At 65.4% G+C, this 230,686-nt stretch carries 201 protein-coding genes, 4 tRNA genes and 1 pseudogene (2 of these 206 running past the window's edge); 101 read left to right on the top strand and 105 right to left on the bottom strand.

Annotation, left to right across the window (positions count from 1 at the left end; all coding sequences use genetic code 11):
• The 3 genes from U5817_RS08600 to U5817_RS08590 all read right to left on the bottom strand — a co-directional run.
• On the bottom strand, positions 1–682 hold the 5' end (the start) of the coding sequence (locus tag U5817_RS08600; RefSeq protein ID WP_407280426.1) for an aromatic ring-hydroxylating dioxygenase subunit alpha. 713 nt of this gene lie to the left of the window's left edge; 682 of the gene's 1,395 nt are visible here — the first part of the coding sequence; the start codon lies at positions 680–682; its stop codon lies beyond the left edge, outside the window.
• Between the two features lie 172 nt (positions 683–854).
• Positions 855–1,841 (bottom strand): fumarylacetoacetate hydrolase family protein, encoded by a 987-nt coding sequence (locus U5817_RS08595; RefSeq protein WP_407280425.1) that lies wholly within the window; start codon positions 1,839–1,841, stop codon positions 855–857.
• Between the two features lie 97 nt (positions 1,842–1,938).
• Positions 1,939–2,640 (bottom strand): SDR family NAD(P)-dependent oxidoreductase, encoded by a 702-nt coding sequence (locus U5817_RS08590; RefSeq protein WP_407280424.1) that lies wholly within the window; start codon positions 2,638–2,640, stop codon positions 1,939–1,941.
• A gap of 150 nt (positions 2,641–2,790) precedes the next feature.
• Here U5817_RS08590 and U5817_RS08585 point away from each other — a divergent pair, with 150 nt between their 5' ends.
• The 9 genes from U5817_RS08585 (at position 2,791) to U5817_RS08545 (ending at position 11,381) form a co-directional block, all read left to right on the top strand.
• On the top strand, positions 2,791–3,189 hold the full coding sequence (locus tag U5817_RS08585; protein ID WP_407280423.1) for a Zn-ribbon domain-containing OB-fold protein: 399 nt from the start codon (positions 2,791–2,793) through the stop codon (positions 3,187–3,189).
• Complete coding sequence (locus U5817_RS08580; protein ID WP_407280422.1) at positions 3,189–4,379, top strand: thiolase family protein; 1,191 nt, start codon at positions 3,189–3,191, stop codon at positions 4,377–4,379. The genes U5817_RS08585 and U5817_RS08580 overlap by 1 nt, the downstream gene beginning before the upstream one ends.
• Before the next feature lie 73 nt (positions 4,380–4,452).
• The gene (locus tag U5817_RS08575; protein WP_407280421.1) at positions 4,453–5,322 is read left to right on the top strand and encodes a cache domain-containing protein; all 870 of its coding nucleotides are present in this window, start codon (positions 4,453–4,455) and stop codon (positions 5,320–5,322) included.
• A gap of 234 nt (positions 5,323–5,556) precedes the next feature.
• Positions 5,557–6,345 carry an IclR family transcriptional regulator gene (locus U5817_RS08570; protein ID WP_407280420.1) on the top strand — a complete coding sequence of 263 codons (789 nt, stop codon included), beginning with the start codon at positions 5,557–5,559 and terminating at the stop codon, positions 6,343–6,345.
• A 147-nt stretch (positions 6,346–6,492) separates the two neighbouring features.
• Entirely contained in the window at positions 6,493–6,717 is a 225-nt protein-coding gene (locus U5817_RS08565) for a ferredoxin (protein WP_018990607.1), read from the top strand.
• Positions 6,718–6,777: 60 nt separating this feature from the next.
• A complete protein-coding gene (locus U5817_RS08560) occupies positions 6,778–7,536 on the top strand; it encodes an SDR family NAD(P)-dependent oxidoreductase (RefSeq protein ID WP_169254119.1) in 759 nt (252 codons plus the stop codon).
• A 130-nt stretch (positions 7,537–7,666) separates the two neighbouring features.
• Positions 7,667–8,608 (top strand): VOC family protein, encoded by a 942-nt coding sequence (locus tag U5817_RS08555; protein WP_407280419.1) that lies wholly within the window; start codon positions 7,667–7,669, stop codon positions 8,606–8,608.
• Positions 8,609–8,722: 114 nt separating this feature from the next.
• Positions 8,723–9,775: a universal stress protein gene (locus U5817_RS08550; protein ID WP_407280418.1), complete on the top strand. Its 1,053-nt coding sequence runs from the start codon at positions 8,723–8,725 to the stop codon at positions 9,773–9,775.
• Positions 9,776–9,794: 19 nt separating this feature from the next.
• Positions 9,795–11,381, top strand: coding sequence for an MFS transporter (locus U5817_RS08545; protein WP_407280417.1), 1,587 nt, complete (start codon positions 9,795–9,797; stop codon positions 11,379–11,381).
• 74 nt (positions 11,382–11,455) lie between these two features.
• Here U5817_RS08545 and U5817_RS08540 read toward each other — a convergent pair whose 3' ends face one another.
• From U5817_RS08540 to U5817_RS08525, 4 genes are all read right to left on the bottom strand, one after another.
• Entirely contained in the window at positions 11,456–11,674 is a 219-nt protein-coding gene (locus U5817_RS08540; protein ID WP_169141811.1) for a hypothetical protein, read from the bottom strand.
• Between the two features lie 277 nt (positions 11,675–11,951).
• Entirely contained in the window at positions 11,952–12,881 is a 930-nt protein-coding gene (locus U5817_RS08535; RefSeq protein WP_407280416.1) for an electron transfer flavoprotein subunit alpha/FixB family protein, read from the bottom strand.
• A complete protein-coding gene (locus U5817_RS08530) occupies positions 12,881–13,642 on the bottom strand; it encodes an electron transfer flavoprotein subunit beta/FixA family protein (protein ID WP_407280415.1) in 762 nt (253 codons plus the stop codon). The genes U5817_RS08535 and U5817_RS08530 overlap by 1 nt, the downstream gene beginning before the upstream one ends.
• An 87-nt stretch (positions 13,643–13,729) precedes the next feature.
• On the bottom strand, positions 13,730–17,287 hold the full coding sequence (locus tag U5817_RS08525; RefSeq protein WP_407280414.1) for an indolepyruvate ferredoxin oxidoreductase family protein: 3,558 nt from the start codon (positions 17,285–17,287) through the stop codon (positions 13,730–13,732).
• 97 nt (positions 17,288–17,384) lie between these two features.
• Between U5817_RS08525 and U5817_RS08520 the strand changes: the two genes are divergently transcribed.
• Together U5817_RS08520 and U5817_RS08515 are read left to right on the top strand one after the other, a co-directional pair.
• On the top strand, positions 17,385–18,296 hold the full coding sequence (locus U5817_RS08520; protein WP_407280413.1) for a LysR family transcriptional regulator: 912 nt from the start codon (positions 17,385–17,387) through the stop codon (positions 18,294–18,296).
• Between the two features lie 271 nt (positions 18,297–18,567).
• Positions 18,568–22,416 (top strand): hypothetical protein, encoded by a 3,849-nt coding sequence (locus tag U5817_RS08515; protein ID WP_407280412.1) that lies wholly within the window; start codon positions 18,568–18,570, stop codon positions 22,414–22,416.
• 275 nt (positions 22,417–22,691) lie between these two features.
• Here U5817_RS08515 and U5817_RS08510 read toward each other — a convergent pair whose 3' ends face one another.
• From U5817_RS08510 to U5817_RS08425, 18 genes are all read right to left on the bottom strand, one after another.
• Positions 22,692–23,126, bottom strand: a complete 435-nt coding sequence (locus tag U5817_RS08510) for a hemerythrin domain-containing protein (protein WP_407280411.1) — start codon at positions 23,124–23,126, stop codon at positions 22,692–22,694.
• A gap of 13 nt (positions 23,127–23,139) precedes the next feature.
• Complete coding sequence (gene folE / locus U5817_RS08505; protein ID WP_407280410.1) at positions 23,140–23,778, bottom strand: GTP cyclohydrolase I FolE; 639 nt, start codon at positions 23,776–23,778, stop codon at positions 23,140–23,142.
• A gap of 170 nt (positions 23,779–23,948) precedes the next feature.
• Positions 23,949–25,073 (bottom strand): acyl-CoA dehydrogenase family protein, encoded by a 1,125-nt coding sequence (locus U5817_RS08500; protein WP_407280409.1) that lies wholly within the window; start codon positions 25,071–25,073, stop codon positions 23,949–23,951.
• A gap of 37 nt (positions 25,074–25,110) precedes the next feature.
• A complete protein-coding gene (locus tag U5817_RS08495) occupies positions 25,111–25,911 on the bottom strand; it encodes a crotonase/enoyl-CoA hydratase family protein (RefSeq protein WP_407280408.1) in 801 nt (266 codons plus the stop codon).
• Entirely contained in the window at positions 25,908–26,963 is a 1,056-nt protein-coding gene (locus tag U5817_RS08490; RefSeq protein ID WP_407280407.1) for an acyl-CoA dehydrogenase family protein, read from the bottom strand. The genes U5817_RS08495 and U5817_RS08490 overlap by 4 nt, the downstream gene beginning before the upstream one ends.
• 2 nt (positions 26,964–26,965) lie before the next feature.
• Positions 26,966–28,111 (bottom strand): acyl-CoA dehydrogenase family protein, encoded by a 1,146-nt coding sequence (locus U5817_RS08485; protein ID WP_407280406.1) that lies wholly within the window; start codon positions 28,109–28,111, stop codon positions 26,966–26,968.
• A gap of 133 nt (positions 28,112–28,244) precedes the next feature.
• Positions 28,245–29,552, bottom strand: coding sequence for an amidohydrolase family protein (locus U5817_RS08480; protein WP_169254139.1), 1,308 nt, complete (start codon positions 29,550–29,552; stop codon positions 28,245–28,247).
• A gap of 162 nt (positions 29,553–29,714) precedes the next feature.
• Positions 29,715–30,989: a cytochrome P450 gene (locus U5817_RS08475; protein ID WP_407280405.1), complete on the bottom strand. Its 1,275-nt coding sequence runs from the start codon at positions 30,987–30,989 to the stop codon at positions 29,715–29,717.
• Positions 30,990–31,254: 265 nt separating this feature from the next.
• A complete protein-coding gene (locus tag U5817_RS08470; protein WP_018990584.1) occupies positions 31,255–32,025 on the bottom strand; it encodes an SDR family NAD(P)-dependent oxidoreductase in 771 nt (256 codons plus the stop codon).
• Positions 32,016–33,200, bottom strand: a complete 1,185-nt coding sequence (locus tag U5817_RS08465; protein ID WP_407280404.1) for an MFS transporter — start codon at positions 33,198–33,200, stop codon at positions 32,016–32,018. The genes U5817_RS08470 and U5817_RS08465 overlap by 10 nt, the downstream gene beginning before the upstream one ends.
• A gap of 41 nt (positions 33,201–33,241) precedes the next feature.
• Positions 33,242–34,297: a phosphotransferase family protein gene (locus U5817_RS08460; RefSeq protein WP_407280403.1), complete on the bottom strand. Its 1,056-nt coding sequence runs from the start codon at positions 34,295–34,297 to the stop codon at positions 33,242–33,244.
• Entirely contained in the window at positions 34,294–35,568 is a 1,275-nt protein-coding gene (locus tag U5817_RS08455; RefSeq protein ID WP_407280402.1) for an acyl-CoA dehydrogenase family protein, read from the bottom strand. The genes U5817_RS08460 and U5817_RS08455 overlap by 4 nt, the downstream gene beginning before the upstream one ends.
• A 12-nt stretch (positions 35,569–35,580) precedes the next feature.
• Positions 35,581–36,318: an SDR family NAD(P)-dependent oxidoreductase gene (locus U5817_RS08450; protein WP_096447434.1), complete on the bottom strand. Its 738-nt coding sequence runs from the start codon at positions 36,316–36,318 to the stop codon at positions 35,581–35,583.
• A 26-nt stretch (positions 36,319–36,344) separates the two neighbouring features.
• Entirely contained in the window at positions 36,345–38,576 is a 2,232-nt protein-coding gene (locus tag U5817_RS08445) for a CoA transferase (protein WP_407280401.1), read from the bottom strand.
• Between the two features lie 4 nt (positions 38,577–38,580).
• Positions 38,581–39,090, bottom strand: coding sequence for a carboxymuconolactone decarboxylase family protein (locus tag U5817_RS08440; RefSeq protein WP_407280400.1), 510 nt, complete (start codon positions 39,088–39,090; stop codon positions 38,581–38,583).
• A gap of 319 nt (positions 39,091–39,409) precedes the next feature.
• On the bottom strand, positions 39,410–39,766 hold the full coding sequence (locus U5817_RS08435; RefSeq protein WP_407280399.1) for a nuclear transport factor 2 family protein: 357 nt from the start codon (positions 39,764–39,766) through the stop codon (positions 39,410–39,412).
• Positions 39,767–39,804: 38 nt separating this feature from the next.
• Positions 39,805–40,836, bottom strand: a complete 1,032-nt coding sequence (locus U5817_RS08430; RefSeq protein ID WP_407280398.1) for a hypothetical protein — start codon at positions 40,834–40,836, stop codon at positions 39,805–39,807.
• 65 nt (positions 40,837–40,901) lie between these two features.
• A complete protein-coding gene (locus U5817_RS08425) occupies positions 40,902–42,176 on the bottom strand; it encodes a cytochrome P450 (protein ID WP_407280397.1) in 1,275 nt (424 codons plus the stop codon).
• Between the two features lie 194 nt (positions 42,177–42,370).
• On the opposite strand from U5817_RS08425, the gene U5817_RS08420 reads away from it, so the two are divergent.
• Positions 42,371–43,090, top strand: coding sequence for a TetR/AcrR family transcriptional regulator (locus U5817_RS08420; RefSeq protein ID WP_407280396.1), 720 nt, complete (start codon positions 42,371–42,373; stop codon positions 43,088–43,090).
• A 33-nt stretch (positions 43,091–43,123) separates the two neighbouring features.
• Here the strand turns inward: U5817_RS08420 and U5817_RS08415 are convergent, their stop codons facing one another.
• Both U5817_RS08415 and U5817_RS08410 read right to left on the bottom strand, forming a co-directional pair.
• A complete protein-coding gene (locus U5817_RS08415) occupies positions 43,124–44,704 on the bottom strand; it encodes a phytoene desaturase family protein (RefSeq protein WP_407280395.1) in 1,581 nt (526 codons plus the stop codon).
• Positions 44,705–44,893: 189 nt separating this feature from the next.
• Entirely contained in the window at positions 44,894–45,583 is a 690-nt protein-coding gene (locus tag U5817_RS08410) for a TetR/AcrR family transcriptional regulator (RefSeq protein ID WP_407280394.1), read from the bottom strand.
• A gap of 189 nt (positions 45,584–45,772) precedes the next feature.
• Between U5817_RS08410 and U5817_RS08405 the strand changes: the two genes are divergently transcribed.
• Together U5817_RS08405 and U5817_RS08400 are read left to right on the top strand one after the other, a co-directional pair.
• On the top strand, positions 45,773–47,404 hold the full coding sequence (locus U5817_RS08405) for an ATP-dependent acyl-CoA ligase (RefSeq protein WP_407280393.1): 1,632 nt from the start codon (positions 45,773–45,775) through the stop codon (positions 47,402–47,404).
• A gap of 35 nt (positions 47,405–47,439) precedes the next feature.
• Positions 47,440–47,832 (top strand): VOC family protein, encoded by a 393-nt coding sequence (locus tag U5817_RS08400; protein ID WP_407280392.1) that lies wholly within the window; start codon positions 47,440–47,442, stop codon positions 47,830–47,832.
• 335 nt (positions 47,833–48,167) lie between these two features.
• Here the strand turns inward: U5817_RS08400 and U5817_RS08395 are convergent.
• The 11 genes and pseudogenes from U5817_RS08395 to U5817_RS08345 form a co-directional block, all read right to left on the bottom strand.
• Positions 48,168–48,266 (bottom strand): annotated as a pseudogene (locus tag U5817_RS08395) (transposase); the annotation flags it as partial.
• Between the two features lie 58 nt (positions 48,267–48,324).
• Positions 48,325–48,624 carry a group II intron maturase-specific domain-containing protein gene (locus U5817_RS08390; RefSeq protein ID WP_407281039.1) on the bottom strand — a complete coding sequence of 100 codons (300 nt, stop codon included), beginning with the start codon at positions 48,622–48,624 and terminating at the stop codon, positions 48,325–48,327.
• 273 nt (positions 48,625–48,897) lie between these two features.
• On the bottom strand, positions 48,898–49,314 hold the full coding sequence (locus U5817_RS08385; protein WP_407280391.1) for a single-stranded DNA-binding protein: 417 nt from the start codon (positions 49,312–49,314) through the stop codon (positions 48,898–48,900).
• A 68-nt stretch (positions 49,315–49,382) separates the two neighbouring features.
• Entirely contained in the window at positions 49,383–49,865 is a 483-nt protein-coding gene (locus tag U5817_RS08380; protein ID WP_407280390.1) for a hypothetical protein, read from the bottom strand.
• Positions 49,846–50,991: a PFL_4669 family integrating conjugative element protein gene (locus U5817_RS08375; RefSeq protein WP_407280389.1), complete on the bottom strand. Its 1,146-nt coding sequence runs from the start codon at positions 50,989–50,991 to the stop codon at positions 49,846–49,848. The genes U5817_RS08380 and U5817_RS08375 overlap by 20 nt, the downstream gene beginning before the upstream one ends.
• 9 nt (positions 50,992–51,000) lie before the next feature.
• The gene (locus U5817_RS08370) at positions 51,001–51,399 is read right to left on the bottom strand and encodes a hypothetical protein (protein ID WP_407280388.1); all 399 of its coding nucleotides are present in this window, start codon (positions 51,397–51,399) and stop codon (positions 51,001–51,003) included.
• A gap of 106 nt (positions 51,400–51,505) precedes the next feature.
• Positions 51,506–52,099 carry an STY4526/YPO1902 family pathogenicity island replication protein gene (locus tag U5817_RS08365; RefSeq protein ID WP_407280387.1) on the bottom strand — a complete coding sequence of 198 codons (594 nt, stop codon included), beginning with the start codon at positions 52,097–52,099 and terminating at the stop codon, positions 51,506–51,508.
• A 10-nt stretch (positions 52,100–52,109) separates the two neighbouring features.
• On the bottom strand, positions 52,110–53,552 hold the full coding sequence (locus tag U5817_RS08360; RefSeq protein WP_407280386.1) for a hypothetical protein: 1,443 nt from the start codon (positions 53,550–53,552) through the stop codon (positions 52,110–52,112).
• A complete protein-coding gene (locus tag U5817_RS08355) occupies positions 53,545–54,450 on the bottom strand; it encodes a ParA family protein (protein WP_407280385.1) in 906 nt (301 codons plus the stop codon). The genes U5817_RS08360 and U5817_RS08355 overlap by 8 nt, the downstream gene beginning before the upstream one ends.
• Before the next feature lie 247 nt (positions 54,451–54,697).
• The gene (gene mobH / locus U5817_RS08350) at positions 54,698–56,845 is read right to left on the bottom strand and encodes a MobH family relaxase (RefSeq protein WP_407280384.1); all 2,148 of its coding nucleotides are present in this window, start codon (positions 56,843–56,845) and stop codon (positions 54,698–54,700) included.
• 5 nt (positions 56,846–56,850) lie between these two features.
• On the bottom strand, positions 56,851–57,351 hold the full coding sequence (locus tag U5817_RS08345) for a hypothetical protein (protein WP_407280383.1): 501 nt from the start codon (positions 57,349–57,351) through the stop codon (positions 56,851–56,853).
• Positions 57,352–57,931: 580 nt separating this feature from the next.
• Between U5817_RS08345 and U5817_RS08340 the strand changes: the two genes are divergently transcribed.
• The 27 genes from U5817_RS08340 to U5817_RS08210 all read left to right on the top strand — a co-directional run bounded on the left by U5817_RS08340 (position 57,932) and on the right by U5817_RS08210 (position 81,386).
• On the top strand, positions 57,932–58,417 hold the full coding sequence (locus U5817_RS08340; protein ID WP_407280382.1) for a hypothetical protein: 486 nt from the start codon (positions 57,932–57,934) through the stop codon (positions 58,415–58,417).
• Positions 58,414–59,073: a hypothetical protein gene (locus tag U5817_RS08335; RefSeq protein ID WP_407280381.1), complete on the top strand. Its 660-nt coding sequence runs from the start codon at positions 58,414–58,416 to the stop codon at positions 59,071–59,073. Before U5817_RS08340 ends, U5817_RS08335 begins: the two co-directional genes overlap by 4 nt.
• A 10-nt stretch (positions 59,074–59,083) precedes the next feature.
• Complete coding sequence (locus U5817_RS08330) at positions 59,084–59,569, top strand: integrating conjugative element protein (RefSeq protein WP_407280380.1); 486 nt, start codon at positions 59,084–59,086, stop codon at positions 59,567–59,569.
• Positions 59,566–60,141 (top strand): transglycosylase SLT domain-containing protein, encoded by a 576-nt coding sequence (locus U5817_RS08325; RefSeq protein ID WP_407280379.1) that lies wholly within the window; start codon positions 59,566–59,568, stop codon positions 60,139–60,141. The genes U5817_RS08330 and U5817_RS08325 overlap by 4 nt, the downstream gene beginning before the upstream one ends.
• Before the next feature lie 270 nt (positions 60,142–60,411).
• Positions 60,412–62,541 carry a type IV conjugative transfer system coupling protein TraD gene (gene traD / locus U5817_RS08320; protein WP_407280378.1) on the top strand — a complete coding sequence of 710 codons (2,130 nt, stop codon included), beginning with the start codon at positions 60,412–60,414 and terminating at the stop codon, positions 62,539–62,541.
• Entirely contained in the window at positions 62,538–63,308 is a 771-nt protein-coding gene (locus U5817_RS08315; RefSeq protein WP_407280377.1) for a TIGR03747 family integrating conjugative element membrane protein, read from the top strand. Before traD ends, U5817_RS08315 begins: the two co-directional genes overlap by 4 nt.
• Positions 63,309–63,325: 17 nt before the next feature.
• Entirely contained in the window at positions 63,326–63,622 is a 297-nt protein-coding gene (locus U5817_RS08310) for an RAQPRD family integrative conjugative element protein (RefSeq protein ID WP_407280376.1), read from the top strand.
• Between the two features lie 16 nt (positions 63,623–63,638).
• On the top strand, positions 63,639–63,869 hold the full coding sequence (locus U5817_RS08305) for a hypothetical protein (protein WP_407280375.1): 231 nt from the start codon (positions 63,639–63,641) through the stop codon (positions 63,867–63,869).
• An 81-nt stretch (positions 63,870–63,950) separates the two neighbouring features.
• Positions 63,951–64,388, top strand: a complete 438-nt coding sequence (locus U5817_RS08300; protein WP_407280374.1) for a TIGR03745 family integrating conjugative element membrane protein — start codon at positions 63,951–63,953, stop codon at positions 64,386–64,388.
• An 83-nt stretch (positions 64,389–64,471) separates the two neighbouring features.
• The gene (locus U5817_RS08295; RefSeq protein WP_407280373.1) at positions 64,472–64,831 is read left to right on the top strand and encodes a TIGR03750 family conjugal transfer protein; all 360 of its coding nucleotides are present in this window, start codon (positions 64,472–64,474) and stop codon (positions 64,829–64,831) included.
• 15 nt (positions 64,832–64,846) lie between these two features.
• On the top strand, positions 64,847–65,620 hold the full coding sequence (locus U5817_RS08290) for a PFL_4703 family integrating conjugative element protein (RefSeq protein WP_407280372.1): 774 nt from the start codon (positions 64,847–64,849) through the stop codon (positions 65,618–65,620).
• Complete coding sequence (locus U5817_RS08285) at positions 65,617–66,672, top strand: TIGR03749 family integrating conjugative element protein (RefSeq protein WP_407280371.1); 1,056 nt, start codon at positions 65,617–65,619, stop codon at positions 66,670–66,672. The genes U5817_RS08290 and U5817_RS08285 overlap by 4 nt, the downstream gene beginning before the upstream one ends.
• Before the next feature lie 9 nt (positions 66,673–66,681).
• Complete coding sequence (locus U5817_RS08280; RefSeq protein ID WP_407280370.1) at positions 66,682–68,136, top strand: TIGR03752 family integrating conjugative element protein; 1,455 nt, start codon at positions 66,682–66,684, stop codon at positions 68,134–68,136.
• The gene (locus U5817_RS08275; protein WP_407280369.1) at positions 68,123–68,620 is read left to right on the top strand and encodes a TIGR03751 family conjugal transfer lipoprotein; all 498 of its coding nucleotides are present in this window, start codon (positions 68,123–68,125) and stop codon (positions 68,618–68,620) included. The genes U5817_RS08280 and U5817_RS08275 overlap by 14 nt, the downstream gene beginning before the upstream one ends.
• A gap of 13 nt (positions 68,621–68,633) precedes the next feature.
• Positions 68,634–71,483: a conjugative transfer ATPase gene (locus tag U5817_RS08270; protein ID WP_407280368.1), complete on the top strand. Its 2,850-nt coding sequence runs from the start codon at positions 68,634–68,636 to the stop codon at positions 71,481–71,483.
• Complete coding sequence (locus tag U5817_RS08265) at positions 71,483–72,019, top strand: hypothetical protein (protein WP_407280367.1); 537 nt, start codon at positions 71,483–71,485, stop codon at positions 72,017–72,019. Before U5817_RS08270 ends, U5817_RS08265 begins: the two co-directional genes overlap by 1 nt.
• A complete protein-coding gene (locus U5817_RS08260) occupies positions 72,016–73,335 on the top strand; it encodes an integrating conjugative element protein (RefSeq protein ID WP_407280366.1) in 1,320 nt (439 codons plus the stop codon). Before U5817_RS08265 ends, U5817_RS08260 begins: the two co-directional genes overlap by 4 nt.
• A complete protein-coding gene (locus U5817_RS08255; protein WP_407280365.1) occupies positions 73,332–73,706 on the top strand; it encodes a hypothetical protein in 375 nt (124 codons plus the stop codon). The genes U5817_RS08260 and U5817_RS08255 overlap by 4 nt, the downstream gene beginning before the upstream one ends.
• A 12-nt stretch (positions 73,707–73,718) precedes the next feature.
• Positions 73,719–75,335, top strand: coding sequence for a conjugal transfer protein TraG N-terminal domain-containing protein (locus U5817_RS08250; RefSeq protein WP_407280364.1), 1,617 nt, complete (start codon positions 73,719–73,721; stop codon positions 75,333–75,335).
• A 374-nt stretch (positions 75,336–75,709) separates the two neighbouring features.
• Entirely contained in the window at positions 75,710–76,471 is a 762-nt protein-coding gene (locus U5817_RS08245) for a DsbC family protein (protein WP_407280363.1), read from the top strand.
• A complete protein-coding gene (locus U5817_RS08240; protein ID WP_407280362.1) occupies positions 76,468–76,887 on the top strand; it encodes a TIGR03757 family integrating conjugative element protein in 420 nt (139 codons plus the stop codon). The genes U5817_RS08245 and U5817_RS08240 overlap by 4 nt, the downstream gene beginning before the upstream one ends.
• 11 nt (positions 76,888–76,898) lie before the next feature.
• Positions 76,899–77,927 carry a TIGR03756 family integrating conjugative element protein gene (locus U5817_RS08235; protein ID WP_407280361.1) on the top strand — a complete coding sequence of 343 codons (1,029 nt, stop codon included), beginning with the start codon at positions 76,899–76,901 and terminating at the stop codon, positions 77,925–77,927.
• A 5-nt stretch (positions 77,928–77,932) separates the two neighbouring features.
• Positions 77,933–78,472, top strand: coding sequence for a PFL_4695 family integrating conjugative element protein (locus U5817_RS08230; protein WP_407280360.1), 540 nt, complete (start codon positions 77,933–77,935; stop codon positions 78,470–78,472).
• A gap of 10 nt (positions 78,473–78,482) precedes the next feature.
• Entirely contained in the window at positions 78,483–79,043 is a 561-nt protein-coding gene (locus U5817_RS08225; RefSeq protein WP_407280359.1) for a hypothetical protein, read from the top strand.
• Positions 79,044–79,053: 10 nt separating this feature from the next.
• Entirely contained in the window at positions 79,054–79,965 is a 912-nt protein-coding gene (locus U5817_RS08220) for a transglycosylase SLT domain-containing protein (RefSeq protein ID WP_407280358.1), read from the top strand.
• Positions 79,938–80,633 carry a hypothetical protein gene (locus U5817_RS08215; RefSeq protein ID WP_407280357.1) on the top strand — a complete coding sequence of 232 codons (696 nt, stop codon included), beginning with the start codon at positions 79,938–79,940 and terminating at the stop codon, positions 80,631–80,633. Before U5817_RS08220 ends, U5817_RS08215 begins: the two co-directional genes overlap by 28 nt.
• 471 nt (positions 80,634–81,104) lie before the next feature.
• Positions 81,105–81,386: a hypothetical protein gene (locus U5817_RS08210; RefSeq protein WP_407280356.1), complete on the top strand. Its 282-nt coding sequence runs from the start codon at positions 81,105–81,107 to the stop codon at positions 81,384–81,386.
• A 61-nt stretch (positions 81,387–81,447) separates the two neighbouring features.
• Here the strand turns inward: U5817_RS08210 and U5817_RS08205 are convergent, their stop codons facing one another.
• Positions 81,448–81,654: a hypothetical protein gene (locus tag U5817_RS08205; protein ID WP_407280355.1), complete on the bottom strand. Its 207-nt coding sequence runs from the start codon at positions 81,652–81,654 to the stop codon at positions 81,448–81,450.
• A gap of 298 nt (positions 81,655–81,952) precedes the next feature.
• Here U5817_RS08205 and radC point away from each other — a divergent pair, with 298 nt between their 5' ends.
• From radC to U5817_RS08175, 6 genes are all read left to right on the top strand, one after another.
• Complete coding sequence (gene radC, locus U5817_RS08200; protein WP_407280354.1) at positions 81,953–82,534, top strand: DNA repair protein RadC; 582 nt, start codon at positions 81,953–81,955, stop codon at positions 82,532–82,534.
• Between the two features lie 940 nt (positions 82,535–83,474).
• Positions 83,475–83,945, top strand: a complete 471-nt coding sequence (locus tag U5817_RS08195) for a hypothetical protein (RefSeq protein WP_407280353.1) — start codon at positions 83,475–83,477, stop codon at positions 83,943–83,945.
• Positions 83,942–84,766: a hypothetical protein gene (locus U5817_RS08190; protein WP_407280352.1), complete on the top strand. Its 825-nt coding sequence runs from the start codon at positions 83,942–83,944 to the stop codon at positions 84,764–84,766. Before U5817_RS08195 ends, U5817_RS08190 begins: the two co-directional genes overlap by 4 nt.
• A gap of 209 nt (positions 84,767–84,975) precedes the next feature.
• Positions 84,976–85,209: a hypothetical protein gene (locus U5817_RS08185; RefSeq protein ID WP_407280351.1), complete on the top strand. Its 234-nt coding sequence runs from the start codon at positions 84,976–84,978 to the stop codon at positions 85,207–85,209.
• Between the two features lie 430 nt (positions 85,210–85,639).
• Positions 85,640–86,524, top strand: coding sequence for a putative bifunctional diguanylate cyclase/phosphodiesterase (locus tag U5817_RS08180; protein WP_407280350.1), 885 nt, complete (start codon positions 85,640–85,642; stop codon positions 86,522–86,524).
• A gap of 209 nt (positions 86,525–86,733) precedes the next feature.
• Positions 86,734–87,177, top strand: coding sequence for an H-NS family nucleoid-associated regulatory protein (locus U5817_RS08175; RefSeq protein ID WP_407280349.1), 444 nt, complete (start codon positions 86,734–86,736; stop codon positions 87,175–87,177).
• A 573-nt stretch (positions 87,178–87,750) separates the two neighbouring features.
• On the opposite strand, the gene U5817_RS08170 is transcribed toward U5817_RS08175, so the two are convergent.
• From U5817_RS08170 to U5817_RS08160, 3 genes are read right to left on the bottom strand one after another with little or no spacing between them, the layout of a single operon-like run.
• The gene (locus U5817_RS08170; protein WP_407280348.1) at positions 87,751–92,742 is read right to left on the bottom strand and encodes an FtsK/SpoIIIE domain-containing protein; all 4,992 of its coding nucleotides are present in this window, start codon (positions 92,740–92,742) and stop codon (positions 87,751–87,753) included.
• On the bottom strand, positions 92,739–94,130 hold the full coding sequence (locus U5817_RS08165) for a hypothetical protein (RefSeq protein WP_407280347.1): 1,392 nt from the start codon (positions 94,128–94,130) through the stop codon (positions 92,739–92,741). Before U5817_RS08165 ends, U5817_RS08170 begins: the two co-directional genes overlap by 4 nt.
• Entirely contained in the window at positions 94,127–96,793 is a 2,667-nt protein-coding gene (locus U5817_RS08160) for a hypothetical protein (RefSeq protein ID WP_407280346.1), read from the bottom strand. Before U5817_RS08160 ends, U5817_RS08165 begins: the two co-directional genes overlap by 4 nt.
• Positions 96,794–97,139: 346 nt before the next feature.
• On the opposite strand from U5817_RS08160, the gene U5817_RS08155 reads away from it, so the two are divergent.
• Positions 97,140–98,393, top strand: a complete 1,254-nt coding sequence (locus U5817_RS08155; RefSeq protein ID WP_407280345.1) for a DNA cytosine methyltransferase — start codon at positions 97,140–97,142, stop codon at positions 98,391–98,393.
• A 277-nt stretch (positions 98,394–98,670) separates the two neighbouring features.
• On the opposite strand, the gene U5817_RS08150 is transcribed toward U5817_RS08155, so the two are convergent.
• The 5 genes from U5817_RS08150 to U5817_RS08130 form a co-directional block, all read right to left on the bottom strand.
• Positions 98,671–99,087 carry a very short patch repair endonuclease gene (locus U5817_RS08150; RefSeq protein ID WP_407281037.1) on the bottom strand — a complete coding sequence of 139 codons (417 nt, stop codon included), beginning with the start codon at positions 99,085–99,087 and terminating at the stop codon, positions 98,671–98,673.
• Positions 99,088–99,820: 733 nt separating this feature from the next.
• On the bottom strand, positions 99,821–100,819 hold the full coding sequence (locus tag U5817_RS08145) for a GTP pyrophosphokinase family protein (RefSeq protein ID WP_407280344.1): 999 nt from the start codon (positions 100,817–100,819) through the stop codon (positions 99,821–99,823).
• The gene (locus U5817_RS08140) at positions 100,816–101,901 is read right to left on the bottom strand and encodes a nucleoid-associated protein (protein ID WP_407280342.1); all 1,086 of its coding nucleotides are present in this window, start codon (positions 101,899–101,901) and stop codon (positions 100,816–100,818) included. The genes U5817_RS08145 and U5817_RS08140 overlap by 4 nt, the downstream gene beginning before the upstream one ends.
• A gap of 293 nt (positions 101,902–102,194) precedes the next feature.
• Positions 102,195–102,371: an SOS response-associated peptidase family protein gene (locus U5817_RS08135; protein WP_407280341.1), complete on the bottom strand. Its 177-nt coding sequence runs from the start codon at positions 102,369–102,371 to the stop codon at positions 102,195–102,197.
• Positions 102,316–102,897, bottom strand: coding sequence for an SOS response-associated peptidase (locus U5817_RS08130; RefSeq protein WP_407280339.1), 582 nt, complete (start codon positions 102,895–102,897; stop codon positions 102,316–102,318). The genes U5817_RS08135 and U5817_RS08130 overlap by 56 nt, the downstream gene beginning before the upstream one ends.
• A gap of 105 nt (positions 102,898–103,002) precedes the next feature.
• On the opposite strand from U5817_RS08130, the gene U5817_RS08125 reads away from it, so the two are divergent.
• Positions 103,003–103,227, top strand: coding sequence for a hypothetical protein (locus tag U5817_RS08125; protein ID WP_407280337.1), 225 nt, complete (start codon positions 103,003–103,005; stop codon positions 103,225–103,227).
• A gap of 240 nt (positions 103,228–103,467) precedes the next feature.
• Here the strand turns inward: U5817_RS08125 and U5817_RS08120 are convergent, their stop codons facing one another.
• The 7 genes from U5817_RS08120 to U5817_RS08090 all read right to left on the bottom strand — a co-directional run bounded on the left by U5817_RS08120 (position 103,468) and on the right by U5817_RS08090 (position 111,582).
• Positions 103,468–105,753 (bottom strand): SNF2-related protein, encoded by a 2,286-nt coding sequence (locus U5817_RS08120; protein WP_407280336.1) that lies wholly within the window; start codon positions 105,751–105,753, stop codon positions 103,468–103,470.
• Positions 105,754–105,874: 121 nt separating this feature from the next.
• Complete coding sequence (locus tag U5817_RS08115) at positions 105,875–106,891, bottom strand: hypothetical protein (protein WP_407280334.1); 1,017 nt, start codon at positions 106,889–106,891, stop codon at positions 105,875–105,877.
• Between the two features lie 271 nt (positions 106,892–107,162).
• Positions 107,163–107,507 carry a hypothetical protein gene (locus U5817_RS08110; protein WP_407280333.1) on the bottom strand — a complete coding sequence of 115 codons (345 nt, stop codon included), beginning with the start codon at positions 107,505–107,507 and terminating at the stop codon, positions 107,163–107,165.
• Positions 107,508–107,614: 107 nt separating this feature from the next.
• A complete protein-coding gene (locus U5817_RS08105) occupies positions 107,615–108,238 on the bottom strand; it encodes a hypothetical protein (protein ID WP_407280332.1) in 624 nt (207 codons plus the stop codon).
• 173 nt (positions 108,239–108,411) lie between these two features.
• Complete coding sequence (locus U5817_RS08100; RefSeq protein ID WP_407280331.1) at positions 108,412–109,509, bottom strand: DUF6094 domain-containing protein; 1,098 nt, start codon at positions 109,507–109,509, stop codon at positions 108,412–108,414.
• A gap of 519 nt (positions 109,510–110,028) precedes the next feature.
• Positions 110,029–110,682, bottom strand: a complete 654-nt coding sequence (locus U5817_RS08095; RefSeq protein WP_407280330.1) for a DUF3275 family protein — start codon at positions 110,680–110,682, stop codon at positions 110,029–110,031.
• 393 nt (positions 110,683–111,075) lie between these two features.
• Entirely contained in the window at positions 111,076–111,582 is a 507-nt protein-coding gene (locus tag U5817_RS08090; RefSeq protein WP_407280329.1) for a DUF3577 domain-containing protein, read from the bottom strand.
• A gap of 754 nt (positions 111,583–112,336) precedes the next feature.
• On the opposite strand from U5817_RS08090, the gene U5817_RS08085 reads away from it, so the two are divergent.
• From U5817_RS08085 to U5817_RS08065, 5 genes are all read left to right on the top strand, one after another.
• Positions 112,337–112,699: a hypothetical protein gene (locus U5817_RS08085; protein WP_407280328.1), complete on the top strand. Its 363-nt coding sequence runs from the start codon at positions 112,337–112,339 to the stop codon at positions 112,697–112,699.
• A gap of 75 nt (positions 112,700–112,774) precedes the next feature.
• Positions 112,775–113,656, top strand: a complete 882-nt coding sequence (locus U5817_RS08080) for a DNA-binding protein (RefSeq protein ID WP_407280327.1) — start codon at positions 112,775–112,777, stop codon at positions 113,654–113,656.
• A 977-nt stretch (positions 113,657–114,633) separates the two neighbouring features.
• Positions 114,634–115,203: a hypothetical protein gene (locus U5817_RS08075; protein ID WP_407280325.1), complete on the top strand. Its 570-nt coding sequence runs from the start codon at positions 114,634–114,636 to the stop codon at positions 115,201–115,203.
• A 312-nt stretch (positions 115,204–115,515) separates the two neighbouring features.
• A complete protein-coding gene (locus U5817_RS08070) occupies positions 115,516–115,725 on the top strand; it encodes a DUF4224 domain-containing protein (protein ID WP_407280323.1) in 210 nt (69 codons plus the stop codon).
• A complete protein-coding gene (locus U5817_RS08065; RefSeq protein WP_407280321.1) occupies positions 115,725–116,738 on the top strand; it encodes a tyrosine-type recombinase/integrase in 1,014 nt (337 codons plus the stop codon). Before U5817_RS08070 ends, U5817_RS08065 begins: the two co-directional genes overlap by 1 nt.
• Positions 116,739–116,812: 74 nt before the next feature.
• Here U5817_RS08065 and U5817_RS08060 read toward each other — a convergent pair.
• From U5817_RS08060 to U5817_RS08050, 3 genes are all read right to left on the bottom strand, one after another.
• Positions 116,813–116,888, bottom strand: a tRNA-His gene (locus tag U5817_RS08060).
• 48 nt (positions 116,889–116,936) lie between these two features.
• Positions 116,937–117,013: transfer RNA gene (locus tag U5817_RS08055), tRNA-Arg, on the bottom strand.
• A gap of 32 nt (positions 117,014–117,045) precedes the next feature.
• Positions 117,046–117,122 (bottom strand) — tRNA-Pro (locus U5817_RS08050).
• A 171-nt stretch (positions 117,123–117,293) separates the two neighbouring features.
• Here U5817_RS08050 and dksA point away from each other — a divergent pair.
• Positions 117,294–117,719 carry an RNA polymerase-binding protein DksA gene (gene dksA / locus U5817_RS08045; protein WP_169125530.1) on the top strand — a complete coding sequence of 142 codons (426 nt, stop codon included), beginning with the start codon at positions 117,294–117,296 and terminating at the stop codon, positions 117,717–117,719.
• Positions 117,720–117,807: 88 nt separating this feature from the next.
• Here the strand turns inward: dksA and pnp are convergent, their stop codons facing one another.
• From pnp to U5817_RS07975, 14 genes are all read right to left on the bottom strand, one after another.
• Positions 117,808–119,907 (bottom strand): polyribonucleotide nucleotidyltransferase, encoded by a 2,100-nt coding sequence (gene pnp / locus U5817_RS08040; protein ID WP_407280318.1) that lies wholly within the window; start codon positions 119,905–119,907, stop codon positions 117,808–117,810.
• A gap of 169 nt (positions 119,908–120,076) precedes the next feature.
• Positions 120,077–120,346, bottom strand: a complete 270-nt coding sequence (rpsO, locus tag U5817_RS08035) for a 30S ribosomal protein S15 (protein WP_169125532.1) — start codon at positions 120,344–120,346, stop codon at positions 120,077–120,079.
• Positions 120,347–120,426: 80 nt separating this feature from the next.
• On the bottom strand, positions 120,427–121,356 hold the full coding sequence (gene truB / locus U5817_RS08030; RefSeq protein WP_407280316.1) for a tRNA pseudouridine(55) synthase TruB: 930 nt from the start codon (positions 121,354–121,356) through the stop codon (positions 120,427–120,429).
• A 6-nt stretch (positions 121,357–121,362) separates the two neighbouring features.
• Positions 121,363–121,746, bottom strand: a complete 384-nt coding sequence (rbfA, locus tag U5817_RS08025; protein ID WP_169125534.1) for a 30S ribosome-binding factor RbfA — start codon at positions 121,744–121,746, stop codon at positions 121,363–121,365.
• Between the two features lie 3 nt (positions 121,747–121,749).
• On the bottom strand, positions 121,750–124,584 hold the full coding sequence (infB, locus tag U5817_RS08020; protein WP_407280313.1) for a translation initiation factor IF-2: 2,835 nt from the start codon (positions 124,582–124,584) through the stop codon (positions 121,750–121,752).
• Positions 124,585–124,601: 17 nt separating this feature from the next.
• A complete protein-coding gene (gene nusA / locus U5817_RS08015) occupies positions 124,602–126,077 on the bottom strand; it encodes a transcription termination factor NusA (RefSeq protein ID WP_169125536.1) in 1,476 nt (491 codons plus the stop codon).
• A 24-nt stretch (positions 126,078–126,101) separates the two neighbouring features.
• Complete coding sequence (gene rimP / locus U5817_RS08010; RefSeq protein ID WP_210148113.1) at positions 126,102–126,530, bottom strand: ribosome maturation factor RimP; 429 nt, start codon at positions 126,528–126,530, stop codon at positions 126,102–126,104.
• A 152-nt stretch (positions 126,531–126,682) separates the two neighbouring features.
• Positions 126,683–127,570 carry a 23S rRNA pseudouridine(2605) synthase RluB gene (rluB, locus tag U5817_RS08005; protein WP_246262119.1) on the bottom strand — a complete coding sequence of 296 codons (888 nt, stop codon included), beginning with the start codon at positions 127,568–127,570 and terminating at the stop codon, positions 126,683–126,685.
• A 55-nt stretch (positions 127,571–127,625) separates the two neighbouring features.
• Positions 127,626–128,219 carry an SMC-Scp complex subunit ScpB gene (gene scpB, locus U5817_RS08000; RefSeq protein ID WP_407280312.1) on the bottom strand — a complete coding sequence of 198 codons (594 nt, stop codon included), beginning with the start codon at positions 128,217–128,219 and terminating at the stop codon, positions 127,626–127,628.
• Positions 128,200–129,030 (bottom strand): segregation and condensation protein A, encoded by an 831-nt coding sequence (locus U5817_RS07995; RefSeq protein ID WP_407280311.1) that lies wholly within the window; start codon positions 129,028–129,030, stop codon positions 128,200–128,202. Before U5817_RS07995 ends, scpB begins: the two co-directional genes overlap by 20 nt.
• A gap of 37 nt (positions 129,031–129,067) precedes the next feature.
• A complete protein-coding gene (locus U5817_RS07990) occupies positions 129,068–130,270 on the bottom strand; it encodes a tryptophan--tRNA ligase (RefSeq protein ID WP_169125540.1) in 1,203 nt (400 codons plus the stop codon).
• A 3-nt stretch (positions 130,271–130,273) separates the two neighbouring features.
• Positions 130,274–130,933 (bottom strand): site-2 protease family protein, encoded by a 660-nt coding sequence (locus U5817_RS07985; protein ID WP_407280310.1) that lies wholly within the window; start codon positions 130,931–130,933, stop codon positions 130,274–130,276.
• Positions 130,934–131,012: 79 nt separating this feature from the next.
• Entirely contained in the window at positions 131,013–131,645 is a 633-nt protein-coding gene (locus U5817_RS07980) for an L-threonylcarbamoyladenylate synthase (protein WP_169125542.1), read from the bottom strand.
• 14 nt (positions 131,646–131,659) lie between these two features.
• Positions 131,660–132,526 (bottom strand): 3',5'-nucleoside bisphosphate phosphatase, encoded by an 867-nt coding sequence (locus U5817_RS07975; protein WP_407280309.1) that lies wholly within the window; start codon positions 132,524–132,526, stop codon positions 131,660–131,662.
• Positions 132,527–133,178: 652 nt separating this feature from the next.
• Here U5817_RS07975 and gcvH point away from each other — a divergent pair.
• The 3 genes from gcvH (at position 133,179) to U5817_RS07960 (ending at position 138,240) form a co-directional block, all read left to right on the top strand.
• Positions 133,179–133,562 carry a glycine cleavage system protein GcvH gene (gene gcvH, locus U5817_RS07970; RefSeq protein ID WP_169125544.1) on the top strand — a complete coding sequence of 128 codons (384 nt, stop codon included), beginning with the start codon at positions 133,179–133,181 and terminating at the stop codon, positions 133,560–133,562.
• Between the two features lie 67 nt (positions 133,563–133,629).
• Positions 133,630–136,536 carry an aminomethyl-transferring glycine dehydrogenase gene (gene gcvP / locus U5817_RS07965; protein WP_407280308.1) on the top strand — a complete coding sequence of 969 codons (2,907 nt, stop codon included), beginning with the start codon at positions 133,630–133,632 and terminating at the stop codon, positions 136,534–136,536.
• An 87-nt stretch (positions 136,537–136,623) separates the two neighbouring features.
• Positions 136,624–138,240 carry a beta-1,6-glucan synthase gene (locus U5817_RS07960; protein ID WP_407280307.1) on the top strand — a complete coding sequence of 539 codons (1,617 nt, stop codon included), beginning with the start codon at positions 136,624–136,626 and terminating at the stop codon, positions 138,238–138,240.
• Here U5817_RS07960 and U5817_RS07955 read toward each other — a convergent pair.
• Entirely contained in the window at positions 138,142–138,573 is a 432-nt protein-coding gene (locus U5817_RS07955) for a hypothetical protein (protein ID WP_407280306.1), read from the bottom strand. The two genes, U5817_RS07960 and U5817_RS07955, sit on opposite strands and share 99 nt — an antisense overlap.
• 259 nt (positions 138,574–138,832) lie before the next feature.
• On the opposite strand from U5817_RS07955, the gene U5817_RS07950 reads away from it, so the two are divergent.
• Positions 138,833–141,490: a glycosyltransferase gene (locus U5817_RS07950; protein WP_407280305.1), complete on the top strand. Its 2,658-nt coding sequence runs from the start codon at positions 138,833–138,835 to the stop codon at positions 141,488–141,490.
• 90 nt (positions 141,491–141,580) lie between these two features.
• On the opposite strand, the gene U5817_RS07945 is transcribed toward U5817_RS07950, so the two are convergent.
• Positions 141,581–142,507, bottom strand: a complete 927-nt coding sequence (locus U5817_RS07945) for a LysR family transcriptional regulator (protein ID WP_169125547.1) — start codon at positions 142,505–142,507, stop codon at positions 141,581–141,583.
• Positions 142,508–142,608: 101 nt separating this feature from the next.
• Between U5817_RS07945 and U5817_RS07940 the strand changes: the two genes are divergently transcribed.
• From U5817_RS07940 to U5817_RS07930, 3 genes are all read left to right on the top strand, one after another.
• On the top strand, positions 142,609–143,385 hold the full coding sequence (locus tag U5817_RS07940; protein WP_407280304.1) for a ferredoxin--NADP reductase: 777 nt from the start codon (positions 142,609–142,611) through the stop codon (positions 143,383–143,385).
• 119 nt (positions 143,386–143,504) lie between these two features.
• Positions 143,505–143,927 carry a hypothetical protein gene (locus U5817_RS07935; RefSeq protein WP_169125549.1) on the top strand — a complete coding sequence of 141 codons (423 nt, stop codon included), beginning with the start codon at positions 143,505–143,507 and terminating at the stop codon, positions 143,925–143,927.
• A gap of 29 nt (positions 143,928–143,956) precedes the next feature.
• A complete protein-coding gene (locus U5817_RS07930) occupies positions 143,957–144,202 on the top strand; it encodes a biotin/lipoyl-containing protein (RefSeq protein WP_407280303.1) in 246 nt (81 codons plus the stop codon).
• Positions 144,203–144,214: 12 nt separating this feature from the next.
• On the opposite strand, the gene U5817_RS07925 is transcribed toward U5817_RS07930, so the two are convergent.
• Entirely contained in the window at positions 144,215–146,215 is a 2,001-nt protein-coding gene (locus tag U5817_RS07925) for a CHASE domain-containing protein (protein ID WP_407280302.1), read from the bottom strand.
• Positions 146,216–146,353: 138 nt separating this feature from the next.
• Between U5817_RS07925 and ettA the strand changes: the two genes are divergently transcribed.
• Positions 146,354–148,018, top strand: a complete 1,665-nt coding sequence (gene ettA, locus U5817_RS07920) for an energy-dependent translational throttle protein EttA (protein WP_169125552.1) — start codon at positions 146,354–146,356, stop codon at positions 148,016–148,018.
• 103 nt (positions 148,019–148,121) lie between these two features.
• Positions 148,122–149,102: an MBL fold metallo-hydrolase gene (locus U5817_RS07915; protein ID WP_169125553.1), complete on the top strand. Its 981-nt coding sequence runs from the start codon at positions 148,122–148,124 to the stop codon at positions 149,100–149,102.
• On the opposite strand, the gene U5817_RS07910 is transcribed toward U5817_RS07915, so the two are convergent.
• From U5817_RS07910 to U5817_RS07890, 5 genes are all read right to left on the bottom strand, one after another.
• Positions 149,103–150,386, bottom strand: coding sequence for a sodium:proton antiporter (locus U5817_RS07910; protein ID WP_169125554.1), 1,284 nt, complete (start codon positions 150,384–150,386; stop codon positions 149,103–149,105).
• 170 nt (positions 150,387–150,556) lie between these two features.
• Positions 150,557–150,641 (bottom strand) — tRNA-Leu (locus U5817_RS07905).
• A 60-nt stretch (positions 150,642–150,701) separates the two neighbouring features.
• Positions 150,702–151,784 (bottom strand): lipocalin-like domain-containing protein, encoded by a 1,083-nt coding sequence (locus U5817_RS07900; protein WP_407280301.1) that lies wholly within the window; start codon positions 151,782–151,784, stop codon positions 150,702–150,704.
• Entirely contained in the window at positions 151,784–154,291 is a 2,508-nt protein-coding gene (locus U5817_RS07895; protein WP_407280300.1) for an FtsX-like permease family protein, read from the bottom strand. The genes U5817_RS07900 and U5817_RS07895 overlap by 1 nt, the downstream gene beginning before the upstream one ends.
• A complete protein-coding gene (locus tag U5817_RS07890) occupies positions 154,288–154,965 on the bottom strand; it encodes an ABC transporter ATP-binding protein (RefSeq protein WP_169125557.1) in 678 nt (225 codons plus the stop codon). The genes U5817_RS07895 and U5817_RS07890 overlap by 4 nt, the downstream gene beginning before the upstream one ends.
• A 310-nt stretch (positions 154,966–155,275) precedes the next feature.
• On the opposite strand from U5817_RS07890, the gene U5817_RS07885 reads away from it, so the two are divergent.
• From U5817_RS07885 to hpnE, 5 genes are all read left to right on the top strand, one after another.
• Entirely contained in the window at positions 155,276–156,199 is a 924-nt protein-coding gene (locus tag U5817_RS07885; RefSeq protein WP_407280299.1) for an ABC transporter substrate-binding protein, read from the top strand.
• Positions 156,196–157,560 (top strand): diguanylate cyclase, encoded by a 1,365-nt coding sequence (locus tag U5817_RS07880; protein ID WP_407280298.1) that lies wholly within the window; start codon positions 156,196–156,198, stop codon positions 157,558–157,560. The genes U5817_RS07885 and U5817_RS07880 overlap by 4 nt, the downstream gene beginning before the upstream one ends.
• Before the next feature lie 199 nt (positions 157,561–157,759).
• On the top strand, positions 157,760–158,593 hold the full coding sequence (gene hpnC, locus U5817_RS07875) for a squalene synthase HpnC (protein WP_407280297.1): 834 nt from the start codon (positions 157,760–157,762) through the stop codon (positions 158,591–158,593).
• Complete coding sequence (gene hpnD / locus U5817_RS07870) at positions 158,590–159,423, top strand: presqualene diphosphate synthase HpnD (RefSeq protein ID WP_407280296.1); 834 nt, start codon at positions 158,590–158,592, stop codon at positions 159,421–159,423. Before hpnC ends, hpnD begins: the two co-directional genes overlap by 4 nt.
• A gap of 19 nt (positions 159,424–159,442) precedes the next feature.
• On the top strand, positions 159,443–160,753 hold the full coding sequence (hpnE, locus tag U5817_RS07865) for a hydroxysqualene dehydroxylase HpnE (RefSeq protein WP_407280295.1): 1,311 nt from the start codon (positions 159,443–159,445) through the stop codon (positions 160,751–160,753).
• A 15-nt stretch (positions 160,754–160,768) separates the two neighbouring features.
• On the opposite strand, the gene U5817_RS07860 is transcribed toward hpnE, so the two are convergent.
• Positions 160,769–161,485, bottom strand: a complete 717-nt coding sequence (locus tag U5817_RS07860) for an ABC transporter ATP-binding protein (RefSeq protein ID WP_169125563.1) — start codon at positions 161,483–161,485, stop codon at positions 160,769–160,771.
• Between U5817_RS07860 and U5817_RS07855 the strand changes: the two genes are divergently transcribed.
• Complete coding sequence (locus U5817_RS07855; protein WP_407280294.1) at positions 161,469–162,080, top strand: arylesterase; 612 nt, start codon at positions 161,469–161,471, stop codon at positions 162,078–162,080. The genes U5817_RS07860 and U5817_RS07855 overlap by 17 nt on opposite strands.
• Positions 162,081–162,120: 40 nt before the next feature.
• Here the strand turns inward: U5817_RS07855 and selD are convergent, their stop codons facing one another.
• A complete protein-coding gene (gene selD, locus U5817_RS07850) occupies positions 162,121–163,161 on the bottom strand; it encodes a selenide, water dikinase SelD (RefSeq protein ID WP_407280293.1) in 1,041 nt (346 codons plus the stop codon).
• A 56-nt stretch (positions 163,162–163,217) separates the two neighbouring features.
• On the opposite strand from selD, the gene mnmH reads away from it, so the two are divergent.
• Entirely contained in the window at positions 163,218–164,267 is a 1,050-nt protein-coding gene (mnmH, locus tag U5817_RS07845) for a tRNA 2-selenouridine(34) synthase MnmH (protein ID WP_407280292.1), read from the top strand.
• Between the two features lie 6 nt (positions 164,268–164,273).
• Here the strand turns inward: mnmH and U5817_RS07840 are convergent, their stop codons facing one another.
• The 5 genes from U5817_RS07840 to U5817_RS07820 all read right to left on the bottom strand — a co-directional run bounded on the left by U5817_RS07840 (position 164,274) and on the right by U5817_RS07820 (position 169,642).
• Positions 164,274–165,689, bottom strand: a complete 1,416-nt coding sequence (locus U5817_RS07840; protein ID WP_169125567.1) for a sigma-54 dependent transcriptional regulator — start codon at positions 165,687–165,689, stop codon at positions 164,274–164,276.
• Positions 165,690–165,716: 27 nt separating this feature from the next.
• The gene (locus tag U5817_RS07835; RefSeq protein WP_407280291.1) at positions 165,717–167,060 is read right to left on the bottom strand and encodes a sensor histidine kinase; all 1,344 of its coding nucleotides are present in this window, start codon (positions 167,058–167,060) and stop codon (positions 165,717–165,719) included.
• Between the two features lie 165 nt (positions 167,061–167,225).
• Positions 167,226–167,387: a hypothetical protein gene (locus U5817_RS07830; RefSeq protein ID WP_407280290.1), complete on the bottom strand. Its 162-nt coding sequence runs from the start codon at positions 167,385–167,387 to the stop codon at positions 167,226–167,228.
• Between the two features lie 222 nt (positions 167,388–167,609).
• Positions 167,610–168,185 (bottom strand): class I SAM-dependent methyltransferase, encoded by a 576-nt coding sequence (locus U5817_RS07825; protein ID WP_407280289.1) that lies wholly within the window; start codon positions 168,183–168,185, stop codon positions 167,610–167,612.
• Complete coding sequence (locus U5817_RS07820) at positions 168,182–169,642, bottom strand: NAD-dependent succinate-semialdehyde dehydrogenase (RefSeq protein ID WP_407280288.1); 1,461 nt, start codon at positions 169,640–169,642, stop codon at positions 168,182–168,184. Before U5817_RS07820 ends, U5817_RS07825 begins: the two co-directional genes overlap by 4 nt.
• A gap of 304 nt (positions 169,643–169,946) precedes the next feature.
• On the opposite strand from U5817_RS07820, the gene U5817_RS07815 reads away from it, so the two are divergent.
• The 8 genes from U5817_RS07815 to minE all read left to right on the top strand — a co-directional run bounded on the left by U5817_RS07815 (position 169,947) and on the right by minE (position 179,319).
• Entirely contained in the window at positions 169,947–172,640 is a 2,694-nt protein-coding gene (locus U5817_RS07815; RefSeq protein ID WP_169125624.1) for a GNAT family N-acetyltransferase, read from the top strand.
• 9 nt (positions 172,641–172,649) lie between these two features.
• Positions 172,650–173,498, top strand: coding sequence for a D-hexose-6-phosphate mutarotase (locus U5817_RS07810; RefSeq protein ID WP_169125571.1), 849 nt, complete (start codon positions 172,650–172,652; stop codon positions 173,496–173,498).
• A gap of 113 nt (positions 173,499–173,611) precedes the next feature.
• Positions 173,612–175,948, top strand: a complete 2,337-nt coding sequence (locus U5817_RS07805) for a Tex family protein (RefSeq protein ID WP_407280286.1) — start codon at positions 173,612–173,614, stop codon at positions 175,946–175,948.
• A 16-nt stretch (positions 175,949–175,964) separates the two neighbouring features.
• A complete protein-coding gene (locus U5817_RS07800) occupies positions 175,965–176,333 on the top strand; it encodes an ArsC family reductase (RefSeq protein ID WP_407280285.1) in 369 nt (122 codons plus the stop codon).
• Positions 176,330–177,211: an Hsp33 family molecular chaperone HslO gene (locus U5817_RS07795; RefSeq protein ID WP_407280284.1), complete on the top strand. Its 882-nt coding sequence runs from the start codon at positions 176,330–176,332 to the stop codon at positions 177,209–177,211. Before U5817_RS07800 ends, U5817_RS07795 begins: the two co-directional genes overlap by 4 nt.
• Positions 177,212–177,436: 225 nt before the next feature.
• Positions 177,437–178,210, top strand: coding sequence for a septum site-determining protein MinC (gene minC, locus U5817_RS07790; RefSeq protein ID WP_169125575.1), 774 nt, complete (start codon positions 177,437–177,439; stop codon positions 178,208–178,210).
• Between the two features lie 31 nt (positions 178,211–178,241).
• Complete coding sequence (gene minD, locus U5817_RS07785) at positions 178,242–179,057, top strand: septum site-determining protein MinD (RefSeq protein WP_169125576.1); 816 nt, start codon at positions 178,242–178,244, stop codon at positions 179,055–179,057.
• A 1-nt stretch (position 179,058) separates the two neighbouring features.
• Positions 179,059–179,319, top strand: coding sequence for a cell division topological specificity factor MinE (minE, locus tag U5817_RS07780; RefSeq protein WP_169125577.1), 261 nt, complete (start codon positions 179,059–179,061; stop codon positions 179,317–179,319).
• Between the two features lie 54 nt (positions 179,320–179,373).
• Here minE and U5817_RS07775 read toward each other — a convergent pair whose 3' ends face one another.
• Positions 179,374–181,173: a methyl-accepting chemotaxis protein gene (locus U5817_RS07775; RefSeq protein ID WP_407280283.1), complete on the bottom strand. Its 1,800-nt coding sequence runs from the start codon at positions 181,171–181,173 to the stop codon at positions 179,374–179,376.
• Between the two features lie 245 nt (positions 181,174–181,418).
• On the opposite strand from U5817_RS07775, the gene lysS reads away from it, so the two are divergent.
• The 5 genes from lysS (at position 181,419) to U5817_RS07750 (ending at position 188,343) form a co-directional block, all read left to right on the top strand.
• Positions 181,419–182,927, top strand: coding sequence for a lysine--tRNA ligase (lysS, locus tag U5817_RS07770; RefSeq protein WP_407280282.1), 1,509 nt, complete (start codon positions 181,419–181,421; stop codon positions 182,925–182,927).
• A gap of 87 nt (positions 182,928–183,014) precedes the next feature.
• Positions 183,015–184,922, top strand: a complete 1,908-nt coding sequence (gene mnmC / locus U5817_RS07765) for a bifunctional tRNA (5-methylaminomethyl-2-thiouridine)(34)-methyltransferase MnmD/FAD-dependent 5-carboxymethylaminomethyl-2-thiouridine(34) oxidoreductase MnmC (RefSeq protein ID WP_407280281.1) — start codon at positions 183,015–183,017, stop codon at positions 184,920–184,922.
• A gap of 487 nt (positions 184,923–185,409) precedes the next feature.
• Positions 185,410–186,966, top strand: coding sequence for a PAS domain-containing protein (locus U5817_RS07760; protein WP_407280280.1), 1,557 nt, complete (start codon positions 185,410–185,412; stop codon positions 186,964–186,966).
• Entirely contained in the window at positions 186,963–187,619 is a 657-nt protein-coding gene (locus U5817_RS07755; RefSeq protein WP_407280279.1) for a response regulator, read from the top strand. The genes U5817_RS07760 and U5817_RS07755 overlap by 4 nt, the downstream gene beginning before the upstream one ends.
• Positions 187,620–187,785: 166 nt before the next feature.
• Positions 187,786–188,343: a phasin family protein gene (locus tag U5817_RS07750; protein WP_407280278.1), complete on the top strand. Its 558-nt coding sequence runs from the start codon at positions 187,786–187,788 to the stop codon at positions 188,341–188,343.
• 89 nt (positions 188,344–188,432) lie between these two features.
• On the opposite strand, the gene U5817_RS07745 is transcribed toward U5817_RS07750, so the two are convergent.
• Complete coding sequence (locus tag U5817_RS07745; protein WP_407280277.1) at positions 188,433–189,002, bottom strand: phosphoribosyltransferase family protein; 570 nt, start codon at positions 189,000–189,002, stop codon at positions 188,433–188,435.
• Between the two features lie 175 nt (positions 189,003–189,177).
• Here U5817_RS07745 and U5817_RS07740 point away from each other — a divergent pair, with 175 nt between their 5' ends.
• Entirely contained in the window at positions 189,178–190,413 is a 1,236-nt protein-coding gene (locus U5817_RS07740; RefSeq protein WP_407280276.1) for a CynX/NimT family MFS transporter, read from the top strand.
• A gap of 175 nt (positions 190,414–190,588) precedes the next feature.
• Here the strand turns inward: U5817_RS07740 and U5817_RS07735 are convergent, their stop codons facing one another.
• Together U5817_RS07735 and U5817_RS07730 are read right to left on the bottom strand one after the other, a co-directional pair.
• On the bottom strand, positions 190,589–191,053 hold the full coding sequence (locus U5817_RS07735; protein ID WP_407280275.1) for a pyridoxamine 5'-phosphate oxidase family protein: 465 nt from the start codon (positions 191,051–191,053) through the stop codon (positions 190,589–190,591).
• 1 nt (position 191,054) lies between these two features.
• Entirely contained in the window at positions 191,055–192,785 is a 1,731-nt protein-coding gene (locus tag U5817_RS07730; RefSeq protein WP_169125587.1) for a sigma-54-dependent Fis family transcriptional regulator, read from the bottom strand.
• Between the two features lie 450 nt (positions 192,786–193,235).
• Between U5817_RS07730 and U5817_RS07725 the strand changes: the two genes are divergently transcribed.
• The 13 genes from U5817_RS07725 (at position 193,236) to U5817_RS07665 (ending at position 206,402) form a co-directional block, all read left to right on the top strand.
• Positions 193,236–195,071 (top strand): PEP-utilizing enzyme, encoded by a 1,836-nt coding sequence (locus U5817_RS07725; protein ID WP_407280274.1) that lies wholly within the window; start codon positions 193,236–193,238, stop codon positions 195,069–195,071.
• Positions 195,072–195,099: 28 nt separating this feature from the next.
• Positions 195,100–196,212, top strand: a complete 1,113-nt coding sequence (locus U5817_RS07720; protein ID WP_407280273.1) for a PEP/pyruvate-binding domain-containing protein — start codon at positions 195,100–195,102, stop codon at positions 196,210–196,212.
• 122 nt (positions 196,213–196,334) lie between these two features.
• Entirely contained in the window at positions 196,335–197,003 is a 669-nt protein-coding gene (locus U5817_RS07715) for a CBS domain-containing protein (protein ID WP_407280272.1), read from the top strand.
• Between the two features lie 46 nt (positions 197,004–197,049).
• Entirely contained in the window at positions 197,050–198,471 is a 1,422-nt protein-coding gene (gene ppcB / locus U5817_RS07710; protein WP_407280271.1) for a phenylphosphate carboxylase subunit beta, read from the top strand.
• A gap of 15 nt (positions 198,472–198,486) precedes the next feature.
• Entirely contained in the window at positions 198,487–198,996 is a 510-nt protein-coding gene (gene ppcD / locus U5817_RS07705; protein WP_407280270.1) for a phenylphosphate carboxylase subunit delta, read from the top strand.
• 36 nt (positions 198,997–199,032) lie between these two features.
• Positions 199,033–200,493: a phenylphosphate carboxylase subunit alpha gene (gene ppcA / locus U5817_RS07700; protein ID WP_407280269.1), complete on the top strand. Its 1,461-nt coding sequence runs from the start codon at positions 199,033–199,035 to the stop codon at positions 200,491–200,493.
• 9 nt (positions 200,494–200,502) lie between these two features.
• Entirely contained in the window at positions 200,503–200,760 is a 258-nt protein-coding gene (gene ppcG / locus U5817_RS07695) for a phenylphosphate carboxylase subunit gamma (protein ID WP_407280268.1), read from the top strand.
• A 71-nt stretch (positions 200,761–200,831) separates the two neighbouring features.
• Positions 200,832–202,178 (top strand): UbiD family decarboxylase, encoded by a 1,347-nt coding sequence (locus U5817_RS07690; protein ID WP_407280267.1) that lies wholly within the window; start codon positions 200,832–200,834, stop codon positions 202,176–202,178.
• A 13-nt stretch (positions 202,179–202,191) separates the two neighbouring features.
• Positions 202,192–202,776, top strand: a complete 585-nt coding sequence (locus U5817_RS07685) for a UbiX family flavin prenyltransferase (RefSeq protein WP_018989890.1) — start codon at positions 202,192–202,194, stop codon at positions 202,774–202,776.
• Between the two features lie 118 nt (positions 202,777–202,894).
• Entirely contained in the window at positions 202,895–203,332 is a 438-nt protein-coding gene (locus U5817_RS07680; RefSeq protein ID WP_169125596.1) for a DUF120 domain-containing protein, read from the top strand.
• A 19-nt stretch (positions 203,333–203,351) separates the two neighbouring features.
• Positions 203,352–203,900: an NUDIX hydrolase gene (locus U5817_RS07675; RefSeq protein ID WP_169125597.1), complete on the top strand. Its 549-nt coding sequence runs from the start codon at positions 203,352–203,354 to the stop codon at positions 203,898–203,900.
• 165 nt (positions 203,901–204,065) lie between these two features.
• Entirely contained in the window at positions 204,066–205,364 is a 1,299-nt protein-coding gene (locus U5817_RS07670) for a phenylacetate--CoA ligase family protein (protein WP_407280265.1), read from the top strand.
• 108 nt (positions 205,365–205,472) lie between these two features.
• The gene (locus U5817_RS07665) at positions 205,473–206,402 is read left to right on the top strand and encodes a transporter (protein WP_407280264.1); all 930 of its coding nucleotides are present in this window, start codon (positions 205,473–205,475) and stop codon (positions 206,400–206,402) included.
• Positions 206,403–206,426: 24 nt separating this feature from the next.
• Here the strand turns inward: U5817_RS07665 and U5817_RS07660 are convergent, their stop codons facing one another.
• Both U5817_RS07660 and U5817_RS07655 read right to left on the bottom strand, forming a co-directional pair.
• Positions 206,427–208,031 carry a putative bifunctional diguanylate cyclase/phosphodiesterase gene (locus U5817_RS07660; protein ID WP_407280263.1) on the bottom strand — a complete coding sequence of 535 codons (1,605 nt, stop codon included), beginning with the start codon at positions 208,029–208,031 and terminating at the stop codon, positions 206,427–206,429.
• A 133-nt stretch (positions 208,032–208,164) separates the two neighbouring features.
• The gene (locus U5817_RS07655) at positions 208,165–208,503 is read right to left on the bottom strand and encodes a hypothetical protein (RefSeq protein ID WP_407280262.1); all 339 of its coding nucleotides are present in this window, start codon (positions 208,501–208,503) and stop codon (positions 208,165–208,167) included.
• Between the two features lie 35 nt (positions 208,504–208,538).
• On the opposite strand from U5817_RS07655, the gene nudC reads away from it, so the two are divergent.
• The 3 genes from nudC (at position 208,539) to ahpF (ending at position 211,815) form a co-directional block, all read left to right on the top strand.
• Entirely contained in the window at positions 208,539–209,369 is an 831-nt protein-coding gene (nudC, locus tag U5817_RS07650) for an NAD(+) diphosphatase (RefSeq protein WP_169125601.1), read from the top strand.
• A gap of 128 nt (positions 209,370–209,497) precedes the next feature.
• Positions 209,498–210,061 (top strand): alkyl hydroperoxide reductase subunit C, encoded by a 564-nt coding sequence (gene ahpC, locus U5817_RS07645; protein ID WP_407280261.1) that lies wholly within the window; start codon positions 209,498–209,500, stop codon positions 210,059–210,061.
• Between the two features lie 197 nt (positions 210,062–210,258).
• Complete coding sequence (gene ahpF, locus U5817_RS07640) at positions 210,259–211,815, top strand: alkyl hydroperoxide reductase subunit F (protein WP_407280260.1); 1,557 nt, start codon at positions 210,259–210,261, stop codon at positions 211,813–211,815.
• A gap of 51 nt (positions 211,816–211,866) precedes the next feature.
• Here the strand turns inward: ahpF and U5817_RS07635 are convergent, their stop codons facing one another.
• The 13 genes from U5817_RS07635 to U5817_RS07575 form a co-directional block, all read right to left on the bottom strand.
• Entirely contained in the window at positions 211,867–212,442 is a 576-nt protein-coding gene (locus U5817_RS07635; RefSeq protein ID WP_407280259.1) for a hypothetical protein, read from the bottom strand.
• A gap of 244 nt (positions 212,443–212,686) precedes the next feature.
• Complete coding sequence (locus tag U5817_RS07630; RefSeq protein ID WP_407280258.1) at positions 212,687–214,591, bottom strand: B12-binding domain-containing radical SAM protein; 1,905 nt, start codon at positions 214,589–214,591, stop codon at positions 212,687–212,689.
• 205 nt (positions 214,592–214,796) lie between these two features.
• Entirely contained in the window at positions 214,797–217,571 is a 2,775-nt protein-coding gene (locus U5817_RS07625) for an EAL domain-containing protein (RefSeq protein ID WP_407280257.1), read from the bottom strand.
• 12 nt (positions 217,572–217,583) lie between these two features.
• Positions 217,584–217,988, bottom strand: coding sequence for a response regulator (locus tag U5817_RS07620; RefSeq protein WP_407280255.1), 405 nt, complete (start codon positions 217,986–217,988; stop codon positions 217,584–217,586).
• 2 nt (positions 217,989–217,990) lie between these two features.
• A complete protein-coding gene (locus U5817_RS07615; RefSeq protein WP_407280254.1) occupies positions 217,991–219,472 on the bottom strand; it encodes a PAS domain S-box protein in 1,482 nt (493 codons plus the stop codon).
• 166 nt (positions 219,473–219,638) lie between these two features.
• A complete protein-coding gene (locus U5817_RS07610; protein ID WP_407280253.1) occupies positions 219,639–221,087 on the bottom strand; it encodes a GNAT family N-acetyltransferase in 1,449 nt (482 codons plus the stop codon).
• Positions 221,050–223,251 (bottom strand): TIR domain-containing protein, encoded by a 2,202-nt coding sequence (locus tag U5817_RS07605; protein ID WP_407280251.1) that lies wholly within the window; start codon positions 223,249–223,251, stop codon positions 221,050–221,052. Before U5817_RS07605 ends, U5817_RS07610 begins: the two co-directional genes overlap by 38 nt.
• A gap of 92 nt (positions 223,252–223,343) precedes the next feature.
• Positions 223,344–225,134: an acyl-CoA dehydrogenase gene (locus U5817_RS07600; RefSeq protein ID WP_407280249.1), complete on the bottom strand. Its 1,791-nt coding sequence runs from the start codon at positions 225,132–225,134 to the stop codon at positions 223,344–223,346.
• A gap of 167 nt (positions 225,135–225,301) precedes the next feature.
• Complete coding sequence (locus U5817_RS07595) at positions 225,302–226,069, bottom strand: 3-hydroxyacyl-CoA dehydrogenase (RefSeq protein ID WP_407280247.1); 768 nt, start codon at positions 226,067–226,069, stop codon at positions 225,302–225,304.
• A gap of 171 nt (positions 226,070–226,240) precedes the next feature.
• Positions 226,241–227,500: a thiolase family protein gene (locus tag U5817_RS07590; protein WP_407280245.1), complete on the bottom strand. Its 1,260-nt coding sequence runs from the start codon at positions 227,498–227,500 to the stop codon at positions 226,241–226,243.
• Positions 227,497–228,267, bottom strand: coding sequence for a crotonase/enoyl-CoA hydratase family protein (locus tag U5817_RS07585; RefSeq protein ID WP_407280244.1), 771 nt, complete (start codon positions 228,265–228,267; stop codon positions 227,497–227,499). The genes U5817_RS07590 and U5817_RS07585 overlap by 4 nt, the downstream gene beginning before the upstream one ends.
• 50 nt (positions 228,268–228,317) lie before the next feature.
• A complete protein-coding gene (locus U5817_RS07580; protein WP_407280242.1) occupies positions 228,318–230,186 on the bottom strand; it encodes a feruloyl-CoA synthase in 1,869 nt (622 codons plus the stop codon).
• A 22-nt stretch (positions 230,187–230,208) separates the two neighbouring features.
• A protein-coding gene (locus U5817_RS07575) for an ABC transporter substrate-binding protein (RefSeq protein ID WP_169125616.1) crosses the window boundary here: on the bottom strand, positions 230,209–230,686 show its 3' portion. Its footprint extends 662 nt past the window's final position; 478 of the gene's 1,140 nt are visible here — the last part of the coding sequence; its start codon lies beyond the right edge, outside the window — the gene reads right to left on this strand; it ends in the stop codon at positions 230,209–230,211.

The following is a 230,686-nucleotide window of genomic DNA, read 5'->3' as shown; positions in this document are numbered from 1 at the left end:
CCAGCCAGCGGTGAAGGGTCAGCGTGTGGTAGCCGTCGGCGGCCGACTGCTCGCCAGCGGCTTTCCAGTTCGCGCGCACGATGAAACGCTGCGGCGGGCCGAGCACTTCGAGCCCCTTGTCGCTGCGCTCGAACAACGTGTCGAAATACCATTTCGCATCACCGAGGAACTCTTCGAACGACGGTCCCTCCAGGTCCCACGTCGCGAAAATGATGCCGCCGTAGAGCGTCACCCGCGCCTGCGGCAGGCCCAGATCCTCCTTCGGCATCATCTTCCCGTGCATGCACTCCTTCTCGACCGGCGCACCGATGAACTCGCCACTCGGCTTGAACGCCCATCCGTGGTAGATGCACTTGTGAATCTGGGTATTGCCCGCATCGACCGTCGAGATGCGCATGCCGCGGTGGGGACACACGTTGAGCGAGACGTGGATGTTCCCGTCCTTCGCACGCGCGACGATGACCGAATCCGACCCCATGTCGCGCACGACGAAATCGCCGGAGTTCGGCACTTCGGATTCGTGCCCGAGCAGCAGCCAGGTCTTGCCGAAGACGCGATCCATCTCCAGCTGATAGATCTCCGGATCCGACAGGGCCCGCATCTGGACTTCCCGCGTCGGGACGCGAACCAGATCGGACAGCGGCGTACCGTCCGCCAACGTGTAGCTTGCCTTGGTCAACATTGTCATCTCCTGTGGAGTGAAGCCGTCCGTAAGGACGATCCTCGTTCGATGGGCCTGACGGCCACTTCTTGTGGGTTGTTCATTTGCTCGAGCCCCGGTGCTCGGCACCCTGTGTTTCGGCAGCCGTAGCCCGCCGGCCGACGTCCTTATTGCGAAGACGTGCGTGGTTCCGTCATGGCTTCGTCACGCGCGTGCGCAGCGTGCCGATCGCCTCGATCTCCAGTTCGACCACGTCACCCGGTTTGAGATAGCGCAACTGCTCGAGTCCGCAGCCGTTGCCGACCGTGCCCGAGCCCAGCACTTCACCCGGATAGAGCGTTTCCGAGCGGGAGATGTGCGCGATCACGTCCTCGAACGTCCAGCGCATGTCGCGGGTGGTGCCACGCCCCCATTCCTCGCCATTCACGCGAGCGATCATCTGCAGGTCGTAAGGATCCGGCACCTCGTCCGCGGTGACGAGGCATGGCCCCATCACGTTACCGGTGTCGAAGTCCTTGCTCTTCGCCGGGCCGAGCATGCCGGGCATCTCGAGGGCCTGCGCATCGCGGGCGCTCATGTCGTTGAAGATCGTGTAACCCACGATGTAGTCGCGCGCCTTGTCACGCGGCACGTCCTTCCCCTTGCGGCCGATGTAGCACGCAAGTTCGAGTTCGAAGTCCATCGCCTTGCTGTACGCCGGCCACACGACGTCCTCGTCCGGACCGATCACCGCGAAGCGATTGCACTTGTAATAGATCGGCTGGCGGTTGAAGGTCTCGATGACGCGTTCGTCGGCGCGCGTGTTCATCTGCCGCAGCGCCTCCTCGGGGTCGGGTAAGTGCGCCACGCGCGCGCGCCGCGCAGCAGCGAAGCTCTGTCGCAGATGCAACTCGAAACAGGAGCAGTCGCGCATCTGCGGCGGCGGCTGGATGGGTGCGCACAGCTTCACGCCCTCACGCGCGATGACCGCCGCCGACGGAGCTTTCCGGACCAGGACGCGTGCCGCTGCAAGCGCCTCTTCACCGGCCTCGACCAACCCGAGCATGCTCGCGAAGGTGGGGGACCCATGGCCATTTAAGACTTCGCAAGCCGTGGCGAGGTCGACGATCGCCGAATCCGATTCGATCAGCGCGCCGGCACGCTGAAAGCCGTGAGAGTCACGATATGTGACGAGTCGCATCTATTGTCTCCTGTCGGGGACTCGTCCCGCTCGATGCGGGCGAATCCTCTCTTCTTCGAGTTTTGCCCCTCCCCCATGGGAGAGGCGCTGGCGGTTGCTACACCCGGCCGCTCACCGGCACGCAGGCTCCGGTGACGGCCGAGGCGTCATCCGAGAGCAGGAAAGCGATCACCGCGGCGAGCTTGTCCGGCGCCACCCAGCGGCTGGCATCGGCGTCCGGCATGTCGGCGCGGTTGGCGGGGGTGTCGATGATGCTCGGCAACACCGCATTCACGGTGACGCCACGGTCCTTGAGCTCTTCGGCAAGTGATTCGGTCAACCGCGCGACGCCGGACTTCGATGCGGCATACGCCGCCATCCCCATTCCGGCCTTCTGCGCGGCCAGTGCGCCGACGTTCACGATGCGCCCCGCCCCGCGCGCCAGCAGATGCGGCAGCGCCGCCCGGCAACTCGCTACGGCCGTACGCACGTTCATCGTGTACAGGCGATCCCAGGTCTCGAGCGCTCCGCCTTCGATCGGCTCCCACGCGAAGCCACCTGCCACATTCACCACGCCGTCGATGCCACCAGCGGCCACACGCACGCGCGCATAGGCTGCCGCGCAGGCCGCTTCGTCGCTCAGGTCGACCTCGCCGAGCACAACCGCCACGCCTTCAGGCAGGCCGCCAGCGGGCGCCGCCGCACGGTCCACAAGCGTGACGTGCGCACCGTCTTCCACGAGGCGCTGCGCGACCGCGCGACCGAGCGCGCCGAATCCACCGGTTACGACGATACTTCTAGCTTCGAGTCGAGTACTCATGGGATCAGAGTTCCTTGTATGGCCTCCGCGTCGTTGCACGCTGGCAGGCAGGTCCTTGCGACAAACTTTAGACAGATTTTGCACTTCTGTCTATATGTGCATGTAGAATCCCGCTTGACCGATCGTCAAATCGTCGAGAGCGCGCAGACCATGACCCGAAAACTCCCCCTCCTCACCGAGGACAACTCCCCGTTCTGGCAGGGCGGCGCGCAGGGGCGCCTGCTCATACATCATTGCGCGGACTGCACGCGCTTCTTTCATCCGCCCGCCCCGATCTGCCCGCACTGCGGCAGTTTCGAGGTGGCACCGCGGGTGGTCTCCGGCAAGGGCAAGGTCCTGAGCTACACGATCAATCACCAGGCATGGCGCCCCGACCTCACCGAGCCTTATGTCGTGGCGATCGTCGAACTCGCGGAACAGGCCGGCCTGCGCTTCGTCACGAATATCGTGGGACTTCCCGCCGAGGCCGTGCATATCGACATGCCCGTCAGGGTGCGCTTCGAGCAGCACGAGGACGTGTGGCTCCCCCTCTTCGAGAAGGACGCATGATGTTCGATCGAATCTTTGAAAAGGACGTCGCCATCACCGGTGTCGGCCAGTCCGAGGTGGGACGCCCGGTTGCACGATCGGGCATGCGACTCACGCTGGACGCCTGCCTCGACGCCATCGCCGACGCCGGACTCACGCGCGCGGACATCGACGGCGTGGCGTGCTGGCCGGGCGACAACAACAATGGCGATGCCTTCTCACCCGTCGGCCCCAACGCGCTGATAGGCACCCTCGGCCTCAAGGTCAACTGGTACGGCGGAGGCTACGAAGGCCCCGGACCGCTCGCAGGCATCATCAATGGCGCGATGGCGATCGCATCCGGCCTGTCCCGCCACGTGCTGGTCTTCCGCACCATCACGGAGGCGAGCCGACGCAAGGTCGACAAGAATGCCAGCGCCCTGACGAACAAGACGATCGGACGCGACAGCAGCTTCTTCTGGCAGTGGTACACACCATTCAACGTGCTCTCCGCGATCAACCTCATGGCGCTCTATACCCAACGCCACTTCCATGAATACGGCACGACACCCGAACAACTCGCCCAGATCGCCCTCACCTGCCGCGCCAACGCCGCGCTTAACCCGAAGGCGATCTACCGGACGCCGCTCTCGCTCGATGACTATTTCGCCTCGCGCATGATCTCGACTCCACTGCGCATGCTCGACTGCGACGTCCACTGCGACGCCTCGACCGCGATCATCCTTTCGCGTGCCGACGCCGCCAAGGACGGGCCCAATCCGCCGATCCGCCTCGAGGCGATCGGCGCCGCACTGCACCAACCCTGGTCGTGGGACCAGATCGACCTCACCGCGACCGCCGCGCGCGATGTCGGCGAAATGATGTGGGCGCGCACCGATCTCAAGCCCAAGGATGTCGGCTCGGCCCAGCTCTATGATGGATTCTCGATCCTCACGATGATCTGGCTCGAAGCGCTCGGGCTATGCCCGCGCGGCGAAAGCGGCCGCTTCGTCGAAGGTGGCCGCCGCATCGCCCGCGACGGCGAGCTGCCGATCAATACCAACGGCGGCCAGCTCTCCGGGGGGCGCACGCACGGCCTGGGCTACGTTCATGAAGCCTGCACGCAATTGTGGGGACGCGCGGGCGAACGACAGATCGCACCGCATCACGTTTCAGTGGTTGCGGCAGGCGGTGGACCGCTGGGCGGCAGTGTGTTGTTGGTCCGGGACTGAGCCCGGCCACGGTGCAGACGGATTACTGCACAATCAGACTTAGTGTCCAATTTTCGACCACACGGAGGGGAGCATGGCCATAAGAACGCTCGCGCTGGGACTGTTCATTCTTGCGACCGCCTGGCTGCCGCCGGCAAGCGCGGCCGAAGCGGTTTCGGGTAGCCAGGTGTCAGCACCGGATTCCGCCACGCGCGCGCAGGCTTTGCTGGAGAAGGCCACCGCCCGACTTCGTGCCGTCGGCGACCGGGCACTGGCGGAATTCGGCCGGCAGGGCGACTTCATCGACCGTGAGCTCTATGTGTACGTGCTCGACATGGACGGCACCATGCTGACCAGCGGCGGCTCGTCCACGACGCTGATCGGCCGCAAGGTTTCCGAGATGCGCGACGCCAGCGGAAAGGCTTTCTTCGCGGAGATGCTGAACAAGGCGCGTAACGATGGCCGCGGCGAAGTCGATTACCGTTGGGTCAACTGGACCGACAACACCCTTCAGCGCAAGCACGCGTTCTTCGAGAAGGTCGGCGAACGAGTGGTCGCGGTGGGTTACTACATCAGCCGTTCGTCCCCGGACCAGGCGCAGGCCTTCCTTGAACAGGCCGTTGCGGCAATGAAGGCCGCGCCCACCAGCGCCATTACCGAATTCAACCGCATCGAAGGCCGCTTCGTGCAGGACGATCTCTACGTGTTCGTGATCGACCGGAAAACGGGACGCTTTGTCGCCCACGGCACGATGCCGCGCCTGGTCGGCTCCGACGGCCGCGACCTGTACGACCAGGCCGGCACACCCATCGTTCGGAAGATGCTGGAGCAGACCGCCAACCGGCCACGCGGCGAACTCGACTACCTGTGGAAAAACCCGGTCACGAAAAGAACAGAGGAAAAGCACACGCTGTTCGAAGTCGTCGGCGACCACATCGTCGCGGTGGGCTACTTCAAACCCTGAAGTCATTTCCTCTTGTCGTAAGCCGGCCCGGCTGTCGCCTTTTCGTCGTCGCCGTAGTATTCTGCAGACAGAATTTAATTCTAATACGCAAACACAAAACCGTTTTGCGTGCAGATTATCCGGCTCACGGACGGGCACCCTGATTCCTGATGCGCCCCGTCTGGGGCGCACGCGAGGAAGAAGTCTCCCGCTTGCCGACCGGGACGCCTGCACGACGGACGGAGGAGACAAGGGATGGACACCACACAAGAGGATGAAACCGCGGGCCGGTCTTCAAGCGGGGTCACCGTCAAGCCTGTCGTCAATGCGGTGCGGATCCTGCGCTTTCTGACGGAGACCGACACCCCGGAGCGCGCAGCGGATATCGCCCGGCAGTTGTCGATCAACCCCAGTACCTGCTTCAACATCCTGCGCACACTGGCAGCGGAAGACATGGTTGCTTTCGATCCCGCGTCGAAGACCTATTCGCCCGGCCTGGGGCTCGCCAAACTCGTAGGCCACCTCGTGACGCAGGGCCAGCGGCTCGACATCGCGCGCCCACTGCTGCAGCAATTCGCCGCCCGCTTCCATGTCACGGTCACCCTGTGGCGCCAGATGGGATACGACCGCATCGTGCTGGTGAGTTCCGAGGCAAGCCCGAGCGATCTGCGCATCGACATGGCGATCGGTCAGCGCCTGCCCATCTTCATGGGCGCCAGCGGCAGACTGTTCGCGGCGGAGGTGGATCTCGACCCAACCGCGATGCGCGCCGCATTCGACAAGATCCGCTGGGCCCGACCGCTGGAGTTCGACGAGTACTGTCAGCAGGTGCAGTTCGCCAAGGAACACCAGTGGGCGATCGATGACGGCTACTTCTCGGCCGGCATCATGGCTATTGCGGCCCCCGTGCGCGACCGCGCCGGTGCCATTTCCTTTGCCGTATCGGCGGTGATGTTCCGGGGCCAGTACATCGGGGCCGACGCGGACAAGCTCGGGGGCGAGGTGCGCAAACTCGCAGACAAGCTGTCGAACCTGCTGTTTTGAGGGTCGTCGCGAGGGCTGCCGGCGGTCCTTGAGCAACCCTTTTTGCGGTCCCGCGACACGCCCCGCAAAAATAGTGACACTTTTTCGTTTTCTGTGCATAATCATCTCGCAGGCCTCGATGGCCCCGAGCAGATGAGGAGACACGCCATGAGCGAACAGAACGAAAAACTTCACAAGGTTATTGTCGATCGCAGCCGCTGCTGCGGTTACGGATTGTGCGCGGCCCTGTGCCCCGACGTGTACAAACTGGACGGCGACGGCATCGTCTATCTCGACAGCGAGTTCGTTCCCGCCGGCCAGGAGGAGGCCGCGATCGAGGGAGCTGCCGCCTGCCCCGCCGAGGCGATCCGGGTCGAAGCACCGGGCGCCTGAGTTCTTCGCCGAACTGGTAGCGCGAAAAGCGCTGGAACTGCCCACTTCGCGGAGATCCGAATGAATCGTCTTGAAGGAAAAGTAGCGCTGATCACCGGCACCGGCGGCGGTCAGGGTCGTGTCGCGGCCTTGCGCTTCGCGCGCGAGGGCGCCGTGGTGGTGGGTTGCGACACGGATGCCGCCGCCCACGCCGAAACGCGCCGGCTGGTAGAGGCCGAAGGATTCGAGTTGCACGGCTCCGCCCCGGTGGACCTCGGCGACCACGAACAGGCCCGCGCCTGGGTCGAGTCCGCGGCCGAACAGTTCGGGCGCATCGACGTTCTCTACAACAACGCATCGGCCGCGCGTTTCGGACCGGTGGCGGAATTTTCGATCGCTGACTGGCACTACACGATCCGGAACGAGATCGATCTCATCTTCTACACGACCAAATACGCGTGGAAGCACCTCACCGTGCGCGGTGGCGTGATCATCAATATCGCCTCGACCGCTGCCTGGGGCGGCTCCAAGGTTGCGGGCATCAGCGCCCACTGCGCCGCCAAGGGTGCGGTCGTCTCCTTCACCCGCCAGCTGGCGGTCGAGGGGGCGCCGGTCGGCATACGCGCGGTCAGCATCAGTCCGGGCTTCGTGAAGACGCCCGGCACCGCGGCCTTCGTCGAGAACCCCGTCACCCGCAGGGCGCTACTCGACGGCGTGCTGCAGGATCGGCCGGGGGAACCCGAGGAGGTCGTGTCTCTGGCCCTGTACGTGGCGTCAGACGAAGCCGCCTTCATGACCGGTTCCGACCTCGTCATCGACGGGGGCCTGCTCGCAATCTGAGCACGAGCCCGAAAGTTCGTGACCCGACAGTGAACGAACGGACGCCGTGCCGTTGCGGCACTGTCCGAAGTCTGCGTAAAGCGCGGTGCAAATCGCGGGCGCAGGTCGCTCAAAACAGGAGGAAGACAGCATGGACATCATCGGTATCGGCTACCTGGGGTTCGAATCGGCGAACCTCGATGCCTGGCGCGAATACGGCCCGAAGGTCATGGGCTTTCAGATCGGGACATCCCCGACTGCGGATCCGGACACCCTCTACTTCAAGCTGGACGACCGTCGCCATCGGCTCGCATTTCATCCGGGCAAGATCGACCGCCTCGCCTACATCGGCTGGGAAGCCAAGGGCAAGCTGGAGTTTCACGCCGCCGTCGAGCGCTTCCGCAGCCATGGTGTCGAGGTCAGCTTCGGCGATCCGGAACTGTGCGAGAAACGCGGCGTGAAGGAGCTGATCCGTTTCCGGGATCCGGTCGGATACCAGCACGAACTGTTCTACGCGCAGAAGTGGAGCCCGCGCTCCTTCGTGCCGGGCCGTCCGCACGGCGGATTCGTCTGCGGCGAACGGGGCGTCGGCCACATCGTCGTGATCACGCCTGAATACACGCCCGAACTCGAACACTTCCTCACCGGCATCATGGGCATGCACTGGTACGGCTCGGGCGCCGGCAAGGGCAAGACGGGGTTCTTCCGCTCCAGACTCAACGACAAGACGAGCCACGACATCGCTTACGGTTTCGGCCCGGGCAAGGCCGGCGTGCAGCACATCGGCCTCTTCGTTCGCTCGGTTCGCGACGTCGGCGAAACCTACGATCTGGTCAAGAAGAACGGACTGCAAATGATGATGACGCTGGGACAGCATTCGCAGGATCCGCACATGTCGTTCTATCACTTCACACCGTCCGGCTTCGCGATCGAATGCATCACGGAACTCGAACCTTGGCACGATGACGGCTTCGAACTCAATCCGGAGCAGCTCTCGACCTGGGGTCATGAAATCGTTGGCCCGATCCTTGGCCCAAGCGTGCGCACACCGGCGGAGGTCTTCGACCCCGAGGTTCTCCACGCCAGGGGCTGAATGCCTGCGAGCGCACCAGTCGGAACGGGTTCCCCACCGCGCGCGCCGGTTGCGGCGCCGGCCGCTACCGCGCACCCTATCGACATCATCTGAATGCAGACACCGGAGCACGCGATGTACAGCCATATACTCGTTCCGACCGACGGTACCCATCTCGCCAGCCAGACGATCTCGCAGGCCGTCCAGTTCGCCCGCAGCGTAGGGGCGCGCATCACGTTCTTCTATGCCGATGCGGATGCCGGCGCCTCTCTGACCGACGACGGTGCGCTGATTCACCTTCTCGACCCCGGTCTGTATCAGGACGACTTCGGCGGGCGCGCCCGCGAGATCCTCGCCAAGGCCGAGGTGTCGGCGCGCGCGGGCGACATCGACTGCGAGTGCGTGACCCGGCGGAGCAACCGACCGCACGAGGCCATCCTCGCCGCCGCGAAGGAACTGGGCTGCGACCTGATCTTCATGGCATCGCACGGGCCGCGCAGCATCGGCGGCGTCATGCTCGCCTCCGAAACGCTCAAGGTGCTCGCAGGCAGCCGCATCCCGGTGCTCGTGTCGTCGGTCGAAAAGAACGACCCGAACCCGGCGATGACGAAGGTCTGCGCGATCATCAAGGACGAGCACCGCTCGATCGCGGTGGTGTCCTACGGCATGCGGATGCTGGCCGGCGGACTGCGCGAGGGGAAACCTGCGGATATTGGGCTGGTGGACGGCATGCTCACCTACCTCGACGAGTTCCCGGCCAAACTGCACCATCCAAAGGAAGATGCCTACCTCTTCGCGGCGCTCAAGCGACGCACGTCTTCGCTCGACCAAGTCATCGACGATCTGCAACAGGAGCATCTGGCTGGCGACCGACAACTTGCCGACCTGCGTGCGGCCGTCGCCCACTACCAGGCGTCCCCCGACACCGACGCAAAAACGCTCGCAAGCGCCATCGACGCCTTCGCCCTCGGGCAGCTCAGGCATATTGCACTCGAGGAGCGGGCGATCATCCCTGGCGCCTGCGAACACTTGTTGGAACAGGACTGGAAGGAGATCGTGGCGGCCTTCGGACCGAACGGCGACACACGCTTCAACCATCGGGAACGTGAGACCTACCGACGCCTGTATTCGCGGATTGCCAACCTGCACCAGACGCTGCCCCGCATGAGCACGCCCGGCCAATCATGACGACGCGGTTACCCCGCCCATGAGTGTCGAACGCAACGCCACGGGTGCGTGGGCGCCTCTCCTCCATCGGCCGTTTCGCGCACTGTGGATCGCGGCAATCGCCGTCAACCTGTCGATGTGGATGCAGAACATCGGCGCCGCCTGGATGATGACCGAACTACGGCCCGATTCGCCGCTGATGGTGTCCCTCGTCCAGACGGCGATGGCGCTGCCTGCCTTTCTGCTCGGGCTCCCGAGCGGCGTGATCGCCGATCTGGTCAACCGCAGGCGCTTCCTACTGATCACCCAGACCTGTTCCCTCGCATTCGCCAGCCTGCTCGCCGCCATGGCACTGGCTGGGGGCATCGGTGCCTGGCTGCTCCTCGGCCTCACCTTCGCGCTCGGGTGCAGCAACGCGTTCGGCATGGCAGCGTGGATTGCCGCCAACATCGAGAGCGCGCCGAAGGGGCAGATACCGGCAGCGATCGCCTTGTCCACGGTCACGCCCAACATCGCGCGCGTCGTGGGGCCGGCCGCCGCAGGGGCACTGATTGCACTCGCGGGCGTCCCGACGCTGTTCGTCGTGGTCGCGGTCGGTTTCGTGATCTCGCTGGGGCTGCTGCGCGCCCTGCCCGACACGGATCTGCGGTCCGGCCTGCCGCCCGAGCGGCTGTGGAGCGGCATCCGCAGCGGCGTGCGTTACATGCGGCACTCCGCGCAGCTGCGGCTCGCGCTGCGCCTGGTCTTCGCTTTCGTCACCGCAGGCAGCGCCATCTGGGCATTGTTGCCGCTCGTCGCCCGTGACCAGCTCGGGCTTGCAGCAGGCGGATTCAGCCTGCTCCTCGGCAGTCTCGGCGCGGGCGCCGTCATCGCAGCACTCCAAGTCACCCGACTGTATCGACGTTTCTCCGTGCGCCGCATCGTGACCGGCGGCGGCATGTTGTTCATGGCTGTCACAGCGCTGATTCCGGTGGTACACAATCTCTTCGTCATGAGCGCGCTGCTCGTGGTCGGCGGAATGGCTTGGATGGCGGTCAATACCACCACCGGGACCGTGATCCAGACTTCCGCCGCAGGCTGGGTGCGCGCTCGTGTTGCGTCGGTATACCTGCTCGTCATCATGGGGGCGATGGCAGCGGGCGGAGTATTGTGGGGCGCAATCGCCGAACGCATGGGCGTCAGGGCAAGCCTGTGGATTGCAGCCGGATCGATTGCGGCCGGGCTGATGCTGGCTGGAAGAGCTCGCATGCAACTTGGATCGGAGTCCGATTTCAGCGTAGCCGACGCGCCGGAAACGGGCCCCGCTGCCAGTCCCGCCGACTATGAGCAGGGGCCCATTGCGGTAGAAATCAGTTACTGCGTACCGGCCGAACGGCACGAGGAATTCGTGCGCGCTGCCCACGAAGTCGGCATCTCACGTCGACGAAACGGGGCGATCGCCTGGCGCCTCTACAGGGATCTCGAACACACGGATTGTCTTGCAGAACGCTTCCTGGTGGACTCGTGGCTCGACTACCTGCGCCAGCGCGCCCGTGTTACGCGACAGGACCGCGACATCGAGCGCCGCCTGGAGGCCCTCACCACCGACGGGAGCTCGCTCACACGCCGCTTCATTGCGGAAGCGTGACGACTGAAAGCGGTCGGGAGAACCTTCCGCAGCGTGCCGGCGCGGCCGGGGACGCCTTACCGTCCCCTCGACACTTAGCGGTGCATCAACACCATGCCGACGAACTCGTTCATCGTCTTGTGCGCATAGAGATGCGACACCGCATACGCGTGAGTCTCCAGCATTCCGTCGCACGACGGAGCTGAAGCGCACGCTTGGGCGACACCTGGGGGGTGCAGCGAAACGAAGGAACCGTCGGTAGCGGTCAGCAACGCCGCCGCAACGGCGCTGATGCCGAGTGTTCTGAGAGCCATGATGTCTCCTCCTGTCGAAGGTGCGCCTCTATCGGGCGATGTTTCTTTATTTACACACTATATGTGCTTTTGTTCAAGAGTAGACAATACCCTGAACGAGCGCAAGGATTTTTTGCCGCATCCGTGGCGTGGTCGAATCAAAAAAAACCCATCGGTTTGCGACCGATGGGCGAAGGGATCTTCGGCGGGGATTGCAGCAGGAGAGGAATAGCTGCCACCGAAGAATCCTGCGGGAACGGGTTGGCATCACGGCCAGCCAATCGGCATGGCCTGGAAATCAAATGGTCGCTGTCATTTCAGGAACCACGGCGAACAGATCCGCTACAAGGCCGTAGTCCGCGACCTGGAAAATCGGCGCCTCGGGGTCCTTGTTGATCGCGACGATCAGCCTGGAATCCTTCATGCCTGCCAGATGCTGGATCGCACCGGAGATGCCGATCGCGATGTAGACCTGGGGCGCGACGATCTTGCCGGTCTGGCCGACCTGATAGTCGTTGGGGACGAAGCCCGCATCGACAGCGGCGCGGCTCGCACCGAGCGCGGCGCCGAGCTTGTCCGCGAGCGGCTCGAGCACGGTACGGTAGTTCTCGCCGTTGCCCAGCCCCCGGCCACCGGAGACAATGATCTTGGCGGCACCGAGTTCGGGGCGCTCACTCTTCGTGAGTTCGCGGCCGACGACACGGGTCAGGCCCAGGTCCTTCGCGGCGGGCACAGCTTCGATCGGCGCGGAGCCGCCGAGCGGCGCGGCGTCGAACGCAGCGGTGCGCACGGTCACCACCTTCACGCGGTCGGTGCTCTTGACGGTCGCCAGCGCATTGCCGGCGTAGATCGGTCGCACGAAGGTGTCGGCCGACTCCACCGCGACGATGTCGGAGATCTGCGCGACGTCGAGCTGTGCGGCGACGCGCGGCAGCATGTTCTTGCCGGCGCTGGTTGCCGCGGCGAAGACGTGACTGTAGTCGGCGGCGAGCGCACGCACGAGTTCGGCGACGTTCTCGGCGGTCTGAGCTTCGTACTGCGCCGCGTCACATATCAGCACCTTCGCGACGGCGCCGATGGCGGCCGCGGCTTGAGCGGCGGCGGAACAGCCGCTGCCCGCGACCAGGACGTGGATGTCCGCTCCGACCACTTGCGCGGCGGTCACGGCGTTGAGAGTCGCGGTCTTGATCGACTGGTTGTCGTGTTCCGCAATGACGAGGACGGCCATCAGATCACCTTTGCTTCGTTCTTCAGTTTATCGACCAGCGTCGCGACGTCAGGCACCAACACGCCCGCACTGCGCCTGGGCGGCTCGGCCACTTTCAGGATCGCCAGACGCGGCGCCACATCGACTCGCAGATCCGTGGGCTTCACGCTATCGAGCGGCTTCTTCTTTGCCTTCATGATGTTGGGCAGCGTCGCATAACGCGGCTCATTGAGGCGCAGGTCAGTGGTCACCACCGCGGGCAGCGTCATCTCGAGGGTTTCGAGGCCGCCATCGATCTCGCGCGTGACCGTGACAAGGTTCCCGTCCACTGACAGCTTCGACGCAAAGGTGGCCTGCGGCCAGCCCATCAGGGCGGCGAGCATCTGGCCGGTCTGGTTCGCGTCGTCGTCGATCGCCTGCTTGCCGCAGATCACCAACTGCGGGGCTTCCGTGTCGCACAGGGCCTTCAGGAGTTTGGCGACGGCGAGCGGCTGCAACTCCGCGTCGCTCAGTTCACCACAATCGACGAGAATGCCGCGGTCGGCCCCGATCGCCATCGCCGCGCGCAGGGTTTCGGAGCACACCGCCGCGCCGCAGCTCACGGCGATCACTTCGGTCGCGATGCCCGCTTCCTTCAGCCGCACCGCTTCTTCCACCGCGATCTCGTCGAAGGGGTTCATGGCCATCTTCACGTTGGCGAGGTCCATGCCCGTGCCGTCGGCCTTCACGCGGGCCTTCACGTTGTAGTCAAGCACGCGCTTGACGGGTACCAGGATCTTCATGAGTCTCCTTGTTGCTGATTTGTGGGTTGATTCGCTCCGTACGACCATCAAGGGCGCGAGCGCCTCGACGTTGTCGTCCGGCGCACTTCAGGCTGCCCGTTCCGACCGGCCAGCCTCGAAGCGCGCCAGCAACTCCTCGCGACGCCTGGCGGCGCCGGCCATGCTGCGTTCCTTGACGTGGCCATAGCCGCGAATCTGTTCCGGGATGCGCGCAAGCTCGATCGCGACATCCAGCCGGTCTCGTGACAAGCCGTCGCAGATGCGGTCGATGAAGACGAAATAATCCTTCACCAGTTCACGCTCCTGGCGCCGCTCCGCGCTCCTGCCAAAGGGATCCAGGGCAGTGCCACGCAGGCCCTTCAAGCGGGAGAGCAGGCGGAAGGTACGCATCATCCACGGACCGTAGGCGCGCTTCTGCGGTATGCCATCAACGCCTCGCTTGGCGAACAGGGGTGGCGCGAGGTGAAAGTTGAGCCGGTAATCCCGGCCGGGCTCGCCCTCGAACTGTTCGCGCAACTGGGCGAGGAATTCGGGCGCGCTGTGCAACCGCGCCACCTCGTACTCGTCCTTGTACGCCATGAGCTTCGCGAGGTTGCGCGCGACAGCCTCGGTCAGGGCGAGTCGGCCTTGTCCGACCACCGCTCGCTCGGCCTCTCGCACCCGCGCCACGGCCTTTCGGTAACGCTCGCCATAGGAGCCATTCTGATAATCGGTGAGCAGCGTCACGCGACGCTCGATCAGCCGGTCGAGCGACTCGGGCATGGCCAGCACCACCGCCTCACCCCGCTCCGAGGCGTCGGCCACCGGCAGCCTTCCCGCGTCATGTGCCGCAAGCCGTCCCCACTCGAAGGCCTGCTTGTTCTTTTCGACCGAGACTCCGTTGAGTTCGATCGCGCGCAACAACGCAGCCTTGCCGACCGGAATCCAGCCTTTCTGCCACGCGAACCCCAGCACGAGGGGATTGGCGTAGATCGTGTCTCCGAGCAGCCGCAGTGCCAGCGCATTCGCGTCGATGAATTCGCAGGCATCGCCCACACTGGCGCGGATGTCGCCCTCGGCCGCCGCCCCCGGAAACTTCCAGTCCGGATTCGACAGGAACTCCGCCGCCGGGGTCTGCGCGCTATTGACCACCGCTCGCGTACGTCCCTGGCGGACCTTGGAGAGCGCTTCGGCCGAAGCGGAGACGATCTCGTCGCAGCCGATCAGCACGTCGGCCTCGCCGGTAGCGATCCGGGTGGCGTGAATGGCCGCCGGGGTCGCCGCAATCTGCACGTGGCTCAACACCGCCCCGCCCTTCTGCGCGAGGCCGGTCATGTCGAGCACGGTGACACCCTTGTGTTCCAGATGAGCCGCCATACCCAACAGCGCACCGATCGTCACCACCCCCGTTCCGCCGACCCCCGTCACGACGATACCGCAGGGTTTGTCCAGCCCGGGCAGCGCGGGTTCAGGCAGCGCCTCCGCGGCAATCGCCGGCGCCGCCTTGCCCGTTGCGGGCTTGCGCAATTGCGCGCCCTCGGCGGTCACGAAGCTCGGGCAGAAACCCTTCAGGCAGGAGAAATCCTTGTTGCAGCCGCTCTGATTGATCTTACGCTTGGTGCCTAACGGCGTTTCCAGTGGTTCGACCGACAGGCAGTTGGAGGCAACGGAGCAGTCGCCACAGCCCTCGCAGACTGCCGGATTGATGAATGCGCGGCGGGCCGGATCAGGGTAATCGCCGCGCTTGCGGCGGCGGCGCTTCTCGGTGGCGCAGGTCTGATCGTAGATCAGGATCGACACCCCCGAACTCTCGCGCAGTTCGAGCTGCAACGCGTCGAGCTCGTCCCGATGGTGAACCGTCACCGCATCCGGCAGACCGGTGCGCGTCGCGTACTTCTCCGGCTCGTCGCTCACGATCAGGACACGGCTTGCGCCTTCGGCGCTCACCTGCTGCGCGATCTGCGGAACCGTCAGCACCCCGTCGACCGGCTGCCCCCCTGTCATCGCGACCGCGTCGTTGTAGAGGATCTTGTAGGTGAGGGTCCCCTTGGCGGCGATCGCCGCGCGGATGGCGAGCAGACCCGAATGGAAATAGGTGCCGTCACCGAGGTTCACGAAGACGTGCTTGTCGCCCGAGAAGTGCATCTGGCCAAGCCAGCTCACGCCCTCCCCGCCCATCTGCGTGAAAGTCTCGGTGCGCCGGTCCATCCACATCGCCATGTAGTGACAGCCGATGCCGGCGAGCGCGCGCGAGCCTTCCGGCACGCGGGTGGACGTGTTGTGCGGACAGCCCGAACAGAACCAGGGCTTGCGCTCGACGGTCACGCGAGGCCGCGCCGCTTCGCGCTCCTTCGCCTCGATGACATCGATGCGCGCGAACACGCGGGCGCGAAGGTCCTCGGGCAGCCCCACGCGATCAAGTCGCGCGGCGATCGCCTTGGCGATGATCGCCGGCGACAGCTCGTAGCGCGCGGGAAGCAGCCATTGCCCCCGCGGCACTGACCACTCGCCACCCGAGTTGTCGCGCTCGTCGAACTTGCCGTAGACCCGCGGGCGGACGTCGTCGCGCCAGTTGTACAGTTCCTCCTTGAGGGCGTACTCGAGGATCTGGCGCTTCTCCTCGACCACCAGGATTTCTTCCAATCCGGTCGCGAACGCGCGCGCATCGTGGGCGTCGAGCGGCCACACGCAGCCCACCTTGAAGAGGCGGATGCCGATGCGTCGACAGGCATCGTCGTCCAAACCCAGGTCCATCAGCGCCTGACGCACGTCGAGATAGGCTTTGCCTGCCGCCATGATCCCGAAGCGCGCTTGGGGCGAATCGATCACGATACGGTTGAGCTTGTTTGCGCGGACGTATTCGAGCGCCGCATACCACTTGTAATCGAGCATGCGCGCTTCCTGCGCGAGCGGCGCATCCGGCCAGCGGATATTGAGCCCGCCTTCAGGCATCGCGAAGCCATCCGGAATGACGATCTGCAGGCGGTCCGGATCGATCTCGACCGAGGCGGATGACTCGACGACGTCGGTGACGCACTTCATCGACACCCACAACCCGGAGTAGCGGCTCATCGCCCAGCCATGCAGGCCGAAGTCGAGATACTCCTGCACGTTCGCCGGATACAGCACCGGAATGCCACAGGCGATCAGCAGGTGCTCCGACTGATGCGCAACCGACGACGACTTCGCCGCATGGTCATCGCCGGCGAGCATCAGCACGCCGCCGTGGGGCGAGGTCCCTGCGGCATTCGCATGCTTCAGAACGTCGGCCGAGCGGTCCACGCCCGGCCCCTTGCCGTACCACATGCCGAATACCCCGTCGCGCTGGGCGTTGGGGTAAAGATTCACCTGCTGCGTGCCCCAAACAGCGGTCGCGGCGAGGTCTTCGTTGAGGCCGGGCTGAAAGACTACGTCGTGTGAGGCAAGATGCTTTTTCGCCTTCCACAGCGCCATGTCCAGCCCGCCTAACGGCGAGCCGCGATAGCCCGAGATGTAGCCGCCGGTGTTCAGACCGGCGCGCCGGTCGCGCTCCTTCTGCAGCATGGGCAGGCGCGCCAACGCTTGCGTACCGCTCAGGTAAATGCGCCCGGACTCCTGGGTGTACTTGTCCTCCAGCGTGACCGAAAGCAGTGCATCCCTCGCCTCGGCAGACAGCGGTGAGTTCATCATCCCCTCCAGACTCTCTATTTATCTCGACACATAGTACGAATATGTCCATATATCGTAAAATCACCAATATTGAGTTCTGGTATTAGGAAAACGGATGCCGGCCGACAGCAATGTCACCCTGCGCCAGCTGCGCTACTTCATCGCCGCCGCCGAGACCGGCCAGTTCTCGATGGCCGCCGCGCGCGCCCACGTTTCGCAATCGGCCATCACCAATGCGGTACTGCTCCTGGAAGAATCGCTGGGGGTGCGCCTGTTCGACCGCAAACCCCACGGTGTGGGCCTCACCGCCGAGGGGCACAGCTTCTATCGACGCACGCGCGACATCCTCGACGCGCTCGAAGACGCTCTGCGCGAACCGCGCTTCCAGGCCCACCACTTGAAAGGCGCGATCCGCATCGGTGCTTCGTACACCGTGCTCGGCTATTTCCTGCCCCCGCTACTCGCCCGCTTTCGCGCGAACTATCCGGACGTCGAACTCGACCTCCACGACATGAACCGCGAAGCCATCGAAGCCGGGGTCGCGGCCGGCGACATTGAGCTGGGCGTGGTGATCCTGTCCAACGTCGTCGAGCGCGAACGCTTCGGCCACCACGTGCTGCTACGCTCGCGCCGCCAGCTATGGACTTCGGCCGTCCACCCGCTCCTGCAGAAAGACAACGCGGCCCTCGCCGACGTCGCTGCCTATCCCTACATCCAGGTCACCGTCGATGAAGGCGAACTGTCGACGCAGCGTTATTGGGCAGCCAAGGGCATTCAGCCCGACATCGCGTTTCGCACCGGCTCGGTCGAAGCGCTGCGCGGGCTCGTCGCGCACAGCTTCGGCGTCACCATCCTGTCGGACATGGTGTATCGGCCGTGGTCGCTGGAAGGCAAGAAGATCGAGGCCCGCCCCATCCTCGATGTGGTGCCGGACATGGAAGTCGGGCTGATCTGGCGGCACGACGGCACGCTGGAACGACCCGCCGACGCGTTCAGGCAGTTCCTGATACAGGCTTGCGGGAGCTGAGCGGCGCGGCGGTCGTTACGGGCACTTCCGACGGGATGGGCGACGGTCGGACAACAAGTACGCGGCCGGACCGGCCATTCCGAATCTGCGGACTGAACGGCCGCAGCGCTCACTGCTGTTGACGTTCATCGCGCTTCAAGCCTGAACAGTAGCTTCCACTCCAAGCAGAAAATCGAAAAGCTTCTGTGGCAGCTCACATCTTTGCTCGAACCGGCGGACTTTGCAGTTCAAGTCCTCAGATCGTTGTTCTCCGAACCAACCGTAGTCCAAAATGATCGCTGCAGAATGGGCGAACAACGAATTTGGGACAAGGGGCGACATGCCTTCACCGCTACAAGTTACGAACGACGACATTAAACTTCTCAAGGACGGCCAGCTCGTGGAGCTGCTATGGCAGCTTGTCAACCTTGAGCTCTCGGCCAACGGAATTGAGAAATATGATAGCCAAGTTCCGCTATCCATCTACATCAAGGATGGGGGCATTGATGGCTTGGCGCATTGGACTGATGGCCCCGATAGAACGGGCATGCTGCCGGGCCGAACTGTTGGATTCCAAGCGAAGGCCACAGACATGAGTGAGGCCGCGTGCTTATCCGAGGTTCGAAACAAGGATGGAACGCTGAAGCCGCAGGTTCGAAAGGTGATCGAACTAGGGGGGGCATATGTTCTTTTTTTGGGGCGGGACTGTGTCGGGCAGTCGAAGGATCCTCGCATCACTGCTATCAAAGAGGGCATAGCTAGCGCCTCTGCAGTTAACGGAGGGGCACAGCTCGCGGCCGACGAGGTCTACATCTACGACGCCACAGAAATCGCCGGGTGGGTCAATACATACCCAGCGGCAGTTGCTGCTGTGTTCGACTACTTGGGCAAGCCAGGAGCCGGGGCACACACTTGGCGGGAGTTGTCAGGATACCAGTCGTTCGAAGTGCCTTTTGCAGATGTGGATAAGGACCGCACCGGGATTATGGAATCTCTCAGGTCTGCGGCAGCAGAGGAACGCAGCGTCGCGCGCCTTACCGGTGCATCGGGCTTGGGTAAGTCTAGGCTCGTGTTTGAAGCCTTTCGGCCGCCAGACGATCCAGCAGCTAATCCGGCACAAGCGAGACTCTCGAGTCAATTCTGCTTCTTGAACGCTGCGAGGACCGTCGACATTGAAGCAGTCCTGCGCGCTTGGCGGCGTACAAACTCAACAGGCACAGTCGTGATCGACGACTGCCCCCTCGCTCTGCACGAAATGCTCGCAGAGGAGGTCGGGCGCGCGGATAGTCGTTTGTCGCTCATAACGATCGGAAATGATCTCGACCCGTCCGCCTATGCCGGTACAAAGACGAGGCTACTGCGCGTCGAACCGGCGAGCACTGCGCTAATACAAGCTCTGCTCGACATCGCATTCAGGGATCTTACCGAGGACGATAGGCGCTTTATCGCCAACGAGTTAGCGCAAGGTTACCCTTTGATGGCGATCCGAACTGCTCAAGCTCGAGTCGGTCATGCCCCGCTGTCGGCGCGTCTTACGGGGCCAGTCTTGGCGCGGCTTCTTGGTAGAAACGTTGAAGCCGGCTCGCGCGCCGCTAAGGTGATTGCAGCCTGTGCGCTCTTTGAAAACGTAGGTGTCGAGGGGGATGCTGCTTCCGAGAGGGAGTTTGTCCGGTCTGTCTTCTGTCCCGACATGTCTGCAGAGGATTTTTACTCTGAGGTTGTTGAGTTCCAGAAGAGCGGAGCTGTGACGCGGTACGGCCGCGTGATTCAAGTACGCCCGAGGCCACTGGCTATCCGACTCGCCGCAGATTGGTGGGAAAGGTGTCCGCCGGAGCGAGCCGTGGAGATCATCGGACTCCGCTTTCCGCCTGCGCTGGCAGATGCGTTCTGCGAGCGAGTCAGAATGCTCGACTTCGTTCCCGCTCTATCGACCATCAGCGGGCAGCTCTGTGGAAAGTCAGGCCCTTTTGGCCAAGCGAAAGTGCTCAGTTCTGACCTGGGTTCGCAGCTCTTTCGCGCAATTGCGGAGGTGAACCCGGTACATGCTGTCGCAGCGCTTGACTACGCCTTTGGCGAATCGATCACGACCGAGCTGCAGACGTTGAATGGCACTCCCAGGCGGAACCTTGTTTGGGCATTGGAGAAACTTGCCTTTCGGGAGGACACCTTTTCTCGGGCAGCTCAGTTCTTAGCAAGGCTTGCTTGTGCCGAGAACGAGAGGTGGTCGAACAACGCAACTGGTGTTCTGGCTCGCCTCTTCATGGTGTTGCTGTCTGGAACGCAAGCTCCTCTTGGCCTCCGAGCCCCCTTGTTGCGTCAAATGGCAGGCAGCGACGACATCGGCCTTCGGTCTGTAGCGATCGTCGCGCTCAACAGTGCACTGACGACAAACAACTTCACAGGTACGTCAGGGCCGGAGTATCAGGGGAGCTCCGGTCCGTTGCCGCAGTACAGGCCCAAGACATGGAAGGAAGTATTCGATTATTGGAGGATGTGCCTAGAGGAACTCGCGCAGTTGGCGAAGGAGCCCAATGAGATCGGTGAGCGTGCTGCAGGGACAATCGCATCGCACATAAGAGGTCTAGTTCAGCTCGGACGGCTGGATGATGTCGAATGGGTTATCGGCGTCGTCATTGCCGAACTTCGAGGGCGAGGAGATGTGTGGTCACAAGCGGTGGATGCAGTCAAGGATGTGCTCAAGTACGACTTAGATAAAGCACCAGCTGGCACGGAAATTCGAGTACGTTCGTGGCTTGACACGCTTGCCCCGGTGGACCTTCCTCAGCGGCTCAAGTTGATGGTCACCGAGCCGCCTTTCGATCATGAAGAGAGTAGCGACGGCAGTTGGGTTGATGTTGCGGCAAGAGACTCTGAAGCTCTTGGGCAAGAGTGTGGCCAGAACTGGGAAGCGTCCGTCGATCACCTGAACGCCCTCTTGCAGGGCGAACAGCGTCAAGCCTATGCGTTCGGTCAGGGCCTTGCTCGCGGCAGCAATATGGCACCACTGCTATACGAACTCATTCTCGCTCGCCTCGCAGATATTGCGTTCGAGCAGCGAAACAGCGCACTTGTTAGTGGCTGGCTATCAGTGATAGGCGACCGCGATCCAATGTCCTGTGATGTGCTCTTCGCCGCGCTCGCAGTGCATCCCGCATTGCGGCGGTCGCTGCCAAGCATTGCTCGCGGCCTGAAGCTAAACGACGCTCGTATTGCTGCACTGCAAGAGGTCTTGCAGGCCGGGCATGTGGAAGCAAATCAGCTTTATGGGCTCTCATGTGGCCAGGCGATGCTTGAAGTGTCCGTCAAGCAGCTCTCGGAGCTCAGTCGGAAACTCCTTCAACAGGGAATTGACGGAGCGTGGGTCGCTCTGGACATCCTATTTATGTACAGTTTTGGACGGCCAGAGGCAGTGGAGGCGCTACAGGAAGAGTTCGCTGCCGTTATCTCCACGGAAGGCATGTTGTCCTCGGGTCGGGCACATCGGGATTCGCACGAGTTCGAGGTTGTCGCCCAGCGACTGATTTCGAAATCGGCTGCAATCGCAGAGTTCTTGTCGCGGGAACTTTGCGGCGCGATTACCAGTGGGGAACCACTTTCTGACCACCTCGCTGAGAAGATCTTCGAATCTCTCTTTAGCGAACAGGCCGAGATTTCGTGGCCGATTGTGAGGCAAGCATTGGTGTCTGGCGACAGCATGGCGAGGTGGCGACTTAGCGATTCGCTAGGAGCTTGGAAGGGGAGTCGAGACAAGGAACGCGTCATCGATAGTTTGGATCCGCACTTCTTAAGGGAGTGGTGCGATGAGGATCCAGCTCTTGCTCCTGCTCTTCTCGCCCGGATCGTCAGGGTCATCGACAAGGACGCATCCGGGGCATGGCGTCTATCCGACACGGCGATGATGCTCATTGACAACTACGCCGCTATCGATAGGGTATTGGAGGCAGTGGGTGCAAGCCTGAATACGTTCTCTTGGTCTGGCTCACTTGTTCCATTCTATGACCGGCTTATAGGCGTGCTCACGCCGGTTCTTGAACATGAGCATGACGTGGTGCGGACGTGGGCCCAGCGTATGATCGACGAGGCAAAGGCGAACAGGGCTCACGAAGCTCTACGAGACGAAGAGCAGCAGATCGGCCGATAACACTGTGGCCTGCTCTGGGTTGTTGCTGAAGTAGTGAAATACCCCGGGATCCATAGACAGTCTCGAAGGGCGGGTTGGCAGGGCAAATCGGCCAACCACTTTGGTATGGGTCGATGGCCGTTCCTGCCAAACGACGGTCAGTGCGCAGGGAACATCACAACTGAGTGATGAATGGTCGCACAAAGTGCACTTTGGATACCGCAGCCGACGTCACCGACCTAACCCGGCTGCCATAGCCCCTGCGACCAATCGCAGCGCGCCGACCTACCCGACCTTCAGGTCGTCACCGTGCGCTTCAGGACCAGCGGCACGCCGCCCGTGCTGCGCTTGACCATCCATTGCGCCAGTGCCGAATCCATGTAAGTCGCATGGCCCGGGAACCACTCCTCGAGCGCGACCGCGAGGCGGCGCCCGACCTCGATGTTGCCCGCCGCGACCATCTGCTGCACTTCGCGCACCGAGGCCATGACCTTCTCGTGTTCCTCGACGTGGCAGTCCCGTGCCGGGAAGTTTCCTGCCGACATCCAGGCGGCTTCCTCTGCGAAGTGGTGTTCGGCGTGGGCGGCGAAACGGTCGAGCAGTGCCGGGAAGACTTCGTCTCCGACGACCTGCATGGCGTGCACAAGCTCGACGAACTCGTGGTGGATGTCGTCCATCGGCCCATAGCCGAGGAGGAATTCGTCGCTCCAGGGGTTCGCCTGCTCGCTCATTTCCGGTCTCCGTTCAGGTATTCGGGAGGCCGCGAGGGCCGCCCATGCCGATCATCGCGAGGAATTCGCGGCGCGTCGAGGCGTCTTCGCGAAATGCGCCGACCATCCGGCTGGTGACGAGGCTCGCGCCGGGCTTGTGCACCCCGCGCGTGGTCATGCACTGGTGGGAGGCCTCGATGACAACCGCGACGCCCTTGGGTTGCAGCACGGAGTGCAGGGTGTCGGCGATCTGCACCGTCATCTTTTCCTGGATCTGCAGGCGTTTTGCGTAGATCTCGACCAGCCGCGCGAGTTTGGAGATGCCGACCACGCGGTGGTTCGGCAGGTAACCGATGTGCGCCTTGCCTATGATGGGCGCCATGTGGTGCTCGCAGTGGCTTTCGAAGCGGATGTCGTTCATGACGATCATCTCGTCGTAGCCCTCGACCTCGGAGAAGGTGCGGGCCAGGATTTCGGCCGGGTCCTGCGAATAGCCGGCGAAGAATTCTTCGTAGGCGCGCACGACCCGCGAGGGCGTATCGAGAAGCCCCTCGCGGCCCGGTTCGTCGCCGGCCCAGCGGATGAGGGTGCGTACGGCGTCTTCCGCCGCCTCGCGCGATACGCCACCCCGCAGGTCCGCGTCGCGGGCGTCGTCGATTTGCCCTTCTATCATGCTGCGTTCTCCCGTTTATCGTTCGGCGTGGGCGGGACGCCCGTAACGCCGGACGTCCTCGCAGAAGAAAGAGCGGGACCTTGTTGCCGAGGTCCCGTAAACCGGCAGCGCACCGCGCACCGTCGGAGGAGAAGACATAATCTGCGTCACGCCCGCGCGGTCTGGTCTGCTCAGAGCGAGCGGGCGATGATTTCCTTCATGATCTCGGACGTGCCGCCGTAAATGCGTGCGACGCGTGCATCGACCCATGCGCGGCTGATCTTGTACTCGCTCATGAAGCCGTAGCCGCCATGCAGTTGCAGCAGTTCGTCGAGCACCTTGCCCTGCATCTCGGAGCCGACCAGCTTGCACATCGCGCCGACCTCGGGCGAGAGTTCGCCGCGCATGGCCTTGCCCAGGCAGTCGTCCACAAACACGCGCAGCATGGTCGCCTGCGCCTTGCATTCGGCGAGCTTGAACTTGGTGTTCTGGAAATCGAAGACCGTCTTGCCGAACACCTTGCGCTCGCGCACGTACTCGAGCGTGTCGTCAATCAGCGCCTCGATGGAGGCGGCAGCGCGAATGCCGATGATGGTGCGTTCCCACGCGAGCTGGTGCGTGAGATAGCCGAAGCCCTTGTTCTCGTCGCCGAGGCGGTTCTCGACCGGGACACGGACCTCGTCGAAGAAGAGTTCCGAGGTGTCCTGGCCCTTCAGTCCGATCTTTTCAAGCAGCCGGCCTTTGGCGAATCCAGGGCGATCGGCCTCGACGCAGATCAGTGTGAGCTCCTTCGCGTTGGGGTCGAGCTTGGTCGCGGTGACCATCAGGTCCGCGTTGCCACCGTTGGTGATGAAGGTCTTCTGGCCGTTGATGACGTATTCGTCGCCGTCGCGCCGTGCGCTGGTGCGCATCGAGCGCAGGTCGGAACCGATGCCGGGCTCGCTCATCGCGATGACGCCGATGATCTCCCCTGCGACCATTCTCGGCAGCCACTTCTTCTTCTGCGCCTCGCTGCCATAGGCAACGATGTAAGGAGCGACGATCTCGGAGTGGGTCGTGAAGCCGATTGCGGTCGCATTGACCCGCGCCAGCTCCTCGATCATCACCGCCGAGTGGCCGAAATCGCCACCCGCGCCGCCGTATTCCTCCGGTACCGTCGAGCACAGCAGGCCGACCTCGCCCGCCTTGCGCCAGACCGACTTCGGGACGATCCCGACCGTCTCCCACTCGTGCAGGTGGGGGACGATCTCGTTCTCGATGAAGCGCCGCGCCATCTCGCGGAACATTTCATGATCTTCACGGAATACGGTCCGCATCCTTGTTCCTCCGCCTGTTCTCGTGCAGTTTCCCGGCTCAGCGGCCGGTGAATTTCGGTTCGCGCTTCTCGACGAAGGCTGCGACCGCTTCCATGTGATCTTCGGTGTGATGGGCAAGCGCCTGGTAGGCCGCCGACATCTCCAGCAGCGAATCGAGACGCATGTGCTGGCCTTCCCGCAGCAGGCGCTTGGTGAGGCGCAGGCCGTGGGCCGGATTTGCCGCCATGCGCCGGGCAATGCCCAGCGCCGCGGTTTCGAGCTCGGCAGCGGGTACCACCTCGGTCACGAGACCCCACGCGAGCGCGGTCTGGGCGTCGATCGTGTCGCCGGTGAGCGCCATCAGGCTGGCCCTGGGCATACCGACGATGCGCGGCAGCAGCCACGCACCGCCATCACCCGGCACGATGCCGAGCTTCACGAAGCTTTCCGCGAACTTTGCGGTGTCGGCGGCGATGCGCACGTCGCACATGCACGCCAGGTCCAGGCCCGCGCCGACCGCGGGTCCGTTCATCGCCGCGATGACAGGCACGTCCAGGTCGTAAAGGCACAGCGGGATGCGTTGGATGCCATTGCGGTAGCTCTCGCGCACCTCGTAAGGCGAGCCGGCGAAGATGCCGCCGCGTTCGCGCATGTCCTTGACGTTGCCGCCGGCGCAGAAAGCCGGTCCGTTGCCGGTGAGCACGACGACCTTGATCGAGCGGTCCACACGGACGTTGGCGCACAGGTCGACGAATTCCTGCATCTGCGACGGATCGGAGAGCGCGTTGCGCGTCTCCGGGCTATCCATGCGGACGGTGAGGATGGCGTCCTCGCGTTCAAGGATCAGAAAGGGTTTCATGCTGCTGTCTCCTCGAATCCGGCGAGCGCGCCGGCGGTGATCGATGGCCAGAATGCCTGGGAGCCGGCGCCGCACAGCGCGCGACCGAGTTGCTGCGACCAGTCGGTGAGCGAGCCGAACTCGCTGCGCCACGACCACAGCCTTCGGGTCGTCAAATGCAAGGCGTGTTCGTGGGTGAAGCCGATCGCGCCAAGCACGGCATGGGCGACGCCCGCACCTACCCCCGCGGCCTCGGAGGCGCCGATCTTGGCCGCCATCACCGGCAGGCGTGCGAGCCGATCGTCCGACTCGGCGAAGGCCGCTTCGGCGGACATCACGGAGGCCGCCGCATGTTCGGCGAGGACAGCAATCTGGTGCTGGATCGCCTGAAAACTGCCGATCGGCTTGCCGAACTGCACGCGCTCACCGGCGTACGTGGTGGCCATCGCCAACACGGTTTCGAGCGCCCCCGCGATCTGGGCGGCACGCATCATTGCGCCGCCGAGCTTGAGCACGTCGGCGGACAGTGCAGTCGGCAAAGCCGCGCTTGCGAGCGGCACCACCGCTTCGAACTTGAGCGTGTCGCGCGGTTCGGCGGCCGTATTCACGGTACGGACCACGGTCGCCGCCTCAGTCGGCAGGAGCACCACCGCAGGCGTCGCGCCCGCGGCGACGGCCACCACGTGGCGGACGTGGCGCCCCCACGGCACATCGACGGCGGCCCCGGTTACACGGCCGTTTTCCAGACGCAACGTGCCGCGCGCAGCAACACTCAGCGTCCCCGACACGGCGGCCAGTCCGCTCGCACCCAGCAACCAGTTGGCGAGCATCGCCTCGGGCAGCGGCAGCGGGAGATTGAAGCCGCCGGCCAGACGCAGCACACCGCATACATCCGCCCACGCGGCACCGGCACCGCCGAGCGACTCTGGCACCAGAGCCAGCGTGAAACCGGACGCTTCTACCGCCGTCCACAGCTCAGCCGGCCATTCGCCGCCCTCGCAAGCCAACACCGCGTCGGCGGTGACGAGGTCGGAGAACAGACGTTCGACAGAGGAATCGAATAGGTCTCTCATGATCAACGCAGCCCCAATCCGCGCGCGATGATGCCGCGGAGAATCTCCCGCGTGCCGCCGCGCAGTGAAAACGATGGCGCCATCTGGGTCAGATAGGCCAGCACCTGGGCGTGGTCGCTGCCGCCCCGAACGGTTGGCGGAAGCTCGCACAACAGCTGCGCGATTTCCGGAATCTCCTGCTCGAAAACCGCACCGAGATCCTTCACGACCGAGGCCTCCCACGCCGGGTTGTTACCCGCCGCGAGTTGCGCCGTCACCGCCAACGACATGTTGCGCAGCGTCACCAGTCGCGCGGCGAAGCGGCCTATCTCCTTGGCCTGCAGGGCATCAGGGCTGCGCCCCACCGCGTCGATGAGCGTGTGGATCAGCGCGATCGAGCTGAGGAAACGCTCGGGACCGCTGCGCTCGAAGGCGAGTTCGGCGGTGACCTGCGCCCAGCCCTGCCCTTCGGTACCGATGAGGGCGTCGGCATCGAGTACGAGTTCGTCGAAGAAAACCTCGTTGAAATGCTCGGCGCCCGTAAGGTCCTTGATCGGCCGGATGGTGATACCCGGCAGACTGAGGTCGATGATGAACTGCGAGAGTCCTTCCTGCCGTTTGCTGTTCTCGCTGGTGCGTACCAGCGCGATCATGTAGTGCGAGCGGTGGGCGTTGGTGGTCCACACCTTCTGCCCATTCACCACCCACTTGTCCCCTTCACGGCGTGCGCGCGTCTTGATCGAAGCGAGGTCGGAGCCCGAATTGGGCTCGCTCATGCCGATGCAGAAAAACTGTTCGCCGCGGCAGATTGCCGGCAGGTGACGTTCCTTCTGCGCATCGGTGCCGTAGTGCAGGATCTGCGGGCCGCTTTGGCGATCGGCGAACCAGTGCGCGGACACCGGCGCGCCGGCGGCGAGCAGTTCCTCGATCACGACGTAGCGGGCGAAGGGGCTCGCCTCGCCGCCGCCATGGCGCTTGGGCAGGGCCATGCCGACCCAGCCCTTCGCTCCCAGGCGACGGCTGAATTCGGCGTCGAACCCCATCCAGGAATCCGCACGGCGGGCGGCCGGGTAATCCTTCAGGGCTTCGGCGAGGAAGGCGCGCACTTCCGCACGAAGTGCTTCGGCCTCCGGCGGAATGCGACTGTACTTGAACTGGTCTATGGACATGGCGCGTTCGATAGTGGGCCGTCGGCTTGAGCAACGGCGTGGATGACCCGGGTCGCGTCGCCCGCGAACGGCACGGACGACCGTCGGCCGGCGGACACGCCGCGCGTGCCCGCCAACCGCACTGAAACCGGACTCAGAGCGCGGTCTGCGCGTCCGCCGAGGCGAACATCTTGTTGATGTCGCCCGAGGTCACCGGCTTGCTGGGGTCACGTTGCGGAGCTGCGCCGCCGAGGCCCAGCGCCGGCTCGATGCTGACATGCGTCGCCTGCGCGCGCAGCGCACCGACGGTGCAGTTCTCGCGCCCCAGGATGGCGAACGGGTCATACGAGAATTCGCGCATCGCGTTGAGGTGGCTGATCTTGTTGATGATGTCGTCGGGCAGGTTCTTCGCCTGCTGCCAGAACACGTCCGCGGAGTTAGGCCAGGTGCAGTCCGAGTGCGGGTAGTCGCACTCCCAGGTGACCATATCGACGTTGATCGAGTCGAGGTTCCTGAGCCCGAACGCATCCTCGATGAAGCAGGTGATGACGTGCTCGTTGAAGATGTCGCTGGGCTTTTTGCCGCCAAAGTTCGAGTTCGTCCAGGCGTGGTGGTGGTTGTGCGTGAAGTCGGCGCGCTCGAGCAGATACGGAATCCAGCCGATGCCGCCTTCCGACAGGGCCATGCGCAGCTTGGGGTACTTCTTCCACATCGGTGCCCAGATCCAGTCCGCCGCCGAGTTGGAGATCGAGATCGGCATCGAAGTGATCCAGGCGTCGATCGGCGATTCATCCGAGGCGTGAGCCGCCTTCACGCCGGTGCCGATGTGGCAGCAGATCACGACGTTGTTCTCTTCGCACGCCTTCCACAGGGGATCCCAGTGCGGGTTGTGGATGGACGGGTAGCCATGCACGGTCGGGTTGTCGGACAGCGTGATGGCATGCACACCCTGATCGGCCATGCGCTTCACCTCGGCCGCGGCGGCCTGCATGTCCCACCATGGCACCATCATCAAGGGGATGAAGCGACCCGGCGCAGCATTGCACCAGTCGTGCAGGTGCCAGTCGTTGTAGGCCTGGATGGCTGCAAGGCTGACGCCCTTGTCCGGCATGACCTGGAAGCGCTGACCGGCGAAACCGGGGAAGGTCGGGAAACACAGCGAGCCGAGCACGCCGTTCGCATTCATGTCGTCGACCCGCGCCTTGATGTCCCAGGTACCACGGCGCATCTGCTCGTAGGAGAGCGGCTCCATGCCGTACTCCTCCTTCGGACGCCCGACCACCGAGTTCAGCCCCATGTAGCCCGTTGCCTGCTCCTCGAACACCCAGATGTCGCGGCCGTTGCGGTTTTCGACGCGCGGCTGGCGGCCCTTGTACTTGGCGGGCATGTGGCGGTCGAAGGCGCCACGCGGTTCGATCGCATGGTCGTCGACGCTGACAAGGATGAGATCTTCGAGCTTCATGTGTGTGTCCCCTGTTGGAGTGGAGTCCGCGTTGGGCGCGAACCGGTTATGAGCCTCTATCTTAGAACAAGAAATTCGTTTTGTTAAACACTTTTTTGTTTTATGTTCATGTTTAACGAAATTTCCATCTCCGCCACTGGCTCAGCCGGTCCGCGCGTCACCTCAATCCCAGATCACCGGCACGGAGTGAGGGCCACGAAGCTGTGCGCCCGTAATCCGCGGCTTCGGCCGATCCGGGTCGAGGCGGATGTTGGGGAACAGATCGAGAATGGCGTTCAGCGCCACCTGGAGCTCGGTCTTGGCGATGAACTGTCCGATGCACATGTGAGGGCCGAAGCCGAAGCCGAATGAAGGCTTGAGCTTGCGATCGATGTCGAACTCTTCGCTGTTCTCGAAGGCTTCCTCGTCGCGGTTTGCGGAGGAAACGATGCACTGGACCATGGCACCCTTCGGGATGCGGACGCCGCCGAGTTCGAGATCCTGTGCCGCCTGACGCACCTTGAAGGTCGCCACGGGCTCGAACCGGATCGCCTCGTCGATGGCCTTGCCGACCAGGCTGCGATCCTTGCGGACCCTGTCGAGCACGTCCGGGCGCTCGAGCAGCAATACCATCAGCGAGCCGAAGGTCCGCGTCGTGGTCTCACCGGCAGCCGGGAGCAGCGAACGCACGAAGGTGGTGATCTCGTGGTCGTCGAGCTTGCGCCCTTCGTATTCGGCACGGATCAGGCGGCTGATGAGGTCGTTTCCTTCGGCACCGCGTTGGCGCACGGCGACGACGGCTTCCTTGACCGCGTCGTAGAGGGCCTGTGCAGCTTCCATTGCAGCCTTGCGTGCAATCGCGGCCTTTTCGGCATCGACCTGCGGGCCGGCAAGGATCGCCAGCGCCCACGCCGCGTACTGCTCGACCTTCTCGGGTTCGTCGTCGGGAAAACCGATCAGCGCGTAGATCAGGCGAATCGGGAAGTGGAGGCCGAAGTCCATCAGGTCGGCCTTCTTCTTCGGCACGAGCGGCAACAGGTACTCGTTGCGCACGATGGGATCCATCTTGCTGTCGCGCCACGTGTTGACCACGTCGGGCATGAAGATGGGCTGCAGCAGGCCGCGTGCCTTCTTGTGCGCCTCGCCGTCCATGCCGGTGAGGATCAGGCCGTCGAAGAAGGCTCCCAGCCCTTCGGCGATGAAGCCGCTGGTGTAGTTTGCGGCATCGCGCAGGACGGTCATCACGTCCTTGTACTTGAACACGGTGTAGGTTGGTCGGTTCGGATCCAGCCCTGCGATGTTGGGCACCCCGAGCTTGCCCATGAAGTTCTCGGCAATGATTGGCGAATTCTTCCGCATCTCGCGGTAGATCGCGTGCAGATCGACATCCTCACCGCGGTAATTGTCGGCCACTCCGGCGAACGCGCTCTCCAGCGTAACGTCTTTGACACTGCTCATTTCGTCTTCCTCCGTTGGCGCACCGCCCGGTCGTGAACGAACACGCTGTGCCGGCCATGTGCAATGGCCTCGACACGGTGCCTTCACGCCGGATAAGACGGCGCTGTTTCTGAACACTTTTGCGCATAGTGCTCCATTTAATGCGTACTGCCAAGTGTTCAAGCAGGGACCGGGGCAGGCCGGAGGACACCTGCCCTGCCTGGGCGGGAATTCTGACGTGGCGCGCGTTAGTGCAGCCGACAGTGCAACGGTTCTCGCTCCTGCATCACGGAATCATGAGTCCACCGTCGACGGCCAGCGTCTGGCCGGTGATGAAGCGAGCCCCGTCACTCATCATGAACACCACGAAAGGCGTCATGTCGCGATCGGGGTCGCCGAGCTTGCCGCCGAGCGGGATCAACCCGGCCATCATCGCGTCGTGCGCCCGCAGGGCATCCGCGTCCATTCGTGCGCGGTGGGCGTCGTACATGGGTGTCCACATGCCCGGCGCAGCGGCATTCACGCTGATGCCGTGTCGCCCCCACTCCTTCGCCACCGTTCGGGTCCAGCCGAGGACCGCCGCCTTGGCGGCCGAGTAGTGGGCACACCCGGGCAGCCCCATGACCCCCGCCGCGGAGCCGAAGTTGAGGATGCGACCGCCCTTCTCCCGCAGATGCGGAAAGACGGCCTGGTTGGTGTTCAGGGTGCCGCGCGCATTGACGTCGAATATGAGGTCCCAGTCAGCCTCGACGATCGCTTCGGCCGGCGCCGCGCGCTCGACGCCGGCGATGTTCACCAGTCCGTCGAGGCCGCCCAGCCAGGCGACAGCCTGCGCGACGATCCTATCGACTTCGGCACGCTCGCGAATGTCGCAGTGGAAATACCTCGCCTCGCCCGAGGCACCCGCATTGGCGCGCGCCACTTCCGCGCGGCCGGCCTCGTCATTCACATCCAGCGCCGCCAGCCGCGCACCGGCCGCCACCAGTCCGCGCAGTGCACTCGCACCGATGCCCCCTGCGGTGCCGGTCACGATGAGGCGTTTTCCGCTCAGCTGCATGTCCTCTCCTCCTCTTGTGGATGTTCCTCGCGGCGCGCGGGAGCCCCGTTGTCCGTGTCGATCTGCCGGGCCTGCAGGCCCCCGAGACCGAGCGCCGCGGCCATCACCCAGAACAGCATGGCTGCGCCGGCACTCGCCCCAATGGCGCCAAAAAGGAGGGGCATCACGGTCATCGAGGTGTGCACCGTCATCGAGCGGAAAGCCAGCGCCTCGCCGTGCCGCTCGCGTGGCGTGACCTGATGCAGCGTCGCGAGAATCGTCGGTTGGATCGCGCCCAGCGCAAGGCCGAGGGTCGCGGCGCACAGCGCCATGGCCCATGCACTCTGGAGCAGTGGATACAGCACGAACACCAGACATGTGATGAAAAGCGCCCCCGCAAGCAAATGGCGTCGCGGCAGGCGTTCGGCCACAAACGGGATCACGACGCGCACCGACATCGACGCCACCGCATAGGCCGCCAGCACCGCCCCCAGCGCCGATGCGCTGAAGCCGCGTTCGACCCCGAGAATCGGCAACGCGAAGCCATGCACGTCCCAACTGGCCGACACCAGCCAGTTGACGAGGAGCAGGCGCCGGACCGACGGCAGGCGGAGCAGGCCCCACGCGGACGGCTGCTTGCGGTTCAACGCGGAGACCGGCGCCCGGCTTTCATGTGGGACCGCCTGGGCGATCACCAGGGTCGCGAACGGAAGCAGCGCGAGCGCGGCGAACGCCGCCGAAAAGCCGAGATGATCGATCAGCACGCCGGCCATCATCGGCCCGAAAAGTCCCGCCACGGCCGGAGCGAGCGCGATCCAGCTGAACACGCGAAGCCGATCCGCCTCGTCCCGCGCGAATCGGCTGGCCGTGCGCTGGATCGCGATCATGCCGAAACCCGAGCCCGCGCCGCACAACGCAGCGGCCGCACACAGGGCAATGAGATGGGGTACCGACGCTGCGAGCAACGCACCCGCGAGCGACAGGCCGGCCGCAATGCGCACCGGCAGATGGTAGCCGTGCCGATCGGCAAGCCGTCCGGCCGGGATAGCGAAGATCGCGGGAAAGAGCGCGAACATCGTCATCACGAGCCCCACCGCCCACTCGGAATGCCCCAGCAGAAGGACGCTCAGCGGCGCGGCCAGGCGAGCCCCCTGCACGCAGGCGTGCAGTCCGACCTGGCATGCGACCAGCGCCACCAGGGCGCTACGCATGGATGCCGGGGAAACACCGCGCCCATTCACGCCCGCACCTCGATCCCCGCGATCGCCGCTTCGAGCAGGCGCAGCGCGGACGCATGATGCTGCGCGCCGGTTTCCGCCGGTGCCTTGCCTGCGCAGGATCGCGCATGGCTCGCCTCGAGCATGATGCCGAGCTTGAAGCGTGCCATCGCGACGTACCAGTCGATCGCCGACAGGTCGCGCGCGCTGCGCTGGCGATAGTGTTCGATGAGTTCGGCAGTCGAGGGAAGACCGTCGGCGGGCGCGATACGGATGGTGCCGGCGCCCCGCCCGTCGCGGTCGGGCCAGGTCGCGACGAGCCAGCCGAGGTCGAGCAGCGGATCCCCCAGCGTCGCAAGCTCCCAGTCGATGATCGCTGCAAGCGCCGGCCGGTCATGCCGGAACATCACGTTGCCGAAGTGATAATCGCCGTGCATCAGCCCCGGAACGTTGGCTGCCGGCACGTGCGCTTCGAGCCAGTCGGCCACCTCGCGCACACCAGGCAGCGCCTGCGGCCCCGGCCAACCGGGCTGCTCCGCGCAGCGCTCGAGGTGCATGAGCCAGCGCGGCACTTGCCGCTCAAGAAACCCTTCCGGCCGCCCGAAGTCCGCCAGTCCGACCGCATCGGGCGCGACCTCGCCCAGGCGCAGCAAGGCATCGACCATCGACAGCCCCATCGCATGGCGCCACGTCGGATCAGTGGCATAGAGCCCCCGGAGCGGCGTGGGCGTTGCGGTAAAGCCATCCACCGGAGCCATCAGGTAGAACGGCGCACCGAGCACCGACGCATCCCTGCAGGCAGCAATCAGGCGCGGGTGTGGTACCGCCGTGCCGGCAAGTGCTCCGAGCAGCCGCGCCTCACGGAGAAAGGTCGCGTGGATCTCGGGCTTTGCGCCCGGCGGCGGGCAGCGCAGGACGTACTCGGCGCCGTCCCGAAAAAAGCGCAGCAGGACGTTCTGCGTGCCCCCGGTGAGCGGCGTGACCGAGTCGATCGCCCCACTACCCCGCCCCTGCGCATCCATCCATTCGGCGAGTCGTCCGAGATCGACCTCCGCCGCCCACCCGTGAGCGCTCATCCCAGCACCGCGCTGAACTTCGCCCGTGCAGCGGCCTCGGCCGTCGGCCGGTGATAGTCCGGGAACAGGTCCTCACAACCGGTGTACTCGCGCAGCAACTGCTTGGCGACGGTCACCTTGTGCACCTCGGTCGGACCGTCTGCGAGCCCCATCTGGTAGGCGCGCACGATCAGGCCGACGAAGGGCATCTCGGACGACACCCCTATCGATCCATGCACCTGCAATGCGCTCGACGCGATGTCGTGCAGCACCTTGGGCATCGTCGCCTTCACCGCGGCGATGTCCTTGCGCACCTTCATGTAGTCCTGGTACTTGTCGATGCGCCAGGCAGTGCGCATGACCAGCAGGCGGAACTGCTCGAGCTGGATCCACGCATCGGCGATCCTCTCCTGCACCATCTGCTTGTCCGCGAGCAGCGAGCCCTGGGTGCTACGCGACAAGGCCCGCTCGCACAGCGCGTCGAGTGCCTTCTGCGACTGGCCGATGACGCGCATCGCGTGGTGCACGCGCCCCCCGCCGAGGCGCACCTGCGCGACGACGAAGGCCTCGCCGGGCGCGCCGAGCATGTTTTCCGCCGGCACCCGCGCCCGGTCGAAATTCAGGTAGCCATGAGTCGCCTCGGGATCGTCAGGGACGCCGACGTTACGGACGATCTCGATTCCCGGTGTATCGGCAGGCACGATGAACATGCTCATGCCCTTGTAGGGCGACACGGTCGGGTCGGTGATCGCCATGACGATGTAGAACGCGGCATAGCGCGCGTTCGACGCAAACCACTTCTGCCCCGAAATCAGCCAATCGTTGCCATCCTGTTCGGCTCGCGTCGTGAACACTTTCGGATCGGCGCCCCCCTGCGGCTCAGTCATCGCAAAACAGGACACGATGCGGTTGTCGAGAAGCGGCTCGAGGTAGCGCGCCTTCTGTTCGGGCGTGCCGTAGTGCGCGAGGATCTCGCAGTTTCCCGAGTCGGGCGCGTGCGCACCGAACACGATGGGCGCGAACAGCGCGCGACCGAGGATCTCGTTCATCAGCGCCAGCTTGACCTGGCCATAGCCCGCCCCGCCGAGTTCCGGTCCGAGGTGGCAAGCCCACAGATTCCTGGCCTTCACCTCGCGCTGCAGCGGGCGGACCAGCGCCTCGAAGCGCGGATCGTGGATATTCCAGGGACTGCCGAGGACATGCTCGAGCGGCTCGATCTCCTCGCGCACGAAGCGGTCGATCCAGTCGAGTTCCTGCTGGAATTCCGGGTCGGTCTCAAAATCCCATGCCATCTTCGATCTCCATCAGGCGAGCAGCAGGCCACCGTCGACCAGCAGGGTCTGGCCGAGCATGTAGGACGCCAGCGGCGAAGCGAGGAAGAGCGCCGCACCGGCCATCTCTTCCGGCGTGCCGAGGCGGCCGAGGGGAATATTCTTGAGCGACGCCTCAAGGCGCTTGGGGTGATCCGTCGTGATGCGGGTAAGCTTGGTCGCAACGAGCCCGGGGGCGATGCCGTTCACGCGGATGCCGTCACGTGCCCACGCTTCGCCCAGCGTGCGGGTAAGGCCGTAGGCCCCCGTCTTGGAAGCGTTGTAGGCCGGGGTGCCGACCGTGGAATGGAAGGCCGCGGCCGAACTCACGATGATCATCGATCCGCGGCTCTCGGCGAGCATGTCGTGGAACTTGTCGCCACAGGCCATGAGGCTCACGAGGTTCACATTCACGACCTCCCGAAAGGCCGGCACCTTGAACTCCTCGCGGTTGTAGCGCACCGTGCCTTGCGAGCAGATCAGCACGTCGAGCCGCTCGAACGGCACCGGCGCGCACGCCACCGCATCGGCGTCGGCCACGTCCACTTGCGCATACGCGAGTCCCTCGAGGTTCGAGTCGGCCGAATCCGCATAATCGGCGGCGGTCGGTCGCGTGCCCCAGACGTGGACGCTCGCCCCGCGCCGACGGAAGGCCTGCGCCATGCCGTTGCCGATCCCGCTCGATCCTCCCACCACGAGTACCGTCTTGCCGCTGAAGTCCAGTTCGTTCACGTGTTCGTTTCTCCTTCGTCCATGCGTCAGGGATTGGTCACGGCCGCGGCGACCATGCTTTGAATCTGCCCTTCGTCGAGCCCGACCGATCGCCACACCCTGTGGCTGTGCTCGCCCAGCGCCGGCGGTGCCCGGTCAAGGGCAAGGGGCAGGTCGCAAAAGTTCCAGTACGCGCCGACCTGTTCGAGGTGCCCATACACCGCGTGCGGATAGGCGGCGTGCAGCCCCGCCCGTCGGCAGCCGTCGTCGTCGAGAAAGCTCAGACCGGGGTTTTCGAGCGCGGGCTCGCAAGGCACCCCCGCCGCGGTCAGACACTCGCAGGCCGTCTCGCGGCTGAACGCCGCAAACCAGGCCTCGCGATCGTTCCCGGCCAAGGCGGCGAGCGCCCGCGCTTCCTCCGGCCGCAGCGCGGCGACAGCCAGCCAGCCGTCCGCGCAGCGATACAGACGGTGATCCGGCGACACGCCGGTCTGCGACGCGTCGAGGTGATCGATCGGGGACAGACTGCCGTCGGCGCGCATCACGGCCTCGCCCACGGTCAGAAGCGTCGCGCCGAGGAGCGATGCCGCCACCGCCTGTCCGTCGCCCGTTATCTGCCGCTGAAAATGCGCGAGCAGGAGTGCGAACACTGACGACAGCGCGGCGAAGTAGTCCCCGACGCCGAAGCGCAACCACATCGGCGGCCTCCCCTCGCCGCCGCATTCCACTTCCCAGCCGCAGGCCGCCTGCATCAGCTGGTCGAACCCGGGCCAGTCCTTGCGCGGTCCCAGCGGACCGTAGGAGCTGATGTGGCAATACACGAGCGCCGGATTGATCGCCTTCAGTGATTCGTAGTCGATACCCAGCTTGTGCGCGGCCGGCAGGCGGACGTTGTGATGAACCACGTCGGCCCAGCGCACCAGCGCCGCGAGTGCCAGTTGTGCGGCCGGATCGCCGAGCTTGAGCGTCGCACCGAGCTTGCCACGCTGCGTGCCGGAAAAGATCCGTTCCAGACGGCGCATTGCATCGCCACTGGGGGGTTCCACCTTGATGACTTCGGCGCCGAGGTCGGCGAGGAGCTGCGTCGCGAAGGGCCCCGCGAGGTAGGCGCCCAAGTCGAGCACCCTGAGGCCAGTGAGGGGTGCGCTCCCCGGCTGCCCCTGCGGCGCGCCGTCGAATGTTTGCGCGCGCGGGAAGCTCCAAGCCGGGTCCGATTCAAGCGGCCGCAACCCGCCGCGCAGGCGCGGGGGAGGGTCGGTGGTGTACGCCGGCCCGGGTTCGAACACGCGGCCGAGGACGGGATCGTCCACCATCACGACAAATCCGTTGGCACGCGCCTGTTCGTCGCGGTATATCTCGCCGAAAGGGGCCGCCACCTGTGCGGCCACGTCGTGCTGCCAGAAGTGTTCGACCCATTCCTGCGCAGGGCGCGTGGCAATGATTGCCCTATTCGCGCCGAAGTTTGGCGCAACGTGGCTGGGTGGATATTTCGCGTTCTCGGCCGCGACCGCCTCGGGCCCCATCGCTGCGAGCGCCGCTGCCATCCAAGGCGCCTTGTCCGGCGAGTAGTGCACATGGATCCAGCGCCCGTCGGAGCATCGGTGCAGCGGAATAGGCGTCGTCTTGTCGAGCCCTTTCGCGAACACCGGTGTCGGCGTCTCGGCTCGTGACCAGTGCATGCTCATCGGTGCGAGCGCGGCCTGGGCGAGGCTGGTGTGAGCCGCCCCGCCGCGCCCATCGCGTCGCCGTGCAATCAGACGCGCCATCACCCCGATGACGCAGAACCAGGCGGCGAGCCAACTCGCGAATGGCATGCGGACGAAGATCGGGCCCGGCCTATGACCAGGTTGCTCGTCGAGCAGACCCAAACGCGCGAGCACGAGCGATTCCCGCGGCAAGGCCTCGGCGAGTGGATGCCGGGATGGCCAGGCGGTGATTGCCGAGACAACAAGCTGCGGGCATGCTGCAGCAAGCGCGTCGTCCGCCAACCCCAGCGCTGCCGCACGACTGGGTGTGAAGTCGTGGATCAACACGTCAGCGTCGGCCAGCAAGGCATGCAGACGCCTGCGCTCATCATCGCAATCCAGGTCGAGCCCGACCCGACCCTTTCCCCTGTTGAGAACGGAGAACAAGGCCGTTCCCTGCTCCGCATCGACGCCCGGCGCTTCGATGCGGATGACTTCCGCACCCGCCTCCGAGAGCTGCAACCCGGCCGCCGGACCGGGGATGCCGCGCGCGATCTCGATGACGCGGATACCGGCGAGGATGCCTTCGTTCATCGCCCTACTCCGCGTACGCCTGCTGCACATAGGTCATGCGTCCCCCCGCGAGCATCAGCGCACAGAACATGTTCAGCTCGACGATCTGGGCGGTGGAAAAATGGCGGCCGAGCTCGGCGAATATCGCGTCGTCAATAGCCATGTAGTCGGCCGCAAAAAGCTCGGCGTATCGCAGCGCAGCCTTCTCGTGAGGCGAAAAACGAGCATCGTCCGTGCTCAGGCAGGCGATATCCTCCTCGCTCACCGCGTCGTCCTTACGCGCGAGTTGGCACGCCTTGCAAGTCGTGATCGAGGCGATCCTGAGCCGCACCAACTCGCGGAGGCGGCCGTCGAGCACGCCACGCACGTGCATTGTTTCCAGGGTCGCGAGCCAGGCTTGGGCAAGCTCGGGGCGATGTGCCCAGACCTGCACCGGGACGGTGGAACTCAACATGCGGTTGGCGCACCCCCGCGCCACTGCGTCCGCAAGCGGGGCAGGCAACGCATCGAGGGGAAGGGGCTGGATTCTCGCCATGGTGGGTTCCTCGGTATGGATGAACAGGTGCCCGGCACAGACGCCGGTCAGGACACTCAGGCAATGCTGCAGAACTGGGACGAGCCGCCCAACCCCGCACGAAGCGCTCGATCACGGAGCCGGGGGGCCTCACCGATGAACGCCCTCTCGTCGTTTTATGAGCAGTTTTTGCGTTTCTGTTTAAGAATACAACTCACCCCCTCCCGAAACAAGAACGGCGTGATCTGACCGGGTGTCAGAACACGCCGCCCCTGACGTCAGGATGCAGAGAGGACGCTCGAGATCGCCGGTTTTTTCGGACCGCACTGCTGTTGCCCGTTCAGGGCTGACGAATGAAGTAGCGCACGTGGAGCTTGCCGCCCTCTTCGAAGCGATAGAGCTCGATGGTTTCGATCGTCACATCGGTCCCCTTCACCCTGTTGCGGTTGTGACAGGCCGCCTCGCAGCCATTGATGATCATCGCGACCTCCTCGATGTCGATCTTGGCGTTCTGCGCGGTCCACATCGCTTCAAGCACCGGCCACCCGTCAGCGGGCGGTCGACCGACGTATTCGATTGAGAAACCGCCGGGCGCGACCTCGCGGTAAGCCGCCAGAAAACCTTCCTTGTCGGAGGCGTTCCATCGCGCAAGCTGTGTGTGCAGGAAATGCTCGATGGCCTTCGCGTCGATGCTCATGGGAGCTCCTTTTTCGTGTCTCGTGTTCATTGGGCGCGTCAGAGTTCGCTGCCGCGCACATTGCGCGCGCTGCCGTTGCGGCGGTCCGATTCGCCCCAGGCCATCCAGCGATCCGGCTCGCGCGTATCACCCACACGTCTCCAGCGGCCTTCCTGTTGCGCGGTGATCGGGAATCCCCCGACAAAGTCCATCATTTCGCCTTTCGGATCAGGCAGGAACTCCCACTCCTCCCGGCCATCGACCACGATGCGGGCAGTTTCGGCGAAATAACTTCCCTCCTTGTGCCGCACCTCGCCCTCGATATCCGTCGTGCAATAGATCTCGCCCTTGTGGTTCTGGAAGATCGCGTAGCCCAGATTCTCGTGACCGACCATGAACGAGCCGGCATCCCAGGTCCCGTCCTTGTAGATCGTCGCGAACGACCACCAGATGACGTGCATCTTGTGGTTCACGACGAGGTCCTTCTGGAAGTGAATGGCGCCGCCGTCGGCCATCCACGCCTGGTCGAGCGCGATGACACCCTTCACCGGACGCCCCTCGCAGATGCCGGACACGTCGTAGAGTTGCGACACGTAGAAGGTGCCCCAATCCTCGCCGGGCAGGTACCACTGCATGCCGTTGCCGATAAGCGGCCCGCCGATGTCGAGAAGCCCCTCCTCCTTCCAGCTGAAGCGCTCACCCGACGCGGTAATCAGCCACGGCTCGCCGGGTTCGCCGTCCAGGCTGGACCAGCAGGCGGTATCACCTTCCAGCCAGCGTTTAGGGAACATCGTCATCGCGCGAGGCAGGATCCTTTCCTTGTCGACGCGGATGTGGCGCTCGTCAATCCGGGTGGACTGATAGATGAACTTCGTCGGGTTGGGTGAACTGCCGGGCGCATTGACGGCACGGACGAAGGAATAGATATGCCCTTCTTCGTCGCGCACGCTGCCGAAGGGCATGTGCTTGGTGAGCTTGAGCCCGAAATGGTGACGCAGATCCGCGAGCTTGGCACCGCTGACTTTCTGCGGCCCGACCAGGCATTGATAGGCGAAATCGCCCCGCTGAGGAACGGTCTTGAAAATTCTCATCGTTGAATTCCGGAAGGGTTCGGGAAGCCGCCCGTGCACGCGACGGGCGGGAACGGTGCCGTAGTTCAGTCCCAGATCACATGCACGTGGGACGCGCCGCGCAGCTGGGCACCTTCGATGACCGGAGCGGGCTTGTCCGGGTCCAGCCGCAGGTTCGGAAAGAGATCGAGGATCGCGTTGATCGCGCAATTGAGCTCCACCTTCGCAACGAACTGCCCGATGCACATATGCGGGCCGAACCCGAAACCGAAGGAAGGCTTGAGCTTGCGGTCGATGTCGAACTGGTCCGGGTTCTCGAACACCTCCTCGTCCCGGTTCGCCGACACCACCATGCACTGCACGAACGACCCTTTGGGGATCGTTACGCCGTGCAGTTCCACCTCCTTGGCCGTTTCACGCACCTTGAAGGTCGCCACCGGCTCATAACGGACGGTTTCGTCGATCAGCTTGGGCACCAGCGAGCGGTCGGCCCTGACGCGATCCACCAGCCCCGGCGTCGTCAGCAGCAGGGTCATGACAGAACTGAACGTGCGCGTGGTCGTCTCGCCCGCCGCCGGCAACAGCGAGCGCACGAAGGTGATGACCTGGTGGTCGTCGAGCCTCTCGCCCTCATATTCGGCGCGCAGCAGGCGCCCGATGATGTCGTCGCCGTGGGAGCCCTCGGCACGGCGCTTGACCACCACCTCCTGGATGGCGTCATAGAGCAGCTTGACCGCAACCCCGGCATTACGGCGCGCCTCATCAATCTTCTCGGGATCGACCTGGTTGCCTCCGACCATCGCCAGCGTCCATGCCGCGTACTTCTTGTACTTCTCGGTGTCGTCCGTCGGGAAACCCATCAGCGCATACATTTCACGGATCGGGAAGTACAGGCCGAAGTCCATCAGATCCGCCTTCTTCTGCGGCACCATTGGCTCGAGGAAGTCCTTGCGGATCACGTAATCAATCTGGCCCCGCCACTTGTTGACCGTATCCGGCATGAACGCCGGTTGCAGCAACGCCCGTACCCGCCGGTGCTGCTCGCCGTCCATCGCGAGAATGATCAGGCCATCGAAGAACGCCCCCAATCCCTCGGCAATGAATCCGTTGGTGTAGGTGTCGGCATCACGCAGCACGTTCATCACGTCCTTGTAGCCGAACAGCGCGAACGTGGGCCGAGTGCCCTGCTTGAGGCCGGCGTTCGTCGGCACGCCGAACTGCTTGATGAAGTCTCCGACGTAGATCGGGGACTTGCCGCGCATCTCCCGGCACGCAGCGTGAATGTCGCCTTTGCCCTTGTAGGTCTCCGATACGGCCGTGTATGCAGTTTCGAGGTCGAGGTTGAGGATATCGGTGCTCACGGTTGTCTCCTGTGTGGCGCCCGTTGCTGCGGTTATCGAGGAACAACCGCCAGACACATGCGCATTTTGTGCAAAAGTGTCCACATCCTAACCATCAAATCGAAGCGGTGGCCGATTCGGCAGCGACTGTCGTTTGACCTCGAGTCAACTGCGCTAAGCTTCGCGGACAACGAGCGGAAACGAAATCTCCAAACATGCCCAGCCCTTCCCGAAACCCGAGCAAGTCGACCGAACGCGCGGCGCCCGATAAGAGGGAGACCTTGCGCCGCATCAGCGCTGCGGCGCGACGGGAATTCGCCACCAAGGGATTGGCAGACGCCCGCATCGACGATATCGCCCAGGCCGCCGGCGTCACAAAACAGCTCGTTTACCACTACTTCCGGAGCAAGGAGGAACTCTTCGCCTGCGTACTGGAAGACTCGTCCGCGACGACCATGGGCGAACTCGTCGCGGTAGAACTGGATCACCTGGCGCCGCGTGACGCGCTGCGCACACTCCTCAACCACATGATCCGGCCCTATTGCGATCCCATGCTGAGCGCGCTCGCACAGGAAGGGATCCGCTACCACGAGAGCCATGCCACGCCGCGCAACAGCTTTGTCGACCTCGCTCCCGAGCTCAAACACAAGATGCGCAGCGTTCTCGCGCGCGGGGCCCAAAGTGGCGATTTTCGTGCGAACGTCGACCCGAACCTGTTCCTCGCCGCAGCCGCGCAGGTGACCACCAGCGCCTTCGTCAGCCGCTACACCGTCGTCACCCTGTGCGGCTTGGACGTGGCGAACGCCGATGACGCCTACACATGGCGACGCTTCGCGGTCGATTTCGTGCTGGCCGCCGTCGAGTGCGAGCGCAGCGACCAACATCCGCTCACGCGGCCCGACGCCCCACCGAAAACGCCGCCCGACGAGGCCTGAGAGCGCCGCCCCGCCTACGGGGCGCGCGCCACATCAAAGCGCGAGGAAACGCTTCACCCGATTGGCGGCGATCCGTCCCGGCAAGCCGTTGACCCCACCGCCCGGGTGGATGCCCGCGCCTCCGAGGAAGAGTCCCGCAACCGGCAGGCTGTCCCCACCCAATCCCGCGGCCGGCCGCATCAGTGCGGAACGCGTGGTGCTAGTATCCACATGCACCACGCAGCCGCGATGCACATTGAGCCGTTTCTCCAGGTCCGGCGCGGCCTCGACCCGACGACCGATCTCGAATTCCTTGAGACCCTGCATGTATTCGGCGGCCTGGTCGATGACCGTCTGCCCTACCCGGTCTCTGATGGCATCCCATCCTTCGCGCGGCTCGACTGGCGTCGCAACGGGATAGAGGTAGGCCACGTCCTGCCCCTCGGGCGCCTGCCCAGGATCGACAGCGGTCGGCACCGTGATCCACATGTAGGGCAGCTTCGACACCTCGCCGCGCGCGGCGCAGCGGAAGTTGTCGAGCACGGCATCGGAGGTGCCGATCAGGAGCACGCTCTTGCGCAGACTCAGCCCGTCGGCCCGCAGGGATTCGATGCGGCGGTAGCTCACCTGGCTACTGAGCGCGACATCGACCTTCAGTGGCGATGCCCCGTGGCCGTTGGCCGGCGCAAGCGCTACGCGAGTTAGCGTGCGCCGATCGAGCGCCCCGGGGGTAACCATTTCCAGCGCCATCTTCGGGTGGATCGACGCCACCACGGCTTTCGCCGACAGTACACGTCCGTCCTTGAGTCGCACCCCCTTCGCCCGACCATCGCCGGCAATGATCTCCGCGACCGGCGCAGACACCAGAATCTCCCCACCCAACTCGCGCAGCCGGGCCGCCAGCGCATCCGACAACGCCTGGGTCCCCCCCACGGCGCGGCCCAGCCCGAAGCGATGGATGAAGCCCAACAGCGCGAAATAGATCCCCGTCGCGTCGTTTGCGATGGGTCCGGCCGCGCCAAGCAGGCAGCACAGCGCCGACTGTACGACCGGATGCTCGAAGCGCTCCATGATCGACGTGTACGCCGGACTGCCGATGAGCGCCATGATTTCCGGTTTCAGATTGCGGTTCCTGAAGACCGCTTTCAGGGCCTGCCATTTCGCGCCGAGGTTGCGCTGCGCAGGGTCGACACGCATCATCGGAATGGCCATGTCGATGAATGCATCCACGAGCTTCATCAGTGCCAGGAACTCCTCCGCGTCTCGCGACGAGAAGCGCCGAATCTCGGCCGCAGTCTTTTCCTGCTCGCGCCAGAACACCAGCGAATTGCCATCCGGATGGACGTACACATATCCGGGAGACATTTCGACCTGACGAAACCCATGACGTTCGAGCTGCAGCTCCTGCGGCATCATGGGATGAACCCGGAGCGACATAAGATCAAGCGCGCAGGGGTTGATCAGATGCCGGGGCGCCTCCGGAATCAAGTAACCGCTGGAGGCCATGCCGCCGATCTTCTCGCGGGCCTCGATGACGACGACACGTTTGCCTGCCTCGGCCAGATAACAGGCGGCAGCCAAGCCATTGTGCCCGCCACCGACGATCGCCACGTCATAACTGTTTGCGCCACTCATTCTGTCTCCCTCCGGGGTGTGCCGGATGCGCTTGTTGGTGAAATGCGTCCGATTCGACGAATCAACCGATTGAAGCACAGCACCCCGGCCGGACACGGCGGGGCGGTTTGACGCGGAGTCAAAGCGCAGTGAAAGACGGACGAATGCCGCACACCCGCTCGCCCGCAGCGGCGGGCGTACGCGGCGTGTTCAGCGGCGGGAGACGCGGCCCTGCATCAGCATGGCGACCATCCGCTCGAGGCGGCGCGGCAGGCTTCGGCGCTCAGCGCCGGCGGGGACGAGAATCTCGCTGAGGATGTATCGGACCAGCAGTTCGCAGGTGAGCTCGCGGTCGATCTTTATTCCCGCACGCGACTCCCACGCATCGAAGACCGGCCCAAGCACGTCCTGGAACCGGATCACCGAGTCGGGGAAAATGCGCTGCAGCCAACGCATCGCGTACTCCGGCGCAACGACGAGCAGCCGTCGTGCATTGCCGCGCTCGAGGTAATCATCGACGAACCGCAATACGGCGTCGAAACGCTCGTCCGGATCGGCATACGGGGCCGTCGCCTCGATCAGGGCTGCATGAAAACGATCGCGCCGGTGACGTGAAAACGCATCCAAGAGATCGTCTTGCGACGAAAAATATCTGTAGAACGTCCCACGCGAGATGCCTGCGGTCTCACAGACGTCGAGGATGGAAATCCGATCCGCTCCGGACTCGAGGACCACCGTTTCGGTAGCGTCGAAAATGCCCAGGATCGTGCTTTCGGACCGCCTATTCCGGCGAACCGCCTTCACGGCCTTGACCGGCGCGGGCTCGGCGCCCTCCTTCGCTGAGGCGGTCGCGCGAGGCTTCTTCACCTTTGCCTTTCCCGCCTCGACTGCTTCCGCCATCTCCGCTCCCCGAGAATTCACCGATGGGTGATTGTAGCGTGCCCCAACCGCATGAACATCCGAGCCCCCATCAATTTGATCACTACGCTTTCTTATATTTGACAGTTTTTCTGTTTGTGTTTATGTTTTGCCGTCACAACGAAAGCTGCACATCACCCCAACACGGCGAATCGGGACAGGAGACATTACATGGCAGGCATGGGCAATCAGGAAAGCTGGTCGGTCGGCCCACAGGATACGGTCATCGCGGCACTCGACCGGGCAGTCGCAAAACACCCCGAGCGGGTGCTGCTCGACTTCGGCGGCGAGCTTTACACTTACGGCCAGGTCGACCAGCTTTCGACGCGCCTCGCCCACTCGCTCGCAGCATTGGGCGTCCAGGCCGGGCAGACGGTCCTGAGCATGCTCGACAACAACGTCGATGCAGTCGTGACCTGGCTCGCCATCAACAAACTGTGTGCCGTGAGTGTTCCTGTCAACACTGCGCTGCGGGGCGAGTTCCTCCGCCATCAGATCGCGGACTCGCAGGCTGCAATCGTGATCTGCGAGGCGGATTACGTCGAACGCATCGCGCACGTAGCGGACGGATTGCCGCAAATGCAGCTGATCCTTCACCGCACCCACCTCACCGACGTCCCCGCGTGTCGCGCCCGCATCGCGCCGCTGGACGAACACCGCGGCCGGCGCGACGACGCGATCGAGACGAAGCCGAATCCCTGGGACCTCGCGTGCATCGTCTACACCTCGGGCACCACCGGGCCGTCCAAGGGCTGCATGCTGAGCTACAACTACATGTGCAATCTCGCTCGCCTCCAGCTGCGCGCGGGACCAGCAACCGAGAACGACATCACCATCACCCCGCTGCCGCTCTTCCACATGAACGCGCTGTGTGTCGGCATCCTCTCGAACATCATGGTCGGCGCCCGGGTCGCGATCGTGCAGCGCTTCTCGGTATCCAATTTCTGGCCCGAAGTCGAGCGCAGCGGCGCCACCATCGCGTCGATCCTCGGCAGCATGGGCGGACTACTCGCTCAGGCGCCGGACAACGAGTCGATGAAACGTTGCGTCGGACAGATCCACACCGTGCGCGGCAATCCCTTCACCGAGGAATCGAAGAGGATCTGGCGCGAACGCTTCGGCGCCAAGCAGGTGGGTGGCAATGGCTACGGCCTCACCGAAGCGAGCGTCATCACCTCGCTTCCCGCCGGGGAGTACGCAGCGCCCGGCTCCTCCGGTAAGCGCATCCCCGACTTTGACGTGCGCATCGTCGACGACCTCGATCGCGAGCTTCCCGCCAACGTGCCGGGCGAGATCGTCGTTCGCCCCCTGCGCCCCGACATCATGTTCATGGGCTACTGGGGACGCCCCGCCGACACCATGAAGCTGTTGCGCAACATGTGGTTCCACACCGGCGATATCGGAAAATTCGACGAAGAAGGTTTCTTCTATTTTGTGGACCGCAAGAAGGACTACCTGCGCCGGCGCGGTGAAAACATCTCGAGCTTCGAGATGGAAGCCGCCTTCGCGGCACATCCGGCCCTCGAAGAGGTTGCGGTCCACGCCGTGCCTTCCGACAAGGGAGAGGATGACGTCAAGGTCACCGCGATTCTCAAGCCCGGCAACTCCCTCACGCCTGAAGAATTGTTCAAGTGGGCAGTCGATTCGGTTCCCTATTACGCCCTGCCCCGCTATATCGAATTCCGCACCTCGATGCCCAAGAACCCGCAGGGCCGGGTGCTGAAGTACCAGCTGCGGGAAGAGGGCAAGACGCCAACGACCTGGGATCTGGAAGAGACCGACATCAAGGTCAGCAAACGCTAATCCCCATAAGGCAGAAAAACGGAGAGGAAGACACCATGAGCATCTTTACCCACGTCACGCTCGGGACGCGCGACATCGCGCGCGCGAAGACCTTCTACGACCAGGTTCTCGACCCGCTGCAGTTCAAGTGCCTGCTTGAGGTCGAAGGCAAGGCCTGCGGATGGGGTATCGAGACACCGCAGTTCATGATCCTCTACCCGCGTAACGGAGAACCCTCGACTACGGGTAACGGCATGACCATCGGCCTCGCAGCCCCGAATCGTGCTGCCGTGCGCGAGTTCCATCGGCGCGCGCTTGAACTCGGGGGTACCTGCGAAGGCGCCCCTGGCCCCCGACCTTTCGCGCCGCATGCCTACGCCGCATACATACGCGACCTCGACGGAAACAAGCTCGTGGCCTCCTGCCGCAAATCTGAAGAAGAGGGCTGAATGTTGGAGCAGGTCAAGACTTGTTCAAGCGTACCGAAGGGGACTTGATCAAGTCTTGACCGGCCCCTACAGATAGGCTGGCTATACTGAACCTAAAAACCTCAGTTACCCCACCCCGTTTGCCTGATCGGTCAGCAAACGGAGGGGTGTCGGTGGCCCGATGGCCGCGAGGGTGCGCTTGAGATGCTCGCAGCAGCGCATTCAGACCGATCGGGATTTCAACTACTCCGCAGCCTCGCTCATCCAGGCTTGAAGCTGGCTGGACACGCGCGTGAGCACCTGCCGGGCCTTGTCGAAGTAGGCGTGCTGGCGGCCGCCGGTCAAGCCATCACCGTCATCGTCGTGATGTCCGAGGCGTTGGCCGGTGTAACCGAAACCGTATGCACAAGTCCGGAATTGACGTCGGCTCCGACATGGACTTTCATGCCGAAGTGGTGAGTCGGCCGAGGGTTCTGCCCCCCCGCTCGCAGAACCGTATATGACACTCTCGCCTCATACGGCTTCCGTCATCCAACCGTAGGCCCGGTGACCTGCCAATGGCGAAACAGCATTGGGGAGGCACGCTGCATCTTCTGCAACCATTCGGCACTTCGTCGCCTGCGCCCGTGGAGAGCCTTCAACTTGCGTCGGGCCCAACGTGATGTGCTGGAAGATTCGCTGCATGGCCGTCTTGTAGAACGCCCCATAGTAGTTCCACCACCCGAGCATCACCGGATTGTATAGCTTCGCCAGGTCAGTCAACGCAACGTGGGTTTGTCGATTCAAACGCCACCCACGCACTGCCTGCCGCATCCGTTTGGAGGCATCCGTACTCGCTGCCGGAAGGAAGCTCGTGAAGAGCCTGCCCTGGGAGCTATGCGCCTGCCTCGGCCTGAATGTGAAGCCGAGGAAGGTGAAGCTCACGTGCGGATGAGGTTCGACGCGGTTGCTGTCCTTGCTGACATCCGAAGGGGGCACGCACCGAACATATACGCGTCGGCGCCGACATGATGGGCACTACGGCCCTTGCGTGCCGTCGGTTGTGACTGGCAGACCTCAGCGCAAAGGGGAGACAGCGGGAATGGTCTAGGTGGCGTCGGCAGCCGCCTCGCTCGGCGATCCCGCGAGCTCGCGCTTGGGCTTGTACTCGACCCCCGCGACCCGACCCAGGCACAGGGTGACGTCGTCGGCAGTGACCTGAAAGCCCGGCACCTTGTCGGCGGCGCCTTCGTGCGAATATAGGAACTGCTTGAGGACGCCGTCGACCTGGACGCGCGCGCCTCGTCGCAACACGCGCGCGGCGTCCTCGCCGCGCTGACCCCACAGCGACACACTCATCCAGAACCCTCCGACTTGCTGGTACTCGTCGTTGGCTTGGTCGTAGGCGTAGTCGTCGAAAAACACGCGCATCTCGGCGACGACCTCGTCCGCGCCGTTGACGGGCACGTGCTTGAGGATCGGTGTATCGCCGAGATTGCCTTTCCCGCGAAATACGTTCGGCATGATGCTCTCCATGGCGTCGGGGAAGAACACGGCGGCGGCCGACGCCGGTGCCGCGACCGCGTGAAACTCTATGAATTGCGCTCGCGGGCGTGCCGCAGCGCGAGCCGCGCCTCGAGCTCGCGCCGGTTGAGCTCGACGGCGTGCCGGTGGATGCGCTCGTACCACGCGCGCAGCACCCCGGGGATCTGGGCAAAGTGGGCGTGGATCGCGCCCCACGCGATGTGGCCAGCGTGGGCCCCGGATCCTGCCGCCCGCCAGCGCAGGTGGACCTGCCCTGTGTCCTTGCGCCGATGCACCGCAAGATAGAAGGTCCGTCCACGCACCCGACGTGTCAGCCGCGACAAGTCCTCCTGTTGGTGGTGAATGCTTGCAACACGGGCCTGCGCCCGCCGCACCTCGGCCGGGGCGCCGCCCCTACCCGTAAAGGCCTTTGTGTCAGCATCCTGTTGACAAGGCGAACTGCCGCAGCGCCGGTCGATGACGTCGGCAGCACCCGGCGGATCGGGTTGCGCCAGGTCGCTCACCCCCACCTCAATCGACCAGCCCATCATCCGTTGCCTCATCGCCAGCTGCGCCACGTTCCGAATCGATGGCCGCGATGTCGGCGGCCACGCGCTCGAGCAGGGCCTTCTCGGTCTCCGAGATCGCGATGCGGCGCTGCGAGTGGCGCGAGATCGGGTGACCTGCGTAGATGCCGGCTGGCACAGCACCGAAGATGCCGGTGACGGCTGCGACACGCTTCTGCGCATTGGCGTCCGCGCCGGGCAGGAAGTCCGCACGGCTGAGCGCCAGCAGGTCCGGCTTGGTGAGCCAGGTCTCGAAGCGGATGAACTCCTCGAATGCGGCACGCATCGGCCGAGTGAATTGCCGAATGGCGTCATGTGCCTCCTTGTCGGAGAACAAGGCCTTGCGGCCAAGGGTCTTGACTACCCGGACGTAGTAGTCGAACTCCACGATCAGCTCGGCGATGACGTACCCGTAGGGGCTGCGGAAGCCGAGCTCCAGAACCTTCGGCTCGCGCGACTTGAGGATGCCGAAGCCGAGTCCCTTGTCGGCGCGCTTCTTGAGTTCGGCGCTGAACTGCTGTGCCTGGCGGTCGAGCGCGCGCCTGAGTTCCGGGATGCGGTGATCGGCGCGAAGAAGCGCCCAGTCCGCGTACGGGTTGTTGTTGCGCGTGAGCGCCCATAGCGCTTTCAGACTCGACGCGACGCGCTTGCCGCCGGGAATGGCGTTGTAGTGCCCGGCCGGGTCGCGTCGGCGGCCCATGAACATCCGAAAGCCCTCCTTGGTATGCAGCGTCATGGTGTCCGCATCCTCGTCGACCAGCGAGCCGAGATCGCGCAGCTGGGTCGCGACCGCGGGTTCGACCGTGGCGTCGGCGCCGGCCGCGACGCGGTATTCCGCCTCCATCTGCTTGAGCGCGTCGCAACGCTGCAGGTAGAGCTCGTAGCGCGCCCAGCGTGGATCGTGAGGATCGGGGTCGTCGGCGTCGATGAGATCGGCAAGCTTCTCGCGCTCCCTGGCGATGCTGTAGCGATCGGGGAACGGGGAGCGGTCGTCGGTCTCGAAGAGAATTGGGGTGCCACCCGGAAAGACGGGATCGAGCAGCCCGGGCTGATCGTCGGCGGGAGCCGGGGAGGATCGAGGAAGCGGTGGGGCGATCGGATCGAAAGGCATGGTCTTCCTCTAGGTGGCGTGGGAGAGGTCGTCCGCGGGCGGCTCGACGGATTGCAGTTGAGCCAGCGCCGGGATGGGCGTGAAGCCGGGCAGGAAGTCGCGTTCGGGAAGCGGGCTGCGCAAGAGCTCGCGCAGTGCTGCCATGTCGACGGTGTATGCGCCGGTCGCATGGCTAAGCTTGCGACTGCGAATCAGGCCGCGCTCTTCCAGGCGCAGCAGGGCACGCTGGACGACCTGGTGTCCCATCAAGGTGTAACCGGCCAGTGTGCGGCTGGAGATGCGCACCGGCGCACGCTCTGCGCCCCGCCACAGCAGGGCAAGGAGGACCGCGGTGGCGGCGTAGTCACCGTTCAGGCGAATGAGCACCTCGAGGGTGATCTGCGGCTCGGAAGGGCTGTGTCCTGACATCGATGACACACGGCTGGTTGAGAGAGTCCCCGCAAGAAGCGCCTTGCACTGGGTCGAATGAATCCAGCGGCAATGGCGTGTACGCTGGGTCGGATGAATCCAGCGCTTATGGCGTTGACGCTGGGTTGGAAGAATCCAGATGCTCGATGCCCTCGGCGTCAGCATCGAACTCGTGCACGACGTGCCATAGCGTGGCGATGGAATGGTTGGGGAAGGCGCGATGCAGTTCCACGAACTGACGCTGCGGCGGGCACGTACATCGAATGGTGGACCAGGCGTTGTGGACCGCCTCGCGTACGCTCGGATCGGGAAGAGCCGGCCGGCCACGCGGCGGCGGATCGGGGCACAGGAGTGCGCGTTGCTGCTGAATCTCGGCCAAGGTCATCTTGAAGAGGTGAACCAGCAGCGGAGGCTGGGCGCCGTGCATGACGTGATATTCCATCAGCTGCCTCATTTCGGCGATCGCGCAATGCCGTCGATAGGCGGCCTCGAGCGTTGCGGGATCGAAATGAATGCGGACATCGAGCTGAGGCATGCCGGCGATGGATGCGAGATCGCGGGCGGACGCGGCACGCAGGGTGTCGAGGATGTCGGGGCTGAGCCCGGCCTCGAGCAGTGTCTGCAGCTCGCCGGTGTCGAGCAGGTGAATGAGATGCGACAGCAGGGCGTACCGCAGTTGCTCGCTTCTGATCGGGATCATCTCGCTCCTCCTACTCCTCCTCGACGCTGGGCGGCTTCTCCGCATATGCGCGGTGGTACGCGTCGAGGAGCGATCGTGTTGCCGCCCAGGATGATGGATCACGCAGCAAGGCCACGATGGGGTCGGCCTCCGTCTCGCGTCCGCCGGCGCGGATCGACAGCTGCGCCAGGAGCCGGTGAGCGGCCGCGCGCCCGAGCGCCCCCGTCTCATCCGGGTCGCCGCGCGCCGCGGGCAAGGGCTCGACACTGAATCCTTGCGGCTGACCGGGGTCCACGCGGACGCAGTCGGATAACCGGAACACACGGGCAAAGTCGGCGATCCGCTTCGAAAGGCGTCCCCCTGTCCGCGCGTGCCAGCCCTTTTTCGTCGGCAGCGGGGTTGCTGCCGCCGCGCGCTCCGCCGCGTCTGTCACATCGGACGTCGCGTCGCATGGCGGCAGCTCGCACAGGAGACGGCGGATCTCCGAATCCGGCAATTGCCTGTCGGCACCAACGACCGCCAGCGCGGCGCGCTCCGCGGCCGCCGGCGTGCATTGTGCGAGCGTCGCGAATTGCGCGGTCATTCGGGCGAGGATCGTCTCCACCTCGTCCTTGCCGAGTCGCGGCGGATCGTCCATCTCCCGGACCGCGTTGATCCCCGTGGCGAGGTCGGCCACGAGCTCCTCGAATGCAGTCTGGCGCACCAGGGGATCGAGATTGAGTGCGTTTGCGAGCTTGTCGAGGCACCCGAAGCGGGAGCGAATGGCGGCGGTGCTCTCGTGGGTCAGGTGCAAGCCGATCGGCGCCAGGTAGTCGATGGCGAAGAGGTAGTTGGAGGCGGTCACGCTGTGGAGCTTCAGGCCGCAGCGTTGGGCGTGCTCGGACAATTCGCGCAGGCTCAGCGGTCGCTGAAGCTCGGATTCGAGCTCGCTCTTGAGCAGTGCGGTGCCGCGGGCCTTCTCCCAGAACAGGGTTTCGGCGCGATTCTCGTTCTCGGCCAGGTGGGCCGCGATGACATCGGCCTCGCTCAGCCACCGATGCACGACGACGCGAATCCACTCGTAGCGGACATCGCGCGTCTCGAGCCATAGCTCCTGGACGATCTGCAGGCGCGTATTGCCGCCGAAATAGCACATGTAGCGGCTGGCACCGGGCCTGCGGGTCACGCTCAGCGCATCCTTCAGGCCGCCTCGGGCTTCGATCGATGCCCGGATGTCGGCATACCGCTTGTTGGTTCGCACGCGCGGGTTGCGGTCGTAGCAATCGATATCCATGCACCGCAGGAGCATCCAGCCGTCGACATCCTCGCCCGGCTGGAGGTCGGCCGCGGCGTTGGCCGCTTCCTTGACAGCCAGGCTGTGTTGAACGAGCAGCGCGCGACGCTCACCGGTTGTGGCATTCGAGGCGGGCGCCTGCAGCTTTCCGCGCTTTTCCATGTGCTGGGCCAGTTCCTTGACGGAGATGGAATCAGGCAATCGCGTTCTGGACGTCATGGCCGTCGACGACCTCGCTGAGAGCTTCCGGCGGCACACCTGCGCGGGTGCCGTCGAGGCTCGGAATGAGTTCCCACAGGAGCGCATGCATTGCAGGACTCGCCTTGACCGGATCGATCCAGTGCACCGGAACCTGGGCGGTGGCGGCATTGCGGTAGGCAACGGCGTGCGGTATGACCGTTTTCAGGAGCAGAACCTTGCACTTGAGCTGCTGATAGCTCTCGCGAATCGCCAGGCCGATCTCGCGTGCGTCGCGGGTGTTTTCGTGGCGGTAGATGATCGCCAGCATTTGCGGCACGGAGATGCCGAATGCCGCAGCCGTTTCAACACGGTTCAGCAGTTCCTGAGTGCCCGAGAGGAACTCGCGCGCCGAGAGGATATCGGGCGAGATCGGCGAAAGGAGCACATCGGCTGCCAGCACGGCGGCATCCTGAAGGTGGCCGACCGCGCCCTGGGTATCGATGAGCACGACATCGTAGTGCTCCTGCAGCAGCGGACTGCGCAAGGCGAGTTTGATGCGCAGCGCGCTGTCCATACGCGGCGCGAGCCAGTCCTGGAGCGTCCCCTGTGGCGCATCGGAGATGACGATGTCGAGGCAGCCGTTCGGGTTGAGCTGCGGCTGGCGCCGCAATGGCACGGGCGCGAGCGTGAAGTCGATGGTCGAAATGCAGTCGTCGGTGAGCGCACCTTGCTTGATCATTTGCGTCAGTCCGTGCCGCGCCCGCTTGGCAATGGGGTAATAGCGACTGAGACTCGGCTGCACATCGGCATCAATGAGCAGGACACGCATGCCGATGTCGGCGAGCAGGGCGCCGAGGTTGGCGGTCAGGGTGGACTTCCCGACACCGCCTTTGGTCGATACGGTGGCGTAGACGATCATGCGATCACCTCCGGTGAATCAACGGCGAGCAGGGGACGAAAGCGAGGGAAGAGCTTGAGTGTCGGCGTGGTGAAGCTGCGACACAGGCGCATGAAGCGACGAGGGCGTCCCGGATGGAATGGAGCTTGTTCGTATCCAGAATTGATCATCATTGGCTCGTTGTCAACGCGGAAACATACTGAAACACGCAAGTTGCATGGGGACTGGATCCCCGCTTGAGTCGGTCTCGCGACCGCGGGCGGGTGGATCACGAGGACGCTCCAGACGGTCCGGACGACTTGGGATCGACGAACGGGACCACGCTCGGATTCGACGGCGGAACAGGATTGAACCAGCGCTCGGGGTGCTGGATCACGACCGCGGCAAGTTTTCCGACGCGTTTGCCGCCGCGGCCGATGACGCCGAAGTGATGAACGTTCGAGTTTCCGGGGCCGACCAGGTGCCAGTGCGCCTTGATGACCTGGCGCTGGATGCCGATACCCTGCTTGTCCGAGGGGCGTGTGCCAGAGTCCAACCCATTGCCGTCGTCGCCGTAGAGCGCTGCAAACTCGCGGAAAGTCCGCGGGGAGACCAGCGCCATCCCTTCGGGTACGAAATGGACCGGCGCGCCCGCTTCGTTGTAGCGGATGGAACCGTCTGCGATGCCTTGTTGCAGCCACGCCATGAAGCAACAGGCTGCATCGCCGGGCGCCTCGTGACCCGACTTGCCGCCGTCGGTATCCGTCTTCGGCACGGACACGAACGGGGTGACGGGTCGGATGGCCAGTGGCAGGCGGCCGCGTGTTCCGGACGCGGCAGCGGCGGCCGTCGCCGAATCGTCATTCGAAAGGAATTCGTCATTTCGGCCGAGCCCTACGGTCACGTCAGGCGCTTCGTGCCCCTTGGCTTCGCTGTTCTTCTCCTCGCACGTCGGCTGTTCATGCGCCGGGGATCGCTTGACGGCTGCATGGGCGGGCTTCGGGGGAGGAACGGGGGGTGGCGGCGCCAGCAGACCCGAGGCGCGTTGCCGCTCGGGGTGCGCATCACCCGTCTTTGGTACGCCGCCCAGGCGGTCGCCCGGGGGCTCGTCGGGTCGCATGCTCCGCGTCTTGCGGGGTGGTATGACGACGAGCTCGCCGTCGAAATCGCACGGGTAGTCGTCCGCCGAGTCGAAAAGCTTCGCCAAGGGGAACTTCAGCATTGCAAACTCATGTGCATACCCCTCACCGCGGACCTCCACGTACCAGATCGCCTGACCGGTATCGGGGTTGCGCTCGAGCAGGCCGTAGTCCTGCCAGCTGTCGAACAGCCGATCGTTCTTCGCCGGCCCCGGAATGCTCGCGCCGTCGTCCGGATAGACGCGCGCGATCTCTTCCCGCACGGTGTCCGCGAGCCGCTTCGCCACGAACCAGGCTGCGCCAGCGCCGATCCAGCCTGCCGCACCGTCCCGGTTGAGCGGCAGCGCCCCTTGGCGCAGCAGCCGGCGCATGGCGTCCATCAGCTGGTCGACCAGCGGGACGGCTGTCGCAGTCGCGAACTGGTTGCGTGGCCCCTGCTGCAGGTTGCTCGCGGCCGATTGGCGATCCGCTTGGCGCACGATCTCAGCCAGCACTCCGCTTGCATCATCCCCCGACCAGGCCGCCTCGAGCTCGCGCATGACCGACGGTTCGCGTGCCACAAACGCCAGGGCTGTTGCAGGGACGATCCTTGGTGCCAACACCAGCGGCAGGCGACGGTGCGCGCCGTAATTGCGTTCGGACTTCGGCGCGAATCGCACCTCATATTCGACCGCGGCGGCGGTCGGCATGTCGCCGCATACCGGAAGCCAGGGTCGTCCCGGGCCGTCTGGCCGTTCGGCGATGCTGACCCGCAGGTCGGTGATCGTCTTGCCGACGTCGTGGAGCAGCGCGGCGAGGATGACGGCGTAAGTCCATTGATCGCGCTGCGCGTCGATCACCTCGGCGGCGCCACCTTTGGGCAGCAGGTATCCACTGCGCAAGGTGACCGCCGCACGGATGACTTCGATCGTGTGGGCGGCCAGCCCGCCAACGTGGGCGTGGTGATGCGCCTCGCTCGCCGGCAGAAGCTGGACGAACTGCAGGTAGCCGAGGATCGCCGGCCCGATGTCGCGATCCCACGCGGCTTGGCTCAGCTTCGATTCACGATGGATTTGTTGCAACGCGTTCGAAAGCTTGCACACCTGGACCAGCACCGGCGCGTCGAGCACCCTGAGCCAACCTGTTCGGTTTGCCGCCAGTCCAGGGGCGGCGCCGGCGGCCGACGCCCCCGCGCTCGCCTGCTTTGCGTCGATATCGGCCCGACGTTGCCGCACGACCCGTTCGCGGCGGACAGACCAGCCGAGCCAACCGCCCAGTGCTGCCGCAGCCAGGAAACATGCGCCAGCCAGCTCGATCATATGGATCAGCCCCGGCGATTGCAGATCTGGGCTGCACAGAACTGCGCCAGCAGCCAGTTCTCCAGCACTTGCGGCGGTGGCGCTGGCCGCTCGGACTCCCACACTTCGACGGTCGTACCTCTGCAGAACGAGGAGAAGGTCTCCGCCAGCGGCCTCCACTTCTCATCGCCGCGTTGCGCGCGGTACCGACAGAACGGCAGCGCGGCCAGATCCGCCGCCAGCCGGACCGGATCGGCCGGTCGCAGCGCCTCCACGTAGCGCGCCAGCAGATCCCGGACCGTCAGCACCGGATCGTCCTCCAGGTAGAGGTACACCTCCAGGCCGTCGTATCGTCCGAGCCAGCCCAGCAGCACGCTGCGCCATCCCGGCTCGCCGAGGCCCTCGAGGAAATGACCGATGGTCACAATGGCCTGGGTACGGACCTCCTGCTGGAGCGGGGAAATCGGCGGGGGTAGGTCGTTCATCACAAAAACACCTCCGGAAAGGTGCGAGTTGTTCTTCTTCACGTCGTGGCCCGAGCCTTGGACGGCCGCCCGCGGCCGCGCATGGCCACCATTACTTTCGGCATAGGACAGAGGACTTGGTGAGGACTCGATGGCACCCACGATTACCGCATCGCAACGAGAGCGTGCCGCATTTCGCCCTTTCCGTCCGCCCCAAAATCGCGCCAGTTTTTTCGACTTTCCGCTTGACATGCCGCAGCGGTTACGCCGGTGCCTTTGGCGCATTTGCTGACAGGTCGCTCCAGGCGGCCTGGAGGCCCCGTCTCCCGTCGGCCTTTGCCGCAAGGCGCCCCGTCCCAGTAAATCCTTCGCCCAGCGGAATTTGAGCTGGGCGCCCTTTCGGGTTGGGCCCGTAGCCCGGTAGAAGGCGGCCCGCCGCGGGCCGCCCACCCTTCAATCCTTTCGCCCGCCATTTTCTTCGTCTCGATGCAAGGCGAAACTCAAAAAATCTTTTTCGAATTTCGGGCTGCAAGGCGGCGACGCGCTCGCCACACTGCGCCCCGTGACTGGCCGCTGACCCCAGCAGCCCGGCGTCCTCACCGCCTCCCGGTGGGGACGCCTTCCCATCACGGAGCAGACCGCCATGCCTCGCCTTCTTGCGCTTGCGCTACTGCTGGTTGTCACCGGTGCGTCGGCGACCCCGCCCGACCACGTCCGCCTTGCCCGTTACACCGACGCCGAGCCTGTCCCGGCTGCAGCCGCCGTGGATCCTCTCACCGTCGTCGCGACCGTCCACTTCCCGCGCGAGCAGGTGCGAACCGTAGGCGATGCAGTCGACTATCTCCTCCTGCGGACGGGCTACCGCGTGGCATCCGCCGACCCCGCTGCGACAACCCTCTTAGGCTTGCCCTTGCCCGAATCGCATCGCGTCCTGGGGCCCTACCCGGCCCGCGCCATTCTTCAGGTTCTCCTCGGAAACGCCTACGACGTGAAAGCGTCGCCCGTCGATCGCACTCTGGCGATCGCCTTGCGGGATCCCGGCTCCGCGCCCTCCGGCGCGGTGGCCACGGTTGAAGAGGTCGTCATCCGTCCCGTCGCCCCCGCCACGCCGCTGGAGGCGATCCAATGAACGCGCCGCAAACCCCGCCCGTCGGCGCCTCCTCCCGCCCCGCTCCGCGATTTTCGCTGCGCTCGCCGGGCCACCGCGCGCTCGTGCTGTACCTCATCACTGCTCTGCTCGTCACTGGCACGGTCTTGTTTCTCCTCGGCTCACGATCGTCGGAACCGGTTCCGGAACCGGAGCGTACCGAGCCGGAGCGGCAGGCGCTCCCGCCGATCGCGGCGCCCGAGCCCCCGCCGGCACCTCCTGAGTCGCCGCGTATTGACCGGCCTGACGAGCGCATCGTCGAACTCTCCCGCTCCTTCGACGCTCTCGAGGCCCGGTTCTCCGCCATCGAGACCCGCCTTGTCGCGTCGGACGAGCACAACGACGACCTCCGTGCGCAGCTGGAAGCGCTCGCCAATGCGCCCCGGCCGGCGCCGATGCCAGCACGCCGGCCCGTGGCCGGCAAGCCGCCCAAGCCGCGAATGCCCACGATCCTGTCGATCGACACCTGGGGCAGTGAGCCCTCTGTCGCGATTCGCGGTCTGCAAGGCGAGATGGCGTTCTATCGCGAGGGCGATGTCGTAGGCGTTGCACGCATCGAGCGCATCGACCCACAGGCCCGTCGGATCCACCTGCGGTCGCCCGATGGCACCCTGACCGCCATCGGCGTGCAGCATTGAGGCGCCACGCATGCGCAAGACCGTCCTCTTCCTCCTCGTCGCCGCGCTGCACCCGGCCGCGGCAGTTGAGACCGGCCACACGCGGCTGCGCGGCGTCCAACCCGGTACCACCGCCACCAATCCCTCCGCCGCCGAGGCCACCGAAGTTGCCGCCGTCGATCGCGTCGAAGCTGGCTACTGGGCCATCACCGTCGAGGAGCTGCAACGCGCGCGACACCTGATGCGCGGCCCACGCGGCGCCTTCAGTGTCTCCAACATCAGCCCGGTCGAAGTGCTTGGCATCCACGCCCGCTCCGACGCGGAGCGGGACCGCTACGCGGAGCTCTTCACCAAGCTGTTGCACGACGATGCTCAGCGTGTCCTCGCTTGGCAGCGAGCCGGTGATGCCGCGATGCGGCGCCTCTTCCCGCAAGACAAGGCGATCGACTTCGGGCGCGCCCCGAACGCTCCCGCCCTCCCCAACTGGTATTTCGCGCCGGGAGGCGCTGCACCATGAACGCGTCCGGCGCACGTCGCGCCTTCCTCGCCCGCCTCTGCCAGGGCGGGCTGCTCGCCGCAGTGCCGGCGCTCGCCTTCGGCAGCGTACGCCGACAGACGGTCTATCCGCCAGTGCCGCCCGCCTACCTCAGCGTGGCCCGGTCGCTCACACTTCCGCCCAAGCTCCTTTTTGCGATCGCGATCCAGGAATCCGTCATGCAGTGGGGCGCGCTGGCGCTTCCCTGGCCATGGACGCTCAACGTCCGCCGTCACCCCCGTCGCTACCAACGCTATCCGGAAGCCGTCACCGAGCTCAAGCGCGTGCTCGCGCAGGGCGTACGCAATGTGGATTGCGGCCCGATGCAGGTGAACTGGCACTACCACGCCGACAAATTGCGCACCCCCGAGCTCGCGCTCGACCCCTGGCACAACCTGCGGGTGGCCGGCGCGATCCTCCTCAACCGCCGCCGCTCCGCATCCAATTGGTTCGACGCCACCGGCGCCTATCACAACCCCGCCGACCTCGCGCGAGCCAACCGTTACGCGCATTCCGTCTTCGCCCGGTTGGAGAGGATTCCCGATCATGCCTGAGTTGCTGCATCGGACGCTTCTCGCTGCCTCCCCCATCGCAGCCGATTACGCGCGGCTCTCCGCTGCGTTTTCCACTGCTCTTGCCGGAGGTGATCGCGCCGAAACGACTCTGGCGCCCTATCCCATTCGCTTCGACCTTTCTCCTTCCCGCCGCAGTTTTTGCGACTCCTCCACCGCTGCAACGGCGGTTTCAGCACAACCATGGTCCGCTTCGATGGGCTCCTCTCGGGCTATGGATCATGGTTGTGCGCTCTTCTTGCGGAATCGCACATGAGCCAGGGCACCATCGAGGCGTGGCTGCGCCCCCCGATCGAGATCTGGAGTGCCCTGACCGCGGCGAGTTGCGGGCTCGTCACACTCGTCGCCCCGTGGGCGCTGATGATGCCGCCTGACCTCGGCCTTGGCACCGCCGGCCTCGCCTTCGGCTTCGCCGGCCTGCGCGCCCGCCAGGCATGGCGGGTATGCCGTTATCAGTACGGGCTCACCCGCTACAAGGTGACGACCATCGCGCCGCACAAGCTGCCCCGAGTACCGGGGAAGCTGTATCTGGGCGAAGGCTTCGCGTGGGGGCAACAACACACCCAGCGCCGCATCGACGCCACGCGGCCGCAGGCCCAACCCTATCTGGTCGAGGGCGCAAGCCTTCGCGCAATGCGCGCGCTACTCCGCGCGATTGGTCCGACCCCGCTCAAGCCGCTTGCCGCAGCGCTCCTCCTCCCGCGTTGGTGGAACCCGCTCTCCGAGCCTCCCGATCTCGGCGGGACGCCGGTACTGCATGGCGTCGAGCCCGGCGAGGTCCACGTCGCGCTCGGGCAGAAGCATCGTCCCGGTCACCTGGCCATCCTCGGCACGACCCGCGTCGGCAAGACCCGTGCGATGGAACTCTTCGTGACTCAGGACATCCGCGATGGAAAGGTCGTCATCGTCATCGACCCGAAGGGCGACGCGGACCTCATGCTGCGCGTCCATGCCGAGGCCGCTCGCGCCGGGCGCCTGGACCAGCTCTACCTCTTCCACCTGGGCTACCCCGATATCTCCGCCCGCTACAACGGCATCGGCAACTTCGCCCGCATCACCGAGGTCGCGAACCGCACGACGAATCCGCTGCCTTCCAGCGGCAACTCGGCGGCGTTCAAGGAATTCGCGTGGCGCTTCACGAATCTCGTCGCCCAGGCCCAGGTCGCCCTCGGGCAGGTCCCCACCTACGGCCTGCTGCTGCGCGACATCACCGACATCGAGCCCCTCTTCCTGCGTTACGCGACCCACGTGTTGCGCACGGAGGGGCCCGAAAATTGGGAGACCCTGGTCGAGGAAGTGCAGACCCGCATCGAGAAGCGCCAGATCACCGTTCCGCGCGCCCTGCAGGATCGCAGCGACCGCCTAATCGGCCTCGTGCACGTGCTGAAGGACCTCCAGCTTCCCGACGCCGTCCTCCAGGGCCTCGCCACCGCAGTGCGCTACGAACGGAGTTTCTTCGAGAAGATCGTGGCCTCGCTCGGTCCCTTCCTGGAAAAGCTCACGACCGGCCCCGTCGGCAAACTCATCTCGCCCGACTACTTCGATCCGGTCGATACGCGGCCGATCTTTGACTGGATGCAGGTCATCCGCCAGGACGGCATCGTCTATGTCGGCCTCGACGCGCTCTCCGATGCCACGGTCGCGGCCGCCGTCGGGAACTCGATGCTCGCCGATCTCGTGAGCGTCGGCGGCAAGCTCTACAAGACCGGCCTCGATCCTCACCACTCCGAGGGCAAGATCATCCTGCCCGACGTGGCCTGCCACTTCGACGAGGTCAACGAGATCGCGGGCCCCGAGTTCGTGCCGATGGTGAACAAGCTCGGTGGCTCGGGTTTCAGCATTACTGCCTACACGCAGACCATTCCGGACATCGAGGCGAAGCTCGGCGACGCTGCCAAGGCCCGCCAGGTGCTGGGCAACTTCAACAACCTCATCATGCTGCGCGTGAAGGATCCGGGCACCGCGGAGTTCTTCTGCAACCAGTTGCCCGAGGTCGACGTCCAGCATCTGATGGTGGTGACCGGCGTGAGCGACACGGACGGGTCGACCGAGACGGACTTCACCTCTCGCAACGAGGACCGCCTCACCACCCAACGGATGCCGATGATCTCGCCCGCCGACATCATGGCCCTGCCCCAAGGCCAGGCCTTCGCGCTACTGGAGGGCAACCGTCTCTTCAAGCTGCGCTTTCCGCTGCCCGATGCCACGAACGATCGCTTCATTCCGGCGTCGCTCCGCGACGTGGCGATCCAAATGCGGGCCAAGTATCGAACGGCCGAGGACTGGGCCGCGCAGACCGATTGGCTGAAGGACATGCCGATCGGACTCGTCGCACCACTGAGCTTCGATACGTCGGGCGATGACACTGGGGAGGCATCATGAGTACGACCGCTTCGACCTCGCCCCCCGCCCACCACTCGGCATCGCAGGCATCGACGGCGCCAGCGGGCCGGTCCCGCGGCCCGATTGCGGCCCTGGCGAGCGTTGTAATCGGCCTCGCCTTTTCCACCCTCAGCTCATGGATCTTCGGCACGGCGCTCACCGTCCTGGGCGATCACACGTTCTGGAAGGGCGGCGGCGTCGAGCGCGCCATGGCCGCCGTGGAGGAGGACTTCGGTTACCTCCAAGGCTATCCCCGATCGCTGATGGTCGACGACACGGTTGCCCTTGCGCGCAACTTCGCCGAACTCGTCGCACGTCCGTTCCATTGGCTGGGCGCTCCCGCCTTCATCGCCCGTACGGCTGCCATCGAGCCCGACGTGGTGGCGAATCCCCATGCGCGCGCCGTTCGCCGCATCGTCAAAGAAGCCGGGCGCGTCGTCGAGACCGCTATCTACGTCGCCCAGGACACCGCCATCCGCCTGGCGATCGCCTTCTTTGCGCTGCCGGCCTTCGCGATGGCCATCCTCATCGGCCTGATCGATGGCCTGGTCCGCCGCGACCTGCGCAAGTGGACCGGTGGTCGGGAGTCCTCCTACGTCTACCACCACTCGAAGCGCTTCGCCTGGTGGTTCCTCACTGCCGGCTTCACCGCCTATCTCGCGTGGCCTTTCGACGGATTCAATCCGGCATACCTCGTCCTGATCTTCGCGACCCTGGTGGCCGCCGCCGTCTCGACCACCGCCAGCACGTTCAAGAAGTACCTGTAGCAACCGAGGAGTCCGTCATGTCATTGCCGCTCCGCTCCACCATCGCCGCCCTTGTCGCCGCTGCCGCCTTGCCGGTGGCGGCCGACGCCGACCGCGAGCGCGAAAACCTCGCGCGCCTCGAGCACGAGCTCGCGCTGCTCGCCTCCGAGGTTCGCGCAGCGAAGGCCGATGCGCCCTCCATCACCCGCATCCATTTTCAATACGACAACCTCGCCCGCGACCTCGATCTCATCCGCGCCGGTATTGCGGATCACCTCGACGCGCCGCGTCATCCCCGCCCGATCGAACCGCTGAAGGGCGATTACCGGCGTTGAGCCCGGAAATACAGCCATGTCGCCCCAACAGTCCGCCGCCTTCGCTGCCGCCGCCGGCTACCAGCCCAGCTACATTGCGCTGTTTTTCGCCCTGCTCGTCGGCGCTCTGGTCGTTCTCTGGGGCGCGGACATGGTGCGCAGGCTCGGAATCGAAGGCCTCGACGACCCGCGTCGGCTGCCGATGCTCCTGTTCTACAAGCTGCGCGTGCTGATCATCGTCCTGCTGCTGATCTATCTGCTCACCTAGATCACGACCACCCTGGCAGGCCGGGCCGCAAGCCTGCCGGCGTTCCACGAAGCGGCGCCTTACCACCACACGGAGGAAACCATGAAGCTCCTCATCCCACCTTCGGGCACCGCGAACGCAACGGATCGTCACCTGGCACAAGCGCCGGCGCCTCGTCTGCTCCACCAGGCGAACCGTGCCGCCCGCCCCGTGTTGCTGGGCTTCGCCGTCCTCGCCTCGGCTTTCATCGCCGAACCTGCCCTGGCCGAGCTGCCGACGGCCGTCGCCGCAGACGGCGCCGCGTCCGGGGACTACATCGCGATCGGCAAGGAGTACTTCAAGAACGGCCTGATCGTCCTCGGGCTCATCATCGCCACGCTGGGCTTCATCGCCGTGGCCGCGGGCGGCATCGCGAAGTTCAACGAATACCGCATCGGTCGCGCGGAGCTCGGTGACTTGGGCGTGCTGGCCGTCGTCGGTGCCGTCGTGTTGGTGCTCATGGTCTACCTCCTCAACGAGGCCGCCGTCATCATCACCTAGGGACGGTCATGGACTCCTCCAGCCTCCCGGCGCCGCAGCCGGAGATCTCCGTCGGATCAGGCCAAGCGCCGCTTCCGGATCGTGTGAACGCGGAGCCCGCGATCATCAAAGGGCTCTCATACACCGAGTCGAAGTGGACCATCGGACTGGCCTTCCTGCTGTGGTTCCCGGTGGGCGGCATGGTGGGCCTCGCCCTGCAGCACTTCCCGGTGGCTGTCCTCATCATCGCCACCGGTCCCATCGCCACGGTCTGGCTCGCGGCCGGGTACCTCGCCACGATGAAGCGCAATCGCCCCGATCACTACTACGTGCAGTTGTTCATGCGTCGCGCGGCACGCCTCGGTCTCATCCGCTCCCATTTCGTCACACATGAGGGCGCTTGGGAGCTCGGCCGCACACTCGAGCGCCCTCGGGTGGCGAAACGCCGGAATCCGTTGTGCTGAGTCCGGAGCATTGCCATGCCCGCCTACACCGACAACCTTGCAAACGCCCGCGCAACGATTCGCCTCCAGTCGTGGGCCATCCTCGTTGCGCTCGTCATCGTGCTGATCGCCGTGGCCGACCGGTTTGTGAGGCAGACGACCTTCACCGTGCATGTTCCGCCGGACCTCTCGCACGGGGCCACCATTCAGACGGGTCGAACGCCGTCGGTTCCGCCTCCGAATGTCTATGCCTTCGGATATCTCATCTGGCAGCAGGTCAACCGCTGGGCGAAGGATGGCTCCAAGGACTACGTCGCGCAGATTTACGCGCTACAGAACTACCTGACGCCCTCCTGCCGGGAGCAACTCCTCAAGGACGTCAGCACCAAGGCCAGCGATGCCGAGCTGATCCAGCGCACCCGTGCCCTTCTGGAGATTCCTGGGTATGGCTATACCGCGAACCGGGTGACGGCGCACGGCAACGGTGGATGGACCGTGCTCCTCGATGCCCAGATCCTCGAGACCTCTAGGGGAATGCCCGTGAAGGACACCTTCATCCGCTATCCCCTGCACGTCGTCCGCTACGACGTGGACCGTGAGCGCAACCCATGGGGGCTCGCCCTGAACTGCTTTGCCGGCCGTTATCCCGAGCGGATCGACCCGCAGGCGCTCGAGGCACCGATCGCCCCCCAGCCAGCGCCGACCACGCCGCTACCCCCGTCCGCCGCGCCGTCCGCCGCCGATCCAGGTTCGGACCTACCGCGAGCCGTGCCGCTGCCGGTCCCGGACAACAAGGAGGAGTCGCCATGATCGCCCCTCGCATCGCCGCCGCGCTCATGTGCCTCGACGTTCTTGCCTCCGCCTCAGCGCAGCAGCCCGAAGCCAAGGCACCCACACCGGCCAGTCTTTCGCCGGATGCTGCTGGACCGACGGCGGCACCAACCTGGCATCCCGCTGCCACGACGACCATGGATCTCGGCGCTCTACCCCCGCAAACGGCCCCCGCGCCTGCTCCAGTCCCCGCGCCCAAATCCGACGGCCCAGCCGCAGGGAAGTCCGCACATCCCCCATCGCCCCCCAACACGCAGGCTACATCCCGCCCACCCGCTCGCCCCGACGATCGGCAGGCCGATGGCGGGCGTACGCAACATGTGCTCTTCGAGCGCCTCCCCGTCCAGTTGCTCCTAAGCCCGGGGCGGGAGCGCTTGGTGCAGCTCCCGTTCGTCGCCTTGATGGATGTGCCCGCCGCCCTGCAGGGCGTGCTCGAGGTCCAGATCATCGAGGACACCGCGTATCTGACGGCGAACGCGCCATTCCCGCGGACTCGCCTGTACGCCCAAGCGATCGACGGCAGCACGACGGTTCCGCTCGATATCGAGTCGCACGAAGCTGTCCGGGTGCCGCCGGTGCTCCGCGTCCATCTGCCCGGCGATGCTGTCGCGGAGGGCGACGAGCGCGCCGAAAGTCGGCGGAACGACGAGCCGGCGGTCGACATGATCCAGCTCACGCGCTACGCCGCGCAAATGCTGTATGCGCCGACCCGCCTGCTCCCCACCCTGCCGGGCGTGCGCCAGGACCCGGTCAATCAGTCGCCCGTGGTCGGCCTCTACCGGGGTGGCGAGATGGAGACTGCGCCCTTGGGGGCCTGGTCGAGCGGGTCGCTGCATGTGACCGCGGTGCGCTTCACGAACCGCACCGCGCGCGCCGTCGACTTGGAGCTGGACATGCGGTGGCTGCGCGGGCAGTGGATCGCTGCGACGCCCCAGCATTGGCGTCTCTCGCCCCACGGGTCCGAGGCCGACACGACCGCCGTGTACCTCGTCTCCGATCGGCCCTTCGCGGCCGTGCCGCTGTGGCGTTAGGAGGCATCCATGCAGATCGCGCAGAACAGGCTCGTCCCCGTGCTCGCCGTGATTGCCCTCACCGTGACGGGCTACATACTCTACCAACAGAGCGAGACACCGGGCGTCCAGCCGGGGCCGCCGCTGACCAGGGTGCCAGAAGCCCCCTTGCCACCCACTGCCAAAGGGGCCGACGCCGACACGCCGCAAGAAACCCTCAAAACCGTGGTCGCGGGCTACACCGAGCTGAACGACCAGATGCGGTCCCTGATCGGCGAGAACCGCCGCCTGCAGGAGCAGAACGATCGCCACCAGCGCAGTGAGGACCGCATCCGCGAGCAGCTTCGCCGCGAGCTGCGCACCGAGATGGCAGCAGAGATGGACGCCCTCATGCGCCAGCAGGCCGCCGCGGCCGACTCGCAGTCGTCGGGCGGTCTGATTGGATCAGCAATCGGCGCGGCGAACCTCCCTACGGGCTTCGGGTTCGACAAGGCGAAACCGGATGCGGCAGCGCTGACCGGAACCGGCGCGCCGACCCGCGTCCTGCCGCTGGGCTACGAGATGGGCAAGGGCGCCGATGGACGGCAAGGTGTTGTGCGCAAAGTCACCCTCGTCGAAGCCGCGCCGCCCGCCAGCCGGACGAAGGGTGCCCAGGCTCGAACGGCCCCCCCTGCCCCCACGCCGTTCTACACGATCCCGGAGAACGCGACCCTGACAGGCGTCGCCAACATGACCACGATCGTCGGCCGAGTACCAGTGGACGGCAAAGTGACCGATCCGATGCAGTTCAAGCTTCTCCTGGGGCCGGAAAACCTGGCCGCCAACGGTCATTACCTTCCTCGTAACCTCGCCGGCGTCGTGGTATCGGGAATCGCCATCGGGGACATGACGCTCTCCTGCGCCGAGGGGCTCATCCAGTCCATGACCTTCGTCTTCAACGACGGAAGCATTCAGACGGTCAGCCGCCGCCGCGACGGGACGACCCCGCTGTACGGTGCGACCGGTGCTGCAGCCGGCGGCAAGCCTTCGCTCGCCGCGGCGCCGAAGCTCGGCTGGATCTCCGACCGCCACGGCAACCCTTGCATCCCCGGGCAGTTCGTCACCAACGCCCCGGCCGTCCTCACCGACACCATCGGCCTGCGGAGCCTGTCGATCGCGGGCCAGGCGGCGGCCGCGGCCCAGACGACCACCACGGAGAACGTCTTTGGTACCACCAGCAGCCGGGTCACGGGGAGCAAGGGCACCTACATCCTCGGGCAGATGGCGAGCGCCGGCACCGACGAGGTGACGAACTGGCTCATGCGCCGGCTCGCCGACAGTTTCGATGCGGTCGTCGTACGCGCCGGGGGCGAGGTGGACGTGCACATCGACGCCGAGATCCAGATCGACAAGGCGCCCGACGCGCGGCGCATCGACTACGGGCGACTCGACGCGCCGGCAACCGGAACTTCCCCTCTGCGAGGTAGCTACTATGGACTGGATTGACTTTCCGCGGTTCGCGCGCCTTCTCGCAGCCCCCACGGTGGCAGTCCTCGCCCTCGGCGCCTGCAGCGTTGCCGGACCCCGCAAATCGCCCTTGCCGGACGACGGGCCCAGCGTCGGAGAGATCTACCGCGAACGCACCTCCGAGTACCAGCGCATGCGGGCTCGCGAAGCGCTCCCGATGCGGCCCGCCACCGAAGTCTTGCCCGGCCCGGTCCTGGAGCCGGCGATGCTCCAGCTCGAGCGCCGCTTCGCCCGGCTGCCCAACCCGGATCTCATCATGGTCGTGTTTCCCCACCTGTCCCGCGGGAAGTATCCGGCGCCGGGCTACGTGACGGCCTTCCCGATGTACGAGCGGGTCGAGTACTTGCTCCCCGGCGAGGCGGACACGCTGCGGCCGGCGCGCGCGCCCACGCACACGACCACTCGCGCCCCGAGCGTCCCTCCGGTGCACGATTCCGCCGTCAGGCGGGCTGCCCAACCCTGATGGAGCGATTGCCATGCTCGGATTCATTCGCATGCTGGGGCTCGCGCCAAACGCCGGATCCGCCTTCGATCACGCCAAGGCCTCGCGCCGCGAGCCGGCCGTGCCGAGGAAACCCCTCCCGGTCCGGGAGCGCCGACGGCTCGCCGCCCGCCCGCCCAGCATCACCGACCTGCTGCCCTGGCGGGACTTCGACGAGAAGACCGGGACCTTCCTCCTCGAGGACGGCGTCTCGCGCGCCCTGCTCTACGAGCTCGATCCGATGCCGAGCGAGGCCTGCGCCGATCAGTACCTCAAGGCGCGCTGCGCCGAGATTCAGTCGGCGCTCCAAGCCCTGCCCGAGTATGACGAGGCGCCGTGGGTCGTCCAGTTCTTCTGCAACGACGACACGGATCTCTCGTGGCAGATCGAGCGCATACGCGACTACATTGTGTCGGTGCATGCCAAGGCCCCCGAGCGGGCGCGGGAGATTCTCGCGAGCGAGTTCACGCGCCACTTTCTCGCCGAGATGGCTGAGCATCTGTCCCTCGTGGCCCGGTCCGAGGGCCTCTTCCTCGATGAGGGGGTGTCGGGCAACCGATGGCGCGGCCAGATCCGTCGCGTGCGTTGCGCCATCTACCGTCGTTTCCCGCCGGGCTTTGATTTCTCCCGGGAGCTCCTCGACCCGGCAGAGACGCTGCAGCAGACGGCGCGCGGGCTCGTCGCCGGCCTGGCGCAGACCGGCATCCATGCCCGGCCGATGAACGCCGCGGACTTCTACGCATGGCTGTTACCGTTCTTCAACCCGAAGCCCGACTTCGCCGAAACCGTCGGCCAGCTTCTCCGGCTGTGTCCGTACCCCCGACCCGACGAGGCGCCAGACGATCTCGATCTCGGCGAACTGCTCTTCCTCGCTGCACCGAGGTCAGATCCCGAGATGGGCCTGTGGTTTTTCGACGGCCGTCCCGTGCGAGCGCTGGCGCTCCAGTCGATGCGCAAGCTCCCCGAGATCGGCCACTTCACCGCCGAGCGTGATCATGCCGGCAAGCTCTTCGCGCGCTTCGACCGTTTTCCCGACGGCACGATGCTGTCAGCCACCATCGTGATCTGCCCCCAGGACACGATGACCGGTCGCGTCGAAGCCATCAAGAGCGCCTCGCGCGCAAACACCCTCGAAGCCGCCCACACCTATGACGAGGCAGTGGCCGTCCTCGACAACATGCGCACCGACAAGCTCTATCCGATGTATCTCACGCTTTTCGTGCGGGGCGAAGACACCACCCAGCTGGGGCGCACGGTGGCGGACCTCACCGCCGCCCTCCATGCATCGGGGCTCAGGTTCATTCGGCCGGTGGACGAGCTGCAGGGCTGCGACGTCTTCCTGCGCGCACTGCCGATGTGCTTCGATCCCCGGTTCGACGCCCGCCACCTGCGCCGCTCGCGCCTCGCTTTCGCCTCCCAGATCGCCACCCTGCTTCCCCTCTATGGACGCGCCCGCGGCACCGGCAACCCCGGCTTCTGGCTGTGGAACCGCGGCGGCGAGCCCCTCCTGTTCGACCCCTTGAATCCCCGCGATCGCAACAAAAATGCTCACCTTCTGACCTTGGGCCCGACCGGCGCCGGGAAGTCCGCGACGCTGTGCTATTTCGCGATGCAGATGATGGCGATCTACCGGCCACGCTTTTTCATCATCGACGCCGGAAAATCCTTCGGCCTCCTGGGCGAGCACATGCGTCGCCATGGACTCACCGTCAACCAGGTCGAGCTCACCCCCGACACGGAGGTCAGCCTTCCGCCCTTCGCCATGGCCCCGCGTCTCTTCGATCAGGACGGCATCAAGGCCTTCGACGAGACGTTCGGGACGCCGGATGAAGACGAGCTCCCGGATTCCGACGCAGCCGAAGTCCCCGCGGCACTCGAGGACGATGACGAAGCTGCGGACCCCGGCAAGCGCGACATCCTGGGCGAGATGGTAATCGCGGCCACGCTGATGATTACCGGCGGAGAGGAACGCGAAATGCGCAAGATGAGCCGCGCGGACCGCTACCTGATCGCTCGCGGAATCCTGGCCGCCGCGCGCCAGGGCCGCGACCGCGGCCAGCCGCATCCGCGCGTACAGGACGTCGCCCACGCGCTGATGGCCATGCGTAGCGACGAGGAGCTGGGCCCCTCGCGGCGCGACCGGGCGGAGGAGATGGGCCAGGCCATGATGGTCTTCTGCGAAGGCCTGCGCGGACGGCTCTTCAACCGGTATGGCGCCACCTGGCCGGATGCGGACGTCACGATCGTGGAGATGGGCACGCTGGCACAGGAAGGCTACGAGGATGCCCTCGCAGTCGCCTATACGTCGCTGATCACCCACGTCCAAGCGCTGGCCGAGGCGACCCAGTATGACCACCGCCCCATCATCAATCTCACCGATGAAGGGCACATCATCACCGCCAACGATCTGCTGAACGTCTACTCGGTCAAGATCACCAAGATGTGGCGGAAGCTCGGGGCGTGGTACTGGCTCGGCACCCAGAACATGCAGGACTTCCCGGCCTCGGCCTCCCGCATCCTGAACATGTGCGAGCACTGGGTGCTGCTCACCATGGATCGCGACGAGATCGAACAGGTCGCCCGTTTCCGCACCTTGACTCCCGAGCAACGCGCACTGATGGAGTCCGCCCGAAAGGAGCCGCCAAAGTACACCGAGGGCGTGATCCTCAATCCGCAGATGCAAGCCCTCTTCAGGAACGTGCCCCCGCCGCTCGCCATCGCGCTCGCAATGACGGAGAAGCACGAGAAGGCCTGGCGCCTGGACATCATGAAGGCCACCGGCTGCACGGAGCTCGAGGCGGCCTATGCGATTTCCCGCGAGATCGCGGCGAAGAGGGCCGCGTGATGGACGCCCCGGATCCTCGCGTACCCCTTGCCAGCGACCTCGCCCTGAGCGTACAGCTCGACCGCGTCGCAGCCGAAGCCCGCGGGCATCACCGGCTGCTCTTCCTGGAGAACCTGCCCGACGACGCGTTTGCCCTGTGGGCCCGCGCCAAGGCGATCATGGAGCCGGACAACGTGGCCTACATCCGCCTCCTTGCGAGCGGCCGAGGGGTCGTTTCCGGCGTCATCGTCGGCCTCGAGGTGGACGGCGACGACCTGGACGACGACCTCAGCACCGTGCTCTTCGGGCGGCCTCTGGTCCTCGTGGCCAGCCTCGACAAGGCCCGCCAGCATCTGGGCAAGCGCCTGCTCCAGTGGCTGGACTGGGCCGCCACCACGCTACCGCTCATGGTCGCCAGCACCGCGGACGCGACGCCGTTCGTGCGTCATCTGGGGCACCACCCCGTCGCCGTCGACCAGATCCTCAACGGCCAATTCTCGGGCACGGCCGCCGAGCTTGCGGGCCGCGCCATCAAATCCCTGCGAGAGAACCCATGAAGACGATGCGAAGCGTTGCCGCCGCCGTCCTCCTTGGCCTCACCGCCACGGCCCTCCCGGCCGCCGACATCCCAAGCACCCGCTCCAGCCTCTATTACCGGCTGGGAGGCGGCGATCCCGCCTCGCGTGCAGCGAACCCCCGCGGCGTGCCCTACAAGCTCGCCCTGTCGGGGGTGGCACGCCTTCACTACTCGTGCGGAGCCTACGACTTCGGGTTGTCCTTTCAGACCTTGATGAACCAGTTCGCAGCGCTTGGGACCCAGGTCACCAATGGCGTCAAGGCAGGCATCACGGCGCTTCCTTTGTACCTGTTTCAGCGCGCATCGCCGGGGCTGTATGAGCTGTTTCAGACCTACGCCAAGAAGGCCGAGGTGGCGATCCAGATCGCCACCAAGAGCTGCGAAGAGATGGAGGCCCAGATTAAGGCCGGCGAGGATCCCTACGAGGACTTCATTCGCATGGCCCGGGGCGAGGCCTGGAAGCAGCAGGCGACCGTCACCGGGGATGTGGTGGCGGCGAAGGCTAATGTCGCCGCCAACGCCGGGCGCGACGGGGTGACCTGGATTGGGGGCGTGAGGGCCGGCGGTGCCAAGCAGGAAGCCATTCGGGTGGTATGGGACACCGTATTCGGTGGTTTCAACGTCACGATGGGACAGCCGCCCAAGGCCTCCGCTGCTCTCTATCCCGAGGTCAAACTGACTCGCACCTTTGCGACGCCGCAGAAAGCGGCCACCTATGCAACGGACGTGCTCGGAGATCTTCGCAGCTCGACCTGTGAAGAGGGTGACTGTCCACAGTCAGAGACCATGCTCGGCCTGGGTCTGATCCATCAATTCGAGGGGGAGATCCCGACCGTGGAAGCACAGATCGACGCCGTATATTCCAACGTCGTGCCACGCGGAACCGATCTTGCCGCGGCCTCCGCCCCCGGTATCGTCGTGACCCGCGAGCTCGTCGACGCCATTCGCGAGCTGCCTGCCATCGAGCAAGGCATTGCGCGCCAGCGCCTCGTCCAGGACTTAGCGCTGGCGAGGACCGTCGACAAGGCACTGATCATCCGGAACCTGCTCCTGACGGGACGAATGATCCCGGAGGTATACAAGACGGCGAATACTCAGATCGAATCCAAGCTCGCGGAGCTGAACCGCCACATCGACGACGTGCTCTACGAGGCCAACGTTCGCAAACGCATCATCTCCGAGACGGCGACGGTCCTGTTGGACAGCTATCAGGCAGCGCGCGCCGCTTCGGCCGCGAACGCCGTGCAGCAGCCGGTCGACCAGCAACCCATGATCGGCGGGCGGGTAAAGAAATGACCGTTCACCCGTTGCCGTCAGGACGCCGGCGCCTCATCACCCGTCCGCTCGCCCGCTCCGCCCTGGCCGCTGTCCTTGCGATCGTCGGGATCGCCGCTTCCGTCGTGGTAGCGATGGTCGCACTTGGATTCCGCGACGATATGGACGTCCTGCACCAGGTCGTGGGCCGGATCAAACCGTATCTGGTCGGCGTGCACCTTCTCGCGATCGGCGCCCTGTGGCTCGCTTGGCCGTGGCTCGGCCACCACTTGCCGGCCCGATGGCCCGACGAGGCTCGCGCGGCGTTCCTCGGCGCGCGCCATCGGGTCTGCATCGGTCTGCTCTTCATCGAGCTCCTCGTGGTGCTCGGCATTCCGTTCGGTCGCATGTAGGAGGAACCCGCCGTGAGCGTCGACAGTTACCTGGAGCTCTTCACCACCATGTATGGCTGGGCGTTCGCGGGCGTCTTTCGCGACATCCTCGTGGACACCGGCATCATCTTCCTTCCCTTCCTCTTCATCATCATCGGCACCTGGTTGCGCGCTCACGAAATGAACGCGGTCGAGGGCGCCGATGCGGCCTGGATGGTCCGGAAGATGGAGGTCGAGTTCTGGACCGCCATCTTCGTCATGGCCTTCTGCTTCACGCCGGTCGGCACCAGCCTCGAGAACGTCAAGCTCCACCACACCCCGGCAACAACCGCGCTCAATCCGGCCCCCGCCACTGCAACCGGAACGAACTCGGACAGCACCTACGACGATGCCTTCAGCTCGGTTCCGCAGCACCTCGAGCTGCCGCCCTGGTGGTTTGCCGTCATGAGCCTGTCGGGCGGGTTCAACGATGCCGTGCGGGGAGGCATCTCCGGCGGTTTGAGCGGCCTCCGGGAGGTGGAGGAGTTCGCCCGTTCCGCCGCGGTGGAAGATCCCTCCCTGCGCGCGGAAGTGCAGCGCTTCTTCAACGAATGCTACTTGCCGGCGCGGTCGCGCTACCTCGAAGCTCCACCGTCCCCTTCCGCAGCAGCTGCACTGGAGGCTTACGGCGACGGCGATCCCGACTGGATGGGAAGCCACGCCTTTCAGGCCGACCCGAACCTCTACCCGGCCCTGCATGCACGGGCCGGCGTGCCGGGCTTCGCCCTGGACGTGGCCCATCAGGATGCGGACATGGACGCCAACGCCGCCGTCCCGGACTATGGACGCCCCACCTGTCACGAATGGTGGGCAGACCCCGCGCTCGGGGTGCGCGCCAAGCTGGTCAAAGGCATCGGCAATCTCGCGGCGGCACCCACGTCGCTGACCGAGAAGGTGTCGCTGGTCTTCAGCTCGGTGGCCGTCGAGAAGCGCGAGGATGGTCTTGCGCGGCTGGCGATGGGGCGGTCGAACCCTGCGATCGCACCCGAAATGATGCTCCCCGACGACAACCGCAGCTGGTACCAAGCCCTCCTCGGGGCTGGCCCCGACGTCGCCGGGATGGCCGGAATGGTGAACAAGGCGCTTCACGCCCAGGCGTCCCGCTTTCCGATCATCCAGTTCGCAACCCTGGCCCAGCCCCTGATCCTCATGGGCATCTACATGTTCATGCCCCTGATCCTGGTCTTCGGGCGCTACAGCCTTCAGATCATGTTCCTGGGCGCGCTCGCCATCTTCACCGTCAAGCTGTGGGCGGTCCTCTGGTACATCGCGATGTGGATCGACGAACACCTGTGGGTCGCGATGTACCCGGACGCCGAGCACCTGCTGTTCAACGTCCTGCACCTGGAGTTCGACACGGCGCTCAAGCGCAGCACCTTGAATACGCTACTGATCGGCCTATACCTCGGGCTACCCCTGATCTGGAGCGGGATGATGGGGTGGGCGAGCCTGCACGTGGTGCATGGCATCGACGCCATGAAGCGCAGCGCAATTTCGAGTGGAATGGTCTCCGGCCAAGCCGGTGTTGGCATTGCCGCCAATGTGGTCGGCGGCGTCGGTGGCAGGGTTGGTGGGGTTGCGCGCCGAGCGGCGCGCTCAATCACGCGCTAGGGCGGGGATGTGATGAACCTCTCAACCTCAGTAGTGAATGATCGGCGCGCCCGAATAGGCGCCAACCGGTTCTCCCTTTCGACCGGCGACCACGGGCTCACGACCGTAGATGGTGAAGCCGTCCCCCTCCGTATTCCCCGGGCCAAACAGGTCTTCCTGACCTATCGGGTCATCCCCCTCTGCGTCCGTACGGGGTCTTGCGCTCCCATAGAACGCCAAGGCTCGCACTACAGCGCCAACAAGCATCAACGCCCCCACGAGCGTGGCGAAGACGACGCGTCCAATAGTCTTCATAAGGCCTTCCCTCCATCACGAGGAGTAATCCAATGCCAATAACCCATTGCCGAACATGCGCCTCACAGACGGCAAGGTCCATGCGCATGATGTGTCGTCCTGTAACAGCTGCGCTGCTCGTTGCTGGCGCGGCTGGACTCGCCGAGGCTGACAACTCGGCCGGCGCCTCCGAGACCATCAAGACGGCGCTCGCGCGCAATTCCGGTGGCAAGGTGAATCCCGATTCCGTGGCACCGACCCCGGTCCCTGGCATCTACGAGGTCGTGAGCGACAGAGCGGTCTTCTACGTCGACGCCACCGGCCGCTTCGCCTTCGTCGATGGCCGGCTCGTCGATACCGTCGAAAAGCAGGACCTTACGCAACTCCGATTGGACAGACTGTCAGCCATCCCGTTCGCCGAGCTACCGATCGACTTGGCAATCAAGACGGTGCGCGGGAACGGCTCGAGGCGGCTCGCCGTGTTCGAGGATCCGGCTTGCCCCGCGTGCCGATCGCTACAGCCCACACTCACCGCGCTCGACGACGTCACGATCTACACGTTCACCTACCCGGTCGTCTCTTCCGACTCGATTCCCGCGGCCGTCGGCACCTGGTGCGGCAGCGATCACCAGGCCGATCAATGGCGGGCCTACATGGAAGGCGCACCTGCGCCACGGCAGATCGAGCCTCACTGCGAGCCCGCCATGGACCGTGTCCGGCGAATCGTCGAGTTCGGACGTCACCATGGAATTCGCAACACGCCAACCCTCGTGCTGGCCGACGGGCGCCGCGTGGTAGGTGCAATCTCCGGCCCCGAGCTGGAGGAGGCCCTGACGCGCGCTGCCGAGGGAACAGGCAAGTGAACGCGACCATGCGCCGGTTGGTCGCCTTGCTGGTCTGCGCCACCCCGCTTCCGCCCGTCCAGGCCCAGGAACAGGTCGAGGTCTTCCAACTCGGCACGCAACAGATCAGCGGAACGGGGACGGCAAGGGTGTATCACGTGGATGGCATGGAGCGAATGACTGCCCCCCTATCCGCCGGGTTGCCCTCCGACCCCGTCCAGGCCGAAGCGGTCGCCAGGCGACGCTTCGAGGCGCTCACCGACACCGATCGCCAGGCGATCGGAGCCAGCGCACAGGGCCTGACCGCGGCCATGCAGTACCGGCTCGCCAAGGTCCCGGCAATCGTATTCGATGGGGCAGCCGTCGTTTATGGCGTGGAGAACGTGGATCAGGCCCGCGCCATCTACCGGACGTGGCGAGCCCGGGGCGGCCGGTAGGGGAAGGCGGCATGCGCGCGTGTTCCGTCATCCGGTCAGCCAAGGCGCCGCGTCTGCGCGCGCTCCTGGCCACCTGTGCCGTAACCTGCGCGCCCCTAACCGACGCGGCGGAGTCCACCACGACCGCTGCCCTCCTCGCCCAGGCTGTCGCGAGCTACCCGGCCTGCAGCGCCTGGCATGTTTCGGGTATCTGTTTCTGGCTGCAGTGCACGCCCACCGGCTGCTCCATCCGCACATCCACCCGCATCAGCCATTTCGCCCCCGATCTGGTGGTGAGCACCTATCACGATGTCACGACCCACCCGTGGCCGGAAATCGGCATCCCGATCGCAGCGGCAAGCCGAGGGCTCCTCGGGACACTGCTCGGCGTCGACCTGGCCGACAGCGCCGGCACACACTCGCAGGCCGATCGCACAGACAAGCAGCGGCGGTTCCGCGACGCCGATGCCATCGGCCATCCCGCGGCCGGGCTGCCCGACCTCGTCACGTGCCCCTCGGCCATCATTCCCTTCGCCCCCTACTACCAGTCGAAACTCGACGCGGCCGTGTGGCGTTCCTACCTACCGGCGGAGCTTCTCCTTCCAGCCTCCTGGGTGCCGGGAATGCGCGAGGTCGGCACCCCGCCGCTCAATACCTGGGGCAACGTCTATCCGCGTACCGGAGAGGTCGTCCAGCAACACGAGGTCAAGGCCGCCGCGGTCCTGTCGCAGCGCATCGCCGATTTCATCACCCGGCCCGCGCAGCCGCACGTCTACGCCTACGTCACCTCGGGCGGCACTCGACGACGGCGGGGTCAGCTCGTGTGGGATCCGCCGCCAGCGCGCGAAAACAATCCCATGGGGGGCCTGTGGCAGATGAACGTCGCGGTTCCCACTCCCTGCCACATCTTCGGACTCAATGACACCGCGAGCCCGGTCTCCTACGGCGACACCATGACCACCCATTCCGGCAGCTATGCCTACACACTCTGGCGTCCCTACGCCTGCTGCCGGGTGCGTGGCCAGATCTTCCTCGGCAGCATCCAGTTCGGCTTGTGGTGATTGCGATGAGTCCTGTCCGTTTCGTGCCTCTACTGGCCGTCTTCATCGCCGCGCCATGCTGGTCGGCGCCCCCCCTTGCCAGCCGGCCGCCGACCGTCATCCACGACGCTGGTGGCGTACCGCTCGCGCCTTACTTCGAGCCGTTCGCCGACGACGCCAGCGAGGAGGCGCACGAGCCGGTATCCCAGCCGCCGTGGCAACCACCGTCTCCGCAGCTCTTCCCGGTCGTCTCAGCCCGCGGGGGGCCCGGCCGGCTGCTGCAGAACCCCATGCCAAGCAAGTTGCCGGGCGGGCCGGGACAACCCATCTTCATCGTCGGCGACGATGCGGCCTCCGTCGACTGGCTGCAACGCAACGCGGACGCATTGCATCGGATGGGCGCCCGGGGAATCGTCGCATCGGTGCGCACCCCGGAGGATTTTCTGCGCCTGCGGGGCTTGGTCGACCTGCACATGACGCCCATGTCGCCCGATGCGCTCCTCGAAGCGGCCGGGATCCACGTTTGGCCCGTCCTCATCGGCGCCGATGGGGCGATTTCGCAGTAGGAGGCACGTGATGAGTCCGAGAAGCATCCGCCAGCATCGGCTTGCGATCGCACTTGCCCTCGCCTACTCGGGGGCATCGCCCGCCACGGATCCGTCGCATGGCGACCTCGGAGCCCTCGCAGCCGCGCTCTTCGCCACTGTGCCGCCTGCCGCATTGTCGCAAAGGGACCGGCGCGAGATCGCTGCCGTCACGCGTCTCGCCCTACGCGACGGCGTCGTCGTGAGCAGTCTCGCGGGCTGCGAAACGGCGATGTACCCCGAGGTAACCATCGAGGACCTGAACGGCGACGGGGTCCCCGAGGTCTTCGTTGTCGCCGGCAACACCTGCACGTCGGGGATGACGGGCAGCAGCATCTGGCTGTTCGCCAGGCGCCTCGACGGGCGCTGGAGCCGGCGCCTCGACGTCGCAGCGGCCGCCTACCGCGTGCTGCCAACAACGACCAAAGGGTGGCGCGACCTGATCGTCGGCGGCCGTGGTTTGTGCCAAGGGGTGTGGCACCTCTCAACGGACGGTGTGTACCAGTACGCGCGCTCCATCAGGCCCGACGGGACCCCGTGCCCAAGCCAATAGGAGGTCTGGCATGAAAGCCCGTCTCGCTTTCGTCCTGTTTCTGCTGGCCAGTCTCGTCTGGGCCGGCGTGACGTACACCGATTTCCTCAAGGCCTTGGGGCAGCGGGAGAGCACGATGAACCCGCGGGTCGCCAACCAGTTCGGTCACGTCGGCCTCTTCCAGTTCAGCGAGGCCGCTCTGCAGGACGTGGGCCTCTACTCGGGCGACGGCACACCGAAGACCAACGACTGGACAGGCACCTTCACCGGCAAGTACGGCGTCAATTCTCTGGCCGATCTGCTTGCGAATTCCGATGCCCAGATCCAGGCGGTATCCGCTTACCACCAGCAGGTGTGGAACACCCTCACGAAGGTCTATGGTGCCGAAAACTACCTGGGGACGACGATCAACGACACCCCCATCACCGCGTCGGGTCTCGTCGCCGCAGCACACCTTGTAGGCGCCGGCACCGTTGGGGAGTGGCTGAAATCCGGAGGAGCGACGGATCCGGCCGACGGCAACGGCACGAAACTCGTCTCCTACCTGGGGCAGTTTGTCGGCTATACGCTGGCTTTCGCGCCCCCGAGCTACGCCGAGGTCCTCGCGGGCGCCCCTGCGGGCGTTTCGCCTGGCGGCCATGTCCCTACCTCTGCCCCCTTAAGGCCGTCAGCCGGGACGGGCTCCGCCGCCTTGCTCAAGGGCGGCGGCTTCGGCTACACGTCTGCCGCCCAGGGTTTCTTCGGTGCCACCGGCTATCACATGGGGCAGGTCCGGCAGCTGCTGGTCGGAATTGCCGCAATGACCCTCGTCACCTGGATCGCATGGGTCATCGTCGCCAAGTGGCGCGGCCTGTCGGAGGGATTTGATACAAAGCGGGAGCTTGCGGTCGACGTTGCTCGGGCTATCGTTCTGACATGGATCGTGCTGCTCATCATGATGTAGATCTGACGATTTCCATGGAGGCGATGATGAAACGGACGCCATACCTGGCCGCCCTCCTTCTGGCGGCATCCCTGCAACCCGCCCGCGCGGACGTGCTCGACGGCTTGATCTTCGGCGCCAAGTGCATCGGCGCCGAAGATCGCAAGGCCTGCGAGGAGCAATCCAAACGCGAGGCCGACGAGACGCGGGAGCGGATGCACCAGCAGCCCCAGTCGGGGATGAGTCAGAGTGTGGTGACGGGTAGTCCAGCCAAGGGAGCCGAATCACCCACAGACCAAGTTATTCGAAACTGGGTTACGAACCTTGTCTGCTACGACTACGCGAGGCGATCCGCCCACGACGTCAATACCAGCTACGCCCGCCTAATGTCCCGCTACAGTTTTATGACAAAGGGCGAGATGAGGCGCCTTCCGGGCAACGAGGAGGGGCTGGCCCACGTAGCGGGCTATCTGCATCAAGTCACCCCCGGCTCGCTTTATCGGCTCGAACAGGTGGTGCATTCGCCCGACGTGGCCAACGGCCGGCGTCAGTACAAGCTGCGGCTCGACCTCGCCCGCGATGGCCCCGGCACCCGTGTCACCGGCCAGTACTGCGTGACCACCGACGACCCCGCCGGCTGGCGCGATTTGCCGGACCAGGTGCTAAAAAGCCTCAACAACACCTTCTAACCACCGGGCTCATCAATGCTCGACGACGAACGCCCCTGCCCGCACTGCCGCGGCGCCCGCGAAGTCCGCGCCCAGGTCGAACGCCCGTGCCGCAGCTGCGGCGGCAACGGTCGCGAGCGCCGCTCGTATGACGATGAGCCTTGCCGCGCATGTGGCGGTCGGGGAATGGAGTCCGTATCCGAGTTCCAGCTCTGCACGGGGTGTAACGGGCGGGGGTATGTGTGAGACGGGTTCAAAGCGAAACGTCACCCGTGCCGCAGCCGCGACTTAGCATCTTGCGTCCCACCACGGGGCGCGTGGAGCATTGCGCCGCCTTCTGCGGGCACCATTGAGCGCTGTCAGTCCCTGTAACAGCGACGGTCCTTCGGGACCTGGGACACTCGTCGTTTCATCGTCACCCCGACCGGGAAGATCCGCTTCCCGGCCCCAGGGCATGCGATCTCCCCTTTTCGCTTCCAGGAGGAGATCCACATGTCCCACCGTTTCCCCAAAACCCATGTCTCGGATGAACGGGACTCCCGACGCAAGGTCGCGTATCTGCGCGAACTGATCGAGTCCGAGCCCGCCGTAGCCATCGCCACGGCCCAAGCCATAGCGGAGAATCCGACCTTGCTGGACGGCCTCGGCGCGATCGTCGCTCGCCTCGCCAAGGTCGACGAGGCGGCGGCGATTCTTGAAAGGGTCTTTGCTGAACATGCCAGATCGTACCCGCGTACGTACCTGGCGTATGTGGACGCGAGGCTGAAGAAATAGCGTTTGCTGCTACGGGAGGGCCATGTCGCGTCGTGACGCGTTCCTACGGCCCTCGTCCACTTCAATCGAGGGGTTGCAACTTCATCCGGTGATACATGGCCGCCATCAGCCGCTCTTCCGGCACGCTCATGTCGGCCCGTTCGGCCACGGCCTCGGCCCAGGCGTTGAAATCGTCAACCGTCTCCGGATTTACGCGCTCGCCCGCGAATACCGACAACGCCTCACGCTCGCGCTCGGTCAATCTCAGCTTGTTTCCGATTCGTAGCACGGCGACCTCCTGCTGACGGCATTTCCGGCCGAATGCTACTCCTCGCCGTCCACCGTCGGCAAGGCCGGCCAGTCTCTATATGGTCTCTTCAGAATAGATCTCACGCCGTTGCGTGCATGCCGATCCGCGCATACGATATATGTGTCGCGGATGGGCCGTTCGCGGCTCTATTGAATCCGGTTAGCCCCTGACACCGGAGCGGCTTTCGAGCCCGGGGTTCTGTTCAGTTTCATTTTTTCCCGTGGGGAGTCCATCCCCACGCGGAGACGGCTCTCCATGTCTTTCCAAGGAGATGCCGATGTTCCACTTCCATTCGACGACATTGTCTGACGCAGCGCTGCTCGAGCGCTTCTTCGGCCAGGAGGCCGAAGACGTGTGGGAGCGTTGCGGCTCCTGGGCCAAGGTTCTCGAGATCGCGCGGGATCCGCGCACGGAGCCTTGGCATGCCCTCGCAAATGCACTGGAGATCCTGCAGCGAGGCTTGAGCGAAGACTTGGCGGAGCGCGATGCGCTCGATGCCCCCGAGACCGTGCGCGCGTTTCTCCGTACCTTTTTCATGGGTCGCCCCTATGAGATCTTCGTCGTGTTGTACCTGGACGCCCGCAACCGCCTCCTCCACGCGGAGGAAGCCTTCCGTGGCACCTTAACGCAGACCAGCGTCTACCCGCGCGAAATCGTGCGCCGAGCGCTCGAGCTTCGTGCGGCCGCAGTGATCTTCTCGCACCAGCACCCGTCGGGCGCTTGTGAGCCTTCGATCGCCGACGAGTGCCTGACCCGACAACTGAAGGAAACTCTCGCCATGGTCGACGTGAAGGTGCTCGACCACTTCGTCATCGCCGGCGCTGCGGACGTGTCCTTTGCCCAGCGAGGGCTCCTGTAGTCCTGCGTTCTTGCCAAACCGCGATTTGGCCGCTATTTTTGTCTTGTCTCGACGGCACCCTGCCGTCTCTCGAGACCCGGCGGGGACGCCCTCGCTCTCTCGCTTCGCGCGACACTCGCTCAATCCCTTGCTCGTCAACCGGCGCTTCTCGCCGTTCTGACCTCGACTCGTCCTGATTCCCCGCCCCGCGGCTGATGCAACTGCCATCAGTCGCGGCATGGCATGCATCAACCACCCGGACCACGAACGCCAGCGAGGAAGCACATGAATGAATCTCGGGCAGCATGTCCCCGGCGCCGAATCGACGACTTGATCGGCGTCGATCAGGACTCGCATGACGAAAAAATTCCCCTGCCACATGAACAAAGAGGTGCCGCCGTGCGCCTCGACCTACCCGTGAGGTAGCGTCGTCATGAGCATCAAGGTCATGTCGCTCGTGTGGGAAGGGTTCCCTGCGTCCGGAAGCGAGATGCTGGCAATGCTCGCCCTCGCCGACTGGTGCAACGACGAGGGCGGAAGTCTCCACCCGTCGATGAAAGCTGTTGCGGAGAAGATCCGTGTTTCGGAGAAGCAGGCCCGACGGATCATCCACGCCTTTGAAGAAGCCGGATACCTCAAAGTGGCAGGGAATGCCAATGGTGGCGCGCCCGGCACCACCAAGCAGTACCAGCTCAACGTCGCAAAGCTCAGGGCGCTGGCCGACGAGGCGGCCGCCCGAAAGACGACTTCCGTGGATGTCACCCCTCCCGCCGATGTCACCCCTCCCGCCGATGTCACCCCTCCCATAGATGTCACCCCTCCCATAGATGTCACCCCTCCCATAGATGTCACCCCTCCCACCCATGGGAGGGGACGGCTCCCACCCATGGGAGGAGAGGGCTCCCATGGGTGTCCCGAGACGCCTCCCACCGGTGGGAGCCAAACCACCAATGAACCACCAATGAACCACCAGTTAACCGTCAGGGGGACGGCGGCACCTGCAGAGCCAGAACTCCCCTTTGCTGTCGCCAAGGCGCCAGCCCCCCACCAGGCCCAGGCCCCGCCCGGCGAGACGGCGCTGCAGGCCGCCTGCCGGGCGACCTGGGCAGCCTACCGGCACGCCTATGCAGACCGCTACGGTGCCGCCCCGGTGCGTAACCAGAAGGTCAGCTCTCAGGTGAAGCAGTTCGTGCAGCGCATCGGCTACGAGGAATCGCCCCTGGTTGCCGCGTGGTTCGTGCAGCACCCGGGGAGCTACTACGTCGGGCGCATGCACGACTTGGGCTGTCTGCTGAGCGACGCCGAGAAGCTGCACACCGAGTGGGTGACGGGACGGGTCATGACCGCCGGCAAGGCCCGCCAGTCCGACAGAACCGGCACGACCATGGCCGCACTCGCCGAGGTGCTGGCCGAGCGCGGAGAATCGCTGTGAGCGCGAATACGCTGAAGGCCATCGCCGTGACGGCCGAACTGACCGGGGTCGAGCTCTCCACGGTGGCGCTGAAGGCCATGGATGCCGACCTGTCCGCCTACCCGGAGGCCGACGTGCTGCAAGCCCTGGACCGTTGCCGCAAGGAGCTGAAGGGCCGCCTGACGCTATCGGCCGTGCTCGAGCGGGTCGCGGAGCTCGATGGCCGCCCTGGCGCGGAGGAGGCGTGGGCGACCGCGCTTTCCGCGGTCGACGAAGCGGCGACCGTGGTGTGGACCGACGAGATCGTCCAGGCACTGGCGGTGGCCAAACCGCTCCTCGATGCTCGCGACAAGGTGGCGGCACGCATGGCCTTCTGCCAGGCCTATGAACGTCTGCTGCGTCAGGCGCGCGAGGCTAAGGAGCCGTGCCATTGGTGTGCGTCGCTTGGCCATGACCCGGGCCGGCGCGCGGAGGCCCTCGCGGCGGCGGTCGAGGCGGGGCGGCTCACGCATGCAGCCGTCCAAACCCTGCTGCCCGCCCCGGCGGAGAGCAATGCGGTGGTGGCGGCGCTCATCGGCGGCGACGACGCGAAGCTGCTCGCCCACGTTCCCAAGGATGGCCGCAAAACCGCGATGCACAACCTCCAGTGCCTCCGCGCCCACCTCGCCGAACGGGAGACTCGGGCAGCGGCGCGTGAGGCGCAGCGCGCGACCGATGAGCGAGGGCGGCAGGCGGCCGTGGAGGCGCGCAAGGCCAGCATGTTCCGCGCAGTGCAAGAGCGCATGAACGGCACGGGTTCGACGGATGACCGCCCTCCCCCGAAAACCTTGCTTGTTCCTTGAATGCCAACCTGGCATGAACCAGAATACAAAAACATTCTCAAGCGGCGGCTCCTCGCAGCCGCGCAACCTGTCAGCCCCTGAAACAGGTACGGCATCCGCCCGGGGTTTTCGTCCAAGTTGCATTCAATTTCCCCTCCGGGATGACCCACGTCCCGGTTCGCGGATCGCGCGTTCTCCCGTCCAGCACTTACCCTCGAGGAGATCGCCCTATGTGGCACGACGAACCCGCCGACAGGCCGGGACAGGATCCCCAAGCCTGCCTTCCATTTGCCCAATGGGAGGACCGTTTTCGCGAACGCATCACACATTATCAGGAGCTGCTGCTCGTCTTTCCCGGCTCCGCATACCTCGCAAACGAGCTCGCCAACTACCAGAATTGGTTCCACGAGCATCTCTTGCTGCGCCCCACCGGCGCTATCACCGATGAAGCGCTACCGTTCTGACTGGAAAGCGGCGTTCCGGGTGAGTGAGCCCGGAACGCTCGACACCACCCGCGCAGCTGGCACGCCGTGACAATGCCTTGCGAATACTCAACCGACGCACTATCGTAAATCCGTCCCCTCGACAATTCCTGCGCTCGATCCCCTCGCTCAGCGACGCCCCTTCGATCACTGTTCGAAGCAGCTTCGCGCCTTGCCTTCCCTTCGCTGTTGTCTGAGCGACCCGCCCATGCGGGTTGCCTCGTCTCGTCAGATCCCTCGCAGCCGGCGTATGCCGGCGCAGTGTCCAGGCGTTGCGCACCTGGCCTCGCTCCGCTTTCCCGATCGGTGTCCCCTGCCTCCGCGTCCCGCGCCCGGCTATGACACGTCGAAAAGCCGACAACCACGGCCGAGACACTCTCGGCCACCGGCAACCGAGACACGGAGAGAAACCATGCACACGACACACAATCCCCCGGAATCCCCGCATCGGTGGAATCGACGACGCAGTGCCCCGCCCGGGCGTAGGGTCCATCAGGCCACCGACGCGACGACTCGCTCGCACCTTCGTATCGGGCGAGACCTCAGACGCGCCCTCGAGCATCAGGAGTTCGTCCTTCACTACCAGCCCGAGATCGACACCGGCACCGGCCGCATGGTGGCGGCCGAGGCACTGATCCGCTGGCGGCACCCGCAGCGTGGCATGATTGGCCCCAACACCTTCATCCCCGTCGCGGAACACGTGGGCCTGATTGGCCGCATCGGGCAATGGGTGCTCGAGACCGCGTGTGCGCAGCTTCACGCGTGGCGCGACGCCGGCCATGATCTGCGGGTCGCAATCAACTTCTCGGTCGAGCAATTGCGCCGGCATGACATCGCCGACACCGTCGAGCACACGCTCGAACGATTCGATCTCCGGCCGGATGACCTGGTCGTCGAGATCACCGAAAGCATCTGCATGCACGCCCATGACCGCGCGCGGGAAAGTCTCGCCCGCCTCGCTCGGCTGGGTGTACGACTGGCAATCGACGACTTCGGCACCGGCTACTCGTCGCTCAGCTACCTCAAACGCATGCCGGTCCGCATCCTGAAGATCGACCGAAGCTTCGTCGTCGATCTCGCCGACGCCGCCGATGCGACCATCGTGCGAAACATCATTTCACTCGCGCATGAACTGGATCTGACGGTCATTGTGGAAGGCGTCGAGACGGCAGCTCAACATGAACTCCTGCGCGTCATGGGCTGCGACGTGGTTCAGGGCTACCTGGTTGGCAAAGGTCTGCCACCGGCCCTGTTTCACGACGCTTTCCTCGCACCGACCGACGGCACGCGATCGTAGGGCAGGAGCGGAGCTGAATGGACATGTCGACCGACAACCTGGCGCTGCGCGCCGGTCATTCCGATGCGGCTTCGCAATGCCGCAGGAGATGACATGCGCGGTCATCGACACAGCCATCCGCTCCAAGTCGGTCTCGAACTAGCCGGGCATGCCCTTTGGTCGCTATACAATCTGATCGACTCCCAATAAACGGAAATCACCCGACAACCATGACCAACCTCTCCATCTACACCATCCCCCAGCTCAAGCAACTCACCGCCCGGATCGAGAAGGAGATCGCCAAGCGCGAGTCCGTGACCAAATCCGATCTGCTGAAGAAGCTGACGAAGCTCGCGAAGGAAAGCGGCCTCTCCCTTGACGACGTGCTCGGAAACGCCACTCCGGCTCCGGCGAAAGCTCGGAAGGTTTCCCCCAAGGGGACAGCTACGCGCAAAGAGCCTTTGCCAATCAAATATCGGCACCCAAGCAACCGCGATCTCGCTTGGTCCGGACGCGGACGCCGGCCGCAGTGGGTCGAAGCTTGGTTGGCGCAAGGGGGTGCAATGAGCGCGCTGGAGATCGCCGCGCAAAAGATGGAAAAGCGGAGCATGAAGCAGGCGACGGAAGCGCAGCCGGTAGTGCAGGAACCGCCGGCAGAGGTAGCGGCTGGCTAAGCCGCTTTGGGGGTGTCGGGGAGTTCGAAGCGTCCGCACATTCCGCCACCCCAATTGGCCCGGCGCATTGGCCCGGCGCACCAGGTCATCACAGACCATCCGTCCGAAGCCGCTTCGTCGTAGAACGAGTGGAAGGTTCCCGCGCAGAGCACGCATCCAGAGCGGAGCCCGAACGAGTCTTGCTCGGCCAATGCCGACTTTGGGCCTCTCGCCCGTGTCGGGCGGCAATGCGTCAGTCTCCTGCCGTTCACCTGCGGGGATCATGGAACTGGGTCCGGAAGCCGCGAGGGGGTTGATCATCACATGATCCTGTTTGATACAGGGAGAGGGTCGAGCTCTCTCCCTCTCTATGTCGCCTACCCATACTCCGGCGCCGTTGCGTCTCGTTTTACACAGGCGTTCCCGATCGCGACCTTGTCAGTCCGCAAACATTCGTTCTGGTGCGAGAACGGATTCACATCGCTGCCGTGCGGAGCCCCCCATTCCTATATAGAACTTCAGCCTGGGCTGGACGGCGGCGGGTCATCCCAGTCCTGTAACCTGGATGGGATGTGGATTGACGATTCTACTCATCTACGAGAGGACTTTCGCGCACTGAAGGCGCACTGGCTCCTCACCGGACAGCCGCAAGAACGCATCCCCGTTTCCCGCAAGACTTTCGGCCCCTGTTGCGTCCATGATGACCCGGCTATCGGTCGAACTTCGCACGCGTAGAGCTAACTGTGCGCCGAGGTTCGAGCGGGTCGTGGTGCTAATGACCTCAGCAGATGGCTTTTGAGTTGCGACTATCGCGTGTATACCGCACGCACGAGCCTTCTGAGCAATTCGCTGCAGTAATGCCTCAATCGCCTTCTTATCGTCCTTGTCGGCCGTGAGGTCCGCGAATTCGTCGAGGACTACCACGATCCATTTAAACTGTTCCGCCGGTCCAACGATCTCGTTGAATTCTGCGATGTCCCGTATACGGATGTTGTGCTCACGACTCAGTTCCTTCATTGCTCGATACCGCGCATCCATTTCCTCACACGTCCGCCGCAACATCTCGATCGCGTCCTCAGCGTCCATGCCCGGGGCCTCGACGAGATGGTCGAATTTTTCGAATTGTGCGAATTCGTTTCCCTTCGGATCGACGATGCGCAGCTCAAGTTTCGAAGCTGGGTAATGCCCAACCAGCCCTAGGAGCAGAGTCTCTAGCGCTACCGACTTACCCCCGCCGGTCATTCCACCGATCAGCAGATGAGGCGAACGGCTCGACGAGAAGTCGATTCCGACCGGTTCGTCGCGGACGTCGTATCCGAGCGGCGCATAGAGCTTGTCCGAGGGCCATCGCGTTCGCCCCCAAAGCTCCGCCGCGTCAACGTAATAGCGCTCATGCTCGCGCTTCGGAATCTCGATTACGACCGCGCCTCGGTCCACGTAGATCCTAGGCACCTGGCCGGCATCCAGATGCAGGTGGTACTGCAGGTCCTCAGCAAGTGACGACACGTGCTGAGGCCTATAGGCCGACCCAAGTTTCACTCTGAGCAAGAAGAATCCAGGCCCCTCAAGTGCAGCGTCGTCGCTCGACTCCGGCGAAACCTCGACATTGCGAGCATAAAGCGCGCGCACGAGATCGTCCATGCGCTTGATCGCCGCCTCCGAACGCCCTCCCCGCTCAGGCCGTGGCACCGGCGGCACCGGCGGAGCCGGCTCGACATGGTCACGATCGAGGGAATCAGACTCGACCGGCCCAGGCGGATTCATTTCCACATGCTCCTGCATGGCGCATGTTTCCGCGCGTGGTGACAGTGGAAACTGAGGCTCGTCGGACAGTCGGATCAAATGATGCTTCGCTTCGTCGAGGGTCAGGCGCATCCAGCGATGTCCGTTCGGCGTTACCGCGTCCTCCGTCTCGTGCCCGTCGACCATGGACACGAGCACTCCTTTGACGGATTCGACCACGATCTCGCCTTGACGCAATGCGGCACGCAACTTGTCCCCGAGGGTCGCGCGACGTCCGTCATCGGTGACGATGTGCGTCGCAGCCGGTATGGCGTCAGCAGCCATTGACGTCTGCTCGATGGCCCGCCAAATGAGGCGGCGCCACATCGGGACATCCGCGCATCCAGGAAGCCCGTCTTCCGCGCCACCGAGCGCAGCCCTGAGTAGCTGAATCGAGCGGTCGAGTTGCCGGTCCGCCCTGCCGACGGCCACCTCGGTCCTCATTTTCGCCTCGACAACGTCAACAAGCAGATGAAGGATCCTTCCGTCAAACCACCCGCGGATACGTGCCAAGTCCGCGCGAAGCGCTTGATGTCCTCCTGACCACTCGGGATGCTCGTCCAAACTCAACCAGGTTTGGAAGCCATATGGGCCCACCATCGCTGGCTCCTTCTGCTCGATTCGGGCACGTGCCAAGACCAACCCGACCATTTCGGCGGCGGTGCGGCCTAGCCCGAGCGAACGCAGGACGATGCCGGGAACGAGGAGACGTGCCCGATCATAGATCGTGCGGGCCAACGGTGATGTGTCGGGCAGCATGGTGTGAGGAATCTGTTGCCGCAGCCGTCGGGCGATACGCGACTCGACGAACCGCCGCCCGGACTTCGAACTCACCACTAGTCGATAGGCGCCGTTCGCTCCGACACCGGTCTTCACCCGAATGACGTCGGGTCCGTTCTCGAGCGCCTCGATCTGCTCGCGGCCGACGAAGGCGTCCACGGTAAGCACCCAGTGCGCGCATGTATGAAGCGCATCGAAGAAGCCGCGATTCTTGTCGAGTGAAACCTGAATGGTCACGTGGTCTACGTCGTGCTCGCTCGGGGATTCGCTGACGGGTGATCCACGGAACTGACGCGTCGTGATCGTCGACCATGCTTCCAGCAAGTCGTCTCGCCCGGCTGGCAAGAGGACTCGTGAAACGGCCGCGCTCGGTGCGTCACCAGATCCAACGGCTTCCAAGCGCGTCGGTTCATCGAGAAGCGGATCGAAAGTCCCTGTGTCGAGACGTCCATCTCGGGTACTGTCGTGTGTGCGGGTGCTGGCACCGAACAAGTTCGGAACTACGGCCAGGTCCACGTAGGCTCCGATCCCCGACAAGTCTGGAAGTGAGCGTTCGGGATTCTCCCAAGGCTGGACCGAAACTTGGATCGGAGGCCTGTCCGAGTAAGCGCGATGATCCGCGTCGTCGAAGTCTTGGAGAACTTCCTCGACGTTGCGGATTTCGCACGGATCGACGCACAAGGTCAGTTTCAATGACGTTCCTTTGACGTTGATCCGCTTGAACACGTTCTTGACCAGCCGGTGAAGACTTCTGGCGCCGTGCCGCCGGACGATGTAGAGCAGGTGCAGCCCGTCGGCCTTATGCGGATACGCATCGAGGTACCGCCCGATGGTTTCCGCTACGTCGTCGATCGCGCCGTCGTCGAGATCGGCCAACCAATCGCGTCGCTCGCCACGTTCGTCCTTCAGTGGAGCAAGAACTTCGTGCCAGTCTTGCTCGCGAATCGCCACGCAAAGCTGCTCGTCGACGACCGCCACCGGCGGCTGGCCCTGGGGCGAGGCGGCCAGCAGCTGGCTGAAGAAAAGATCCGGATTGACGGGATTGGTCAGCAGCTCGGACCGCAACGCCTTCAGGATCAGGTCCTGCAGTCGGCGCAGATATGCTGCGATCCACCGGAGCCGGATCGGATGGGTCGCGAGCATGACGGCGGTGCCGTTTCCTCGGTAGAGATCCGCCCCCAACACCGCCGTGACCTCGGCACGCGGCGCCCCGGTCGGAACGTGATCGTTGCGCAACGTGGCGAGCACTTGGTGGTACCGGGCGGCGTACTCATCGATCAGGTCGGGTGACAGGCCCCTCTCGGCGATCTCAGCGAGGGCGCCGCGTCGCATACGCCGCCATGTCTCGACGACCGCGCCTCGCCCCTCGTCCGAAGCACATTCCCCGACCATCGGAGCGCGCTGCGTCGCACTCGTCAGCCAGGTGTCTAGGCTGACCTCCACGCCAGGCTTCCAACTGGTCACGTCAGGCCGCGACGTGAGACGCCACAGTGCGACCAGACCAGGCGTTTCACGAGGATTCCAGTCGATTCGTTGCTCACGGCCGCTGGCGTCCGACCAGCGCAAGCGGAGTTCGAGCGTGTCGAACGCTCCATCGAGGTCGAAATCATCGTCCTCCGCGCTGTCGGTCCTTTCGAAGCCTTTCAGCAGCTCGGTCCCCGCGAGCTCGGGTGCGAGCGACAGCGAAACCCTTTCGCCTTGAAGTTCGTCCGTGATCTGTCTCAACGCCGGCTCGAACAGCCAGGCGAACAGACCTCTCGAATGTCGCGCCGTCTCGGAAAGTTTGCGGGGCTCGACGATCAACTCGACGTTCGAGGTGGGACGAGACTCCAAGAGCGCTACGCGCTCGCTGACCATCTCAGCCACCACGCGAAGGATCTCCGCCAATGGTGCTCTCGTCGACAGCGCACGGGGATTCGCCATCCGCTCGATGGCGACGACTTGTTTGTCCGTCAGCAGCCGCACCAGCGGCGGGAGTTCGTCACGGGGAGGAAGCGCGTCGAGCAATTTCTGCGCGTCGTCGGCGTTTCCCGCATCGATCCCGGTCGCGACCCCGAGGTCGTCGTATTCCTGGACACGGTCACTCGCGATCGCCTCGAGATGTTCGCGGATGCGGTTGCCGATACCGGCCTTTTCCCCATTGGGCTCGACGATCCGTAACCAATGCCGGAACTGGACGTTTCGTTGCTCGCGTCCACCGTTCGCACCCAACAGACGCTCAAGGGCTTCGCGGATCAGCTCCTGGTTCGCCTCGGGTCTTCCGAAGGAATCCAATAACTCCACGAGACCCACTCGATCTTGCAGCACGTCGCGCCATCGGTCGTCCGCCTCGTAGAGTAGACGATGACTGTCCGATCGATTTCGCCGGAGCCGCCGCATCCTGTCCGTTCGCGCGAGCGTCGCGAGGCTTTCGTCCGGAAACAGATCGATCTCCGGCAACGAGGCACCGACCGCTGACCACACTTGTTCGGCGCCCAACGGACCCGCTTCGAGCCGTCTGCACACGGCGAGCACGAAGCTGACCCATTTTCGAACGGGCACGGACTCGTCGCCATCGGCTCGAACTGCGGCGTGGACCTCTTCCAAAACGTCGATGACGAGCCCCGGAGGATCATCGCCCATACCGAGCTGAACGAGATGTTCCCTCGCGTCCGGCCCGGCGATCAACGACGTGTCGGAAATGGGGTGCACCTTTTGCCACGACTGTTTGTCCGTGAAGTCGTCTCCGACGATCAAGATCACACTGACGCCGCGTAGATTTCGCAGCGTCGTTGGCGACACGTCTTCCCGCGGCACCATCTCGCCGGATTCCAGTCCTGGCCAAGGCGATTTCACCGTGACGGCGATTCGTACATCAGAGATATGAGCCGGTGGCCGCCAACGCCTTAGCGACTGAACCAGCGCAGTGATCTCGGCTGGTTCCAGGCAGGTTACCCGGAGCATCGGGCTCGATTCGTCACCTTGGAAACGTTCTTCGATCCGCCTCTGGGCGAGTCGCGCCATCGCCGTGGTCAGATCGTTCATTCTTGTACCCCCACCATGCGCGTCGAGTCTGAATACGCTCTCAGAAGACCCACTTCATCCAATCGGCCCGCAAGTTCCTCGCCGTTGGTCTGAAGGTGCCTGCCGTCGAGATCGACCGCGGCGAATCGGGCCGCACTTTCGCGATCGCAGATGATCCGGAGCTGCTCGCCCAATATCTCACCGGTGAATTGTTCCAGTGGCATCGGCTCGTCGACGAGTGCATGCACCACAGCTTGAAGAAACTGAGGGCGAAGTTCGAAATGGCGGTGCCCAGTGTGGGCGTTCATCGCTCCGACCGCATACAGCGTCGTGGTGTAGAACGTCCTCGGGCCGGTCCACCAAGACGAGTTTCCTTTGCACAACTCAGGAAGCCCCATTTGCCTGGCGGCCCTCAACAAGCTCTCCTTGATCGTGGCGGTTGCCTCCCCCAGGTGCTTGCGTGCGATGGCCCGCACGGGGCTCGACCTGTGTCCTGCATCGAAGACGATTGGTGCCGACTCATCCGTTCCGATTCTGCGCCGGGCCATCGCGAGTTGATGCTGCGCCACGCACCAAGGAACCCAGTGCATCAAGCCGTCTATTCGATCGAATTCTGACGAATGTGGCCGATGTAGGATTCGGTGTACTCCCGATCGCAAAAGGTGCATCCACCTCGTGGATCGGTCGCGTGTCGGGTCGCTCCCATCCTCCTGTAGCGACTGAAGGCTCTTCTCCTCCACTTCGTCGCGGAACGCGACGGCCATCGCGTCTTCCAGTGACGACGGACAACGTGATCCTGCGCAAGGGGCTTCGTCGTTCTTCGCGAGGACCGTCAATAGCTTGCCGACAGCGGTTCCGCTGTCTCCCAACAATTGTCTGAACCGCGATCGGACGTCAGCTAGCCGTTTCTCGTCGGGATCGGTCCGCAATATCTTGTGTGCGAGCCCGCCGGCTCCTCGGAATTGGTACCTTTCGACCGAAACTTGGTTGCGTCGCTCGACGGCGTCGTAGTGAATCGCTTCCGCCGGGTACGGAAAGAAATGACGTAACTGCCACTTGTCGGGGGTACGCCTGCGGCCTGGCACGGCTATCTCGATGCCACGCAATAGCGCCTTGATCGCCTCGCGCGTGTCCGCTCCAGCGAAGATGCCTGGTCGCACGTCGTGGTCCGTGACGAGCAAGCGGCGTGCATGGTCGTGACTCGGCCGCAGATAGACGACCGGATCGGCCACGGGGAGGACTCTTACGGGCGAAGCGCCGAACGCCCCTTCGAGCCGCTCGAGTAACACTTCGCCGCGCACGATCGCCAGGAATTCGAGTGCCGAATAGAATCCGCGGCCCTGTTGATAGAGTGCGCCACCGAACGTGTTCTGAACCACGTCGCGCCCTCGCTCCGATCGGTTGATCATGCGTTCCTCTCAAGAAAAATCGTGTCGTCACGTTCGATGATCAACCGGCCTTCGCCACGCCCGACCAAGACTCTGATGTCGTCTCTCGGGTCGCGCCCCGATTCGGCCAGACGCGCCAGCGTGCGCAGTATTCGGCGTCGCTCAGCGGAGTGGAATTCGCGCATCACGATGCCGTTGCCGGCGTTCATCACGAACTCGAACGCCAAGAGATCGAGGGCGACGATCACCTTCTCCGTCTCACCGTTCTCGACGAGGACGAGCCGACGGTCAATCCACTCCACCGAATCCAGAATCGGAGGGGCGCCGCCCGCGTGGCGTCGCCGCCACCAGTTCGACTCGGTCATGAGATCCAAGTCTCTGATCCGAATGGAACGGGCGATGACAGCCGCGTGACTTCCCGAGCGCCCGAACGCGGGATCGACGAGATGGAAGCTACTCGTCGATTCGACGCCTATGGCCCCCTGAATCGTGTGCAATCCTCGGATGAGCGACCGAATGGCGTTGATGACGTCGCCGACGGCTGGCTCGCCCTGCAGGCTACGGAAGACGTGGTGATGGCGCAGGCCGAGGCGTTCTCCGTGATCGGTGTCCGATGGAGCTGTGAACCATGCCTCACGACGTGCACGGCGTACGATCTCTCGATGATGCTCCTCTTCATGCTGAAGATCGGCCTTGAGGTACACCTCCCTAGCGGCCTCACCGAACACGCCCGCCCCGAGCATGCCGATCTCCTCGAGCTGCTCGTGGATGCGATCGTCGATCGGCCTTAGCGCCACGAGGCCAGGATCGAGACGACGGAGGCGAAGCAGTAGCGGCAACGTCTCGGCATCGTCGTCGTTCAACGGCAGTTCGAAGAGCAGCGGGAGAATGCGACGCCCGTTCAGTTTGCCGAGCTCGTGGTTCCGATGGAGTCGTTCGACGTCGATGCAAGACAAGCGTCCGGTGACGAGGTAGGCGACGAATTCTAGGGTCTCACGGAAGGTCAGAACGTAGCCCCCTTCTTCTGCTAGGCGGACGAGTTCTCGTAGCGCTTTTCGGCGCGATGCATTTTCGGGCGAAGAGACGGATGATCGGGCAAGGTCGTTGCGATTCGCCAGGATCGGGCAATGTCCCGACGCGCGACAGCTCTTGCACACCTTCCATGCGGACTCGTGGTTGAGGAAATGATCAAGCGCGTGTTCGAAAAAACCGCCCTCCCCGGCGGTCGCGGCCTGGTGGTTTAGATTGAGCACGTGAATGTCCTCGCGCTCCGGGATGCAGGTTTCACCGCCGTCGAGCCCCCGCTCCAGCGCATCGGTCAGCACCTTCAAGTCGGCGGGATCTCGGCTGACCACGTCGCGTAGCCTACCTTCGTTCGCACAGACGATGACGTGAGCGTTCTGCTGTCGGATGAACTCCCGGAGTAGACTTGACGCCGCTTCGGGCGGATTGATTTCGGAAAGATCCTTGATGATCCGTATGGGCAAAGGTGACCCTTCGACGACCCAGTCCTCGGTCCCGGTCGGGTCGCCACAAAGACGTTTCATTACGTCCCCGTTCGCACCACCAGCTTCGAGCAAACGCCGGCACAGGTGAGTCTTTCCGTGCCCAGCGTTCCCGGTCAGCACCACGACGAGACGCTCACGCTCGGTCAGCAGGCGACGAACGTAACCGAGCGCTTTAGTTTCGTAAGCGAGTCGATCGGACGATTCTTGGCGTTCCTCGTACAGATGGTTGGCATCGGCGTCGAACGGGAGGTGACGACCCAGTTGTTTCACGCGCTCGAGTCGCCGGTACTGGAGGTCGCCCCCGGGGTCTCGCCGAGTCTCGATGCCCGGGAATTCCGGCTGTTCCCACGCGACTTGGCGTTCCAGCGCCGGGCTAGGAAGATGTGGCACGCGGTGAAGCACTACGTCGTTCTCCAGTGCGCTCCTGGCGCTCCACACCGGCTCGACCGATATGCCGCCCTCGCCTTCGAAGACGAGAAACGCGTAGGTCGCCGGATTGTTGGTCAATTGCTCCTCGAGTACTCGACGTGCCGTCTTGACCAGTTCCCGCGGAACTTGGATGACGAGAAAGTGCGGTCGCTGTCCGATGGCCTCGCCGATACGGTTATTCAAGTTCTTGAGGTCCGTGACCCGCTTGAGCATAGTTTCGTGACGGCCGTCCGAGCGAGCATTCAAAAACGCTTCCACATCGGTGCCCGCAGAACTGCCGGCCAGCGTCAGGATGCTCGCCCGTATCCGGTCAGCGTCGGATCGTTCAAGCGCTTCGAATCGACGATCGTTCAACGTCTCGACGCGGACATCGAGCTCGAATGGATTATCGGCGTCGCGCGTGAGAAAGATCGCGCCGCCCTCCCAGACCCCCGCTCGGCACACCGCCAGTACCGTTGGAACGAGCTTGAGTGCGCGTGTCTCAAGCGAACGAGCGAGCGCTTGGACCTTGACTTCCTCGTCGGCGAGCAGCACCAAGTATCGGATTGACGTCCGCGTCGCTTCCGAAACGCGGTTTCCGTAATTCTTGCTGGCGGCCAACGCCTTCACGCCGATTGCTTCAGGATCAACGCCCCAGTAAGGGGCAAGCATTCCGACCAAACGGTCGAACTTGTTCGAATGACTTCCCGAAAGGTCGACGCCGGCCAGGGCAGTGTTGAGGATCTGCTCGAACTTCGTCTTACCCATCGTTCGTCTACCTGAAGTCGTCGACGCGCGAAGAACTTCAACTCGCGGTCGAAATGGAGAAAACCGAAGATTGCTTGCGACAGGCCGACATGTCAAACGCGTGCAGATCCGTCGTCTTCGGCCTGGTCGGGGCAGCAACGAACCGAAGACCGCATAGAGGGGGTCGATCGAGCCGATTCCAAGCTCGCCCCAGGGATCGCCGTGGGGACTGGGCACGAATTGCCGCACTCGTTCCTATTCACCTCGACGACCGTTCAGCGCTCCAACCACGAGTTGGTCACGGGCCTCGAGTTCCGAAGCACTGCGTGCTACCATTCCATGGATGTCAGGATTGCTGGAGAAAGTAATGAGCCGCTCGCTGGAAGTAACCGCTATCTTCGGCGGTATCGGCGGCCTGGAATTGGGGCTTCACCGGAGCGGGCATCGCACCACGCTCTTCTGCGAATGTGATCGGGAAGCGACCGCGGTCCTGAGACGGCATTTCGAGGGAGTCCCAATCGTCTCCGACATCAACTGTATTGAAGAAGTACTCGGTTGCGTCTCCCCCTCGTCCAATTTGCTGACCGCCGGCTTCCCGTGCACTGACCTCTCACAGGCGGGAAGAACTCAGGGTTTTGCCGGCGGCCGCTCAAGCCTGATACGGAAGACCATCGCGCTTCTTGAGCAACGTCGCTTCGCGCACGTCCTGATCGAGAACGTGCCGAACTGGCGGCATCTGCATCGAGGCGAGTACATGAGCGAGGTACTTTCAGAGCTCGAACGCCTGAAATATCGGTGGGCGTATCGAACGATCGACGCACTCGCCTTCGGCCTTCCTCAGCGTCGGCGGCGGATCTTCGTGTACGCGACGGCTCTGGAGGGGGGCGGGGATCCTCGCGACGTCTTGTTCCATGGAAACTTCCCGGCAGAAAAATCACTGCACGGATTGCATGAAGCAGCCCATGGATTCTATTGGACGGAGGGGAACCGCGGCCTGGGCTGGGGCGAAGACTGTGTACCGACCCTCAAGGGTGGATCGACTATCAGCATTCCTTCTCCACCAGCGATCTTGATGCCCGACCTATCAGTCATCACTCCCCATCTCCAGGATGCCGAGCGGCTTCAGGGTTTTCCTGCCGGATGGACCGATGCGGACTCACAGATCCAGGTTCAAGGCACACAACAGTTCAATCAGCGGCGGCGATGGGTATTGGTCGGTAACGCGGTCAACGTCGAGGTTTCGACTTGGATCGGAGAGCGACTCGCCAATCTCATGCCTTACGAGGGGGACCGTGGAACTCCGTTGATTCCTGGCGACCCGTGGCCTGAGGCAGCTTGGTACGATGGTTCCACACGCTATGCGGCATCGATCGGCACGAGGCCGGTCGACCGGCCACGCCAGCGGCTCGCAAACTTCTTGCACCATCCCGGCACTCCGCTTTCGCTACGAGCCACCGACGGTTTTTATAGGCGGATCGACAAGAGCAGGCTGCGCCTCAAGGACGGTTTCAAGGATGCTATCAAGGTGCACCTTGAGAAAATGCGCGGGGCGGCAATCGTTTCTCTTCCTGCGACTCCGAAAGCCCCCGAATCAGCGGTATTGAGCCTCAGTACTTCCTGACGTCGGCATTAGATATCGTGGTCGCAACAGGCAAAGCCTGTGGCCGGCCTCCTGATTCGTAGGTTGCCCGGCAGGCTGCGCCGAGCTACATGCTGAGACATGAAGTCTACGGCTTCTATCTTCCGAAGCAACCGAGGTGCGTCCGACACATCGACCGAGACCGGCGCGGCGCGACAGGGCACCTAATCGGGCGTCGTCCGGCCTTGTATCTCGATGATCGCACGAGCATCGTGACAGGACCGCGCCTATCTGGCCATCGGCACTTCAGAGTGCGCCATTAGCTAGTCCTCGATTCGCCCGCGCCGGTAAGGCGCCTCATCAGGCGTAGAAGATCGGGCGGAGCATGTTCGACTCCGAATCGTGCCATCCGATAGACTTCACACTCCCACACGACGACCACTTCAAATTCGAGCCTGCGAAGCGCTTCCACCTTGGCCGCATCTCTTCGGCGGTTGCTCTCGATTTTCGCGGCCCAGAACTCGGCGTTCCGCTTGGGCATCGTCGCCCGCTTGCACCCAGGGTGCCCGTGCCAATAGCAGCCGTGGACGAAAATTGCCCAGCGATTTGTCCGATTGACTATGTCGGGTGATCCCGGCAGACGATCGTCGTTGCATCGGTAACGCAAGCCTAGCGACCACATCAGCCTACGGAGCAAAATCTCTGGCCGAGTGTGACGGCGTCGAATTCCCTTCATCCGCATGGACGTCGAAGGATCGGTCAACAGCGCGCATCTCACCATCAAGAACGTTCCTTGCAGAGAAACTGGCCTCACCATGTTCGGTCGGTTCGCTGGCCTCGCGGGACAGACGACAAAGCCTCCCAAGACTGTCAGAAGTGCCGGGCACATTTTCCCAACGGCTCGTACTAACGAATACAGCTTGGGAATCCGATGTTAACCAACCAGCCCCTGCGGGTGTAGCAACTCAGGCACTGAGCGCAAGTGTTTGGAGGACACGGGGGAGGGGTAGAGGGCGTCAATCAGCATGGCCGGTCGTGTTGCCAAGATGATTGTCGCGCCCCATAGGGGCGTTCGGCGACGGACGTGCGAGTGGCCGCTTTGCACTCCACCGCATTGCAGAGACCTCGGTGCCGACGTCGATGGCGGCGAATGTGAGTCAGGTCGCCCCCTCGTCGACGGCGCGGGTCATTCACTCGATGCTGCCGAGCCCGCACGCAATGAAGCCTGTATCGATTGCTCCTGTTCGGCCTGAGCCGACCTTGAGCCTGCGGTCTGATTCGGTTGGCAATGCGGCAGTTAGCTGACATTCAGGGCCGGAGGGCCTTGAACAGCAACGTAGCGATACGGCCAATTCCTGCTGCCGACCTTTTGCTTTCGTTCGCCTATCGAGATAGCGTCTGTTTAGCACGCGAGCGACCTCATTCCGGCAACCGCTTGTCCGAACAGCGGGCAGCGCGGCCCGCGCAGATCACAAGTTGTCGTAGCTAATGCCCAGATCGAGGAAAACGAGTTTCAGGTCCTCGTTTGTCAGCGGCCAGATATCCTTGAGCTCGGCTGGCTTCGAAACAGCCAAGAGATACGTGAACAGGATAACGGGCTGCCTGAATAGATGGTGCGTATCGAAGCGGGATCGGATGCGCTCCGAGATGTAACCCTTAGACAAAATGAGGCTGTCGATCCGCCCGGTCAGATCGGCCGGCATTTGCTCGGCAAACGCATCCAGAACCACCGCGTTCGACTTCTCCGTCTCTGGACGTATGCCGACGTGGCGCACATAGGCTCGGCTCAGCGCATCAATCGCATCTCGGACCGGCTTCGAGGCGGATTGAAGATCACGCATCACCAGTTCGAAGAAGTCATCTGCCGCCTCGATCAGCGCCATGCTTTTTGCAACGGTTCGCGTGATTTCCGGGGAGGCGGCCTTCTTCGGCTTGTAGATCGTATCGTGTGTCAGCTCACTATGCGCGTGTTGCAACAGCGTGCGAATTTGCAGTTCGCAAGCGGTGCCTTTCGGAACCGTCACCGCCCCAAGTGTTATGTCTCGCGCCGCCCGCACCACGTAGTGCAGGGACTGGTAAGCAAATTCCAACGGGCGCGCTCGGCGCTCCTCCTCGTAATCGCGATCCTTGGACCCTTCCCAATCTTGGTCGCCCAGAATAGCCTGCTCGACGAGCCGTATGTGGCTCGATAGAAGCACTACAAAGCGCATCCCCGCTTTGTCAGTAATTTCAGCGTATGGATCGCCATACCTCTTATCGCGGAAGAGCGCCTTATCAACGAGCGATTTCGCATCCTTCAAGCGTGGCTGAACCGGCAGTTTCAGGAACTCGCCGATCTTTCCGGGCGGCTCTTGCTGCGCAAGAAGCTCGGTTAAGCGCGCTACCAAGCGATCGCGGACGTAGTCGCTCCACGCCTCATATATCGGCCGCTCCGCTTCCCAGAGAGTGCGAATCTCGCTCTCGGTCATTCTTGCTTCCTGATTCGGTCCTTGACGGTAATTCGGGTCCATGTCGGCACTACGCCGTGCCCGTCAGCCTCGCCCTCAATAGCCTCCATTCGGATCATGCTTTCAAATTTGTGGGCGGGCACAATCAGCTTGATGTCGTCCGAGAAGCTTACCTTCCGATAACGCAGGGCAGTTGTGACGTCTGATAGGTCCTTGTGGATAGCCGTTGCAGGAAACTCCTTCTGCGCCATGAACTGCTCGTAGGCATCTCGCAATGCCGGATCGTCCAAGTAGGTTTGGGCAAATACGGACGTTTGAACCGTGGGGCTCTGATCGACTTTCAGGTAGGTCACTAACGCGTTGTGCAAGTCGATCTTCTGTTCCTCCGGAAGGTCGATGCCCTGAATGAAGTCCTTCGTGTAATCGTGAAACTCGCGCGTTCGCCTCGCGCTAGTCTCGGGGAATGCGCAGCCGAGGAATCCCTCATAGAAATACTGTGCCGCGCTCAACTTGTTGGACGCACTGATCTGGTCGTCGTAGATGAACGCGCGCCATCCGTTCTGCAACTCGGCCGCCCCCGGATCGCTCTCCACGAAAATCCCGATCTTGTAGAGTTTCGTTTGCGGTGTAAGCAGCAGGTTGGTAAGGAATTGCAGTGAAATTGAACCGTTCGCGTCCTGCCGCCGCGTGAAGCCACTGTGTGTCTCCGCCTTAATGAAGCCGACAATGCGCTTTGACGGATGGCCTGCACTTCCGGTAAAGACGACCAGAATGCCGCCTGGAAGCCCACGCCGACCTTGTGCCGAGGTCAGCTTGTTGGCCGCAGCGGAAGAATTCGAGACAAACAGGGCGTCATCCAAATCGACCAGTTGGTCAGCTAGCGCGCATGCGCTCGTTGCACCGGTCTCAATGATCGCCATTTCCAGCGCCCGAGAGGCGCGCCCCATGGCATCCATGATGCGGCTGCAAAAGGCGTCGATACCTTGTGGATTAAGCGTCACCAGGCTTGTGCCATAAACCGGCGGCACAATGTTCCGCTCGTTGTCCCGCTCGAATACCTCGTGGGTGATGATGCGCGTGATGCCAAGGTTCTCGAAGATCATATGAGCGCTTTTATTGTAAGAAGGCGCATTATGACTTGCGGATTGCGTCAACGCATAATACGCGTGCTACTGGCTTACTGCACGAGTGCGGGAAGGCTCTGCGACCGATAACGTTGCATCTGGTTGCGACTCAGCCGCGACGTCCTGACCGTTCGAAGCGGTTCAGCACGCCCTAACGCGCGAGCGGTTTAGTCCCAGGCCGACTTGTGTGAATTGGCCTTCCGACAGGTTCCGGAGTACGGCAGTCGGCCGGCTGCCAGTCAAAGCCCTGCGGTAGGCTCGACCGACGGAGCCTATTTCGGGTCGATGAGTCCGAGGCCCTCGTTCCTGACGTTTCCCACGGCTTTGCCGACTGGATGCAGCGCAAGAACATCATCCGCACAGGGCGAGAGTCGCGCCTGCAGCGTGACAAGATCACCTTTGGGGTCCAGCCACACCGCATACGTATCCGGCGCGAGAATCACCGGCATGCGTACGTGCAGCGGCTTCATGAGCGTATTCGCATCGGTGGTCAGGATGGTGTGTGGTGTCGATCCGGGCGCCGTCGTCCGGCCGATGCCAGTGCTCCCACAAGCCGGCCAGCCCCAAAAGCTGCTCATCGGTCGCATGGATGTAGTACGGATCCCTGCCGCCATCGACCGCCTTCCACTCGTAGAACCCATTGACCGGCACGATGCAACGGCGCTTCCGGTAGGCCGCCCCAAAAGAGGGTTTGTCGGCCACGGTCTCCGCACCGGCGTTGAAGAGCCGGTTGCCGATGGCTTCATCCTTTGCCCACGAGGGCACCAGCCCCCAGCGCAGCAGATGCACGACGCGCTCACCGTCTGATCGCTGCCGGATGACCGGCAGCCACTGCGACGGTGCGGCGTTGTAGCGGGCTTCGAATTCGAGCTCATCGACCTTGGCGTCGAACTGCTCCCGGATTCGGGAGACCGGGCCGTAGAGCGCATAACGACCGCACATGGGTGAGCCCTCCGGCAAGTGCTTGATCGCCATCCTGATCCCGGCCAAGCGATACGACAAGCCCGAGGACGTGCGACGCGTGGTGGTTTGCAGTCGACTGAAGGCTGAATAAATTTACAGCACTAAAAAGGAACTGCCATGACCACCACCCACCACACCTGTCCGCACTGTCACAGCCCGATCGCACTCGACCGCTTCGAGTACGCGACCGACGGCGAGCATTTCTTCCGTATTTGTCCCGAGTGCGACCACACCTTGTTGATGGTCGATGGCGAGGGCTGGCCGGTGCGCGTCGAGCCTGTTGGAATCGACGCGAGGGGGTCTGCGGCCGCGCCCCTTGCCCGGAACTCGGTCGAGGCGTGAAGGGTGCGACGTGCTGGTGATGCCCGCCGACCTGTTGCGCGCTCCGCTCGACGCGCCGGACATCGCCAGCACGTCGCAGGCAGCGAACTTCGGACAACCACCAATGCGGTGTGCAACAGCGCTCGGTCAGTGCTCCTCACGACAAAGCTTGCGGCGCAGTCCCGTCGGCGGTGCCAGGGGTGCGCGATGCGAGAGGAAGGTGATGCCAGGACGAGGGCCCCCGCCCCCGCCCTGGCTACGTCAGGCCGCCAACCTCTTGGCCAGCGCCACCTCGATGCTGTCGCCGGACTGGTTGAGGACGTCGAGGCCCGTCTCCGGCATGTCACCCGACGTGGATTGCGCCACGGCAATCTTCTGGGCCATGAGTGCGAGGCAGTCCATTTGCGCCGAATCCGCGTATCCGAAGAAGTGCACGGCCACGTCGTTGCGCTGCCCGATGCGCCATGACCGACGCGAGGCCTGCTGCAGGGTGTAACAGTTGTAGCCCGACTGCATGTAGGCGATGGTCGGAAAATCGAGCAGATCCAGCCCGGTTTTCACGAGTTCCGGGTTCGTGAGGAGCACGTCGATGCCGCGTTCGACCTGGTCGGCCACCCAGTCCTCGCGCCGCGCCGCCTCGACGCTCGCGCGCAGCACGGCCACCTTGAAACCGGCGCGCTCCAGTTGGACCCGCAGACGACTCGTGGTGTCTCGGGTTCCGGTGTAGATCGAGTAGGCAAGCACCTTCCGGCCCCTGCCCTTTTCCTGCCGGCAAAGTTCGATTAGCGCCGCTTCCTTCGGGCTGACGTCCTCATCGCCGAAGATCGCCCGCTGATACGCAAGCTGGGCGCCAGTGCGAGGATGCCTGACGAGCTCGTCGCGGAAGCAGCAGTCAGGCCACGCCAGCAGCACCTGGAGTACGACCCCGAGCAGCGTCGCGTCGCCGCAGCGCAGTGCCTGGCGCAACTCGGCCGTCAGGACGGCCGCGAGCTTCGCGTAACCCTCGCGCTGGGTCTCCGTCATCACCACCGCTTCGAACACCTCGCGATACGGCGGCAGCACGTCGCCGCCGATGTCCTTGAGCTTCAGAAAGACCGTGCAGGGCAGCACGTAGCGCATGATGCCCTTCGGGCCGAAGCCGGGGGCTTTGGCCGTTCGATGGCTGATCGTCTTGCCCTTCGCGGTCCGATGGGAGCGGCTTTCCACCTCACGGTAGATGTCCTTCACGACACCGTGGTCGCGCATGAAGGCCATTGCTGCCGGGCCCAGGCTGCGACGCACGTTCGGGCGGTAGCCGTCGTCGATCATCGCCCTCGGATGGAGACGCCAGAGGAGGTAGAACAGGTCCTCGGCGTAGCCCCCCATCAGGGTACCGGTCAGCAGGAGTGTCTTGCTGCACTTGGCGGTCAGGACGCCCATGGCTTGTCCCTGTGCGCTTCCGGCGTTCTTGTACTCGTGCCCCTCGTCGACCACCAGCAAGCCGAAGTAGCCTTGGGGCAAATACCGTTTGATGAATTCCGTCGCCTGGTAGTCGCCCTGGCCGAAGCCGATCTCAAGGGCGGCCATGGCGCGCTCCATGCGTGCGGCCTGGCGGTCGGAGAAGACGAGTTCGCCCTCCTCGTCCATCAGGTTGATGAACTCGTGCACGTTGTCCGCCAGCATGGCGCCGAGCAGCTCCTCGCCGAATTGTTGGACCAGGTTCTCGGCGGTTTTCGTGCCGATGGTCGGCAGCTGCTGCAACGCGTCAACGACGAGTTCGCGGTGCGAGCGCTGCGGTTTGCCCTTGCGCGTCAAGGTCCACAGCCGCCCGCTGCAATGCGGGCAAGCGGTTCGATTCTCGTCGAGCACCACCTTGGCCCGCGCCGCTGACATCGGCAGCTCGGCGTCGTTGGCCTTGTCCGTCAGCCATTGCCCGCAGTCCGGACAAATGGCGTAGGCGGCGACGTGGCGCGCGCCGAGCTCGTCCCGATACACCGTTCTACGTATGTTGAACGCTGGCCGCCAATGAAAGCCCATGCGCATCCGCACTCGCCCGAGCACGAAAAACTCCGGCACGACGGGTGCGGTGCGCATCGCGCGCAGGGTGAGTAGCTTCTGCAGCGTGTCCGGCCCATTGAGGATCCAGACGCGAGCATCCGGCACCGTCAGCTGGATCTCCCGGCGCCACTTGTACACGAGGTGCGGCGGGGACAGTACCAGGGTGCGACGCAAACCCGCCTCGTGCATCACGACGGACGCTGCGATCGCCATCATGGTCTTGCCGGTTCCCATCTCGGCGTTGAGGATCGCCGCGGGGGCGCCGGCGTCGAGTAGCAGGCGCGTCACCGCCTGGACGGCATTGCGTTGCGCTGGAAAGGGCTTGCGGGCCAGCCGGTCCATCAGCACGTCGCGCCGCGGATCCGCCGCGCCGTCGTAGACGGGCGGATTCTGGCGTCGAACGGCGTCCAGCAAGCTGGCACCGAAGTCGTCGACGAACTCGGCCAGCGACAGCTGGGCAGGCTCCGGAAGGACAAGGGCCGGCGCGAAGTCAGGATGTGCGAGATGCATGAAGGTCTCCTTCAGAAGGCGGAGACCGAACCCAATGCGGGGTAGGTGTCCCCGCATGGGTTTGAGATGAAAGAAAGGGGCGACAGCCGACAGGCACCGTATTCGCCGGTGAGTTTGTCGCTCAGTACTCGTCGGGCAGCAGCAAGGTCGTGACGCTGCGGTCCGCTTCGGTGATGATCCACACAGTATTGGCGCCGTAGCCCGCGCTTGGCCGAGCCGGATCGATCGGATATGCAGCAAAGATGCGGCAGTCACCCAATCGAACGGCCTCGTCGTTCTGCTCGGGTTCGGAGCTCACCCCCCAATCGCCCCGCACGTAGGCGCCAAGACAACGGTCGACGAGGTTCGGATGACGTTCGAGGAGCAGTTCGACCCCTGCCGTCATGACCACGCGACCGAGTTGGAACAAGGGTTTGACTGAAGCCTGTGCGCGCGGCAAGGCTTCTGCGATCGCCCGGATTCGTTCCGCCGCGTCGGCGGCCAGGTCGTCCGCCTCGAGCGTCAACAGACCCTGCTTGACGGCCATTGAAACGATGTCCTGGAAGCGATCCTCCAGCGTGACGCGGACGCCCCCGACTTTGCCGAGCGGGGGGAACCTGAAGCGGCTCAGTGGCATGCAGAGCCGATCGCCCAACCCGTCGAGTAGCGGATCCTGCCAGTGGTCGAGGAGCGGCAGCGGGCTGAGGTCCTGGATCAGGACCCATAGTTGGGAGCGCGGCACTTCGTGCTCGTCGCTCACCAGCCAGGCGGTTGCCCCAGGTCGGTCGGGCCGAATCAGAACCGGGTCGTAAAGCCAGGTGTGAGTCAGGCTTCCAAACAGGTTCCGGTCAGGGAACCGGCCCGTGAACTTCTGTAGGCGCTCGGGCTCCGGGACGAAGACCGTGTGTCGTGCTCCATCCTCGGTCAGGTTGAAGCTCGCCTGCCCCGCCTGGAGCAGGCCGCCCTGATCCCGACGCACCGAGAATGCCGACATGAACTGCAGCACGGCGGTGTCGCGTCCATACAGGGAGAGCAGCAACAGCTCGCCGTCTTCGCCGCGGACGCAGGCATCCGCGTACAGATCGGAGAAACCCTCGATCGACAACATGATGGGTTCCGCCTCAATCGCCCGTGGCGACCGGATTTCGACGTTTTCCATGACAGAGCTCCTCGTGAGATGGGGAGATGCCGCCCCCATCGGGGAAGCGGATCTTCCCGATGGGGTGGATGAATGGACGAAGGCCCCGGGCCCCGAAGGGCCGTCGCTGTTTCAGGGGCTGACAGCGCGCGGCGCCAACTCGATCGAGTCGCCGGCAATTTCATGCGGTCGCTTTCTCCATTGCCTCGCTTTCTTCACGGCCACATCGAGACAGTGAAGAAAGCCCCCGCACCGACTGGCGCGGGGGAAGACGGCTCCTTGGATTGGGTTCTCAATGCATGTGGACGGTCAGTCGAGGCGCCGCCGAGCACGCAGGCAGCCACACCCGCCCGTTGTAACTCACGTAGGCGATCTGCTGGCCGAAGCCGTCGAGGACTTGTCCGCCCGCCCAATTACCGCCACCGACGTTGTGCTCGTCGATGAAGCGGCACACGGCGCGACTCGCGTCGCCGAGCGTCGCGACCGGCACCAGTCGATTCCGGACGCCGAGCAGTGGTTGTGCGGGATCCTGACCCAGGTCCGGGTTACCGGCCGTCATCAGGGCGACGCGAAGCGGTTGAAGCTGAGCGAGCTCGTACTCGTCCGCCACGCGATCGAAGTTTCGCGATCTGTGCATGATTCGCTCCTGAATGTCCCGTCGGCCGCCCCACCCGGCGGGTGTGCGACCCGGCGGGTGATGATGATGACAAAGGACTTGCGGCGGCACGGCCGCCGCAGGAGAAGCTACGGATCGCTGATGCGCCGGACCGGTAGCAAGAGCAATTCGCCTTGCGCCAGCGCCGATATCAGCACCTTGTCGCTGGGCACACGTACCGACCGCGCGATCGCATCGAAGAACGGCGACTGATCGGTGAGATGGTCGGACAGGAGGCGCGCCAGGTCGCTCAGCACGCGGTGGACGGCCCCACCGGCAGCGGCGGAATCACGCGTGTCCTGCAGCCGCTCCGCAACGTGCGTGAGAAGCGCGGCGCCCAACGGAAATCTGGCCTCCGGCCAGTCGATGCCGCCGTCGCGCCCGATCGGGATCTCCATCTGGTCGGCGCCCGCCTCGGGGAGCAGTACGCACAGGCGATTCAGGGTGCTCGCCAGCGCGTGGTTGAAGTTGGCCCGAACCACTCGGAGGGTCGACCAGAACGTCTCGGACTCGTCGGGCGCCTGGCACACCAGCGGCCAGACCACCTCCGTCCGCGCAAGAGGGCCCGGGTGGCACAGCAATGTAGTCTGAAGATACTCGAGGCACCCCGCTCGCCACTCGGGATCCGTCATCGAGCGTTTGCGGCCGGCGCTCGATGGCACGGGCACATCACGGCGTCGCACGAGCACCCACATATCGATTTCCTGCTGCATCGTGTTCTCCCAAGAATGATAGATGGCTGGAAGACAACACCAAGGTGAGCTCGCCTCGGAGAGCGAACCCCTTCGGGTTGCGACGGTGGAGGTCAAAGCGCCGGCGCCGAGGGCCGGCAAGGCGAGGCGGAGCGGTTCTCCACCAGACCAAAGTGCAGCGCGTCTGCCCTGCCCTATTGGATCGTGACGACAGACCCGAACCCGGGCCCTGGCGTGAAGTCGATCCCGCGTATCACGGGTACGAACCGATCGGTGAGAATGACGGTTTCACTGACGGACCCGTCCGAACTTTCCGCAAGCTCGACGGAGCGGACCTTGTCCTTGTACGTGTCGCCCTTAATCAACAGGGTGCGACCGCTGCCCGAGCTCACGATGCCGTGAGCCTGACCCGCGGCCAGCGCCAGCGCCAAATGCCACCGCCCCATTTCGGTCAAGGGCGGGCGGTGCGCGCCCTTCTTACCACCGAAGTGGATCCGGAACTGCGGCCAGAGCGTATGGGGGTGCAGTCGCGCCACCTCGGCCGCAAGCTGTGCGGCGTCGATGCGGACCGCGTGGAAGTGACCCTCCCCACCTGCAATCTCCGGCACGGCATACGGCTCGGCGGTCCAGCACTCGGGCAGCACCTGGTCGAGTGCCTCGCCCTTGCCGGCGGCGATGAGCGCCGACACGGTGCGCGGTTCAGGCCGGTCCGAGCGGCGCCGAACGCCGAACACCACGCACTGCTTGAACTGCTGCTCCGGCGACATATGGAAGCGAAGCCGATCGAAGTTGCGGGCGAGCAGCCCTGCGAACTCCGCGTCGAGCACGTAGTAGGGCACGATGAGAACGAGGACGCCCCCGTACGCGAGGCTTTGAAAGGTCCGCCGGAAGAAGATCTTCTCGAGCCGGTCCGGTCCTTTGTCGCCGGTCTGCGCCCGATCCGCCACCGCGTCGCCATAGGGCGGATTGAGGAACAAGAGCCCCATCGATCTGGGCCCGACGACGACGTCCTGGATGTCGGCGTGAATCGCGAGGTCCAGGACGGTCTTTGCATGCCAAGCCCGCTCGGCATCGAACTCGATGCCGAATGTCTGAACAGCGGCACCGCATTCCGCCAGCGCCTCGCTGACTCGGTGGAGTGCGGCACCTTCTCCGCAGCACGGATCCAGGATCCGCAGCTCGTTGCCCGCCACATCGAGGGCGGCAACGATCCGCTCGAGCGTCGCCTGGTCAGTCGGGAAGTAGCCATTCTTGATGAAATTGCGCGCGAGGCGCGGGAATATCAGGGCCATGGAATCTTCTCCTCGGAGAGAACATGCGGGGGACGCAGACCCTCCACGGGTCGATCGCGACCCGCAGGTGGTGGTGGACGATGTCCCGGAGCGATAGGCTCGGTCCTGTTGCAGGGACTGACAGGCTGATGCATCAGGCAACGCCGCCGGCCGATCGCCTGACAGCGCAAACGGTCTCCCATCGTCGGTCTGCCCCGTGCAGGCCGACGATGGGAACCCGCTGGTTCCGCTTGGACGAGCTTTGAACGATGCCTTCGTCACACCCGCGGGCCCAGGCGCATTGCCCTGGAAGCCCGTGGCTCGGGTGCGAGGCACCCCGGTGGAAGGCGTGGGTGCCGATGAAAGGGCGCGCGGGGCAAAACCGCCGACGCAAATGCCGCAACACATCGGGCGTGCTGCTGCCCAGTTGTTCATGGCCCCTCGCGGGCTTTCCGAAACGCACTCGTCCCGTGACGCAGTGAGCTCGATTCGGAAAGCCCGCGGACGGGCTGGCGGCCGACGTCGGCCGCGGGGATTGTTCTAGGATGCGTCCGCCTTCGCGGCGACGTAGGCCTGATACCGGTCGGATTCCTCCGGATACCAAACCTGCTCTTCCGGCACAAAGCCGTATTGGAGTCCGGCCTTCAGGCGGTTGCGCTGTTCCCGAAAGCGCCGGCGATCATCGAGGGTCGGATCGAGCCTCACCGGTTGGCGCGCCGCGACCAGCGTGTGGAGTTCATCACCGAAAAGCGCGAGGTCGGGTGATTCATCCTGCCCCGTGGTTGACGACGCCGGCGGCGCCCCATCCCCCTGCCCGCATTCGGTCGAGGCCGCATTGCTTGCCTCCAGCTCGCGATGCCCAACACTTGGATCACCGGTGTGGGCCAAGACCTCGTCAGCGGGGTCGGGTTCGATTGGCGCTTCCGGCAAGCTCCTTTCGGTGCCGCTATCAACGTGCAGATCGACGAGTCGGGCGCGGATCTCCAGCACGAGCCGGCCGTTGCTGGCGTAGGACCAGGGGAAGATGCGCTGGATGATATAGCGCCCCGCGTAGCTCCCTTCTTCGAACTGATCGAGGATCGGGTCCTTGACGCGAAACTCGCCGATGTCGGTCAGCAGGTCGCCGACACAGAACGGCCCATTGGCCCCCTTGATACGCTTGATGTTCAGGGTCCCTTCGACGGTAATGCTCACGATCGCGATCTCCGAATGTGACATCGGAGGCCTGCCCACCCGAAGGGGACGAGCGCCCCGATGGGTGGTTGAGAATCGGACACCGAATGGGTCACCCCCTCGGCGCGTGCGACAGAAGGGGGCCACCAACGTGATCGGTGGCCCCGGCTTTGAAACATGCACCGGGTTTCCGGACCGGTACCGGATCGAAGCGGACAGGCAAAGCCCTACCGACGGACCCCGGGCCTGACGGCCGTCCCAGTTTCAGGGGCTGACTGGGCGCACGACGCACGTTTTTGCCGAAACGTGCAAAACGGCTGGAAAAACAACGAAAGCTTCTTTCTTCAGACCGTGGCCTGGAGAAAGAGCCCTTCTTGATGAAGGGCTCCGGGGTTGAAGCGGCTGACCGGGTGATCACCCGCTGGTGCCGTTGCGTTCCTGATGAATGCTTTCGGCCGACTCCTGCACAGCCATGGTCTTCGGGCGCTCGAAGACCGTTTCACCGTCCACTTTGACGTGCGTCAGCAAGAGCAGACGGCCCTTGATGATGACTCTCGGTTCCTTACCGGGCTCACCGGTCTCGGAATCCTTGACGTCCGCGTAGTAAAGATGTGGGTAGATGTCGCCCACGCGGAATGACACGAAGACCTTGCGGTCCTGCTGCACATCCGGCTTGAAGCGTTCAACGAGCTCAGTGCACTCGGCGCCGACCACTCGCAGGTCGAAGTACGTGTACGCGGGTTCGGTGACGGACCCATGAACAGCATTGATCGCGCATGCAAGAAAAGGCTCGCCTCGACGACCGCCGCCGCGCGGTTTCACCCACCGGACCCGGCCCAAATAGCCGCATCCCTTGGTATGCAGATCGAAATGCTCCTTCTCGGGAGCGGAGTTGGAAGCAACTTGCTTGGATTCGGTCATGACGGTCTCCAAACGAAAAAAATCGGGAGACCACATCCCATGACCGGGAAGAGGATCTTCCCGATCGGGTGGGTGACACAAACGGAACCCCAGACCTGACGGTCGTTCCGGTTACAGGGGCTGACCGGACGCAGGACAACGGCCAAATAGCCGATTGCTGACAGCGATTCTACGCCACGAGCACGTCCCGTCAACGGGGGCAACACCACCGAACCGATGGCAGCGTGCCACTGCAAGTGTGCACACCCGCCGTATTGCGCTCTGACAGCGGCGCAGTGATGCGATCGCACCTTCAGCCTGAGCAAGACGCCTGTCAAACCGCCTTGCATTTAGCCGTTTGATCAGCGATAGTCCCGCGGACGGGGATCATCTCTTCCGTCCGACGGCGCCCCTTCGCGGCCAGCTTCCGATTGGACACGACTCACCTCGGAACGTGTCCTGGACGCGCAGTGCCCCGATCGACGCTGTTCAGTCCGGCAACGCCGAACCGCCCGGACGCCGCGTGCTTGCCTCGCCTGTCCCTTCGGCCACACGACCTCTCGCCTTTGCGGCGGCATGCTGATGCGCCGCATTTGACGCTGCCCTTGCACGTTTGACGCCTCCAGACAGGGGGCTGGCGCCCCTTCCATCACGGGAAGGTCCAACGCGCCGATTGCTCTCCCCGATGGAACTCCCCTGCTCGAGAAACTGCACACAACTTGGCGCCCTCCGCGCCGTGATGACATGACATTCCCCTGACATGGAGGTGAGGGATATGAACGTCGTACACATCAACACCCATCCATCCCGCCTGCGGCCGGGCGAGCTGGCGATCCACCGCGAGCACGGATGGGTCGAGATCCTCGAACGCACCGGAGCACTGCTGCGCATACGCTGGATCGACTGCTCACCGGTCGCGCGCGAGGACCTCGCCCCCGACGAGATCGACGGTGAAGTCCTCACCGCGTGGGAAGACTGGGTCGGGTGCGAAAGCCTAAGGCCGATGCCGAGACCGTCACTGGGCGGCGAATCGGCGGCTCGAATACCCCTTGATCTGGCGGCCCGACGAAGGCCACCGGCGGGCCAGCGACCTGAGACGTCCGCAAAATGGGGCCACCACGAGAATCAACAAGGCTGAATCGAGGATCGAGTGGAACCTTGATTCGTACCGTAGCCAATCGTACGTAACGTATCGTACAGGAGACGACGAGACATGCCCCGGGAAGCCAGCATCACCTACGAGCAGGTGGCGGCCATCGCCGATCGGATCAAAGCCGCCGGCGGCAAGCCCACCCCACGCCAAATCCGCGAGCGTCACGGCAGCGGCAGTCTGGGCACCATCCACAAGCTGTTCCAACGATGGGAAGGCAGCCAGCCCGCTTCGATCGAAACAGGCTCGACCCTCCCCCCAGCGCTGCAACGCGCGTTTCTCGATTTTGTGGCGCATGAACGGGCAACGGCGCGTGCCGACCTCGACGCCAAGCTATCCGACATTCAAGCGGCTGCCGACGAACTCGCGGCCGAGAGCGAGCGTCAGACCGAGCACATCCAGACGCTGGAAAACGCCCTGCAGGCGTCGCAGGAAGAGAAGGCGGCGCTCGCCGGAAAGATCGAGCAGATGGAGGCCGACCGCTCCGCCGTCCAGATTGAAGCAGCCCGTGAGCGTCTGGCGGCCGACACCACCCGCACCGAGTTGGCCAAGGCACAGGTTCGACTCGACACCATGCCCATCCTCGAAAGGGAGACCGAACGGCTACGCAGTGCAGTAGACGCGGAGCGCGCCGCCCGCAGCGATGCCGAACGTCTGGCCGCGATCGCCGAGGCGAAAGCCGCAGGCCTCGCCGAGCGCCTTGCGGATACCCAGGCGCGCCACACGCATGAAGTCGCGACGCTCGACAGTCAATTGCAGGATTACAAGCGGCGTGACGCGACCCTCGAGGCAGAGCTGTCGGCGGTGCGCAAGGAGTCCCGCGACCTAGCCGCTCGCCTGGCTCAGGCCCAAGGCGAGCTGGAAGCGCTACGCGCACAGAATGCCGGCCATCTGGACGTCATCAAAGGCTTCACCGCGCAGAGCGCCGTGACGGGCGCTTCGTAAAGGTCCATGTGGCCGACGCTGACGATGTCGTGCGCACGGGAACCACCCCTTTGCCGCCAACCGTCGACGGAAAGCCTGAGCCTGGCAATCGGCACATTGTGAAGCGGCCCCTTGACGAGCCGGCGTATGGCGCCTACGAATATATTCAACGTCCGGTCAGCCCCTGCAACCGGAACGACCTTCGGGTCCGGGGTCAGCTTCAAGGTTTCATGTCGATCTCGGTGGGAGACGCCTCGCCGAAATTGTTCGAAGGGGAGGCCGATGCTCTCCTACTTCCCCCGTCTTCTCGGCGGATGCGGCGCGGCAGGATCACGTCATTGGACCGGAGGCCGCTGAGTTTCCGAGCGTCGCGATCGATCATCGCGCAGGACCGTCGGACCGGCACGCGAATTCACGCCGTCTTGCTCGAGACACCGCATTCCGCGCGATCGAGGCCTCGCTCGCGGTGTCGCCGAGGAATTCGCAGCGCCGAAACGGCTCGACCTCGGCTCGCCTTGTTGTCACGCAGCAGGCCCCTTGGACATTCGCCAAAGGGCGAGATCGTTCAGCATCCCGTTCCAAACGGTGCCCTACTCCTTCGTCACCGCCGAGCTTTTCCTTCCCCGAGCGCCTCTCCTGCGGCCATATCAAGGCCCTTCGGGTGCCCACTTACATCAAGGATCGCACCAGGAACGTGGGCGACACCTCGGCAGCATCCAGTCGTGGGTATTTCGCCGGGAGTTGCCAAACGACGATCGGGCCGGTATTTTTGGGCTCGTCTCAAAGGCGCTACACCCCTCCTTGAGACGCGGCGGGGACGCCTCGCTCTCTCGCTTCACGCGACTCAATCGCTCATTTCCTTGCTCGTCACTCGGCGCTCCGCGCCGCTCTGACTTCGTCTCGTCCTGATTCCCCGCCTTGCGACCGCTGCAATCGCCGTCGGCCGGCCTTGGCATGCATCGACCATTCGGACAACGAACGCCAGCAAGGAGAAACAGATGAAACATGAATTCCAGACGGCGCGCGCCATGCGCCGAACCGGCGGCCGGATCGGTGCCGGTCAGGACCTTGGAGGAGACACAGCACTAGGCCAGGTAAGCATCGAGGATATCGCCCATGTCCTCGCGAGCACGTGCTGTTTCGCGGGCCGCGCGCGCACCTTCTATTCGATCGCGCAGCACGACTATCTGGCGAGCACCATCGTGCCGCCCGATGACGCCCTGGCGGCGCTCCTCCTCCACGCCGGAGACGCGCTCAGGAAACTGATCGCCGCGTGCCTCAATGCCGAGAGCCAGACGACCGCGGACATTCTGGCCGACTTCGGCGCCCCGCCCTGCCTGCCGCCATCGGTCAAATACACGGATCTCGTATTACGCGCCATCGCGCGGCGCGATCTCGACCCACTCCACGACGACGCATGGATCGGTACGACGCAGATCTCGCCCCTCGTTCGACCAATCCAACCTCTTGCGCCCATCGTTGCGAAGCACCTCTTCGTCGATCGCTACAACGAGCTCCGACCACAGGAGGACCGGAGAGCGTTCTCTACCGCGAACGGTGCATCGTGAAGCAGCATCCCTTCGATGTCGTTCCGGACACTGCGGGTGAGACTCGCCCCTTCCTGACGCCACGCGGTCTTACGGGCGCCGCCGACGGCTTCGCAAAGACCGCTCTGTGTATCGCCGGCCTGCGCGGGAAGATGGACTATGCCGACCAAGTCGATGCCTGGCGGTCTTCTCGTCAAGGCTACCAGCGCGTGACAAACACCGGAGGTAGCCCAATTAAGGGCCCCCCATACTCCGTCAAGCTGCCACGCGGTAAGACCGTGCTGGAAGACACGGTCGAGGCGAAGCGACTGCCAGCGCCAAAAGAGGCAAGACATGTTCCTCACTAAGGACGAACTCCACAACCTCACGGGCTACCAGAAGCCGTCGCTGCAAAAGCGTTGGCTCACGGATCGTGGCTGGCCCTACGAGGAGAATGCAGCTGGCGATCCAAAAGTCCTGCGCTCAATCGTCGAGAAGCGCATGGGCGGTTCAACTGGATCTGCCCATCGCAGACAAGGCCCCGATCTCGGAGCTATCCTGTGATGATGGGACGCCCGCGCAAGATTGATCTCAACCTGCCGCCCCGCATGTATCTCAAAGGGCGGTCGTATTGGTACGCTGCCAAGGGCGGCTGGATCAATCTTGGCCGTGACCTCTCGGTCGCGCGCACGAAGTGGGCGGAACTGGAGAACACGAACGCCCCCAAGGAAACGATGTCGGGCGTCATCGGGCGATACCTGCGCGAAGTCGTTCCAGAGAAGGCCGCGAGCACGCAGGCGGGGAACAAACTGGAAGCCGCCACCCTGACAAAGGTGTTCGGGCAGATGAAGCCCGCCGACCTCACGCCGGCCGACGTGTGGGACTTCATGCAGGTGCGCGGCCAGAAGTCGAAGGTTAGAGCCAATCGCGAACGCTCCCTGCTGCAGGACGTCATGCGGCACGCCATCATGTGGGGCCATTGCCGCGACAATCCGGTGCGCGAGGTGAAGCCGTTCAAGGAAATGCCGCGCACGCGCTACGTCACCGACGCGGAATTCGACGCTGTGAAGAAAGTCGCCCCTCCCCTCGTCGCGGCAATGATGGATCTCGCGCGCCTCACCGGACAGCGCCGCGGCGATCTCCTTGCGCTACGCCGCGATGCAATTACCGCAGAGGGCCTGCTGGTCAAGCAAGGCAAGACTGCACGAAGTCGCCCGGTGCAGATCTGCATCGCCTGGACGCCTGCACTTCGCGCTGCGGTCGATGCGCTGAAGGACCTCGAACGCCCCATTGCGAGCACCTGGCTCGTGACGAGCCGCGATGGATCACCGATGACGGTCGAGGGCTGGAAGACGGCGTGGCAGCGAACGATGGAAAAGGCCACCGCACCCGGACCGAACGGCGAGCCGCCGATCCTTGCTGAGCGGTTCCACTTCCACGACCTGCGCGCGAAGACAGTAACAGAACTGAAGGAAGCGGGCCGGGATGCGCGGACCCTTTCCGGCCATGCGTCCGACGCGATGGTCGAAAAAGTCTATGACCGCCGCCGAGTCAAGAAGGCAACGCCGCTGGAATAAATTGGCGGGGAGTTTTGAAAAAAGGCCGAAGTATTGAAAACGGCACCCCGAAGGGTGCCGTATCTCATTGATTTTGGGGCGACATACCGGGATCGAACCGGTGACACCTGGAGCCACAATCCAGTGCTCTACCGACTGAGCTAATGCCGCCACTTCTCCGACTGCAGGAAAATCCTACAATCAAAAAACCTGTACTTCTGGCCTGCCCGACAGGGATCGAACCTGTAACCCCCGGCTTAGAAGGCCGGTGCTCTATCCAATTGAGCTACGGGCAGTAAATCCATCCCGCGGGCATTTCGGGGTTAGCTGGTCGGGGTGGAGGGATTCGAACCCCCGACATCTTGCTCCCAAAGCAAGCGCGCTACCGGACTGCGCTACACCCCGAGAGCCGCGAATAATACACACTCATTCCCGATGCGTCAAATGCGAGTTGAAGAAAATTTCGTCTCCGCGGAAAAACGTCGAATCGGCCGGGGAACGGCGTCTTTTCTTGCCGGTTCGATCCGTTTCTGATATTAGTTCGCTTCTTTCAATTACCAACCGGAACTCGAAGTCATGCCGGACGATACACTGCAGAAACAGTTCCCGCCGTACGTCCCCGAAAAGGGCGAGGAATACATGAGCGAAAAGCAGCTGGCCCACTTCCGCAGCATGCTGGAATCGGTAAAACGGGAACTGGCTGGCGATATCGAGCGCACCGTTCACACGATGCAGGACGAAGCAACCGCATTCGCCGACCCGAACGATCGCGCGAGCCAGGAGTCCGACATTGCACTTGAACTGCGCAACCGCGACCGCGAGCGCAAACTGATCAAGAAGATCGACGAAGCCATCGGCCGCATCAATGCCGGCGAATACGGCTACTGCGACAGCTGTGGCGTTGAGATCGGCCTCAAGCGGCTGGAAGCACGCCCTACCGCGACGCTGTGCATCGACTGCAAGACGCTGGAAGAAATGCGCGAGCGCCAGGTCGCAAAGTAATCACTGCGCCTCCGCCGTGCCTCGCGCACGGACGGACACAGGATAAAAAAAGGACGCCGCGGCGTCCCTTTTGTTTGATCCTGCAGAATTACTCCGCGGACTGATCCAGCAGCGCCTTCATGCTCAGGCGGATCTTGCCGCGCTCGTCGGTTTCGAGAACCTTGACACGCACGGCCTGCCCTTCCTTGACGTAGTCGGCGACGTTGTTGACCCGCTCGTTCGCGATCTGCGACACGTGCAGCAGACCGTCACGCCCCGGCATGATGTTCACGATCGCGCCAAAATCGAGCAGACGGATGACCGTGCCGTTGTACACCTTGCCGACTTCGACCTCGGCCGTGATGGCGTCGATCTTTTCCTTGGCGAGCTGGGCACCCTCGGCGCTGACGGAAGAAATCGTCACGCTGCCGTCGTCCTCGATCTCGATCACGGTGCCGGTCTCTTCCTGCAGCGCACGGATCACCGCGCCGCCCTTGCCGATCACGTCGCGAATCTTCTCCGGATTGATCTTCAGCGTGATCATGCGCGGAGCAAACTCCGACACCTCGCCGCGATGCGAGGCGAGCGACTGCTTCATGATCCCCAGGATGTGCATGCGGCCTTCGCCCGCCTGCGCGAGGGCGACCTGCATGATTTCCTTGGTGATGCCCTGGATCTTGATGTCCATCTGCAGCGCCGTAACGCCATTCTCGGTACCTGCAACCTTGAAGTCCATGTCGCCGAGATGATCCTCGTCGCCGAGAATGTCGGTCAGGACGGCAAAACGATTGCCTTCCTTGATCAGGCCCATCGCGATACCGGCCACGTGCGCCCTCATCGGCACGCCGGCATCCATCAGTGCGAGCGAACCGCCGCACACCGACGCCATCGAGCTCGAGCCGTTCGACTCGGTGATCTCCGACACAACGCGCACGGTATAGCTGAAGTCTTCGGGTGCCGGCAGCGCCGCGACAAGCGCGCGCTTCGCCAAACGGCCATGGCCGACTTCGCGCCGCTTCGTCACGCCCATGCGGCCGGTTTCACCGGTCGAGAACGGCGGGAAGTTGTAGTGCAGCATGAAGCTCTCGCGGTACTCGCCGGCGATCGCGTCGATGATCTGCTCGTCACGTCCGGTACCCAGCGTCGCAATGACGAGGGCCTGGGTCTCGCCACGGGTAAACAGCGCCGAACCGTGGGTCCGCGGCAGCACGCCGACGCGGATGTCGATCGGGCGCACGGTGCGCGTGTCGCGGCCATCGATGCGCGGCTCGCCCGCGAGGATGCGGCTGCGGACGATGCTTGCCTCGAGCTCGTGGAAAATGTCCTTGAGTTCGTTGCCCGACGGCGCGACCTCGAGCTCGGCGGTGATCGTGGCGATCGCGTTCTTGCGGATCTCGTTAACACGCTCGGTACGAGCCTGCTTGCTCGTGATGCGGAAGGCTTCCTCGAGCTGGGCGCCCGCAAGTTCCTTGACGCGATTGATCAGCGCTTCGTTCTTGGCCGGCGGCTGCCAGTCCCACTCGGGCTTGCCGGCGATCTCGACGAGTTCGTTGATCGCGCGGATCGCTGCCTGCATCTGCTGGTGACCGAAGACCACGGAACCGAGCATCACTTCTTCGGAGAGCTCCTGCGCCTCGGATTCCACCATCAGCACGGCGGCTTCGGTACCGGCGACGACGAGGTTCAGCTTGCTGGTCTTGAGCTGCTCGACGGTCGGGTTGAGAATGTATTCACCCTCGGCATAACCCACGCGGCATGCGCCGATCGGGCCGTTGAACGGCACGCCGGAGATTGCCAGAGCGGCCGATGCGCCGATCATTGCCGGAATGTCCGGATCGATTTCCGGATTCAGCGACAGCACCGTGACGATAACCTGGACTTCGTTGTAGAAGCCATCCGGGAAGAGCGGACGGATCGGACGATCGATCAGGCGGCTGGTCAGCGTTTCCTTCTCGGTCGGACGGCCTTCGCGCTTGAAGAAGCCCCCCGGAATGCGGCCGGCCGCATAGAACTTCTCGACATAGTCGACGGTAAGAGGGAAGAAGTCCTGTCCGGGCTTGGCGTCCTTGGCCGCAACGACCGTGGCGAGGACCATGGTGTCGTCCATGTTCACGATGACGGCACCGCCCGCCTGACGAGCAATCTCGCCGGTCTCGATGGTGACGGTATGCGCGCCGTATGCGAATGTCTTTTTGATGGCGGTAGGCAAGTTGAATATCCTTTAGGTGAGTGTATGCAGCAGACTACAACTGCGAAGCTGTCCCGGTCACGCAACCCCGACAGCAAAAACAAAGCCGGTGCGACCCCGCGGGATCCGCACCGGCTTGTTCGCTTACCTTGTCTTTTGCGACGCTGTCAGACGCGACACGGTCGGCGAGTTACTTGCGCAGACCCAGGCGCTCGATGAGGGCGCGATAGCTGTCGGCGTTCTTGCCCTTCAGGTAGTCGAGCAGCTTGCGGCGCTGGCTGACCATTTTGAGCAGGCCGCGGCGCGAGTGGTGATCCTTCGCGTTGGCCTTGAAGTGGCCGGTGAGGCCGTTGATGCGGGCGGTGAGCAGAGCGACCTGCACTTCCGGCGAACCGGTGTCGCCTTTTGCGCGCTGGAAGTCGGTGACGATCTGCGCCTTGGATGCGGTATCGAGAGCCATGTGGGTGTTTACTCTTTTCGTATTCTGCCAATCAGAAGCGTGGGATTATACCCAACGCGCCATGAAAAACTCAATAATTATCAGGACTGCCGTGCTGTCGTACCGGTTGCAACGAGGCGTTTTGGCAACAGGCGGCAGTCATCGCCCAGTTCCCCCAGGCCAAGAAAGCGCCCGTCCCCGTACACCCTGACCAAACCGCGCTCATTGCCGTCACACGCGACCGCACGCCCCTGCAACAAACCCGCCGCCTGCTCCGCCGAGAGCGCGACAGCAGGCAAGTGCGACACCAGCGCGTCGGCCGGCGCGAGCAGGCGTTCCCGCTCGTCCGCCGGCGCCGCTTCGAGTTCGCCGAGCGTTACCGTACCGTCCCCTGCGGCGAAGGGGCCGATGCGGGTGCGCCGCAACGCCGAGAGATGCGCACCGCAACCAAGAGCCCGCCCGAGATCGATCGCAAGCGTCCGGATATAGGTGCCCTTGCTGCACGCGACGCGGATACGAAAGCTCTCCCTGCCGAACTCAAGCAGTTCCAGCGCATGAATCGTGACGCGACGCGGCGTGAGTTCGATTTCGATGCCGGCACGCGCGTACTCGTACAGCGGTTTCCCGTCGCGCTTGAGCGCCGAATACATCGGCGGTATCTGCTCGATCTCGCCCGCAAAGCGCATGAGCGCAGCACGGATGTCATCCTCGAAGACCGACACCGGAGCTTCACCGATCGAACGCCCTTCGGCGTCCCCGGTATCCGTCTCGATGCCGAGACGGACCGTTGCCTCGTATTCCTTGTCCGCGTCGAGGAGCATCTGCGAGAACTTCGTTGCCTCACCGAAGGTCAGCGGCAACAACCCCGTCGCCATCGGATCGAGCGTCCCGGTATGCCCGGCCTTTGCGGCATTGAGAAGACGGCGGGCCGTCTGCAGCGCCGCGTTCGACGTGATGCCAGACGGCTTGTCGAGCAGCAAGACGCCGTCCAGCACGCGGCGCTGGTGCCTGAATTGCTTCTGTGCTTTCAAGACCGCTCAGTTTTCCGGATCGTCCTTGTGGCGCGCATCATCCTCGCGCACCACCTCGTCGATCAGTTGCGACATGCGGCTTCCGCGCTCGACGGACGGGTCGTAGTGAAAATGCAACTCGGGCAGCGTGTGGATACGCACGCGCTTCCCGAGCTCCCTGCGCAGGAAGCCGCTGGCGCGGCGCAGACCGACGAGGATCTCATCGAGCCCCTCCTCGCCCCGCATCGAGGTGAAGAACACCTTCGCGTGGGCGTAGTCGGGCGTGATCTCGACGTCGGTGAGCGTGATGAATCCCACGCGGGGATCCTTCACTTCCAAGCGGATCAATTCGGCCAGTTCGCGGCGGACCTGCTCCGCCACGCGCTGGCTGCGGGAATACTCCTTGGGCATCTCTTAAAGCGTCCGGGCGATTTCCTGGATTTCGAACACTTCGAGCTGATCGCCTTCCTGGACATCGTTGTAGTTCTTCACCGACAGGCCGCACTCGAAGCCGAACTTGACTTCCTTGACGTCGTCCTTGAAGCGCTTGAGCGACTCGAGCTCGCCCGTATGAACGACCACGTTGTCGCGCAGCACGCGGATCTGCGCGCCACGCTTGACGAGACCCTCGAGCACGTAGCAACCGGCGACCGTACCGACCTTCGGCACGCGGAACACCTGACGGACCTCGACCATGCCGATGATGTTCTCGCGCCGCTCCGGCGACAGCAGGCCCGACAGCGCCGCCCTGACGTCATCCACGGCGTCGTAGATGATGTTGTAGTAGCGGATATCCACGCCGAAAGTCTCGGCGAGCTTGCGTGCACCGGCATCGGCGCGGGTATTGAAGCCGATGATGACCGCACCCGAAGCCTGCGCCAGGTTGACGTCCGACTCGGAAATCGCACCGACCGCGGAGTGGATCGCATTGACGCGGACCTCGTCCGTGGACAGCTTGTTGAGCGCCTGCACGAGGGCCTCCTGCGAACCCTGCACGTCCGCCTTGATGATCAGCGGCAGGGACTTCACCTCGCCCTCGGCCATCTGCTCGAACATGCTCTCGAGCTTGGCCGCCTGCTGCTTGGCCAGCTTGACCTCGCGGAACTTGCCCTGACGGAACAGTGCTATTTCGCGCGCCTTCTTCTCGTCGGCGAGAACGATCGCCTCGTCGCCGGCCGACGGGACATCGGAAAGACCGAGGACCTCGACCGGAATGGACGGACCCGCTTCGTCGATCGCCTTGCCGTTCTCGTCGAGCATCGCACGGATGCGGCCGAAGGTGGCGCCGACCAGCATGACGTCACCCTTGCGCAGGGTGCCGGACTGGACCAGCAACGACGCGACCGGACCACGCCCCTTGTCGAGGCGCGCCTCGATGATGAGGCCCTTGGCAGGCGTATCGACCGGAGCGGTCAGCTCCAGCACCTCGGCCTGCAGCAGGACGGATTCGAGCAGGCTGTCGATTCCGACACCGGTCTTGGCCGAGACGTTGATGAACATGACGTCGCCGCCGTATTCCTCGGGCACGACGCCTTCAGCGACCAGCTCCTGCTTGACCCGCTCGGGGTTGGCCTCGTGCTTGTCGATCTTGTTGACCGCCACGACGATGGGCACTTCCGCCGCCTTCGCATGGTGGATCGCCTCGCGCGTCTGGGGCATCACGCCGTCGTCGGCTGCGACCACGAGAATGACGATGTCGGTAGCCTTCGCGCCGCGGGCGCGCATCGCGGTGAATGCCTCGTGACCCGGGGTATCGAGGAAGGTGAGCATGCCGCGCGGCGTCTCGACGTGATACGCGCCGATGTGCTGCGTGATGCCGCCCGCCTCACCCGAGGCGACCTTGGCGCGCCGGATGTAGTCGAGCAGCGAGGTCTTGCCGTGGTCGACGTGGCCCATGACGGTCACGACTGGCGCACGCGATTCCACCTTGGCGTCGGCCTGGGCTTCGGTGTCCTCGAGGAAGGCATCCGGGTCGTCGAGCTTCGCGGCAAACGCCTTGTGCCCCATTTCCTCGACGAGGATCATTGCGGTTTCCTGATCGAGCACCTGGTTGATGGTGACCATCGAACCCATCTTCATCAGCGCCTTGATCACCTCGGCCGCCTTGACGGCCATCTTGTGAGCAAGATCGGCGACGGTGATGGTCTCGGGCACGTGGATCTCGCGCACCACCGGCTCGGTCGGCATCTGGAAGGCCTTGTGATCATCCTGCTGGCCCCGGCCGCGACCACCGCCACGGGCGCCACGCCACGAACCGGTCGTGGCGCCGACTTCACCGCGGGTCTTCAGGCCACGACGCTTGGCGCTGTCGCCGGCTTCGGCGGCACCGCCACGCACACCGCGCTTGGCGTCCTTGCCACCCGCCTTGTCATCGGTCTTGGCGGGACGATGAAGCGTACCGGACGGTGCCTTGGCGGCCTCGCGTGATTCCGGCTTGGCGGCCTCGGCACGTTTCTCGGCTTCGGCACGGACACGCGCCTCTTCTTCGGCGCGGCGGGCATCGGCGGCGGCACGTGCGGCCGCTTCGCGCTCCTGTTTGGCTTTCAGGTCGGCCATCTGGCGCGCACGCAGCTCCTCGTGTCTGCGCGCCTCGCGCTCGCGGGCGGCGCGCTCCTCATCGCTGAGGATGGAAACACGCGGACGCGGCACGGAGGTGGGCGCGACCGACACGTCATCGGCGGATTCCGCCACGGCTGGCTGCACGGACTCCTCGGCAGACTCCTCGGCGGACGCCTCGATGACAGGCTCCGGCTCCGGCTCCGGCTCGGGTTCAGGTTCGGGAGCGGACTCGACGACCGGCTCCGGCTCGACCTCGACGACGGGCGGGATTTCGACGGGAGGCGTCTCGGGGACGGCCTCGGCCACCGGCTCCAGCACCCCTTCAGCCTCGACCGCTGCCAGCGTTTCCTCGAGCGAGGACACGTCGCCGGCGCCGATCTCGCCACCGAGTTCGTCACGCTTGACGAATACGCGCTTCTTGCGCACCTCGACCTGAACGGTACGGGCACGACCCGACGAGTCGGTCGCGCGGATCTCGGACGTCTGCTTGCGGGTAAGCGTGATCTTGCCCTTGGGCTGGCTATCGCCGTGGGAACGACGCAGGTACTCGAGCAACCGCGCCTTGTCCTGCTCGGTCAGCAACTGGTCGGGGCTGGTCTTCTCAACACCGGCTTTCTGCAACTGCTCGAGCAGTACCGCTGCCGGCATTCTTAGTTCGCCGGCGAACTGGTTTACGCTCATTTGTTCCATCGATCAGTGCCCTCCCCTCATTCTTCGAACCAGTGCGCGCGCGCGACGGAAATCAGCGCGCTGGCACGTTCTTGTTCGATTCCGGCGATTTCGACGAGCTCATCGACTGCGAGATCGGCGAGATCATCGCGGGTACGCACGCCATGCTCGGCCAGCTTGGCGGCGAGCGGCTTATCCATCCCTTCGAGATTGATCAGATCGTCGGAAACATTTTCCAGCTGCTCTTCGGTCACGATGGCCTCGGTGAGCAGGACGTTGCGCGCACGATTGCGCAGCTCGTTGACCGTCTCTTCATCGAAGGCTTCGATCTCGAGCATTTCGGCGAGCGGCACGTACGCGATTTCTTCGAGCGAAGAAAAACCTTCGTCGATCAGGATGTCGGCGAGTTCCTCGTCGACGTCGAGCTTATCCATGAACAACTGGCGCAGGCTCTGGCGCTCCTGGCCGGACTTTTGCGCGGACTCTTCTTCGCTCATCAGGTTGATGGTCCAGCCGGTCAGCTCGGAGGCGAGCTTCACGTTCTGACCGTTGCGACCGATCGCGATCGCGAGGTTGTTGTCGTCGACGACGACATCCATGCTGTGCTTTTCCTCATCGACCACGATGGACACGACCTCGGCGGGCTGCAGCGCGGAGATGACGAACTGCGCGGGATCCGGCGACCACACGATGATGTCGATCTGCTCGCCGGCGATCTCGTTGCGCACCGCGGTCACGCGCGAACCGCGCAGACCGACGCAGGTGCCGATCGGATCGATGCGTGCATCGTTCGACTGCACGGCGATCTTCGCACGCAGGCCGGGGTCGCGGGCGCAGGCCTTGATTGCAAGGAGGCCGTCCTCGATCTCGGGGACTTCAAGCTCGAACAGCTTGCCAAGGAAGTCCGGCGCCGTGCGCGAGAGGATCAACTGGGGACCGCGTGCACCGCGATCGATGCGCAGCAGGAAGGCCTTCACCCGATCGCCGACGCGCAGGTTCTCGCGCGGGATCATCTGATCGCGCGGAATCATGGCCTCGAGACGTCCGACCTCGATGATCGCGTTGCCGCGCTCCATGCGCTTGATCGAGCCCGAAACGAGGTGTTCCTTGCGATCGAGGAAGTCGTTGAGCACCTGTTCGCGCTCGGCATCGCGGATGCGCTGCAGGATCACCTGCTTGGCGGCCTGGGCGCCGATGCGGCCGAAGTCGATCGGCTCGAGCGGCTCCTCGATGTAGTCGCCGACCTGGATGCCGGGCTTAACGTCGCGAGCATCGATAATGCCCATCTCGGCCTCGTCGTTGACGACCTCCTCGTCGGGCAGCACCACCCAGCGGCGGAAGGACTCGTAGTCGCCCGTCTCGCGGTCGATCGTCACGCGCACGTCGGCTTCGTCATTGATACGCTTCTTCGTCGCAGAGGCAAGCGCCGTTTCCAGGGCACCGAAGACGATGTCCTTGGCCACATTCTTTTCGCGCGCCAGCGCATCGACAAGCAGCAAAATTTCGCGGCTCATTAATCAAAATCTCCACACACGAATTCAAAATCTGGGCACGAGACGCGCCTTCTCGACCTCGTCGAAGGGAAGGGCCACATCGCCCTTTCCGGTACTCAGATGCACCACACCTTCGGCAAAGCCAGTGAGCACGCCGGCAAAATTCCGTTGATTGCCGATCGGCATGCGCAGGCGAACCTGCACCTCGCTACCGACAAAGCGCTCGAAATCGGCAGCCTTCTTGAGCGGCCGATCCAGCCCGGGCGAGGAAACCTCGAGTCGATCGTAGTCCACGTTTTCGACCTCGAAAACGCGCGTCAGCTGATTGCTGACCGTCGCGCAATCATCGACATTCACACCACGCTCGATGTCGATGAACACGCGCATCAACCGCCCCTTCGGGGAAGTCTCGAAATCCACCAGTTCGAAACCCAGGCCGGTGACCACCTGTTCGACCAGACGCTCGACGTCCATTTCCACGCCCACAAATAAAAAATGGGCGTAACGCCCATCTTTGTTGATTCCATCCACAAAACGATACCGACTGGGAAGCCAGTATCAAAGCTTTGCGATTATAACAGCCCCATTGAAAACAGGCAATTGCAAAGCCGGCGGGACCCGCGCGCTCATGCCCGTCCGCGCGGCGTGGTGCGATGCAAGCGGACCTGGCGTTCCTTTTCTGCGGTGCGCGCCGAAACCTGGCGCTGCGGCCGTGGAACGCCGGCGAGCTTGCACACTTCTTCCTCGGGCATCTCCATCCACATGCCGCGCTTGAGGCGCGAGGACAGCGTCACCGGGCCGTAACGCACGCGCATCAGGCGGCTGACCGTCAGCCCGACGGCCTCGAACATGCGGCGCACCTCGCGATTACGCCCCTCGGACAAGGTGACCTTGTACCAATGGTTGGCTCCCTCCCCGCCCTGATCGGTGAGGTTCGTGAAGCGCGCAAGCCCGTCCTCGAGCTGAATGCCCGTTTTCAGCGATTCGATCTGCTCGTCGGTGAGTTCGCCGAGCAGGCGCACCGCATATTCGCGCTCCAGTTCGTAGCGCGGATGCATCAGCTGGTTGGCGAGGGCGCCGTCGTTGGTGAACAGCAGCAGGCCCGAGGTGTTGAAGTCGAGCCGGCCGACCGCGATCCAGCGCCCCTTACGCAACAGCGGCAGACGCTCGAAGACGGTGGGCCGCCCTTCCGGATCCTCGCGCGAGACGATTTCGCCTTCGGGCTTGTGGTAGATCAGCACGCGCGGGGCGCGCGCCGAAAATCTTACCGAAAGGAGCTTGCCGTTGAGCTTGACGCGATCGCCGGGGCCGATCTTCTGCCCCAGCTCGGCGGGTTCGCCATTGACGGTGATGCGCCCGGCGACGACCCATTCCTCGATCTCGCGCCGCGAACCGATTCCGAGTCGGGCCAGGACTTTCTGCAGCCGCTCCGGTTCATGCTCTTCCTGCGGCGCGGCGCGACCGACGGCCGACCCGCGCCGCAGGGGCAGTTCGCGCCCCGTCTCCGCAGGCATGTCAATGCGACCGGGCCGAGGGGCTTCATGCGCGCGCTGCGGCCCCGCCGCAGGCTCAGCTTTCTTCTTCGTTGGCGGCCGGAGCGGCCGATTCGATTTCTTTGGTGTCGACAAGATCCATGATCCTTTCAATTTCGGTTAGCGCGGGCAATTCGGTGAGGCTGCGCAGGCCCAGGTCGTCGAGAAACCGCCGCGTCGTCGCGAACAGAGCCGGACGCCCAGGCGTATCGCGATGCCCGACGACGTCTACCCACCCACGCGACTCCAGCGTCTTCAACACGTTGGGAGACACTGCAACGCCGCGGATGTCCTCGATGTCGCCGCGCGTGACAGGCTGACGATAGGCGATGATCGCGAGCGTTTCCAGTACGGCGCGCGAATACTTCGGTGGCTTTTCTTCCTTCAGCCGATCGAGGAAAACCTGATACTCCGGTCGCGTCTGGAAACGCCAGCCGGAGGCGATCTGCACCAGCTCGACGCCCCGCCCGGTCCAGTCGGTACGCAGCTCGTCGAGCAGACGCCGGACGAGATCGGCCCCGGGGTCGGGATCGAAAAGTCGCCGGACATCGGCGACCTGCAGCGGCGCAGTTGCTGCCAGCAGGGCCGTCTCGATCACGCGCTTGAAGTCTTCAGGCGTCGTTGGCTGCATCGGCAAGCTTCACGTAGATCGGCGCGAAGGGCTCGTTCTGCGCGACGTGGACGAGTTTTTCCTTCACGAGTTCGAGCACCGCGAGGAAACTCACGACCAGGCTCGCCGGACCGCGCGCGGATTCGAACAGGGTGTCGAAGACGACGAAGCCGCCGTCAGCCAGCTTGCGCAGGATCGTCGTCATGTGTTCGCGCACCGACAGCTCGTCGCGCTTCACCTGGTGATGCTGCGTCAGCCGGGCCTTCTTCATGATCTTGAGCCAGGCGAACTGCAGGTCGTGCAGACTGACCTCGGGCAGGCGCTCGACCACCTTCTCGGCAACGAAGATGCCGACCCATTCGTGGTCGCGCTCGATTCGCGGCATGGCGTCGAGCCGCGCAGCCGCCATCTTCATCTGCTCGTATTCGAGCAGCCTGCGCACCAGTTCGGCGCGCGGGTCGAGCGATTCGTCCTCGCTCTCGCGCGGCGGACGCGGCAGCAGCATGCGCGACTTGATCTCCAGCAGCGTCGCGGCCATGAGCAGGTAGTCGGCCGCCAGTTCGAGGTTGTGGCGGCGCATTGCCTCGACATAGACGAGGTACTGCTCGGTGAGCGGCGCCATCGGGATGTCGAGGATGTTGAGGTTGGCCTTGCGGATCAGGTAGAGCAGCAGGTCGAGCGGCCCCTCGAAGGCGTCGAGGAAGATTTCGAGCGCGTCGGGCGGGATGTAGAGGTCCTTGGGCAGCTCGAGCAGCGGCTCGCCGTACAGGCGAGCGAAGACCTCGACCGGGACGGGCGTCTCGGCCGGAGCCAGTGCAAGCGGCATGTTCATGCCACACTCATCCTGCAAGCCACCGTCTGCCAGTGCGTCAGCGGTACGAGAGGCCCATCGCCTCGCGCACGTCGCGCATCGTCTCTTCGGCGAGCACGGCGGCGCGTTCACAGCCGTCGGCGACAATGCGCCGCATCAGGGCGGGGTCGTCGAGATAGCGTTGGGCCCGCTCGTGCATGACGACCTGTTCCTTGAGGACGCCGTCGATGACCGGCTGCTTGCACTCGATGCAACCAATGCCGGCACTTCGGCAGCCCTGCTGCACCCAGCTGCGCGTGTCGGCGTCGGAGTAGATGGCATGGAACTGCCACACCGGACACTTTTCCGGGTCGCCCGGGTCGGTGCGGCGCACGCGGGCCGGGTCGGTCTGCATGGTGCGGATCTTCTTCGTGACCGTGGCCGGATCTTCGCGCAGGAAGATGGTGTTGCCATAGCTCTTCGACATCTTCTGGCCGTCCAGGCCGGGCATCCGCGCGGCCTCGGTGAGGAGCGCACCCGGCTCGACGAGGATCATCTTGCCGCTGCCTTCGAGGTAGCCGTGCAGGCGCTCGAGATCCACATGGCTGACGCTTCCCGCATCGCGCAGGATGAGCCGCGCCTGCTCGAGCGCTTCGGTTTCGCCTTCCTGCTGGAAGCGTTTGCGCAGCTCCTCGAACAGTTTGCCGGTCTTGCCGCCCAGCTTCTTGACCGCTTCCTTCGCCTTGTCCTCGAAACCGGGCTCGCGCCCGAAGAGATGGTTGAAGCGACGGGCGATCTCGCGCGTGAATTCGATGTGAGGCACCTGGTCCTCGCCGACGGGTACCTTGTCGGCACGATACAGGAGGATGTCAGCCGACATCAGCAGCGGATAGCCGAGGAAGCCGTAAGTGGCGAGGTCCTTGTGGGCGAGCTTTTCCTGCTGGTCCTTGTAGGTCGGGACGCGCTCGAGCCAGCCCACCGGCGAGATCATCGACAGCAGCAAGTGCAGTTCGGCGTGCTGGGGCACCTTGGACTGGATGAAGATGGTGGCCTTCTCGGGATCGACACCGGCCGCGAGCCAGTCGACGAGCATGTCCCACACGCTGTCGGTGATGACTTCGGGATTGTCGTAGACCGTGGTCAGCGCATGCCAGTCGGCGACGAAGAACAGGCAGGGGTATTCCTCCTGCAGCTTGACCCAGTTCTTGAGCACGCCGTGGTAGTGGCCGAGATGAAGTCGCCCGGTCGGGCGCATGCCAGAGAGAACGCGTTCTGCGTACATGATTTAAAACCCGAAAAGCGTCGCGAGAAGGATCTGGAAGAGTGCGATCAGCGGCCACAGAATGTGGCCGAGGATGCCGGTGAAAAGGAGGATGAGAAGAATCGGGAAGCCGTAGGGCTCGATACGCGCGAATTTCCACGCCAGCCGGTGCGGCAGCAGGCTGACGACGATGCGACCGCCGTCGAGCGGCGGAATCGGCAGGAGATTGAGCAGCATCAGCACCGAATTGATCTGGATGCCGGCCATGCCCATCTCGCGCATCGGTTCCGCGTACATGCCGTGCGGATCGGACATGCCGAACTTCAGCAGCAGCGCCCAAGCGAGCGCCATCAGGAAATTCATGAACGGCCCTGCCGCCGCGACCCAGAGCATGTCGGCCTTGGGCCGGCGCAGGCGGTTGAAGTTGACGGGCACCGGCTTCGCCCAGCCGAACAGCATTCCTCCGCTACCCAGCAGCGAACTGAGCGCGAGGATGGCACCCGGCACGATCACGGTTCCGACCGGATCGATGTGCTTGAACGGATTGAGGGTGATGCGCCCCTCCTGCTCCGCAGTGGGATCGCCGAAATGCCGCGCCACATAGCCATGCGCAGCCTCGTGCAGCGTGATGGCAAGCAGCACCGGCAAGGCCCAGATGGCAAGGGTGGCGATCAGCGATTCCATGAAGTCAGGGGGGCAAAACGCCGCATTCTAGCAGAGCGGGGAAATCCCCCACGTCCGCACGCGCCCTCCTCCGGCACTTTCAGTCGTTTTCCAGGCCGAATGGCGCCAGATCGCCGCGGCCGGCGCGTACCAGCACCGGGGCGCCCGACGTGAGGTCGATCACGGTGGTCGCCTCGGGACCACAGTAGCCGGCCTCGATGACGAGTTCGACCTGCTTCTCGAGACGTTCGCGGATCTCCTCGGGGTCCGTCAGCGGGAAATCGTCGTCGGGCAGGAGTAGCGTGGAGGTGAGGATGGGCTCGTCCAACTCCTGCAACAGCGCCGCCACCACGGGATGCTCGGGAACGCGCAGGCCGATGGTCTTGCGCTTGGGATGCAGCACGCGCCGGGGCAGTTCCTTCGTGCCCTCGAGAATGAAGGTGTACGGGCCCGGCGTGACCGCCTTCAGCAGACGATACTGGGCATTGTCGACCCGGGCGTATTTTGCGATCTCCGAGAGGTCTCGGCACATCAGGGTGAAGTGGTGGCGCTCGTCCACCCCGCGCAGCCGGCGGATCCGCTGCAGGAGATCGGCATCGCCGGTGATGCCGCCGAGTGCGTAGGCCGAGTCGGTGGGGAAAGCGACCAGCCCGCCGGCGCGCATGATCTCGGCTGCCTGGCGGATCAGCCGCGGCTGGGGAAACTCAGGATGAAGCGAAAAGAACTGGGCCATGAATGCATTCCGGATCAGGGGAGCCCGGCGGCGACGGGCGCTGGCGCCCCGAGTCGCGACCAGACGGGAACGAGGTCGGGCGGCAGCGGATCGCAGCGACCTAGATCGACGGAACTTTCGCTGCTGCCGTGGAAATCGGAGGCGCGCGAGGCGAGCAACCCACGGCGGCGCGCGACGCTTGCGAAGCGCTGCACGTCCGGAGCGGCATGGGCACCGGAAACGACCTCCAGCGCCTCGCCGCCGCAGGCGACGAAGTCGTCGAAGAGCGCATCCATGTCGCTTGCGGAGAGACGGTAGCGCCCGGGATGAGCGATCACCGCGATGCCGCCGGCCGCGCGGATCCAGCCCACCGCGTCCTCGAGCCGAGCCCATACGTGGGGAACGAAGCCGGGTTTGCCGCGGGCGAGGTAGTAGCGGAACACCGTTCCGACATCGGGCATCAGTCCGCTCGCAACGATGTGGCGGGCGAAATGTGCACGACCCACCAGCGCCGGGTTGCGCGCAAACCGGCGCGCGCCTTCGAGCACGCCATGCAGGCCGACGGCGTCGAGCGCATCGCTCATGGCCTGCGCCCGCTGCTCGCGGCCGCAGCGCACCTGCGCCAGCCCGTCCAGCAGTCGCACATTTCGATGGTCTATGCCCAGGCCGACCACATGGATGGTCTCGTCGCGGAAGGTCACCGAGATTTCCACCCCGGGGACCAGCGCAATGCCGCACTCGCGCGCCGCGGCCGCCGCCTCGTCGATCCCTCCCACCTCGTCATGATCGGTGAGTGCTAGCAGTTCGACGCCATTGGCCGCTGCGCGCTGCACCACCTCGGCGGGAGTCAGCCAGCCGTCCGATACGGTCGAGTGGCAATGAAGATCGGCATTCGGGAACATGGTTGGGGATCTGGTGCCTCATCCCGGCCGGACGCCGGAACAGATGTTTTTTTCATGATAGCAAACCGCATGGCCGCCCCGGCCGTTGCCAGCCCCTCGACGTGGTGCTATCGTCCGCCCGTCGCGCGGGAGCGGGTGAGCATTCCGGATAGAAAAACGCCGCTGGCAACATCCCGGAGATCGCGCAGGCACGCGGACCGAATGCCGGCCCGGGGGAACGAAGCGAGCGAAAGCGACGCCTGCAGGAGCCGGCATATCACCGGATCCACTGCAGCATCGACCGTAAGCTCGCGACCTCCCGGACACCCGAGTCGGGCGCGCACGGCTCTGCAACGCAGGCCCCAGGGCATTGCGCTGACAGTCTCGACAACCGATTCCGCGTTTAGGCAGGAGCGTCCGGTTCCCATGCAGACGCCTTTTCATCCAGCCTTGTTTCTCGTTCATTTTCCGGTGCCCGATCGTTCCCGCAGCGTCACCCCGCCAACGCAAGCGTGGACGGCCGACATCGCAGGATCGAGGGGCGCTCTGTCGCGCATCGGGCGGCCGGCACCGTTGACCTGCGACGCTGACATCGACAATCGATCATAACGAAAGCAACACCGCATCCGGCACCGAAGCCTGGACTACGAACCTTCCATCACTGGAGCCCGTCATGAGCAACTTTCCCGCAAACCTGAAATACACCAAATCGCACGAATGGATCCGCGTCGAAGCCGACGGGACGCTGACCGTGGGCGTGACCGATCACGCCCAGGAAGCGCTGGGTGACGTGGTATTCCTGGAACTGCCCGAAGCAGGCCGCGGCGTTACCGCGGGTGAAGCCTGTGCGGTGATCGAGTCGGTCAAGGCCGCCTCGGACATCTACGCGCCGGTTTCGGGCGAAGTCGTCGAGTTCAACCAGGCAGCAGTCGATGCGCCCGAATCGGTGAATGCCGACGCCTACGGCACCTGGCTGTTCAAGATCCGGCCGGACGCCGGGGCGGACCTCACCAATCTGCTCGACGCCGCCGGCTACGAAGCCGTCGCCAACGCCTGATTCCGCCGCACGCATCTCCCTCCTGGGCCGGCGATGCGCGGCCCGGCATACCAGTCGAGTTTTCTTCATGTCGAACACCCCTGCCTCCTCCTCCGTGCATGCGCCCCTGTCCGGGCTCGAGCAGCGCGACGCCTTCATTGCCCGCCACGTCGGACCGAACCCTGCCGAGGTCGCGAAGATGCTCGCGGCCATCGGCGCTCCGACGCTGGACGCGCTGATCGACCAGACCGTCCCGTCAGGAATCCGCCTCCCCGGGCCGCTGCCCCTCGGCGGCGCGAAGCCCGAGCATGAGGCACTGGCCGAGCTGCGCGCGATCGCACGGAAGAACGTCGTGAAGAGGTCGCTGATCGGCATGGGGTATTACGGCACCCTCACACCTGCCGTGATCCTGCGCAACGTGATGGAGAATCCCGGCTGGTACACCGCCTACACCCCGTATCAGGCCGAGATCTCCCAGGGTCGCCTGGAGGCGTTGCTGAACTACCAGCAGATGGTGATCGACCTGACCGGACTGGAGCTCGCGAACGCCTCCCTGCTGGACGAGGCCACGGCCGCCGCCGAGGCGATGACGATGGCGCGGCGCGTCAGCAAGTCGAAGGCCAATGCCTTCTTCGTCGACGAAGCCTGCTTCCCGCAGACGATCGACGTCGTGCGCACCCGCGCCGCCTATTTCGGCTTCGAACTGGTGTTCGGCCCGGCTGCCAGCGCGGCCGACCACGAGGTGTTCGGCGCGCTGCTGCAATATCCTAACGAGCGCGGCGAGATTGCCGATCTCGGCGGCACGATCGCGGCGCTGAAGGTGAAGGGGGCCGTCACCGCCGTCGCATCCGACCTCATGGCGCTGGTTCTGCTCAAGTCTCCCGGTGCCATGGGTGCCGACATTGCACTCGGCTCGGCCCAGCGCTTCGGCGTGCCGATGGGCTTCGGCGGCCCGCACGCCGCCTTCTTCGCGACGCGCGAGGCCAATGTGCGCGCGATGCCGGGCCGCATCATCGGCGTATCGAAGGACACGCGCGGCAAGACCGCGCTGCGCATGACGCTGCAGACGCGCGAACAGCATATCCGCCGCGAAAAGGCGAACTCCAACATCTGCACCTCTCAGGTGTTGCTCGCGAACATGGCCGGCTTCTACGCCGTCTATCATGGCCCGGAGGGGCTGCGCACGATCGCGGCGCGGATCCACCGCCTCGCCGCGATCGTCGCCGAGGGCCTGCGCCGCGCCGGCTTCGCGGTGCCGACGGCGGCCTTCTTCGACACCCTGCAGGTCGAGACCGGCGCGCGGACTGCTGCGATCGCCGTAGCATGCGACGCAGCCGGCTTCAATCTGCGCAATGTTTCGGACGCCGTGCTGGGCATCTCGGTCGATGAGACCACGACGGCCGCCGACGTCGCCGCCGTGCTGCAGTGCTTCGGCGCGGACGCCGACATCGCCGCACTCGACGCCGCGGTCGCGGCCACCGGCGGCGCCATCCCGGCGGCGCTGCTGCGTGACGACGCGATCCTGAAGCACCCGGTGTTCAACACGCACCGCACCGAGCACCAGATGCTCCGCTATCTGAAGAAGCTGCAGAATCGCGACCTCGCCCTCGATCATTCGATGATCTCGCTCGGCAGCTGCACGATGAAGCTCAACGCGACGAGCGAGATGATCCCCGTGACCTGGCCGGAGTTCGCGAACATGCACCCGTTCGCGCCGCGCGAACAGGCCGCCGGATGCCTCGAGATGATCGAAGCCCTCGCCGATTACCTCAGGGCCATCACGGGCTTCCCCGCAATCTGCATGCAGCCTAACTCGGGCGCGCAGGGCGAATATGCCGGCCTGGTGGCGATCGCCCGCTATCACGCCAGCCGCGGGGAGGCGCATCGCAACGTGTGCCTGATCCCGAAGTCGGCGCACGGCACGAACCCCGCGACGGCGCAGATGTGCGGCATGGAAGTGGTGGTGGTCGCCTGCGACGACAAGGGCAACGTGGAGGTCGCCGACCTGCGCGCGAAGGCCGCACAGCACGCCGACCGCCTCTCTGCACTGATGATTACCTACCCATCGACGCACGGCGTTTTCGAGGAGGCGATCCGCGAGATCTGCTCCATCGTGCACGAGCACGGCGGCCAGGTGTACATGGACGGCGCCAACCTCAATGCCCAGGTGGGGCTGACCTCGCCCGCGCACATCGGCGCGGACGTCAGCCACATGAACCTGCACAAGACCTTCTGCATCCCGCACGGCGGCGGCGGTCCGGGGATGGGCCCGATCGGGCTCGCGGCGCATCTGGCGCCCTTCATGGCCGATCACGTCGTCGCCGCGACTGGCGGCGAGGACCGTCCGAACAAGGGTCAGGGCGCGGTCAGCGCCGCCCCCTTCGGCTCGGCGAGCATCCTGCCGATTTCGTGGATGTACATCGCGATGATGGGCGGCGAAGGCCTGCGCCAGGCGACCCAGGCGGCGATCCTCAACGCCAACTACATCGCCGGCCGCCTAGCCGACCACTACCCGGTGCTCTACACGGGCTCACAGGGACGCGTCGCGCACGAGTGCATCCTCGACATCCGTCCGATCAAGGCGGCGACCGGGGTCAGCGAGGTGGATATCGCGAAGCGCTTGATGGACTACGGTTTCCACGCACCGACGATGTCCTTCCCGGTTGCCGGCACCATCATGGTCGAGCCCACCGAATCGGAGGACCTGGCGGAACTGGACCGCTTCATCGACGCGATGATCGCGATCCGCGACGAGATCCGCGAGATCGAGGCCGGCCGCTGGACCGCCGAGGACAACCCGCTGAAGAACGCCCCGCACACCCAGGCCGACTTCATCGGCGACTGGGCGCGCGGCTACACCCGCGAGCAGGCCGCATTCCCACTGGCGTGGGTCACCGAGAACAAGTTCTGGCCCAGCGTCAATCGCATCGACGACGTATACGGCGACCGCAATTTGTTCTGCGCCTGCGTGCCGATGGAAGACTACGCAGGCTAAAATCGCGCCGCTTCTCGCCCAACGGAAGCCACGCCACATCGGCGTGGCTTTTTTTCGACCTTCGCCACACGAGCCCCACGCGCCTCCATGTCAATGCACGCCCCGTCCACGCCGAACGACCGCAACTGGCTCGGCCTGCTCGCCTCGGCCCTGATCGTGCTACTGGTCCTTGGCATCATGCTCGTGCAGCAGACCCGGCCGGTGCCGATGCATGATCTCAAGCTCGCGGACGGCGAACGACTGAAGTGCGTCTCCTACGCCCCCTATCGGCTTCCCGGCCAGACGCCCTTCGACGAAAAGCTCGTGATCTCGCGCGAGCAGATCGCCGCGGACCTCGCCGCACTAGCGCAGATCACCGAGTGCGTGCGCATCTATTCGGTCGACCAGGGGCTGGACCAGGTGCCGGCAGTGGCGCGCGAAGTCGGACTGAAGGTGCTGCTCGGCGCCTGGGTGAATGCCGATCCCAAGCGCAACATGAAGCAACTCGACCACGCGATCGCGCTCGCCAACGACTATGCAGACGTCGTCCGCGTCCTGATCGTCGGCAACGAGGTGCTGCTGCGCCGCGAACGGACCGAGTCCGAGATGCGCGAGTTGATCGAGTATGCACGCGCACGCGCGACGGTACCGGTGACCTATGCCGACGTCTGGGAGTTCTGGCTCCAGCACCCCAAGCTGTCGGAGTCAGTCGATTGGGTCACCGTGCACATTCTCCCTTTCTGGGAAGACCATCCGGTCGCGATCGACCGTGCCGTTGTGCACGTCGCCGAGGTGTTCGACGAGGTCCGCAAGCACTTCGACAAGCCGCTGATGATCGGTGAGACCGGCTGGCCCAGCGCCGGTCGCCAGCGCCAGGGCTCGGAGCCGTCCCAGGTCAATCAGGCCCGCTACATCCGCGAATTCGTGCATGTCGCGCACGAAAAGGGCTGGAACTACAATCTCATCGAGGCCATCGACCAGCCGTGGAAGCGCCGCCTCGAAGGCACGGTCGGCGGCTTCTGGGGCATGCTCGGCACCGACCTGAGTCCGAAATTCCCCCTCGCCGGCCCGGTCGCCGAGCGCTCCGGCCTTGCTGCACCGCTCGCAGGCGCCGCACTCGGGGCGACCCTGTGCCTGCTGCTGGCATTCGGCACGCGCGGGACGCCGGCACGGCTTGCCGCGCTGGCTGCAACCGGCGCGGTCGGCGGGCTCGCCGCGGTTCTCGGCTGGGAACATGCGCAGCTCGCCTGGCGCGACACCTTCGAATGGTGGCTGTTGGGCAGCATCGGCGTCCTCGGCCTGCTGGCCGCCCCGGCGGCTGCGCGCTGGCCGGGCGCCACGCCCATCTGCACCGCGGGCGAGGCCTGGGCAGCCCTTCGCACCGGCGGCCCGGCCCACCTCGGCGCCGGGAAGTGGCTGGGACTGCTGCGCGGCGTCCTGCTGTTCGCCGCGGCGGTCGCGGCCCTGCTGCTGTTCGCCGACCCGCGCTACCGCGACTTCCCGGTGTTCCTCTACCTCGTCCCGACCCTCGTGTTCGGCGTCACCGGATGGTGGGCGGCGAACCGCTTCGGCGTAGAGGAAAAGGTGTGCGGTCTCGTGATCGCCGTGTGCGTCGCAGGCCGCTGGTTACCGGAACCCTTCAACCCGCAGGCCGTCGCGTGGCTCGCCACGGGACTGTTCCTTGCCGCCCCGTGCCTGCGCGCCATTGCGCGCAAGAACCAGTAACGACAGCATCGCGCCGACTGCCGCGTAATCGAAACTGTAGAGCACGAGCCCCGCAATTCCGCTCAACCACCCGGCCCACGCCGCGGGGCGACGGCCAGAGGCGAAGGCGACCACGCCCAGCGCCAGACTCACCCAGCCGAGGCGCTGCTGCATGAAGGCCTGGACGAGGGCCCATTTCACCAGACACAACCCCTCCGGACCGTCGGCAAACAGCGGCTTGCAGTCAGCCGGAAATGCCCCCGCCTCCAGCACCGCATACCGCAACAGCAGGACCGCCGCCAACACGACCGCACTCACCCCGACCAGACCGGCAATACCACCACCCCGCCGCATTTCCTCTCCTGACAACGCCTTTTTCCTTATTAATCAAAGCCCCGAAAACGAGGCTGAAACGTGTTGCAAATTAACCCACAATCTCTTTGCTAAGCAGAAGAAAAAGCGCATAAACTCCGCGGCCAACGGCTGTACGGGCCCGTATGCACCGATTCTGGCATAGCCGGAAGTATTTTATTGCACCGCAAGGCCCGGTGCCTCGCCCGTCGGGGGCAGGCACCGCGGTGTTTGATGCAGTCCTCGAGGGACATTGATCCTGATGAAAAACGCGGCTTCGCTGATTTACCGAATTGTCGTAGCTCTGATCATTGCCGGAATCATCGCCGGCGCGCAGTACCTGATTGCAGAACGCTGGAACCGCGGCACCGAATTCGTCGGCGCCGCCAACAGCATCCACGGATACGCCTACAGCCCCTACCAGCGCGAGCAGAACCCGCTGCAGGGCATCTACCCGAGCGACGCCGAGATCGGCGGCGACCTCGATCTGCTCGCCCAGTCCGCCGAGCACATCCGCACCTACGGCAGCCTCGAGACCCCCGCCATCGTTCCGCTCGCGCTCGACCGCAAGCTGACCGTGATGGCCGGTGCGTGGATCGGCCCCGACGAGGAGCGCAACGCCAAGGAAGTCGACGCAGTCATCGAGTCGGCACGCAAGTACTCCCACGTCGACCGCGTCATCGTCGGCAACGAGGTCCTGCTGCGTGGCGACCTGACCGTCAAGGAACTTGCCGTCCACCTCGACAAGGCGCGCAAGGCACTCAAGCGCTCGAAGAAGACCGTGTCGACCGCGGAGCCTTGGCACGTCTGGCTGAAGAATCCGGAACTGGCCAACAGCGTCGATTTCATCACCGTGCATCTGCTGCCCTACCACGAGGGGGTGCCGGTCGAGAACGCAGTCGACTACGCGCTGATGCGCTACGACGAACTCGTGAAACACTTCCCCAAGAAGAAGATCGTCATCGGCGAAATCGGCTGGCCGAGCCGCGGTCCGGTCATGGACAGCCTGGGCGGCGGGGATACGAAGGGGGTCGCCTCCGCCGAGAACCAGGCGCGCTTCATCCGCGAGTTCCTCGCCCATCCGCGCTCGGCCACGCTCGACTACTACATCATGGAAGCGATCGACCAGCCGTGGAAGATCGAGATCGAAGGCTGGGCCGGCGCGTACTGGGGCATGTTCAATGCCGACCGCCACCAGAAATTCGCACTCGACGGCCTCGTCGTGAAGGACGTGCGCTGGCACGACAAGGCACGCACCGCAGGGCTGATCGCCTTCCTGCCAATGTTCCTGATCGCCTTCTTCCTGCGCGACTGGAGCGTGATCGGGCGCCTGTGGCTTGCCAGTCTGGTCCAAGCCTGCGCCGCGACGCTGGTCATCGGCATCAACGTGCCGGCCGACTATTACCTCACGCAGCGCGACCTCATCGGCCTCGCGATGCTCATCGGCGCAACGGTGCTGACGATCGCGGTGCTGCTGTCCCACGGCTTCGAGTTCGGGGAGGTGCTGTTCAAGCGCAAGTGGAATCGCCGCTTCCTGCCCCTGCCCCCGCACGATGCGGACAAGGAGCCTTTCGTCTCGATCCACCTCGCCTGCTGCAACGAGCCGCCGGAGATGGTCATCGCGACCATCGACAGCCTTGCGGCGATGAAGTACCAGAATTTCGAGGTCCTCGTCCTGGACAACAACACCAAGGACGAGGCGTTGTGGAAGCCGCTGGAGAAGCGCTGTGCCGAGCTGGGGCCGCGCTTCCGCTTCTACCATCTCGACAATTGGCCGGGCTTCAAGGCCGGCGCACTGAACTTCGGCCTGCGCCAGACCGACCCGCGCGCGGAAGTCGTCGGCGTCGTCGATGCCGATTACGTCGTGTCGCCCGACTGGCTGTCGTGCCTGATCCCGCATTTCGACGACGCGGAAGTTGCCGTCGTGCAGGCGCCGCAGGCACACCGCGACTGGGAAACGCACCCCTTCCGCCGCATGTGCAACTGGGAGTTCGACGGCTTCTTCCGCATCGGCATGCACCACCGCAACGAGCGCAATGCCCTGATCCAGCATGGCACGATGACCCTCGTGCGCCGCCTCGCGCTCGACGACGTCGGCGGCTGGTCGGAATGGTGCATCTGCGAGGACACCGAACTGGGTCTGCGCCTGATCGAAAAGGGCTACGACACCCGCTACGTCGACCACATCCTCGGCCGTGGCCTCACGCCGGCGGACTTCCCGGCGATCAAGAGCCAGCGCTTCCGCTGGGCCTTCGGCGCGATGCAGATCCTCAAGCACCACCTGCCCGCGATGATCGGCCCGAGCCGGCTCAACCTTGCCCAGCGCTACCACTTCCTCACGGGCTGGTTCGCGTGGCTGGGCGACGCACTGCAGCTCGTGTTCGCATTCGCGAGCCTGGCATGGACCGTCGGCATCCTGTTCTACCCCAAGGCCTTCGGCCTGCCCGTGACCTCGCTGGCGATTCCCATCCTCGCCTTCATGGCGTTCAAGGCCGGCCTGGGACCGATCCTCTACCGACGCACCATGGACGCCCCGTGGAAGGACATCCTCGGCGCCTCGATACTGTCGGTCGGGCTCGCGCATGCGATCGCGCGCGGCGTGTTCGCGGGGCTCGTCAAGCGGCGCGGCGAATTCGTCCGCACCCCGAAGGGCTGGAAGGACAAGGGCACCCTCGCGTTCTTCTCGCCGCTGCGCGAGGAGATCGGCCTGCTGGTCGCACTGGTGCTGGGCGGCATCGTGCTGGTGCTGCAGCGCGGTTACGACGACCTCGAGGTGCAGTTGTGGGTCGGCATCCTGGCGCTGCAATGCGTGCCCTATCTCGCGTCCATCGCCTGCCAGGTGGCGTCGTACATGCCCGAGGCCGAGCCGGCGAAGGCTCTGGCGAGCAGCTCCGGCGGCACGGCGGGACAGGCCGGGTGAGGCCACACAGGCCCGCATGAGCAATCAGGGCGCCGCATGGCGCCCTTTTCACGTCTGCTGCCGCACCGGCACGGCTCCGGGCCCGAAGGCTCAGGGGATATAGGCGAGCGGAATCTCGTCGCTGGTGCGTGCCCCCGCAGTCATCTCTCGGCACAGGGCAATGAAGGCACGCATGCCCGGCGTGGTGAACTTCTGGCGATGCCAGAGGAAATGGAAGGAGCGCTGCAGGTCCAGTTCCGGCGTATCGACGGGCACCAGGCTGCCGCGCCGGAATGCCTCCCGCAGCGCGAGGCGTGAAATGCAGCCGATCCCCAGCCCTGATTCGACCGCACGCTTGATCGCCTCCGTATGCTCCAGTTCCAGGCGCACGTCGATGCGCGCCGCGACATGGCGCATGGCGTGATCGAAGGTTTCCCGCGTACCGGATCCGATTTCGCGCAGGATCCACGGCTGGCGCGTCAGTTCGTCCAGGCTTGCCCGCCGCGCGCTCGCCAGCGGATGCGAGGGTGCGCAGAACACCACCAGCTCATCGTGCAGCCACGGCACGGCCTCGAGATCGGGATGGTGGCAGCTGCCCTCGATCATGCCCATGTCGAGCTCGAAGCCGGCGATCTGCTGGACGATGGTCGCCGTGTTATGCACGCTCAGGTGGATGCGGCTCTCGGGGTGGCGCTGCAGGAAGGTCGCCACGATCAGGGTGCCGAGATAGTTGCCGATCGTGAGCGTCGCCCCGATCCTCATGCTGCCGAAGCCCATGCCGCCCTGGAGCAGATCCTCGATGTCCTCGGCGCGCGCCAGGAGTTCGACCGCACGTGGCAGCAGGCGCTGACCAAGCTCGTTTAGGCGCAGCGACTTGCCGACGCGATCGAACAGGCGCACGTCGAACTGGCGTTCGAATTCCGCGAGGCTGCTGCTCGCCGCAGACTGCGACATTGCGAGATGTTCGGCGGCCTTCGACACGGTGCCTGCGCGTGCCGTCGCGACGAAGACTTCGAGCTGCCGGAGGGTGTGCTTCATATCGATTCAATAGATATTGATTATCCAGATTATCCACGCATCAGCTTAGCGCCACTCACTAGAATCGCTCCATCGGACATCGAAGCGGAGCAAGACCCGAAATGAGCAACCTGGCAACCGAGCGCGTTCTGAGCGTGCACCACTGGAACGATTCCCTGTTCAGCTTCCGTACCACCCGCGATCGCGCACTACGCTTCACGAACGGCCAGTTCGTGATGATCGGACTCGAGGTCGAGGGCCGCCCGCTGACCCGTGCATACAGCATCGCGAGCCCGAACCACGAGGAGCACCTCGAATTCTTCAGCATCAAGGTACCCAACGGCCCCCTGACCTCGCGTCTCCAGCATCTGAAGGAGGGAGATCCCATCGTTGTCAGCAAGAAGCCCACGGGCACTCTGGTGCTGCACGACCTCAAGCCCGGCAAGCACCTCTACCTGCTGTCGACCGGCACCGGACTGGCTCCCTTCATGAGCGTGATCCAGGATCTCGAGACCTACGAGCGTTTTGAGCGCGTCGTGCTCATCCATGGCGTGCGTACCGTATCAGAGCTGGCGTATCGCGACTTCATCGCCCACGAACTGCCCCAGCACGAATTCTTCGGCGAGTTCGTGCGCGAGAAGCTCATCTACTATCCCACGGTGACGCGCGAACCGTTCGAGAACCAGGGGCGCCTCACGGACCTCATCAACAGCGGCAAGCTGTTCCGCGACATCGGGCTGCCCGAGCTGGACCCCGGCGTCGACCGCGCAATGATCTGCGGCAGCCCGGCAATGCTCAAGGATTGCTGCGAATTGCTCGACTCGCGCGGCTTCCATATCTCGAAGCACATCGGTGACCCGGGCGACTACGTGATCGAGCGTGCATTCGTGGAGAAATGAGCGGGCAGCGGCACTTAATGCCAAATATGTGACCGTTACGTCGGGGCACAACAAGCTGCATGCACAAGCGGCCGTGCAGGAGTACACTTCCATGTACTCGCAGCAAGCCGGATCGAAGCATGGAACTCCCTCGCCGGACGGTCGTGTCCTCTGTGTACGCCGCCGCACGTTTGTCACTCCCGGTGCTGGCGGCGCTATTGGCCATGGCGCCCCCCGCAGCCCACTCCGCTCCGCCACCGGGGCATCCCTCGCCGGGCGCGGCGATGCAGTTGATCCGACCCGGAGTGGACCAGTCCGCTCCCTTGCGCCGCACCGGCGTCGCGCTCGATTCCATCGACGCCAACGAGTACACCTACATCGAAGTCGACGAGGGCGGGAAAAGCTACTGGATCGCCACCGCGCGGATGAACATCATGCGTGGCGACATGGTGCAGTTCGACGAAGGCGTGACCATGGCGCAGTTCTACAGCAAGTTGCTCAAGCGCACCTTCCAGTCGGTGATGTTCGTCGACGCCGTTTCGACCGCGCCCGGCAAGCGATGACGGCGGCGGCCCAAGTCGTCGAGGTCCGCATGCCGAAATTTCCGGAATGCTGGGACAGCTGCGGCAACTGCCGGACCGAGGATGTCTTCGTGCAGAGCGTGCTCGTGCGGGCCGGCGAACGCATCGGCTTCGACGAACCGCTCATCGTCCTGGAAACCGGAAAGACCGCGATGGACATCCCCTCGCCCCGCGCCGGCACCATCGTCGAGGTCAAGGTCGATGAAGGCGATCTGATCGACGAGGGTGACCTGATCGCGCTGGTTGCCGTCGGCTGAGGCCCGCTGCCGCTAACGCGCCCGGCATGCGCGATTGCGCCCGCCGAGTTTCGCCCGGTACATGGCCTCGTCGGCACGGCACATCAGCTCGTGCTCGTCCTTGCCATCCTCGGGATAGAGCGCAATCCCGATGCTCGACGAAATGCGCACTTCGCGGCCCTCGAACGTGAACGGCTTTTCGAGCGCGCTGCGGATCTTCTCCGCGACGATCTCGGCATCCGTGTCGGCACTGATTTCAGGCAGCAACACCACGAATTCGTCACCACCGCGCCGTCCGAGCGCGTCGGACGACCTGATCGAACCCTGCATGCGCCGCACGGCCTCGCACAGCAGCATGTCGCCGACATGATGTCCAAGATCGTCGTTGACCTGCTTGAAGCGGTCGAGATCGACAAACAGCAGCGCGAAGCGATGCCCCGAGCGACGCGCCTGCACGAGCGCATAACCGAGCAGCTCGCCGAACATCAGCCGATTCACGGCGCCGGTCAGAATGTCATGCGTGGCCATGTGGGCAATGCGCCGCTCCGCCTCCTTGCGCTCGGTGATATCCGACAGGAGTGCGATGGCTCCCTTCATTTGCCCCCAACCGTCGTTGAGCGGCGCCAGCGAGGCGAGGACCGTCAACTGCCTGCCGTCTCCGCGCGTCAGTCGGACCTCATAGTGCCTGCTTTCCCCCTCGCCGAGGCGGGCGAGCATGGCGTCGCGGCTTTCGCCACCACCTTCGGCCCACAACTCATCGAGCGCCAGCCCGATCAAACTCGACTCTTCGCGCCCGACGAGCTCGATGAATCCCGGATTGACGAAGGTCAGCCTGAATTCCGCATCGGTTGCCGCTATGCCGTCGTGCGCGAGGTTCACGAGCGTGCTGTATTTCGCCTCGCTGCGGCGCAGCGATTCGGTCGTCCGCGCCAAACGGGTTGCCCGCTCGCGGGTGACAACGAAGAACAGCGCTGCCACCACCAGCAGCACACCGACCAGCACGACCGATACGAATTCGGCCTGACGAATATCAGGTTCGGCATCGAAGGACGACAGAGCATGTAGCCGGATGATCCATTCGATCCCGCCGAGTGACACACGCTCGACACTGACCGGATGGGAAGCGGATTCGGGCATCCCGGCATGACTGTCGTAAAGCAGGGCTTCCGCTGCGATGCTGCGGTCAAACACCTGCATGCGGATCTGCCCGGGATGCTGGTCCAGCATCTGGCGCATCAGGCTCGCCATGCGGAACGGCATGTAGACCCATCCCCGGAGCGCTGCCCAGCGCTCGGCATCGGTTGCGACCGGCATTCCGTCCGCGAACAGCGGCATGTAGAGCAGAACGCCCGCCTGCACGTCCGCCTCCGTTTCCTGGACAAGAACCGTCTTCCCGCTCAGGGCAGCATCACCCGAATGCACGGCCCGGTCCATCGCCGCGCGCCTGACCGGCTCGGAATACATGTCGTATCCGATCGCGCGGGCATTGCGCCAGTCAGCCGGCTCCAGCACGACGATGCTGCTCAGCAACGCCCTCTGCCCCTCGGGCCAAACCCGGTAGTCATCGCGCGCGAATTCGCGCATGGCCCGCGTGTGCGCCTCGAGTTGGCCCGGCAGGATCGATTGGGCGAATCCGATCCCCTGCACGCCCGGAAAGTCTTCCTGGAAGGACAGTCGCTGCAGGTAGGTCCGCCAGGCAAGCAGGTCGAGCTCGGCGCGCGATCGCATGAATGCCTGGCTGCCGCGCAACAACATGCGATAGGACTGGAACCGCTCCCGGACCGTGAGGACCACTTCAGCGGAATGGCTCGCCAGATGCACGCGCACCTGCTCGTCATGCCGCTGTCCGAGGTGGCGCCAGACGACCACCGCTGCACCGATCGAGCAAGCGAGGGCCACTGCAATGAATACGCCCCCCCACGGCGACCAGGCACGCATCGGTGCGGTGTCGGCACGCTGAACTTCGGCATCGTGCATTTCGCGATCCATCCGGAGCTGGGGCGGGTCACAGCAACGCACCCACACCGTCATCATGTAACAAAATGATAACGGCCAGCACGACCGGCGGCGCGTGATTCCTTCTCACTTCCACGACAGCGCAAGCGGTGGCGGGCTTGAGGTATCCTTTGCGCACTTCATCATATCGGTTCGACCGAAACAGAAAGCGACCCAATGGCCCAATACGTAATGTCGATGCTCCGCGTGAGCAAAGTCGTGCCGCCGAAGCGGCAGATCATCAAGGATATTTCGCTGTCGTTCTTCCCCGGCGCCAAGATCGGCCTGCTCGGCCTGAACGGCTCGGGCAAGTCGACGGTGCTGCGCATCATGGCCGGCGCCGACAAGGAATACGAGGGCGACGTGCAGCACCTCGCGGGCATCCGCATCGGCTACCTGCCGCAGGAACCGCAGCTCGATCCAACCAAGACCGTCAAGGAAGAGGTCGAATCCGGCCTGGGCGAGATCGTCGAGGCCCGCGTGAGGCTCGAAGAGATCTACGCCGCCTACGCCGAGCCCGATGCGGACTTCGACAAGCTCGCCGAGGAACAGGCGAAGTACGAGAACATCCTCGCCACGGCCGGCTCCGACATCGAGAACCAGATGGAGATCGCCGCCGATGCGCTGCGCCTGCCGGCGTGGGACGCGGTCGTCGGCAATCTTTCCGGTGGCGAGAAGCGCCGCGTGGCGCTGTGCAAGCTGCTCCTGTCCAAGCCCGACATGCTGCTGCTGGACGAGCCGACCAACCACCTCGACGCCGAGTCGGTGGAATGGCTGGAGCAGTTCCTGACCCGCTTCCCCGGCACCGTCGTCGCGGTCACGCACGACCGCTACTTCCTCGACAACGCCGCCGAGTGGATCCTCGAACTCGACCGCGGCCACGGCATCCCGTGGAAGGGCAACTACTCCTCGTGGCTGGAACAGAAGGAAGAGCGCCTCGAGCAGGAGCAGAAGCAGATCGACGCGCACATGAAGGCGATGAAGACCGAGCTGGAATGGGCGCGCTCGAACCCGAAGGCCCGCCAGGCGAAATCCAAGGCCCGCCTTGCACGCTACGAGGAGATGGCCACCGTCGAATACCAGAAGCGCAACGAGACGCAGGAGATCTTCATCCCCCCCGGCGAGCGCCTCGGCGACAAGGTCATCGAATTCAACGGCGTGACCAAGGCCTTCGGCGACAAGCTGCTGATGGACAAGGTCAGCTTCAGCATCCCGCCCGGCGCGATCGTCGGTGTGATCGGTCCCAACGGCGCCGGCAAATCGACGCTATTCAAGATGATCGAGGGCCGCGACAAGCCGGACTCGGGCGAGATCACGATCGGCTCGACCGTGAAGCTGGCGGCGGTCGACCAGTCGCGCGAGGGGCTGGCGAACGACAAGACGGTGTTCGAGGCCATCTCCGACGGCGCGGACGTGCTCACCGTGGGCCGCTTCGAGATGCCCAGCCGCGCGTACATCGGCCGCTTCAACTTCAAGGGTGGCGACCAGCAGAAGATCGTCGGCAACCTGTCCGGGGGCGAGCGCGGCCGCCTGCACCTCGCCAAGACGCTGATTTCCGGCGGCAACGTGCTGCTGCTCGACGAACCGTCGAACGACCTCGACGTCGAGACGCTGCGCGCGCTGGAAGACGCGCTGCTCGAGTTCGCCGGCTGCGCGCTGATCATCAGCCACGACCGCTGGTTCCTCGACCGCATCTGCACGCACATCCTCGCGGCCGAAGGCGACTCGCAGTGGACCTTCTTCGCGGGCAACTACCAGGAATACGAGGAAGACAAGAAGAAGCGTCTGGGCGAGGAAGGCGCGAAGCCCAAGCGCATCCGCTACAAACCGATCACCCGCTGATCCGCATCGCCGCCGGGCTGCCGGAGCAGCCCGCCTCGCGATGAGCGCGTTTTGCGCTATTCTCCATGACGCGCTCATCGCCCCAACCGACAGGAGAATTTCCATGTACAAGAGCCTCCAGCGAATTCTCGCCGTGAGTGCCGCGTTGTTCGCCCTTGCGCCGGCCGCACCGGCGCTGGCGGAAGCCCCCATGGTGAAGACCCAGGTTCCGGGCTACTACCGGACCATGGTCGGGCAGTTCGAGGTCACCGCCCTGTATGACGGCGCAATCGAGCTCGACACCAAGCTGCTCAAGAACGCCGAACCGGAAGACATCAGCCGGATGCTGGCACGCGGTTTCGTCGGCAACCCGAAGATGCAGACCGCGGTGAATGCCTACCTGATCAACACCGGCGGCAACCTGATCCTCGTCGATGCCGGTGCGGCCAAGCTCTTCGGGCCCACGCTCGGCTTCGTCGTCGACAACCTGAGGGCGGCCGGCTACGACCCCGCGCAGGTCGACACCATCATCCTGACCCACATGCACCCCGACCATATCGGCGGCCTCGGCGATCCGGCGGCTCCGCCGGTCTTTCCGAACGCCAACGTGTACGTGTCGGTGCTCGACAACGACTTCTGGCTGTCGCCCGAGGCTGCTGCCGCCGCAAAACCCGAGATGCAGGATTTCTTCAGGATGGCGCGCGAAGTCGCGGCTCCCTACCAGGCACGCGGCAAGTGGCGCACCTTTGCCGACGGCACCGAGATCGCCGCGGGCATTCGTGCGGTGAAGGCTTACGGCCATACGCCGGGCCACAGCGCCATCTCCCTCGAGTCGGCCGGCCAGAAGCTGCTGATCTGGGGCGACATCGTGCACTCGCATGCGGTACAGTTCGCGTTGCCCGGCGTGTCGATCGAGTTCGACTTCGACCAGACCCAGGCGGTGGCGACCCGCCGCAGCCTGATGTATTCGCTGGCGGCGAGCAAGACGCTGGTGGCCGGCATGCATCTACCCTTCCCCGGTATCGGCCACGTGCGCGCAGACGGCAAGGGCGTCTACGCCTGGGTGCCGATCGAGTACGCGCCGCTCCCCAAGCCGGCTCAGTGATCAGCGTTCCGGCCAGAAACGCTCCATCAGCGGCTTGACGCTGATCCCATGGCACAGGATCGACAGAGTGACGACGATCAGTGTCATGTGGATCAGCTCGAGCGCCAGCTTTTCCGGCAGGCCGTGCTGGATGGCGTACATCAGGTAGTAGAGGGAACCGATCCCGCGCACGCCGAACCAGCCGGCGAGCGCCTTCGCATTCCAGGGCGTTCGCGTGCCCGCCAAGCCGACGAACACGCTCACGGGACGTGCGACGAGGAACAGGAACAGCGCCAGTGACACGGCGCGCCAGCTCCACGAGTCGACAAACAAGGTCCCGCCGATCAGCAGGATCAGCACCACCTCGGACAAGCGCTCGAGGTGTTCCTTGAACACCAGCGAGCCCTCGCTGACCGTCGCAGCGGGGGTAGCTTCACCGCCTTCCGGGCTGTCATAAGCCAGCAGGCGGTCCGGGACGTCCGGCCCGGCGCCCACGAGCTTGCGCTCCGTCTGGCGCAGCGCGACGGCAGCGAAGAACACCGCGAGAAAGCCCCACACACTGATCAGCAGGCTGAGGCCATACACCAGCGCGATCAGGCCCAGCCCGAGGAAGTCGTCGAGCAGGCCGTGCTCGGCGCGGCTGCTGCGCAGCCGATGCGCCAGATGGGCGAGGCCGGCGCCGGCGACCGCACCCAGCGCAATGCCGGCAGCGGTTGCCCACACCACGTCGACCAGCAGCCAGCGCGCGCCCATCTCGCCCAGTTCGTGCAGCCCGAGCAGGCCTAGACCGAGCATCACGAAGGGAAACGCGCTGCCGTCGTTCATGCCGGCTTCGCAGGTCAGCGTGAAGCGCAGGCGGTCGCGGTCACCCGGGTGGCGAATCTGCACCTCGGTCGCCAGCACCGGATCGGTCGGCGCGACGATCGCGCCAAGCAGGATCGCGGCGCCGAGCGGCAGCCCCAGCGCGTAATGCGCAAAGACGGCCACCAGGCCGACGGTGATTGCCATCGACACGAACGCGAGCAGCACCGGTTTGCGCCACCTCGCCATGCTGACCGGAACGGGCATCTTGACGCCCGCAGCGTACAACGAGATCAGTGCTGCCGCCTCGGTGAGGATCTCGAGGAGCGCCGATTCCTTGAGCGGATTGAAATGGAAGAGGTTCAGCACGGTCGGCCCGACCAGCACGCCGACCGCGAGGTAGATGATCGCGCTGGTGACCGGCAAGCGCTTGAGGACCGACGAAGTCAGGCCCATCGCGAGCAAAAGGCCGCCCACCAGCAGAAACCACTGCGCGTTAGTCATTGCGTAATCCGTGAATGCGGAAAGGTGTGGCAGGAGCCCCTTTCTCCGGTATCAGTAACTTCCGCTACGCGGTCGGCAGGAAACGATGCCCGGCAATGAAAGGCTGACGCGGCCAAGTACCGCATCCACCGTGCGAAGACCGACTCCGCACGCACTGCGATCACGCCGTATGGTGCCCAAGAAGGGACTCGAACCCCCACGCCTCGCGGCGCCAGAACCTAAATCTGGTGCGTCTACCAATTCCGCCACTTGGGCCCCGCCGTACCCGCAGAGCGGGCTGCCGCCATTGCAGCGGCGGGCGCATTATACACGGCCTCACATCCTCAGGCGTTCGGCGTAGCCGGTCATCTCGAGGTAACCGCGTCCGATCTCGCGACCAGACTCGAACAGCCGCACGGCGCCTTCCCAATACACCGCGCCGGTCGAACGTCGGCTGTCGAGTTCCTGATCGTCCATCAGGGGACGCAGCTCGAGGCGGCGGCCGTCGATGTCGATCACCCATTCGACCGCGTACTCGGCGCCGGTGCGGGGCGAGCGCCAGCGCCGCTCGGGTGTCAGGGCCACCTGCTCCCGCTGCAGGGCGCGCACCGCGCCTCCGGCGGCGCGCAGCGTGCCGGCTGACCACATCGATCCGCCGCGCTCGTCGCGCATGCGGAAGGCCATCAGCGAACCGCCGTCGTGCAGGTTGATGCCGATCCAGTCCCAGCCCCGCGCGCCCTCGGGCAGCAGCTCGCTGGACCACTCGTGGTCGAGCCAGGCCCGCCCTTTCACCGGGACGGTGTTGCCATCCACGCGCAGCGACCCGCTGACCACGAGCTGCGGGCGGCTGTAGTAATGGCTTGCATGCTTCGGATCAGGGGCTTTCTGGCTGAAACCCTTCTCGCCGTTGAGCACGGGCGGGCCGGAGGGGTCGAATCGCAGGTCGAAGGCGAAGGATCCGGCGTCAACACGGCTGCGATAATGATCCTGCCCCCATGCGAGTTGCCAGTCGCGGATCCATACCCCCGTCGCGCCCGTCTCGGCGCCGGCCAGCGGCTCCAGTTCGCGCTCGCTGCGCTCGGCATGAAGCAGACGCCCCACGGCGGGATCGGCAATCGCCGCGTGCGCGAGCACGAGCTGGCGTGGTGCGAAGCGACTCGGATTGTCCTCGCCGATGCCGGTGCGGACGCGGAAGAAGGTGACCTGGAAGCCGCGCTCGACACCCCGGTCGTCGGTGATCCAGCCGGTGACGTACCACCACTCGGTGCGGTAGTCCGGATGCGCGCCGCCGTCCGCCGGAAAGCGCAGCGTTGCGCCGGGCAGCACGGGCGGGTAGTCGGGCGCGGCGTCTGCCGCAGGCACGGCAAGCACTCCGCACACGGCGAACGCAAGGGCATGCGCGAAGCACCTCCAGTCCATCACCAGTCCTCCCGCACGGCCATCACGGCCGTACCGCGCATCGCCTGGTAGCCGGAAACGCGCGCGGCGATCCCCGCAAGCGCGATCACGGTGACGGCAAAAGCCAGCAAGCCGCCGATTGGAAGCGTCAAGTCCATGCTCCAGTGGAAACTCTGGCGATTTACGACCTCGATCAGAACGACCGCAATCGCGGTACCCGCCGCGAGGCCGAGCGCGGTCCCTGCCGCGGCCGTGAGCACGCCCTCGAGCGTGATCAGCCGGCCGACCTCGCGGCGCGTCATCCCCAGATGACGCAGCATCCCGAATTCCTTGCGCCGGGCGATCGCCAGCACCGCAAAACTGGTGCTGACGCCGAACAGTCCGATGAGCACGGCGACCGCCTCCATCGCGTAGGTAACGAGGAAGGTGCGATCGAAGATGGCGAGACTGCGGGCGCGAATCTCCCCGGGACTCGCAATCCGAACGGTGTTCTCGCCGACGATGTCGCGGACCGCGGCGGCGACCGTATCGAAGGATGCGCCCTCGGCAAGAAGGACACCGACGTCGTTCGCAACGAGGTCGCCGGTCACCGCACGGTAGTCCGCCAGCTCGATCGCGACCGCACCCTGTTGCCGCGCGTAATCGCGCCACACGCCGGCGACGCGGAAGGTCACGGACTTCCCGCCCAGCGGCAGGACGAGGGCGTCACCCGTCGCGACGGCAAAGAGGTCGGCCATCGCTTCCGATACCCACGCCGGCATCTCCCCCGCCGCGGGCGGCGTCGCCAGGCCAACCAGCGGGAGCAGTTTGCCGCCGTCCAGCGGGCGTGCAATCAGGGCCACGGGAAGACGCCGGTCGTCGAGGCGCAGGGAGTCGAAGCGCAAGGGCATCGTTCGCGACACGCCCGGGAGCGCCGTGATCCGCTCCAGTACGGCCGGGTCGAGGAAGCCGCTGGTGCCCTGCGGGGACGCGCTGACATAGAGATCGGCAGGCAGCACGGCGGTGAGCCAGCGATCGACCGAATCGCGGAAGGAGGCAACCATGATCGCCATCGCGACGGCGAGTGCGACGCTCGCGACCACCCCGGCGCCGGCGACGACGCCCTGCCCGGGCGCGGCCGCAAGACGAGCGTTCGCGAGTCGCCAGAGGGGCCGGCGCAGGAGGGAAGCGATGCGCGCAAAGCCCCGCACGAGTATGGGCAGCACCAGCACGGCGCCGACCAGGATAAGGGCGACGGCGAGGTAGCCGAATACCGGCACCCCGCCGAGCGACGGCAGCAGGCATAGCGCCGCAGCGCCTGCGAGACAGGCGGATGCGCTGCGCGGGTGCGCGCGGAAGCGGAACATCGCGGCTTCGTCACCGGACTTGAGCGCAAGCGCGGGTAGCATGTGCCATGCCTCGCGCGCCGGCTGCCATGCACCCGCCAGCCCGGCGAGAACACCCAGGAGGAGGTAGGCGCCACTTGCCACCGGATCGAAGCGCAGCGCGGGGCTTAGCGCGCTGAAGTAGCCCGCACCGAGATCGCCGCCGGCGACTGCGAAAGCGACGACCGCGATCCCATGCCCGAGGACGATCCCGAGCAGGCCGCCCGCGAGTCCGACGACGGCACCTTCGACCAGCAATCCGCGCATCAACGAGCCACGATCCAGTCCCAGCGCGCGCAGGAAGGCGAATTCCTGGCGACGGCGGGCCACGGCAAGGAACTGCGTGGAAAAAACGAGGAAGCCGCCGGTGACGAGGGCGATCGTGGCCAGCATCGTGAGATTTACGCGGTAGGCGCGCGAGAGTCCTGCCGCCAGTTCCTCGGCGGCGCTCGGGGTGAGCACTTCGACGCCCGGGGGCAGGCCGGCCGCGAGCGCATCGCGTGCGGCGGCAACATCGAGGCCTTCCTTCAGGCTGAGGTCGATGCGCGTGATGCGCCCCACCCGCCCGAAGAGCTGCTGCGCGGCGGCGATATCCATGACTGCCAGCGCCCGCCCCTGCCCCGCGCCGGGGACCCCGCCGGCCACGTGCAGCGATACGACCCGCGCGGCAGCCACGACATCCAGCCGGTCGCCAACCGCGACGCCGAGTTCGGCCTGGGCGGCGGAGCTCAGGAACAGCGCATCGGGCTGCAGCCAGGCGAGGGCGGCCCCTTCACGCCCGGGCTCGGTGGCCTGCGGCATCAGGGCCGGATGGACGTGCGCCGCCCGCAGGGCATCGATGCCGAAGAGGGGAAGCGAGCGGCCGTGCAACGGCAGACGGACCTCGAGTTCCACGACAGGACTGGCATCGGCCACCTCTTCGCGCATCGCGAGGGGTCCGTACAGCGCATCATCGAAGCCCTCGCGCGATCCGGCTACCTGTAGGTCCGCCTCGCCGGCAAGCAAGCGCATGCCGCGACCGAATTCGTCGAGTGCCGCAGCATGGATGATCTGCACGGCCAGGCCGAGGGCGACACCGAGCGCGATCGCGAACAGCGACAATGCCGTTGCGAGCCGGCGACGCGCGAGGCTGGCGATGAAGATCCGGCCGAGGACCCGACTCACGTGCGTTCGCCGTCGGGCGCGAGGCCCCCCGTGGTCAGGCGCAGGATACGGTCGGCGCGCAAGGCTGCCGCACGCGAGTGCGTCACGAGGATACCCATCGCCCCCGCGTCGCGGATGCACTCCAGCAGCAGGTCGAGCACCCCCGCCGCGCGCCCGGGATCGAGGTTGCCCGTCGGTTCGTCGGCAAGCACCAACGAGGGCCGATGGACGAGCGCGCGGGCGATCGCGACGCGCTGCAGCTCCCCGCCGGAAAGCTCGCGCGGCCAGGCGCCGGCTCGGTCGAGGAGTCCGACCCGCTCCAGCATCGCCCGGGCGCGCCGGTCGGCTTCGACGTCATCGGCGTCGAGCAGCCACAGCGGCAGGGCGACGTTCTGCGCCACGTCAAGGTGCGGGAGGATGTGGAAGGCCTGGAAAACAAAGCCGAAGCTGCGCCGGCGCAGTCCCGCCAGCGCGTCGTCGTCGAGCCCGACGAGTTCGGTTCCGTCGAGACGGATGCTCCCGCCATCGACCGGTTCCAGCCCGGCAATGCAGTTGAGCAGGGTCGACTTGCCTACTCCCGACTCGCCCATGACGGCAACACACTCGCCGCGTCGCACGCACAACGATAGCCCCTCGAACAGCACGCGCGCGACGGCAGCCCCGAGTCCCTTGCTCAGATCGTCGATTTCCAGCATTCCGACCGCTCCCCCGCCCATGGTTCAGACCGGCACCGCCTGCGCGATCCCGATGCAAATCCCGATGCAAATCCCGAAGGCTTATGATGGGCACATCCGGGATTGACTCGACACGGCATAAATGGAAAGCTGCACCATTTGAACAGCACAGTATATCCGGCGCGCATGACGCGGACGAACACCACCCGGGCCGCGAGCCCCTCGCGCACAGCCTCCGCAACGAGGAAGAACACGCCGGTCCGGGGCAAGTCCGCTCGCAAGCATACGATACCCTGTTCCCCTGCGGCGGCTGTCGCGGGCCACGGATGACATGCTGAACCGACTGGCGCTCCTCGTACTCGGTTTGTTGGCGCTGGCCCTGGCGGCCGGGTCGGCGTTCGCCCTCGAGGCGGCCATCGTTCTGTCGAAGCGGAGCGACGCACAGACGGCCTTCGCGGCCGCGCTAAGCCGCGAAATCACGACCTCGGCAGCGATTCGCCTCAGCGATGCCGGCAGCACCGGTGACTCGATCAACGAGGCGGCCCTCAAACGCGCCGACGTCGTGATCGCCGTGGGGGCCGAAGCGGCCGACGCCGTTGCCGATCGCAGCACCTCCCCCGTGCTGGTTGCGCTCATCTCGACACCCAACCTCCGCGCACTGCAGCAAAGGCATCCGCGCGCAAGGCTCGCCGGCTTCGTGCTCGACCAGCCCCTTGCCCGGCACATGCGCCTGATCCGCGCGACCAACCCGAAGACCACCCGCGTGGGCGTGCTGCTCGGCCCGCAATCCGCCGCGATGCGCAGCGCGCTCGCCGAATCCGGCGCCCGGCAGGGGCTGACGATGAGCTTCGAGATCATCGCGGATGTCGACGGCCTTCTGCCTGCGCTCGAACGCCTGCTGGAGTCCTCAGACGCAATTCTCGCGGTGCCCGACCCGACCGCCTACAGTCCTGCGACCGCGCGCCCGATCCTGCTCACCACCTACCGCTACCGCAAGCCGCTGTTCGGCTACTCGCAGGCCTACGTGACCGCGGGAGCGATCGCCTCCGTGTTTACGGCACCGGAGGACGCGGCTCGCCAAGTGGGCGAATGGCTCGTCGCGCAGCAAGGGGCGGGACACATCGACCTCCCGGTGGCTGAGGCGCCACGATATTTCAGTGTCGGTGTCAATCGCCACGTCGCACGCTCGCTGCTGTACCCGGTTCCGGACGAAGCGGCGCTCGTCGATGCAATCGAAAAGCGGAGGCCGCAATGAACCCGGCCAGCCTTTCCCTGCACAACCGCTTGCTGCTGGTGGCGCTGCTGCCGGCGGCGCTGCTCGCCACGCTGGTCACGACGCTGGTGCTGTATCGCGGCGCACAGACCCTGGACCGCACCCTGCACGAGCACGGCAACGCGATCGTCAGCTTCCTCGCCCCCGCCGCCGAGTACGGCGTCATATCCGGCAATCGCGCCACGCTCCAGACGCTGCTGCAGGCTGCAACGGCGCAGCGGGAAGTGAGCGCGGCGGCGGTATATGACGGCCGCGGCGAACTGCTCGCCAGCAGGGGGCGCATCAGCGTGCTGGAACCCGATGCGCTGCGCAGGATCGAGGAAAGCACCACCAGCCACGCAGCCCCGGACATGCTCGCGGTGGTCGCCCCCATCAAGTCGGGCGTCATCGCCATCGATGACGAACTTGTAGACGGCTGGCAGCCTGGCGTCGCCCAGCAGGGGGCGAACACGATCGGCTGGGTGCATGTAGAGCTCGATACCCGCCCCTCTTCGCGGGAGAAATCCTTCATCATCTGGACGTCCTTCGCGATCGTCGCCTTCGGCCTGTTGCTCACCGCGGTGATCGCCGTGCGGCTCGCGCGCTCCGTTTCGCGTCCCGTGGCGCGCCTTGTCCGCGGGGTCGGGCAGATGGCGCTCGGCGCGCTCGACGTCGCGATTCCCGAGAAGGCCTCCAGTCAGGAACTCTCCACTCTGGAGCGCGGCTTCAACACGATGGCGCGCGCGATCTCCGAGAGCCACCGCACCCTGCAGTCGCGCATCGATGACGCCACCGCGCTGCTCGCATACCAGGCACAGCACGATCCGCTGACCGGCCTGCCGAACCGCCGCGTCTTCGAACAGAAACTCGACGAGTGCGTCGTGGCCTCCCGCAGAGCGGGCGATCACGGGGCGCTGTGCTTCATCGACCTCGACCGCTTCAAGATCGTTAACGACACCTGCGGCCACGCCGCCGGCGACGACCTGCTGATGCGCATCGCGCTGCTGATCCAGCAGCGCGTGCGCGAGCAGGACATCATCTGCCGCATCGGCGGCGACGAATTCGCGCTGATCCTGCGCGGCTGCAGCCCATCCGACGCGCTCGACATCGCGGACGAACTGCGCACGAGCATCGCCTCGTTCGATTTCGAATGGCAGGGACGACACTTTTCGATCGGCGCCAGCATCGGGATGGCCTGCATCGACGGCAGCCACACCGATCCATCGGAGATCCTGATTGCGGCCGACGCGGCGTGCTACGAAGCCAAGCGCAGCGGCCGCAATCGCGTGGTGCGCTATCCGCTCGAGGCGGGGAACCAGGACTCACCCGCGCTCGAAGGGCCGGACGAGGCGCAGGCGGTCTGACTCCTCCAGGGGGCGACGCCCCTGTGGGAGCGGCTTTAGCCGCGAATGAGCGGTTCACTCCGCGACACGGCTGCTTCGCGGCTGAAGCCGCTCCCACAGGACAGCTCTCACGCGAAGCCCCGCACTTGGTTCCTGCGATTGCCCTGGCGTGCCGTGCTGCGACGCACGCGGCTTCGCGTATACTCGCGGCGCCCCGATCATGCCCGTCGACCACTACGAAAACTTTCCTGTCGCCTCGCTCCTGCTTCCGGCCCGCCTGCGCGAGCCCGTGGAGGCGATCTATGCGTTCGCGCGCAGTGCCGACGATATCGCGGACGAGGGCGACGCGACGCCCGTTGCTCGCCTGGCGCGGCTCAATGACTATCGTATCGAGCTCAACGCCATCGACGCCGGGCAGCCCCCGCGCGATGCCTCGCTCGCGCCGATCTTCGCCCGCCTCGCGACGAATGTCCGCGCTCACAGGCTGCCGCTGCAGTATTTCCGCGACCTGCTCGACGCCTTCAGCCAGGACGTCGGCAAGACGCGCTATGCCGACTTCGCCGAACTGCTCGACTACTGCCGCCGCTCGGCGAATCCCGTCGGACGCCTGCTGCTGCACCTCTACGACGCCGCGACGCCGGACAACCTGCGTCGCTCCGACCTCATCTGCACGAGCCTGCAGCTCATCAACTTCTGGCAGGACGTCGCGATCGACTGGCGCAAACGCCGCATCTATCTGCCGCAAGCCGACATGGCCCGCTTCGGCGTAAGCGAGGACCATATCGACAGCACCCGTTGCGACGATGCATGGCGTGCCCTGATGGACTTCGAAGTGCAACGTGCACGGGCGATGATGGTCGAAGGGGCGCCCCTCGCACGGCAACTGCCGGGACGCATCGGCTGGGAGCTGCGCCTGATGGTGCTGGGCGGCCTGCGCATTCTCGAACGCATCGAGAAGGCGGACTACGACGTGTTCCGGCACCGCCCCACCCTCACCCGCAGCGACTGGCCGCGACTCGCCTGGCGCGCCGTGCATTACCCGAGAATCCGATGAATCCGCACGATTACTGTCACGACAAGGCTGCCAAGAGCGGCTCCAGCTTCTACTACAGCTTCATGTTCCTGCCTCCGGAGCGCCGCCAGGCCATCACGGCCCTGTATGCGTTCTGCCGCGAGGTGGATGACGTCGTCGACGAATGCCACGACGTGCAGGTCGCGCAGACCAAGCTCGACTGGTGGCGCAAGGAGGTGGCGCGGGCGTATGGGGGGGGCCCCAGCCATCCGGTGGGGTTCGCGTTGAAGGACGTCAGCGCACGCTTCAACCTTCCGCGCGAACAGCTGCTCGAAATCATCGACGGCATGGAGATGGACCTCACGCAGAGCCGCTATCTCGACTTCAAGGGCCTGCAGCTCTATTGCTACCGCGTCGCCAGCGTCGTCGGGCTCCTCGCCGCCGAGATCTTCGGCTACCGCGAGCGCCAGACGCTGAAGTACGCGCACGACCTCGGCATGGCCTTCCAGCTCACCAACATCATCCGCGACGTCGGCGAGGACGCGCGCCGCGGCCGCATCTACCTGCCGATCGAGGACCTGCAGCGCTTCAAGGTGCCCGCAAGCCAGATCATGGAAGGCCGCCACGACGACAACTTCCGCGCGCTGATGACCTTCCAGGCCGAGCGCGCGGAGAAGTTCTACGACCAGGCGCTCGCCCAGCTGCCCGCGGCCGACCGCAAGAGCCAGCGTCCCGGCCTGGTGATGGCCGCGATCTACCGCACCCTGCTGCGCGAGATCGCCAGCGACGGCTTCCTGGTGCTCGACCGCCGCACCTCGCTCACGCCGGTGCGCAAGCTGTGGATCGCCGCCAAGACCTGGGTGCGTGCATGATGACGGGACGCAGCCCGCGATGAACCAACCGGTCGCGGTCATCGGCGCCGGCTACGCCGGCCTCGCCTGCGCGGTCGAACTCGCCCGGCGCGGCGTGCAGGTGACCGTGTTCGAACGCTCGCACACGCTCGGCGGACGCGCACGCGCGGTCGCGAAGGACGGCTGGCGCGTCGACAACGGCCAGCACATCCTGCTCGGCGCCTATGGCGAACTGCTGCGCCTGCTGCGCGTGACCGGCGGCACGCCGAAGGAACTGGCCCACCTGCCGCTCACCCTGCACACGCCGGGGCAGCTGCACCTGCAGGCCGCCCGCCTGCCGGCCCCGCTGCATCTGGCGCTCGGCCTGCTTACCGCGAAAGGGCTGAGCTGGGGCGACCGGCTCGCGATGCTGCGCCTGATGCGCGTGCTGAAGAAACGGCGCTTCCGCGTCGACTCCGGTCTGAGCGTGGCGGCGCTGCTGCACGAACTGCACCAGCCCCAGCACCTCGTCCGGCTGGTGTGGGAACCGCTGTGCGTCGCCGCACTGAACACGCCACTCGCCGAGGCTTCCGCGCAGGTGTTCGCGAACGTGCTGCGCGACAGCCTCGGCGCCGGCGCGGCGGCGAGCGAGCTGCTGATCCCGCGCGTCGACCTGTCCGAGCTCTTCCCCGTGCCTGCCGCGCGCTACCTCGCCGTGCGCCGCGGCAAGCTGCGCACCGGCACGCCGGTCGAGGGGATCCATCAGGTGCAGGGCGGTTTCCGCCTGGAGGGCGACCCTTCGCCGCGACAGGTGTATGCGCAGGTGGTGCTGGCGACCGCCCCCCACCATGCGACAGCCCTGCTCGATTCCGTCGGCAACTGCGAGCGGCTGTCGGCGATGATCGCCGCGTTGCCGAGCGAGCCGATCACCACGGTGTACCTCGCGCTCGGGCAGACCGTGCGCCTGCCCTACCCGATGATCGGCCTCGCGCGCGGGCCCGCGCAGTGGGCATTCGACCGCGGCCAGCTCGGCGGGCCGCAAGGCCTTCTCGCCTGCGTAATCAGCGCGCACGGGCCGCACGACGCGCTTTCGCGCGAGGATCTGCTGCTCGCCGTGCACGCGCAGCTCGAGCAGGAACTCGACCAGCGCCTGCCACCACTCGAGTGGTCGCAGGTCATCACCGAGAAGCGAGCGACCTTTGCCTGCCAACCCGCCGTTTCGCGTCCCGGGGCGCAGACGCCCGTGCCGGGGCTGTGGCTCGCCGGCGACTACCTCGATTCGGATTACCCCGCGACGCTGGAATCGGCCGTGCGCTCCGGCATCAATGCGGCCTCGCGCGTGCTGCGCCGCATTGCCAGCACCGCGGCCTGACCCCGCCCGCTCCCGTCAGGCTGGCCGCAGCGCCGGTTCGGTGAGACGCCCGGCCTGCATGTGCAGCACGCGATCGCAGCGCGCGGCGAGCGACTCGTCGTGGGTGACGAGGATGAGCGTGGTGCCCGATTCGCGGTTCAGCGCGAACATCAGCTCGATCACTGCTTCGCCGGTGACCGCGTCGAGGTTGCCGGTGGGCTCGTCGGCAAGCAGCAGGCGCGGATCGGGAGCGAAGGCGCGCGCCAGCGCGACGCGCTGCTGCTCGCCGCCGGAAAGGTGCTTGGGATAATGCCGCAGGCGGCTGCCAAGACCGACGCGCTCGAGCCATTTGCGTGCCGTGGCCGCGGCGTCGCGGGCGCCGGCGAGTTCCAGCGGGAGCATGACGTTTTCAAGAGCCGTCAGCGCCGGCAGCAACTGGAAGGCCTGGAACACGAAACCGATCGCCTCGCCGCGCAACCCCGCGCGGTCGTCCTCGCCGAGTGCGAACAGATCCCGGCCGAGAATATGCACGCTGCCCGCGCTGGGAACATCCAGCCCGGCCAGCAATCCGAGGAGGGTCGATTTGCCCGAGCCGGAGGCGCCGACGATCGCGACGGACTCGCCGGCCGCGACGCCGAACGACACATCCTGCAGAATCTGGAGCATCCCCTGGCCGTCGGCCAGTGCGACACTCTTGGACAGGCCCGAGACCTGCATCACCGGAACGGAGAACTCAATGCCGCTACGATCCATCGTGACCTTCTTGTTTGCATTGCTGTTGTCGGGCGCCGCCCAGGCGGCAACGATACTCGTGTGGGGCGACAGCCTGTCCGCAGGCTACGGCCTGCGGTCGCAGGAAGACTGGCCCACCCTGTTGCAGACGCGACTTGTGCGCGAAGGGTTCCGTCATACCGTGATCAACGGCTCCGTCAGCGGCGAAACCACGGCCGGAGGGCGCACGCGCCTGAGCGCGGCACTCGACCGGCACAAGCCCGATCTCGTCATCCTGGAGCTCGGCGCAAACGACGGCCTGCGCGGACTGCAGCCCGCGCTCATGGGCGAAAACCTCAGCGCCATGATCCAGGCGGCACGCGGCAAGGGTGCGAAAGTGTTGCTCGTGGGCATGCAGTTGCCGCCCAACTACGGCCCCGCCTACACGCGGCGTTTCCAGCAGACCTTCACCGAGGTCGCACGCAGCGAGAAGGTGCCCCTCGTCCCCTTCCTCCTCGACGGCTTCGCCGACAAGCCGGATCTTTTCCAGCCTGACGGCATCCATCCGACCGCCGAGGCCCAGCCGCTGATCCTCGAGACCGTATGGAAGGGGCTGAAGGGCCTGCTCAAGGGCTGAGACGCCGGCCGGGCCGGGGCGCACCCGGCCCGGCGACATTTTATTCGACGCGCAGCACCGCCTCGCCCGCGACCATGCGGCCGATGACGTGGCCCTCGCTGCCCTGCTCCGCGCGGATCGCCGCCAGCACCGCCTCGACACCCGACTCGGCGCAAGCGATCAACAGGCCGCCGCTGGTCTGCGGGTCGGTGATGAACTTGCGCTGCCACTCCGGCGCGTCGGCCGCCATTCTCACGTCGTCGCCGTAGCTCGCCCAGTTGCGCGTCGAGGCCCCGGTGGCGATGCCCTCGCGCACGAGCTTCTCGGCCGCGGCGATCTTTGGCAGCGCATCGAAACTGAGGGTCGCGCCGAGCTTCGAGCCGCGGCAGATCTCCAGCAGGTGGCCCGCCAGCCCGAAGCCGGTGACGTCGGTGACCGCATGCACGCCACCCATGCCGGCGAGGCGTGCGCCCACGCGATTGAGCAGCGTCGTCCAGCGCAGCATCTCTGCATAGTCGGCATCCGCCAGCAGACCTTTCTTCAGGCCCGCGGAGAGGATGCCGATGCCCAGCGGCTTGGTCAGGATGAGGACGTCGCCCGCCTGCGCGCCGGCGTTCTTCTTGACCTCGGCGGGATCGACCACCCCCAGTCCGACGAGGCCGTAGATCGGCTCCAGCACGTCGATGGAATGGCCGCCGGCGATCGGGATGCCCGCGTCGCGACACACCGAGGCGCCGCCCTCGAGAATGCGGCCGATGACTTCGGGCGGGAGCTTGTCGAGCGGCATGCCCACGAGCGCGAGCGCCATGATCGGGCGTCCGCCCATCGCGTACACATCCGACAACGCGTTGGTCGCGGCGATGCGGCCGAAGTCGTATGGATCATCGACGATGGGGGTGAAGAAATCGGTCGTCGCGACGATGGCCTGACGCTCGTTGAGCTTGTATACGGCCGCGTCGTCGGCGGTTTCGGTGCCGACGAGGAGCTCCGGCGGGACGATCCCGGCGGGCGCATGCGCAAGCAGCTTCGACAGCACGGCGGGCGCGATTTTGCAGCCGCATCCGCCGCCGTGGGAGAATTGCGTAAGTTTGATCTGATCCATGGATTCCGAAGGGGAAAGACGGCCGTCCGGCACATGCCGGCGCGCCGCGACAAGGCATGAAAAAAGGCATCGCGACCGTAGCACAGCTGGACACCTTTGACGAGTTCATCGACGCCCGCAGCCCCGCGGAATTCGAGGAAGACCACATCCCGGGCGCGATCAGCTGCCCCGTGCTGGACAACGAGCAGCGCGCCATCGTCGGCACCATCTACAAGCAGCAGTCGGCTTTCGAGGCGCGCCGCATCGGCGCGGCGATGGTGGCGGAGAACATCGCCCGCCACCTGCGCGAGCGCTTCCAGGACAAGCCCAAGGACTGGCGCCCGCTCGTCTATTGCTGGCGCGGCGGCCAGCGCAGCGGCTCCTTCGTGACCTGGCTGCGGCTCATCGGCTGGGACGCGTGCCAGCTCGAAGGGGGCTACAAGAACTGGCGGCGCATGGTCGTCACCGAACTGGAAACGCTGCCGCAGCGCTTCGACCTGCGCGTGCTCTGCGGGGCGACGGGCAGCGGCAAGACGCGCGTGCTCGAACAGCTCGCCGCGCTCGGCGCTCAGGTGCTCGACCTGGAGGATCTCGCCGCGCACAAGGGTTCGGTGCTGGGCGCCCTGCCCGACCGTCCGCAGCCGACGCAGAAGTCCTTCGAGACCCGCCTGTACCAGAAGCTGCACGGCTTCGACCCGGCGCGGCCGGTCTTCGTCGAGGCCGAGAGCCGCAAGATCGGCCGCATCCACCTCCCCGAAGGCCTGATCGCACACATGCGGGCGAGCGCCTGCGTCGCGATCGAAGCCGCCCGCGACGCGCGCATCGAATTTCTGGTGCGCGACTACGACTACCTCGGCCGCGACGTGCCCGACCTGCAGAACCGTATCGAATTCCTGCGCGGCCTGCAGAGCAACGAAGTGCTCGAACGCTGGAAGGAGCTCGCCCGGCAGCGCGACCTGCACACGCTGTACGGGGAGTTCATCGACCTGCACTACGACCCGCTCTACCACCGCTCGCAGAACCGCAACTTCGCGCGCTTCCCCGAAGCCCCGAGTTTCGCCTGCGACGACCTCACGCCCGCCGGCATCCGCGAACTGGCGCAACGTATCCTCGCCGCACAGGCGTGAAGGGGCTCACACGCTGGTCACGGTGAGCCCGAACTTGTCGATGCGGTAGCGCAGCGTATCGCGGCTGATGCCGAGCACGCGGGCCGCGCGCGACACATTCCAGCCCGTCCGGCGCAGCGCATCGAGGAGCGCGCGGCGCTCCATGTCCTCCAGCGTCTGCGGGGCCGAGGGCGCTGGAGGTGCCGCGGGTGCGGCGTCCGGCACCTCATGCCCCAGCGGCGGCACGCTGACCACGGTCGACAGCGACAGCTGCGAGACGTCTATCGTCGGCCCCGTCGCCAGCAGCACGGCCTGCTCGAGCACGTTGCGCAGCTCGCGCACGTTGCCCGGCCAGCAGTGCGCGAGCAGCAGCGCCTCCGCACCCCGCGTCAGTGCGGGGGGATGCTTGCCGTAGCGCGAGGCGTGAAGCGCGATGAAGTGACGGGCGAGCGACAGGATGTCCGCACCACGCTCGCGCAGCGGCGGCAGGGTCAACTGGAACACGCATAGGCGGAAATAGAGATCGGCGCGGAAGCGTCCCTCGCGCACCAGCGCCTCCATCGGGCGATGGGTGGCCGCGACGATGCGCACGTTGACGCGCTGGTCGCGCAGGCTGCCGATGCGCCGCACGGTCTTCTCTTCCAGCAGTTTCAGCAGCTTGGCCTGCAGCGACAGATCCATGTCGCCGATCTCGTCAAGGAACAGGGTGCCCCCCTCCGCCGTCTCGACGAGACCGAGTTTGCGCTCGCGTGCATCCGTGAACGCACCGCGTTCGTAGCCGAACAGTTCGGATTCGAGCAGTTGCGAGGGAATCGACGCGCAATTGAGTTCGACGAAAGGCTTGTCGCGCCGCGGCCCGTTGAAGTGCAGCGCCCGCGCGACCAGCTCCTTGCCGGTACCGGTTTCGCCCAGCACCAGCACGGCCGGGGCATCGCTGTCCAGCAGCTGGGACTCGGCGTCGAGCAACTGGCGCAGCGTGTTCTTCAGCGCCGTCATGGGCGGCGAATCGCCGAACAGGCTCGCCAGGTCGGTGGCATCGGCCTCGCGGCGCTGGTAGTAGTCGAGCGCACTGTCGCGCTGCTTCTCGTCGAAAGCCTTGTCGACCAGCAGCTTGAGCTTGCCCAGTGCGACCGGCTTGGTGAGGAAGTCGCGCGCCCCCGCCTTCATCGCCTCGACCGCGAGCTCGACCGTGCCGTGGCCGGTGATCATGATGACGGGGATGCCGGAGTCGAAGGCCCGCACCCGCGTGAGCGCCTCGAGGCCATTGAGGCCGGGCAGGTTGAAATCGAGGATCACCGCGTCGGGCTTGAACACGTCGAGCAGCGCCAGGCCCTCTTCCGCGCTGCCCGCGACGCGCACGTCGTAGCCGCTGCGCTCCAGATAGATGCGGATGTTCTTGCCGAGAACCGCCTCATCCTCGATAACCAGAATCGCGCGCCCCATAGCCCCTCTCCTGCCTGCTCCAATCCGTCAAGCGCACGTCAGCGTCAGATGCACGGCGGTACCGCAGCCCGGCGCACTGTCGATGTCCATCGTGCCGCCATAGCGCTCGATGATGCGCCGGGCGAGCGCGAGACCGACACCCAGGCCCTGCGTCTTGGTGGTGTAGAACGGCTTGCCTGCGCGCTGCAGCTGCTCCGCGGTCATGCCCGGCCCGCTGTCGCGCACCGTGAGCACCACCTGGCGTCCGCCACGCGCGCTCTCGCAGCGGATCTCCAGCCGCCCATCGGCCTGGACGGCCTCGATGGCGTTCGCCACGAGGCTGTGCAGGACCTGCGCGAGCAGGAGCGGATCGCCGTGTACCGGGGGAATCTGCGCTGGCATCTGCAGCGACGCGGTGATGTGCCGCCTGTGCAATTCGCGGCCGAATTCGTCGACACAGCGCCCGACGATGGGCCCGAGCGATACCGCCCCCGCTTTTTCGTCGAGCGGCCGCGAATAGGAGAGCAGCTCGCGCACCCAGGCTTCGAGCCGGTCGGATTCGGAGATGATGTCGCCCGCCGCCTCGTGCCCCGTCTTCTCGTCGGTCACCAGGATCAGTTCGGCGGAGCTGCGGATCGACGCGAGCGGATTGCGGATACCATGCGCGACCGCGGAACTCATTTCCCCGACCACGGCCAAGGTTTCGGCGTCGACCAGGCGGCGCTGCTGCTCGGAGATCAGCAGGTCCGCCCGTCGCACCATCCAGAACAGCGCGGCATACAGGAACAGCCCCGCCAGTGCGGCGCCGACTGCGATGTTGCGGTTCAGCTGCTGCAATGCATTGAAGAGCGCCACCGGATTCTTGTAGAACTCGATCGCCCCCAGCACCGTCCCGTCGGTGTCGCGCACCGGCAGATAGATCTCGACGAAGAAGTTGGCCGCCCGCGCCAGATGCATATGCTCCGCCTTCTCCTTCACCTCATGGCGCCTGCCGTGCGCCACCAGCCTCCCCGCGAGGGCCTCGTCCAGCTCCTCGTTCGCACCGAACTGCTGACCGATCAACTCGGCCTCGCTCGACCACAGGATGCGGCGCGACGTATCGTAGAGATTGGCCCTCAGCACCCCCGGCATCAGCGCGAGATGGGAAAACGCCCCACCGGGTTCGTCGACGCTTACCGGTTCGCGCTCGACAAGAAGCCTGCGCATCGACTGCTCGGTCAGCATCAGGTTCTCGACCATTTCCATGGTCAACTGGCCTTCCTGTCGCACCATGCGTTCGGTCACGAAGTCCGAGATCAGGTATGCCGCAGTCGCCGAGATCGACGCAATCGACAGCAGCCCGATCAGCGCAAACCAGCGGCTCAGGTTGAACGGCCGCAAATGCACGGGCATCGCAGGTCTCCTGGGTCCGGCCCCGATCATCGCTCCATCCCCCCCGCCCGCATTCGCCACGGCGGACAACTCGCGCCCCCATAGATCCCCCGCCGAACCGGGAACGACACATGCGCATATTAGACGCGTGGAGATCAATCCGGCGCTCATTCCGCTGCCCTCCGTTCAGGGGCGCAAGACGCCGCGGCGCGCAACTGGACGCACCCGCCGTCCGCAGGCGAACTCGAGGTGTCGATGCTGCCCCGGCCGTTCGATACGTGCCTGGATCCAGTCGCCCACCCGCGAAACACGGGGGCCGCCGAGCAGGGTGACGTTTGGGGTATTCATTTTCGACCTCCGGGGCGGCTGACTGCCTATTCCCGGACACGAGTGCCGGGTTCGCTAGTCCCTATGCACGCACCGTGCCACCGATGGGAAAGTTCCCACTACCAATGATCACGCCCCTTTGCCGTCTTTACATCCCTTGCGCGGCCAAGTGGGGAAATCCCCACTTGGGGTATATCACCCATTTGTTCTGGCAATTCCGGGGGTCGTTACCCACGCATTGCCTCACTCGGCTGCGGCTGGCAGCGCAGTCGAGTCCGCGGGACGCCTGACCGCACACACACGCTGAACGACCGCAGCCTTCGGTCGCTCCACGACCCCCTGTTCGAACGCCAGCACCGCGAAGTCCGTCCCCAGCGAGCCGAGCAGCTCACCTGGCCGCAGCAGGAACTCGGGGTTCGACGGCCGTCCGAAGCGCTCGTTGCCCTGCATGAAGGTTTCGTAGATCAGCGCGCCGCCGGGCGCGACGCACGCGAGGAGCTCGCGCAGGCGCGGACGGTAGAGATAGTTGGTGACGACGACGGCGTCGAAGAGCTCGCCGGCCAGCGGCCATGGCCCCTCCTCCAGGTCCTCGCAGCGCGGCTCGATGCGCGGCTCCCCCGCCAAAGTCGCGAGCGCCTCCGCGCTGCGATCCACCGCCACGACACGATAACCGCGCGCCGCAAACAGGCGGGCATGGCGTCCCGCACCGCACGCGTAGTCGAGCACCTTACCCCCCGGCGCCACGAGCGGCAGGAAGCGCCGCACCCACGCAGAGGGTTCGGCCGGGTACGGGTGGCCGGCGGAGATCTCTTCGCTCATCGGTCGATGCCCGCGACACAGATCGACTTGATCTCGAGATACTCTTCGATGCCGTACACCGAGCCCTCGCGTCCGAGGCCCGACTGCTTGATGCCGCCGAAGGGCGACACCTCGTTCGACATCAGGCCGGTATTGACGCCGACCATGCCGTACTCGAGTTCCTCCGCGACGCGGAAGATGCGCCCCACGTCGCGCGAGAAGAAATATGCGGCCAAGCCGTACTCGGTATCGTTGGCCATGCGGATCGCCTCCTCCTCGGTCTCGAAGCGGAACAGCGGCGCCACCGGACCGAAGGTTTCCTCGCGCGCGACGCGCATCGCCGGCGTCACGTCGGCCAGCACCGTCGGCTCGAAGAACGAACCGCCCAGCGCATGGCGCCGACCGCCGATCATGATGCGCGCGCCTTTCCCCACCGCGTCCGCGATGTGGCTCTCGACCTTGGCGACGGCCGCATCGTCGATCAGCGGACCGATAGTCACCCCTGCGTCAGTTCCGGGGCCTACGCGCAGCCCTTTCACCGCCTCGGCGAGGCGCTCGGCGAAGCGGTCGTAGATGCCCGACTGCACCAGCAGGCGGTTCGCGCACACGCAGGTCTGGCCCGCGTTGCGATACTTCGACCCCATCGCGCCCTCCACCGCGGCGTCGAGGTCGGCATCGTCGAAGACGATGAAGGGCGCATTGCCACCGAGTTCCAGCGACAGCTTTTTCAGCGTGGGCGCGCACTGCCCCATCAGCAGGCGACCCACCTCGGTGGAGCCCGTGAACGACAATTTACGCACGACCGGGCTGGATGTCAGCTCCCCGCCGATCGCCACCGGATCGCCGGTGACGACGTTGAACACCCCCTTCGGAAAGCCCGCCTGCTCCGCGAGCGCCATCAGCGCCAGCGCGGTGAGCGGCGTCTGCTCCGCGGGCTTCACGATCACCGTGCAGCCCGCCGCAAACGCCGGTGCGACCTTGCGCGTGATCATCGCCGCAGGGAAATTCCACGGCGTGATCGCCGCGCACACGCCCACCGGCTGGCGGATTGCCAGCAGGCGGCGGTCCTGGCCCACGGTCGGGATCACGTCGCCCATCGTGCGCTTCGCCTCCTCGGCGAACCACTCGACGAAGGAGGCGGCATACGTCACCTCGCCCTTCGCTTCCGCCAGCGGCTTGCCCTGCTCCGCGGTCATGATCGCCGCCAGTTCGTCGGCCGCATCGACGATCAGCGCGAACCAGCGCCGCAGCAGCGCCGCACGCTCCTTCGCCAGGCTGCGGCGCCACGCGGGCAGCGCCGCATTCGCTGCCGCGATGGCGCGCGCCGTCTCCGCCGCCCCCATGTCGGGGACGTGCGCGATCGTTTCACCGCTTGCCGGGTTGCGGACGGCGAAGGTCGCGCCCGAATCGGCGTCGGACCAGCTGCCGTCGATGTATGCCTGCTGGCGGAAATTGGGGTAGTCGGCGAGAGTTTTCATGATGGGGAGATGTGTCGATGTCGGCGTTAAGGCCGCGGGAACGTTGATTCTAGTCGCGCCGCCGCGCCTGCGCACGGGCGAGCGCGTCAGCGCCAGCCCCGCCACCTGTACGCCTTGCGGTTGATACTGACCCGATATCGTTACCGTTTATGTCACAATAAGATTTGTGCACTGCGGTAAACTTGAGTTTCACCAACGGTGAACCAGACTGCATCACCACGGACACGATTCACGCGGCATGGCCGTCGACGCCCCCGACGACCGGGGCGAGGCCGCTGACGAACCTGGATCCAGGCAAATGACAATGAAAGAAAAGCACTACCTCAGCCCGCTGCTCGAACCCAAATCGGTAGGGGTCATCGGCGCCAGCGAACGCGAGAACTCGATCGGCCACGTGGTCGTGCGCAACATGCTCGACGCGGGTTTCCGCGGGCGCCTGTTCGCGATCAATCCCAAGCATGAATCCGTGCTCGGCGTTCCCTGCCACAAGACCGTCGAAGACGTGCCGCATCGCCTCGACCTCGCCGTCATCGCCGTGCCGGCCGAGAAGGTCCTGACCGTCGTCGAAAGCTGCGGCCGCGCCGGGGTCAAGGCGATCATCATCCTGTCGGCGGGTTTTTCCGAGAGCGGCCCGCGCGGTGCCACGCTCGAGCGCCACGTCGTCGAGGCCGCCCGCCGCTACCGCATCCGCCTGCTCGGCCCCAACTGCCTGGGCATCATGCGCCCCGAGCTGGGCCTCAACGCCACCTTTGCGCATGTCAGCGCATTGAAGGGCACCATCGGCCTGATCTCCCAGTCGGGCGCGCTCGTCACCTCCATCCTTGACTGGGCCAAGCCGAGCAACATCGGCTTCTCCACCGTCGTCTCGCTCGGCTCCTCGAGCGACATCGACTTCGGCGAAATCCTCGAATTCATGATCTCGGACCCACGCACCGAGAGCATCATCATGTACGTCGAAGGCATCCGCGACGCACGTCGCTTCATGAGCGCACTGCGCGGCGCCGCCCGCGTGAAGCCGGTGCTGCTGATCAAGGTCGGTCGCCATCCCCAGGGCGCGCGCGCAATCCGCCTGCACTCGGGTTCGGTGAGCGGCGACGACGCCGTGTTCGACGCCGCGCTGCGCCGCGCCGGCGTCATCCGCCTGTACAACATGGGCCAGCTCTTCGCCGCGGCGAACGCGCTGTTCGCGCACTTCCGCCCGCGCGGCAACCGTCTCGCCATCATCACCAACGGCGGCGGACCGGGCGTCATGGCCGTCGACCGCGCCGCGGATCTCAACATTCCGCTATCCGAATTTTCCGAAGCGACGATGGAGAAGCTCAATGCGATCCTGCCGCACGGCTGGTCGCGCGCCAATCCCATCGACATGCTCGGCGATGCCGACGTCGAGCGCTACCAGAAGACCGTGCAGGCCGTGCTCGAAGGCCCGAACGTCGACGGCGTGCTGGTGATGCTCACGCCGCAGGCGATCACCGACCCCACCGCCGTCGCGCAGGCCATCGTCGAGGTGGAGAGGACCGCGGACAAGCCGGTCGTCACGTGCTGGATGGGCGACGAGCTCGTGCGCGAAGGGCGCAAGGCCTTTGAAGCCGCCGGCATCCCCACCTTCCGCTCGCCCGAACCGGCCGTCGAGCTCTTCAGCCACCTGTCGGCGTACTACCGCAACCAGAAGCTGCTGATGCAGACCCCGGCCTCGTTGTCGCACCTGAAGCCGCCGAGCATCGAAAGCGCCCGCCTCGTCATCGAGACCGCGCTGGCCGAGCGCCGCAAGGTGCTCAACGAGATGGAATCGAAGGCGCTGCTCGCCGCCTTCCGCATCCCCATCGCGCAGACCGTCGTCGCGCGTTCCGCGACAGAAGCGATGGTGCTGGCCGAGGAGATCGGCCTGCCGGTCGTCATGAAGATCGACTCGCCGTCGATCATCCACAAGGCCGACTCGGGCGGCGTGCGCCTGAACCTCGGCAGCCTCGCCGCGGTACGCACCGCCTATCAGGAAATCCTCGAAGACGTCCGCCGCAACAAGCCCGATGCGGCGATCAACGGCGTCGCGATCGAGCCCATGATCCTCAAGCGCAACGGCCGCGAGCTGGTCGTCGGCGTACGCCGCGATCCCGTCTTCGGGCCGGTGATAACCTTCGGCGAAGGCGGCAACCGCGTCGAAGCCAACAAGGACCTCGCCGTCGCGCTGCCGCCGCTGAACAACTACCTCGTGCACGACCTCATCAAGTCGTCGCGCGTTGCCAGCCTGCTGGGCGAATTCCGCACCATGCCGCCCGTGAATATGGAGGCGCTGGAATTCGTGCTGCTGCGCGTGTCGGAAATGGTCTGCGAACTGCCGTGGATCACGACGCTGGAGATCAATCCCCTCATCGTCGATGAACACGGCGCCGTCGCGGTGGACGCACGCGTCACGGTCGAGAACGTTTCGCCCTCGGTGGACCGTTACGCCCACATGGCGATCCACCCCTACCCCTCGCAGCTCACCAGCACCTGGACGCAGCCCGAGGGCACCATCGTCACGATCCGCCCGATCAAGCCCGAGGACGCGGAACTGGAAGTCGAGTTCGTGCGCAAGCTATCGTCCGAGTCGAAGTACTACCGCTTCATGAACACCATGCGCGAACTGCCGCCCGCGATGGTCGCGCGCCTCACGCAGATCGACTACGACCGCGAAATGGCCTTCCTCGCGACGATCCCCGGCGAGGATGGCGTGACCGAGGTCGAGGTCGGCGTGTGCCGCTATGCGGTCAATCCCGACGGCGAATCCTGCGAGTTCGCGGTCGTCGTCGCCGACGACTGGCAACACCGCGGCCTTGCACGCAAGCTGATGGGCGTGCTGATCGAAACCGCGCGCAACAAGGGCCTGCTGTACATGAACGGCGTCTTCCTCGCCAACAACGAGCGCATGCTCAAGTTCGTGCAGGGCCTCGGCTTCGTGCTGTCGAGCGACCCCGAGGACAGCACCGTCAAGCTCGGCGTGCTCGCGCTGCAGGACTGAAGGCCCGCAATGCCCGCAAACATCGAAACCATCGACTTCCACGGTCAGCCCGCACTCGCGCTCACGACGCAGGCGGGCGCCCGGGCCATCGTGTCCATTTTCGGTGCACAGGTCCTGTCGTGGATCCCCGCCGGCGGCCAGGAGCGTCTCTACCTCAGCCCCTCCGCCATCTACGACGGCAGCACCGCGATCCGCGGCGGCATCCCGGTGTGCTTCCCGCAGTTCGCCGGACTCGGCAAGCTCCCGAAGCACGGCATCCTGCGCACCCGCCCCTGGGTGGTTGCCGAGAAGCGCGCCGGTGACAACTTCGCGCTGGTGACGCTGCGCTTCACCGAGACCGACGACACCTGGGCGATCTGGCCGCAGAATTTCGTCGCCGAGCTGACGGTGGTCATCGAGGGCGAGCGCCTCGACGTCGAACTCGAGGTCGAGAACACTGGCCACGCCCCCTTCGCCTTCACCGCCGCGCTGCACACCTACCTGCGCGTGCATGAGGTCGAGAACGCCCGCCTCGAAGGCCTCTACGGCCATGAATACCGCGACTCCGCCGATCAAGACCGCGTCAAGCGCGATTCGGGCGACGTCGTGGTCGTCGAGGACGAGACCGACCGCGTCTACCACGACGTCAAGCGCCCGCTGCTGCTGCGTGACGGCAGTCGCAGCCTGGGCATCAACGCCGAAGGCTTCCCCGACGTCGTGGTGTGGAACCCGTGGGAGGAGCGCTGCGCCGCGCTCGCCGACATGCCCGCCAACGGCTTCCGCCACATGCTGTGCGTCGAGGCCGCCGCCGCGCGCCAGCGCATCGAACTCGACGCCGGCGAAAACTGGGTCGGCCGCCAGAGCCTGATCGCGCTCTGACGCGACATGCCCTGCAACGGGGCGGCGCTTGCGCATGCACGCCCGCCTGTTGCACCATCGCCCCCCTCTTCACTGCCAACTTTGCCGGGCGTCCCTGAACGCCCGCGAGACTCATGCTTCCCCCGATCGAACACCGCATCGCCGCAGAACTCGCCGCCCAGCCCCGCCAGGTCGTTGCCGCCATCCAGCTCCTCGACGAAGGCGCCACCGTGCCCTTCATCGCCCGTTACCGCAAGGAAGTCACCGGCGGCCTCGACGACACCCAGCTGCGCAACCTGGAAGAACGCCTCGGCTACCTGCGCGAGCTCGAGGATCGCCGCGCCGCCGTGATCGCATCGATCACCGAACAGGGCAAGATGACCGACACGCTGGCCGCCGAGATCGCCTCCGCCGAGACCAAGCAGCGCCTTGAAGACCTCTACCTGCCATACAAGCAGAAGCGCCGCACCAAGGCGCAGATCGCCCGCGAGGCCGGCATCGAGCCCCTCGCGCTGGCGCTGCTGGAAGACCCGAACCTCGTCCCGGAAACGGAAGCCGAACGCTACTTCAATGCCGAAGCCGGCTTCGCCGACGTCAAGAGCGTGCTCGACGGCGCGCGCCAGATCCTCATCGAGCGCTTCGCCGAGGACGCCGAGCTGCTGGGCACCCTGCGCACCTGGCTGCAGGAGAACGGCCAGGTCAGCTCGACGGGGATCGAGGGCAAGGAAACGGAAGGCGCGAAATTCCGCGACTGGTTCGACTTCCGCGAGCCGGTCGCCACCATGCCCTCGCACCGCGCGCTCGCGCTGCTGCGCGGCCGCAACGAAGGCGTGCTGCGCCTCGCGCTCACCGTCGACCAGCCCGACCCCGACGCACCCCACCCCTGCGAAGGCCGCATCGCCGCGCGCTTCGGCATCCGCGACCAGGGCCGCCCGGCCGACCGCTGGCTGCGCGACAGCGTGCGCTGGGCGTGGAGCGTGAAGATCTCGCTGCACCTCGAACTCGAACTGATGAACGAGCTGCGCGAACGCGCCGAGGAGGAGGCGATTCGCGTCTTCGCACGCAACCTCAAGGACCTGCTGCTTGCCGCCCCGGCCGGCGCGCGCTGCACGATGGGCCTTGACCCCGGCATCCGCACCGGCGTCAAGGTCGCGGTCATCGACCGCACCGGCAAGCTCGTCGATACCGCAACGATCTACCCCTTCGAGCCGCGCCGCGACCGCGAAGGCTCGCTCGCGACGCTGGCCGCCCTGGCGAAAAAGCACGCGGTCGAACTGGTTGCCATCGGCAACGGCACTGCCTCGCGCGAAACCGACAAGCTTGTCGCGGACCTGATGGAAGCGCTGCCGCAACTGCGCCTGACCCGGGTCACGGTGTCGGAGGCCGGCGCGTCCGTGTATTCCGCCTCCGAGCTCGCCGCCCGGGAATTCCCGAATCTCGACGTGTCGCTGCGCGGCGCGGTGTCGATCGCCCGCCGTCTGCAGGACCCCCTCGCCGAACTCGTCAAGATCGACCCGAAGTCGATCGGCGTCGGCCAGTACCAGCACGACGTCAACCAGTCGCGCCTCGCCAAGAGCCTGGACGCGGTCGTCGAGGACTGCGTGAACGCCGTCGGTGTCGACGTGAACACCGCCTCGGCGGCGCTGCTGGCGCGCATCTCGGGCCTCAATGCCACGCTCGCCGGCAACATCGTCGAACACCGCGACGCCAACGGCCCCTTCCCAAGTCGCGACGCGCTGAAGAAAGTGCCGCGCCTCGGTCCCAAGACATTCGAGCAGGCCGCCGGCTTCCTGCGCATCCCCAACGGTGACAACCCGCTCGACGCCTCCTCGGTGCACCCGGAAGCCTATCCGGTCGTCCAGCGCATTCTCGCCAAGGTGAGCAAGAACGTGCGCGAGCTGATGGGCAACGCGAGCTTCCTGAAGACGCTGCGCCCGGTCGAATTCACCGACGAGCGCTTCGGCCTGCCCACCGTGCAGGACATCCTCGCCGAACTGGAGAAACCCGGCCGCGACCCGCGACCCGAGTTCCGCACAGCCTCTTTCCGCGACGGCGTCGAGACGCTCAAGGACCTCGCGCCGGGGATGATGCTCGAAGGCGTCGTGACCAACGTCACCAATTTCGGAGCCTTCGTCGACATCGGCGTGCATCAGGACGGACTCGTGCATATCTCCGCGCTGTCGGACCGCTTCGTGAAGGATCCGCACAGCGTCGTCAAGGCAGGCCAGGTCGTGAAGGTCAAGGTGCTGGAAGTCGATCTCCCGCGCAACCGCATCGCGCTGACGATGCGCATGAGCGACGAACCGGCCGCAGCCCGCCCGGCAGGCAGCGCGCGCGACAACGTCCCACGCGGTCGCGGGGACGCCCCGCGGCAGGATCGCAACGCCCCGCGCGCGCCATCGCGCGGCAACGACCGCCCCGCCGCCGGCGGCGCGATGGCCGACGCGCTCGCGCGCGCGCTGCGCAAGTAAGCCCGGACGCATGACGATGAGCACGACGATCTACGGCATCAAGAACTGCGATACGATGAAAAAGGCATTCACCTGGCTCGACACACAGGGTATCGCCTACACTTTCCACGACTACCGCAAGTCCGGCATTTCCCCCGACACGCTCGCACGCTGGTGCGACCGCCTTGGCTGGGAGGCGCTCGTCAACAAGCGCGGGACCACCTGGCGCAAGCTCGATCCCGCGCAGCAGGCCATCGCCTCCGCCGCCGACGCGATCGCGCTGATGGCCGCGCACACCAGCGTCATCCGCCGGCCGGTTATGGAAACCGCGTCGGGAGAGATCGTCGCCGGATTCGACCCCGAACACCTCGCGACGCTGTTCGCCCGGGAAGGAGCCCGTCCATGAAGGACCACAAGAGCTACGTGCGTCGTTTTCTGCTCGAAGACCTCGACATCCGCGGCGCCGTGGTGCGCCTCGACGACGTCTGGCAGGCGCTGCAGAAGGGGCGCGACTACCCGCGCAATGTCGGCACCCTGCTGGGAGAGATGAGCGCCGTGTCGGCCCTCATCGCCGGCAACCTCAAGCAGGCGGGCCGCCTCACCTTCCAGGTGCAGGGACGCGGCCCGGTGCGCCTGATGGTCATCGACTGCAACGAAGCCCTCAACCTGCGCGGCTTCGCGGCCTTCGACGAGCGCGTCCCGGAAGGTGACCGGCTGTCGGAACTGGTCGGCGACGGCATCCTCCAGCTCACCCTGGACGTCGAAGGCATGGCGCAGCCCTACCAGAGCCTCGTCCCACTCGAAGGCAACAGCATTGCGGCGGTGTTCGAGCACTACCTGCAGCAATCCGAACAGCAACCAGCCGGCCTGTGGCTCGCCTGCAACAAGGACGCCGCCGCCGCGCTCTTCCTGCAGAAGCTGCCCGGCGCGGATGCGCGCGACGAGGACGGCTGGTCGCGCGCGCACCAGTTCGCCCAGACCGTCACGCGCGAGGAGCTCCTCTCCCTCGACCCCGAAACCCTGCTCGGCCGACTGTTCGCCGAGGAGACGGTGCGCGTGTACGACCCCCGCCCGGTGATCCACGACTTCCCCCCCGACCGCGACAAGATCATCGCGATGCTGCGCTCGCTTGGCGAAAGCGAAGTCCGCCGCATCTACGCCGAGCACGGCGAACTGGTCGTGCGCGACGACCTGTCGAACCACGAATACCGCTTCGAACCGGGTGAAATCGACGAATTCTTCAAGTCCGGCCCCGGCGGCGAATCGCCTCCGACCCTGCACTGAGCCTGGGGCAATCGCATGAAACCCCGGGAGCGGCTTCGCGTGGGAGCGGCTTCAGCCGCGAATGTGCCCCGATGCGTGCGATAACGCCGATTCGCGGCTGAAGCCGCTCCCACAGCAGAATCCCACCGACACGCACCGCCGCGGCAGGACGGCATGCGCCGCGAGAACCTTGCCCGATTCCACTGTCGTCAGTAGACTTTAAAGCTTTTCGGCCCCTTCGCACCCATGTCCGCACCCAACGCCGCCCGTTCGATCGAGTTCCGCAACGCGACGCTCGGCGCCACCATCGCGGTCCTGCGCGAAACCGAACCGGCACGGCTCGCCGATGCCCTGCACCTGATGCTCGGCGGCATGCCCGATTTCTTCAACGGCGAAGCGGCTGTGCTGGATTTCTCGGGCGTGACCTCGCATCCCGAACGCATCGACTGGGTCGGCCTCGCCAGCCTATTCCGCCGCTACCGGCTGCAACCCGTCGGCGTGCGCAGCCTGCCCGAGGAACACGCAGCGTCGGCGCGCCAGGCCGGCCTCGCGATTCTCGATGGCGCCGAACTGCGGGAACGTCAGGGTGGCGCCGCCCCGGCACCGCAGGCGCGACCGGAACCCGCACCCGCGACTCAGCCCGCGCCGGCCGCGGCATCGGCACTGTCCGCGAACACCCTCTACATCGACCGCCCGCTGCGTTCCGGCCAGCAGGTATATGCCCGCGGCGGCGACCTTGTGCTCCTCGCCGGCGTCAGCAACGGCTCCGAAGTCATCGCCGACGGCAGCATCCACTGCTACGGCCCGCTGCGCGGACGCGCACTGGCCGGCGCGCAGGGCAACACCGATGCCCGCATCGTCACCACCAACTTCGGCCCCGAACTGGTGTCGATCGCGGGCATCTACCGCACCTTCGAGCAAGGCATTCCCGCAGCCGTCGCGGGCCGGGCGACGCTCGTGCGCCTCACGGCCGACGGCAACGAACAGAAACTCGACATCGCATCGCTGCAGCTCGGTTGAGCGCAGCGCAAACTTTCAGGAAGGACATACCGTGACTCGTGTCGTCGTCGTAACTTCGGGCAAGGGTGGCGTGGGCAAGACCACCACCAGCGCCGCCTTTTCCTCCGGCCTGGCCCTGCGCGGCTTCAAGACGGCCGTCATCGACTTCGACGTCGGCCTGCGCAACCTCGACCTGATCATGGGCTGCGAGCGGCGCGTCGTGTATGACCTCATCAACGTCATCAACGGCGACGCCAAGCTCAACCAGGCGCTCATCAAGGACCGGCACTGCGACAACCTCTTCGTGCTGCCCGCCTCGCAGACGCGCGACAAGGATGCCCTGACCGAGGAAGGCGTCGAGAAGGTGATCCGCGACCTCGAGCACATGGGTTTCGACTACATCGTGTGCGACTCCCCCGCCGGCATCGAACGCGGCGCGGTGCTAGCGCTGACCTTCGCCGACGAGGCGATCGTCACGACCAACCCCGAAGTCTCGTCCGTGCGCGACTCCGACCGCATCCTCGGCATCCTGCAGTCCAAGTCCCGCCGTGCCGAAGAAGGCAAGGAGCCGGTCAAGGAACACCTGCTCGTCACGCGCTACTCGCCCAAGCGCGTCGAGGAAGGCGAGATGCTGTCGTACAAGGACGTGCAGGAACTGCTGCGCGTGCCGCTGATCGGCGTGATCCCCGAGTCGGAATCCGTCCTTCAGGCCTCGAACCAGGGTACCCCTGCGATCCACCTCAAGGGAACCGACGTTTCCGAAGCCTACACCGACGTCGTCGCCCGCTTCCTCGGCGAAACCCGCGAGCTGCGCTTCGTGAACTACGAGAAGCCGGGCCTCATCAAGCGCCTGTTCGGAGGCAAGTAAGATGTCCTTCCTTGCCCGCCTCTTCGGCGAAAAGAAGAAGACGGCGGAAATCGCCAAGAACCGCCTGTCGCTGCTGATCGCACACGAGCGCAGCGGCGACGCGGCCAAGGCCGACTTCCTGCCCGCGCTGCAGCGCGAGCTGATCGAGGTGATCTCGAAGTACGTCGCCGTCAATCCCGACGACATCAAGGTGCATCTCGACAAGCAGGACAACTACGAGGTCCTGGAAGTCAATATCGTCCTGCCCGAACAGGCTCGCTGACCTCCACGGCACCAGCCGCAAACCGGGCGCCGCGCGGCGCCCGGCCCGCCCCCGTCAGCGCTCGGCGAGCAACGCCTCCGCCGGCACGCCGACCCGCACATTCCCCCAGTGACGGCCGCCGACCATGATCGGCATGGCCACGTCGCACAGGATTTCACCCGTATCGCGCAGGAAGGTCTGCAGCAGCATCGGCTCGGCGTTCTTCGCCGCGCGCTGCTCCGCGTGGCTCACGAACTTGCGGCAGGTGCGGTTGCCGACCAGGTCTGCGTCCTTGTTGCCGGTGAGCGGCTTCGAATACTTGAGGTTGTGCGCCGACAGGTAACCATCGGTATTGACCGCGACGGCATAGGTGCAGCCGGGAATGGAGGTCAGGCATTCCTCGAGCAGCTTCTGGCAGCGCCGCGTGTATTCGTCGCCCCACGACACCTTGAACTTCTGCGGGAAGGTATCCGCGATCGGCTGGTAGCGCTTGTCGAAGACATCGACGCGATTGTTCTTCATGTCCTCCAGCTGGGCCTGCACACGGTCACGGAAGGCCTTCGCCTGCTCGACGGCATGATCGAACTCGCCCTTGCCGATCTTGAAGCGCGACACCAGCTCCTGCACCGACTCGGTCGCGCGGGCGAGCTTGAGCGTGCAGGCCTCGGACTCTTCCATGTGGCCCGCCACCGTGCCGGACAGGTCGTGAATCGCGGTCACGTTGTCATGGACCTGGGCATTGGTCGCCGACAGCTGCTCCATCGCCGCCGCGATCTGCAGCAGCTGCTCGCCGGTCGTTTCGAATTCGCCAACCATGAACTGGAACTGCGTCGCGGAGCGGGCGACGACCTCGCGCGCTTGCAGCACGTCGGCATTGATGACCTCGTTCTCCGCCCGCGTCGTCATCACCCGGCCGATCATCCCGTCGATGTTGCCGGTGATCTCCTCGGCCGCGGTGTTCACTCGCTCGGCCAGTTTGCGGACCTCGTCCGCGACGACCGCGAAGCCGCGCCCCGCCTCGCCTGCGCGGGCCGCCTCGATCGCCGCGTTGAGCGCGAGGAGGTTGGTCTGATCGGCGATCTCGCGGATCAGCTTGGCGATCTGCTTGACACTCTCGGAGCGCGTGGACAGATCGTCCACCGTCGCATTGAAGTGCACCACCTTCTCGCTCACCGCATTGATCTTGTCCGAGATCTCGCGCATCTCGCCCAGCGAGGCCCGTGCGATGTCGAGGTTCTTGGTCGTCGAGGCCGATATATGCTGGGTGCTCGCCGAAACACTCTCGATCGCCGAAGTCGACTCGGTGCTCGCGCTGAACACCACCTCGGTGAGCTGGCCCTGCCGGCGTGCATTGTTCGCCGCGCCTTCGACGCGCGACTTCACCACCACTGCGTCGCGAGCGATGTTCACGCTCGACGTGCGCACGTCGCCGATGATCTGCCGCATCTTTTCGGCGAAATGGTTGTAGCTGACGGCAAGATCGCGCAACTCGTCGTGCGTGACGAGCGGCAGGTTGCGCGAAAAATCGCCCTCGCCGCGCGCGATCTCGTTGAAGATGCCGGTGATGATGCGCACCGGCCGGACGATGAGGTGCCGGATGTAGACGATCTGACCGACGTTGATCAGCAGTGCCACCGCCGTCAGGACCAGCATCAGGTACAGCCCCCCCTCGAGGGACTCCGCGACCTGCTGCGCCAATTCGGGCGAGACCTTGCCCACCTCGAGCAGGGACCGGACCTCCGTCTTCTGGTTCAGGTAAATCGCGAGATACACCACGTCGATGAAGAACAGCAGCAGGAAGCTGCACAGCTTCTTCGTGAGCGAATTCCAGAAGGTCTTTTCTATCCTTACATACAGGCTCTCGGGTGAACTCATGGGGACTCTCCGGTCTATTTTTGTCCAAACATGGCAACCTCTATCGGCCGCGAAGGCGGACACTTTAGGCGAAGCGCGAAACGGATGTATGCCCCGGCGCCCGGCACCCGACGACCGGCGGAAGATGCGCGACGGTCGGGGCATACCTCGGGGCGGCATGGGCGTTGCTGGGCGGTCCGAATTTGCCCGGTATCCCGCGGCATGCCACAATTGCCTTTTTTCGCCGCAACCAGCCGATTCGATTCATGAGCGACCAGAACAACAACCCCGCCAGCGCACCCGACGAGAACCACATCATCGCCGAGCGGCGTGAGAAACTGGCCGCCTGGCGCGCCACCGGCCGCGCATTCCCGAACGACTTCTCGCGCGAAAACACCGCCGGCAAACTCGACGAGCTGTACAGCGACAAGGAACCGGAAGTCCTCGACGCCAACCCGGTCGAAGTCAAGGTCGCCGGCCGCGTGATGCTCAAGCGCGTCATGGGCAAGGCGAGCTTCATCACCATCCAGGACCTGTCCGGGCGCATCCAGCTCTACGTCACGCGCGACGCGGTCGGCGAGGAAGTGTACGCCGACTTCAAGCACTGGGACATCGGCGACATCGTCGGCGCGGTCGGCACCGTGTTCAAGACGCGCACCGGTGAGCTGTCGGTGAAAGTCTCGGAAGTGCGCCTGCTCACCAAGAGCCTGCGCCCCCTGCCGGACAAGTTCCACGGCCTCACCGACGTCGAGCAGAAGTACCGTCAGCGTTACGTCGACCTGATCATGAACGAGCAGACGCGCTTCACCTTCGTCGCGCGCAGCCGCATGGTGCAGTCGATCCGCAACTACATGGTCAACCACGGCTTCCTCGAAGTCGAGACGCCGATGATGCACCCCATCCCCGGCGGCGCGGCGGCCAAGCCCTTCACCACCCACCACAATGCGCTGGACATGGAGCTGTTCCTGCGCATCGCGCCCGAGCTGTACCTCAAGCGCCTGGTGGTCGGCGGCTTCGAGAAGGTCTTCGAGGTCAACCGCAACTTCCGCAACGAAGGCCTGAGCCCGCGCCACAACCCCGAATTCACGATGATGGAGTTCTACGAGGCGTATGCGGACTACCGCAGCCTGATGAACTTCACCGAGGGCCTGCTGCGCCAGGCCGCCCGTGAGGCGCTGGGCACCGAGGTGTTCGTGTATCAGGGCCGCGAGCTGGATCTCTCCAAGCCCTTCGCGCGCCTCACCATCGTCGACGCGATCCGCAAGTATCATCCCGGCTACACCGTCGAGCAGCTCAACGACGCCGGCTGGCTGCGCAACAAGCTCACCGACCTGAAGGCCGAGCCGCGCGCCGGCGCCGGCCTCGGCACGCTGCAGCTGATGCTGTTCGAAGAGACCACGGAAGCCGAGCTGTGGGAGCCGACCTTCATCATCGACTACCCGGCCGAGGTGTCGCCGCTCGCGCGCCGCAACGACGCCAACCCGGAGATCACCGAGCGCTTCGAGCTCTTCATCGTCGGCCGCGAGATCGCCAACGGCTTCTCCGAGCTCAACGACCCCGAAGACCAGGCAGCGCGCTTCCTCGAGCAGGTCAAGGCGAAGGAAGCCGGCGACGAGGAAGCGATGTTCTTCGACGCCGATTACATCCGCGCACTCGAATTCGGCCTGCCCCCGACCGGCGGCTGCGGCATCGGCATCGACCGTCTCGTGATGCTGCTCACCGACAGCCCCAGCATCCGCGACGTGATCCTCTTCCCGCAGATGCGGATGGAGTAAGCTGGACATCGCGACGACGACAGGGCGCCGAAAGGCGCCCTGTCTTTTTCGAGTTGCGATTTTTCGTCACCGCCCCGTCCGACGACCATGCCCATCGAACCGGCCCGCCTGAGCTTCACCGAGGACGGCACGCCCTGCTCCGACGCCTTCGGCGACGTCTATTTCTCGCGCGACGGCGGGCTCGAGCAGGCACGGCATGTGTTCATCGGCGGCAATGGCCTGCCGGAGCGCTGGCAGGGGCGCGAACGCTTCACCATCGTCGAGACGGGCTTCGGGCTGGGGCTCAACTTCCTCGCGACCTGGGCGGCCTGGCGCGAGGATGCGCAGCGCTGCGGTCGGCTGCATTTCGTGTCGGTCGAACGCCACCCCTTCCGCCGCGAGGACATCGCGACGCTGCACACCCGCTGGCCCGCGCTCGCACCGCTCGCGGCGGAGCTGCGGGAACACTGGCCGGAGCTGACGCCGGGCATCCACCGCCTGCACCTGGACGGTGGCCGCGTCGTCCTGACCCTGCTGCTCGGTGACGCGCTGGACCTGATGCCCGAACTGCAATGCCGCGCCGATGCCTTCTATCTGGACGGCTTCTCGCCCGCGACGAACCCTGAGCTGTGGTCGGCCGAGCTGCTGCGCGAACTGCCGCGCCTGGCGGCACCGGGCGCCACCCTCGCGACCTGGTCGGTGACGGGCGCCGTGCGACGCACGCTGGGCGAGCTGGGTTTCCGCTGCGAGCGGGCCGCCGGGTTCGGCGGCAAGCGCGAGATGCTGCGGGCCCGGATCGGCGACGCCGCCGACACGGCGTCGGCCGCCACGCCCCGCCATGCGCTGGTGATCGGGGCCGGGCTGGCGGGCAGCAGCATCGCCAACCGCCTTGCCGAGCGCGGCTGGACCGTAGATGTCGTCGACTCCGCGGCGGAGGCGGCGCAAGGCGCCTCGGGCAATCTGAGCGGCGTGCTGCGCCCGCTGCCCAGCCTCGACGACAACCGCCTCGCCCGCATCACCCGCGCCGGCGCCCTGTACGGCCTGCGCCACCTGCAGCGCCTGAGCGCAGGCGGCCTGCCGGTGCGCTGGGAGGCGTGCGGGGTGCTCCACCTCGCACGCGACCCGATGCACGAGGATAAGCAGCGGCGCGTGGTGGAGGCACAGCAGGCGCCCGAGGAGTACCTGCGCTTTGTCGCGAGCGAAGAGGCATCGTGCATTGCGGGCTGGCCGCTGCCCCTCGGCGGCTGGTGGTTTCCCGGCGGCGGCTGGGTCAATCCTCCCAGCCTGTGCCGGGCGAACCTGACCGCCTTCCCCGAGTTGATCCGTTGCCATTTCGGCAGCGACGTCGCCGCGCTGGAGTCGGACGCCGACGGCTGGCGCGCACTGGACGCGAACGGCGACGTGATCGCGGCGGCACCCGTCGCGATCCTCGCCAACGGCGTCGGCATCCGGCGCTTCCCGCAGGCGGCCGCGCTGCCCGTGCGCAGCGCGCGCGGCCAGGTGAGCCATCTCCCGGCGCAGCCCGACAGCGCGCCACGCGTGGTCGTGTGCCGCCTCGGTTACGTCAGCCCGGCGATCGACGGCGTGCGCTGCGCGGGCGCGACCTTTTCGGTGGATGACGAGGACGCGGCGCTGCGCGTGATCGATCATCGCGAGAATCTCGCCAAGCTCGATTTCATCCTGCCTGGCTTCGCCGCCGCTTTCGATCCGTCCCGCCTCGACGGACGAGTCGGCTTCCGCCCCGCATCTCCCGACCGGCTGCCGATGGTCGGCGCAGTGCCGGCAGTGCGCCAGGCCGATCGTGCAAGCCCTCTGTCCTCCATTCCGCGCCACCCCGGCCTCTACGCAGTCGAAGGCTTCGGCGCTCGCGGGCTGGTCTGGGCGGCGCTGGCGGCCGAACTGCTGGCGAGCGAACTCGTGGGCGACCCCCTGCCGCTGGAACGCTCGCTGGTGGAGGCACTCGATCCGGCACGCTACCTGTTGCGCCCGCCTCGCCGCGCGATGGCGGACGAATGAAGGCAAGAGCGCGACACATCGCGTTACACCCTGGTACAGGGTTCCGGGTATAGGTCGGCGAATCTCGCCCCGGTATGATCATTGGCTTTGAAACTCGGCCCCGAGGCCGGTTTCAGCCATGTCGTCCATATGACGACGGAACGCGCCATCAGGAGACATGCGCTGCCCGCAATGCATTGCGTGGCGCCCAGGCGCGGCCTATTCCCGCTGTTCGAGGCGATACGTCTGGATCAGGACATGCAGCAGAACGCGTGTCACATCCGAATTTTTCGGTTGCGACGAAGGTATCGGCAGGAGACCTGAACGGGTGCTTGGGACGAGTGCAATTCTTATAAATATCTTGGCCGGCGCACTAGAATGAGAATGATTCCCAAGGATATAGCGCTGCCTGGAAACGCGAGCGCGAAGGGTACCGCGCGCGAGCATTCGGCTTCTGCGCCATGCGCCATTGTGTTTACTGCGCCGATCAGGCCGCAGTGAGGTTGTCATGCCCCGGGAGATGCCCGACCCACCCAATGCCGAAGAGGTCCTCCGTGCAAGCGAGGCTCGCCTGCACGAAGCGCAGGCGGTTGGACGCATGGGCGACTGGGAACTGGATCGCGACAGCGGTGCGATGAGCTGGTCGCCACAGCTGTTCCGCCTCTTCGAACGGCCCAGCGCGCAAGGCACGCCCGATCTCAACGAAGCCCTGGGTTACTACTCGCTCGAATCGGTTGAGCTGACGCGTGCCGCGTTCTGGGAAGCGATCGACACCGGCGCGCGGCAGGAGCTGGAGCAGACCGTGCATCTGCCGTCGGGCGCCGAGCGCTTCCACGCGACTACGATCGTGCCGGTCAAGAATCACCGCGGCCGGGTGTACAAGCTCTACGGCACGACTCAGGACATCACCGAACGCAAGCTGGCTGAGCAGGAGCTGCGGCGCAAGACCTTCGAGATCGAGGATCTCTACCAGAACGCACCCTGCGGCTACTATTCCCTCGACGCGGACGGGATGATCATCCGCATCAACGACACGCTGCTGCGCTGGCTGGGGCATGAGCGCGACGAAATCGTCGGGCGCAGGCGCGCCTTCGAGCTGTTCTGCCCCGCGAGCCGGGCGCTGTTCGGGCAGGTGTTCCGCACGTTCAAGAAGACCGGCCTTCTGCGCAACATGGACATCGAGCTGTTGCGCCGGGACGGTTCGTCGCTGCCCGTGCTGCTCAGTTCGACGGCCATCTTCGACGCGCAGGGCAGCTTCGTCGCCAGCCGGACGGTGCTTTCCGACAATTCCGACCGCAAACAGCTGGAACTCGAACGCGCGGCCCATGCGACGCGGCTCGCGGAGCTCTCGCGCCACATGGTCGACGTGCAGGAGAACGAGCGCCGCAAGTTCGCCGCCGAGCTGCATGACCACACCAGCCCCAACCTCGCCGCATTACAGCTCACGCTAACGAACCTCGCGCGCGCGCTGCCTGCCCCGGTCCTCGCGGAACTCGAACCCTTGCTCGACGACGCCAAGGGGCTCCTGCTCGACACCATCACGGGCATCCGCGACGTCTGCACCAACCTCCGCCCGGCGACCCTGGACTACGCTGGCCTGATTCCGGCCGTGCAGGACTACGCGCAGCAGTTCCGCCAGCGCACAGGCATCGCCGTGCATCTCGACACCACCCATTTCACCATGCACTTGCCTTCCAACGTACAGTCACTGCTCTTCCGCATCACCCAGGAAGCCCTGACGAACTGCGCAAAACATGCACGCGCGAAAAACGTCCGCATCCATCTGGAGAACTCCGACGGTCTTCTCTGCATGGAGATCGCCGACGACGGCATCGGCTTCGACCCCCACCATCTGGGCGAGTCCGGTACGACGCCCGGACTGGGGCTGATCACCATGAAGGAACGCGCCGAATTCGCGGGAGGAACCTTCGAGCTGAATTCGTCTCCGGAAACCGGCACCGCAATCCGGGTCAGCTTCGATCTCCAGGCGGGCGAATTCCGCAGGCAGCCGCGGCCGGCGAGATCTCAGGCGGCTGAACACTCGATGAGCACGGGGCGGGCATGAGCAGCGGAAAGATCCTGATCGCGCTCGCGGACGATCACCGCATGTTCCTGCACGCCTTGCGCGCGATGCTGGAAAAGGAGCCCGGTATCGAGGTGGTCGGCGTGGCGGGTACCGGCGACGAGCTCCTGGCCCTCGTCGCGGACAAAGCGGTAGACATCGCATGCGTGGACATCGGCATGCCGGCAATGAACGGGATAGAGACGACCCGCCGGCTGCTGGCCATCCGTCCCAACCTCAAGGTCATCGGCGTGTCGGCCTTCTCGGATCGGCAGTTCGTGCTCGACCTGCTCAATGCCGGCGCGAGGGGTTACGTCACCAAGGCCGAAGCGGGCGAGGAACTGCTGCGCGCGATCCACACCGTGCAACTGGGCAAGACCTATCTGTGCCCCGACGTCGCCGCCACGGTGGCGAGCGCCCTGCTCGACAACACCCCGCGCGATACTTCGATGCCGCGGATCACTGCCCGGGAACGCCAGGTGCTGCAACTGATCGCCGAGGGGCATACCTCGGGACGCATTGCCGAACGCCTGCACCTGGCCGCGTCGACGGTCGAGGTGCACCGCCGCAACATCATGCGGAAACTCGATCTGCACAGCGTCGCCGAACTCACGAAGTATGCCATCCGCAATGGCATTACAACGATATCGGGATAAGGTCGATCGCGGGGAAAATACCTGGAAACCGGTATCCAAAACACGCAGAAAGATGTATGTCACGAGCAAGGCTGGCAACGTAGCATTCACCTTCCGCTTTGCTTGGCGCCAAATCGACGGAGATCGGATAGCGCCCATGATCACATACAGCCGAGGAGAGCTAGACGTGAACACTCTTGTAACCACCCAGAAACTGGCGAAAGCCGCGAACGGCAACATCGAAGCCTTCCAATCGCTCGCCGACACCATCCTGAATGCGACCGAACGCCTGATGGCGCTCAACATCGATGCCGCCCGCAATGCCTGCGCGTGCGTGTCGGCGGGCGCAGCACCGCTGGTCGAGGGCGACATGCGCGAGCAGTTCGCCTCGCGCCTCGCCGTGCAGAACCAGTCGCTGGAACAGGCCGCCGACTACTTCCGCAACATCAACGCGCTGTTCATCGAGACCCAGGGCGAGATTGCCGCTTTCGGCACCCGCCAGTTCGACGAAGCGGCACGCGGCCTGGGCGAGTTCGTGGAGCAGTTTGCCCACAGCGCCCCCGCCGGCACCAACGAGTTCGTCAATGCGATGAAGACCGCGATGAGCAACGCGAGCGCCGCTTACGAGAGCTTCGTCAAGACCAGCCGCGACGTGGCCGAGACCAACCTCGCGGCCGCCAGCAATGCGCTGCAGCCCATCCTGACCGCACAGGCGAGCAACACCAGGGGCCGCAAGGTAGCCTGAGCGCACGCAAGCGCCCTGCTCCGCCAGCGGGGCTGCATGAAGGGGGCCGTCGGCCCCCTTTTTCATGTGCCACGCCGCCCGGCGCCACCTCACCCCCCTGCCCGTTCCAGCTTCAGCAATTCGATTCGGAACGTGGGCTCGTAGGGCGGCACATTGCATTCGACGACGTCCGACGGCGCCACCTGCAGGCGCACCCCTACCACATCGGCATGGATCGGCAGCCGGTTGACGCAACGGTCGGCAAGGGTGACGACGATGATCTGCCGCGGCTGCTTCTGCGCCAGCCACGCCACCGCCCGCAACATCGAATTCCCCGTGTACAGCACGTCGTCGACCACCACCACGGTGTAGTCCTTCAGGTCCAGCGAGCGCTGCGCCTCGTTCTCGTCCAGGCGGGTTTCGGGATGGAGCAGCGTCAGGTCGTCCTCGTAACGCTTGATGCGCAGATCGAGGCGCATCGGCGGCGGCACCCCGTAGTGGCGCTGCAGGGCCGCTACCAGCCGGTCTGCCAGCGGCGCGCCACGGCGCAGTATGCCGACAACGGCGACGGGATCGGCGCGGTCAAGCCGCGTGGCGAGCCTTTGCGCCATCTCCGCGAGGACCAGTTCGAGCTGCGTTTCGTCGTAAAGACAGGTCCGCAATCCGCGTGGGCGTTCCATGTGCGCCTCCGGTCGGGCCCACACGCGCTGCGGGCGATGCGGATACTATAACGCCGCATCTGCACGGCGGCGCGCCGACATGCCCGACTGGCCGCGGCGGCTGACTTTTTGCTTGACGTCCAATGTTTTTACTTCCATCCTTAACCGAATTCCGTTCCACTTCCGCAGGACCCGCATGAAGACGCTCGACAGCAGGACGGCGCTGGCGCTTGTCGCCGGTTGTCTCGCCTCGGCCCAGGTCGGCAAGGTGCCCCCCGCGCTCGGTGCGATCAGGGATCAACTGGGGGTGGGCCTCGTCCACGCAGGCTGGATCGCGACGGCGATCAATGCCGCCGCCGCGATGCTCGGCGTACTCGTCGGACTGGCGCTCGGCCGCCTCGGTGCGCAGCGCGGACTCCTCGCCGGGCTGCTGCTCCTGGGCCTGGGCTCCGCACTGGGAGCGGCGGCCGGCGACGGCCTGAGCCTGATCGCAGCGCGGGCGTGCGAGGGCGCAGGCTTCGTGCTGGTGGTCGTGGCCGCTCCTTCGCTGCTGGCGACCGCCGCGGCCGACGATCCCCGACGGCGCCGGCGGCTGCTGACACTGTGGAGCTGCTACATGCCGACGGGGATGGGGCTGATGATGGCGGTGGCGCCATACATCCTCCAGCACCACGGCTGGCGCGGCCTGTGGTTGGCAAATGCATTGGCAATCGGCACGTGCGTGCTGGTCGTGCTGTTCCTGAAGCTCGGGGCGGTACCGGGAAGCGGCCCGCGCCCGGTGCCGGTGGCGATGTTCTCGCGCACACTCCTCGCGCAGCCGGCGCCTTGGCTGATGGGGGTGTGCTTCGGCTGTTATGCGGCGATCTGGTTCATGATCGCGACCTGGTTGCCGTCATTCGCAGTCGAGCACATGGGTTACACGCCGGAGCGGGCAACCTGGCTCACGGCCCTGGCGGTGGGGGGCAACATCCTCGGCAACCTGACGACAAACTTCTGGCTGGCGCGGGGGGTTCCGCGCTGGGCGCTGCTCGCCGGCGTGTCGGCCATGATGGGGGCGTTCGGCTGGTTCGTGTTCACGGCCGGCTACGATCCGGTCCTGCGCTCCGTGGCCGCAGTCTTCGTCTGCAGCGCAGGAGGCGTGCTCCCGGCAGCCACGATGGGGGGCATACCGCTGGTGGCGCGCACGCCTGCCGACATCGCCATCGCCAACGGCATCCTCATGCAGTGCTCGAACGTCGGCACTTTCATCGGCGTGCCGGCCATCGCAGCGCTGGCGACCGTGCTCGGCGGCTGGGACGGCGGCCGCTGGCTGATCCCGGTGCTCGCCGGCGTTGGCGTGCTGGCGGCGTGGGGGTTTCGCCGGATCGAGCTGCAACCCGCGGAGGATGCCGGGAGGGATTCACCGGCGGGGATGCTGGCCGAGCAGGTCTGACGGGAGGGGACGAGTAAGCACTCGCTGCAGAAAACCGTCCCCCTCCTGACCGGTAGTCTCGGCTGTGCCTCGCCGCTTCACCGGCCGCGGGCAGTGCTCGCCGAAACCCCTGTTCCGCCCCCCTGAAAGGGGAGGAACCGCCTCCCAGACGAACGTCGTCTATTCGATTGCCAGCTCAATCATTGCGGAATTCGACCGCTTCGCGGCGGCCGAAGCCGGCGGCGTTGTCGATGAAGTAGAGCTTTTCAGGCTCGAAGCGGTACCAGCGAACCTTCGCCAGCGCTTTCACGATGAAGGCGGGCGCCTGGGCGATCTTTCCGACGACCGGGTACTTTTCGCCATAGAGCTCGCGCGCACGGTTTTCCTCCGCCCCGCCGATCTCCACCGCACGCCCTTCGGCCTGGATGCCCTTGATCTCGTGCCAGTCCGCACAATCTTCCTGGATCGTGATGGCGATGCGGGCGTCGTGCGCGATATTGCGGCTGTGGCGCGTAGTGGGCGAAGACAGGAAGTACAGGGTGAAACCGTCATGGACGTAGAACACGGTCGCCGCCCAGACGCCCTCCGCGCCGCATGAGGCGATGCTCATGGCGTGGCGGGCCTTGAGGTAGTCGAGCACCTTTTCGCGCAAGGCGCTCATGTCATGCTGTCTCCCCCGCGGCGTCCGGGGCGGGCTCGCGCGCCGCGTCGTCCTCGTGCAGGCGCTTGAGCCGGTAGGCAAACTGCGGCCGGGTCAGGCCGAGCATGCGTGCGGCCGACGACAGGTTGCCGCGCGCCCTGTCCATCGCGGTCTCGAGCAGCATCGCCTCGACCTCGTTCAGCGTCATCGCGCCTTCGCACACGGCGTCGCACAGCGCACGGCCGACCTTCGGCCCGTGGATGTCGAGCTTGCCGTCCGAGTCGAGGCCCAATTCCTGCACCTCGTCCTCGCTGCGCGACAGGAACAGGTGGTCGATCTCGATGCGACCGCCGTGAGGGGCGAGGATCACGCCGCGCTCGATGGTGTTCTGCAGCTCGCGGATGTTGCCGGGCCATGCGTAGCCGACCAGCGCCTTCTTGGCCTTGTCGGTGAAGCCGAGCAGCTTCTTGCCGTTGATTGCGGCGTACTTCTCGAGGAAGTGCTTGGCCAGCGGCGAGATGTCGTCGCGCCGTTCGCGCAGCGCGGGGATGTTGATCTGCAAGGCGTTGAGGCGGTAATAGAGGTCGGCCCGGAAACGGCCTTCCTTGACGAGCTGCGCGAGGCCGGCGTTGGTCGCGGCGACAAGGCGGACGTTGATCTTGCGCACCTTGTCGTCGCCGAGACGTTCGACTTCCCCCTCCTGCAGCACGCGCAGCAGCTTGCTCTGCGCGGTGAGCGGCAGGTCGCCGACCTCATCGAGGAAGAGCGTGCCGCCGTCGGCGCGCTCGAAACGTCCGGGGCGGGAGACCTGCGCGCCCGTGTAGGCGCCCTTCTCGACGCCGAACAGCTCCGATTCGACGAGGTCGTGCGGGATCGCGGCGCAGTTGATCGCAACCAGCGGCTTGTCGCGTCGGTTGCTCATCTCGTGCAGGGCGCGCGCGAAGAGCTCCTTGCCTACGCCGGTCTCGCCCAGCAGCAGCACGGTGATCTGTCCTGCCGCGGCCTGCTTCACGAGTTCCAGCGCGTGACGGAAGCCGGCGGAATTGCCGATCATGTCCGCGGGGAGATTTTCCTTCTCGGCGATGGTCGAGCGCAGCTGCACGACCTGGGTCTGCAGGTCGAACAACTGATCGGCGATGGGGTCGGGGGCGAAGCGACGCATGTGTTCGTCGGCATCCTCCCATTCCTCGATCGGCTTGCCGACGATGCGGCAGCAATCGTCGCCCATGCCCGCGCATTCGACCTCCTTGAACAGGATCTGCCGCCCCATGAAGGCGGACGAATAGCCGCAGGCGTAGCCGATCTGGGTCCAGCACACCGGTTCGTCGTGAATGCCGAACTGGCGGCGATGGGATTGCCCTTCCCAGGAGTTGATCCAGCGGAACTCGCAATGAAAGATTCCCGCCTCGCGGTCGACCTCGACGCGGATCGGGATCACGCCGACGATGCCTTCGAGCGAGTGCAGCTGCGGACCGGTCATGAAGGCATCGGCTTCGCTGAGCTCTGGCATGCGCGTACGGACAAGTTCGGCGTCACGCACACCGGAGGCGTAACCCATGCGCAGCAACAGTCCGCGCGCACGGTTCATGCCCAGCGTGTCGATGAGCTCCTTGCGCAGCGAGGCTTGCGCCTCGGCATGCACGAGCAGCATGCGGTGCTCGTGCAGCCAGATCTGGCCCGTTTCCGCGCAGAAATGAACGCGTGCGCGCAGGTCGTCTGCCGCGACGCGCGCCTTGGGATGGGCCCTGGTCATTGCCTGGTCCTCATGTGTGGTCTCCTCCTGGATCGTTCCTTCTACGCGTCGCCCACGCTAGTCGTATTGACCCAAGTCAAACGATTTGAAGTCGTGCTTTTTCCTTGCCATTCGGAGGGGGCGGAAAGGAGTTCACCAAATGATCAATCGGTCGATGGACGGCCGCGAAAAGATCATCAAATGATCAACTGCAGGACTTGCGCATGGTCCTGCATCTCCTGCGCAGCCAGGCGTTTCGCGAGTCTCGAAAAGATTTTTTTCCGCAACTGCGTAACGCGCCCGACAGCCTTTCGGCGCTACCTCCCCTACCCGATTCACCACCCCCATGGCATGCACTGTTGCTGCATTGCGTCAGCCCATGCTGGCACAGCGGTTGCGATGGCTGTCCGGCAACCGGCCGCGAAACGAGTCCGGTGAAACCCAAAACTACACAAGCACGAGGGGACACACATGAAGTTTCCTGTTCCGCACGATGTGAAGGGCAAGACGATTCCGGGGACCGAAGGCTGGGAACGGATGTATCCGTACCAATACCAGTTCGTCACCGACGACGCCGAGCGCAACCAGTACGAGAAGGAGACGTTCTGGTTCTACGACGGACTGCATTACCCGGAACCGCTCTACCCCTTCGACACGATCTGGGACGAGGCCTGGTACCTCGCGCTGTCGCAGTTCAACAACCGCATCTTCCAGGTGCCGCCGGTGCGCGGCGTCGATCACCGCATCATCAACGGCTACGTCTATATCTCGCCGGTGCCGGTGAAGAACCCGGACGAGATCGGCCAGCGCGTGCCCAACTTCATGGAACGTGCCGGCTACTACTACAAGAACTGGGACGAGCTCGAGGCGAAGTGGAAGACCAAGATGGAGGGCACGATCGCCGAGCTGGAGGCGCTGCAGATTCCGCGCCTGCCGGAGGTCGAGGACCTGAAGGTGGTGACCGACGGTGTCGGCGAATCGACCGCCTACCACCTGCTGAAGAACTACGACGATCTGATCAACCTCGGCATCCGCTGCTGGCAGTACCACTTCGAGTTCCTGAACCTGGGCTACGCGGCCTACGTGTTCTTCATGGATTTCACGCAGAAGCTGTTCCCCAGCATCCCGCTGCAGCGCGTGACGCAGATGATCTCGGGCATCGACGTGATCATGTACAAGTCCGACGACGAACTGAAGGCGCTGGCGAAAAAGGCCGTCGCGCTCGAAGTCGATGACGTCGTGACGGGCCACCGCGAGTGGACGGACGTGAAGGCGGCGCTCGCCGGCCGGCGCCATGGCGACGAGTGGCTCGCGGCCTTCGAGAAGGCGCGCTATCCGTGGTTCAACATCTCGTCCGGCACGGGCTGGTTCCACACCGACCGCAGCTGGAACGACAACCTGAACCTGCCGCTCGACGGCATCCAGACCTACATCAACAAGCTGCGCGACGGGCAGGAGATCGACCGTCCGATGGAGGCGGTGCGTGCCGAGCGCGACCGCGTGACGGCCGAGTACCGCGATCTGATCGACAACGACCAGGACCGCAAGCAGTTCGACGAGCTACTGGGATGCGCGCGAACCGTCTTCCCCTACGTCGAGAACCACCTGTTCTACGTCGAGCATTGGTTCCACTCGGTCTTCTGGAACAAGATGCGCGAAGTCGCCGCGATCATGCAGGAACATGGGCTGATCGCCGAGATCGAGGACGTCTGGTACCTGCGCCGCGACGAGATCAAGCAGGCGCTGTGGGACATCGTCACCGCCTGGGCGACGGGCGTGACGCCGCGCGGCACGAAGACCTGGCCGGCCGAGATCGAGTGGCGCAAGGGCGTGATGCAGAAGTTCCGCGAGTGGGCACCGCCGCCGGCGATCGGCATCGCGCCGGAAGTGATCCAGGAGCCCTTCACGATCGTGCTGTGGGGCGTGACGAACAGCTCGCTGTCGGCCTGGGCCTCGGTGCAGGAAGTCGCCGACCCGGACAGCATCACCGAGCTGAAGGGCTTCCCGGCGAGCCCGGGCCTGGTCGAAGGCAAGGCACGCGTGTGCCGCAGCGCGGAGGAGATCCGCGACCTGCAGGAGGGCGAGATCCTCGTCGCACCGACCACCTCGCCGTCCTGGGCACCGGCCTTCGCGAAGATCAAGGCCTGCATAACCGACGTCGGCGGCGTCATGAGCCACGCCGCGATCGTGTGCCGCGAATACGGCATGCCGGCAGTCGTCGGCACCGGCCATTCCACCCGTGTGATCAAGACCGGCATGACATTGCGCGTCGATGGCTCGTCCGGCCTGGTCACCATCGTCCAGTGAAGAGGGAAACAGCATGGGAAGCGCTCTGATGGCTGAAGAAGTGCGCCTCGCCCCCGGCATCGACAGCCGGGCGCCCAAGGTGTGCATGTTCGAGGACTGCAACAAGGACTCCGTGCCGCTTGTCGGCGGGAAGTGCTCCTCGCTCGGCGAGCTGATCAACGCGGGTGTCCGGGTACCACCGGGCTTCGCAGTGACGACGGCGGGCTACGCGCAGTTCATGCACGAGGCCGGCATCCAGGACGAGGTCAACGCCCTGCTGCAGGGGCTGGACCACGACGACATGGACCGCCTCGAAGAGGCTTCGCGCCGGATCCGCGAAATGATCGAGTCGCGGCCGATCTCGATCGAGCTGGAGGACCTGATCGCCGAGGCCTACCGCAAGCTGTCGGTGCGCTGCTACCTGCCGGCGGTGCCGGTGGCGGTGCGATCGAGCGCGACGGCCGAGGACCTGCCGGGCGCGAGCTTCGCCGGCCAGCAGGACACCTACCTGTGGATCCGCGGCATCGACGACGTCATCCACCACATCCGGCGCTGCTTCTCCAGCCTGTACACGGCGCGCGCCATCGCCTACCGCATCCGCATGGGTTTCCCGCACGAGCAGGTGGCGATCAGCGTGGGCGTGCAGAAGATGGCGAACGCCTATACCGCGGGGGTGATGTTCACGCTGCATCCGTCGACCGGCGATCGCTCGGTGATCGTGATCGACTCGAACTTCGGCTTTGGCGAGTCGGTGGTGTCGGGCGAGGTGACGCCGGACAACTTCGTGGTGAACAAGGTCACGCTGGACATCATCGAGCGGACGATCTCGACCAAGGAGGTCTGCTACACGGCGGACCTCAAGCTGCAGCGCTCGGTCGCGATGGAGGTGCCGGCCGAGCGCCAGAACATCCAGTCGGTGCTCGACGACGAGATCACCGAGCTCGCGTGGATGGCCAAGAAGATCGAGAAGCACTACGGCCGTCCGATGGACATCGAGTGGGCGATCGACAAGAACCTGCCCGCGGGCGGCAACGTTTTCATCCTGCAGGCGCGCCCCGAGACGATCTGGAGCAACAAGCAGAAGGCGCCGGCCACGACCGGGGCAACGTCGGCGATGGATTACATCGTCTCGAACCTGCTCGTGGGGAAACGGCTGACGTAGCTCACGTAGGGCGGGAGCAGCGCAGCGTATCCCGCCGGTTCGGCCGCAGGAGCAGCCTCGTAGGCCGCATGGCGGGATACGCGTTCCGCTCCTCCCGCCCTACGAACACAAGGAGATTTTCAATGATCGTACGCAACTGGATGCAGGCCAACCCCGCGGTGCTCGGCAGCGACACGCTGCTGTCGGAGGCGAAGCGGATCCTGTCGGAAACCAATCTGCATGCGCTGCCGGTCGTCGATAACGGACGGTTGCGCGGGCTCGTCACTCGGGCCGGCTGCCTGCGCGCGGCGCACGCGGCCATTCGCAGCCAGAGCCCCGACGAGCTGAACTACTTCTCGAACCACGTGAAGGTGAAGGACATCATGGTGCGCAACCCCGCGACCATCGATGCCAACGACACGATGGAGCGCTGTCTTCAGGTCGGCCAGCAGGCGGGCGTCGGCCAGCTGCCGGTGATGGATGACGGCCATGTCGTCGGGATGATCTCGGCGATCGAGATGTTCTCGCTCGCGGCGCACTTTCTCGGCGCGTGGGAGCGCAGAAGCGGCGTGACGCTCGCGCCGACGCGCATCGGCCCGGGGACGATCGGCCGCATCGCCGACATCGTCGAGGGCACAGGCGCCGAGGTACACGCGATCTACCCGATCAGCCTGGGGCCAAAGGGCGTCGCGAGTGGCGACCAGGAACGCAAGGTGATCGTCCGCTTCCATCACGCCGACACCGCCGAGGTCACGCGCGCGCTCACGGCTGCGGGCTACGAAGTCATCGAGTCGGTGCAGGCCACGCACTGATTCCAGCTACACACATCCCCAACTTTCCAGCCAAGGAGACATCCGAATGGACCTGAGGTACTTCATCAACCAGTGCGCCGAAGCCCATGAACTGAAGCGCGTGACGACCGAGGTCGACTGGAATCTGGAGCTTTCGCACGTCTCGAAGCTCACCGAGGAGAAGAAAGGCCCGGCGCTGCTGTTCGAGAGCGTGAAGGGCTACGACACGCCCGTCTTCACCGGCGCCTTCGCGACGACCAAGCGTCTCGCGATCATGCTCGGCCTGCCGCACGACCTGACGCTGTGCCAGTCGGCGCAGCAGTGGATGAAGAAGACGATCACCTCCGAGGGCCTGATCAAGGCGAAGGAGGTGAAGGACGGGCCGGTGCTGGAAAACGTCCTGACCGGCAACAAGGTCGATCTGAACATGTTCCCGGTGCCCAAGTTCTTCCCGCTCGACGGCGGGCGCTACATCGGCACGATGGTGTCGGTGGTGCTGAAGGACCCCGAGACCGGCGAGGTGAACCTCGGCACCTACCGCATGCAGATGCTCGACGACAAGCGCTGCGGCGTGCAGATCCTGCCGGGCAAGCGCGGCGAGCGGATCATGAAGAAGTACGCCAAGATGGGCAAGAAGATGCCCGCGGCGGCGATCATCGGCTGCGATCCGCTGATCTTCATGGCGGGGACCCTCATGCACAAGGGTGCGTCCGACTACGACATCACCGGCACGGTGCGCGGCCAGCAGGCGGAGTTCCTGATGGCGCCGCTGACCGGCCTGCCGGTGCCGGCGGGCGCGGAGATCGTGCTCGAAGGCGAGATCGACCCGAACAACTTCCTGCCGGAAGGCCCGTTCGCGGAATACACGGGCTACTACACCGACGAGCTGCACAAGCCGATCCCGAAGCCGGTGCTGGAAGTGCACCAGATCCTGCATCGGAACAACCCGATCCTGTGGGCGACCGGCCAGGGCCGTCCGGTGACCGACGTGCATATGCTGCTCGCCTTCACGCGCACGGCGACTCTCTGGACCGAGCTCGAGCAGATGCGCATTCCGGGCGTGCAGTCGGTGTGCGTGCTGCCCGAGTCGGCGGGCCGCTTCTGGACGGTGGTGTCGGTGAAGCAGGCCTACCCGGGGCACTCGCGCCAGGTCGCCGACGCGGTGATCGGCAGCAATACCGGCAACTACGGCATGAAGGGCGTCATCACGGTCGATGAGGACATCCAGGCCGACGACCTGCAGCGCGTGTTCTGGGCGCTGTCCTGCCGCTACGACCCGATGCGCGGCACGGAGCTGATCAAGCGCGGCCGCTCGACGCCGCTCGATCCGGCGCTCGACCCCGACTCCGACAAGCTCATGACGTCGCGCATTCTGATGGACGCCTGCATTCCGTATGAGTGGAAGCAGAAGCCGGTGGAGGCGCGCATGGACGAGGAGACGCTCGCGAAGATCAAGGCGCGCTGGCACGAGTATGGGATCGGGATCTGAGGAGGAAACGGAGACATGGAAAAGGCCAGGAACATCAAGCTGGTGATCCTCGACGTCGACGGCGTCATGACCGACGGGCGCATCGTCATCAACGACGACGGCATCGAAACGCGCAACTTCGACATCAAGGACGGCATGGGCGTCGTGGTGCTGCAGTTGTGCGGCGTCGAGGTCGCGATCATCACTTCGAAGAAGTCCGGCGCGGTGCGCCATCGCGCCGAGGAGCTGAAGATCAAGCGCTTCCACGAGGGCATCAAGAAGAAGACCGAGCCCTACGCGCAGATGCTGGAGGAGATGAACATCTCCGACGCCGAGGTGTGCTACGTCGGCGACGACCTGGTGGATCTGTCGATGATGAAACGCGTCGGATTGCCGGTTGCGGTCGGGGACGCGGTCGCGGACGTGAAGGAAGCCGCGGCCTACGTGACCACGGCGCGCGGCGGGCACGGCGCGGTGCGCGAGGTCGCCGAGCTGATCCTGAAGGCCCAGGGCAAGTGGGACGCAATGCTCTCGAAGATCCACTGATTCATCCAGACGACATTCACCAGCAAGGAGATCGACGTGGGAAAGATTTCAGCACCGAAAAGCAACCGCGAGTTCATCGAGGCGTGCGTCAAGTCCGGCGACGCGGTGCGCATCAAGCAGGAAGTGGATTGGGACAACGAGGCCGGCGCGATCGTGCGCCGCTGCTGCGAGCTGGGTGAAGCTGCGCCCTTCATGGAGAGCATCAAGGACTACCCGGGTTTCAGCTACTTCGGCGCCCCGCTCTCGACCTATCGCCGCATGGCGATCGCGCTGGGCATGGATCCGAACTCGACGCTGCCGCAGATCGGTGCGGAGTACCTCAAGCGCACGAACAGCGAGCCGATCGCGCCGGTCGTCATCGACAAGCGCGACGCGCCGTGCAAGGAGAACATCCTGCTGGGCGATGACGTCGACCTGTGCAAGCTGCCGGTGCCACTGGTGCATGACGGCGACGGCGGGCGCTACGTGGGCACCTGGCACGGCGTCATCACCAAGCACCCGGTGCGCGGCGATGTGAACTGGGGCATGTACCGACAGATGATGTGGGACGGCCGCACCATGTCGGGCGCGGTGTTCCCGTTCTCCGACCTCGGCAAGACGCTGACCGACTACTACCTGCCGCGCGGCGAGGGCTGCCCCTTCGCGACGGCGATCGGCCTGTCGCCGCTGGCCGCGATGGCCGCGTGCGCGCCCTCGCCGATCCCGGAACCGGAACTCACCGGCATGCTCGCCGGCGAGCCGGTGCGGCTCGTGAAGTGCGAGACCAACGACCTCGAAGTGCCGGCCGATGCCGAAATCATCATCGAGGGCATGATCCTGCCCGACTACAAGGTCGAGGAAGGCCCGTTCGGCGAATACACCGGCTATCGCACCAGCCCGCGCGATTTCCGCGTGACCTTCCGCGTCGATGCGATCACCTATCGCAACAACGCGACGATGACAATCTCCAACATGGGCGTGCCGCAGGACGAGGGCCAGCTGCTGCGTTCGTTCTCGCTCGGGCTGGAGCTGGAGAAGCTGCTGAAGAGCCAGGGCATCCCGGTGACCGGCGTGTACATGCACCCGCGCTCGACGCACCACATGATGATCGTCGGCGTGAAGCCGACCTACGCCGGCATCGCGATGCAGATCGCGCAGCTCGCGTTCGGCTCCAAGCTCGGGCCGTGGTTCCACATGGTGATGGTGGTCGACGACCAGACCGACATCTTCAACTGGGACGAGGTCTATCACGCGTTCTGCACGCGCTGCAATCCGGAGCGCGGCATCCACGTCTTCAAGAACACGACCGGCACGGCGCTCTACCCGCACGCGACGCCGCACGACCGCAAGTACTCGATCGGCTCGCAGGTGCTGTTCGACTGCCTGTGGCCGGTCGATTGGGACAAGACCAACGACGTGCCGACGCTCGTCAGCTTCAAGAACGTCTATCCCAAGGACATCCAGGAGAAGGTTCTCAACAACTGGGCCGATTACGGCTTCCGCGGCGCGAAGAAATAAGGAGCGGTCATGGCAAACAAGTGGGAAGTGTTCGTGATGGACCTCGGGGAGCTGGCCGAGGGCAAGGAGCTGGAACTGACGATCCGCACGCTCAACGACGGGCTGCACAAGTACACCTACCAGCGCGCGAAGGTAGAGGTGTCGAGCAAGCTCGACCAGTTCGCCGACAGCCTGCAGGTGCGGCTCGGGCGCGGGCAGTTGAGTGATCGGAAGTTCTCGATCCGCGTGATCGAGCGCGTCGAGCGCTTGCCGGCGCGGTATCGCTAAGCGGCAATCCGACCCGGGCAGGCCCTGCGCCTGCCCGGCCCGATTCAATCAGCGAACGGAACAGCGAAACAATGGCCTACCCCGACCTGCGCAGCTTCCTGGCCGACCTCGGCGACGACCTGCTGCACGTGCGCGACGAGTTCGACCCGAAGTTCGAGATCGCGGCGGTGCTGCGCAGCCTGCCCGCCGACGCCCCCGCGGCGCTGTTCGAGAACGTGCGCGGCTATCCCGGCGCGCGCGTCGCGGGCAACCTGTTCGGCGGACGCCGCCGCGTTGCGCGCGCCTTCGGCACCACCGAGGAGCGCCTCGCGCAGACCTGGCTGGACAACAAGCAGCGCGCCATCCCACCGGTGGCGGCGAAATCGATACCGGTGCAGGAAGTTGTGCATCGCGCGCCGGACGAGCTGCTGCCGCTGCTGCCCATCCTGACGCATCACGAGAAGGACGGCGCGCCCTTCATCACGACCGGCGTCGTCCTCTGCACCGACCCTGTCACCGGCCGCCGCGGCATGGGTATCCATCGCATGATGATCAAGGGAGGCAATCGCCTCGGCATCCTGCTCGCGAACCCGCCGCTGTCGCAGTTCCACGCGAACGCAGAGGCCAAGGGCGAAGCGCTCGATGTCGCGATCGCGCTCGGGCTGGAGCCGGCGACCCTGCTCGCCTCCGTCGTGCGTAGCGGCCCGCTCGGTCCCGACAAGATGGCGGTCGCGGGCGGGCTGCGCGGCGATCCGGTGGAACTCGCCCGCGCACTGACCGTGAATGTCGAAGTGCCCGCGCGCGCCGAGATCGTCATCGAAGGCCGCATCCTGCCGGGCGTGCGCGAACCGGAAGGCCCGTTCGGCGAGAACACGGGCTACTACTTCTCCAACGTCAGCCCGGTGGTCGAAGTCACCTCCGTCACGCACCGCGACAACTTCATCTACCCCGGCCTGTGCCCGTGGTCGGGCGACGTCGACACCCTGCTCTCGCTCGCCGCCGGCACCGAACTGCTGGGCCAGCTGCAGACCATGGTCGCGGGCGTCGTCGATCTGGACCTGACCGGTGGCACGGCCGGTTTCTCGGCCGCGATCGCCGTGAGGAACTGCCCGCGCCACGAGGTGCGGCGCCTGGTCATGCTCGCGCTCAACCTCGACAAGCGCCTCAAGACCGTCACCGTCGTCGATGACGACGTGAACATCCGCGATCCGCGCGAAGTCGCGTGGGCGATGGCGACGCGCTACCTGCCCGAACGCGACACCGTGATCATCGGCGGCGCCGAAGGTTACGTCATCGACCCCTCTTCGGCCGGCAGCAGCGTCGGCTCGAAGGCCGGCTTCGTCGCGACGCGCGGCGCCGGCCCCGAATTCGACCGCGTCACCCTGCCCGCCGCCGCACTGGCGAAGGCGCAGGCCCTGCTCGCAACGCTGCGCAATTGAAGGAGACAACATAATGAGAATCGTCGTCGGCATTTCCGGAGCAAGCGGTGCGATCTACGGCATCCGCATCCTCGAAGCGCTGAAGCAGATCGGCGTCGAGACCGACCTCGTGATGTCGGATTCGGCCAAGCGCACGATCGTCTACGAGACCGACTACTCGATCAACGACGTCAAGCGCCTGGCCTCCTGCGTGCATGACAACAACGACGTCGGCGCCTCAATTGCGAGCGGCTCGTTCAAGCATGCAGGGATGATCATCGCGCCCTGCTCGATCAAGACGCTCTCCGCGGTCGCCAACTGCTTCAACACCAACCTGCTGATTCGCGCCGCCGACGTCACGCTGAAGGAGCGGCGCAAGCTCGTGCTGATGCTGCGCGAGACGCCGCTGCACCTCGGCCACCTGCGCCTGATGACGCAGGCCACGGAGACCGGCGCGGTGCTGGTGCCGCCGCTGCCGGCCTTCTACCACCGGCCCAAGACCATCGACGACATCATCAACCAGTCGGTGACCAAGGTGCTCGACCAGTTCGACCTGGACGTCGACCTCTTCGGCCGCTGGACCGGCAATGAAGAGCGGGAGCTGGCGAAATCGCGGTGATCCGGCGACGTCTCCTTGTGGGAGCGGCTTCAGCCGCGAAGCAACGCCGATTCGCGGCTGAAGCCGCTCCCACAGAACCGACCCGACGAACCGCACCCACGCAATAAGGATTCGCCACATGATGACCACCGCCACCATCCTCGAACTCGAAGGCGAAGTCGCCCCCGGCCTCGGCGAAGGCTCGCGCTTCACCGCGATCGACTGGGTCGTTGCCGAAATCCGTCGCAAGCTCGGCTTCATCCCCTGGCCCGGCACCTTCAACCTGCGCATGCGCGGCGCAGCCTGGGACTGGGCACGCGCGCGACTGCGTTCCGCCGCCGGCATCGCGATCACGCCGCAGGATGGCTTCTGCGCCGCGAAATGCTTCGGCGTGAGCATTGCCGGCCATCTCACGGGTGCAGTCGTGTTCCCGGAGATGCCCGGCTACCCCGAAGACAAGTTCGAGATCGTCGCGCCGGTGCCGATCCGCGAAACGCTCGGACTGCAGGACGGCGACCTCGTCAACCTGCGCCTCGACCTCGCCCTGTCCGCCCGCGACGACGCGACTGCGGTCTGACCCATCCAAGGAGACCACGATGGCCCCCAAGTTCTGCCCGCAATGCAGCACGCCGCTGGTCCTCGCGAAAATCCACAACCGCGAGCGCGAGACCTGTCCTGCCTGCGGCGAGACCTTCTTCCACAAGCCGGCGCCGGTCGTGCTGGCCGTGATCGAGCACGCGGACAAGCTGGTGCTGATCCGCCGCAACCTCGACCCGCTGGGCGGCTACTGGGCACCGCCCGGAGGCTACGTCGAGCAGGGCGAATCGCTCGAGGAGGCCGTCGTGCGCGAGGCGCGCGAGGAGACCGGACTGGAGGTGGCCGTCGACGGACTGATCGGCGTGTATTCGCAGACCGGCGTACGCGCCGTGATCCTCGCGTATCGCGCGCATTCGGTCGCGGGCGAGCCGGTCGCGGGCGACGATGCCGGCGCGATCGCGCTGATTGCGCCGGGCCAGTTGCCGATCCAGCCGGCGCCCGAGGGCGCGCCGCTGCTCGACCGCTGGTTCCACGACGTCATCCAGGAAGTCACCGCACCATGGAAATGGGGGCGCCACACGAGCGCCAGAACAATGATGAGGAGATAACGATGACCGCAGCGACTTCCCGCCCGTCCGGCTGAACGCCCGGCGCCCGCCCGACGCGGGTTCCCCCGACAACTCCGCAGCATCCGCCCATACGGCAATGCCCCCTTCCGAACCCGGACGGCATCGCCGCGGGACGGTTCGTCCAGAATTTCGAGGAAGACAGTCATGGCGTATTTCGATCAGACCACCGAAACCCTGCCCCGCGAACAGCTCGCCGCCCTGCAACTGGAAAAGCTCCAGGCGATGATGGCCGAGTTGTGGGGCAAGAACCGCTTCTACAGCAACAAGTGGAAGGCCGCCGGCATCGAGCCGCGCGACATCCGCTCGCTCGACGACCTCGCGCACCTGCCGCTGACGACGAAGTCCGAGCTGATGGAAGACCAGGCGGCGAACGGCCCCTTCGGCACCAACCTCACTTATCCGATCGAGCAGTACACGCGCCTGCACCAGACCTCCGGCACGACCGGCGTGCCGCTGAAGGTGCTGGACACGCAGGACTCCTGGGACTGGTGGGCGAAGTGCTGGGCGCACGTGCTCGCCGGCTCGGGGGTGGATGCGAGCGACCGCGTCTTCCTCGCCTTCGCGTTCGGGCCCTTCATCGGTTTCTGGGCGGCGCTGGAAGGCGCGCGCAAGCTCGGCGCAGTGATGATCCCTGGCGGCGGACGCGACTCGCTGCAGCGCCTGGAACTGATGCGCGAGACGGGCGCGACGGTGCTGTGCTGCACACCGACCTACGCCCTGCGGCTGGCCGAAGTGGCGCGCGAACATGGCTTCGACATGGGCTCGATCAAGATGAAGTCCACCGTGCATGCGGGTGAACCGGGCGCGAACATCCCGGCGACCAAGCAGCGCATCGAATCCTCGTGGTCGGCGAAATGCTTCGACCATGCGGGCGCCTCCGAGATCGGCGCGCACTCCTTCGAATGCGAGCACCAGCCCGGCGGCACGCACCTGATCGAGTCCGAGTTCATCGCCGAGGTCATCGACCCCAAGACCGGCGAGGCGGTGAAGCCGGGCGAGCGTGGCGAACTGGTGATCACCAACCTCGGCCGCTGGGGCTTCCCGCTGATCCGCTACCGCACCGGCGATCTCGTCGAAGTGAATCTCGACCCCTGTTCCTGCGGCCGAACCTTCCTGCGCTTCCAGGGCGGCATCCTCGGCCGCGCGGATGACATGGTCACGGTGCGCGGGGTGAACGTCTTCCCGGCCGGCGTCGAGAACATCATCCGCAAGTTCGTCGAGGTCGACGAGTTCCGCATCACCGTGAGCAAGGTCAAGCACATGGACGAGATGGACATCGAGGTCGAGCTGTGCGAAGGGGCCGACCCTGCGGTCGTGCACTCGATCGCCGAGCGCCTCGACGCGGTGCTCGCCTTCCGCCCGCGCGTGCATAACGTCGGCCGCAACATCCTTCCGCGCTTCGACATGAAGGCCAAGCGTTTCCACGTCAATCGCGCGGCCTGAGCCAGCTTCCGCACCCCGGTATCGGCAATGGCCCGGCCGAGGCCAGGGGCGGCGACGCCCCGAATCGCGCCAACGAAGGCATCGCAAACAAGAAATCAAGGAGGAGGCATGAGACTCAAGCAGATCTGCGTGGCGTTGGCCCTGTCCGGGCTGGTTTGCGGCGGCGCGCTCGCCAAGGAAGGGGGCGACCAGTATCCGCATGGAAGCGAGAACTGGGTCGCGGGCGCGCTGCCACCCCCGGGAAACTACTTTCTCAACTATTTCGGGTACTACCACGCCGACAGCCTGCGCGACGGCGACGGCGACAGGGTGTCCGGGACGGGGGTGACCGCCTGGTTCGATGCGATGCGCGTCGTCAAGGTCACGAACACGAAGATCCTCGGCGGAGACTGGGCGGTACAGGCGATCCTGCCCGTCGTGCAGCAGAAGCTGACCCTCGGTGACAGCAAGACCGTCACCGGCATCGGCGACATGCTGTTCTCGCCGCTCGTGATCGGCTGGCACGCCGGCAACCTGCACTGGGTCTTCGCGCTGGATTTCTTCGCGCCGACAGGGGAATACAAGTCGGGGCAGCCGATCAAGAGCATCGGCACCAACTACTGGAGCGTGGAGCCGGTCCTTGCGGTGACCTGGATCTCCGATTCGGGCTGGGAGCTGTCGGGCAAGTTCATGTACAACATGAAGACGAAGAACAAGGACTTCCGCCCTGCCCCCGGCGCGCCGAAGATGGATTACGAGTCGGGCGACGAGTTTCGCGTCGATTACCTCGCGGGCAAGCGCTTCGGCCCGTGGGGCGTCGGCCTTTCCGGCTACTACCTGAAGCAGACGACCAACGACAAGCTCGAAGGCGAAACGATCTCGTCGGCGCTCGGACCGTGGTCCTCGGGGCGCAAGGGCGAGGTGTTCGCGATCGGGCCGAGCGTGAGCTACACGACCAAGGGCGGCACGATGTTCATCGGCCAGTGGCAGCAGGAATCCGGGGCGGAAAACCGCTTCCAGGGCGACAAGGCGTGGTTCCGGCTGATCATGCCGTTCTAGCACCCGGTTGCGCCGCTGCCCCCATCAGGGGTGGCGGCGCCCCTGGCCGAGTTGCAGTTCGAACTCTTCCAGCGGCACGGGGCGGCTGAAGTGGTAGCCCTGGTAGTTGCTGCAGCCGTGCACCGCGAGGAAGTTTCGCTGCTCGGCGGTCTCGACGCCTTCGGCGATGACTTCAAGGCCGAGGCTCTGGCCGAGTGCGATGATGGTGCGCACGATCGCGGCGTCGTTGGCGTTCTCGGTCACGTCGCGCACGAAGGACTGGTCGATCTTGAGCTGGTCGAGCGGCAGGCGGCGCAGGCAGGACAGCGACGAGAAGCCGGTGCCGAAGTCGTCCAGCGAGAACTGGATGCCCATCGCCTTGAGCCTTGCCATCTTGTCGACGACCTGGTCGATGTTCTCGACGACCATGCTCTCCGTGAGCTCGAGCTTGAGGTTCGCCGGATCCGCCCCGGTCTGCTCGACGACATCCAGCACCTCGCGGACGAAATCATCCTGCCGGAACTGCCGCGCGCTCACATTGACAGACAACCGCAGATGACGCGTCGCCGGCACGGCCTCCCACGCTTTCAGCTGCCGGCACGCGGTTTCCAGCACCCAGCGGCCGATCGGAAGGATCATCCCGGTTTCCTCCGCGAGCGGGATGAAGTCGCACGGCGGGATCATGCCGCGCTCGGGGTGCAGCCAGCGGATCAGGACTTCGGCGCCCTGGATCGTGCCGGAACAGTCGACCTGCATCTGGTAGTAAAGCCGCAGTTGATCCGGGAGCGCCTTGCTCAGCCAGCCTTCCAGGCGCACCCGCTCCTCCAGCGCCGCCTGCATCGCGACATCGAAGAAATGGATGCCGCCGCGCCCACGGCTGCGCGCCTCGAACATCGACGCATCGGCCTGCTTGAGCAGCTCGTCGACGGTGCCTTCCGCGCCCGAGAACATGCTGATGCCGACGCTGACCGAACCCAGGACCTCCTGTCCGTCGACATCGAGCGGCTGCCGGACCACCGCCTGGATGCGCTCGGCAATCTCGCGCGCGGCGACCGCGGCGGCGTCCCGCTCCGGACTCAGCCCGTTGGCGACGACGACGAATTCATCGCTGCCGACACGTGCCACGGTGTCCTCGCGGTGGACGCTCGCGGCAATCCGGCGCGCGATCTCGACCAGCATGCGGTCACCGACCTCGTGTCCGCGCGTGTCGTTGAGCGCCCGGAAACCGTCGAGATCGATGAACAGCACCGCGCCACGGGTATCGCTGCGGCGCCCGCCCAGCAGCGACTGTCCGAGGCGGTCGAACAGCAGGCGTCGATTCGGCAGGCTGGTCAGCGAATCGTAGAAGGACAGGTTATGCACCTGCTCCTCGGCGTGCCGCCGCTCCGTCTCCGACGCGAGCTCGCGCCGCAGACTCTGGTCCAGCCTGCCGACAAGGCGAATCAACAGGCCGTACAGCAGCACTGCCGTGATGGCGACGAAGACCCAGCCCTTGGCCTGGCTGGCCTTCACGATGAGGTCGGGGTCGCGGAAAAGGAAACCCAGCGCTTCGTCGGAAAGCAGGATCCACAGCGCAGCAAAGGCCGCGTACGCCAGGACGACCCTGAGTACGCCGGCCTTCGCGTCGAGCATGCTGTCCTGTTCTCCCATCAACGACCTTCCCAGAAACGATTTGCCCCGCGACGTCGCGGCAGCCGGAATGAGCCGTATTAGATCGCGAAACGGCGGTATGCCGGCAGGAAAAATTCCCGCCGGGCAAGCCGTATTGCCGCTATCGGGTGCCTCAGAACGGCAGGCGGCGCTTCGGCGGCTGGGCCGGCTTCTTCGCAGGCTCCGGCTTCACGGCCTTCACGGGTTTGCGCGGGAGGTTCATCTCGTCGCGGGCGAAACGCACCTTGCCTTCGAGCACGCAGCCACGCATGCCGGGCTCGCACACCGCGCCCTGTACGCGCTGACACACGCCATCGAGGTCGTGCGGACAACTCCATGCGCCGCTGCTCATGTCGAAACGCTCCCGCTTGTCGCTCAAAGGCCAACCATAGCCCAGGATGGACAGATTCCCCATGAGGAATGTCAATTCAGGGGACCCGCGGTTGCGCCGCCGCGGCATGCCGCGCATCATGACCGCAACATCCAACCACCCGACTGCGTGCGCCCATGTTCACTCCCGGACACGTCTCCCCCGCCCCGCTCCGCGACGACGACCTGTGTTTCGTATTCCGCAAGAATGCCCTGCTCGTGCTCAACAGCGAGGGCGAGACCCGGGTGCCCACGCGCAGGGAGCCGGGTGGGCTGGATCCGTCCGGTCCGCAGCACTACCTCGGACGCCTCGGCGATCGGCACTGCTACGCGGCCGCCGTCGGGCCCGAAGCGCCCGCTCCCGAAGGCATGGAATGGCACGACCTGCGCTCCCTGTTCGGGCGGCTCGACGAGACGTCGTTCGGGGTGGCGGGCCGCGCGGTCCAGATCGTGCAATGGGACCTGACGCATCGCTACTGCGGCCGCTGCGGCACGCCGACGGATCCGCACCCGGACGAACGTTCGCGGGTATGCCCCGGCTGCGGCATGGTCCACTACCCGCGCCTCGCCCCGGCGGTGATGGCGCTGGTGCGACGGGGCGACGAACTGCTCCTCGCGCGCTCGCCACACTTTCCCGAAGGCATGTTCAGCGCGCTCGCGGGATTCGTCGAGCCGGGCGAGTCGCTGGAGCAGACCCTCGCGCGCGAGGTACGCGAGGAAGTCGGGATCGAGATCACCAACGTGCGCTATTTCGGCAGCCAGCCGTGGCCCTTCCCGCATTCCCTGATGATCGGCTTCGTCGCGGATTACGCGGGCGGCAAGCTCGTCCTGCAACCCGAGGAGATCGAGGCCGCCGACTGGTTCACGATCGACCGGCTGCCGCGCCTGCCGCACCGCATCAGCATCGCGCGGCGACTGATCGATGCGACGGTGCGCGAAATCGCAGCGAAGCGTGGATCGGACGCTTGATCGCAAGTGCCTATCGTATTCATTTTTTAGTTCAATTGGAGCTATCGCACCCCGGTCGGTAAAGTGACACCCATCGAGCAGGACACACCGCTCGGTCCCCTTACCCCACTACGACAATGGAGTGCGACATGTCCCAGATCAACCAGCAAGTCAAGCCGTTCAAAGCCACCGCCTACCACAACGGCAAGTTCATCGAAGTCAGCGACGAATCGCTGAAGGGCAAATGGTCGGTGGTGTTCTTCTACCCGGCCGACTTCACCTTCGTGTGCCCGACCGAACTGGGCGACCTCGCCGACAACTACGCCGCGTTCCAGAAGCTGGGCGTCGAGATCTACAGCGTTTCGACCGACACCCACTTCACGCACAAGGCGTGGCACGACAGCTCCGAGACCATCGGCAAGATCCACTATCCGATGATCGGCGACCCGACCGGCACCATCTCGCGTAACTTCGACGTGATGATCGAGGAAGCCGGCCTGGCCGACCGCGGCACCTTCGTGATCGACCCGGAAGGCAGGATCCAGATCGTTGAGATCAACGCCGGCGGCATCGGCCGCGACGCCTCGGAGCTGCTGCGCAAGGTCAAGGCCGCGCAGTACGTCGCCAGCCACCCGGGTGAAGTCTGCCCGGCAAAGTGGAAGGAAGGCGACGCGACGCTGGCGCCCTCGCTGGACCTCGTCGGCAAGATCTAAGCCGATCCGTCACCCGTAGCGCGGAGGGCGGAGCGCATCCCGCCAACGCCGGCGCCGAAGCAAAGCCCGCGGCCACATGGCGGGATACGCCTTCGGCGCCTCCCGCCCTACGAAACCGTTGCCCATCCGGCACTAGCGGGCGGGCGCCACGAGCGCCCTCCCCTGAATTCCCCCTGCATTTCACGGACGATCCCGCCATGCTCGACGCGAACATCAAGAACCAGTTGAAGGCCTACCTCGAACGAGTCACCCAGCCGATCGAAATCGTCGCGTCCCTGGACGACAGCGACAAGTCGCGCGAGATGCAGGCCCTGCTCGGCGACATCGCCGAACAGTCGAACCGCATCACCGTCATCGAACGCCGCGATGACGCCGAGCGCAAGCCTTCCTTCGCGATCAACCGCGCCGGCGAAGACACCGGCGTGCGCTTTGCCGGCCTCCCGATGGGGCATGAATTCACCTCGCTGATCCTCGCGCTGCTGCAGGTCGGCGGTCATCCGCCCAAGGTCGAGCCGGAAGTGATCGAGCAGATCCGCGCGATCGAGGGCACCTATGAATTCGAGACCTTCATCTCGCTGTCGTGCCACAACTGCCCGGACGTCGTGCAGGCGCTCAACCTGATGGCGGTGATCAACCCCAACATCCGCCACACGATGATCGACGGCGCGCTGTTCCAGGACGAGGTCAACGAGCGCCAGATCATGGCGGTGCCGACCGTGTTTCTGAATGGCCAGCACTTCGGCCAGGGTCGCATGGAGCTCGCCGAGATCGTGGCGAAGATCGACACCGGCGCGCAGGCGCGTGCGGCGGAGAAGATCTCGGCGAAAGGCGAATTCGACGTGCTGGTCGTCGGCGGCGGGCCGGCGGGTGCGGCGGCGGCGATCTACGCGGCGCGCAAGGGCATCCGCACCGGTGTCGTCGCCGAACGCTTCGGCGGCCAGGTGATGGACACGCTCGCGATCGAGAACTTCATCTCGGTGAAGGCCACCGAAGGCCCGAAGCTCGCGGCAGCCCTCGAAGAGCACGTCAAGGAATACGAGGTCGACGTCATGAACCTGCAACGCGCCGCGGCGGTGATCCCGGGCGAGCGCGGCTTCGAGGTGAAACTCGAGAACGGCGCCTCGCTCCAGGCGCACACCGTGATCCTCGCGACCGGGGCGCGCTGGCGCGAGATGAACGTGCCGGGCGAAAAGGAATTCCGCGGCAAGGGTGTGGCCTACTGCCCGCACTGCGACGGCCCGCTGTTCAAGGGCAAGCGCGTCGCGGTGATCGGCGGCGGCAACTCGGGCGTCGAGGCGGCGATCGACCTCGCGGGCATCGTCTCCCACGTCACGCTGCTCGAATTCGCCGACTCGCTGCGCGCCGATGCCGTGCTGCAGAAGAAGCTCGCGAGCCTGCCCAACGTCACGGTGATCACCAATGCGCAGACCACCGAAGTCACGGGCGACGCGAAGGTGAACGGCCTGGTCTACAAGGACCGCGTGTCGGGCGACTCGCAGCGGATCGAACTGGAAGGCATCTTCGTGCAGATCGGCCTGCTGCCGAACACCGACTTCGTGAAGGACACGGTCGAACGCACGCGCTTCGGCGAGATCGTCGTCGATGCGCGCGGCCAGACCTCGGTGCCGGGCCTCTTCGCCGCCGGCGACTGCACGACGGTGCCGTTCAAGCAGATCGTGATCGCGATGGGCGAAGGCGCGAAGGCCTCACTGGCGGCCTTCGATCACCTAATCAGGGAGTCGGTGCCCGCGTGATGCTCCGGACGTGGTGCAAGGATTGCACCACGTCCGGGGACTTGCCCGGCATCAGGCCGCGGCGCGACGGTCCGGGAAGTCGATGAGGGCGTCGCGCTGCCGGCGCTCGGCGTACAACGATTCCTCCAGCCCGGCACGGCCAGCGGCGGCGCCGGACCCGGCCGGCACCTTGCCCGCCACGGCCGCAAGATTGCCCTGCGCCGCTGCCAGAAGCTCATAGCACGACGCGGCGAGCGCCTCGATGCGGCGCGCATTCTGGGCATGCAGCGGCGAAAAGGCATCGTCGGACGACGCGGCCGGATCGGCCTCCTGTCGCAATGCCAGCTCGGAGATCGCGATGTTCGCGGCCTCGTTCTGGATCTGGTAGAGCCGTTCGCGCAGCGCCACGAGGGCGGTGTTCATGCGGGCGATCGTGCGCATCGTCGGCAGGCGCCGCGGTACGTCCTCTGCGCGGTCCGTCCATTGCGCGAGACCGTCATCGACGGTCTCGCGTGCGAGCTGCCACGCCACTTCGGCATTCAGGCGCTGCTCCCACGCCATGTCCTTGGCCTCGGGCTGCCCGATCGGCGGAATGAACTCATTCTCCAGATCCGTCGCGGTGAGTCGGTCGGTCGTTGTCATGCTCATTGCTGTCTCCTCCATTGAAACCTGTCCGGCTGCGGTCTGATGCCGATTCACCGGTCGATGCTAAACCACAAAATTTGCAAAATTATTATCTAAATCAAAGACCTCTCCGATACCTCCCTACCGGTAGCGGCACTACCGGGTTTCGGTCCGGTCGATGATTCCGAATTTTCATTGGAGCGTATTCCGCAGCGAAGGTTCGCGGCGTGATCCCGGAATCCGAGCCCGGCGGCGCGCCAGGGCGGCGCTAGCGCAAGGCCCGCTCGATGAAGTTGCGCGGCACGCGGGGGCGCGGAACGCGGTCGGAGAACCAGCCGCGCACGTCCTGCTCCAGGCCGATGCCGTGCATGTAGTTGTAGAGCGCCTTGTTGAGCGCCACGCCGAGCGCGTCGTGATCGACGCCGGTCGGGTCGATGAAGCGCACGTCGTTCTTGGCGAAGCTGACGGGTGGCAGCGGGACGAGCTTCACGCCGTATTCGTCCGGGTTCTGGCCGACCGGCGAATGCACCGTGCACGCGAAGCGGTGGAAGAAGCCCGACTGGATGCAGCCGGATTCGAACAGTTGCCGCACGTATTCGAGGGCATCGACGGTGTCCTGCACCGTCTGCGTCGGAAAACCGTACATCAGGTAGGCATGCACGAGGATGCCGGCCTCGGTGAAGGCATTGGTGACGCGCGCGACCTGGTCGACCGACACGCCCTTCTTCATGAGCTGCAGCAGGCGGTCGGAGGCGACCTCCAGCCCGCCCGACACGGCGATGCAGCCGCTGTCGGCGAGCAGGCGGCACAGTTCCGGGGTGAAGGACTTTTCGAAGCGGATATTGCCCCACCACGAGATCGCCACGCCGCGCTCGAGGAGTTCCTGCGCCAGCGCCTTCAGGGCCTTGGGCGGCGCGGCCTCGTCGACGAAGTGGAAGCCCGTCTGCCCCGTCTCGGCGATGATCGCCTCGATGCGGTCGACCAGCGTCTTCGCGCTCGCGCCGTCGTAGCGCGAGATGTAGTCGAGGCTCACGTCGCAGAAGCTGCACTTCTTCCAGTAGCAGCCGTGCGCGACGGTGAGCTTGTTCCAGCGCCCGTCCGACCACAGGCGGTGCATGGGGTTGAGCATGTCGAGCACCGACAGGTAGCGGTCGAGCGGCAGGCCGTCCCAGGTCGGGATGCCGACTTCGGCGAAGGCGATGTCGGCCTCGCCGAGGTTCACGTAGCGCACTTCGCCGCCGTCGGGATCGCGGAAGAAGCTGCGCACGAGGCGCGAGCGGCCGCGCCCGCCCTTGAGGTGGTCGAGCAGCGCGAGGATGGGGCGCTCGCCGTCGTCGAGGGTGACGAAGTCGAAGTAGTCGAAGACGCGCGTCTCCTTGAGTTCGCGCAGCTCGGTGTTCACGAAGCCGCCGCCCAGCACGGTGACGATCTTCGGGTCGTGGGCCTTGATCGCCTGGGCGATGCGGAAGGCGCCGTACACCGCGCCGGGAAAGGGCACCGACAGCAGGACCACCTGCGGCGCATGGCGGGCAACCGCGTCGAGGGCCAGTTCGCGCAGCGTCTCGTCGACGAGGTTCAGCGGCTCGGCGAGCGCCTGCGCCAGCGGCTCGAAGCTCGCCTGGCTCTGGGCGAGCGATTCGGCGTAGCGGACAAATTCGAAGCGCGGATCGACCGCTTCGCGCAGCACGTCGGCGACGTCGTTGAGGTAAAGCGTCGCGAGATGGCGGGCACGGTCCTCCAGACCCAGCGCGCCGAAGGCCCACGCGAGCGGGTCGCCACCGTCCGGGTCGATGTAGACCTCCAGCGATTCGAAGCGCGAGCCTTCGGGCAGGAAGTTGCGCCCGCAGATGCGGTTGGCAAGGGTGGGATCGCGGCCCTGCAGGAAGGCGACGGTCGGGTCTATCGTCAGCCGGTAACGCTCGAACTGCGCGAGGAAGGCTTTCACGCGCGGGCTGCGCTGGCGTTCCGGGGTCGCCTCGATGCGTCCGCGAATGGCCGTGAGCCCGTCGCGCGAGAACAGGCGCAGCACCAGCGCGAGGGCGAGGTCTTCCTGCACCGCGTCGACGCCGCGCGAACGCAGGAAGCCGGTGAGATAGGCCGTCGAGGGGTACGGGGTGTTGAGTTGCGTCATCGGCGGGATCACCGACAGGACGCCCAGGGAAGTTTCTGACATGGCGGACGGCGCGGGGCCGTGTTGTGCGGACTGTAGCAGCGGCATTCTAGGGTAAGGCGGTTCCGCTGGGCAGATCGTCGGATGGGCACGATTCCGTGGGAGCGGCTTCAGCCGCGAATCGGCGCCTGGCGAACCACGCCGGTTGATTCGCGGCTGAAGCCGCTCCCACACGAAGCCGCTCCCACGGTCATATGCCGAGCACGCCTCAGTGCAGCCGGCTGACCCGCGGCAGCGGCAAGCACGCGCCACCCCGCACCAGATTCGCGAACTCGACCGCCGGAATCGGGCGGCTGCACAGGAAGCCCTGCATCTCGTCGCAGCGATGGCGCCGCAGGAAGTCGAGCTGCGCTTCCGTCTCCACGCCTTCGGCGACCACCGTCTGGTTCAGGCTGTGTGCGAGCGAGATGACCATGCGCGCGATTGCGGCATCCTCGGACGAAGTCGTGAGGTCGGCGACGAAGGACTGGTCGATCTTGACGCTGTCGATGAGGAAACGCTTGAGGTAGTTCAAGCTGGAATAGCCGGTGCCGAAGTCGTCGAGCGAGACCAGCACGCCGATATCCTTGAGTGTGCGCAGGATCACGATGGTCCGCTCCGGGTTGCTCATCACGCCGCTCTCGGTGACTTCGAGATGCAGTTGCCGCGCCGGCACCTCGGACGCACGCAGGGCCTCGCCGAGCACGCCGACAAGATCCTCCTGCTGGAATTGCCGCGCCGAGACATTGACCGCGACGCTGACGCCCGTGAGCCCTTCCTCGCGCCAGGCCTTCAACTGGCGGCAGGCGGTGTTGATGACCCATTCGCCGATCGGCACGATGAGCCCCGTTTCCTCGGCGAGGGGGATGAAGTCGGCCGGCGACACCATGCCCAGCACCGGATGGCGCCAGCGGATCAGCGCCTCGGCGCCGACCACGCGCCCGTTGGCGAGCTCGACCTTGGGCTGGTAGTGCAGTTCCAGCTCGTCCTGCTCCAGCGCCCGGCGCAGACCGTTCTCGAGTTCCAGGCGCTCGAGCATGCGCGCGTTCATCTCGGGGGCGTAGAAGCGGAAATCGTTGCGGCCCTGCTCCTTCGCCCGGTACATCGCGACGTCGGCATTCTTCACCAGTGCGGCCGCCGATTCGCCGTCGCGCGGATAGAGCGCGACGCCCAGGCTACCGGTGACGACCATCTCGTGGCCCGACAGCCTCATCGGCGCCGACACGGCCTGCAGCACCTTGGCGGCAAGCGATGCGGCATCGCTCTCGGCCCACAGCTCGGGCATGACGATCATGAACTCGTCGCCGCCCAGGCGCGCCACGGTGTCGCCCTGGCGCACACAGGCCGCGAGGCGTCGCCCCACCTCGCAGATCAGCTCGTCGCCGACGGCGTGCCCGAGGCTGTCGTTGATGAGCTTGAAGCGGTCGATGTCGAGCAGCATCACGGCCACCGCGCCGGCGTTGCGCTGCGCGCGGATCATCGCCTGCTGCAGGCGGTCGTTGAGCAGGTTGCGGTTGGCCAGCCCGGTCAGCGCGTCGTGGTTGGCCTGCTGTTCGAGTTCCGCCTCGTAGCGCTTGCGGTCGGTGAGGTCGTTGAAGATCGAGATGAAGTGCGACACGCGCCCGCTCGGGTCGTGCATCGAGGCGAGCGAGACTTCGTTCCAGAACAGGGAGCCGTCCTTGCGATAGCAGCGCAGCACCACGCGCGCGTCGCGCCCGCGGCGCACAGCCTCTCGCAGGCGCTCGATGTCGGGCTGGTCCCAGTCGTTGCCGATCAGCAGGCGCGTGTTGCGCCCGATGATCTCCTCCGGCGCATAGCCGGTCATCAGCGTGAAGGCCGGATTGACGTACAGCACCGGATTGTCGGCCTCGCGGTCGGCGGCGCTGATCACGATGGCGTTGATGCTCTCGTCGATCGCACGGTTGCGCAGGCGCAGCGTCTCCTCGGTGCGCTGCTGCACCACGCGCGCGCGCAGCGTGTGGATGCCGTAGGCGATGTCGTCGGCGAGTTCGCCGAGCAGTTCGAGTTCATCGGCATCGAAGGCCTCCTTCTCGCGTGTGACGATGCACAGCACGCCGAAGGTCTCGTGCTCGAACACGAGGGGCAGCACCGCGGCCGCCTGGTAGCCACGCCCGAGCGCCGCCTCGCGCCAGCGCCCGACGCGCGGGTCCGTCGCGATGTCGCGCACGATCTGCGCTTCGCGCGTGCGCACCGCCTCGCCCACCGGGCCGTTGCCGCAGGCGTTGTCGCCCCAGGAGAAACGAAAGGATTTCAGCAGGGCGGCTCCCTCGCCGGCGGCGGCAACCGTCTCCACGGTACAGTCGGCGTCGTGCCACGCGAGGCTCACCCAGGCGATGCCGTAATTGCCAAGCTCGACGAGGAAGCGGCACACGTCCGCGAGCAGCCTCCGCTCGTCGGTGGCACGCACCAGCGTGCGGTTGCATTCGGCCATCACCTTGCGCGCGCGCAGCACGCGCCGCAGCTGCGCCTCCGCGAGCTTGCGGGTCTCGACCTCGCTGGCGAGATCCTCCGCACGGCGTTCAAGCTCCTCGGCCTTGGCGGCGAGCTTGTCGGTGAGCACGCGCAGGTGCTCGCGTTCGAACTCGGCGTCGCTTGCAGGCGGGTTTTCCCGAGCGGCCTCCGCCAGCACCTCCGCAATGGTCCGCACGATCACTTCCGGGTCGCACGGTTTCACCAGGATGCGCGAGACACCGAGGATCCCGGCGAGGTGGCGCACTTCGCGCTCATGGTAGTTGGCGGTGTGGAAGATCACGCGCGTGTGGGCGATCTCGGGGTCCGCACGCAGCCGGCGCACGAATTCGTAACCGTCCACGTTGGGCATGAGGATGTCGCAGATGACCAGCTGCGGACGCTGCGCCCGCACGATGGCGAGCCCCTCGGCTCCATCGCCCGCCTCCAGTGCCTCGTGCCCCTCGTAGCCGGCCAGGGCGACGATGAGTTCGCGATTCACGGCATGGTCGTCTATGACAAGGATCTTCGCCATCGGCACGCATCCTCACTCGCCGGCAGCCGGACCGGCCATGCGCCGTCCGGCCTTCAGATAGGCTTCGACCTCGCTGACGAAGGTCTCGGGTACGATGGGCTTCGAGATATAGCCGTCGAAACCCGCGAGCATTACGCGAGTCTGGTCGCCCGACATCGAGAACGCTGTGACCGCGATCACGGGGATGTCGTTCAGGGCGGCGTCGGCACGGATGTGACGAAGCATTTCGAAGCCGTCCATCACCGGCATGCGCAGGTCGCTGATGACGAGTTCGGGCGGCGGCTCCCTGCGGGCGAGTTCCAGCCCCTGCTGGCCGTCCTCGGCGATCAGCACGATGTGCCCGGCCGCTTCGAGCAGGTAGCTGACGAGTTCGAGATTCGCCGGGTTGTCCTCGACGAGGAGAATGCGCGCCGCCATGCTCATCCCTCCGGCAAGAGGAGCGCGAAAGTGCTGCCGTCGCCCGAGGCGCTGTCCACGGTGATCCGCCCCCCCATCTGCGCGGCGAGCTTCTGGCTCAGGTGCAGGCCGAGGCCGGTTCCCTCGGCAAACTTGCCGCTACGCGGCGTGATGCGTGCGAAAGGCGCGAACAGGCGCTGGCGGTCCTCCTCGCCGATACCGGGGCCGGTGTCATGCACGCTGACCTCGACCAGCGCGAGTTCGCCCTCGATCCGTCGCGCGAGCCTGATGGTGACGCTTCCCTGCTCGGTGAATTTGATCGCGTTCTGCACCAGGTTGATCAGGATCTGGCTGAAGGCACGCCGGTCGGTCGACAGCCGCAGGTCCTCGTCGAGCATCTCGACCGCAAATGCGAGTCCCTTCCCTTCGGCCGCCGGACGCAGCGTCGCCACCACGTCCTCGACCAGCGCGCGGCAATCCACGGGCTCCACGACCAGCTCGATCTTGCCGGCCTCGATCTTGGCGATGTCGAGCAGGTCGTTGATGAGTTCGAGCAGGTGCTGGCCGCTCGACTGCACGCGGCGCAGCTGCTTTTCCTGCACCTCGTTCAGGGGTCCCGGCAGTTTCATCAGCAGCGTGCCGGTGAAACCGATGATCGCGTTGAGCGGCGTGCGCAGCTCGTGGCTCATGCTCGCAAGGAAGCGGTCCTTCGCAGCGTTGGCCTGCGCGAGTTCGACGTTCTTTTCGTGCAGCGCGCGCTCGATCAGCTTGCGCTCGGTGATGTCGCGGATCGCACTGGTCACCAGCGTGCCCTCCTCGGTTTCGAGCGGACTGAGGCCGATCTCGACCGGAAACTCGCTGCCGTCCTGGCGCAGTCCGAACAGCTCCAGCCCCATGCCCATCGCCCGCGTACGCAGCTGCCCGAAGTAGCCCGAGCGATGGGCCACGTGCCCGCCACGCAGGCGCTCGGGCAGCAGCACCTCCACCGGCAGGCCGCGCAGGCGGCCCGCCTCATAGCCGAACATGGCCTCGGCCTGGGTGTTGGCGAACACGATGCACCCGGACGCGTTGACCAGCACGATCCCGTCGGGCATGGACTCGAGCAACTTGCCGTAGCGCGCCTCGACGAGCTTCGCGTCACGCATCACCTTGAGCTGCGTGACGTCCTGCTTGCCGATGATCAGGTACTGCGGCCGTCCCTCACCGTCGCGCACGGTCTTCGCACTGATCGAGACGAAGACCAGCGAACCGTCCTTGCAGCGCCGCAGCGTTTCGACCGCGGCGAAGCCGTTCTCGAGCGCCTCGCGACGCATGTCGCGCTCCTCTTCGGCGCGGCCTGGGGGCACGATGAGGTCGAGCAGATCCCGCCCGACGATTTCCTCGGCCCGGTAACCGAAGATCGATTCCGCGCTCCTGCTCCAGTGCAGGACGATGCCTTCCGGCGATTGCACCACGAAGGCATCGGGCGCCTCGTCCAGCAGGAGACTGCAAACGTCCATCGTCATGCGCACTCCCCGGTTCGCGAATGCAGCGCGGAACGGGGGGAGATCGCTGCGTGGTGCGCAATTGAATCCCCGTCCATGACGTATCTATAGCAAATCGGCGCACCGTATCCAACTGTTTTTGTCGGGTAATAGCCCTGACAAAGACATGGTTTTCAAGCACCTGCGTTCATCGCAGCGCCCCGCCACGTTCGCCATCGGCAAGCGTCCGCAATACTCGCCGATAGCACGCAGCCGCCGCCGGATTGCCGATCGCATAGACGAAACAAAGAATTTCACGCAGTGCACGGCACACGAAATTGCGGTCGAGGCGATCCGGCGCCCGGCGCATGCCGAAGGGCTTGAACAGCAGGTGCAGACGCTCGGGAGCCCCGCCCGGCGGCCCGCCGCCCACGGCCGGCGGGCGGTAGTCGCACGGCACCTCGACGAAGCCGACGTGCCGGAACACCGCCACCGATTCCGTACCGCATTCGATGAACCAGCTTTCCGCGGATGTCCCGTCCTGTCGCATGCGCGCCTCGATGCGCGCGAGCACGGGGCGCAGCAGGCCGCGGCCGCGCAGGCTTCCGGCAAGGACGAGATAGCCGCCGAAGCCGGCCGTCGGCAGCGTGAAGAAGCTCGCCATGCCCTCGACCGGGGCGTCCGCTGCGGCGCGCAACAGCCACAGGTGATAGCGCGCCGCGCCGCTGTCGCCGACCGCGAAGGCCGCGGCAAAATCCTGCGCCGCGGCGACCCGGCCGGGAACGGGAATCGCCGCGCGGGCGATCGCCACGGCGGTCGCGATGCCGTCCGGCGGCCGAACCGGCGATGACACGGTTTCGATCAGCAGTCCGTCGGTGGGCTCCTGGCCCACGTAACGGCCGAGCGGAACGAGCGCGACGCGTGGGCGCGATGCGAGCGCCTCGGCCATAGCGAGGAAGTCCCGGTCGGCGGCGGGGTCCTCGATGCGCATCGCCCAGCGCAGGTACTCCGCGACGACGAGTTCGACCCAATGCGAACGAAAGCCGGACTGCGGCACCCGTCCGAACGGACGCATGATCAGCAGCAGGCCATCGACCGGCAGCTGTCCCGCCGACAGCGCGGGCTGGACGTAGGGGAATTCGAGCACACCGAAACCCCAGCGGCCCCAGACCGCCGCGCGACGGAAGGGGTCCATGTTGTCGGGCGTCGCGGGGCGGCGGAACGGATCGTTCATCTCGGCGACCACGGCGGCGAGGCGCGCGCCGCGCCGACGGGCGTCCCGGCGCAGGAGGCGGATCGCCTCGTCCAGGAGCGCACGGCCGATGCCCGACTCGCGCCAGTCCGACACGACGAACAGGAATTCGATCACGCCCGCACGCGGCATGGCGAGGTAGTCGAACACGACACCCCCGACCGCTTCGCCGCCGATTTCGGCGACGACGATGTGGTAGTTGTTGTCCCCGTACCAGCCCTGCGCCTTCAGCGCGAGATAGCGGCGCATGTTGTCGAGCGACTCGCGCTCGTCGGGATCGGGGAACTCCGCGACATAGCGCTCGCGGTAGAAGCGCTCCAGCGTGGCCAGCCCGGCCGGCGAGGCGTCGATCTCGCGAAAGCCCACCTTAGCGGCGCGGCTTCTGGCGCTGGAGCTTGTCGACATAGCCGAAGTAATCCGCGACGAGCTCGGGCAGGTGACAGGACGAGAAATAACCCGCGAGCCCCCACGGTCGCTGCGTGGGGTTGTCGGCACGGCCCGGCACGACCACGGCCGAGGCGAAGTCGCGATCGCTCTCCGCCTCGAGGCGCTCGCGCAGCAACTCGGGCAAGGGGTCGGCCGAGGCGTAGCGGATCGCACAGTCACAACCGGAGTAATCCGAACTGCACACGAGGTGGAAACGGATGCCGCCGGCGACGTCGTCCGCATCGAAGAACTCGCTTCGCCGCACCCATACCTGGCGCAGCAACTGGACGCTGTTCTCGATCAGCACGCGCCGCTGGAAGTGGAGCGCGGCCGGGTCGGCCACATTGGCATGCACGAAGACCGGCAGCAGGTTCTCCCACAGGCGCGCGTCGCCGACGCGCACGCGCTCGGCCGGACTCTCCGGCCATGACGGATAGGGCTTGCGGCGCAAGAGGCGCGGGCCGATGGTCGGGTCGGTCGGATCGGGCCGGCCGAGCGCGACGAGAAACATCATCCACAGGTAGGCGGAGAAATATACGCGCGTCTCCTCGACGGCGTTGTCGACCGACTCCAGCTGCAGCACGAGGCCGTCGGCGTGATGCGCGTGCTGCGGTCCGTCGCCGCACCACAGGCTCGCCTGTGCGGCGGCCATCGGATACTTGCGCGGCGGCGGTTCATCCCCGGCATCGTCGCGTTCCAGTTCGTCGATCAGGTCGAGCGTCGCTTCGTCGTCCGCCGCGCCGCCCTCCTCGTCCTCGCCCTCGCGCAGGAAATCCGGCCCCCAGCGCAACCGTCCGGTGAGTTGCACCAGCTTCGCACCGCGCCCCTCGGCCGCGAGGTCCGACACCAGCGGGCCGAGGGTGCGCGGTTCGCCATTGTCGGCAAGGTCGAGTTCGATCAGGGGCAGCGAGTTGTTCTCGTCGCCGTACCCGTACTGGTAGGCGAAGCGTCCCTGCCATTGCGCGCAACGGCAGATCGGGATGCTCGGCCCCCACACCAGCCAGCAGTTCCATTGCGAGGCCTGCAGGCTCTCGAAGGCCCCCGAGCGCCCTCCCGCCTTGGGAATCGAATGCCGGTAGGCGTTGAGTACGGGGCGCCAGTCGTCCTCGAAACGCGACAGGAGCCCGGCGACGAGGAACTGCGGCGCGATGAAGCCGAGGTTCACCCGGATGCGCGCGAGCGTCGCGATCGCATCGCGCGCCGGGGTATCGCGCGCAGTCCTCGCCACGGCGTCGAAGTAGCTCTCCCACAGCGCCTCGCGCTCCCGTGCGAGCATGAAGAACAGCGATTTGGTCTCGATCACGCTGGCGCTGAAATCGCCATCGTGCGCGCCGCGCTTCAGCTCGCTGGCGAGGCGCTGCGCGGTCTCGTTGTCATCGAGACCATCGAGCGTCTCCTGCAACTCCAACAAGGACGCGGGCGCATCGGCGCGCAGCAGCTGATACTCCACGAAAAGCCGCACCGCGCTGAAAAGCGCCTCGCCCGACAGCTTGCAGAACGCGGCCAGGCGTTCGACGCTCTGCCGCGCGAAGGGCTCGCGTTCCTCGACAGGCGTCTCCTGCAGCAAGGTCGCGACGAGCAGCGACACCGCCGCGCGCGCATGCGCATCGTCGCTCGTACGATTGCGATCGTTTCCTGCGACCGTGTTCGCGTCGCTTGCGTCCTCGCGGAGGAGTCCCGCGATCTCCACCATCAGGTCGCTGAGCCTGCGGCTCACCGCGACCGACTTCTCGCTGCCGAACTCTGCGAGCGCCTTGATCTTGCGCGTCTTCTCGTCCCTTTCCTTGGGCCGCAGCTCGGTTTCCCTGAGCCAGCCGATCACTTCCCAGGCGCTGGGGAGGATCTGCACCGGAATCACGCGCAAGCCTTCCTTGCTGCGCGCGAGCAGCCTGGGCAGTTCGGTCTTGCGGATGAAATCGGAGCTCAGGAAGGACGGGCTGATCAGCAGCAGCGCCAGATCGGCCTGCGCCAGCGCGGATTCGATCTCCGGCAACCACTTGTCGCCGGCGCGGATGCCCTTGCGGTCGATCCACACCTCGACCTCGATCGGGTCGTGGAGGCCTTGCAGATGTTTCACGACGACATCGCACCATGCGCTGTCGTCGTGGCTGTAGCTGACAAACACGTGCACGGTCCGGCTCATGGGGCCCCCGCCTGCTCAGGTCATCCACTGCTCACGATAGACCACGAGCGCGTGCCCGGCTTGCCCCGCATGCACACGGGTGCGCTGCCCCCTCAGAAGGCTGTGTCGTCGAAGGCCGCAAGGGGCGCCCCGGCGGACTGCACCGTGCGCAGGTGCGCCGCGGCCTGGGGCGCGAAGCTGGCCATCCAGAAGCACGTCAGGTCGATCAGGCTCGCATGGTAGGCCGAATCGCCCTCGCCGGCCGCCAGGCGCCGGCGCGCGGCGAGCGCGAGGCGCGCCATCTGCCAGCTGCCGCAGACGGTGCCGAGCAGATGCAGGAAAGGCACGGCCGCGGCGAGCGCCTCGGCGTAGCGCTCCTTGCCCGCCGCAAGCAGCCAGTGCGTCGCCTCGTTGAGCGCCCCGACGTTCTCGGCAAGGCCGTCGACGATGGGGCCGAAGCCGGGCTGGGCGCGCAGCTCCGAGATCGTCGCACGCAGATCGGCGATCAGCTCGCGCAAGGTCTCGCCGCCCTCGCGCAGGATCTTGCGGCCGACCAGATCGTTCGCCTGGATGCCGGTCGTGCCCTCGTAGATCGTGATGATGCGCGAATCGCGCGCTAACTGCGCGATGCCGGTCTCCTCGACGAAGCCCATGCCGCCGAACACCTGGATCGCGTCCCAGCAGGCCTGCTGGCCGGTCTCGGTGCACCACCCCTTGGCGACCGGCATCAGCAGATCGACGTAGCGCTGCGCCTTACCGGCGACCGCCGCGTCCGGGTGATGGTGCGCGGTATCGAACCACGCCGCCGCCGTATAGAGCAGCGCGCGCATCGCCATCACGCGCGCGCGCAGCGACAGCAGCATGCGCTTGACGTCGGGATGGCACAGGATGGGCTTGCCGGCCTCGCCGGTGATCGCGTCGCGTCCCTGCACCCGCTCGCGCGCATACGCGAGCGCCATCTGGTAGGCGCGCTCGGCCAATCCCGCACCCTGCACGCCGACGCCGAAGCGCGCCTCGTTCATCATGATGAACATGGTCTCCAGCCCGCGGTTCGCCTCGCCGACGAGGTACCCGACCGCCCCACCGGCATCGCCGTAACTCATCGTGCAGGTCGGGCTGCCGTGGATGCCCATCTTGTGCTCGATCGAGATGCAGCGCACGTCGTTCTTCGCGCCGGGATTGCCGTCGGCGTCGAGCAGGTACTTCGGCACGAGGAAGAGCGACAGCCCCTTCACGCCCGCGGGTGCATCGGGCAGGCGCGCGAGCACGAGATGGACGATGTTCTCCGTCAGTTCGTGCTCGCCCCAGGAGATGAAGATCTTCTGGCCGAAGACGCGGTAGCTGCCGTCGGCCGCCGGTTCGGCGCGGGCGCGCGTCGCCGCCAGATCAGAGCCCGCCTGCGGCTCGGTGAGGTTCATCGTGCTGCCCCACTCGCCGCTCACCACCTTGTGCAGCCAGGTTTGCTTCAGTGAATCGCTCGCGGCGATGCGCAGGGCCTCGGCCTGGCTCACGTTGAGCTGCGGCAGCATCGTGAAGGCCATGTTGGTGGAGAACCACATCTCCCACACGGGCGTGGACACCAGCTTGGGCAGGCCCTGCCCGCCGTATTCGACCGGCAGCGACAAGCCGATCCAGCCCGCCTCGACGTACTGCTGCCATGCCTCCTTCCAGCCCTCGGGGCTCGTCACGCGCCCGTCGGCCTCCAGGCGGCAGCCCTGCTGGTCGCCAGCGTCGTTGATCGGCGCGAGCACGCCTGCGGCGAACTTGCCGGCCTCGTCGAGGATCGCCTCGACGACGTCGGGCGTGGCCTCCTCGCAGCCCGGCAGCGCCGTGACGGCGTCGAGCCCCGCGAGCTCACGCAGGATGAAGTGCATGTCGCGCAGCGGCGCGGTGTATTCGGTCATGGTCGGTCGCCCGGGTTTGATCGGTTATATACAAGGCGGCAGCCGTGGTGGCGGGGGCCGATTGTCCTGTGGGAGCGGCTTTAGCCGCGAATGGGCGGTATCACACGCTGCACGGCCGCTTCGCGGCTAAAACCGCTCCCACGTTGTCGCGCCCCCAACGCCCAGGCTCACCGTGGTGCGAGCCTTATCGCCCCATCCAGCCGTATCGTCTCCCCATTGAGCATCGCATTCTCGACGATCGAACGCGCAAGCTGCGCATACTCCGCCGGCTCGCCCAGCCGCGGCGGGAAAGGCACCGACTCGCCGAGCGACTTCTGCACATCCTCCGGCAGCCCCTTCATCATAGGCGTCAGGAACAGGCCCGGCGCAATCGTCACGACGCGGATGCCGAAGCGTGCCAGCTCGCGCGCGATCGGCAGGGTCATCGACACGATGCCGCCCTTCGACGCCGCGTAGCCGGCCTGCCCGATCTGGCCGTCGTAGGCCGCGACCGAGGCGGTATTGATAATCACGCCGCGCTCGCCGCCCGCATTCGCCCCGCCCTGCGCCATCGCCTCGGAGGCGATGCGGATCATGTTGAAGGTGCCGACGAGGTTGATGTTCACGATGCGGGCGAATACGTCGAGCGGATGCGGGCCGTCCTTGCCCAGCACCTTCGCGGCGTTGCCGATGCCGGCGCAGTTCACGAGCCCCTGCAGGCCCCCGAAGCGCGAGCGCGCGAGCTCGACGCAGCCGCGCGCATCGGCTTCCGCGGCGACGTCGGTGCGATGGAAGGCCGCGCGGGGCCCGAGTTCGTCGGCGAGCTTCTCGCCGGCTGCGACGTTCAGGTCGGCGATGACGACATTCGCACCGGCCGCGTGGAAGGCGCACGCGGTCGCTTCGCCGAGGCCCGAGGCGCCGCCGGTGACGATGAAAGTGCTGTTTTCGAGTTGCATGCGATGTTCCTCAAAACCGTGACGCTTACGCTATTTCCTGTGGGAGCTTTCCTGTGGGAGCGGCTTCAGCCGCGAATGGGCAGTTCACTCCTCAACACTGCTGCTTCGCGGCTGAAGCCGCTGCCACAGATCCTTTCCCACATATCCGCTCCCACCGGGCATTTCCGTGCGCTAGCCGGCGTTCTCGACGACGATCGCCACGCCCTGCCCGCCGCCGCAGCACGCGGACGACACGCCGTACTGCAACCCGGCCTCGCGCAGCTCGCGCGCCACCGTCGTCGTCAGGCGCACGCCCGACGCGCCCAGCGGGTGCCCGATCGCGATCGCGCCGCCATGCACGTTGCAACGTTCGCGGTCGAGCTCCAGCTCCTTCTCGCAGGCGAGGTACTGTGCGCCGAAAGCCTCGTTGATCTCGACGCGGCCAAGGTCGCCCACCTTCAATCCCGCCTTCGCCGCGGCCACGCGGATCGACGGCGCCGGGCCGATGCCCATGATCTCGGGCGGCACCGCAACCGAGGCGCCGGAGACGATGCGCGCCAGCGGTTTCACACCGTGCGCCCGCACCCAGTCGCCATGCGCAACGATCACCGCGGCCGCGCCATCTACGATCGCCGAGCTGTTGCCGCCCGTCTGCACGCCGCCGAAGGCCGGCTTCAGCTTCTGCAGGGTCTCCAACGAAGTCGGGCGCACATGGCCGTCGCGATCGACGCACTCGACACGGTCGGCGAGCTTCAAGGCACGCGGGTTGTAGCCCGGGAGCACCCAGTTCGAATTCACAACGGACGCGACCTCGTCCGCGAAGTAGCCCGACTCCCACGCCGCGCAGGCACGCGCGAAACTCTGCGCGGCGAACTGGTCGACCTCCTCGCGCGAAATGCCGTAGCGCTTGGCGAGGTTCTCGGCGGTGTCGCCCATGCTGTCGCCCGGCGCGGTGTCCTTGGTCGCTTCCCACAGGAAGTCGCGGAAGTCGAGCTGCCCCATGCGAAAGCCCGCGCGGTGCGTGTAGGCGGCGATCGGGTTGCGCGACATCGACTCGGTACCCACGCACAGCGCGACCTTCGCCTTGCCCAGCGTGACCTGGTCGGCCGCGGCGAGGATGGTCTCGAAACCCGTGCCGCACAGGCGCTGCACCAGCAGCGCCGGCACGGCCGGATTCACGCCCGCATACAGGCCGATGTGGCGCGGCAGGAAGTAGGCGTCGAAGCTCGCCTGCGCCATGTTGCCGGCGACGATCGCATCGACCTCGCCGGCCGGGATGCCGCTGCGCTCGAACAGCGCGCGCGCCGCGAAGATGCCCAGATCGGTCGGCGACACGTCGCGCAGCGGGCCATTGTAGTCGGCGAAGGGCGTGCGCTGCCCCGCCACCAGCCAGATGTCGTCGTAGGCGCGCGCTTGCGCGGCGGCTTCGGATGCTGCGTAAGGATTGGTCATCGCTGCGGTCCCTGTCCCTTGCGTTGCAGGAAGTGCCCGATGCGCTCGGCGACTTCCGGGCTGGTCTGTGTCAGTGCGGCGGTCAGCGATTCGACGAAGAGACCGTCGTCGCTCGACAGGTTGTCGATGCGCTGTACGGCGCTGACCATCGCCCAGTTCGCCATCGGTGCGTTCTCGGCGATGCGGCGCGCGAGCTGCTGCGCCTTCGCCAGCGCCTCGCCGGGGGCGACGAGGTAGTGAGACAGGCCGAGGCGCTGGCCCTCGTCGGATTCGAGGATGCGGCCGGTCAGCATCATTTCGCACATACGCCCCGCGCCGATGATCTTCGCAACGCGCACCGATGCCCCGCCGCCGACGAAGATGCCGTGTCGGCCTTCAGGCAACTGATAGATCGTGTTCGGTTCCGCGACCCGAACGTGGGCCGAGCTCGCCAGCTCCAGCCCGCCACCGATCACCGCGCCGTGCAGCGCCGCGACGACCGGGATGCCGCCGTTCTGGATGCGGTCGAACACGCGATGCCAGCCGCGCGAGTGCTGCATCACGCCGAAGGGGTCGCGATGCTGGTGCTCGGTGAGATCCAGCCCGGCGCAGAAGTGATCGCCCTCGCCACCGAGGACGATGACCCGCGTCCCTTCGGGTACGGCCGCGAAAGCGGCATCGATCGCGTTGAGCAGGCGGTCGCTGATCGCGTTGCGCTTCGCGGGCCGCGCCAGCATCACCGTATAGATGTTGTCCTCAAACGAGGTTCTTACCAGTTCTTCGCTCATGGCGATCCTTCTTTGCTTGTTCCAGCCGCCCCTGCCGGGCGGCCCTCGGTTCATGCCGTAATGACTGCCTTGTCCGGCATCTCGGCATACAGCGCCGCCACGAGATCCGCGCGCCGCGTCAGCACCGCACGCTGATTGATGTAGCCCTTGTCGGTGATCTCGCCCGCCTCCACCGACGGCGGTTCCGCCATCAGCAGCGCGCGCGTCGGCACCGTCGAGGATCCGCCTCCGCCCTGCGCCAGCGCCGTCATCCCCAGACGCACCCGCGCCAGCACCGCCGGATTCGCCAGCACCTGCTCCACCGGCGCGTCGGCCGGCAGGCCGGGGCACAGCGAGCGGCACTCGGAGACGTTCGGGAAGACCAGGAAGCCGATCTCGTCGCGGTCGTGGCCGGTCACGACGATGTCCTGGGCGACGGGCTTCAGCGCGTCGATCCCCTTCACCCGCAAGGCGCCGACGTGCACCCAGGTGCCGGTGAGCAGCTTGAAGTCCTCGCCGACGCGGCCATCGAACAGCAGGCCCTCTTCGGGCTTTGCCGGATCGACGAACTCGACCGCATCGCCGATCAGGTAGAAGCCTTCCTCGTCGAAGGATTTCGCCGTGAGCTCGGGCTGCTTCCAGTAACCGGGGAAGACGTTCGGCCCCCGCACGCGCACTTCGAGCTTGTCCGCCGACGGCACCAGTTTCAGTTCGACCCCCGGCACCGGCACCCCGATCACCCCCGAGCGCACGGCCTGGAAATGGCAGTCGGTCGCGAGCGGCGCCGTCTCGGTCGAGCCCCACGAGGACACCATCGCGACGCGGCGGCCGATGGATTCCTCCGAGAGGTTCTCCAGCTCCGCCCACAGGTGCTGCGGCAGCGCCGCGCCGGCATAGAAGATGAGCTTCAGGCGTCCGAAGAAGGCCTCGCGCAGTTCGCGGTCGCGGCGCAGCTCCGGCACCAGCATGTCGTAGGCGCGCGGCACGCTGAAATAGATCGTCGGCGACACCTCCCTGATGTTGCGCAGCGTCTTTCCAAGCAGCGCGGGCACCGGCTTGCCGTCGTCGATGTAGAGGCTGCCGCCGCAGCGCAGCACCATGTTCAGATTGTGATTGCTGCCGAAGGTATGGCTCCACGGCAGCCAGTCCACCAGCACCGGCGGCTCGTCCTTGAGGAAGGGCCACACCAGCTCCTTCGCGAGCTGGCTGGCGCACAGCATGCGCTGGGTGTTGATGACGGCCTTGGGCGTACCGACCGACCCGGACGTGAACAGGAACTTGGCGATCGTCTCCGGCCCGATGCGGTCGAAGGCGCGCATCACCGCGGCTTCGTCGCCGCTTCCCTTGCCACCACTCGCCTCGATGTCCGCGAACGCCACGCACCCCGCCGCCTGCCCGCTGCGCCGCCCCGCCACCACGACGCCGTCGTGCAGGTGGCGGATCGCCTCGATCGCAGCGGCGAAGCGCCCCACGTCGTCGGCATACACCACGCCGGGCCGCATCAGCTCGATGTTGCCCTTGAGCTTGGCGTGGTCCTTCGACATCAGCGAGTTGCCGGTCGAGATCGCGCACGAGGGCACGCCGACGTGCATCGCCGCGTACATCAGCAGCGCATGCTCGATGGAGTTGTCCGACAGGATCACCACCGGCCGCTCGGCGGACAGGTTCTGCCCCAGCAGCCAGGTCGCGATCACCACCACGCGCCGGCGCGCCTCGCCGTAGGTGAGCTTGTCCCACTCGCCCGCCGCATTGCGCTCGGCGAGGAAGACGCGCTCCGGCGCCTCACGCGCCCAGTGCTCCAGCCACTCGCCGACGCAGCGCGCATAGGCCTGCGGCAGCGGGATGCCCGAGCGCAGCACGCGGCTGCCATCGGGCCGTTCTTCCACATTGACGACCGGGCGCGCGAACATCGCGTCGGTCTCGTTGATCGCAGTGCTCATGAATCGTCCCCGCGTGCGTCGCTTACTTGATCAGCTTGTAGTTGCCGCTGTCGATCTTCACCAGCACGTGCGAGCGCTCGTCGAGGCCGAAATGGTCGTTCGCGTTCATGTTGTAGACGCCGTGGCTCGCGATGACCTCCTTGTTCGCCTCGAGCGCGTCGCGCAAGGCAGCGCGGAATTCCGGGGTGCCCGCCTTGGCCTTCTTCAGCGCGACGGGCACCGCCTGCTCGATCAGCCGCCAGGCGTCGAAGGCATGACCGGCGAAGGATGAGAACGAGCCGGCGCCATACTTCTCCTCGTACTTCGTGACAAGTTCCTTGCCGATCGTCTTGGACGGATGCGAATCGGGGATCTGGTCCACCACCACGACCGGCCCGACCGGGATGATCACGCCGTCGGCCGCCTTGCCCGCGACCTTGAGGAAGGCCTGGTTCGCGACCGCATGGGTCTGGTAGACCTGCCCCTTGTAGCCGCGCTCGACCAGGGTGGTCTGCGGCAGC

It is taken from the genome of Aromatoleum evansii (genome assembly GCF_045689615.1).
Lineage (GTDB): Bacteria > Pseudomonadota > Gammaproteobacteria > Burkholderiales > Rhodocyclaceae > Aromatoleum > Aromatoleum evansii.
The sequence above is the reverse complement of the archived record's forward strand: the minus strand, read 5'-3'. Positions and strand labels throughout refer to the sequence as shown.

Excerpts from the sequence above, each read along its gene's own strand:
- U5817_RS08595 (WP_407280425.1), bottom strand. The coding sequence starts at position 1,841 with ATGCGACTCGTCACATATCGTGACTCTCACGGCTTTCAGCGTGCCGGC.
- U5817_RS08590 (WP_407280424.1), bottom strand. The coding sequence starts at position 2,640 with ATGAGTACTCGACTCGAAGCTAGAAGTATCGTCGTAACCGGTGGATTC.
- U5817_RS08585 (WP_407280423.1), top strand. The coding sequence starts at position 2,791 with ATGACCCGAAAACTCCCCCTCCTCACCGAGGACAACTCCCCGTTCTGG.
- U5817_RS08580 (WP_407280422.1), top strand. The coding sequence starts at position 3,189 with ATGTTCGATCGAATCTTTGAAAAGGACGTCGCCATCACCGGTGTCGGC.
- U5817_RS08575 (WP_407280421.1), top strand. The coding sequence starts at position 4,453 with ATGGCCATAAGAACGCTCGCGCTGGGACTGTTCATTCTTGCGACCGCC.
- U5817_RS08570 (WP_407280420.1), top strand. The coding sequence starts at position 5,557 with ATGGACACCACACAAGAGGATGAAACCGCGGGCCGGTCTTCAAGCGGG.
- U5817_RS08565 (WP_018990607.1), top strand. The coding sequence starts at position 6,493 with ATGAGCGAACAGAACGAAAAACTTCACAAGGTTATTGTCGATCGCAGC.
- U5817_RS08560 (WP_169254119.1), top strand. The coding sequence starts at position 6,778 with ATGAATCGTCTTGAAGGAAAAGTAGCGCTGATCACCGGCACCGGCGGC.
- U5817_RS08555 (WP_407280419.1), top strand. The coding sequence starts at position 7,667 with ATGGACATCATCGGTATCGGCTACCTGGGGTTCGAATCGGCGAACCTC.
- U5817_RS08550 (WP_407280418.1), top strand. The coding sequence starts at position 8,723 with ATGTACAGCCATATACTCGTTCCGACCGACGGTACCCATCTCGCCAGC.
- U5817_RS08545 (WP_407280417.1), top strand. The coding sequence starts at position 9,795 with ATGAGTGTCGAACGCAACGCCACGGGTGCGTGGGCGCCTCTCCTCCAT.
- U5817_RS08540 (WP_169141811.1), bottom strand. The coding sequence starts at position 11,674 with ATGGCTCTCAGAACACTCGGCATCAGCGCCGTTGCGGCGGCGTTGCTG.
- U5817_RS08535 (WP_407280416.1), bottom strand. The coding sequence starts at position 12,881 with ATGGCCGTCCTCGTCATTGCGGAACACGACAACCAGTCGATCAAGACC.
- U5817_RS08530 (WP_407280415.1), bottom strand. The coding sequence starts at position 13,642 with ATGAAGATCCTGGTACCCGTCAAGCGCGTGCTTGACTACAACGTGAAG.
- U5817_RS08525 (WP_407280414.1), bottom strand. The coding sequence starts at position 17,287 with ATGAACTCACCGCTGTCTGCCGAGGCGAGGGATGCACTGCTTTCGGTC.
- U5817_RS08520 (WP_407280413.1), top strand. The coding sequence starts at position 17,385 with ATGCCGGCCGACAGCAATGTCACCCTGCGCCAGCTGCGCTACTTCATC.
- U5817_RS08515 (WP_407280412.1), top strand. The coding sequence starts at position 18,568 with ATGATCGCTGCAGAATGGGCGAACAACGAATTTGGGACAAGGGGCGAC.
- U5817_RS08510 (WP_407280411.1), bottom strand. The coding sequence starts at position 23,126 with ATGAGCGAGCAGGCGAACCCCTGGAGCGACGAATTCCTCCTCGGCTAT.
- folE (WP_407280410.1), bottom strand. The coding sequence starts at position 23,778 with ATGATAGAAGGGCAAATCGACGACGCCCGCGACGCGGACCTGCGGGGT.
- U5817_RS08500 (WP_407280409.1), bottom strand. The coding sequence starts at position 25,073 with ATGCGGACCGTATTCCGTGAAGATCATGAAATGTTCCGCGAGATGGCG.
- U5817_RS08495 (WP_407280408.1), bottom strand. The coding sequence starts at position 25,911 with ATGAAACCCTTTCTGATCCTTGAACGCGAGGACGCCATCCTCACCGTC.
- U5817_RS08490 (WP_407280407.1), bottom strand. The coding sequence starts at position 26,963 with ATGAGAGACCTATTCGATTCCTCTGTCGAACGTCTGTTCTCCGACCTC.
- U5817_RS08485 (WP_407280406.1), bottom strand. The coding sequence starts at position 28,111 with ATGTCCATAGACCAGTTCAAGTACAGTCGCATTCCGCCGGAGGCCGAA.
- U5817_RS08480 (WP_169254139.1), bottom strand. The coding sequence starts at position 29,552 with ATGAAGCTCGAAGATCTCATCCTTGTCAGCGTCGACGACCATGCGATC.
- U5817_RS08475 (WP_407280405.1), bottom strand. The coding sequence starts at position 30,989 with ATGAGCAGTGTCAAAGACGTTACGCTGGAGAGCGCGTTCGCCGGAGTG.
- U5817_RS08470 (WP_018990584.1), bottom strand. The coding sequence starts at position 32,025 with ATGCAGCTGAGCGGAAAACGCCTCATCGTGACCGGCACCGCAGGGGGC.
- U5817_RS08460 (WP_407280403.1), bottom strand. The coding sequence starts at position 34,297 with ATGAGCGCTCACGGGTGGGCGGCGGAGGTCGATCTCGGACGACTCGCC.
- U5817_RS08455 (WP_407280402.1), bottom strand. The coding sequence starts at position 35,568 with ATGGCATGGGATTTTGAGACCGACCCGGAATTCCAGCAGGAACTCGAC.
- U5817_RS08445 (WP_407280401.1), bottom strand. The coding sequence starts at position 38,576 with ATGAACGAAGGCATCCTCGCCGGTATCCGCGTCATCGAGATCGCGCGC.
- U5817_RS08440 (WP_407280400.1), bottom strand. The coding sequence starts at position 39,090 with ATGGCGAGAATCCAGCCCCTTCCCCTCGATGCGTTGCCTGCCCCGCTT.
- U5817_RS08435 (WP_407280399.1), bottom strand. The coding sequence starts at position 39,766 with ATGAGCATCGACGCGAAGGCCATCGAGCATTTCCTGCACACACAGCTT.
- U5817_RS08430 (WP_407280398.1), bottom strand. The coding sequence starts at position 40,836 with ATGAGAATTTTCAAGACCGTTCCTCAGCGGGGCGATTTCGCCTATCAA.
- U5817_RS08420 (WP_407280396.1), top strand. The coding sequence starts at position 42,371 with ATGCCCAGCCCTTCCCGAAACCCGAGCAAGTCGACCGAACGCGCGGCG.
- U5817_RS08415 (WP_407280395.1), bottom strand. The coding sequence starts at position 44,704 with ATGAGTGGCGCAAACAGTTATGACGTGGCGATCGTCGGTGGCGGGCAC.
- U5817_RS08410 (WP_407280394.1), bottom strand. The coding sequence starts at position 45,583 with ATGGCGGAAGCAGTCGAGGCGGGAAAGGCAAAGGTGAAGAAGCCTCGC.
- U5817_RS08405 (WP_407280393.1), top strand. The coding sequence starts at position 45,773 with ATGGCAGGCATGGGCAATCAGGAAAGCTGGTCGGTCGGCCCACAGGAT.
- U5817_RS08400 (WP_407280392.1), top strand. The coding sequence starts at position 47,440 with ATGAGCATCTTTACCCACGTCACGCTCGGGACGCGCGACATCGCGCGC.
- U5817_RS08390 (WP_407281039.1), bottom strand. The coding sequence starts at position 48,624 with ATGCGGCAGGCAGTGCGTGGGTGGCGTTTGAATCGACAAACCCACGTT.
- U5817_RS08385 (WP_407280391.1), bottom strand. The coding sequence starts at position 49,314 with ATGCCGAACGTATTTCGCGGGAAAGGCAATCTCGGCGATACACCGATC.
- U5817_RS08380 (WP_407280390.1), bottom strand. The coding sequence starts at position 49,865 with ATGATGGGCTGGTCGATTGAGGTGGGGGTGAGCGACCTGGCGCAACCC.
- U5817_RS08375 (WP_407280389.1), bottom strand. The coding sequence starts at position 50,991 with ATGCCTTTCGATCCGATCGCCCCACCGCTTCCTCGATCCTCCCCGGCT.
- U5817_RS08370 (WP_407280388.1), bottom strand. The coding sequence starts at position 51,399 with ATGTCAGGACACAGCCCTTCCGAGCCGCAGATCACCCTCGAGGTGCTC.
- U5817_RS08365 (WP_407280387.1), bottom strand. The coding sequence starts at position 52,099 with ATGATCCCGATCAGAAGCGAGCAACTGCGGTACGCCCTGCTGTCGCAT.
- U5817_RS08355 (WP_407280385.1), bottom strand. The coding sequence starts at position 54,450 with ATGATCGTCTACGCCACCGTATCGACCAAAGGCGGTGTCGGGAAGTCC.
- mobH (WP_407280384.1), bottom strand. The coding sequence starts at position 56,845 with ATGATCGAGCTGGCTGGCGCATGTTTCCTGGCTGCGGCAGCACTGGGC.
- U5817_RS08340 (WP_407280382.1), top strand. The coding sequence starts at position 57,932 with ATGCCTCGCCTTCTTGCGCTTGCGCTACTGCTGGTTGTCACCGGTGCG.
- U5817_RS08335 (WP_407280381.1), top strand. The coding sequence starts at position 58,414 with ATGAACGCGCCGCAAACCCCGCCCGTCGGCGCCTCCTCCCGCCCCGCT.
- U5817_RS08330 (WP_407280380.1), top strand. The coding sequence starts at position 59,084 with ATGCGCAAGACCGTCCTCTTCCTCCTCGTCGCCGCGCTGCACCCGGCC.
- U5817_RS08325 (WP_407280379.1), top strand. The coding sequence starts at position 59,566 with ATGAACGCGTCCGGCGCACGTCGCGCCTTCCTCGCCCGCCTCTGCCAG.
- traD (WP_407280378.1), top strand. The coding sequence starts at position 60,412 with ATGAGCCAGGGCACCATCGAGGCGTGGCTGCGCCCCCCGATCGAGATC.
- U5817_RS08315 (WP_407280377.1), top strand. The coding sequence starts at position 62,538 with ATGAGTACGACCGCTTCGACCTCGCCCCCCGCCCACCACTCGGCATCG.
- U5817_RS08310 (WP_407280376.1), top strand. The coding sequence starts at position 63,326 with ATGTCATTGCCGCTCCGCTCCACCATCGCCGCCCTTGTCGCCGCTGCC.
- U5817_RS08305 (WP_407280375.1), top strand. The coding sequence starts at position 63,639 with ATGTCGCCCCAACAGTCCGCCGCCTTCGCTGCCGCCGCCGGCTACCAG.
- U5817_RS08300 (WP_407280374.1), top strand. The coding sequence starts at position 63,951 with ATGAAGCTCCTCATCCCACCTTCGGGCACCGCGAACGCAACGGATCGT.
- U5817_RS08290 (WP_407280372.1), top strand. The coding sequence starts at position 64,847 with ATGCCCGCCTACACCGACAACCTTGCAAACGCCCGCGCAACGATTCGC.
- U5817_RS08285 (WP_407280371.1), top strand. The coding sequence starts at position 65,617 with ATGATCGCCCCTCGCATCGCCGCCGCGCTCATGTGCCTCGACGTTCTT.
- U5817_RS08280 (WP_407280370.1), top strand. The coding sequence starts at position 66,682 with ATGCAGATCGCGCAGAACAGGCTCGTCCCCGTGCTCGCCGTGATTGCC.
- U5817_RS08275 (WP_407280369.1), top strand. The coding sequence starts at position 68,123 with ATGGACTGGATTGACTTTCCGCGGTTCGCGCGCCTTCTCGCAGCCCCC.
- U5817_RS08270 (WP_407280368.1), top strand. The coding sequence starts at position 68,634 with ATGCTCGGATTCATTCGCATGCTGGGGCTCGCGCCAAACGCCGGATCC.
- U5817_RS08265 (WP_407280367.1), top strand. The coding sequence starts at position 71,483 with ATGGACGCCCCGGATCCTCGCGTACCCCTTGCCAGCGACCTCGCCCTG.
- U5817_RS08260 (WP_407280366.1), top strand. The coding sequence starts at position 72,016 with ATGAAGACGATGCGAAGCGTTGCCGCCGCCGTCCTCCTTGGCCTCACC.
- U5817_RS08255 (WP_407280365.1), top strand. The coding sequence starts at position 73,332 with ATGACCGTTCACCCGTTGCCGTCAGGACGCCGGCGCCTCATCACCCGT.
- U5817_RS08245 (WP_407280363.1), top strand. The coding sequence starts at position 75,710 with ATGCGCATGATGTGTCGTCCTGTAACAGCTGCGCTGCTCGTTGCTGGC.
- U5817_RS08235 (WP_407280361.1), top strand. The coding sequence starts at position 76,899 with ATGCGCGCGTGTTCCGTCATCCGGTCAGCCAAGGCGCCGCGTCTGCGC.
- U5817_RS08230 (WP_407280360.1), top strand. The coding sequence starts at position 77,933 with ATGAGTCCTGTCCGTTTCGTGCCTCTACTGGCCGTCTTCATCGCCGCG.
- U5817_RS08225 (WP_407280359.1), top strand. The coding sequence starts at position 78,483 with ATGAGTCCGAGAAGCATCCGCCAGCATCGGCTTGCGATCGCACTTGCC.
- U5817_RS08220 (WP_407280358.1), top strand. The coding sequence starts at position 79,054 with ATGAAAGCCCGTCTCGCTTTCGTCCTGTTTCTGCTGGCCAGTCTCGTC.
- U5817_RS08215 (WP_407280357.1), top strand. The coding sequence starts at position 79,938 with ATGGATCGTGCTGCTCATCATGATGTAGATCTGACGATTTCCATGGAG.
- U5817_RS08210 (WP_407280356.1), top strand. The coding sequence starts at position 81,105 with ATGTCCCACCGTTTCCCCAAAACCCATGTCTCGGATGAACGGGACTCC.
- radC (WP_407280354.1), top strand. The coding sequence starts at position 81,953 with ATGTTCCACTTCCATTCGACGACATTGTCTGACGCAGCGCTGCTCGAG.
- U5817_RS08195 (WP_407280353.1), top strand. The coding sequence starts at position 83,475 with ATGAACCACCAGTTAACCGTCAGGGGGACGGCGGCACCTGCAGAGCCA.
- U5817_RS08185 (WP_407280351.1), top strand. The coding sequence starts at position 84,976 with ATGTGGCACGACGAACCCGCCGACAGGCCGGGACAGGATCCCCAAGCC.
- U5817_RS08180 (WP_407280350.1), top strand. The coding sequence starts at position 85,640 with ATGCACACGACACACAATCCCCCGGAATCCCCGCATCGGTGGAATCGA.
- U5817_RS08175 (WP_407280349.1), top strand. The coding sequence starts at position 86,734 with ATGACCAACCTCTCCATCTACACCATCCCCCAGCTCAAGCAACTCACC.
- U5817_RS08170 (WP_407280348.1), bottom strand. The coding sequence starts at position 92,742 with ATGAACGATCTGACCACGGCGATGGCGCGACTCGCCCAGAGGCGGATC.
- U5817_RS08165 (WP_407280347.1), bottom strand. The coding sequence starts at position 94,130 with ATGATCAACCGATCGGAGCGAGGGCGCGACGTGGTTCAGAACACGTTC.
- U5817_RS08160 (WP_407280346.1), bottom strand. The coding sequence starts at position 96,793 with ATGGGTAAGACGAAGTTCGAGCAGATCCTCAACACTGCCCTGGCCGGC.
- U5817_RS08155 (WP_407280345.1), top strand. The coding sequence starts at position 97,140 with ATGAGCCGCTCGCTGGAAGTAACCGCTATCTTCGGCGGTATCGGCGGC.
- U5817_RS08150 (WP_407281037.1), bottom strand. The coding sequence starts at position 99,087 with ATGAAGGGAATTCGACGCCGTCACACTCGGCCAGAGATTTTGCTCCGT.
- U5817_RS08145 (WP_407280344.1), bottom strand. The coding sequence starts at position 100,819 with ATGACCGAGAGCGAGATTCGCACTCTCTGGGAAGCGGAGCGGCCGATA.
- U5817_RS08140 (WP_407280342.1), bottom strand. The coding sequence starts at position 101,901 with ATGATCTTCGAGAACCTTGGCATCACGCGCATCATCACCCACGAGGTA.
- U5817_RS08135 (WP_407280341.1), bottom strand. The coding sequence starts at position 102,371 with ATGCCGGTGATTCTCGCGCCGGATACGTATGCGGTGTGGCTGGACCCC.
- U5817_RS08130 (WP_407280339.1), bottom strand. The coding sequence starts at position 102,897 with ATGGCGATCAAGCACTTGCCGGAGGGCTCACCCATGTGCGGTCGTTAT.
- U5817_RS08125 (WP_407280337.1), top strand. The coding sequence starts at position 103,003 with ATGACCACCACCCACCACACCTGTCCGCACTGTCACAGCCCGATCGCA.
- U5817_RS08120 (WP_407280336.1), bottom strand. The coding sequence starts at position 105,753 with ATGCATCTCGCACATCCTGACTTCGCGCCGGCCCTTGTCCTTCCGGAG.
- U5817_RS08115 (WP_407280334.1), bottom strand. The coding sequence starts at position 106,891 with ATGGAAAACGTCGAAATCCGGTCGCCACGGGCGATTGAGGCGGAACCC.
- U5817_RS08110 (WP_407280333.1), bottom strand. The coding sequence starts at position 107,507 with ATGCACAGATCGCGAAACTTCGATCGCGTGGCGGACGAGTACGAGCTC.
- U5817_RS08105 (WP_407280332.1), bottom strand. The coding sequence starts at position 108,238 with ATGCAGCAGGAAATCGATATGTGGGTGCTCGTGCGACGCCGTGATGTG.
- U5817_RS08100 (WP_407280331.1), bottom strand. The coding sequence starts at position 109,509 with ATGGCCCTGATATTCCCGCGCCTCGCGCGCAATTTCATCAAGAATGGC.
- U5817_RS08090 (WP_407280329.1), bottom strand. The coding sequence starts at position 111,582 with ATGACCGAATCCAAGCAAGTTGCTTCCAACTCCGCTCCCGAGAAGGAG.
- U5817_RS08085 (WP_407280328.1), top strand. The coding sequence starts at position 112,337 with ATGAACGTCGTACACATCAACACCCATCCATCCCGCCTGCGGCCGGGC.
- U5817_RS08080 (WP_407280327.1), top strand. The coding sequence starts at position 112,775 with ATGCCCCGGGAAGCCAGCATCACCTACGAGCAGGTGGCGGCCATCGCC.
- U5817_RS08075 (WP_407280325.1), top strand. The coding sequence starts at position 114,634 with ATGAAACATGAATTCCAGACGGCGCGCGCCATGCGCCGAACCGGCGGC.
- U5817_RS08070 (WP_407280323.1), top strand. The coding sequence starts at position 115,516 with ATGTTCCTCACTAAGGACGAACTCCACAACCTCACGGGCTACCAGAAG.
- U5817_RS08065 (WP_407280321.1), top strand. The coding sequence starts at position 115,725 with ATGATGGGACGCCCGCGCAAGATTGATCTCAACCTGCCGCCCCGCATG.
- dksA (WP_169125530.1), top strand. The coding sequence starts at position 117,294 with ATGCCGGACGATACACTGCAGAAACAGTTCCCGCCGTACGTCCCCGAA.
- rpsO (WP_169125532.1), bottom strand. The coding sequence starts at position 120,346 with ATGGCTCTCGATACCGCATCCAAGGCGCAGATCGTCACCGACTTCCAG.
- rbfA (WP_169125534.1), bottom strand. The coding sequence starts at position 121,746 with ATGCCCAAGGAGTATTCCCGCAGCCAGCGCGTGGCGGAGCAGGTCCGC.
- infB (WP_407280313.1), bottom strand. The coding sequence starts at position 124,584 with ATGGAACAAATGAGCGTAAACCAGTTCGCCGGCGAACTAAGAATGCCG.
- nusA (WP_169125536.1), bottom strand. The coding sequence starts at position 126,077 with ATGAGCCGCGAAATTTTGCTGCTTGTCGATGCGCTGGCGCGCGAAAAG.
- rimP (WP_210148113.1), bottom strand. The coding sequence starts at position 126,530 with ATGGACGTCGAGCGTCTGGTCGAACAGGTGGTCACCGGCCTGGGTTTC.
- rluB (WP_246262119.1), bottom strand. The coding sequence starts at position 127,570 with ATGCCTGCGGAGACGGGGCGCGAACTGCCCCTGCGGCGCGGGTCGGCC.
- scpB (WP_407280312.1), bottom strand. The coding sequence starts at position 128,219 with ATGCAGCCAACGACGCCTGAAGACTTCAAGCGCGTGATCGAGACGGCC.
- U5817_RS07995 (WP_407280311.1), bottom strand. The coding sequence starts at position 129,030 with ATGAACATGCCGCTTGCACTGGCTCCGGCCGAGACGCCCGTCCCGGTC.
- U5817_RS07990 (WP_169125540.1), bottom strand. The coding sequence starts at position 130,270 with ATGTACGCAGAACGCGTTCTCTCTGGCATGCGCCCGACCGGGCGACTT.
- U5817_RS07985 (WP_407280310.1), bottom strand. The coding sequence starts at position 130,933 with ATGGAATCGCTGATCGCCACCCTTGCCATCTGGGCCTTGCCGGTGCTG.
- U5817_RS07980 (WP_169125542.1), bottom strand. The coding sequence starts at position 131,645 with ATGGCCCAGTTCTTTTCGCTTCATCCTGAGTTTCCCCAGCCGCGGCTG.
- U5817_RS07975 (WP_407280309.1), bottom strand. The coding sequence starts at position 132,526 with ATGTTCCCGAATGCCGATCTTCATTGCCACTCGACCGTATCGGACGGC.
- gcvH (WP_169125544.1), top strand. The coding sequence starts at position 133,179 with ATGAGCAACTTTCCCGCAAACCTGAAATACACCAAATCGCACGAATGG.
- gcvP (WP_407280308.1), top strand. The coding sequence starts at position 133,630 with ATGTCGAACACCCCTGCCTCCTCCTCCGTGCATGCGCCCCTGTCCGGG.
- U5817_RS07960 (WP_407280307.1), top strand. The coding sequence starts at position 136,624 with ATGTCAATGCACGCCCCGTCCACGCCGAACGACCGCAACTGGCTCGGC.
- U5817_RS07955 (WP_407280306.1), bottom strand. The coding sequence starts at position 138,573 with ATGCGGCGGGGTGGTGGTATTGCCGGTCTGGTCGGGGTGAGTGCGGTC.
- U5817_RS07950 (WP_407280305.1), top strand. The coding sequence starts at position 138,833 with ATGAAAAACGCGGCTTCGCTGATTTACCGAATTGTCGTAGCTCTGATC.
- U5817_RS07945 (WP_169125547.1), bottom strand. The coding sequence starts at position 142,507 with ATGAAGCACACCCTCCGGCAGCTCGAAGTCTTCGTCGCGACGGCACGC.
- U5817_RS07940 (WP_407280304.1), top strand. The coding sequence starts at position 142,609 with ATGAGCAACCTGGCAACCGAGCGCGTTCTGAGCGTGCACCACTGGAAC.
- U5817_RS07935 (WP_169125549.1), top strand. The coding sequence starts at position 143,505 with ATGGAACTCCCTCGCCGGACGGTCGTGTCCTCTGTGTACGCCGCCGCA.
- U5817_RS07930 (WP_407280303.1), top strand. The coding sequence starts at position 143,957 with ATGCCGAAATTTCCGGAATGCTGGGACAGCTGCGGCAACTGCCGGACC.
- U5817_RS07925 (WP_407280302.1), bottom strand. The coding sequence starts at position 146,215 with ATGATGACGGTGTGGGTGCGTTGCTGTGACCCGCCCCAGCTCCGGATG.
- ettA (WP_169125552.1), top strand. The coding sequence starts at position 146,354 with ATGGCCCAATACGTAATGTCGATGCTCCGCGTGAGCAAAGTCGTGCCG.
- U5817_RS07915 (WP_169125553.1), top strand. The coding sequence starts at position 148,122 with ATGTACAAGAGCCTCCAGCGAATTCTCGCCGTGAGTGCCGCGTTGTTC.
- U5817_RS07910 (WP_169125554.1), bottom strand. The coding sequence starts at position 150,386 with ATGACTAACGCGCAGTGGTTTCTGCTGGTGGGCGGCCTTTTGCTCGCG.
- U5817_RS07900 (WP_407280301.1), bottom strand. The coding sequence starts at position 151,784 with ATGGACTGGAGGTGCTTCGCGCATGCCCTTGCGTTCGCCGTGTGCGGA.
- U5817_RS07890 (WP_169125557.1), bottom strand. The coding sequence starts at position 154,965 with ATGCTGGAAATCGACGATCTGAGCAAGGGACTCGGGGCTGCCGTCGCG.
- U5817_RS07885 (WP_407280299.1), top strand. The coding sequence starts at position 155,276 with ATGCTGAACCGACTGGCGCTCCTCGTACTCGGTTTGTTGGCGCTGGCC.
- U5817_RS07880 (WP_407280298.1), top strand. The coding sequence starts at position 156,196 with ATGAACCCGGCCAGCCTTTCCCTGCACAACCGCTTGCTGCTGGTGGCG.
- hpnC (WP_407280297.1), top strand. The coding sequence starts at position 157,760 with ATGCCCGTCGACCACTACGAAAACTTTCCTGTCGCCTCGCTCCTGCTT.
- hpnD (WP_407280296.1), top strand. The coding sequence starts at position 158,590 with ATGAATCCGCACGATTACTGTCACGACAAGGCTGCCAAGAGCGGCTCC.
- hpnE (WP_407280295.1), top strand. The coding sequence starts at position 159,443 with ATGAACCAACCGGTCGCGGTCATCGGCGCCGGCTACGCCGGCCTCGCC.
- U5817_RS07855 (WP_407280294.1), top strand. The coding sequence starts at position 161,469 with ATGCCGCTACGATCCATCGTGACCTTCTTGTTTGCATTGCTGTTGTCG.
- U5817_RS07860 (WP_169125563.1), bottom strand. The coding sequence starts at position 161,485 with ATGGATCGTAGCGGCATTGAGTTCTCCGTTCCGGTGATGCAGGTCTCG.
- selD (WP_407280293.1), bottom strand. The coding sequence starts at position 163,161 with ATGGATCAGATCAAACTTACGCAATTCTCCCACGGCGGCGGATGCGGC.
- mnmH (WP_407280292.1), top strand. The coding sequence starts at position 163,218 with ATGAAAAAAGGCATCGCGACCGTAGCACAGCTGGACACCTTTGACGAG.
- U5817_RS07840 (WP_169125567.1), bottom strand. The coding sequence starts at position 165,689 with ATGGGGCGCGCGATTCTGGTTATCGAGGATGAGGCGGTTCTCGGCAAG.
- U5817_RS07835 (WP_407280291.1), bottom strand. The coding sequence starts at position 167,060 with ATGCCCGTGCATTTGCGGCCGTTCAACCTGAGCCGCTGGTTTGCGCTG.
- U5817_RS07830 (WP_407280290.1), bottom strand. The coding sequence starts at position 167,387 with ATGAATACCCCAAACGTCACCCTGCTCGGCGGCCCCCGTGTTTCGCGG.
- U5817_RS07825 (WP_407280289.1), bottom strand. The coding sequence starts at position 168,185 with ATGAGCGAAGAGATCTCCGCCGGCCACCCGTACCCGGCCGAACCCTCT.
- U5817_RS07820 (WP_407280288.1), bottom strand. The coding sequence starts at position 169,642 with ATGAAAACTCTCGCCGACTACCCCAATTTCCGCCAGCAGGCATACATC.
- U5817_RS07815 (WP_169125624.1), top strand. The coding sequence starts at position 169,947 with ATGAAAGAAAAGCACTACCTCAGCCCGCTGCTCGAACCCAAATCGGTA.
- U5817_RS07810 (WP_169125571.1), top strand. The coding sequence starts at position 172,650 with ATGCCCGCAAACATCGAAACCATCGACTTCCACGGTCAGCCCGCACTC.
- U5817_RS07805 (WP_407280286.1), top strand. The coding sequence starts at position 173,612 with ATGCTTCCCCCGATCGAACACCGCATCGCCGCAGAACTCGCCGCCCAG.
- U5817_RS07800 (WP_407280285.1), top strand. The coding sequence starts at position 175,965 with ATGAGCACGACGATCTACGGCATCAAGAACTGCGATACGATGAAAAAG.
- U5817_RS07795 (WP_407280284.1), top strand. The coding sequence starts at position 176,330 with ATGAAGGACCACAAGAGCTACGTGCGTCGTTTTCTGCTCGAAGACCTC.
- minC (WP_169125575.1), top strand. The coding sequence starts at position 177,437 with ATGTCCGCACCCAACGCCGCCCGTTCGATCGAGTTCCGCAACGCGACG.
- minE (WP_169125577.1), top strand. The coding sequence starts at position 179,059 with ATGTCCTTCCTTGCCCGCCTCTTCGGCGAAAAGAAGAAGACGGCGGAA.
- U5817_RS07775 (WP_407280283.1), bottom strand. The coding sequence starts at position 181,173 with ATGAGTTCACCCGAGAGCCTGTATGTAAGGATAGAAAAGACCTTCTGG.
- lysS (WP_407280282.1), top strand. The coding sequence starts at position 181,419 with ATGAGCGACCAGAACAACAACCCCGCCAGCGCACCCGACGAGAACCAC.
- mnmC (WP_407280281.1), top strand. The coding sequence starts at position 183,015 with ATGCCCATCGAACCGGCCCGCCTGAGCTTCACCGAGGACGGCACGCCC.
- U5817_RS07760 (WP_407280280.1), top strand. The coding sequence starts at position 185,410 with ATGCCCCGGGAGATGCCCGACCCACCCAATGCCGAAGAGGTCCTCCGT.
- U5817_RS07755 (WP_407280279.1), top strand. The coding sequence starts at position 186,963 with ATGAGCAGCGGAAAGATCCTGATCGCGCTCGCGGACGATCACCGCATG.
- U5817_RS07745 (WP_407280277.1), bottom strand. The coding sequence starts at position 189,002 with ATGGAACGCCCACGCGGATTGCGGACCTGTCTTTACGACGAAACGCAG.
- U5817_RS07740 (WP_407280276.1), top strand. The coding sequence starts at position 189,178 with ATGAAGACGCTCGACAGCAGGACGGCGCTGGCGCTTGTCGCCGGTTGT.
- U5817_RS07735 (WP_407280275.1), bottom strand. The coding sequence starts at position 191,053 with ATGAGCGCCTTGCGCGAAAAGGTGCTCGACTACCTCAAGGCCCGCCAC.
- U5817_RS07730 (WP_169125587.1), bottom strand. The coding sequence starts at position 192,785 with ATGACCAGGGCCCATCCCAAGGCGCGCGTCGCGGCAGACGACCTGCGC.
- U5817_RS07725 (WP_407280274.1), top strand. The coding sequence starts at position 193,236 with ATGAAGTTTCCTGTTCCGCACGATGTGAAGGGCAAGACGATTCCGGGG.
- U5817_RS07720 (WP_407280273.1), top strand. The coding sequence starts at position 195,100 with ATGGCTGAAGAAGTGCGCCTCGCCCCCGGCATCGACAGCCGGGCGCCC.
- U5817_RS07715 (WP_407280272.1), top strand. The coding sequence starts at position 196,335 with ATGATCGTACGCAACTGGATGCAGGCCAACCCCGCGGTGCTCGGCAGC.
- ppcB (WP_407280271.1), top strand. The coding sequence starts at position 197,050 with ATGGACCTGAGGTACTTCATCAACCAGTGCGCCGAAGCCCATGAACTG.
- ppcD (WP_407280270.1), top strand. The coding sequence starts at position 198,487 with ATGGAAAAGGCCAGGAACATCAAGCTGGTGATCCTCGACGTCGACGGC.
- ppcG (WP_407280268.1), top strand. The coding sequence starts at position 200,503 with ATGGCAAACAAGTGGGAAGTGTTCGTGATGGACCTCGGGGAGCTGGCC.
- U5817_RS07690 (WP_407280267.1), top strand. The coding sequence starts at position 200,832 with ATGGCCTACCCCGACCTGCGCAGCTTCCTGGCCGACCTCGGCGACGAC.
- U5817_RS07685 (WP_018989890.1), top strand. The coding sequence starts at position 202,192 with ATGAGAATCGTCGTCGGCATTTCCGGAGCAAGCGGTGCGATCTACGGC.
- U5817_RS07680 (WP_169125596.1), top strand. The coding sequence starts at position 202,895 with ATGATGACCACCGCCACCATCCTCGAACTCGAAGGCGAAGTCGCCCCC.
- U5817_RS07675 (WP_169125597.1), top strand. The coding sequence starts at position 203,352 with ATGGCCCCCAAGTTCTGCCCGCAATGCAGCACGCCGCTGGTCCTCGCG.
- U5817_RS07670 (WP_407280265.1), top strand. The coding sequence starts at position 204,066 with ATGGCGTATTTCGATCAGACCACCGAAACCCTGCCCCGCGAACAGCTC.
- U5817_RS07665 (WP_407280264.1), top strand. The coding sequence starts at position 205,473 with ATGAGACTCAAGCAGATCTGCGTGGCGTTGGCCCTGTCCGGGCTGGTT.
- U5817_RS07660 (WP_407280263.1), bottom strand. The coding sequence starts at position 208,031 with ATGGGAGAACAGGACAGCATGCTCGACGCGAAGGCCGGCGTACTCAGG.
- U5817_RS07655 (WP_407280262.1), bottom strand. The coding sequence starts at position 208,503 with ATGATGCGCGGCATGCCGCGGCGGCGCAACCGCGGGTCCCCTGAATTG.
- nudC (WP_169125601.1), top strand. The coding sequence starts at position 208,539 with ATGTTCACTCCCGGACACGTCTCCCCCGCCCCGCTCCGCGACGACGAC.
- ahpC (WP_407280261.1), top strand. The coding sequence starts at position 209,498 with ATGTCCCAGATCAACCAGCAAGTCAAGCCGTTCAAAGCCACCGCCTAC.
- ahpF (WP_407280260.1), top strand. The coding sequence starts at position 210,259 with ATGCTCGACGCGAACATCAAGAACCAGTTGAAGGCCTACCTCGAACGA.
- U5817_RS07635 (WP_407280259.1), bottom strand. The coding sequence starts at position 212,442 with ATGAGCATGACAACGACCGACCGACTCACCGCGACGGATCTGGAGAAT.
- U5817_RS07630 (WP_407280258.1), bottom strand. The coding sequence starts at position 214,591 with ATGTCAGAAACTTCCCTGGGCGTCCTGTCGGTGATCCCGCCGATGACG.
- U5817_RS07625 (WP_407280257.1), bottom strand. The coding sequence starts at position 217,571 with ATGGCGAAGATCCTTGTCATAGACGACCATGCCGTGAATCGCGAACTC.
- U5817_RS07620 (WP_407280255.1), bottom strand. The coding sequence starts at position 217,988 with ATGGCGGCGCGCATTCTCCTCGTCGAGGACAACCCGGCGAATCTCGAA.
- U5817_RS07615 (WP_407280254.1), bottom strand. The coding sequence starts at position 219,472 with ATGACGATGGACGTTTGCAGTCTCCTGCTGGACGAGGCGCCCGATGCC.
- U5817_RS07610 (WP_407280253.1), bottom strand. The coding sequence starts at position 221,087 with ATGTCGACAAGCTCCAGCGCCAGAAGCCGCGCCGCTAAGGTGGGCTTT.
- U5817_RS07605 (WP_407280251.1), bottom strand. The coding sequence starts at position 223,251 with ATGAGCCGGACCGTGCACGTGTTTGTCAGCTACAGCCACGACGACAGC.
- U5817_RS07600 (WP_407280249.1), bottom strand. The coding sequence starts at position 225,134 with ATGACCGAATACACCGCGCCGCTGCGCGACATGCACTTCATCCTGCGT.
- U5817_RS07595 (WP_407280247.1), bottom strand. The coding sequence starts at position 226,069 with ATGCAACTCGAAAACAGCACTTTCATCGTCACCGGCGGCGCCTCGGGC.
- U5817_RS07590 (WP_407280245.1), bottom strand. The coding sequence starts at position 227,500 with ATGACCAATCCTTACGCAGCATCCGAAGCCGCCGCGCAAGCGCGCGCC.
- U5817_RS07585 (WP_407280244.1), bottom strand. The coding sequence starts at position 228,267 with ATGAGCGAAGAACTGGTAAGAACCTCGTTTGAGGACAACATCTATACG.
- U5817_RS07580 (WP_407280242.1), bottom strand. The coding sequence starts at position 230,186 with ATGAGCACTGCGATCAACGAGACCGACGCGATGTTCGCGCGCCCGGTC.